Annotated in this window: 185 protein-coding genes, 10 tRNA genes, 13 rRNA genes and 1 riboswitch (2 of these 209 cut by a window edge); of the genes, 67 read left to right on the top strand and 141 right to left on the bottom strand. The window is 40.5% G+C overall.

All coding sequences use genetic code 11. The annotated features are described in order from the left end of the window. From HWV00_RS02110 to HWV00_RS02095, 4 genes are all read right to left on the bottom strand, one after another. Positions 1 to 1051, bottom strand: partial view of a bifunctional UDP-sugar hydrolase/5'-nucleotidase gene (locus tag HWV00_RS02110; protein WP_211684492.1) — the 5' portion only. The gene continues 944 nt to the left of window position 1, outside the view; only the first 1051 of its 1995 coding nucleotides appear in the window; it begins with the start codon at positions 1049 to 1051; its stop codon lies off the left edge, out of view. Between the two features lie 372 nt (positions 1052 to 1423). Beyond that, positions 1424 to 1753, bottom strand: a complete 330-nt coding sequence (locus HWV00_RS02105) for a VF530 family DNA-binding protein (RefSeq protein ID WP_211684491.1) — start codon at positions 1751 to 1753, stop codon at positions 1424 to 1426. Positions 1754 to 1976: 223 nt separating this feature from the next. Beyond that, positions 1977 to 3614, bottom strand: coding sequence for a chaperonin GroEL (gene groL / locus HWV00_RS02100; protein ID WP_211684490.1), 1638 nt, complete (start codon positions 3612 to 3614; stop codon positions 1977 to 1979). A gap of 66 nt (positions 3615 to 3680) precedes the next feature. Beyond that, positions 3681 to 3971, bottom strand: coding sequence for a co-chaperone GroES (locus HWV00_RS02095; RefSeq protein WP_211684489.1), 291 nt, complete (start codon positions 3969 to 3971; stop codon positions 3681 to 3683). Positions 3972 to 4311: 340 nt separating this feature from the next. On the opposite strand from HWV00_RS02095, the gene HWV00_RS02090 reads away from it, so the two are divergent. Next, positions 4312 to 5709: an MATE family efflux transporter gene (locus HWV00_RS02090; RefSeq protein WP_255554871.1), complete on the top strand. Its 1398-nt coding sequence runs from the start codon at positions 4312 to 4314 to the stop codon at positions 5707 to 5709. A gap of 250 nt (positions 5710 to 5959) precedes the next feature. Then, the gene (aspA, locus tag HWV00_RS02085) at positions 5960 to 7411 is read left to right on the top strand and encodes an aspartate ammonia-lyase (protein ID WP_211684488.1); all 1452 of its coding nucleotides are present in this window, start codon (positions 5960 to 5962) and stop codon (positions 7409 to 7411) included. A gap of 96 nt (positions 7412 to 7507) precedes the next feature. Here aspA and HWV00_RS02080 read toward each other — a convergent pair whose 3' ends face one another. Next, positions 7508 to 10600 (bottom strand): efflux RND transporter permease subunit, encoded by a 3093-nt coding sequence (locus HWV00_RS02080; protein WP_211684487.1) that lies wholly within the window; start codon positions 10598 to 10600, stop codon positions 7508 to 7510. Further along, positions 10597 to 11793, bottom strand: coding sequence for an efflux RND transporter periplasmic adaptor subunit (locus HWV00_RS02075; RefSeq protein WP_211684486.1), 1197 nt, complete (start codon positions 11791 to 11793; stop codon positions 10597 to 10599). The genes HWV00_RS02080 and HWV00_RS02075 overlap by 4 nt, the downstream gene beginning before the upstream one ends. Positions 11794 to 11983: 190 nt before the next feature. Here HWV00_RS02075 and HWV00_RS02070 point away from each other — a divergent pair, with 190 nt between their 5' ends. After that, entirely contained in the window at positions 11984 to 12598 is a 615-nt protein-coding gene (locus HWV00_RS02070) for a TetR/AcrR family transcriptional regulator (protein ID WP_211684485.1), read from the top strand. A gap of 93 nt (positions 12599 to 12691) precedes the next feature. On the opposite strand, the gene cobA is transcribed toward HWV00_RS02070, so the two are convergent. Beyond that, positions 12692 to 13492 (bottom strand): uroporphyrinogen-III C-methyltransferase, encoded by an 801-nt coding sequence (cobA, locus tag HWV00_RS02065; protein WP_211684484.1) that lies wholly within the window; start codon positions 13490 to 13492, stop codon positions 12692 to 12694. 212 nt (positions 13493 to 13704) lie between these two features. After that, positions 13705 to 14229, bottom strand: a complete 525-nt coding sequence (locus tag HWV00_RS02060; protein ID WP_211684483.1) for an FxsA family protein — start codon at positions 14227 to 14229, stop codon at positions 13705 to 13707. A gap of 212 nt (positions 14230 to 14441) precedes the next feature. Here HWV00_RS02060 and HWV00_RS02055 point away from each other — a divergent pair, with 212 nt between their 5' ends. Next, entirely contained in the window at positions 14442 to 14891 is a 450-nt protein-coding gene (locus HWV00_RS02055) for a protein-disulfide reductase DsbD domain-containing protein (RefSeq protein ID WP_211684482.1), read from the top strand. A gap of 81 nt (positions 14892 to 14972) precedes the next feature. Here HWV00_RS02055 and HWV00_RS02050 read toward each other — a convergent pair whose 3' ends face one another. Beyond that, positions 14973 to 16115: a 3-phenylpropionate MFS transporter gene (locus HWV00_RS02050; RefSeq protein ID WP_211684481.1), complete on the bottom strand. Its 1143-nt coding sequence runs from the start codon at positions 16113 to 16115 to the stop codon at positions 14973 to 14975. A gap of 297 nt (positions 16116 to 16412) precedes the next feature. Between HWV00_RS02050 and acs the strand changes: the two genes are divergently transcribed. From acs to HWV00_RS21555, 5 genes are all read left to right on the top strand, one after another. Continuing rightward, positions 16413 to 18359 (top strand): acetate--CoA ligase, encoded by a 1947-nt coding sequence (gene acs / locus HWV00_RS02045; RefSeq protein ID WP_211684480.1) that lies wholly within the window; start codon positions 16413 to 16415, stop codon positions 18357 to 18359. Between the two features lie 371 nt (positions 18360 to 18730). Next, a complete protein-coding gene (gene aroQ, locus HWV00_RS02040; RefSeq protein WP_211684479.1) occupies positions 18731 to 19189 on the top strand; it encodes a type II 3-dehydroquinate dehydratase in 459 nt (152 codons plus the stop codon). Between the two features lie 13 nt (positions 19190 to 19202). Further along, on the top strand, positions 19203 to 19658 hold the full coding sequence (gene accB / locus HWV00_RS02035; RefSeq protein ID WP_211684478.1) for an acetyl-CoA carboxylase biotin carboxyl carrier protein: 456 nt from the start codon (positions 19203 to 19205) through the stop codon (positions 19656 to 19658). A 14-nt stretch (positions 19659 to 19672) separates the two neighbouring features. After that, positions 19673 to 21031 (top strand): acetyl-CoA carboxylase biotin carboxylase subunit, encoded by a 1359-nt coding sequence (accC, locus tag HWV00_RS02030; RefSeq protein WP_211684477.1) that lies wholly within the window; start codon positions 19673 to 19675, stop codon positions 21029 to 21031. Between the two features lie 448 nt (positions 21032 to 21479). After that, positions 21480 to 23132, top strand: a complete 1653-nt coding sequence (locus tag HWV00_RS21555) for a glycosyl hydrolase family 18 protein (RefSeq protein ID WP_211684476.1) — start codon at positions 21480 to 21482, stop codon at positions 23130 to 23132. 136 nt (positions 23133 to 23268) lie between these two features. Here the strand turns inward: HWV00_RS21555 and HWV00_RS02020 are convergent, their stop codons facing one another. From HWV00_RS02020 to phnW, 4 genes are all read right to left on the bottom strand, one after another. Continuing rightward, entirely contained in the window at positions 23269 to 24723 is a 1455-nt protein-coding gene (locus HWV00_RS02020; RefSeq protein WP_211684475.1) for an FAD-dependent oxidoreductase, read from the bottom strand. Then, the gene (gene phnX, locus HWV00_RS02015) at positions 24723 to 25565 is read right to left on the bottom strand and encodes a phosphonoacetaldehyde hydrolase (protein ID WP_211684474.1); all 843 of its coding nucleotides are present in this window, start codon (positions 25563 to 25565) and stop codon (positions 24723 to 24725) included. Before phnX ends, HWV00_RS02020 begins: the two co-directional genes overlap by 1 nt. A 102-nt stretch (positions 25566 to 25667) precedes the next feature. Next, a complete protein-coding gene (locus HWV00_RS02010) occupies positions 25668 to 27083 on the bottom strand; it encodes an aspartate aminotransferase family protein (RefSeq protein ID WP_211684473.1) in 1416 nt (471 codons plus the stop codon). Next, on the bottom strand, positions 27080 to 28186 hold the full coding sequence (phnW, locus tag HWV00_RS02005; RefSeq protein ID WP_211684472.1) for a 2-aminoethylphosphonate--pyruvate transaminase: 1107 nt from the start codon (positions 28184 to 28186) through the stop codon (positions 27080 to 27082). The genes HWV00_RS02010 and phnW overlap by 4 nt, the downstream gene beginning before the upstream one ends. Before the next feature lie 292 nt (positions 28187 to 28478). On the opposite strand from phnW, the gene HWV00_RS02000 reads away from it, so the two are divergent. From HWV00_RS02000 to HWV00_RS01980, 5 genes are all read left to right on the top strand, one after another. Beyond that, on the top strand, positions 28479 to 29486 hold the full coding sequence (locus HWV00_RS02000; RefSeq protein ID WP_211684471.1) for a putative 2-aminoethylphosphonate ABC transporter substrate-binding protein: 1008 nt from the start codon (positions 28479 to 28481) through the stop codon (positions 29484 to 29486). A gap of 250 nt (positions 29487 to 29736) precedes the next feature. Further along, a complete protein-coding gene (locus HWV00_RS01995) occupies positions 29737 to 30855 on the top strand; it encodes a putative 2-aminoethylphosphonate ABC transporter ATP-binding protein (protein ID WP_211684470.1) in 1119 nt (372 codons plus the stop codon). 1 nt (position 30856) lies between these two features. Further along, positions 30857 to 32578: a putative 2-aminoethylphosphonate ABC transporter permease subunit gene (locus HWV00_RS01990; RefSeq protein WP_211684469.1), complete on the top strand. Its 1722-nt coding sequence runs from the start codon at positions 30857 to 30859 to the stop codon at positions 32576 to 32578. A gap of 134 nt (positions 32579 to 32712) precedes the next feature. Beyond that, complete coding sequence (gene phnR / locus HWV00_RS01985; RefSeq protein WP_211684468.1) at positions 32713 to 33417, top strand: phosphonate utilization transcriptional regulator PhnR; 705 nt, start codon at positions 32713 to 32715, stop codon at positions 33415 to 33417. Positions 33418 to 33612: 195 nt separating this feature from the next. Continuing rightward, positions 33613 to 34446: a mechanosensitive ion channel family protein gene (locus tag HWV00_RS01980; protein WP_211684467.1), complete on the top strand. Its 834-nt coding sequence runs from the start codon at positions 33613 to 33615 to the stop codon at positions 34444 to 34446. 89 nt (positions 34447 to 34535) lie between these two features. Here HWV00_RS01980 and HWV00_RS01975 read toward each other — a convergent pair whose 3' ends face one another. From HWV00_RS01975 to HWV00_RS01955, 5 genes are all read right to left on the bottom strand, one after another. After that, complete coding sequence (locus HWV00_RS01975) at positions 34536 to 35045, bottom strand: aminoacyl-tRNA deacylase (RefSeq protein ID WP_211684466.1); 510 nt, start codon at positions 35043 to 35045, stop codon at positions 34536 to 34538. A gap of 92 nt (positions 35046 to 35137) precedes the next feature. Then, the gene (locus HWV00_RS01970) at positions 35138 to 36304 is read right to left on the bottom strand and encodes an ABC transporter permease (RefSeq protein WP_255554869.1); all 1167 of its coding nucleotides are present in this window, start codon (positions 36302 to 36304) and stop codon (positions 35138 to 35140) included. Continuing rightward, entirely contained in the window at positions 36297 to 37505 is a 1209-nt protein-coding gene (locus HWV00_RS01965) for an ABC transporter permease (protein WP_255554868.1), read from the bottom strand. Before HWV00_RS01965 ends, HWV00_RS01970 begins: the two co-directional genes overlap by 8 nt. A gap of 9 nt (positions 37506 to 37514) precedes the next feature. Continuing rightward, positions 37515 to 38513, bottom strand: a complete 999-nt coding sequence (locus HWV00_RS01960; RefSeq protein ID WP_211684464.1) for an HlyD family secretion protein — start codon at positions 38511 to 38513, stop codon at positions 37515 to 37517. Beyond that, positions 38514 to 39893, bottom strand: a complete 1380-nt coding sequence (locus tag HWV00_RS01955) for a TolC family protein (RefSeq protein WP_211684463.1) — start codon at positions 39891 to 39893, stop codon at positions 38514 to 38516. 374 nt (positions 39894 to 40267) lie between these two features. On the opposite strand from HWV00_RS01955, the gene prmA reads away from it, so the two are divergent. The 3 genes from prmA to fis all read left to right on the top strand — a co-directional run bounded on the left by prmA (position 40268) and on the right by fis (position 42755). Next, positions 40268 to 41149 carry a 50S ribosomal protein L11 methyltransferase gene (prmA, locus tag HWV00_RS01950; RefSeq protein ID WP_211684462.1) on the top strand — a complete coding sequence of 294 codons (882 nt, stop codon included), beginning with the start codon at positions 40268 to 40270 and terminating at the stop codon, positions 41147 to 41149. Positions 41150 to 41474: 325 nt separating this feature from the next. Beyond that, complete coding sequence (gene dusB, locus HWV00_RS01945) at positions 41475 to 42440, top strand: tRNA dihydrouridine synthase DusB (RefSeq protein WP_211684461.1); 966 nt, start codon at positions 41475 to 41477, stop codon at positions 42438 to 42440. 15 nt (positions 42441 to 42455) lie between these two features. Continuing rightward, positions 42456 to 42755 carry a DNA-binding transcriptional regulator Fis gene (gene fis / locus HWV00_RS01940; RefSeq protein WP_045108812.1) on the top strand — a complete coding sequence of 100 codons (300 nt, stop codon included), beginning with the start codon at positions 42456 to 42458 and terminating at the stop codon, positions 42753 to 42755. Between the two features lie 100 nt (positions 42756 to 42855). Here the strand turns inward: fis and HWV00_RS01935 are convergent, their stop codons facing one another. The 5 genes from HWV00_RS01935 to tsaD all read right to left on the bottom strand — a co-directional run bounded on the left by HWV00_RS01935 (position 42856) and on the right by tsaD (position 47878). Continuing rightward, a complete protein-coding gene (locus tag HWV00_RS01935) occupies positions 42856 to 43857 on the bottom strand; it encodes an LPP20 family lipoprotein (RefSeq protein ID WP_211684460.1) in 1002 nt (333 codons plus the stop codon). A 73-nt stretch (positions 43858 to 43930) separates the two neighbouring features. Continuing rightward, on the bottom strand, positions 43931 to 45481 hold the full coding sequence (locus HWV00_RS01930) for a hypothetical protein (RefSeq protein ID WP_211686273.1): 1551 nt from the start codon (positions 45479 to 45481) through the stop codon (positions 43931 to 43933). 9 nt (positions 45482 to 45490) lie between these two features. Further along, positions 45491 to 46093: a penicillin-binding protein activator LpoB gene (locus HWV00_RS01925; protein ID WP_211684459.1), complete on the bottom strand. Its 603-nt coding sequence runs from the start codon at positions 46091 to 46093 to the stop codon at positions 45491 to 45493. 57 nt (positions 46094 to 46150) lie between these two features. Next, complete coding sequence (locus HWV00_RS01920) at positions 46151 to 46642, bottom strand: LPP20 family lipoprotein (protein ID WP_211684458.1); 492 nt, start codon at positions 46640 to 46642, stop codon at positions 46151 to 46153. Positions 46643 to 46834: 192 nt separating this feature from the next. Then, on the bottom strand, positions 46835 to 47878 hold the full coding sequence (gene tsaD, locus HWV00_RS01915; RefSeq protein WP_211684457.1) for a tRNA (adenosine(37)-N6)-threonylcarbamoyltransferase complex transferase subunit TsaD: 1044 nt from the start codon (positions 47876 to 47878) through the stop codon (positions 46835 to 46837). A 194-nt stretch (positions 47879 to 48072) separates the two neighbouring features. Here tsaD and rpsU point away from each other — a divergent pair, with 194 nt between their 5' ends. The 4 genes from rpsU to HWV00_RS01895 all read left to right on the top strand — a co-directional run bounded on the left by rpsU (position 48073) and on the right by HWV00_RS01895 (position 52726). Further along, a complete protein-coding gene (gene rpsU, locus HWV00_RS01910; protein ID WP_006032380.1) occupies positions 48073 to 48288 on the top strand; it encodes a 30S ribosomal protein S21 in 216 nt (71 codons plus the stop codon). 252 nt (positions 48289 to 48540) lie between these two features. After that, on the top strand, positions 48541 to 50280 hold the full coding sequence (gene dnaG / locus HWV00_RS01905; protein ID WP_211684456.1) for a DNA primase: 1740 nt from the start codon (positions 48541 to 48543) through the stop codon (positions 50278 to 50280). 249 nt (positions 50281 to 50529) lie between these two features. Continuing rightward, complete coding sequence (gene rpoD, locus HWV00_RS01900; RefSeq protein WP_211684455.1) at positions 50530 to 52365, top strand: RNA polymerase sigma factor RpoD; 1836 nt, start codon at positions 50530 to 50532, stop codon at positions 52363 to 52365. A 284-nt stretch (positions 52366 to 52649) separates the two neighbouring features. Then, positions 52650 to 52726 (top strand) — tRNA-Ile (locus HWV00_RS01895). A gap of 1003 nt (positions 52727 to 53729) precedes the next feature. On the opposite strand, the gene HWV00_RS01890 is transcribed toward HWV00_RS01895, so the two are convergent. The 7 genes from HWV00_RS01890 to HWV00_RS01860 all read right to left on the bottom strand — a co-directional run bounded on the left by HWV00_RS01890 (position 53730) and on the right by HWV00_RS01860 (position 58771). Next, positions 53730 to 54431, bottom strand: a complete 702-nt coding sequence (locus tag HWV00_RS01890; protein ID WP_211684454.1) for a class I SAM-dependent methyltransferase — start codon at positions 54429 to 54431, stop codon at positions 53730 to 53732. Positions 54432 to 54474: 43 nt separating this feature from the next. Continuing rightward, positions 54475 to 55404, bottom strand: a complete 930-nt coding sequence (locus HWV00_RS01885; protein WP_211684453.1) for a sucrase ferredoxin — start codon at positions 55402 to 55404, stop codon at positions 54475 to 54477. Next, positions 55397 to 56596, bottom strand: coding sequence for a cupin domain-containing protein (locus tag HWV00_RS01880; RefSeq protein WP_211684452.1), 1200 nt, complete (start codon positions 56594 to 56596; stop codon positions 55397 to 55399). Before HWV00_RS01880 ends, HWV00_RS01885 begins: the two co-directional genes overlap by 8 nt. A 76-nt stretch (positions 56597 to 56672) precedes the next feature. Further along, positions 56673 to 56828 (bottom strand): hypothetical protein, encoded by a 156-nt coding sequence (locus HWV00_RS01875; RefSeq protein WP_211684451.1) that lies wholly within the window; start codon positions 56826 to 56828, stop codon positions 56673 to 56675. 197 nt (positions 56829 to 57025) lie between these two features. Further along, positions 57026 to 57193 (bottom strand): hypothetical protein, encoded by a 168-nt coding sequence (locus tag HWV00_RS01870; RefSeq protein WP_211684450.1) that lies wholly within the window; start codon positions 57191 to 57193, stop codon positions 57026 to 57028. Between the two features lie 403 nt (positions 57194 to 57596). Continuing rightward, positions 57597 to 58091: a hypothetical protein gene (locus HWV00_RS01865; RefSeq protein ID WP_211684449.1), complete on the bottom strand. Its 495-nt coding sequence runs from the start codon at positions 58089 to 58091 to the stop codon at positions 57597 to 57599. 425 nt (positions 58092 to 58516) lie between these two features. Next, entirely contained in the window at positions 58517 to 58771 is a 255-nt protein-coding gene (locus HWV00_RS01860) for a hypothetical protein (RefSeq protein ID WP_211684448.1), read from the bottom strand. 222 nt (positions 58772 to 58993) lie between these two features. Here HWV00_RS01860 and HWV00_RS01855 point away from each other — a divergent pair, with 222 nt between their 5' ends. Then, positions 58994 to 59875 carry a YafY family protein gene (locus HWV00_RS01855; RefSeq protein WP_211684447.1) on the top strand — a complete coding sequence of 294 codons (882 nt, stop codon included), beginning with the start codon at positions 58994 to 58996 and terminating at the stop codon, positions 59873 to 59875. 12 nt (positions 59876 to 59887) lie between these two features. Here HWV00_RS01855 and HWV00_RS01850 read toward each other — a convergent pair whose 3' ends face one another. Both HWV00_RS01850 and HWV00_RS01845 read right to left on the bottom strand, forming a co-directional pair. Continuing rightward, the gene (locus tag HWV00_RS01850; RefSeq protein WP_211684446.1) at positions 59888 to 61075 is read right to left on the bottom strand and encodes a site-specific integrase; all 1188 of its coding nucleotides are present in this window, start codon (positions 61073 to 61075) and stop codon (positions 59888 to 59890) included. Positions 61076 to 61084: 9 nt separating this feature from the next. Further along, positions 61085 to 61477, bottom strand: coding sequence for a hypothetical protein (locus tag HWV00_RS01845; RefSeq protein ID WP_211684445.1), 393 nt, complete (start codon positions 61475 to 61477; stop codon positions 61085 to 61087). A gap of 227 nt (positions 61478 to 61704) precedes the next feature. Between HWV00_RS01845 and HWV00_RS01840 the strand changes: the two genes are divergently transcribed. Next, a complete protein-coding gene (locus HWV00_RS01840) occupies positions 61705 to 62616 on the top strand; it encodes an HNH endonuclease (RefSeq protein WP_255554866.1) in 912 nt (303 codons plus the stop codon). A 1204-nt stretch (positions 62617 to 63820) separates the two neighbouring features. Here HWV00_RS01840 and HWV00_RS01835 read toward each other — a convergent pair. From HWV00_RS01835 to HWV00_RS01825, 3 genes are all read right to left on the bottom strand, one after another. Continuing rightward, positions 63821 to 64378, bottom strand: a complete 558-nt coding sequence (locus HWV00_RS01835) for a hypothetical protein (RefSeq protein ID WP_211684444.1) — start codon at positions 64376 to 64378, stop codon at positions 63821 to 63823. A 10-nt stretch (positions 64379 to 64388) separates the two neighbouring features. After that, entirely contained in the window at positions 64389 to 65495 is a 1107-nt protein-coding gene (locus HWV00_RS01830) for a hypothetical protein (RefSeq protein ID WP_211684443.1), read from the bottom strand. Positions 65496 to 65713: 218 nt separating this feature from the next. Beyond that, on the bottom strand, positions 65714 to 66046 hold the full coding sequence (locus tag HWV00_RS01825) for a hypothetical protein (protein WP_211684442.1): 333 nt from the start codon (positions 66044 to 66046) through the stop codon (positions 65714 to 65716). A gap of 296 nt (positions 66047 to 66342) precedes the next feature. On the opposite strand from HWV00_RS01825, the gene HWV00_RS01820 reads away from it, so the two are divergent. Further along, complete coding sequence (locus HWV00_RS01820; RefSeq protein ID WP_211684441.1) at positions 66343 to 66492, top strand: hypothetical protein; 150 nt, start codon at positions 66343 to 66345, stop codon at positions 66490 to 66492. A gap of 109 nt (positions 66493 to 66601) precedes the next feature. On the opposite strand, the gene HWV00_RS01815 is transcribed toward HWV00_RS01820, so the two are convergent. The 7 genes from HWV00_RS01815 to HWV00_RS01785 form a co-directional block, all read right to left on the bottom strand. Continuing rightward, a complete protein-coding gene (locus HWV00_RS01815) occupies positions 66602 to 66889 on the bottom strand; it encodes a hypothetical protein (RefSeq protein WP_211684440.1) in 288 nt (95 codons plus the stop codon). 563 nt (positions 66890 to 67452) lie between these two features. After that, entirely contained in the window at positions 67453 to 68001 is a 549-nt protein-coding gene (locus HWV00_RS01810; RefSeq protein WP_211684439.1) for a hypothetical protein, read from the bottom strand. Positions 68002 to 68274: 273 nt separating this feature from the next. Then, positions 68275 to 68808, bottom strand: coding sequence for a hypothetical protein (locus HWV00_RS01805; RefSeq protein ID WP_211684438.1), 534 nt, complete (start codon positions 68806 to 68808; stop codon positions 68275 to 68277). Positions 68809 to 68900: 92 nt separating this feature from the next. After that, positions 68901 to 70685, bottom strand: a complete 1785-nt coding sequence (locus tag HWV00_RS01800; RefSeq protein WP_211684437.1) for a hypothetical protein — start codon at positions 70683 to 70685, stop codon at positions 68901 to 68903. A 20-nt stretch (positions 70686 to 70705) separates the two neighbouring features. Continuing rightward, positions 70706 to 72037, bottom strand: coding sequence for a DNA polymerase (locus HWV00_RS01795; RefSeq protein WP_211684436.1), 1332 nt, complete (start codon positions 72035 to 72037; stop codon positions 70706 to 70708). A 247-nt stretch (positions 72038 to 72284) separates the two neighbouring features. Further along, entirely contained in the window at positions 72285 to 73442 is a 1158-nt protein-coding gene (locus tag HWV00_RS01790; protein WP_211684435.1) for a hypothetical protein, read from the bottom strand. Between the two features lie 514 nt (positions 73443 to 73956). After that, positions 73957 to 74871 carry a YeeE/YedE thiosulfate transporter family protein gene (locus HWV00_RS01785; protein WP_211684434.1) on the bottom strand — a complete coding sequence of 305 codons (915 nt, stop codon included), beginning with the start codon at positions 74869 to 74871 and terminating at the stop codon, positions 73957 to 73959. A 172-nt stretch (positions 74872 to 75043) separates the two neighbouring features. Here HWV00_RS01785 and HWV00_RS01780 point away from each other — a divergent pair, with 172 nt between their 5' ends. Beyond that, a complete protein-coding gene (locus HWV00_RS01780) occupies positions 75044 to 76000 on the top strand; it encodes a pseudouridine synthase (protein WP_211684433.1) in 957 nt (318 codons plus the stop codon). Here the strand turns inward: HWV00_RS01780 and HWV00_RS01775 are convergent. From HWV00_RS01775 to HWV00_RS01755, 5 genes are all read right to left on the bottom strand, one after another. Then, a complete protein-coding gene (locus tag HWV00_RS01775) occupies positions 75997 to 76398 on the bottom strand; it encodes a response regulator (protein ID WP_211684432.1) in 402 nt (133 codons plus the stop codon). The genes HWV00_RS01780 and HWV00_RS01775 overlap by 4 nt on opposite strands. A 218-nt stretch (positions 76399 to 76616) precedes the next feature. After that, positions 76617 to 78053 carry a sodium/pantothenate symporter gene (panF, locus tag HWV00_RS01770; protein ID WP_211684431.1) on the bottom strand — a complete coding sequence of 479 codons (1437 nt, stop codon included), beginning with the start codon at positions 78051 to 78053 and terminating at the stop codon, positions 76617 to 76619. Next, on the bottom strand, positions 78046 to 78240 hold the full coding sequence (locus HWV00_RS01765) for a DUF997 family protein (protein WP_211684430.1): 195 nt from the start codon (positions 78238 to 78240) through the stop codon (positions 78046 to 78048). Before HWV00_RS01765 ends, panF begins: the two co-directional genes overlap by 8 nt. A 154-nt stretch (positions 78241 to 78394) precedes the next feature. Continuing rightward, on the bottom strand, positions 78395 to 78979 hold the full coding sequence (locus HWV00_RS01760) for a cache domain-containing protein (RefSeq protein WP_211684429.1): 585 nt from the start codon (positions 78977 to 78979) through the stop codon (positions 78395 to 78397). A gap of 240 nt (positions 78980 to 79219) precedes the next feature. Beyond that, positions 79220 to 79624, bottom strand: coding sequence for an OsmC family protein (locus tag HWV00_RS01755; RefSeq protein WP_211684428.1), 405 nt, complete (start codon positions 79622 to 79624; stop codon positions 79220 to 79222). A 284-nt stretch (positions 79625 to 79908) separates the two neighbouring features. Here HWV00_RS01755 and crp point away from each other — a divergent pair, with 284 nt between their 5' ends. Continuing rightward, complete coding sequence (gene crp, locus HWV00_RS01750) at positions 79909 to 80550, top strand: cAMP-activated global transcriptional regulator CRP (protein WP_017223190.1); 642 nt, start codon at positions 79909 to 79911, stop codon at positions 80548 to 80550. A gap of 325 nt (positions 80551 to 80875) precedes the next feature. Here crp and HWV00_RS01745 read toward each other — a convergent pair whose 3' ends face one another. The 4 genes from HWV00_RS01745 to glnK all read right to left on the bottom strand — a co-directional run bounded on the left by HWV00_RS01745 (position 80876) and on the right by glnK (position 84591). Beyond that, positions 80876 to 82096 (bottom strand): aspartate aminotransferase family protein, encoded by a 1221-nt coding sequence (locus HWV00_RS01745; protein WP_211684427.1) that lies wholly within the window; start codon positions 82094 to 82096, stop codon positions 80876 to 80878. Positions 82097 to 82244: 148 nt separating this feature from the next. Beyond that, complete coding sequence (locus HWV00_RS01740; RefSeq protein WP_211684426.1) at positions 82245 to 82826, bottom strand: aminodeoxychorismate/anthranilate synthase component II; 582 nt, start codon at positions 82824 to 82826, stop codon at positions 82245 to 82247. Positions 82827 to 83007: 181 nt separating this feature from the next. Next, entirely contained in the window at positions 83008 to 84240 is a 1233-nt protein-coding gene (locus HWV00_RS01735; RefSeq protein WP_211684425.1) for an ammonium transporter, read from the bottom strand. 12 nt (positions 84241 to 84252) lie between these two features. Beyond that, entirely contained in the window at positions 84253 to 84591 is a 339-nt protein-coding gene (glnK, locus tag HWV00_RS01730) for a P-II family nitrogen regulator (protein ID WP_211684424.1), read from the bottom strand. Positions 84592 to 85101: 510 nt separating this feature from the next. On the opposite strand from glnK, the gene HWV00_RS01725 reads away from it, so the two are divergent. Further along, entirely contained in the window at positions 85102 to 86220 is a 1119-nt protein-coding gene (locus tag HWV00_RS01725; protein ID WP_211684423.1) for a PKD domain-containing protein, read from the top strand. A 233-nt stretch (positions 86221 to 86453) separates the two neighbouring features. On the opposite strand, the gene HWV00_RS01720 is transcribed toward HWV00_RS01725, so the two are convergent. The 10 genes from HWV00_RS01720 to HWV00_RS01675 all read right to left on the bottom strand — a co-directional run bounded on the left by HWV00_RS01720 (position 86454) and on the right by HWV00_RS01675 (position 97214). Further along, positions 86454 to 86530: transfer RNA gene (locus HWV00_RS01720), tRNA-Asp, on the bottom strand. Between the two features lie 56 nt (positions 86531 to 86586). Next, positions 86587 to 86702: ribosomal RNA gene (gene rrf, locus HWV00_RS01715) — 5S ribosomal RNA — on the bottom strand. 140 nt (positions 86703 to 86842) lie between these two features. Then, positions 86843 to 89734, bottom strand: a 23S ribosomal RNA gene (locus HWV00_RS01710). 219 nt (positions 89735 to 89953) lie between these two features. After that, positions 89954 to 90029: transfer RNA gene (locus tag HWV00_RS01705), tRNA-Glu, on the bottom strand. A 100-nt stretch (positions 90030 to 90129) separates the two neighbouring features. Then, positions 90130 to 91674: ribosomal RNA gene (locus HWV00_RS01700) — 16S ribosomal RNA — on the bottom strand. A 321-nt stretch (positions 91675 to 91995) separates the two neighbouring features. After that, a 5S ribosomal RNA gene (rrf, locus tag HWV00_RS01695) occupies positions 91996 to 92111 on the bottom strand. Positions 92112 to 92251: 140 nt separating this feature from the next. Further along, positions 92252 to 95143, bottom strand: a 23S ribosomal RNA gene (locus HWV00_RS01690). A 274-nt stretch (positions 95144 to 95417) separates the two neighbouring features. Beyond that, positions 95418 to 95493, bottom strand: a tRNA-Ala gene (locus tag HWV00_RS01685). 22 nt (positions 95494 to 95515) lie between these two features. Further along, positions 95516 to 95592: transfer RNA gene (locus HWV00_RS01680), tRNA-Ile, on the bottom strand. 77 nt (positions 95593 to 95669) lie between these two features. Beyond that, positions 95670 to 97214: ribosomal RNA gene (locus tag HWV00_RS01675) — 16S ribosomal RNA — on the bottom strand. Together the 16S, 23S and 5S rRNA genes with 4 tRNA genes alongside form the textbook arrangement of a ribosomal RNA operon. Positions 97215 to 97900: 686 nt before the next feature. On the opposite strand from HWV00_RS01675, the gene HWV00_RS01670 reads away from it, so the two are divergent. Then, positions 97901 to 98356, top strand: coding sequence for an RNA-binding protein (locus HWV00_RS01670; protein WP_211684422.1), 456 nt, complete (start codon positions 97901 to 97903; stop codon positions 98354 to 98356). A 14-nt stretch (positions 98357 to 98370) separates the two neighbouring features. On the opposite strand, the gene murI is transcribed toward HWV00_RS01670, so the two are convergent. Together murI and HWV00_RS01660 are read right to left on the bottom strand one after the other, a co-directional pair. Next, positions 98371 to 99159, bottom strand: coding sequence for a glutamate racemase (gene murI / locus HWV00_RS01665; RefSeq protein ID WP_211684421.1), 789 nt, complete (start codon positions 99157 to 99159; stop codon positions 98371 to 98373). Between the two features lie 126 nt (positions 99160 to 99285). Next, positions 99286 to 101091, bottom strand: a complete 1806-nt coding sequence (locus HWV00_RS01660; protein ID WP_211684420.1) for a TonB-dependent receptor domain-containing protein — start codon at positions 101089 to 101091, stop codon at positions 99286 to 99288. A 373-nt stretch (positions 101092 to 101464) separates the two neighbouring features. Here HWV00_RS01660 and trmA point away from each other — a divergent pair, with 373 nt between their 5' ends. After that, complete coding sequence (gene trmA, locus HWV00_RS01655; RefSeq protein ID WP_211684419.1) at positions 101465 to 102565, top strand: tRNA (uridine(54)-C5)-methyltransferase TrmA; 1101 nt, start codon at positions 101465 to 101467, stop codon at positions 102563 to 102565. 90 nt (positions 102566 to 102655) lie between these two features. On the opposite strand, the gene HWV00_RS01650 is transcribed toward trmA, so the two are convergent. Further along, the gene (locus HWV00_RS01650; protein WP_211684418.1) at positions 102656 to 103018 is read right to left on the bottom strand and encodes a DUF1422 family protein; all 363 of its coding nucleotides are present in this window, start codon (positions 103016 to 103018) and stop codon (positions 102656 to 102658) included. Positions 103019 to 103041: 23 nt separating this feature from the next. After that, the gene (gene fabR / locus HWV00_RS01645; RefSeq protein ID WP_211684417.1) at positions 103042 to 103662 is read right to left on the bottom strand and encodes an HTH-type transcriptional repressor FabR; all 621 of its coding nucleotides are present in this window, start codon (positions 103660 to 103662) and stop codon (positions 103042 to 103044) included. A 329-nt stretch (positions 103663 to 103991) separates the two neighbouring features. On the opposite strand from fabR, the gene HWV00_RS01640 reads away from it, so the two are divergent. Next, positions 103992 to 105365, top strand: coding sequence for a sodium-dependent transporter (locus HWV00_RS01640; protein WP_211684416.1), 1374 nt, complete (start codon positions 103992 to 103994; stop codon positions 105363 to 105365). Positions 105366 to 105442: 77 nt separating this feature from the next. Here HWV00_RS01640 and cysQ read toward each other — a convergent pair whose 3' ends face one another. The 14 genes from cysQ to gspC form a co-directional block, all read right to left on the bottom strand. Next, a complete protein-coding gene (cysQ, locus tag HWV00_RS01635; protein WP_211684415.1) occupies positions 105443 to 106249 on the bottom strand; it encodes a 3'(2'),5'-bisphosphate nucleotidase CysQ in 807 nt (268 codons plus the stop codon). 45 nt (positions 106250 to 106294) lie between these two features. Continuing rightward, complete coding sequence (gene nudE, locus HWV00_RS01630) at positions 106295 to 106840, bottom strand: ADP compounds hydrolase NudE (protein ID WP_211684414.1); 546 nt, start codon at positions 106838 to 106840, stop codon at positions 106295 to 106297. 46 nt (positions 106841 to 106886) lie between these two features. Further along, positions 106887 to 107642: a type II secretion system protein N gene (locus HWV00_RS01625; protein ID WP_211684413.1), complete on the bottom strand. Its 756-nt coding sequence runs from the start codon at positions 107640 to 107642 to the stop codon at positions 106887 to 106889. Then, on the bottom strand, positions 107639 to 108112 hold the full coding sequence (gene gspM, locus HWV00_RS01620; protein ID WP_211684412.1) for a type II secretion system protein GspM: 474 nt from the start codon (positions 108110 to 108112) through the stop codon (positions 107639 to 107641). The genes HWV00_RS01625 and gspM overlap by 4 nt, the downstream gene beginning before the upstream one ends. Further along, positions 108109 to 109323, bottom strand: coding sequence for a type II secretion system protein GspL (gene gspL, locus HWV00_RS01615; RefSeq protein WP_211684411.1), 1215 nt, complete (start codon positions 109321 to 109323; stop codon positions 108109 to 108111). The genes gspM and gspL overlap by 4 nt, the downstream gene beginning before the upstream one ends. Beyond that, positions 109320 to 110294 (bottom strand): type II secretion system minor pseudopilin GspK, encoded by a 975-nt coding sequence (gene gspK, locus HWV00_RS01610; protein ID WP_211684410.1) that lies wholly within the window; start codon positions 110292 to 110294, stop codon positions 109320 to 109322. Before gspK ends, gspL begins: the two co-directional genes overlap by 4 nt. Further along, positions 110291 to 110947 (bottom strand): type II secretion system minor pseudopilin GspJ, encoded by a 657-nt coding sequence (gene gspJ / locus HWV00_RS01605; RefSeq protein WP_211684409.1) that lies wholly within the window; start codon positions 110945 to 110947, stop codon positions 110291 to 110293. The genes gspK and gspJ overlap by 4 nt, the downstream gene beginning before the upstream one ends. 1 nt (position 110948) lies before the next feature. Beyond that, entirely contained in the window at positions 110949 to 111338 is a 390-nt protein-coding gene (gspI, locus tag HWV00_RS01600) for a type II secretion system minor pseudopilin GspI (protein ID WP_211684408.1), read from the bottom strand. Then, on the bottom strand, positions 111338 to 111943 hold the full coding sequence (gene gspH, locus HWV00_RS01595; RefSeq protein WP_211684407.1) for a type II secretion system minor pseudopilin GspH: 606 nt from the start codon (positions 111941 to 111943) through the stop codon (positions 111338 to 111340). Before gspH ends, gspI begins: the two co-directional genes overlap by 1 nt. A gap of 117 nt (positions 111944 to 112060) precedes the next feature. Continuing rightward, on the bottom strand, positions 112061 to 112495 hold the full coding sequence (gspG, locus tag HWV00_RS01590) for a type II secretion system major pseudopilin GspG (RefSeq protein ID WP_211684406.1): 435 nt from the start codon (positions 112493 to 112495) through the stop codon (positions 112061 to 112063). A 25-nt stretch (positions 112496 to 112520) separates the two neighbouring features. Further along, positions 112521 to 113741, bottom strand: coding sequence for a type II secretion system inner membrane protein GspF (gene gspF, locus HWV00_RS01585; RefSeq protein ID WP_211684405.1), 1221 nt, complete (start codon positions 113739 to 113741; stop codon positions 112521 to 112523). A 2-nt stretch (positions 113742 to 113743) separates the two neighbouring features. Further along, positions 113744 to 115243: a type II secretion system ATPase GspE gene (gspE, locus tag HWV00_RS01580; protein WP_211684404.1), complete on the bottom strand. Its 1500-nt coding sequence runs from the start codon at positions 115241 to 115243 to the stop codon at positions 113744 to 113746. Continuing rightward, positions 115244 to 117358, bottom strand: a complete 2115-nt coding sequence (gspD, locus tag HWV00_RS01575; RefSeq protein WP_211684403.1) for a type II secretion system secretin GspD — start codon at positions 117356 to 117358, stop codon at positions 115244 to 115246. 40 nt (positions 117359 to 117398) lie between these two features. After that, positions 117399 to 118271, bottom strand: a complete 873-nt coding sequence (gene gspC, locus HWV00_RS01570; protein WP_211684402.1) for a type II secretion system protein GspC — start codon at positions 118269 to 118271, stop codon at positions 117399 to 117401. Positions 118272 to 118678: 407 nt separating this feature from the next. Here gspC and hslR point away from each other — a divergent pair, with 407 nt between their 5' ends. The 5 genes from hslR (at position 118679) to HWV00_RS01545 (ending at position 124830) form a co-directional block, all read left to right on the top strand. After that, positions 118679 to 119092, top strand: coding sequence for a ribosome-associated heat shock protein Hsp15 (gene hslR, locus HWV00_RS01565; RefSeq protein ID WP_211684401.1), 414 nt, complete (start codon positions 118679 to 118681; stop codon positions 119090 to 119092). Positions 119093 to 119111: 19 nt separating this feature from the next. Beyond that, complete coding sequence (hslO, locus tag HWV00_RS01560) at positions 119112 to 119993, top strand: Hsp33 family molecular chaperone HslO (RefSeq protein ID WP_211684400.1); 882 nt, start codon at positions 119112 to 119114, stop codon at positions 119991 to 119993. Between the two features lie 177 nt (positions 119994 to 120170). Then, positions 120171 to 121802, top strand: coding sequence for a phosphoenolpyruvate carboxykinase (ATP) (pckA, locus tag HWV00_RS01555; RefSeq protein WP_211684399.1), 1632 nt, complete (start codon positions 120171 to 120173; stop codon positions 121800 to 121802). Between the two features lie 164 nt (positions 121803 to 121966). Next, positions 121967 to 122455, top strand: a complete 489-nt coding sequence (gene greB / locus HWV00_RS01550) for a transcription elongation factor GreB (protein ID WP_211684398.1) — start codon at positions 121967 to 121969, stop codon at positions 122453 to 122455. Positions 122456 to 122493: 38 nt separating this feature from the next. Continuing rightward, complete coding sequence (locus tag HWV00_RS01545; protein WP_211684397.1) at positions 122494 to 124830, top strand: Tex family protein; 2337 nt, start codon at positions 122494 to 122496, stop codon at positions 124828 to 124830. Between the two features lie 199 nt (positions 124831 to 125029). Here the strand turns inward: HWV00_RS01545 and tuf are convergent, their stop codons facing one another. The 8 genes from tuf to HWV00_RS01505 form a co-directional block, all read right to left on the bottom strand. After that, positions 125030 to 126214, bottom strand: coding sequence for an elongation factor Tu (tuf, locus tag HWV00_RS01540; protein ID WP_211684396.1), 1185 nt, complete (start codon positions 126212 to 126214; stop codon positions 125030 to 125032). A 64-nt stretch (positions 126215 to 126278) separates the two neighbouring features. Next, positions 126279 to 128372, bottom strand: coding sequence for an elongation factor G (fusA, locus tag HWV00_RS01535; RefSeq protein ID WP_211684395.1), 2094 nt, complete (start codon positions 128370 to 128372; stop codon positions 126279 to 126281). A gap of 68 nt (positions 128373 to 128440) precedes the next feature. Continuing rightward, entirely contained in the window at positions 128441 to 128914 is a 474-nt protein-coding gene (gene rpsG / locus HWV00_RS01530; RefSeq protein WP_019443186.1) for a 30S ribosomal protein S7, read from the bottom strand. 84 nt (positions 128915 to 128998) lie between these two features. Further along, positions 128999 to 129373, bottom strand: a complete 375-nt coding sequence (rpsL, locus tag HWV00_RS01525; RefSeq protein WP_019443185.1) for a 30S ribosomal protein S12 — start codon at positions 129371 to 129373, stop codon at positions 128999 to 129001. A gap of 230 nt (positions 129374 to 129603) precedes the next feature. Beyond that, positions 129604 to 129894 (bottom strand): sulfurtransferase complex subunit TusB, encoded by a 291-nt coding sequence (tusB, locus tag HWV00_RS01520; RefSeq protein WP_211684394.1) that lies wholly within the window; start codon positions 129892 to 129894, stop codon positions 129604 to 129606. Between the two features lie 14 nt (positions 129895 to 129908). After that, positions 129909 to 130265, bottom strand: coding sequence for a sulfurtransferase complex subunit TusC (gene tusC / locus HWV00_RS01515; protein WP_211684393.1), 357 nt, complete (start codon positions 130263 to 130265; stop codon positions 129909 to 129911). Between the two features lie 21 nt (positions 130266 to 130286). Then, positions 130287 to 130685 carry a sulfurtransferase complex subunit TusD gene (gene tusD / locus HWV00_RS01510; RefSeq protein WP_211684392.1) on the bottom strand — a complete coding sequence of 133 codons (399 nt, stop codon included), beginning with the start codon at positions 130683 to 130685 and terminating at the stop codon, positions 130287 to 130289. Between the two features lie 12 nt (positions 130686 to 130697). Beyond that, positions 130698 to 131081: a RidA family protein gene (locus HWV00_RS01505; protein WP_019443181.1), complete on the bottom strand. Its 384-nt coding sequence runs from the start codon at positions 131079 to 131081 to the stop codon at positions 130698 to 130700. 338 nt (positions 131082 to 131419) lie between these two features. On the opposite strand from HWV00_RS01505, the gene pyrB (HWV00_RS01500) reads away from it, so the two are divergent. After that, complete coding sequence (gene pyrB, locus HWV00_RS01500) at positions 131420 to 132352, top strand: aspartate carbamoyltransferase (RefSeq protein WP_211684391.1); 933 nt, start codon at positions 131420 to 131422, stop codon at positions 132350 to 132352. Between the two features lie 4 nt (positions 132353 to 132356). Continuing rightward, positions 132357 to 132818 carry an aspartate carbamoyltransferase regulatory subunit gene (gene pyrI, locus HWV00_RS01495; protein ID WP_211684390.1) on the top strand — a complete coding sequence of 154 codons (462 nt, stop codon included), beginning with the start codon at positions 132357 to 132359 and terminating at the stop codon, positions 132816 to 132818. Between the two features lie 58 nt (positions 132819 to 132876). On the opposite strand, the gene HWV00_RS01490 is transcribed toward pyrI (HWV00_RS01495), so the two are convergent. The 6 genes from HWV00_RS01490 to HWV00_RS01465 all read right to left on the bottom strand — a co-directional run bounded on the left by HWV00_RS01490 (position 132877) and on the right by HWV00_RS01465 (position 138952). Next, complete coding sequence (locus tag HWV00_RS01490; RefSeq protein ID WP_211684389.1) at positions 132877 to 133437, bottom strand: DUF1415 domain-containing protein; 561 nt, start codon at positions 133435 to 133437, stop codon at positions 132877 to 132879. Between the two features lie 210 nt (positions 133438 to 133647). After that, positions 133648 to 133763 (bottom strand): 5S ribosomal RNA (gene rrf / locus HWV00_RS01485). A gap of 96 nt (positions 133764 to 133859) precedes the next feature. Continuing rightward, a 5S ribosomal RNA gene (gene rrf / locus HWV00_RS01480) occupies positions 133860 to 133975 on the bottom strand. Positions 133976 to 134101: 126 nt separating this feature from the next. After that, positions 134102 to 136993, bottom strand: a 23S ribosomal RNA gene (locus HWV00_RS01475). 219 nt (positions 136994 to 137212) lie between these two features. Then, positions 137213 to 137288: transfer RNA gene (locus HWV00_RS01470), tRNA-Glu, on the bottom strand. Positions 137289 to 137407: 119 nt separating this feature from the next. After that, positions 137408 to 138952 (bottom strand): 16S ribosomal RNA (locus tag HWV00_RS01465). A gap of 987 nt (positions 138953 to 139939) precedes the next feature. Here HWV00_RS01465 and HWV00_RS01460 point away from each other — a divergent pair. The 7 genes from HWV00_RS01460 to HWV00_RS01430 all read left to right on the top strand — a co-directional run bounded on the left by HWV00_RS01460 (position 139940) and on the right by HWV00_RS01430 (position 147826). After that, positions 139940 to 141388 (top strand): YfcC family protein, encoded by a 1449-nt coding sequence (locus tag HWV00_RS01460; RefSeq protein WP_211684388.1) that lies wholly within the window; start codon positions 139940 to 139942, stop codon positions 141386 to 141388. Between the two features lie 782 nt (positions 141389 to 142170). Continuing rightward, the gene (gene arcA, locus HWV00_RS01455) at positions 142171 to 143391 is read left to right on the top strand and encodes an arginine deiminase (RefSeq protein ID WP_211684387.1); all 1221 of its coding nucleotides are present in this window, start codon (positions 142171 to 142173) and stop codon (positions 143389 to 143391) included. A gap of 27 nt (positions 143392 to 143418) precedes the next feature. Next, complete coding sequence (gene arcC / locus HWV00_RS01450) at positions 143419 to 144330, top strand: carbamate kinase (protein WP_211684386.1); 912 nt, start codon at positions 143419 to 143421, stop codon at positions 144328 to 144330. Positions 144331 to 144411: 81 nt separating this feature from the next. Continuing rightward, positions 144412 to 145416: an ornithine carbamoyltransferase gene (argF, locus tag HWV00_RS01445; RefSeq protein ID WP_211684385.1), complete on the top strand. Its 1005-nt coding sequence runs from the start codon at positions 144412 to 144414 to the stop codon at positions 145414 to 145416. A gap of 265 nt (positions 145417 to 145681) precedes the next feature. After that, on the top strand, positions 145682 to 146611 hold the full coding sequence (gene pyrB, locus HWV00_RS01440; RefSeq protein ID WP_211684384.1) for an aspartate carbamoyltransferase: 930 nt from the start codon (positions 145682 to 145684) through the stop codon (positions 146609 to 146611). A 14-nt stretch (positions 146612 to 146625) separates the two neighbouring features. Next, positions 146626 to 147090 carry an aspartate carbamoyltransferase regulatory subunit gene (gene pyrI, locus HWV00_RS01435; RefSeq protein ID WP_211684383.1) on the top strand — a complete coding sequence of 155 codons (465 nt, stop codon included), beginning with the start codon at positions 146626 to 146628 and terminating at the stop codon, positions 147088 to 147090. Positions 147091 to 147346: 256 nt separating this feature from the next. After that, positions 147347 to 147826: an ArgR family transcriptional regulator gene (locus HWV00_RS01430; protein WP_211684382.1), complete on the top strand. Its 480-nt coding sequence runs from the start codon at positions 147347 to 147349 to the stop codon at positions 147824 to 147826. A gap of 233 nt (positions 147827 to 148059) precedes the next feature. Here the strand turns inward: HWV00_RS01430 and rrf (HWV00_RS01425) are convergent. The 7 genes from rrf (HWV00_RS01425) to prlC all read right to left on the bottom strand — a co-directional run bounded on the left by rrf (HWV00_RS01425) (position 148060) and on the right by prlC (position 160553). Beyond that, positions 148060 to 148175: ribosomal RNA gene (gene rrf / locus HWV00_RS01425) — 5S ribosomal RNA — on the bottom strand. A 142-nt stretch (positions 148176 to 148317) separates the two neighbouring features. Next, positions 148318 to 151209, bottom strand: a 23S ribosomal RNA gene (locus HWV00_RS01420). 266 nt (positions 151210 to 151475) lie between these two features. Then, positions 151476 to 153020: ribosomal RNA gene (locus HWV00_RS01415) — 16S ribosomal RNA — on the bottom strand. A 562-nt stretch (positions 153021 to 153582) separates the two neighbouring features. Continuing rightward, the gene (locus tag HWV00_RS01410) at positions 153583 to 154293 is read right to left on the bottom strand and encodes a transcriptional regulator (protein WP_211684381.1); all 711 of its coding nucleotides are present in this window, start codon (positions 154291 to 154293) and stop codon (positions 153583 to 153585) included. 144 nt (positions 154294 to 154437) lie between these two features. After that, positions 154438 to 155202, bottom strand: a complete 765-nt coding sequence (locus HWV00_RS01405) for a class I SAM-dependent methyltransferase (protein ID WP_211684380.1) — start codon at positions 155200 to 155202, stop codon at positions 154438 to 154440. Between the two features lie 112 nt (positions 155203 to 155314). Continuing rightward, a complete protein-coding gene (locus tag HWV00_RS01400; protein ID WP_211684379.1) occupies positions 155315 to 158299 on the bottom strand; it encodes a bifunctional diguanylate cyclase/phosphodiesterase in 2985 nt (994 codons plus the stop codon). Between the two features lie 214 nt (positions 158300 to 158513). Next, positions 158514 to 160553, bottom strand: a complete 2040-nt coding sequence (prlC, locus tag HWV00_RS01395; protein WP_211684378.1) for an oligopeptidase A — start codon at positions 160551 to 160553, stop codon at positions 158514 to 158516. A 259-nt stretch (positions 160554 to 160812) separates the two neighbouring features. Here prlC and gorA point away from each other — a divergent pair, with 259 nt between their 5' ends. The 9 genes from gorA (at position 160813) to HWV00_RS01350 (ending at position 171194) form a co-directional block, all read left to right on the top strand. Beyond that, complete coding sequence (gene gorA / locus HWV00_RS01390; protein WP_211684377.1) at positions 160813 to 162168, top strand: glutathione-disulfide reductase; 1356 nt, start codon at positions 160813 to 160815, stop codon at positions 162166 to 162168. 239 nt (positions 162169 to 162407) lie between these two features. After that, on the top strand, positions 162408 to 164432 hold the full coding sequence (locus tag HWV00_RS01385; RefSeq protein ID WP_211684376.1) for a methyl-accepting chemotaxis protein: 2025 nt from the start codon (positions 162408 to 162410) through the stop codon (positions 164430 to 164432). Between the two features lie 182 nt (positions 164433 to 164614). Then, the gene (locus HWV00_RS01380) at positions 164615 to 165520 is read left to right on the top strand and encodes a DMT family transporter (RefSeq protein ID WP_211684375.1); all 906 of its coding nucleotides are present in this window, start codon (positions 164615 to 164617) and stop codon (positions 165518 to 165520) included. Between the two features lie 231 nt (positions 165521 to 165751). Then, on the top strand, positions 165752 to 167542 hold the full coding sequence (locus HWV00_RS01375) for an aminopeptidase P family protein (protein ID WP_211684374.1): 1791 nt from the start codon (positions 165752 to 165754) through the stop codon (positions 167540 to 167542). A gap of 58 nt (positions 167543 to 167600) precedes the next feature. Next, positions 167601 to 168482, top strand: a complete 882-nt coding sequence (locus tag HWV00_RS01370) for a Dyp-type peroxidase (RefSeq protein WP_211684373.1) — start codon at positions 167601 to 167603, stop codon at positions 168480 to 168482. 25 nt (positions 168483 to 168507) lie between these two features. After that, on the top strand, positions 168508 to 169047 hold the full coding sequence (locus HWV00_RS01365) for a dihydrofolate reductase family protein (RefSeq protein WP_211684372.1): 540 nt from the start codon (positions 168508 to 168510) through the stop codon (positions 169045 to 169047). 497 nt (positions 169048 to 169544) lie between these two features. After that, positions 169545 to 170000, top strand: a complete 456-nt coding sequence (locus tag HWV00_RS01360) for a hypothetical protein (RefSeq protein ID WP_211684371.1) — start codon at positions 169545 to 169547, stop codon at positions 169998 to 170000. Positions 170001 to 170014: 14 nt separating this feature from the next. Next, positions 170015 to 170524 carry a copper chaperone PCu(A)C gene (locus tag HWV00_RS01355; RefSeq protein ID WP_211684370.1) on the top strand — a complete coding sequence of 170 codons (510 nt, stop codon included), beginning with the start codon at positions 170015 to 170017 and terminating at the stop codon, positions 170522 to 170524. 19 nt (positions 170525 to 170543) lie between these two features. Further along, on the top strand, positions 170544 to 171194 hold the full coding sequence (locus HWV00_RS01350) for an SCO family protein (RefSeq protein WP_211684369.1): 651 nt from the start codon (positions 170544 to 170546) through the stop codon (positions 171192 to 171194). 13 nt (positions 171195 to 171207) lie between these two features. Here the strand turns inward: HWV00_RS01350 and HWV00_RS01345 are convergent, their stop codons facing one another. Continuing rightward, positions 171208 to 171666, bottom strand: coding sequence for an Lrp/AsnC family transcriptional regulator (locus HWV00_RS01345; protein WP_211684368.1), 459 nt, complete (start codon positions 171664 to 171666; stop codon positions 171208 to 171210). 118 nt (positions 171667 to 171784) lie between these two features. Here HWV00_RS01345 and HWV00_RS01340 point away from each other — a divergent pair, with 118 nt between their 5' ends. After that, complete coding sequence (locus tag HWV00_RS01340) at positions 171785 to 172711, top strand: DMT family transporter (RefSeq protein ID WP_211684367.1); 927 nt, start codon at positions 171785 to 171787, stop codon at positions 172709 to 172711. A 75-nt stretch (positions 172712 to 172786) separates the two neighbouring features. Beyond that, positions 172787 to 173497: an outer membrane beta-barrel protein gene (locus HWV00_RS01335; protein WP_211684366.1), complete on the top strand. Its 711-nt coding sequence runs from the start codon at positions 172787 to 172789 to the stop codon at positions 173495 to 173497. Between the two features lie 63 nt (positions 173498 to 173560). Here the strand turns inward: HWV00_RS01335 and thiH are convergent, their stop codons facing one another. The 20 genes from thiH to murB form a co-directional block, all read right to left on the bottom strand. Continuing rightward, positions 173561 to 174682: a 2-iminoacetate synthase ThiH gene (gene thiH / locus HWV00_RS01330; RefSeq protein ID WP_211684365.1), complete on the bottom strand. Its 1122-nt coding sequence runs from the start codon at positions 174680 to 174682 to the stop codon at positions 173561 to 173563. A 23-nt stretch (positions 174683 to 174705) separates the two neighbouring features. Further along, a complete protein-coding gene (locus HWV00_RS01325; RefSeq protein WP_211684364.1) occupies positions 174706 to 175515 on the bottom strand; it encodes a thiazole synthase in 810 nt (269 codons plus the stop codon). Continuing rightward, positions 175516 to 175713, bottom strand: a complete 198-nt coding sequence (thiS, locus tag HWV00_RS01320) for a sulfur carrier protein ThiS (protein ID WP_211684363.1) — start codon at positions 175711 to 175713, stop codon at positions 175516 to 175518. 57 nt (positions 175714 to 175770) lie between these two features. After that, a complete protein-coding gene (locus HWV00_RS01315) occupies positions 175771 to 176541 on the bottom strand; it encodes a HesA/MoeB/ThiF family protein (RefSeq protein WP_211684362.1) in 771 nt (256 codons plus the stop codon). Between the two features lie 15 nt (positions 176542 to 176556). Then, a complete protein-coding gene (gene thiE / locus HWV00_RS01310) occupies positions 176557 to 178008 on the bottom strand; it encodes a thiamine phosphate synthase (RefSeq protein WP_211684361.1) in 1452 nt (483 codons plus the stop codon). 7 nt (positions 178009 to 178015) lie between these two features. Next, positions 178016 to 180055: a phosphomethylpyrimidine synthase ThiC gene (thiC, locus tag HWV00_RS01305; RefSeq protein ID WP_211684360.1), complete on the bottom strand. Its 2040-nt coding sequence runs from the start codon at positions 180053 to 180055 to the stop codon at positions 178016 to 178018. A gap of 138 nt (positions 180056 to 180193) precedes the next feature. Continuing rightward, positions 180194 to 180295, bottom strand: a riboswitch (TPP riboswitch). A 148-nt stretch (positions 180296 to 180443) separates the two neighbouring features. After that, complete coding sequence (rpoC, locus tag HWV00_RS01300; RefSeq protein ID WP_211684359.1) at positions 180444 to 184727, bottom strand: DNA-directed RNA polymerase subunit beta'; 4284 nt, start codon at positions 184725 to 184727, stop codon at positions 180444 to 180446. A gap of 99 nt (positions 184728 to 184826) precedes the next feature. Next, positions 184827 to 188864, bottom strand: coding sequence for a DNA-directed RNA polymerase subunit beta (gene rpoB / locus HWV00_RS01295; protein ID WP_211684358.1), 4038 nt, complete (start codon positions 188862 to 188864; stop codon positions 184827 to 184829). Positions 188865 to 189097: 233 nt separating this feature from the next. Next, a complete protein-coding gene (gene rplL, locus HWV00_RS01290; protein ID WP_211684357.1) occupies positions 189098 to 189463 on the bottom strand; it encodes a 50S ribosomal protein L7/L12 in 366 nt (121 codons plus the stop codon). 47 nt (positions 189464 to 189510) lie between these two features. Further along, positions 189511 to 190014 (bottom strand): 50S ribosomal protein L10, encoded by a 504-nt coding sequence (rplJ, locus tag HWV00_RS01285; protein ID WP_211684356.1) that lies wholly within the window; start codon positions 190012 to 190014, stop codon positions 189511 to 189513. Between the two features lie 371 nt (positions 190015 to 190385). Further along, a complete protein-coding gene (gene rplA / locus HWV00_RS01280; protein WP_045108699.1) occupies positions 190386 to 191084 on the bottom strand; it encodes a 50S ribosomal protein L1 in 699 nt (232 codons plus the stop codon). 8 nt (positions 191085 to 191092) lie between these two features. Beyond that, on the bottom strand, positions 191093 to 191521 hold the full coding sequence (gene rplK, locus HWV00_RS01275) for a 50S ribosomal protein L11 (RefSeq protein ID WP_211684355.1): 429 nt from the start codon (positions 191519 to 191521) through the stop codon (positions 191093 to 191095). 185 nt (positions 191522 to 191706) lie between these two features. Continuing rightward, positions 191707 to 192249, bottom strand: coding sequence for a transcription termination/antitermination protein NusG (gene nusG / locus HWV00_RS01270; RefSeq protein WP_211684354.1), 543 nt, complete (start codon positions 192247 to 192249; stop codon positions 191707 to 191709). A gap of 4 nt (positions 192250 to 192253) precedes the next feature. Next, positions 192254 to 192631, bottom strand: a complete 378-nt coding sequence (secE, locus tag HWV00_RS01265; RefSeq protein ID WP_211673340.1) for a preprotein translocase subunit SecE — start codon at positions 192629 to 192631, stop codon at positions 192254 to 192256. A 325-nt stretch (positions 192632 to 192956) separates the two neighbouring features. Continuing rightward, positions 192957 to 193032 (bottom strand) — tRNA-Thr (locus HWV00_RS01260). Positions 193033 to 193037: 5 nt separating this feature from the next. After that, a tRNA-Gly gene (locus HWV00_RS01255) sits at positions 193038 to 193112 on the bottom strand. A gap of 19 nt (positions 193113 to 193131) precedes the next feature. Continuing rightward, a tRNA-Tyr gene (locus tag HWV00_RS01250) sits at positions 193132 to 193216 on the bottom strand. A gap of 28 nt (positions 193217 to 193244) precedes the next feature. After that, positions 193245 to 193320 (bottom strand) — tRNA-Thr (locus tag HWV00_RS01245). A gap of 150 nt (positions 193321 to 193470) precedes the next feature. Continuing rightward, positions 193471 to 194430: a bifunctional biotin--[acetyl-CoA-carboxylase] ligase/biotin operon repressor BirA gene (gene birA, locus HWV00_RS01240; RefSeq protein ID WP_255555017.1), complete on the bottom strand. Its 960-nt coding sequence runs from the start codon at positions 194428 to 194430 to the stop codon at positions 193471 to 193473. Position 194431: 1 nt separating this feature from the next. After that, positions 194432 to 195463, bottom strand: a complete 1032-nt coding sequence (gene murB / locus HWV00_RS01235) for a UDP-N-acetylmuramate dehydrogenase (RefSeq protein WP_255554865.1) — start codon at positions 195461 to 195463, stop codon at positions 194432 to 194434. An 83-nt stretch (positions 195464 to 195546) separates the two neighbouring features. Between murB and HWV00_RS01230 the strand changes: the two genes are divergently transcribed. Together HWV00_RS01230 and HWV00_RS01225 are read left to right on the top strand one after the other, a co-directional pair. Beyond that, the gene (locus HWV00_RS01230; protein WP_211684352.1) at positions 195547 to 195975 is read left to right on the top strand and encodes a GNAT family N-acetyltransferase; all 429 of its coding nucleotides are present in this window, start codon (positions 195547 to 195549) and stop codon (positions 195973 to 195975) included. Positions 195976 to 196041: 66 nt separating this feature from the next. Continuing rightward, a complete protein-coding gene (locus tag HWV00_RS01225; protein WP_211684351.1) occupies positions 196042 to 197103 on the top strand; it encodes a 3-deoxy-7-phosphoheptulonate synthase in 1062 nt (353 codons plus the stop codon). 139 nt (positions 197104 to 197242) lie between these two features. Here the strand turns inward: HWV00_RS01225 and glpX are convergent, their stop codons facing one another. The 3 genes from glpX to HWV00_RS01210 all read right to left on the bottom strand — a co-directional run bounded on the left by glpX (position 197243) and on the right by HWV00_RS01210 (position 200979). Next, a complete protein-coding gene (gene glpX / locus HWV00_RS01220) occupies positions 197243 to 198259 on the bottom strand; it encodes a class II fructose-bisphosphatase (protein ID WP_211684350.1) in 1017 nt (338 codons plus the stop codon). 126 nt (positions 198260 to 198385) lie between these two features. Next, positions 198386 to 200299, bottom strand: coding sequence for a hybrid-cluster NAD(P)-dependent oxidoreductase (locus HWV00_RS01215; protein ID WP_211684349.1), 1914 nt, complete (start codon positions 200297 to 200299; stop codon positions 198386 to 198388). Positions 200300 to 200334: 35 nt separating this feature from the next. Next, entirely contained in the window at positions 200335 to 200979 is a 645-nt protein-coding gene (locus tag HWV00_RS01210; protein ID WP_211684348.1) for a lysoplasmalogenase, read from the bottom strand. A 193-nt stretch (positions 200980 to 201172) separates the two neighbouring features. Here HWV00_RS01210 and HWV00_RS01205 point away from each other — a divergent pair, with 193 nt between their 5' ends. Beyond that, a complete protein-coding gene (locus HWV00_RS01205; RefSeq protein WP_211684347.1) occupies positions 201173 to 201319 on the top strand; it encodes a hypothetical protein in 147 nt (48 codons plus the stop codon). Between the two features lie 28 nt (positions 201320 to 201347). Here HWV00_RS01205 and HWV00_RS01200 read toward each other — a convergent pair whose 3' ends face one another. Further along, on the bottom strand, positions 201348 to 202964 hold the full coding sequence (locus HWV00_RS01200; RefSeq protein WP_211684346.1) for a hybrid sensor histidine kinase/response regulator: 1617 nt from the start codon (positions 202962 to 202964) through the stop codon (positions 201348 to 201350). A gap of 271 nt (positions 202965 to 203235) precedes the next feature. On the opposite strand from HWV00_RS01200, the gene HWV00_RS01195 reads away from it, so the two are divergent. Both HWV00_RS01195 and HWV00_RS01190 read left to right on the top strand, forming a co-directional pair. Continuing rightward, positions 203236 to 204618 (top strand): DEAD/DEAH box helicase, encoded by a 1383-nt coding sequence (locus tag HWV00_RS01195; protein WP_211684345.1) that lies wholly within the window; start codon positions 203236 to 203238, stop codon positions 204616 to 204618. 110 nt (positions 204619 to 204728) lie between these two features. After that, positions 204729 to 205640 carry a DUF808 domain-containing protein gene (locus HWV00_RS01190; protein WP_211684344.1) on the top strand — a complete coding sequence of 304 codons (912 nt, stop codon included), beginning with the start codon at positions 204729 to 204731 and terminating at the stop codon, positions 205638 to 205640. Between the two features lie 99 nt (positions 205641 to 205739). Here HWV00_RS01190 and HWV00_RS01185 read toward each other — a convergent pair whose 3' ends face one another. The 8 genes from HWV00_RS01185 to HWV00_RS01150 all read right to left on the bottom strand — a co-directional run bounded on the left by HWV00_RS01185 (position 205740) and on the right by HWV00_RS01150 (position 214862). After that, positions 205740 to 206309: a YaeQ family protein gene (locus HWV00_RS01185; RefSeq protein ID WP_255554864.1), complete on the bottom strand. Its 570-nt coding sequence runs from the start codon at positions 206307 to 206309 to the stop codon at positions 205740 to 205742. Positions 206310 to 206434: 125 nt separating this feature from the next. Further along, the gene (gene torA / locus HWV00_RS01180; protein ID WP_211684343.1) at positions 206435 to 208948 is read right to left on the bottom strand and encodes a trimethylamine-N-oxide reductase TorA; all 2514 of its coding nucleotides are present in this window, start codon (positions 208946 to 208948) and stop codon (positions 206435 to 206437) included. A gap of 13 nt (positions 208949 to 208961) precedes the next feature. Beyond that, positions 208962 to 210155, bottom strand: a complete 1194-nt coding sequence (gene torC, locus HWV00_RS01175) for a pentaheme c-type cytochrome TorC (protein WP_211684342.1) — start codon at positions 210153 to 210155, stop codon at positions 208962 to 208964. 39 nt (positions 210156 to 210194) lie between these two features. Next, complete coding sequence (locus tag HWV00_RS01170) at positions 210195 to 210368, bottom strand: periplasmic nitrate reductase, NapE protein (RefSeq protein WP_211684341.1); 174 nt, start codon at positions 210366 to 210368, stop codon at positions 210195 to 210197. Positions 210369 to 210533: 165 nt separating this feature from the next. Then, positions 210534 to 211112 carry a protein-methionine-sulfoxide reductase heme-binding subunit MsrQ gene (gene msrQ, locus HWV00_RS01165; RefSeq protein WP_211684340.1) on the bottom strand — a complete coding sequence of 193 codons (579 nt, stop codon included), beginning with the start codon at positions 211110 to 211112 and terminating at the stop codon, positions 210534 to 210536. 1 nt (position 211113) lies between these two features. Continuing rightward, on the bottom strand, positions 211114 to 212133 hold the full coding sequence (msrP, locus tag HWV00_RS01160) for a protein-methionine-sulfoxide reductase catalytic subunit MsrP (RefSeq protein ID WP_211684339.1): 1020 nt from the start codon (positions 212131 to 212133) through the stop codon (positions 211114 to 211116). A gap of 149 nt (positions 212134 to 212282) precedes the next feature. After that, on the bottom strand, positions 212283 to 214232 hold the full coding sequence (locus HWV00_RS01155) for a DNA topoisomerase III (RefSeq protein ID WP_211684338.1): 1950 nt from the start codon (positions 214230 to 214232) through the stop codon (positions 212283 to 212285). Positions 214233 to 214391: 159 nt separating this feature from the next. Continuing rightward, positions 214392 to 214862, bottom strand: coding sequence for a hypothetical protein (locus tag HWV00_RS01150; protein WP_211684337.1), 471 nt, complete (start codon positions 214860 to 214862; stop codon positions 214392 to 214394). A gap of 96 nt (positions 214863 to 214958) precedes the next feature. Here HWV00_RS01150 and HWV00_RS01145 point away from each other — a divergent pair, with 96 nt between their 5' ends. Next, complete coding sequence (locus tag HWV00_RS01145) at positions 214959 to 215789, top strand: NAD(P)H-binding protein (RefSeq protein ID WP_211684336.1); 831 nt, start codon at positions 214959 to 214961, stop codon at positions 215787 to 215789. Here HWV00_RS01145 and HWV00_RS01140 read toward each other — a convergent pair. Together HWV00_RS01140 and HWV00_RS01135 are read right to left on the bottom strand one after the other, a co-directional pair. Further along, positions 215770 to 216135, bottom strand: coding sequence for a nitrous oxide-stimulated promoter family protein (locus HWV00_RS01140; RefSeq protein WP_211684335.1), 366 nt, complete (start codon positions 216133 to 216135; stop codon positions 215770 to 215772). The genes HWV00_RS01145 and HWV00_RS01140 overlap by 20 nt on opposite strands. A 214-nt stretch (positions 216136 to 216349) precedes the next feature. Beyond that, on the bottom strand, positions 216350 to 218389 hold the full coding sequence (locus HWV00_RS01135) for a protein-disulfide reductase DsbD (protein WP_211684334.1): 2040 nt from the start codon (positions 218387 to 218389) through the stop codon (positions 216350 to 216352). A 212-nt stretch (positions 218390 to 218601) separates the two neighbouring features. Here HWV00_RS01135 and HWV00_RS01130 point away from each other — a divergent pair, with 212 nt between their 5' ends. Beyond that, positions 218602 to 218991 (top strand): SirB2 family protein, encoded by a 390-nt coding sequence (locus HWV00_RS01130; RefSeq protein WP_211684333.1) that lies wholly within the window; start codon positions 218602 to 218604, stop codon positions 218989 to 218991. Between the two features lie 10 nt (positions 218992 to 219001). Continuing rightward, positions 219002 to 219511: a tellurite resistance protein gene (locus HWV00_RS01125; RefSeq protein ID WP_211684332.1), complete on the top strand. Its 510-nt coding sequence runs from the start codon at positions 219002 to 219004 to the stop codon at positions 219509 to 219511. 59 nt (positions 219512 to 219570) lie between these two features. Here HWV00_RS01125 and rplY read toward each other — a convergent pair whose 3' ends face one another. Further along, a complete protein-coding gene (gene rplY, locus HWV00_RS01120; protein WP_211684331.1) occupies positions 219571 to 219858 on the bottom strand; it encodes a 50S ribosomal protein L25 in 288 nt (95 codons plus the stop codon). 578 nt (positions 219859 to 220436) lie between these two features. On the opposite strand from rplY, the gene HWV00_RS01115 reads away from it, so the two are divergent. The 3 genes from HWV00_RS01115 (at position 220437) to HWV00_RS01105 (ending at position 223572) form a co-directional block, all read left to right on the top strand. Next, positions 220437 to 222119, top strand: a complete 1683-nt coding sequence (locus HWV00_RS01115) for a DUF342 domain-containing protein (protein WP_211684330.1) — start codon at positions 220437 to 220439, stop codon at positions 222117 to 222119. Between the two features lie 107 nt (positions 222120 to 222226). Next, entirely contained in the window at positions 222227 to 222730 is a 504-nt protein-coding gene (locus tag HWV00_RS01110) for a helix-turn-helix domain-containing protein (protein WP_211681831.1), read from the top strand. Next, positions 222670 to 223572 carry an IS3 family transposase gene (locus HWV00_RS01105; RefSeq protein ID WP_211686265.1) on the top strand — a complete coding sequence of 301 codons (903 nt, stop codon included), beginning with the start codon at positions 222670 to 222672 and terminating at the stop codon, positions 223570 to 223572. The genes HWV00_RS01110 and HWV00_RS01105 overlap by 61 nt, the downstream gene beginning before the upstream one ends. A gap of 68 nt (positions 223573 to 223640) precedes the next feature. On the opposite strand, the gene HWV00_RS01100 is transcribed toward HWV00_RS01105, so the two are convergent. Beyond that, positions 223641 to 224876 (bottom strand): cystathionine gamma-synthase family protein, encoded by a 1236-nt coding sequence (locus tag HWV00_RS01100; protein ID WP_211684329.1) that lies wholly within the window; start codon positions 224874 to 224876, stop codon positions 223641 to 223643. A gap of 97 nt (positions 224877 to 224973) precedes the next feature. After that, positions 224974 to 225435, bottom strand: a complete 462-nt coding sequence (gene asnC / locus HWV00_RS01095; protein ID WP_211684328.1) for a transcriptional regulator AsnC — start codon at positions 225433 to 225435, stop codon at positions 224974 to 224976. A gap of 268 nt (positions 225436 to 225703) precedes the next feature. On the opposite strand from asnC, the gene miaA reads away from it, so the two are divergent. Further along, positions 225704 to 226624, top strand: a complete 921-nt coding sequence (gene miaA, locus HWV00_RS01090; RefSeq protein ID WP_211684327.1) for a tRNA (adenosine(37)-N6)-dimethylallyltransferase MiaA — start codon at positions 225704 to 225706, stop codon at positions 226622 to 226624. A gap of 90 nt (positions 226625 to 226714) precedes the next feature. On the opposite strand, the gene HWV00_RS01085 is transcribed toward miaA, so the two are convergent. The 3 genes from HWV00_RS01085 to recB all read right to left on the bottom strand — a co-directional run. Beyond that, a complete protein-coding gene (locus HWV00_RS01085) occupies positions 226715 to 227893 on the bottom strand; it encodes a dicarboxylate/amino acid:cation symporter (RefSeq protein ID WP_255555016.1) in 1179 nt (392 codons plus the stop codon). 244 nt (positions 227894 to 228137) lie between these two features. Further along, on the bottom strand, positions 228138 to 230165 hold the full coding sequence (recD, locus tag HWV00_RS01080; protein WP_211684325.1) for an exodeoxyribonuclease V subunit alpha: 2028 nt from the start codon (positions 230163 to 230165) through the stop codon (positions 228138 to 228140). After that, positions 230165 to 230686: the 3' end of an exodeoxyribonuclease V subunit beta gene (gene recB / locus HWV00_RS01075; protein ID WP_211684324.1), read on the bottom strand. It continues 3048 nt past the right edge of the window; 522 of the gene's 3570 nt are visible here — the last part of the coding sequence; its start codon lies off the right edge, out of view — the gene reads right to left on this strand; the stop codon is at positions 230165 to 230167. The genes recD and recB overlap by 1 nt, the downstream gene beginning before the upstream one ends.

Here is a 230686-nt window from a genome sequence, read left to right as displayed (position 1 = left end):
CATTCGCTTGACGTGAAGGTTGAGAATAGAATTCATCATTACTCAGTAATACGTTATTACCATTACAGTTAACGATATCACCTTGTTGATTGAAGCTTACTTGTAAACGGCCGATTGCTTGCGCATATTCACCCGCTTGTACAACACATGTTTGACCCATATTGTCTGGGTTTTTTACCATCTGTGCGTAAGTACCGTTGTTGTGTAAACCTAGGTTCGTGAAATCACCTAATAACGTATGTGAGTGACCACCCACTATCAAATCAATACCATTTACTTTGCTTGCTACATCAACGTCTACCGCATTACCAATGTGCGTTAATGCAATAATATTGTTCACGCCTTTTTCTTTCAACATATCAACAGTCGCTTGTGCCGATGTCACCATGTTTAAGAATTTAACATCACCTGTATTTGGTGCGATGTTTGCCATGTTATCTAGTGCTAAACCAAATACAGCAACAAGGTCTTTATCTGTTGGTAGATTATCTAAATCAGTGATCGCTGTCTTTTTATTGCCATCAAACGCATACACCATGAAAGGACGTAAGTTAGTTTGATCTTTTAAGTCAGCATCAGCGCTAGTATCAACATTTGCAGCTAATACAGGGAAGTTAACATCACTGATGAATTGATTCAGTTTAGTATTGTTAAGGTCGAATTCGTGGTTACCTAATGCCATTGCATCGATACCAAACATACTTAAAATATCAGCGTTCATCGCGCCTTCGTTTAACTTAAAGTATGCACTGCCCTGCCACGCATCACCGCCGTGTAAAAATAAAAAGCTGTCATCATTTTCTTGTGCTTGTTGCTTGTAATCATCAGACATAGTTTTTAAACGTGGATGACCACCAAACTCGTTGTAAACAGTGTCACCGTTCGCGTTAAAGCTTGATTTAACAGGATCAAAGTTAGAATGCGTATCATTGATATGTGCAACAGTAAGATTAAATACATCATCAGATTGTGACGTTTGCGCACAACCAGCCAATAATAACGCCAGTGATACAGCCGTTAAGCGTGCAGTTAATGGTTTTGAGAATGTCATGATATTCCTTTACAGTCAGGGGCTAAAAATTAAGTGCTTTAAATAATAACAGCTTACATTAGCGAGATTAAACTAAGCGAAGTTAAACTAAATTAAGCTAGCGGCACGATTTCAACAGCACTATACCAATAATAATGTTTCACGCAATATATAGAGCACTAGATACATCTAAGTTAAATGAGATTACTGAATAATTGTCACAAAAAAAGCCTTAACTACGATATAAGATATCGAGATTAAGGCTTTTTTATTATTCTGAGGCTTAGTGTTTAACCACGAAGAGCAGAGATATAATCATGAATACGGTCTTATTTTGAATAGATAAAAGCATACCAGATTTTCAAATACTGATGTCTTCAGTGTGACATAAGTCTATTTATTTTTCAGTGTTGGCCAAACAAAGGGAGCGGGCTTGGTGGAAGTCGTTTCTGCTACTGCTGTATTCTGAGCGAGTATAGCCCTGATTAATTTCCCCGTTTCTTTATGCTTACTACAAAATGTTTTTAGGTATAAAATTTCAACTCTACTGCGTGCCCAAGGGGTTGTACGCAGAAATTTCAAGCTTGATTTAAGACGCGCTTTATTGGTAAAACAACGAATATTAAGCAACTCACCCATCTTCTCCCAACCAATTTTCTTCTCTAGCTCGGTTAGAATCTGTTCAAGTTTAACGCCGTGTAGCGGATCATTACTATTATTCATAGTCTACCTAAAATCAAAAAATAGCATTGTAACAAGTTTCCTAAATATTGACAGACTTATGCGTTTAACTCAGGTAAAAGTGCACCAATAACTTTATGTAAAAGCTAATTTGCACCTATAAAAAAAGCCTTAATCACGATAAAAAATATCAGATTAAGGCTTTTTATTTCTGGGGCTTAGCGTTTAATTGCTAACAACAGAGATGTAATCGCAAATTTGCGATTTACATCATGCCGCCCATTCCACCCATACCGCCCATATCAGGCATCGCTGGTGCAGATGCATCAACAGGTGCATCAGTGATCATCGCTTCAGTTGTAATCATAAGACCCGCAACAGATGCAGCAAATTGTAGTGCTGAACGTGTTACTTTAGTTGGATCTAGGATACCCATAGCAATCATGTCGCCATATTCACCCGTACCAGCGTTGTAACCGTAGCTACCTTCGCCTTCACGAACGTTGTTTGCAACAACAGATGCTTCATCACCGGCATTTTGTACGATTTGACGTAATGGTGCTTCCATTGCTTTTAGTGCAACTTTAATACCTACGTTTTGATCTTGGTTGTCACCAGTAATATCTTTAATTGCTGCAGCAGCACGAACAAGTGCAACACCACCACCAGCAACAACGCCTTCTTCTACAGCTGCACGCGTTGCGTGTAGTGCATCATCAACACGGGCTTTTTTCTCTTTCATTTCGATTTCAGTTGCTGCGCCAACTTTAATTACCGCAACACCACCAGAAAGTTTAGCTACACGTTCTTGTAGTTTTTCTTTATCGTAATCTGAAGATGAATCTTCGATTTGCTTACGGATTTGAGCAACACGACCTTGAATAGTCACTTCATCACCAATACCGTCAATGATAGTCGTTTCATCTTTAGTAATGATGATACGTTTAGCTTGACCAAGTTCTGCAACTGTTGCTTTTTCTAGCTCCATACCGATCTCTTCAGAGATAACAGTACCCGCAGTTAACATAGCGATGTCTTGTAGCATAGCTTTACGACGGTCGCCGAAACCTGGTGCTTTAACAGCAGCAACTTTAACGATACCGCGCATGTTGTTCACAACTAATGTAGCCAGTGCTTCGCCTTCAAGATCTTCAGCAATGATTAATAGTGGTTTAGATGCTTTTGCTACGCCTTCAAGTACAGGTAGTAGTTCACGGATGTTAGATACTTTCTTATCTACTAATAAGATAAATGGTGATTCTAATTCAACGCTACCCGTTTCTTGGTTTGTTACGAAGTAAGGAGAAAGGTAACCGCGATCGAACTGCATACCTTCAACAACGTCTAGTTCGTCTTCAAGTGCTTGGCCGTCTTCAACCGTGATAACACCTTCTTTACCAACACGTTCCATTGCTTCAGCAATGATTTTACCAACGCTTGCATCAGAGTTTGCAGAGATAGTACCTACTTGCTCAACCGCTTTCGTATCTGAACAAGGTACAGATAATTCTTTTAGTTCTGATACAGCTGCTTTAACCGCTTGGTCAATACCGCGTTTCAGATCCATTGGGTTCATGCCTGCAGCTACCGCTTTAAGACCTTCGTTCACGATTGCTTGTGCAAGTACAGTTGCAGTTGTTGTTCCGTCACCGGCTGCTTCATTTGCTTGAGAAGAAACTTCTTTCAGCATTTGTGCGCCCATGTTTTCGAATTTGTCTTCTAGTTCGATTTCTTTAGCAACCGTTACACCATCTTTAGTGATAAGTGGTGCGCCGAAGCTTTTATCGATAACAACGTTACGGCCTTTAGGACCTAATGTTACTTTTACTGCGTTCGCTAGAATGTTTACGCCGTTAAGCATTTTATCACGTGCGTCTAAGCCGAATCTTACGTCTTTAGCCATCTTAAATAGTCCTTTTAAAATCTGTTAATTTGTTGGTTTCTTTCTATCAAAAATAAATACTAAGATTTATTCAACGATAGCTAAAATATCGGCTTCACTCATGATTAAAACTTCTTTGCCTTCAAGCTTTTCAGTTTTAACGCCATAACCTTCACTAAAAATAACAGTATCGCCAACGTTAACCGCTAGAGGGCGTACTTCACCGCTATCTAATAAACGGCCGTTACCAACAGCAATCACTTCACCGCGAGTAGATAATGAAGCAGATGCACCAGTAAGTACGATACCGCCTGCTGATTTAGTTTCTTGCTCTTGGCGACGAACGATCACACGATCGTGTAGTGGACGAATTGTCATTTGAAGATCTCCTAAAGAATACATGTTGCGAATATCAATGGCGGGATTATTTACCGACACCATGACTATGGGATAATATATCGGGGCAACTGCTTTCCAACTCAAGGGAAAAGCGAAAAATAGTTACTAAATTCACAGCTTACTGACCGTTTTTAGATTGTTTCTACAGATTTTTAAATTGTTTTTGTAAATAGAAATGTAAATCTCAGGTAAAAAACCAAAACAAAGCTTTTCGTAGACGAAGAAAAGCGTAATATAGCCCGAACTAAATTTAGTCTATAAACCTGTTACATGACTGATTTAGAGTATCACGTTAGCGCATATTTTTAGGTAATCACTATTGAAAGATAAACACGGTCTTCTCTCAGCACCCGTCCCTCAGGTGATGACAAAAATGGCAGTGCCAATGGCTTATGGTTTACTCGCCGTACTTGGCTTTAGCTTAGTGGATACTTACTTCGTCAGTTTGCTGGGCACGGAAGCGCTCGCGGCCATTAGTTTTACCTTTCCTGTGACCTTCTTTGTCTCTGCATTAGCCATGGGGTTAGGCACGGGACTGTCTGCCTGTTTAGCGCGGTTACTCGGACAAGGTCAACACCAAGATGCAGCAAGGCTCACGTCAGATGGACTGTTGTTAGCACTTACTTCGGTATTAATCGTTGCCATCATTGGTATCAGCACAATACAGCCATTATTCCGCCTACTCGGTGCGACAGATACCTTAATGGTGTATATCCAAGATTATATGTTTTATTGGTATATCGCGATCCCCTTTTTAGTCATTCCCATGGTCGGTAACGCGGCTATCCGAGCGACAGGTGATACCAAAACACCAAGTAAAGTCATGATCATCGCAGGCTTTATGAATGGCCTACTCGACCCATTACTTATCTTTGGTATAGGTCCGTTTCCTGAATTAGGTGTAAAAGGTGCTGCAATTGCGTCAGGCTTGTCATGGTTAATTACATTCTCGGTGGCGATTTATCTATTACGCAGCCGTGAAAAATTACTGCAATTCAATAAACCCAATATCACTAATATGCTAAAGAACTGGCGCAAGATAGCAGCGATAGGTATGCCTGCGTCTTTAACCAATATGCTTAGCCCAGTAAACAACGCCTTTGTAATGTGGCAGCTTGCCGCCTTTAGCACCACCGCGGTCGCAGCCTATGGCGCTGGTACGCGTCTAGAAGCTATTTTATTAATTGGAATGATTGCAGTTAGCTCAATGTTAGCCCCTTTCATTGCCCAAAATTCATCCGCGAATAACCCACAACGTTGCTTAACAGCCATCAAATTGGCGATCCGTTATTCGCTAATATCGCAACTGAGTATTTACCTCATTATTGCCTTAACGGCACCCTATATTGCTACTTTGTTTAGTGATGATGCAGCAGTGATCAGTCATCTATCTTTATACCTTTATATTATTCCCGCGTCGTTTGCCATGCAGGGCACGATGATGGCCATCGCGTCGAGCCTAAATGGATTAAACCGACCAATAGCAGCGTTAAGTCTTAGCATGATCCGCTCACTGTCGATTATTTGTCTGTCGAGTATTGGTGCTTATTATTATGGCGAAAAAGGGATATTTTTTGGTATTGCCAGCGCCAATGTATTAGTTGGTTTATTGGCTTTATACTACGCCCAGCAATTACGCATCGAACTACAACTTGAAATAGACAACCAATTAAGAAATGAGTCACAACTTAAACTAAACAGTGAAACCCCTGCCTAACAGCACACATATTCACCAATTCAGTCGTGTTAATGGATCCGCCCCTAAATCCCAAATTTACAATACGAATACTCACTAATAATCCAGTAACCTTAGTGTTTCTTAGGCCAAAATAAAATATATTTTGCATTATTAAAACTTTGTTGAAAAAGGTGATCTAAGCCCATTTTCTTCACAAACATACAACGTATTATCCGCTCATAAATTTTGAAATTCTCCCTACGTTTAGATCAAATAGCAGAGTGTACTAATGACTGTATTAGCAACCGATTTTACTCAAGAAACCCGTTTAGAAACTGATTTACTAGGTGTGAAAAAAATACCAGCGCAAGCGTATTATGGTATTCACACATTAAGAGCAATGGAAAATTTCCATATTAGTAATGAGAAAATCGGTGACTGTCCTGAATTTGTACGCGGTATGGTTAAAACGAAGAAAGCGGCGGCATTAGCCAATGGTATTTTGGGCACTATCCCAGCAGACATTAGTGATGCAATCGTTAATGCATGTGACATTCTACTTGCTAACGATCACTTCTATAATCAATTCCCAATTGATGCGTTCCAAGGTGGAGCGGGTACATCGGTAAATATGAATACCAATGAAGTATTAGCAAATATCGCACTAGAGCAAATGGGCCACACTAAAGGCGCTTATAGCCACATCAACCCAAATGATCACGTCAATAAAAGTCAAAGTACCAACGATGCTTACCCTACAGGTTTTCGCGTTGCTTTATTTGAACGCAGTAACGCTGTATTAGTTGCGCTAACCTCATTAAGCGAAACCTTCTTAACGAAAGCAGAAGAGTTTAATGATGTATTAAAAATGGGCCGTACCCAATTACAAGACGCGGTACCGATGACATTAGGTCAAGAATTCCGAGCATTTGGTATTACTCTACGAGAAGAAATCAAAAGCATTAAACGCTGCCAAGAATTACTGCTTGAAATTAACTTAGGTGCGACAGCTATTGGTACAGGTTTAAACACACCGACAGGCTATTCTGAATTAGCGATTGCTAAACTTGCTGAAATTACCGGTCACCCGTTTGTACCTGCAGAAGATTTAGTTGAAGCAACATCAGACTGTGGTGCTTACGTAATGCTATCAAGTGCATTAAAACGTTTCGCAGTGAAACTATCGAAGATTTGTAATGATCTACGTTTACTTTCTTCTGGTCCACGCACAGGTTTAAATGAAATTAACCTACCAGAAATGCAAGCTGGTTCATCAATTATGCCTGCAAAAGTAAACCCAGTTATTCCAGAAGTGGTTAACCAAGTGGCCTTTAAAGTATGCGGTAACGACTTAACTATCACCATGGCTGCTGAAGCAGGCCAATTACAGTTAAACGTAATGGAACCAGTGATTGGTCAAAGCTTGTTTGAATCACTCGCCTTATTAGAAAATGCGTGTTTCGCACTGCAAGATAAGTGTATCAAAGGTATCACAGCTAACCGTAAGGTATGCCAAGACTTCGTATTAAACTCAATTGGTATCATCACTTACTTAAACCCATTCATTGGTCATCATGAAGGCGATACTATCGGCCGAATTTGTGCTGAAACAGGTAAGAGTGTGCGTGAAGTAGTACTAGAGCGTGGTTTATTATCTGAAACTGAATTAGATGAAATATTCTCTATCGAAAACTTAATGAATCCAAAATATACTGCGCAGCGCTTCGCTAAAGCAGTTTAATTAATGCCCTCCAATAAGATAAATAATACTGATTAAATAAAAATCCCCATGGTTGCGCTAACAACCACGGGGATTTTTTATATCAGTCGTCGATGATTAAGCGGCGACCTCTGTTACCTCAAATGCTCTTCGTCGACTCATTAATACAAACATCGCAGGCACAAAGTAAAACGATAATAATGTCGTTAATACCGTACCACCCGCAATTGCAATGGCAAATGGAGGCCAGAAACCACCACCCGCTAAGATTAACGGCAGGAAGCCACCCACTGTCGTGATCGTCGTTGACGAAATATGGCGAGTACAACTGGTAATGGCATTAATAATTGCCTCTGAATCCCCTGCGACGGCTTTAGGATCTGATTTTAATTCCGCCAAAATAACAATCGCGGCATTAATCGCTAATCCCATCAAACCTAGCAAACCAATAATCACAGTAAAGCCAAACGGATAATTAAACACGTATACACTGAGTAAACCTAAACCAACAGATTGAATAGCTGACAACACAATCACGCCACCCAAACGGAATGAATTAAATGACAGTACGACGATAATAATGAGCAACATCATGATCACACCAACGCTGGCTAACAGATTACCAACAGCATCATTTCGTTTAGCGGATTCACCACCAAATTCCATGCTATAACCCGGTGGTAATACAAAATTTTCACTGGCTAAACGTGCTGAAAATTCACTAAGTACAGTCGACGGTAGCGTCCCCGCGACTAAGTAACCTTCGACGGTATTAACCCGAACACCATTTCGATGTGGAATAGCACCTCGGCTCGGCGCTAATGCCAGCTCCGTGAGTGCAACAAGTGGGATACTACTATGTGATTGTGGAGAGCTAAGACTAATGTTAGCGAGATCAGACAAGCTACTGCGCTGATCATTAGCAATACGTACACGAACTGGAATAGACTCCGTCGCTTCGATAATAGAACCATTTACCGTACCATGTAATGTTGACTGTAATTGTGTCGCCACATCAGTCAATGTCAAACCAGCTAACTGACTGACATCTTCATTAATTTTTAACCATACTTTTGGTAATCCAGGTTGGATTGTTGCACGCGTATGGATCACATTTTTGGTACCAATTAAGATCTGTCTTGCTTCATCGGCAAGAGCTTTCAAGGTATCTAAATTAGGGCCAAACAAACGCAATTCAATAGGCGCTCTAAACGGAGGGCCTTGCTCTAGCTTACGCACTAATATTTGCGCTTCAGGGATCGCATCATCGAGCAATATTTGTAATGCAGGAATCAGTTCATTAACACGTTGGAAACTATCACCAGTAATCATCGCTTGGGCATAATACTGCGCACCATCTTTATTCGGCATCAAGTTATAATAAAAAGATGGGGCATTGTTACCAATAAACCAGCGAACTTTACTGATACCTTGTTGCTCAGCCAATAACGCACTAATAGTTTTGGTCATTGCTTCAGTAGCGATAATACTGGTTTGTACTGGCATAAATAATTCAATGTGGAACATGTCGCGATCCGACGCTGGAAAAAACTGTTCATCCAAATGTTTAGCCAACATAAAACCACTCAAAGGTAAGATAAATACCAAAGCAATGCTAAGTTTAGGTTTCTCGAGTACCAAGACCAACGACTTGCGAAAAGCCTGCGCTAAACCATTTAACTCAATACCATCATTATACCAAGTAGAAGTCCGTGTCTCGCCGTTTTGCCCACGACTAGCAATAAAACGACCAGATAAACCAGCAACGATAGTATGCGAAACGATATACGATCCGATTAAGGCAAAAATCACACTCAGTGCAATACCACCGACAAACTCACCGCTAGGCCCGGGCATCATCACAATTGGCATAAAAGCCAATATTGTCGTGAGTGTAGAACCAAGTAAAGGTAACCATAAGTGCTTAATAGCACCTTGTACCGCAGCACTAGCAGCCACTCCCTGTTGACGACGCTTTTGAATCGTATCAGCCATCACAATCGCGTTATCGACCATAATACCGAGCGCTACAACTAAACCAGTTACCGACATTTGATGAATCGGCAGGCCATAGTAGTTCATAACTGTTAGCGTAAATAACACTGTTAAAGGCAAAGATAACGTGACAATTAAAGCTGCGCGCCACCCTAATGACACCAGTAATACAGCAGCAATTATTGAGAAGCCAATAAGGATGTTATCGACGAGATCTTGCAGTCTATCTTCTGTATATGTGGATTGATCAAAAAGCACTTCGGTCGTAAATGACGTTGGCAAGCTCAGCGTAAATCCAGCGACTACTTCATCAACTTTTGCACTCCATTTATCAATCCGTAAATTAGGTAACATACGAGTCGATACGACGACAGCATATTGACCATCAACTAACGCAACCTCTTGAGGTGGCCATTGTAATTTTTTACTGACATTGGCAATATCACCCAGTCGAACCACTGCGCCTTTACTGTCATTAAGCAGAGGGATCTTACGGATCCTATCAACTGAATCAAACGATCCAGCAACTTCAATCTGCATTTGATTGTAATCATTTACAATATTACCGGCAGACACTTTGGCGTCAGCAGCTAAAATTATATTCGAAATGGTTTGTGTTGATAACGACAAATTTGCCGCCAAATGTTTATCTATCTCGACCAATATTTGCTCTTCGCCACGACCAAACAAACTGACAATATCAGTACCCGAAATTACCTTTAACTGATTCTGCAATTCTTTACCGTAACGACCTAATGTAGTCAAATCTACAGCGCTATCACCTTGCCATTTCACGGCAATTAATTGCGTATAAGCATAACCCCTATCGTCCTCTAAACGTGGTGAAGTTGCTGCTGGCGGCAACTCACCAGTTACATCATTAAGCAGATCTCGAACGCGAGACCATACTGGCACAGGATCATAATTAGTATCGTGTAATTCTAGCTGTACGATTGAGATCCCAGCTCGTGATGTCGACGTAATATGTTTAATATCAGCGAGTTTACGTAACTTTTGTTCAATCTTTTCAGTTACTAGAGCTTCAACACGCTCAGCACTCGCGCCAGGTAGCATGGTCAACACACTTGCATTACGGTTTGTGATCCTAGGATCCTCCGTACGTGGTAGTGTTGATAATGAACCTAATCCAGCGACGATTAATAAAGTGATCAACAGAGCCATTAGACGATTATTTTCCGTAAACGCCTTAATCATATTTCATTCTCCGAAATTGCAGAATGTGACGCTTTATTAGCAAACGCTTGCTGATGATTAACTCTCACTTTTTGCCCCGGCACAAAACGATGAATACCGGTGTTAACATAGGCCTGATTATTCTTCAGGTCACCTTGTACATAAGCCGTTGTTTCTGTGGCATGTAATATCGTGACAATAGTGCTTTTTAACTGAAAAACTTCATCTGATGAATGATCATCAAGATCTTGCTGTAGTCTGTCGTGCTCTAAGGTATAAATGTTCCACATACCGCGCACGCCATCAGTAATGGCACTTAATGGGATCCAATAACCCGGTTCTTGGTATGTTTGAGATAACGTAAGGTAGGCTAACTGGCCATTATAAACTGGACTGTTATTCATCAATGTGAAGCGCAAACTTATCGTTCGAGTCACCTTATCCACTTCGTTACCCATACTAAGTAAACGGGCAGGATAATTAACACCAGCAATCTCGACCTGATGCTCTTTACCTTGAAGTTGTGGAATAAAGCTTGCTGGCACACCGACCGTGATTTCGGACGCGCCTGTTTGTAATAATCTAAATGCCGCAGAACCAGCAGCAACCACTTCGCCTTCTGCAATTTGACGGCTGCTAACAATACCATCAAATGGCGCTAACAGTTTCGACTTATCAATATGATACTGACTTGCATCCAATGCAGATAACGTACTGCGGATCTTCGCGGCAATAACTCGCTTTTGCGACGACAACTCATCAATATTTTGCTCAGAAGTAAACCCGCGTGAAATTAACGAAGTTAATCGCTTTAGATTTGCTTTAATCAAATCGAACTCAGCTTCCGCTTGCTGCAGTTGTGCTTCTAACTTAGTACGCTCTATTAATAATAACTTCGTATCGAGTTCTGCCAGTAATTGCCCTTTCGTTACCTGCTGACCTTCAATCACATGCAGCGTTTTAATGATGCCTGAAAATTCAAAACCGACATTTGCATCTTGCTTCGCAATCACCTTACCAACAAATTTATTTTCGATTTGATAAGCATCCTGTGGAACAAGCTGTTCACTGCTTGCTTTTAAATACTGTGACGCCACCTGCGCTTCATTAGCAACAACATCACTACAAGCTTGCAGTGCAAGCGGAATTAGCAATATACTTAACCACTTTGCTGTATTTTCATTCAACATAGAGCGGTAACTCTTTCTAAACATAATCATTATCCTTTATTTACACTCTACTCAACGCAGTGCTTTATTTCAGCACTTGACAAACTAGACTCCTCAGTCTAGTTTTAACAGTAACAAAAATAGACTAGACGGTACAGTCCATTTTTTATATTAATTAACGCTTATGTAATATTTAATGCGATAATATGTCGTCAATTATTAGCGGTGTAGAGAGATGAGCAAACCAAGAACAAAAAGTGAATTAAAGCGAAATCAGATACTTGATGCGGCAACATTACGATTTACCCAGCATGGCTACGCCGCCACAAGTATGGAACATATTGCAAAGTTAGCTGGTGTATCAAAGCAGACTGTCTATAGCCATTTCGGCAATAAAGATGAGCTGTTTATTACTTCGATCACTTATAAATGCGAATTGTCCGGAATAGCAGAACTGCTACCTGAGAATTTAGGGCCTGTTGAATCAACGTTGACGTTATTCGCACAACGGTTTTTTACCATGATCACATCACCAGACTCTATGGCTGTACACCGGATATGTGCATCTGAATGTCTTGCTCATCCACATTTATCACGTTTATTTTTTGAGGCCGGCCCAGTATTTGTCACTGATAAACTAGCCGCTTGTTTAGCTGAATATCATCGTCGTGGCGAGTTAGATATTGAAGACTGCCGCCAAGCAGCAATACAGCTATTAGCAATAATCAAAGGTGAGCAGTGGATAAGGCTTGAATTCAATATTGGTGAATCGTTATCAGAAGAAGAGATTAAGCACTACTTGCAAAGCTCTGTGCGCTTATTTATACGTGGTTATCAAACATTAAGTTAATACATAACCTCTAATAATGGCGAGACTATGTGAATAAAAGAGTTATAACCCCAGTGTTCACATAGCCTGCTTATTACTATCAAATAGAGTTAGTTATACATCGCTAAGCGTTGCACTAAACCAATCGAGTTTACTTGCTAATTGAGTTACACCACCAATAATAATCAGCGATGGACTTTCTGCTTGAGCAGCAAGATCTCCCAGATCTTTTAGTGATCCTTGTAACGTCCGTTGTCGCTGGCTCGTACCACGCTCAACAATCGCAATAGGCATATCTGCACTCATGCCGTGCTCAATTAAATTAAGCGCAATACCGCTGCTTTGTGTGAGTCCCATATAAAACACCAACGTATGTGTCGCTTGACCTAATAAAGGCCAATTCAGTTGGTTAGCATCATCTTTTAAATGCCCAGTAATAAATTGTACACCTTGCGTATAATCGCGATGTGTCAACGGGATCCCAGCGTATGCTGCACAGCCAGACGCAGCTGTAATACCCGGTACAACTTCAAAAGCTATGTTAAAAGGTAATAATGCTTCAAGCTCTTCACCACCACGACCAAAAATAAAAGGATCACCGCCTTTAAGACGGATCACTTGCTTGCCTTGTAAAGCAAGATCCACCAGCAATTGGTTAATACCGCTTTGTGGGACACAGTGGTGGCCCGCTTTTTTACCCACAAAAAAACATTCCGCTTGCGGGTTAATTAACGCAATAATTTCATCCGATACTAAACGGTCATGTACAACGACTTCCGCTTGTTGCAATAAACGTAATGCTTTGACTGTTAATAAATCCGGATCACCTGGTCCAGAACCGACCAAAATAACCTTCCCTGTATTGCGAGCAACGTGTTGTTCGTGCTCAGTTACTGGTAACCCTTGTGCTATCATTTTATATCCTTAGCTACTACGCCAGCCTTATCGTGGCTAGCAACTATGCACAGTCACTTCATCATCACTGCGTATTTCCAATAGCTAATAAATACCATACCTATAGTGTGCTTACCAATAGCGGAGTAGTATAAGTTATACCAAGCGAATCAAGATCAAAAAAGGCGCGATCTTACGACCGCGCCTTTTGTCATTAACTTGTCTATCGATTATTAATTAAGCTTTTTGTCATCGCTATCAACTTCAACAAAATCACCTTCAATCACACCGTCATTTTTGGCTGTATTCGTTGAGCCAGGTTGTTGTTGGAATGGTGATGAAGATTGTGACGAATACTGGAAACCTTGCGCACCAGCAGTAAACGTTGATTGCGGAATAATACGATCTTTATATTGGTCAAGCAGTGCTTTAGCCAAACGGCCACGAATTTGTGGTGTTAACACTAACAAACCTAAAGCATCAGTAACAAAACCAGGGGTTACAAGTAATACACCACATACAAGTAGCATAATGCCTTCTACAATTTCTTGCCCAGGTGCTTCACCAGCGGCCAAGCGCGCTTGTAATTTTTGCACCGTTTGCAGACCTTGATTACGTACCAAGTACGAACCCGTAAACGCAGTTAAAATAATAATACCAATCGTCAGTTCTGCACCTAATAACGAACCTATCGACATCAGCACATACACTTCAATTAATGTCATCGTAGTAAACAGGAAAAATAAACGACCTAACACATTAACCTCTCAAAAATATAGTTATGGTAAATAACTTAGCCCAACTTATAGTGGTTGCTAAGTTATCTAAAAATCAGCATAAAATGATCATAATATAAAGTAACATAAGGGGCATTAGCCCATTTTTCAAGTTCTAGCCCAGCAGATAGTCCATAATTCTAGGTAGCTGACACAATAACTAAGACAACTAAAACTTAATAAAGTTGGAAAAAATGAAAGTAAAACTAGTCCTATTATTAGCAAGTAACCTTGTTATACAAAGCGCAATACCTGTGTATGCTAACAATAATTTTAGCTTATTTACGAATAAACAACAGGCTGCACCTGCGTTTCTGCTAGGTGAAGAGGCATTTGTTTTTTCTCAACTGCAACAGGGTGACAATCTGAACGTCTTTTGGCAAATTACCGATGGCTATTATTTATATAAAAATAAGCTGCGTGTCACTATTGATGGTGAAGAACAGACGATTAAAGGCTTACCGGCAGGTAAAGATTATCACGATGAATATTTTGGCGATGTCGAAATTTTTGAGTACGAATTGATGCTATCAGTGCCCGTTGCTGATTTAGCGCCAGGTAGTAAAGTGACAGTTCATTATCAAGGTTGTGCCGTTGCTGGGTTATGTTACCCGCCAATGACCAAAACATTTATCACTCAATAATGCGATACGCATAACGGTTCTGGCAGTTCCGGTTCTGTAGCAGTCACAGCAGCTACAGAACCGGCACTTATTTAGCGTGCGTTAAATGTGTTTACTGCGTACTAAAACTAATACCGGCAACACTGCAATCGCCATAAAAATAAAAATATTCTCTTTTAGTTCAGGATAGAATAATCCCGACACAAAAGTCAGCAACGCAATTGCTAAGCTAAATGGAATGGCTGCATAGATAGCTTGCACCGTCATGGTGTCTTCATCTGCCACAGTCTCAGATATATAACGCATTGCCGCTAAATGTGCGATACCAAACGTCACACCATGCAGTAATTGCGATAACATGATCACAGAAACATCCACCGCATAACTCAGCGTTAACCAACGAACAACACTCCCCAAGGTTGCGATAACAAACATCATCGCCAAACTCGTATTAGCAAACAATCGACGGCCAACAGCTAAGAAAAATATTTCACCAACAACACCGACACTCCAAAAATAACCAATGTAAGTTTCGCTAATGCCAATATCCTGCCAATATACGGCACCAAAACCATAATAAGCAGCATGTGCACCTTGCAGTAATGCCGTAATCAACAAAAATGGCCAAAAACTAGGGCGACTTAGAATCGTCATAAAACTGCTACTTTTTTTACTCGTCGTCAATGCATCTTCTGGCATGTTACGCGCAGGCGTCACCGTCAATAACAACAGTCCAGCTAAGCCAATAATAATCGATAACAGAATCACTTTATGATCAAAAGATTCAACCAACAATCCAGTCAATGCACTTGCAAGCATGAATCCTATCGAGCCCCATAACCGCGTCTTACCGTAATCCATATTATTATAACGGACGAGTTTCGCAGCCATTGCTTCACCTAATGCCATTAACGGTGAGAAAACAAAGTTAGTGATGATCACGAGTAAAAAAACAACGTAGACATTATCACTCAGGTAAAAACCCGCAAAGGTAACTATGCTAATAAGTGTTAGCCGCCGCATCGCCTGCAATAAAGAGGCTGTTGTAGTCAGGTTTCGAGTGAGTAATAGCGCACCAGCAGAACGAGCGATCAACGCAAAAGCCAGCATAGTACCGATCATTTCTGTCGATGTACCCTCGCCTTTTAACCACAATGCCCAAAACGGTAGCAGAACACCGTAGACGCCGAAGAACCCAAGGTAATATAACACCATCCATAAGGACGACGGCAGTGAATACAACATGTTAACCCTCTAATTGTCAGTTATTTCAACTATATACAAGGATGCCATTTTGCGCTTTTGCAGCTGAAAAAGCATTAATAATAAAAAATAAAAAGCTGCGTGGAGTAGCACTTTTTAAATCATAAACTAGCTTGGTAAGCCAAACTATCACAAAAACCAAGTGCTAATACTAAAGTCGTATTGCTAGATATTAGCCGCCATGTCATTTTTATTCACAGCAGATGTAAACATAAATAACAATAAAACATGATTACATCCAGATGTGGGCAAGGAATTAAATACTATTAAGGAAGAACAATGAGCGACACTAAACTATATCCGGTACCAGCTGAATTTGCGCAAAACAGTTTATTAAATGACAGTGCTTATCAAGCAATGTACAAGCATTCAATTACCGATCCGGAAGCATTTTGGCGTGAACAAGGACAAATCGTTGATTGGATCAAACCTTATAGCCAAGTTAAAAGTACCAGTTTTCAACCCGGTTGTGTCGACATTAAATGGTTCCAAGACGGCAAACTCAATGTTTCAGCCAACTGCCTTGATCGTCACTTAAAAGATAATGCCAACAAAACAGCGATTATTTGGGAAGGCGATAACCCAGCAGATTCTGCAAAGCTCACATATCAAGAAGTCTATGAAAAAGTCTGTCAATTTGCCAATGCACTCAAAGCCCAAGGTATTAGAAAAGGCGACGTAGTGTGTTTATATATGCCAATGGTGCCAGAAGCCGCAATTGCGATGTTAGCGTGTACACGTATTGGTGCTGTACATACGATTGTATTTGCTGGTTTTTCTGCCGAAGCGCTCGCTGACCGTATTGATAATTGCGGCGCTAAGTTAGTAATCACTGCGGATGAAGGAGTCCGTGCAGGGCGTATCACTCGCTTAAAAGATTGTGTTGATAACGCATTAGCAAAACCACAAGTAACGACGGTTGAAAATGTCATTGTTTTCGCCCGTACTAATGCCGATATCGCTTGGCATGAAAATCGCGACCTTTGGTGGCACGATGTAGTTAAAGACCAACCAAGTGAATGTGCACCAGAAGCAATGAACGCAGAAGATCCCCTCTTTATTCTTTATACGTCAGGTTCAACAGGCAAACCGAAAGGTGTATTACATACCACTGGTGGTTACCTTGTTTATGCCACAATGACCTTTAAGTACGTATTTGATCATCAAGACAACGACGTGTTCTGGTGTACCGCAGATGTCGGTTGGATCACAGGCCATAGTTATTTAGTATATGGACCAATGGCGAATGCCGCGACCACGATATTATTTGAAGGTGTGCCAAACTACCCTGATACCGCTCGTATGAGTCAGGTGGTAGATAAACATCAAGTAACAACGCTTTATACAGCACCCACAGCAATCCGTGCACTGATGGCAAAAGGTGATGATGCAATCACAGGTACAAAACGTACATCGTTACGCTTAATGGGATCTGTAGGTGAACCAATTAACCCTGAAGCATGGCAATGGTATTACGATACGATCGGTAATTCATCAACACCAATTGTGGATACATGGTGGCAAACAGAAACAGGCGGTATTTTAATTACCCCACTGCCCGGTGCAACGACATTGAAACCCGGTTCAGCGACACGCCCATTTTTTGGTATATCTCCTGCACTAGTTGATAATGAAGGTAAATTACTCGAAGGGGAAAATGCCGGTAACTTAGTTATTCTCGATTCGTGGCCGGGACAAATGCGCGGTATTTATGGTGATGAAAGCCGTTTTGAAGAAGCGTACTTCTCTACCTTCCCGAATATGTACTGCACGGGCGATGGTGCAAAACGCGATGCCGATGGCTATTACTGGATCACAGGTCGTGTCGATGACGTCTTGAATGTTTCAGGCCACCGAATGGGTACCGCGGAAATTGAAAGCGCATTAGTTGCACACAGTAAAATTGCCGAAGCGGCTGTAGTCGGTGTGCCCCATGATATTAAAGGCCAAGGCATTTATGCATACGTCACATTGAATGCCGGTGAACAAGCCGATGATGCTTTATTAGCTGAAGTGAAACAATGGGTGCGCAGTGAAATTGGTGCGATAGCAACACCGGATACTTTACATTGGACACAGGCATTGCCAAAAACACGCTCAGGTAAAATCATGCGTCGTATCTTGCGTAAAGTAGCTACCAACGAAACGGATTCTTTAGGGGATACTTCAACGCTAGCAGACCCAAGTGTTGTTGATACCTTAATTGCGGAGAAGCAAGAAGCGTAAACGAGTATGCGATAGTGAGGTTTACTCTCTCACTTTCGCTTCATTATCCTTTTATCGGTGTAACTCTCGCCTTAGTTACACCGACTTTTTATTTCTGACCGTCACTCAACTTCCCGATATCCCACACATCCATCAATGCATAACACCCTCAAATAAGCAGTGTGCGCTAGGTTTTACTTAGAGTGTAAACTTTAATAAAATATCAGATAAGACCAGTTAAATGCTGTTATATTCTTCGAAAATCATATAGTGTGTAGTGAATTAGCAACAATCATACTTTATATTACTTTATGATTGAAGTTTTCAGAAAAGCTAGCAAAGCCAACAACTTCAGCGAAGTTAGCCTCAATTTACCAGACAATGGAAGCAATATGTCGAACAATCTAAAAATATTGTTACTCAACGGACCGAATCTAAACCTTTTAGGTAAAAGAGAACCTGAGACTTATGGCTATCAAACACTTAGTGACATTGTAGAACATTTAACCAATGTTGCAAATCAGCACGATGTTGAACTCTGCCATGAACAATCAAATGCAGAACACGAGCTGATTAACCATATTCATGCCGCAATGGGTAATACTGATTTTATCATTATCAACCCAGCCGCATACACGCATACCAGCGTTGCAATTCGAGATGCATTGTTAGGGGTTTCAATCCCTTTTATCGAAGTACATCTCTCTAATGTGCACGCAAGAGAACAATTTCGTCATCATTCTTATTTATCAGATATCGCTAAAGGCGTCATTTGTGGACTAGGTGCTGATGGTTATGAATTTGCGCTGCTTTCAGCTGTCAAACAGCTCAAGCAAACCACCAATAAATAATAAAGAGATCATTATGGATATCCGTAAAATTAAGAAACTGATTGAACTTGTTGAAGAATCTGGCATTGCAGAATTAGAAATTTCTGAAGGTGAAGAATCGGTACGAATCAATCGCTTTAGCAGCACTGCCGCGCCAGCACAAGTACAATACGCAACTGCGCCTGTTGCTCCAGCAGCGCCTATCGCAGCAGCACCTGCAGCGCCAGTTGAAGCAGCGGCTCCGGCTGAATCAGCGGGCCATAAGGTTCTTTCTCCAATGGTTGGTACTTTCTATAATGCAGCCTCTCCAGGTGCAGCTCCTTTCGTAACGATTGGCCAAACAGTAAGTGTTGGCGATACGCTATGTATCTTAGAAGCAATGAAAATGATGAACCAAATCGAATCAGATAAAGCTGGCGTAGTTAAAGCTATTCTAGCAACAGATGGTCAAGCTATTGAGTTTGATGAACCACTTTTCATCATTGAATAAACACGGAGTTTCCAATGTTGGATAAAGTAGTTATCGCCAATCGCGGCGAAATCGCATTACGTATTCTTCGTGCTTGTAAAGAATTAGGCATTAAGACAGTTGCAGTACACTCAACAGCTGATCGCGAACTAAAGCACGTATTACTTGCTGACGAAACCGTTTGTATTGGTAAAGCACCGTCTGTAGACAGTTACTTAAATGTTCCTGCTATTTTAAGCGCAGCTGAAATCACGGGCGCAGTTGCTGTTCACCCGGGTTACGGTTTCTTAGCTGAAAACGCTGACTTTGCTGAACAAGTTGAACACTCAGGCTTTATTTTCATCGGTCCTAAAGCTGAAACTATCCGTCTAATGGGCGATAAAGTTTCTGCGATTGCAGCAATGAAAAAAGCCGGTGTACCTTGTGTTCCGGGTTCTGATGGTCCACTTGATACTGACGCACAACGTAATAAGAAAATTGCGAAGCGCATCGGTTACCCGATCATTATTAAAGCTGCCGGTGGCGGTGGTGGTCGTGGTATGCGTGTGGTTCATGAAGAAGCAGACCTACTTGACGCGATTGCGCTAACACGTAACGAAGCTGGTTCATTCTTTGGTAATGACATGGTTTACATGGAGAAATTCCTAGAAAACCCACGTCACATCGAAGTTCAAGTATTGGCTGATGGTCAAGGCAACGCAATCCACCTTGGCGAGCGTGACTGTTCACTACAACGTCGTCATCAAAAAGTAGTTGAAGAAGCACCAGCACCGGGTATTACCGCTGATCTACGTCGTCACATTGGTGAACGTTGTAGTCGTGCGTGTGTTGATATCAACTATCGCGGCGCAGGTACATTCGAATTCCTTTATGAAAATGGCGAATTCTATTTCATCGAAATGAATACCCGTATTCAAGTTGAACACACCATCACAGAAATGGTAACTGGCATTGATTTAATCAAAGCACAACTACGTGTTGCTGCTGGTATGCCATTAACTGTATCTCAAGATGAAGTGCGTTTAACAGGTCATTCAATTGAATGTCGTATTAACGCTGAAGATCCAGAGTCATTTATTCCAAGTCCGGGTCTAATCAAACGTTTCCATGCCGCTGGCGGTTATGGCGTACGTTGGGAATCGCATGTTTATGCGGGTTATAAAGTACCACCGCACTACGATTCAATGATCGGTAAGTTAATCACTTACGGTGAAAATCGTGATGTAGCAATCTCAAGAATGCGTAATGCATTAAGCGAGATGGTGATTGATGGTATCAAGACTAATATCCCACTACATCTTGAAATTTTAAAAGATGAAAACTTCCAAAATGGTGGCACTAACATCCACTATTTAGAGAAGAAATTAGATTTGAAAGCACAAAGCAAAAAATAGTTTTCATTTGATTTAATACTAAAAAAGCCCAAGCGATTCATTCGTCTTGGGCTTTTTTATTACCTTACATTTTTTATTATCCTGATCCTTTTATTCCTCAATGATAATTCTCTGGTATTACCTCTGACAGCATAATTCTGACTCGCGGCATTATCCATACAGAATTAACCCCCGATGACTTAGCTCCGTCAAATTTACAAATAAAAACCATCAATAAATCATTTTAAACAGTCACTTATAAGCACTGTTTATTTCAAACTCTGTCACTTAGACCATTTATCTTGATCCTGCAGATAATTTTATCTATAGGCATTTTTTTTTACTTTGAAAAAAAACGTACTCTGTACAAGTACCTCCTAATAACTATAAATTTTATTATAGTTTAATCGCAATGTTAACAATGGGATAGGACATATCATTTTGTCACACCTTAATTGAGGGAATAATTATGAAGCTTAAATCGATACTTTCAGCGGCTATTTTTACAGGTTTATTTTCTACCGCGGGTATAGCAGGAACAATCACATCGCAGGACAATAACGTCGTTGTCGGTTACTGGCATAACTGGTGTGATGGCCGAGGTTATCAAGGAGGTAATGCCCCCTGTGTTGAGCTTGAAGCCGTAAACCCACAGTACAATGTGGTCAATATTTCATTCATGAAAGTTTACGATACTGCAGAAGGTCGTATTCCAACATTTAAATTAGACCCAACAATAGGCCTGAGTGAAGCTGAGTTTATTGAACAGATCAATACACTCAATAGTCAGGGTCGTAGCGTGCTGCTTGCGCTAGGTGGTGCTGATGCACATATCGAATTACTCAGTGGTGATGAAGATGCACTAGCAACAGAAATTATTCGCCTCACCGATCTGTATGGTTTTGATGGCCTTGATATCGATCTAGAACAAGCTGCGATCACCGCAAAACAAAACCAAACGGTTATTCCCGCCGCATTAAGAATGGTGAAAGATCATTACCGCAAAACGGGCGAAAACTTTATGATCACCATGGCACCTGAGTTCCCCTATTTAACCGCTAATGGCGCTTATACTCCCTACCTCACCGAACTTGATGGTTATTATGATTTTATTAACCCGCAATTCTACAACCAAGGTGGCGATGGTATTTGGATTGATGGCGTCGGCTGGATAGCACAAAATAATGATGAATTAAAAGAAGAGTTTATTTACTACATTGCCGATTCTTTGATTAATGGCACACGTAATTTTCATAAGATCCCACATGACAAACTGGTGTTCGGGTTGCCTTCGAGTAATGATGCCGCAGCCACCGGATATGTCAAAGACCCGCAAGATTTATATCGTGCTTTCGACCGCTTAAAAGCCCAAGGTCAACCACTACGAGGCGTCATGACTTGGTCAGTAAACTGGGATATGGGGACAGATTCAGCAAACAATAGTTACAATCAGCAATTCATTGCAGATTACGGTAACTTCATTCATAACCAATTACCGCCAGTGACTGACATGACACCAACGTTGGCGGGTATTGTCGATACGCGTATCGAAGTGAATAACGCCTTTGATCCTTTAGTTGGCGTGACAGCGAAAAATTATCAAGGCAACGACATTACAGATTCGATTACGATCACGGGTAATGTAAATACAAACCAAGTGGGTGAATATCTATTAACCTATAGCGTCAGTAGTGATGATGAAACCGCGAATCAAGTGCGTAAAGTAACTGTATATGAAGTCTTACCGAGTTTTGCAGGGATCAGCGATACCACCATTGTTATTGGTAGTCCGTTTGACCCGATGCAAGGTGTCAGCGCCAGCCATCCAACACAAGGTGACCTTACTGCGAATATTTCTATAACAGGAGAAGTCGATACCAGTATTGTTGGTGAGTATGAGTTAATTTATACCTTAACCTACGGCCAAGATAATCAACAAACCATAACAGATAAGCGTGTCGTGACAGTCGTCAGCGATGCAGTAAGTGATAATGATTGGAAAGCAGATAGTACGTATGTCGGCGGTGATATAGTCACTCATAATGGTACAACATGGACAGCACAATGGTGGACAAAAGGTGAAGAACCGGGCACCACTGGCGAGTGGGGTGTTTGGCGTTAGTAAAAATAGTTAAACACTTTAAAAACAGATGACTTAAAGGTAGTTAACTTAAAAACTGTTACCTTCAAAACAAAGCCAGTATTAAAAAATGTTAATACTGGCTTTCTCACGACTAGCTAGCGAGATGATAAACGAATTATTTATCCGCTTTACCCGCCGCATTAGCAAACTTAGCTAATTGCTTATCTAACCAAAAAGGCGTCGTTTCATTATCTTCACAGCGTTCCTTGCGACGAATAGCATTACGTACCATCATAGTGCCTAACCAGCGCACAGGTTCAGGTGGAAATCCGCCTTTAGGTCCAGTCGTTAAACCGTTATGACTCCATTTATCATTATGACCTAGCAGCATCGATGATAAGATCTTACCGCCAATCCAAGTCTGGCCTACGCCACTGCCTGAATAGCCAAAACCATAATAAATATTGCCTGTATCTTCAATCTTACCGAAAAATGGCAGTCCCGTCGCCGAACGATCTGAAGGGCCAGTCCAGGTCACTTCAAACTCTTCATCCACCAGCGTTGGAAATAACTTATCAAACGACTCCCGTAGTATCTTGCCATAGCGCGTCGATTGATTGAATAGAGGTCTGACTGCGTTACCGTAAGAGAAATGATTACCCCCCTTACCTAACATCAAACGACCATCAGGTGTAGTTCGGTAATAATGCACAAACGTACGTGAATCCAGCACCGTTTTACCGTCTGTTAATCCCATGCTTTTTAGCTTTTCTGGTATCGGTTTGGTGATCGCCATATCTGACGATACAACTACAATTTTATTTTTAAACTGCGGGAATTGCTCTAACATCCACGCATTGAGCGCCATGACAGATTTAGTCGCATAAATACTCCCCTGCGGTGTTTTTATTACAACATTATGTTTCGCTTTGGTATTACTGTTAGCAGGACTCGTTGATAGATCATGAATATCTAACATTGGGGTATTTTCATAAATACGAACACCGAGGTGCTCAGCTACACGCTTTAAACCACGGGCTAATTTACCCGGTTGCACACTTGCAGCGACAGGTGAGAAATGCCCAGCTTGATGTAATTCAGACCCTGCATGCAATTGTACTTTTTTTGCTTCCCACGCCTGCCAACTGTTTAATTCATGTTTATCTAACGCGGCTAATGTCGCTTCTAAACCACCTGCTTGTGCAGTATTCGTTGCAGTAAATAAAGTGCCATCACGACGTAATTCCGCATCGATTTTATACTTTAAACAGAAGGCTTCTATTTCATCCACCGCTTGCTCTGATGCTTTCACTAATTCAACGGCCTGATCTTCACCATATAGACGTTGCATCGACAAGTACTTCGTCGACCATGTCAGCATACAACCGCCATTACGTCCTGATGCCCCACTACCACAGAGACTTTTCTCTATGATCACGACATCAAGGTTTGGTTGTTGCTGCTTTAGCTGGATCGCGGTCCATAACCCCGTGTAACCACCACCGACAATACACACATCGGCGGTGGTATCAGCAGTAAGCGTTTGTGGTTGTACGTTATTACGGTAGTCCGCTTCTAAATCCATTGCTTGCTGGAACCAAAAAGGTTGAAACTCAGGCTGTTTAGTCATTATGGACGTTCGCCAGCAGCTAAACGTGCATCAATGTCCGCAACTACTTGTGGTAGGTCTGCGATGGTATCAATCAAGTAATGGGCATTAAACGGTGTGAAACGATCACGAGCTTTTTCACGCGCTTGGTGTAATGTTGCCTCGTCTGCCGCAAGGTATTCTTCGAGTGTAAGACCTGCTTCATTCCCCGATAATAATAAACCAACAGTCCACATACCGGCATTATGACCCTCTTCAATACCCGGTACTGAATCATCAACCTTGATACAAGCACCAACATCTGTCACAGCCATATCAATCACGTTTTTCAATACCATGTAAGGTGCAGGGCGACCACCAGCAGGTAAGTCATCAGTTGCCACTACACAATCAGGCACATACCCTTTTTCTGCAGCAACAGGGATTAACTTGTCCATCACTACGCGTGGGTAGCCTGAGCATGAACCAATTTTAACACCTTGCTGCTTTAGCCCATTCACAACGTCTAATGCATGTGGAATTGGGTCAGCGTGCTCGCCTACTTTCGCAATCTGTAGCGGCATAAATGTCTCGTAAATCGCATCAATATCAGCCTTGCTAATAACGGTGCCAAACTGTGCCTGCCAACGCGCTGCTACAGCTGGTAATTCAGATACGGCTTTAATGTGGTCCCATTTACCTAGGCCCATAGGTACACGCGCTTCTGCTAAGCTGATATCAAAATCATACTGCGCTTTAAATGCGGCAATAAAAATAGTGGTCGGTGCAAATGAACCGAAATCAACGATAGTACCCGCCCAATCAAAAATAACAGACTGAACATGATTAAGTTTTACTGACTGATCTTGTACGATGTTTGACATAATAGTGTTTTCCAAAGTAATTCGTTATTAAAATGAGTTAAGAATGTGTTATTAACAATTTGTTTGATTACGATTTTTTAATTCAATTTTTACTTATTTTTTTCAACTAATAGCCGCATAACCAAAGTCACGGCTTACTTTATCAATTGCACCCGCAAAGATAGTAAGCGCTCGCTTTAATTCATCTCGATTAATAATAAGCGGCGGGCTCAGCTGGATAACATTACCTTGCGATACTTTAAAACTTAGCCCTGCATTCAAGCAGTGATACAACACAGCTTCTGCTTCATCAAAGGCGCGTTCTTTCGAATCACGACTCGTGACTAGCTCAACACCCCACAGCAGGCCCATGCCACGCACATCGCCAATCAAAGAATATTTTGCTTTCAAAGCTGCTAACTCTTGAGCCACAAAGGCTCCATCATCTTGTACTTTGCTTAACAGGTTTTGTTGCTCAATCACTTCCATGGTCGCCAAGGCTGCAGCACAACCAATCGGACTTTTCTCGTGGGTATAATGGCCCAGTGATACTTGCGCTGCGGTATTGTATTTATCTTTGGTCACCATCGCGGCAATCGGTACGACGCCACCGCCTAAACCTTTACCAATACATAAAATATCCGGTTCGATATCAAACGCATGGTGGCTGAACCAGTGCCCAGTACGGCCCATACCATTAGGAATATCATCGATGATGAGTAAGATATTGTGCTTGTCACAGATCTCTCTGATGCGCTGCCAATAAGCTTTACTCGGTACTTGCACATCAGTATTACGGATCGCTTCAGCAATAAAGACCCCAATGCCACCTTCTTTTTCGACTACGTATTCCAGATAATCAGCGTAATGCACATCGCTGCCGTCCGGAGAAGGAAAACAGCCGCGATACGATACAGCTGGCGGAATACGTTCGACACCAGCCATCAATGGGCCCATGCCAGCACGGAAACAGGCTTCACCACCTACAGAAATGGCATCCAGTGATGCACCGTGGAATGAATCCCACAGCGACACCACTTTAAAGTTACCGGTTACGTGACGCGCTAGTTTCAGTGCCATGCCGATGACAGAGGTGCCACCAGGGGCAAACAGTACGCGATTGAGCTCACCACCACATATTTCAGTGAGTTTGGTAGCACAATCAATCGCAGTTTGATTGGTAAAGCGACGAGGTGAAAACGGTAACGTCGCTAATTGTTGGCTAATTTTAGTTAATACATGAGGGTGACCATAACCTAACTGATGCACGTTATTACCATGGAAATCCATGTAACGCTGACCTGCCGCATCTTCTAAATAAATGCCTTCAGCAGCCACTAACGCATCCAAACACGGCGTCGACATAGCTTGGTGTAAGAACACCTTACTGTCTTGCTCAAGCATGGCTTTAGTCGCGTTATCATCAATACTGGCATGCCATTGTTGACGCGCAGGCGTTGTATTAACATCACCCTCGCTACGATGTTGACGATCTGCCAGTACTGTCTCAGCAGCTAAGTTAGTAGTCACTTCACTCATGCACTTAATTCCCAATATTTCGCTGTTTCCATTGCCACTAATAGACGTTGAATGTCACTTGGGTGCACATCACCGATGTTACCAATACGGAAACAGTCAGCATTTGATACCTTACCTGGGTAGATAACAAAACCTTGTTCTTTAAGGCGGTTATAAAATTCTTTGAATTGGTAATCACTGTGCGTCGGTGAGTAAAACGAAGTAATGATTGGCGAGTGTAATGACGCATCTAACAAGGTATCAAAACCCAGTTTCGCCATTCCCGCGACGAGTGTTGTTTGATTTTCTTGGTAACGTTGATGACGAGCGGCAATGCCACCTTCTTCTTCAAGCTCTAATAACGCTTGGTAAAATGCGCGCACGGTATGGGTTGGTGATGTAAAGCGCCATTTACCGCCATTTTTTTCCATGCAATGCCATTGGTCATACAGATCCAGTGACAATGAACGTGCTAATCCTTTAGATTTTTCCAGTTCGGTCTGACGGGCAATGACGAAACCAAAACCCGGTACACCTTGAATACATTTGTTCGCAGAGCTAATCAGGAAATCAATGCCCAAATCAGCCACATCTAATGGGATGCCACCAAAGCTCGACATCGCATCCAAGATAACGATTTTACCGTGCTGTTTAGCCAACTTAATCACATCATCAATTGGATTAAGCATGCCTGTTGTTGTTTCGCAGTGCACAATTGCTACATGGGTAATACTGTTATCAGCGATTAATTTCGCTTCCACTTCAGACACACTTGGTTGTGCTGTTTCACCCGGTGCAATCACATCACAGGCAATATTCAAGTAATCAGCAATTTGAGCAATACGAGCACCATAAGCACCGTTATCAACCACCAGCAATTTACCATCAGCAGGAATAACACTGCCAATTGTAGCTTCTACCGATGCTGTACCGCTGCCTTGCATCAATACACTGGTATAACCCGCTTGTGAGGTTGCTAGTTGAACTAACTTAGCGCGGATAACTTCAACAATGTCTTTGTTATATTCATCATCCCAAGTACACCAATCTTTTAGCATGGCTTCTCGTACACTTGCCGTCGTAGAAAGTGGACCCGGTGTTAGTAATAAATATTCGTTTTTCATCTCTGCTTCCATTTGGACTATACCAGTTTGATGAGAACTCTATCAGTGGATTACTAGGTTGGTAAATAGGCTCACAGTAGAATTCATAAAAGCTTCACATTCGCAGAGGTTAAGAAAAAACGGCGAGAAAATTATCTAGATAAAAACAACGGGAATAAAAAACAATAAAATACCTTAATTAATTTAACTGACATCAATCAGTCATATTTTTGTCACAAAAGCACTCTATTATCGTTCTCAACAAATCTGGTACAGACCAGAATCAACCGTTAATAATTTTGGAGTTATACGAATGAAACAACGTTGGATGATAGGTTCTATCGCAGCCCTAGGCGCCTTATTTACTGCACCAGTATTTGCCGCAGAAGAAGTGGTTGTGTACACCGCCTTTGAAACGGATGTATTAGCAAAATATAAAGTTGCGTTTGAAAAATCAAATCCAGATATCGATATCAAATGGGTACGAGATTCAACGGGTATCATGACAGCGAAGTTGCTTGCAGAAAAAAATAACCCTCGCGCTGAAGTTGTTTGGGGTCTAGCAGGTTCATCAATGGCACTGCTTAAAAATGCGGGTATCTTAAAACCTTATTCTCCAAAAGGTGTCGAAAATCTGCGTACTAGCATGATTGACCCTGAAGAAAACAAAGCATGGTATGGCAATGACGCATGGTTTAATGCCATCTGCTTTAACGAATACGTAGCAAAACAATATAACCTACCAAAACCAACATCGTGGGACGACCTACTAAAACCAGTTTACAAAGGTCATATCGCGATGCCAAATCCAGCATCATCAGGCACAGGTTACATGCAAGTGTCAGCATGGTTACAAACCATGGGTGAAGATAAAGGCTGGAGCTACATGGCTAAGCTAAATAACAACATTGCACATTATACTCACTCTGGCTCTAAACCTTGCGTACAAGCAGGCATGGGCGAAGTCGCGATTGGTGTTTCTATGGCACTGCGTGGCGCAAAATTAAAAACCCAAGGCGCACCACTTGATGTGATCTTGCCAGACGGCGGTATCGGTTGGGAATCAGAAGCAGTTGGCCTCGTTAAACCATCGGCAGCAGCAAAACGTGTTGTTGATTGGTCTATCTCAAAACAAGCCAACGAATTATACAATGAATCTTACGCGCTAGTTGGTCATAAAGATGTCAGTAAAGCCGTGACAAACTACCCAAATGTACAAGACGCAATGGTCGAAATGGACTTTGGGAAAATGGCGAATGATCGTAAAGTAGTACTACGTACATGGTCAGAAAAATTTGATTCAAAATCTGAAGCTAAATAATGATTAGATAACGATAATTACTCAGTAATCATCACGTTATTCTCGTCTTAAATTTTATTAAACCAAGCGTTATTAATAGCGCTTGGTTTTCTTCGTTATCAGGATATATTATCTTCTTTAATAAAGGCTTAGCTAAAAAATAAGAATATAAATAAATGTAAATCCTCGTTAAAAAGAACTCATTGTCATCAAACTGTCACTAATGCTGCCTACCATGCTGGTATAGTCCAATTAACACATGAGCAGTTAGATGAACACGTATCTCAATATCAATAATCTTGTTAAAAAATTCGGTAATTTCACCGCATTAAACGACATATCTTTGCAGATCAATCAAGGCGAGTTCATCTGCTTTTTAGGCCCTTCAGGCTGTGGTAAAACGACCTTACTTCGTGCCATTGCGGGTCTTGATTTAGCTACATCAGGTTGCATCTTACAAGATGGTAAAGACACCACCTTCTTACCGCCAGAAAAACGTGATTTTGGTATTGTATTTCAATCTTATGCACTCTTTCCTAACTTAACGGTTGCCGAAAATATCAGCGTTGGTTTACACAACCAAGGTAAATCCGTGGCCGAGGCCGTCGATATTGTAAATCATTGGTTAGGCATTATTGGTTTAGAAAGTTCGGCTCCTAAATACCCGAATCAACTGTCCGGTGGTCAACAACAACGTGTTGCGCTAGCACGCGCATTAGCGTTATCACCAGGACTATTATTATTAGACGAACCGCTTTCTGCATTAGATGCACAGGTACGTACTCATCTTCGTGATGAAATCCGCTCGCTACAACGTAAGTTGGGTATTACAACGATTATGGTTACCCATGATCAAGAAGAAGCCTTAGCAATGGCTGATCGTATTGTCGTCATGAATCACGGTGTCATTGAACAAGTGGGCACACCACAAGAGATTTACGACAAACCAGCCTCACGATTTGTCGCAGAATTTGTCGGTAATATGAATTTCATTGCCAGCTCAGTGATCAGTGATGAACAAATCCGTATCGCGGAAACGCTATTACCAAAACCAAAACATAAATTAAGCCGTGGTGAGATGTTTGATTTAGCCGTTCGCCCTGAAGATATTCAATTTAGCGATGATGACCAAGGCGATGCTCAAGACATTCCCGTGCAAATTAAAGCAATGGAATTCCAAGGAACTTACGTACGAACAGAATGCCAACTGATCGGAAATATGAGTGCACCGATGATCAAAGTCGACGTACCGATTCGAGATGTCAGAAAATTAGGTTTAACCAATGGTGAATTCCGCCGTATTCGTTATAGCGATGAGTTCACCCATGCCTTCCCACGCAAACAAAATAAAGCATCAATGACAGCAAACGCACAAGCGGTAGGGGCATAACATGGAGTCGACAATCGATAAAAACCTAAAAGCGCCGAGTTACCTGCAAAAATGGTTGCTCACCTTTAGCCGTGATAACGCTATTCTAGCCAGCATTTTGATTATCTTAACGGTGTTGATGGGCTTTTTTATTATTGCACCTATGTTCACGATGTTCGCCAAAAGTGTTCAGGACATTGATGGCAATTTTATCGGTTTAACAAACTTCACCGAATATTTTGCATCAAGTGCGATGATCGCATCGATTGCGAATACCGTCACCGTTGGATTAATAACAACAGCAATTGTCGGCGTACTCGCTTTTAGTTATGCGTATGCACTCACCCGAACCTGCATGCCATTTAAAACCTTCTTTCAAATTATTGGTTCAGCGCCTATTCTTGCACCTTCACTACTGCCAGCGATAAGCTTAATTTATTTATTCGGTAATCAAGGTATTGCCAAAGAACTACTTGCAGGTGCGTCGATCTACGGTGTTATCGGCATCACGATTGGTATGGCATTTTGGACTTTCCCTCATGCGTTAATGATTTTAACAACCGCACTGCGCACCTCGGACGCACGTCTATATGAAGCAGCAACAGTATTAAAAAATCATCCCGTTAAAACATTTTTCATGGTCACGCTGCCAGCTGCAAAATATGGTGTGATTAGTACATTAATCTTAGTCTTTACCTTGGTGGTCTGTGACTTTGGTGTACCAAAAGTAATTGGAGGCAGTTATAACGTACTGGCAACCGATATCTTCAAACAAGTTGTTGGTCAACAAAACTTCGCGATGGGCGCAGTAACGAGTGTGCTATTGCTACTACCTGCTGTACTCGCGTTTATTATTGATCGCCACGTACAACGTAAACAACAAAACCTTTTTGATTCACGCTCTGTTGCTTACACACCCAAACCACACAAAGTACGTGATGGGATTTGTTTTGTATTCTGCAGTATGATCGCCTTTGCTATCCTTGCTGTGATTGGCATGGCTATATATGCATCATTCGTGACATTTTGGCCTTGGAATTTAAGTTTAAGCTTTAACAACTATAACTTTAGCGAAGTGAGTACGTATGGCTGGTCGCCTTACTTCAACTCTCTGACGCTAGCAAGTTGGGTTGCTGTTATCGGTACTGTCGTCATCTTTATTGGTGCGTATGTTATCGAAAAAGGCCGCGGTTTTGGACCTATACGCCAACTACTGCAAATGATAACGATTATCCCAATGGCGGTACCGGGTATTGTATTAGGCTTGGGTTACATTTTCTTTTTCAACGATATAAACAACCCACTTAATGGCTTGTATGCAACCATGATGCTGTTAGTTGTTAATACCGTCGTGCATTACTACACTGTGGGTCACATGACCGCATTAACAGCGTTAAAACAGTTGCCAGCAGAGATAGAAGCAATTTCAGCTTCAATTAAAATGCCACAGTACAAAGCATTTTTTGTCATAACACTGCCGATTTGTGCGCCAGCCATCATGGATATTGCGGCCTATTTGTTCATCAATGCCTTAACGACAACATCAGCCGTTGTATTCCTATATGCGACCGATACAATTCCAGCATCTGTTTCGGTGTTAAATATGGATGATGCCGGACAAACAGGCTCGGCTGCGGCAATGGCAGTAATGATCTTAGTGACAGCTGCGACAGCAAAAATAGTCCATTTAATTGCGGCATCATTTATCAATAAAAGAACACAAGCTTGGCGTCAGCAACATTAAGAATAAAAAGTCGAGTTGATAACAGAATAACATTAATATAAAACTGTTTACTGCTGCCGCAGTGAAAGGAATACCGCGGCAGCCAATCATTCGATAAATAGATAAAAATAAATAAGCTAACATCAGAGGCTTTTGTGCAATACCTAAAAATTAAAGATGAAATTTTACAGCAAATTGAATTCGGCTTATTAACTTCAGGGCAGAAGTTACCGTCAGAACGTAAACTTGCAGAGAGTTTCAATACTACCCGCGTCACACTACGCGAAGCATTGTCTTTGTTGGAATCAGAAGGCCGCGTATACCGTGAAGACCGTCGAGGTTGGTTTATTTCTCCCGAACCACTACGTTATGACCCCACCAATACCACTAACTTTCATCGTTTAGCGCTGGGTCAGCAGCGAACGCCAAAAACAGAATTAATCAGTGCGACTATGGTACCTGCCGATAATCATATCGCGCAGCTATTACAAATAGCACCACAGACGGAAGTACTCAAAATTCATCGCGTGCGTTATTTAGATGATCGTCCGGTGGTATTAGTCACTAATTATGTATTGCCTGAACGCCTACCCAACTTACTCGACCACGATTTATCCGCATCATTAACGGATATTTATCAGCAACATTACGATACGCTTTACCAACGTACGCATTATCGTATTCGTTCATCATCACTGGTTGCCGACACAGCAACGCCCCTACGCGCAACATCAGGCTGTGCCGCGATGTATATAGAACGCGTTAACTATGATCAACATGGACAGCTACTCGATTGCGATCTGGAGTATTGGCGTCATGATGCAGTGATCATTGAAGCAGAAGCCACTCGCCAGCAATAAACATACATAACAAACCATTGGATTCTTTAGTCGTATGTATAATCATCAAAATTAGCGCTTTGAAGAGTTAAATTGACTGTACTTTGCCACTAATTAGAAATAATGTAACATATCAATAAAGCACGACTAATATAGTTTTGAATACCCTATGCAAGTGTATGCATAGTTAACACTCTAAATGATAGGAACTTATCCATGGAATATCTTGAACAACTACTCACGGAAGCACCAGAGCTTGCTGCGATTTACGGTACAAAAATACTACTTGCGTTGGTTATTTTTGTCGTTGGTAAATACCTTGCTAATGTAATGAAGAAAGTAACTTCAACCTTATTACTGAAACGTAATATTGATATGACGGTTGCTTCGTTTATTAGTAACATGGCATGGGCGGTTGTCTTTGCCTTCACTGTTATTGCGACATTAAGTCAGTTTGGCGTTCAAACCGCATCGCTCGTTGCTGTTATTGGTGCCGCTGGTTTAGCCGTAGGTCTTGCATTACAAGGTTCGTTGTCAAACTTTGCTGCGGGTGTATTGATGGTCATCTTCCGCCCATGTCGTATCGGTGATTATATCGAAGCTGCAGGCGTTTCCGGTACTGTTGACGAGATCACGATTTTCTCTACACGTTTAGTGACTCCAGACAATAAAGTCGTGATTGCACCGAATGCGGCAATCATGGACGGTACAATTACGAACTATTCAGCGCTGGGTAAACGTCGTTTAGATCTTGTTGTTGGCGTATCTTATGACGCAGACATCAAGCAAACTAAAGCGATCCTGATTGATGTGATCAAGAAGAATGAATTCACGCTACAAGATCCAGAATATACTGTTGGTATCCTAGAATTAGCCGATTCATCTGTTAACTTCGCGGTTCGTCCTTGGGTTAAAACAAGCGATTACTGGGGTGCTTATTTCAGTATGCAAGAAGAGCTTAAACTTGCTCTTGATGCTGCTGGTATCGCGATCCCTTATCCACAATTAGATTTGCATGTACAAGGTAATCCAACACCTCCAGCAAGCTAATGTGAGTAAACAGGTTTAACGACAAATCGTTTTTATAAAAATAATGGGAGCCGAATATGGCTCCCATTTTTGTTTCACCCTCACCACGTTTACAGATCGCGACGTTCAAACAGCGGCCCTTCTTTAAAGCTATAACCGCTAATATGGCTGTGCGGTAAACTGCCCATCGCTTTACCGAACTGACGTTTATCTAAATTGATTAGATTCATATGATCGCCCGATTCAATAAATAGCTGTTCTTGTTCAAACAACATATCATCCACCAGCATATCCATACCGTAAATCTGCCCGAGTGAAGGAATTGCCCCGGGTTCACAGTCTTGAAACAGCGTTGCTAGCTCGTGCTCCGCCAATAGATAATATTGTTTACCGGTTTGCCGATTAATTTCACCAATTAATACATGTTTATTTGCTGGTACGACTGCCATTAAATGGTCGCCGCCAAGATCACGTAAAATCACCGCCTTTGCGACTTGCGAACTGGGGACGTGTGCCGATAATGCTGAATTAAATGAACTTGCCGTGTGACGATGTTTAACTAAACTAAAATCGATGTTGTGACTAGCCAGAAACTGGCCTACTTTGGTTGCCATGCTCATTTTAGCCTCCATAAATACACTTTTCTACAAGCAAAGTATGGAAGCTAAACGAGCACAACGCGAGTTAATAACGCTATTATTTACAAATGGTATTATTCCGCTATTAATCGATATTTTCGCTGTTTATAAGCAATCAATAAAATAGCCAGCAGACTATAACCAAATGCTTGTATTAAGAGCTGAGTTTGAAAATGACTAACCATCTCAAAGTCTGCGCCCATTTGGTTTAATTGTAATAAACCTTGGATAGCCGCTGTACTTGGGAATAACTGAGATAACGTGACTAACCACGTTGGGATTTCACTCACAGGCCAAATAAAACCACTGCTAAACAACACTGGCATTGAGCTAAATAAGATAACCTGCGTTGCTGTTTCAGCTTGGCTATATAATTGCCCTAGTGCAACACCAAGACACGCAACAGCCACTAAGAATGGAATGAGTAATTTCAAAATATCCAACGCAGCAGCGAGTCTGTTAACGCCATAAACATCCAATGCAAAGCCAAAGTAATACAAGCTAAACACCAAATATAAACACAGAAATACCAGACAACGTGCCAATAACAATAATACCGGTGATGCGGTTAACCAATAGCCCTGTTCTTTCGCTCGTGATCGTTCATTTTGCCCACCAGATAAAATACCACTGACAATCAATAATGTTTGCTGCAAGATAAGAATAAACACCGCTGGTACCACATAATCTAGGTATCCATTTACTTGGTTAAACACTGGCTGCAAGTTTAAAGATGCTGGTTGCCATTGCTGTTTCGCTAATAGGATGTTTTCCTTATCTACAGTAAGCCTTGCGACTTTTATCTGCGCAGATAGCGTACCACCCGCTTTGAGAATACCAGTTGCAATGGTCGAGTAAGTCATGAAATAACTGGCATCACCACCGAGTGATAAGGTGACTGGTTTTTTCATAAACAGGTCGCGACGGAAATGCTCAGGAATAATTAAGAAACCTTTTATTTCTCCTTTTTCAATGAGCGCTTCCGCATCCCTTACCGAATCAACCTGACCAGCAATATGAGTATCAGGTGACGCATTAACCATACGAATCAATTCACGACTCATCGAACTGCGATCATAATCAATAACAACGATCTCAGCATCTCTTGATACCTGCTGAGAGTACGGTAACGGATACAAGATCGAGTACATAATAATGCCACCAAACATGGTCAATAAAATGCTACGGTCAGCAAAAATACTTTTTACTTCAAAAACAACTAACGCTAAGAATTTATTCATCTTCATGCCCCGTTGATAACGTATTGCGGTCATTCAAAAGCGTTTTTTCACGATGACGCTGAATACGGCATATAGCGATAATTAACGTTAATATGAATAGCGCTAATGACATTAACTGAGGTAACAAAGCCATAAAGTCCTGACCATAGTTGACCTGACCGATCTGCAACTGCATATAATGGGTGATCGGTAATAACATACGCCACATTTGTGCTAGCTGCGGCATGCTTTCAGCGGGGAATGTCACCCCAATAAATGCAAACGCAGGCGCAGAATAAGCAGCACCCATGCTAATTGCTTGCGTCAGATTCATCGACAAGGTAAAAATAAATAACGCAATGGCTTGCCCTGCTAATACTGCGACGACCAAAATAAGCAATAAATACCCCCAGTTACCCTGCATCGGTAGATTTAAGTAACCATAAAAGAAACTCAAAAATAACAAACCATGAATAACCGAAAATAAGGTATAAGGCAGTAACTTGCCAATGACAGCACTCACCACCGAATCATCTGCACGCTGGAACCAGCTATTTAGGGTATTATTTTTATACTCCAGTCCAAACGCTAACAGTACAGAGACTAAAATAAAAATTTGCCATAACGCAGGTACAGCTGCCGTCACTAAGAAAGGTATATAGTTAGTCGACACGTTATATAGCGGGTTAACTTGCGTTGAAATTGGCGCTACAGCACCTTTAATCACAGCAAGATTTCCCCCACTAGCCAACGTCTTCACCGCATCAATTTGAGCCGTAAAAGTGCCGAAGGTTTTTGCCATGTTCGACGAAACCAGTTTCCCTATTAATACATACTGTGCGTTATAGAAGGTCGTGACTTCTGGCGTCATTGCTAAGTAAGTCTGTTTTTCAAAATCACGCGGAATATAAACGACAGCATAAACGTCACCTTGCTGCATTAATGCTTTACCTTCAGCAACACTCGTCAACTGGGCCGTAACCGCTAACGACGGGTTCGCATCAATGTAACGCACTAAGCTACGTGATAAATGGCTGTGATCTTGATCGACAACAGCGACAGCAAGATCACGTGGAATGCCTTGTGAGAAAATAGCATATACCAACAACATGCACGCAATCGGCAACCATGTAACTAGCGATAATTGCCATTTCGATGCCAGTATTAATTTATTTTCTCGCAGCCAAACCGCTTTTATTTGAGTAATGAATGAACTCATCATCAACACAACTTACTGCGCAGTTGCTGACGGCGCCAGCTCAACTAATACACTCATACCAACACGTAGGTCTGCAATTGGGTTAACCGGTCTTGCTTCAATTTCAAACGTGCGTAAATCAAAACCTTTCGCATTGTCTGTTGAGCGCCAAGTCGCATAGTCACCCATCACCGCAATGTGTGATACTTTATATTGATATGTTGTATCCCCTAATGCTGGAATACGTGCAGTTAATAACGTGCCTTTTTTCAAACGTGGTAACAGGTCTTCACGAATATTAAATACCGCCCAGCTATCATTAATATCAACAACGCTCACAACAGGGAAACCAGTCGGAGCAAGTTCACCTTCTTTCAATAATATTTGTACGACTTCACCATTCCGTAGTGCATATTGCTTGGTGTCTTTTGTGTAAGATTCGACTTCAGCAACGACACCTTCAGCCATACGCTCTTGCTCAATCGCAGCTTGTTTAGTTTCTTTACGCGCGCCTTCCTTTGCCATTTGATACACTTGATAAGCAGCATTTTGCGTATATTTAGCGGCTTGCCACTGCGTATATACTTCATCACGTTTCTGCTCTGGCACTACACCGTCTTTATACAGATTATCAACACGCTGATAGGTTTTTTCCATTAGCTGCGCTGCGGCTTGCGCTTTTTTCCACTGGTCGTTAGAAGCGATAATTTGTTGCTCACGCGCCCCTGTTTCAGCTTGTTCACGCATTGCACTTGCTGCTGAACGCCCTGCTTTTGCTTGCGCTAATTTTGCATCTAACTCTGGACTTGCTAGTGAGAAAATTAATTGTCCCTTGCTAACCAGCTCACCTTTTTTCACGTCTACTGACGCAATACGGCCCGGGATCTTAGACGACACATTATATTGCTCAGCTTCAATTTGACCTTGTAACAAAATGTTCTTAGGTTCGTAAGCACGATTAAACTCAACGACCAACCAACCGATGACCGCTAACACTACGACTGCAATGATGCCTTTTTTAATATTACTCATTTATTTAACCTCGATACCATTGATTTGTAGATAATCCATAAAGCGATCGATATCGCCACTAACAGATAATAATTGTGCAAGTGATTTAACATAGTTATAGCTTGCAGATAAACGTTGAACACGAATACTGGTGGCATACAATTGTGCATCTGCCACTTCCAGTGTTGTTGATAACCCTTGTCTAAATGCTTTTTGGCGTAGTACGACCGTTTCTTCAGATAACGCTTCGCTCGATGCTAAAGAATTATACTCTTCCAATGCTTGGCTCATTTCCGCATACGTTTTTTCCACTAGAATGGATAAATCTTGCTGCATTTGCATTTGTAATAAATTGACCTGACGCACTGAGCTCTTTGCAGCAACGACTTCTTGCGATGTACCCGAACGCTCTATGATTGGAATACGGATACCGACACCTACCATCCATTCAGGTAACAGTTCACCTGTCGCTGAGTCATCAGAATATAAATTATAATTACCGTACAGCATCACTTCAGGTAAATGTTTAGCCGATGCCATTTTTACCATGCCTTTCGCTTGTTCGCGCTTGGCATTTAAGATCGCAATGCCAGGATGGTCAGTTAACGTTTTATTTAAATAAGGAGTCACAGACGTCACGCTGTTATTCACAAATAAAGGCGTGGTCGGTAATACTGATTCTTGTTGTTTCAGCATTTTGGTTAGCGCAAGCTTGGCAATTTCATAATCGCGTAATGCTTTTTGCGCTTCAATTTGTGCTTTATCTAATGACACTTGCGCCATTAATCGCTCAACCTTCGCGATCTGTCCTTGCTGCTCTAATTTTATTGCGTGGTTAAGGTGATCATTTAACGCATCTGCAGCATCAAGACGCACTTCATAGACTTGCTCTGATAACACCACACCAAAATAATACTGCACCAGTTGGGTAAAGGTATTACGAGTCGCTAAGTTATAATTACTTTGTGCTTCATCGACTTGTGCTTCGCGAATATCTTGCGCAGCCATCACGCGGCCGCCAGTATAAACAGGTAGTACCGCATTCAATGACGAATGAGCAAAATCCTGATTCGTTAATGGAATAGCATTAGGAATTAAACCAGCTAAACCAGCTAAACCGGCTAACGGAGTACCATTTAATTTTGCTCCAATCCCAGAAGTATCGACTTCTACTGGTTTATCAAAATAGGTATATGACCCCGTAATATCAACACTCGGTAAAAAGAGTGACTTAGCAGCATCTTGCAATGCTTCTGAATGTTTCACTTCTTCTTTTTTTGCCAATAATGCATCATTCTTCTGCGCGACTTGATACCAAGCTTCAGAAAAATCAATGGCTGCAGCTTGCACATTAAAACTCAGTGCGATTGCAGATATAACGCCATAAAAGACTGTTTTCATACTTAATTCCTAAAATAAACCACAATACTTTATCTCATTGATACTAAATAACTTAACAATAAAATGTAACGAACGCATCTGTGGAACGCATAAACACATTTAAACATTCAAAATAGAGCTATTACTCTAAATTTAATGTGTAAGAAATGGTATTAAATAAGCAAAAGCGAATAATAGCGCATTAATGCACGTAGGACTACGTAGATTTAGACTAATTTTAATATCGGCATAACCAAAACTTAACATTGCTGACGAGTAGCGACAGTCATTAGCATAAATAAAAACGGTAATTTGCATTTAATTACCATTAACCGATGGTGTCTTATAGCTTAGATGCGTACAATTACGCCCACGAAATAACAGAGAGAAAATCGATGTCTTGGATCCAACTAAAAATTAATGCTAACGAAGAAACAGCTGAGAAGATAGGCAACATGCTATCTGGGGCAGGAGCAAGTGCTGTCACATTTATGGACTCACAAGATACTCCTATCTTTGAACCACTACCGGGTGAAACTCTACTTTGGGGTGATACCGATGTAACAGGTTTGTTTGAAGCCGATAAAGACATGCAGCCGATCTTAGCTTTCTTAGCAAAAACCAAGGTTCTAGGTCCAGATTTTCGCTACAAGTTAGAAATACTCGAAGACAAAGACTGGGAACGTGAATGGATGGAAAATTTCCACCCTATGCAATTTGGCGAACGTTTATGGATCTGCCCTAGCTGGCGTCCAGTACCGGATGAAAATGCGGTAAACGTAATGCTTGATCCAGGCTTAGCATTTGGTACTGGTACTCACCAAACAACAGCATTATGTCTACAATGGCTAGACGGCCAAGATCTAACAGATAAGACTGTTGTCGATTTTGGTTGTGGTTCAGGCATTCTAGCCATCGCAGCACTTAAATTAGGCGCTAAGCGTGTGATTGGTGTTGATATCGACCCGCAAGCTATCCTAGCAAGTCGTGATAATGCAGAGCGTAATGGCGTTGCAGACCAAATCGAATTGTACTTACCAGCTGATCAACCAGAAGGCATTAAAGCTGATGTGGTTGTAGCAAATATCCTAGCTGCACCACTACGTGAGCTATCTGGACTTATCGTCAGTTTCTTAAAACCAGGTGGTAAAATCGCCTTGTCAGGTATTTTGGATCATCAAGCAGCAGAATTGAACGAAATTTATCGTCAACACTGCATCATGGACGAACCAACATTACGTGATGAATGGGCTCGTTTAAACGGCGAAATCAAATAAATTAACAATACTGTTTAGTCTACATAACTTAATTGCAAAACTAGGGGTGTGTAGATTAAATAAACGCTAATCACGCAAAAAACGTGCGATCAGCGATTAATCAGGCTAAAATACACGCTATCTTAATTTTTCATTTAACATCGGTGAAAATTGAATAATAAGCAGTTTAGCTGGATTATCTGTTGTTATAATTTGATTTAGAGGTGTTTTTTTTACTATTTAATGATTTTAACTAAAAAAATATTCAATAGTCTAATTATTAACCTTTTAACTCGGGTGAAAAATGCGTAACATACGCCGCCTTAGAGCAAATGAGCCGTAACAAATGAAAATAGGTCCTTATCTTCTGGATAACCAATTATTCTTGGCTCCAATGGCTGGTGTTACTGATCGTCCTTTCCGTCAACTTTGTCGTGAACTGGGTGTTGGTATGGCTGTGTCAGAGATGCTATCGAGTAACCCTCGAGTTTGGTCTTCAGAAAAATCGCAACAGCGCATGGATCATGCTGGCGAAACCGGAATACGTTCAGTGCAAATTGCAGGAGCGGATCCCGCGTTGATGGCAGCAGCCGCGCAGCACAATGTAAAAAATGGTGCGCAGATCATTGATATCAACATGGGTTGCCCAGCGAAAAAAGTGAACAAGAAATTTGCGGGTTCTGCATTAATGCAACACCCGGAACAAGTGAAACTGATCTTAGACGCGGTAGTAAACGCGGTCGACATTCCAGTAACACTAAAGATACGTACCGGTTGGGATCCAGAAAATCGCAACGGTATACAGATAGCAGAAATCGCTGAGCAAGCTGGAATTCAAGCCCTCGCGGTTCATGGTCGTACTCGAGCCTGCCTGTACAAGGGCAATGCAGAATACGACACTATAAAAGCGATTAAAGCTAGCATTAGCATTCCTGTGATCGCAAATGGTGATATCGATAGCCCAGAAAAAGCAAAACAGGTACTTGAGTATACAGGTGCAGACGGTCTGATGATCGGACGTCCCGCTCAAGGCAATCCTTGGATTTTTCGGGAAATAAATCACTATCTTAAAACAGGTGAAAAATTACCCGTACCAACTGCTGACGAAGTTCGCCGAGTCATTTTGCAACATGTCGAGAACCTACACCAATTTTACGGTGAGTTTAAGGGCGTTCGATTTGCACGCAAACACGTTGGTTGGTACATACAACACCAGTCTAATGGTGTTGAGTTTCGTAAAAGCTTTAATGCATTGGAGAGTTCAGCCGAACAACACCTTGCATTAATGAAATATTTTGATGATTTAAGCTAACGAGAAGAGCAATATATGTTTGAACAAAATCTGGCTCCTAGTGCCCTAACAACTACTGCAACCGTGCAACAAGCTGAACAAATTGTACAGAAACCATTACGTGATTCTGTACAACAAGCGCTACGAAATTACCTTGCACAATTAAATGGCCAAGACGTAGAAAATCTTTATGACTTGGTATTAGCAGAAGTTGAAGCGCCAATGCTAGATATCATTATGCAGTATACTCGCGGTAACCAAACCCGTGCAGCTGTGATGATGGGCATCAACCGTGGTACTCTTCGGAAGAAACTAAAACGTTACGGCATGAACTAAGCTTTATTGCCTGAACGTAATGTAATAAAAAGCCAGCCCTGATTTATCAGGGCTGGCTTTTTTTATACTTATAATTTCTGATACTTTAAATGATACGCAATTACTTCACTTCAGGTGTCAATATTTGATATACATAAGCTGGTAACTTCATTGTTAACTTGGCCGCTAAGCGCTGCTCTAACAATTGTTCACTCTGTGCTGATATCTTAAATGGCCAGCGTTTATTGCTAATACTATTGTTACCATCCATTACGTGTAAAACAATGTTACCACGTAGCCAATACCAAGCCTGACGCTGTTCTACAGCACCTTTATCTAACGTTAATACCAATTTATATTGGCTATTATCTTTTAGCTGTACACCGACCTCAGAGGCCGCTCCTTGCAAAGACAATAATGCTTGTTCATCCGTTGCCGACGTTGTAAATGATAATGCCGCTAAACGGATTTTAATCATCTGCGTTAAGGTTTCAACAGAATATTCAACATTAATATCATTACCCGTTACCACACGTAGATTATTATTATCATTTAAGCGTGTAATTTGACGCTGACGCGCACTTTCTAATGAACTAAGGGCAATCAGTGGATTTGGCGCTTGCTGCTCAGCATACTTCACAGCAGCACTTGTTTGATCGTCTGCCGCACGAATTGACTGCATGAATAATGCAGCTGCCGGTGCTCTTTTCATAACAGCGAGACTCGACTGCTGCCCAGTTACAGGATCTTGCCAACGTTCAGCAATACTAACCCCTTGTAAAACCTGTTGTGCCTGCGTATTTACAAAACGTGATAGCGTCTGTTTGTTATCGACTTGTCGAATAGTGCTGCCACTCGCATTGCTTTGGCTGATACTTGCTTCACTAAAATCAATGCTTTCATCCGCAATTGAGACTTCAAATATTTTAGCTAAATTAGCCAAGGCTCGATTGTCCGCAACACTCGCCGTTTGTGCTTGACCAGAGGCTGTTAGATAGACATTAGCAGGATAGTTAACATCTGCACCATCTAACCAATTCGGACGTTCTGGAGTACTACTGCATGCGCTAAGCAATATGGCTGCAGCAGAAATTAAACTTGTCGAAAATAATTTATTCATCATGTTGTGATGTCCTGTAACAAGCGGTAGTTAACCAGCCCGTTAGACTGCATATACAGTCTAACGGTATCAATAACTAAGGAGATAAAGTGTAATACGCTTTTTTAGCGGCACTGGAATAAAATAGTAAAATTGTTTTACCCGGTTTCAATAACAAAGGATCTGTCGTGACAACTCTTGGCACCTTGTTAATGTCTGTCATCACCAAGGTATCCGCATTAATATCAGCATTAACAACATCGGTAGTATGACTATCTTCACCTGTTAGAGTATCCGTTAACGAGGCATCAGCGCGTTCAGTTCCAGATGGGGGCAAACTAAATGCATTATCTGTCTCTATTGCACTTTCACTCTGCTCTCCATTTACACTGGCATTAAGTAACTCTGGCGCAACTAACACAGGCACCACTGGCGCGATGTCTGTGACTGATAAGCCTTGATTAAGAGACGGTTGCTGTAAATAATAAGTACCAGCATCAAGGGTTACACGTTGTACTTGAATACTCGCGGGTAACATATTCCAACTACGCACATCAGCCATTTCACTGATCATGCTAGAGATGTTGAGCAGTAATGTTGCTAAGCCATCCTCATCTTTTTTCTGAACTTCATGCAACGCCGTTTGCTTAATGATAACCCTTGCTAAAGCTGCAGCATAAATAGCCGCTGACTTAGCATCGAGATCGGCACGTACTAACTGATTTACATCATCAAAAATTTCAGTTTCTGCCGTTTTACCCAATACAGTGAAACGCCAAGGACTCGGTTTTACGTACTCTTTTTTATAATAAGGTAATGCCAGCGAGATGTTATAACCTAAACTTGGTTCATAAATACTGAGGTAACGCTGTTGCTTTGCAGACACAACCCCACCCCAGTAAACGAGTACCAATTGGCTTTTATTTTTATCCAACGCTTTTAGATCATGACCAAATTCACTGACATACTTTGCATGTTCAGATTTAAGCCCGACCTGCTGAGTAGACAATAACAGACTGTCTTGCAGCACTCGTGGTATTGGCATCTTAGTCGTTTGCATTACTTGATACGCTTGGCGATAACTGATCATAGCGTTATCAATTTCTTCGCCCAGTTCGTACACCAAGCCACCCAGATAATAGCTACTTGATACTAATCCAGATAACCCCTCTTCAGGTAACCCTTTCGCCAACTCTTGCATCTGCAAAACTTCAACGCGAGCACCATCTAGATCATCTTCCATCAAATAAGATAAGATCAATAACTGCTGTAATAACATTCGCTCACTGGCCGTACTGGTATAACTACGCAGTGTTTCATTTACTGTTACTGCGCCGATGTTTTCGCTAATACTTAACGCTTGCAACTGATTAATTTCAGTTTTCGCGGCTTGTAATTCACGAATGCCACCAGCAAAATCACCGTTAACAGCACGTAATAAACCTAATGTCAGTTTATATTGGGCCAAGTCACGCTCAGGATATTCCCGCTGCGCCACTTCGTTCAATACTTGGCTCGCATTGCCATTATCAAGGGTTTGTGCCAAATCATTTAGCTGATGCTGCTGCAACGAGCAGCCCTGCAACAAGCTAAATGCAATGGCCAGGAGATAACGACGCGAACGAAAAAATGTTAATACAGCTTTCATCATGACCTATTAATAACGTAGTTTACCGTTAGACACTAACTTCTTCAGTTTCTTCTGACCTACCCATACTTTACGGTTATCCGCTAGGCTAATCAGACTTAAATCAACTTGGTAATAACGTACTTGATCGCTATCTGCAGTATCAATAATCGTGTTGATTTGACCTTTTAAGATAAAGTCAGCACCTTGTTCTTGACCAGCTGCGTTACGCGTTGATTCTGTTGAATTTAAATCTTGGTCAATACGTTCTTCACGGATCTCGTTACGCTCATCACTTGATGCAACAAACTCAACACGGCCGCTATTGATTAGTTCACGTTCCATTTCATTCACGAACGTTTTAGTATTAATGTGTTCATGGCTTAAGTTACGCACTGTACCCACAATCACAGCCGGAGATTTACCCGTTTTAGCTGTGAAATTGTTATACCAAGGACGCGCTAGTACATCACTAATCATTTCCTGTGCAACCATTTGTGAATCGGTGTCATTCCAAGCACCACTTAAATCGATCGTTTGACCTGCATCAACACGCTCTACAGATGTGCTACAGCCTGCTAATAATGTCGATGCTAAGATCGAGCCTACAACTAATTTCAACAACTTATTCATTGGTAATTTCCTTTCTAACTTAACGAAGTACGATTAATAAATTTTCTCAACACAGTATTACTGTTTCGGCGTCAATGCCGTTGCACGTTTGATTGCCGCTTCAAGATCAGACAGGTCTAATTCAGCAAAAGCATAAATATCGCCATTATCTGGGTTCTTCCAACGACCAATAATTTTTACGCCATTCAGTGCAAGTTTCGTTTTCGCTTTAATTTCGCGTTCAACATTCGCACTGACTTCACCGTTTGCAGCAGCAGTATAATCGGCCTGCATCGCATCAACAGACGTTGCTAGGATACGCGCAACTTCAGCACGAGCACGATTATCTGCAACAGATTTTTGTAAAGATTCGTCAGCGATGCCATTTGACATGCCGACACCGTGTAATAAACGGCCAGAATCATTATCTACCGTTTGAGAACCGATATTAACCCAATCAGGTGCGCCACTAATATTCAAGTCACTATCGATATTTGTTTGACTAGAACACGCTGATAATAAAGCCATTATTCCGGCTGCCACGGTAATTTTTAATGCTTTTATTTTCATGATTAACTTGTTCCTAAAAAGTGATTGGATAATATATCGTATTATAATTTAAAATAGTATTTAACCAAATACCCTCGCACTACCAACTCGCAGTTATAAAAAAACCAGACTACCTACCGATAGTCTGGTTTATTTTGTTCAGATTTACTTATATAAGTAAATATGACAACAAAAAAATCAAATAGTTATGACTTATATCGCATCCATTTGATCTAATGGCCAGCGTGGACGAGCCGTGATCTCTAAGCTGTCATCACCACCGTGACGTAGACGTTGTAAACCGGCATACGCGATCATCGCACCGTTATCGGTACAGAACTCAATACGTGGATAGAATACTTCCCCGTTTTGCTTCTCCATCATCTCTGCTAATTTAATGCGTAAGTATTTATTTGCACTTACACCACCAGCAACAACCAGACGTCGAATGCCTGTTTCTTTGATGGCACGTCTTAATTTAATCGAAATGGTATCTACAACCGCTTCTTGGAATGCAAATGCGATATCTGCACGGGTTTGCTCATCTACGCCGTCAGCACCTGCTTCTTCTGCTAATTTCTTTTCTTTCGCAATGGTATTCGCTGCAAATGTTTTTAATCCAGAAAAGCTGAAGTCTAAGCCAGGACGATCGGTCATTGGACGTGGGAATTTATAACGTCCGGCAACACCATTATCTGCCAATGCCGATAATCGCGGTCCACCAGGGTAATCTAAACCCATTAATTTCGCTGTTTTATCAAATGCTTCACCTGCAGCATCATCTACAGACTCGCCTAGCAATTGATATTGACCAATACCATCAACACGTACTATCTGCGTGTGACCACCCGATACAAGCATTGCTAGGAAAGGAAAATCTGGGGTTTTCTCTTCAAGCATTGGCGCTAACATATGACCTTCCATATGGTTAATACCTAATGCAGGAATATCCCATGCGTAAGCAATACTACGGCCGACTGTAGCACCGACCATTAATGCACCGACTAAACCCGGTCCAGTTGTATAGGCAATACCGTCAATATCATCTTTAGTACAGCCAGCTTCAGCCAATGCGGCTTTAATCAGTGGAATAATTTTACGCACATGATCACGTGACGCTAATTCCGGTACCACACCACCATAATCGGCATGCAGTTTTACTTGGCTATAAAGTTGATGAGCCATTAGCCCTTGTTCATCACAATAAATTGCAATGCCGGTCTCATCACATGATGTTTCTATTCCTATTACGCGCATTTTATTCATTCACCTTATATATGACTGCACAATAGTACCTGCGCTATAGTTATTTCTCCAGCGCCAAATTATTGCGCTTTACATTTAATCGTGTTCTAGAGTACAATTCGGCACCATTTTTATAGAATTACTATAAAAATATTTTTAGGTTCCAGATAACTTGGAACCATTAAACCTATAGGTTGGAAGAAAACATGCCAGTAATTAAAGTACGTGAAAACGAACCGTTTGACGTTGCACTACGTCGTTTCAAACGCTCTTGCGAAAAAGCAGGTATCTTATCTGAAGTACGTCGTCGTGAGCATTACGAAAAACCTACTACAGTTCGTAAACGTGCTAAAGCAGCAGCTTCTAAGCGTCTAGCTAAGAAATTGTCTCGTGAAAATGCACGTCGCGTACGTCTATACTAATCTCTATTAGTATAACTACTGTATGCATTTAGGCTTATCTTACTGAATACGTCTCTGACTTAATCAGCTAAAGATAACGCTTATAAACAAGCCGTGAACTCCTAGAGTCACGGCTTGTTTGCTTTTCAATACTCATAGAATTTATTACTCTAGTCTTATAACGATCACAGTACATAACTGATTTATGAAAAAGTCACGTATTTACTGTCATTGCAATTCGCAATAATCTTCACACTCATTAGTTAGGTACATATGGCCGGTAGAATACCTCGCGACTTTATCGATGGCTTGATAGGTCGAGCAGATATCGTTGATATCGTCGAAAAACGTGTAAAGCTCAAAAAAGCAGGTAAGAACTACCATGCTTGCTGCCCGTTCCATAATGAGAAAAGCCCTTCTTTTACTGTTAGCCAAGACAAACAGTTTTATCATTGCTTTGGCTGTGGTGCCCACGGTAACGCCATTGGTTTTTTAATGGAGTACGACAACCTTGAGTTTGTCGAAGCGATTGAAGATTTAGCGGGCTTTTACGGTGTTACGGTACCCAGAGAAGAAGGTGGCAATAATAACGGCCCGACAGCACCCGAACGTAAAGATTATTACGAGCTACTCGAAAGTGTCACACGTTTTTATCAATACCAATTAAAAGAACACCCAAATAAACGCATCGTTAACGATTACCTAAAACAGCGCGGATTATCTGCCGAGGTTATTAATAAATACGCCATTGGCTACGCTGCCCCCGGTTGGGATAACGTATTAAAACGCTTTGGTCGTGATAAACATACCGAAGAACAGTTACTGACGACTGGTGTATTAATCGAAAACGAAGGTCAATCGCGTCGTTACGATCGCTTTCGCGAACGCGTGATGTTTCCTATTCGCGATAAACGTGGCCGTGTGATTGGTTACGGTGGACGTGTTCTCGGTGATGAAAAACCAAAGTACCTTAACTCACCAGAAACCCCTATCTTCCATAAAGGTAAAGAGCTTTATGGTTTATACGAAGTGCGTCAAGCCTATAAAGAGATCCCAAAAATTGTGGTCGTTGAAGGCTATATGGACGTGGTTGCTTTAGCACAATTCGGCATTGATTATGCGGTAGCGTCACTGGGCACGTCGACATCTGGCGATCATATGCAAACCTTATTTCGTAATACTAACGAAGTTATCTGCTGTTATGACGGTGACAGAGCCGGTCGTGATGCAGCATGGCGCGCGCTTGAAAATGCCCTACCACAATTACGTGATGGTAAAGATCTGAAGTTTGTATTCTTACCGGATGGCGAAGACCCTGATTCATTAGTCCGAAATCAAGGTAAAGATGCACTTGAGCAACTGTTTAAAGATGCGCAGACATTACCGGACTTTTTATTTAGTCGATTAAGTCAAAATATCGAAACCCATACCGATGCTGGCCGCAGTCAATTGGCCAGCCAAGCGAAACCGCTGATTGAAAAAATGCCGGATGGTTTTTACCGCGGCATTGTTTTAAAAAAATTAGCGCGCTTTTTAGGGTGGGACGAAACTAAGCTCAATAAATTATTTACGACGGTTGCAGCGACAAAGCCCGTTAAAAAAGCAATTCAGATCACACCAATACGCCGAGCAATTGGGTTGTTATTACAAAACCCACAGATTGGTTTTAATTTACCGGTATTCGACGATCTTAAAAAATTAAAGTTACCGGGTATCAATATTTTATTAAAATTACTAGAACAAACAAACGCTAGCGACCAAATAAGCACAGCACAATTATTAGAGTATTGGCGTGAAATGCCAGAGCAGAAAGCACTGATAAAGCTTGCAGTTTGGGATCATGGCGCAGATGAAGCGGTCGAAGCTGAGTTTTTCGATACTTTATTCGTTCTTTCAACGCAAGTCATCGAACAACGCTTCAGTGAGCTACAATTAAAACTAGCGCAAGATGGCCTAACTAAATCTGAGCGTTTGGAATATAAAAGTATTTTAGATGAATTAAAATCATCATGATGGCTTGAAATGTGATCTATTAACCCCCATTTAATGAACTAACAAAAAGAGGCGAATTAACTCGCCTCATAACGCTGAGTTGAAAGCTTTCGTCTAATATAACGTGATAAGTGTTAACATTAGTCGCATTTTAACCACATAATTATACCAATAAGTAGAAAAAAGCACCGTTAAGCACTATACTGCTTTGTTTGCGCAGTGCTTTTGCGTCTGTATCTTTGAATCACGTCACCGGAGCGGAAGTATTCTATGGAATCCCCTCAATCACAGTTAAAACTTCTTGTTGCTAAAGGTAAAGAACAAGGTTACCTAACCTATGCAGAAGTAAATGATCACTTACCACAAGATATTGTGGACTCAGATCAGGTTGAAGATATTATTCAAATGATCAATGACATGGGTATTCAAGTGCTAGAAACAGCACCTGATGCAGATGATCTATTGATGGCAGAAAACACCTCAGCACCTGATGAAGATGCTGCCGAAGCCGCTGCTGCAGCGCTTGCTTCTGTTGAATCTGAAATTGGTCGAACTACCGATCCAGTACGTATGTACATGCGTGAGATGGGTACCGTTGAGCTATTGACTCGTGAAGGCGAGATCAAAATTGCAAAACGTATTGAAGAAGGTATCTACGCAGTACAAACTGCCGTAGCAGAATACCCTGAAGCAATTAACTCGTTACTTGCTGAGTACGACAAGTTCCTTGCTGAAGAAACACGTTTAAGTGACATTATCACGGGTTTCATCGATCCAAATGCTGATGATGTTGCGCCAACAGCGACTCATATTGGCTCAGAACTACCAAGCAAAGAGCTTGAATCTGATGACGACGCTGAAGATGATGACGAAGAAGAGGAAGAAGGCAACAAAGGGCCTGATCCTGAAGAAGCAGCAGAAAAATTTGCAGAATTACGTAAATGTCACGCGGCATTACTTAAAGGCATCAAAGACGACGGTTTAGAACACCCGAAAACACGCCTTCAAGTTGAAATACTAAGTGAAGTATTCCGTACTTTCCGTCTGATCCCAAAACAGTTTGATCGCATTGTTAATAACATGCGTGACATGATGGATCATGTACGTGTTCAAGAACGTCTTGTAATCAAGATGTGTGTTGAACATTGTAAAATGCCAAAAGCAGCGTTCGTTGAAGCATTTGCTGGTCACGAAACTGATATCACTTGGTTTGAAAAAGCACAACAATCTGCAGCACCTTATGCACAAGCATTACAACGTATCGACTTTGATGTTCGCCGTTGCATAAACAAGCTGAAGTTAGTAGAAAGCACAACTGGTCTGTCTATTTCACAGATCAAAAACATCAACCGTCGTATGAGTATTGGTGAAGCGAAAGCGCGCCGTGCGAAAAAAGAAATGGTTGAAGCGAACTTACGTCTAGTAATTTCGATTGCAAAAAAATACACCAACCGTGGTCTACAGTTCCTTGATTTAATTCAGGAAGGTAACATCGGTCTGATGAAAGCCGTAGATAAGTTTGAATACCGTCGTGGTTACAAATTCTCAACTTACGCTACATGGTGGATCCGTCAGGCAATTACCCGTTCTATTGCTGACCAAGCGCGTACAATTCGTATTCCAGTGCATATGATTGAAACAATCAATAAACTGAATCGTATTTCGCGTCAAATGCTGCAAGAGATGGGCCGTGAAGCAACGCCAGAAGAATTGGCTGAGCGCATGATGATGCCAGAAGATCGTATTCGTAAAGTATTGAAGATTGCTAAAGAACCGATCTCAATGGAAACTCCTATCGGTGATGATGAAGATTCTCACTTAGGCGATTTCATTGAAGATACAACGCTTTCTTTACCAGTTGACGCTGCTACAAAAGATAGCTTAAAAGGCGCTACAGACGACGTACTTGCAGGCTTAACAGCTCGTGAAGCTAAAGTCCTGCGTATGCGTTTTGGTATCGATATGAATACTGACCACACACTTGAAGAAGTGGGTAAACAGTTCGATGTAACGCGTGAGCGTATTCGTCAAATTGAAGCTAAGGCATTACGTAAATTACGTCATCCTAGCCGCAGCGAACAGCTACGTAGCTTCTTAGACGAGTAATTGAATAGTTAGATGCTCTTGTCTCGATTATGAACATGGCCGAGACAAATAGCGCTATTACAAAGGACACCTAATGGCAACATTCGGTGTTTTTTTATGCCTGCAATAAAATGAATAATAACGAGCTTATTTATTAACGCTGGGCATTCACGTAGCGTCTTAGATTAATAATTAAACAGTTAGCTGGTTACTTGTCTAAGTTATTGAATATGACCTAGACACGCAGAAACTATGCTTATATACTTTCTGCATCTTAAAGCGTCGTAAGAACGTTTGAAAGATCAGGGCCCTTAGCTCAGTTGGTTAGAGCATCCGACTCATAATCGGCAGGTCGAGTGTTCAAGTCACTCAGGGCCCACCAATTCTTGATAAGGCTTATGGAGAAATCTGTAAGCCTTTTCTTTTATCCGCCTTTCCATATCCTGTCTCAGTTTAATTCAACTAACCTCCGTTCCAGCTACTAATCCAAATTACATCAGAAAACTACCACAACACTATATTTCCCTAAGCAATCCAATATTACATATTAACAGCCATATTCATTAGCGTAACCTCATCACAATCAATCTGCATACCAACGAACACCAACCAATTACAGCACCAGTTTTCTCTCCGATAACACAACAAATATATAACCAACATTCCGTTCCTTAGGATCCAGTTATTAATATATATTTAATTTATTAACCTAATGGAATAACGCTAGTAAAACTCAGATATGAGTAAGCCAAAATACGGATAGAATCGAGTGTTGAATAAGTATGACCAATTGCCACGGATGGTAATTGGTCTGTTATATCTCAATGCTATTCACTCACTCTAACAACGACTCAACTCAGCCAGCTAGAACCAGCCATTAATTCACAGATTGGTATTCATGCTCATATCGTTAATTCTGCTGTTACGGGGGATTTAGGGGGCAATCTAGTCGTGATTAACAGGTGAAACTAAATGAATCGAGCGGCTAATCTCAGTCAGAAATATAATTCAAAAAATAAAATTCATCTAGCGTCATTGTCGTCGGAAATCACATCTAAAATGCCGTCGTCACCGTCGATGAAAATGTAAAAATCAGTTAAATTCAGCCTAGATTCAGTGGCTAAGACAGGCATGTTACAGGAACGTCGACACCGTCAACGAATTGGGTGAAATGATTAGTTCTAGAGATCAGTGAGTGTAAGGCATGGGGAGGTAATTTAGGTCCTGACTAATGTGACAGACCCAGCGATCTAAGATTTAGGTGTTGGGGTGTTGCTAATTCATGGAATTAAGTAGATGGGCCGCAACAGTTATTTCATTATTATCATTAATCCCATCAATTCTATTAAGTATTTCTTGGTCACTGTGAGTATTAAACTAGGAGCCTATATGTTTTTTAAACCTAGGATAAGTCCTCTTCCAGGAGTCCAACCATTACTTTGGGTTACTTTTAATCCTGCACTTTCAAAAGCATTAACTAATTCATCTTTTGAAAACAACATTAAATAGTGATCTTCTGTAAATGTATCAACGCCATCTGGCGTAGCAACCATATATGTAAAATGCATTCTTGATTGCTTACCATTATTTGATCTCACGCTAGCACGAGCAATTTTTAGTTGTTTTTCCTCACAAAATACCATGCTAACTTTTCCAGGTGTCCATGTGTCCAATGTAAACCATGGCACAACAATTACCATACCTTCAGGATTTAGATGGTTTGCAAAACATTTCAAAGTGTCATTGAGTTCAGATACATTTTTAACATAACTAATTGAACTAGCTAAGCATATAACTACATCATATAATTTCCCAAGCTTAAAATTACACATATTAGCCTGTTCATAGTTACCTGAAGGGTTCTTCAATTTCGCAATTGGTAAAAACTCCTTATTAATATCAATGCCATCCACTTGGTATTTCGATCTAAGCGTTTTGACATGTTCATGAGGCCCACAAGCTACATCAAGTATGGTATTGGCACTAGGCAGTTGCTCTTGAATTATTGCATCAATAAAATTTGCTTCTTTTTCAAAATCTACAAATTCATATATAAAATCATGATATTGAACGCTTTTTGTATGCATACTGCCCTCACTTTATATGCTTTATTCTATAACGTATTACAGATTAATTTGGATTGTTAGGTATGTTAACCAATTCTATTATCCTGGGGTAGGCATAACCACCGTCGTTACATGAAGCAAGAACCTTCCCATTTTCTTTATCAAGTCGTATAGAAATTAGACCGCTGATTGATTGAGTACCTATCTCTTTAAAACTCATTTCAATATCTACATATATATTACCTTCATTATCATGATTCTCGATATTTCGAATAACTTCAACGCCACCAGGATTGTCTAAATTATATTTTTTGCGTATGACCCCTTCAAGAAATTGGCCTGCGCTAGAGAAAAAGCTACATCCACGAAAATACTCTAATGGAATTTTATTTTGTATTAATTTGTTTAAAAATATTTCAGTATCTAATTCAACATGTCCAAAACCTAACCCATAAGGTAGCCAGATAATATTAGCTGCAAAGCGATCTCCGCCAACATGTGAACACTCCCAAACTTCAAAGTTTGCGCCTGTATTTTTTATCCATTTAGATAACCCTAAAAAAACGGGGTGCCCGAATTTTGCGCAGCATTTGTCATGTTTTCCATGCGTACAAACAACTAATATATTTTTACAGCCCCCTGGATTTTTATATGCGTTTTTTAAATCAATAGTTAAAATATCTTTATAATTATCAACAAAAAACTCGCTAACTTTTTCTTTACCTTTATGTACTCTTGTTAGATATATTTTTTTACCACTACCTGTTTCTTTATTTTTTATAAATAGCACCTTAACATCTTCTGGGCACCATTCAGTAAAGTCATTTATATGATTAACCACCTCTGTTTCAATCTTAGAATTCTCAAGGAGATTGTTAATTTCCTTTGACCATGAATTATCATATTCAATTAGTAAGTAACACTTAACAGTAGTCATGGTCCCTAAATAATTGTCTCTGCGTTCTACGCTTTCTTTTGCGCAAAATCTAGTCATAATTTTCCTCGATAAGTTTTATAAATCCTTCCTTTAATAAATGTCTACATAAAATCAGTTTGCTTTCATTCTCATAGTCAATAATATCATTTGGTGTGAAATATTGTTTTTCAATTATTATTGAGATGGCATCACCTAAACTCTTTGGTAGTGTTAATATCCTACCGAGGTAAGTCAATATTATATCATTTTCATTTTCTTTAAAATTTGAACAGACACCATCGTAGCACTGCATTTTTGTGTTTAAAATAATGCTATCGATTTCTGATGATTTGCTGAAAAGATGCTGGTTTATCGGTCTTCTTTCTTCGTTGAACCTCTCAATTACTGGTGCCATCCCCCAGCTTTTCTTGATTTTTGAAACTATATTCTCTAATGCAGAATCAAATTCCATATCTCGAGAGTATCTATAATCCTTGCCCACAGAATTTCTCCAGAAGTTTGAATTTTCATTTTCACATTCCCGCAATATACTTTTGAATACAAGATTTAAAGCATCGATTTGTCGATACACATGTATTCCAATTGTTAAATGAAGAGAAGTTTCTTCAGTTGATTGTGCCATATGAGGATAACCTCTAGGTATGTACAGTAAATCGCCTTGATTCAGAATCCCATCATAAAAAAGTGCACCTTCAGGCTCTTTTTCTAAAATTGAATAGTCATTTTTGAAAGGCTTTTTATCTATTGGGCTTTCCCACACTCGCCATTTTTTATTACCTTCAACCTGTAGGATCAACACATCATGAGTATCATAATGAATATCAAAGCCTTGTGATTTTTTAGGAGTTAAATAAGCGTTAGCTTGAACACGATGACCGAGTTCACTTTCCAATTGATGTAGATATCCGGATAAAGTATGCGTACTTGATTGAAGAGTATGTAATATTACAGTTGCACCATTATTCCACAATCGATAAACGGCTGGTATATCTATACAGTTGTTATCCTGTTTATTTTTAAATGTACGTGAGAGTGTATAGGTACTAGGTGAGATTGCCTCTCCATTTTTTGCAAGTTTAAACTGTGGGTATCGTAGATCGTTTTCTGTAATTCTACTTTCGAATTGCTTTATTGAGTAATATTTAGTAAATTTTTGTTTATGGCCTTTTATTATAAGTGGTTTTTTATCCCAAAATTTCAGATAAAATTCACTTAAAGCCATATCATGCAATAGATATGATAGATCCATTTTAGACCTCAAAAAAAAGAGCTAGTAAAACCCGCTCTTTTACTAGCATTATCTTGATACTATAAATGCTTATGCATTATTCAGTCAGATCTGATCCATCATCTCTATCTTGTATGTTGGTATGATCCGATCCGTCATCCTTATCCGTTATTCTAGTATTAGACCCATAATCAGATCCGTTACTAATTGAAATTGATGGTGTCAAATCACTTTCATTTATTAATTTATCCATTACTTCCCCCTTTCTGGTTAAAAACCACTCACCGATTAATTACTATATATCATGGCAAATAAATCAAATAAAGCAAATAAAGCAAATAAAGGGGACGGAGGGATTATGTTTTAATCAACCCCTTAGTTTATCTTTGGCCGCCCTCTTTTTGAATCCCCAAGTTTTTTACCAATCCAGAAAACACATGGGACAGGCACTCAATAGACCAATACGTGAAGTGGTTCTTTAACTACACCAGCAATGGGATTAACAATACCCTTACTTGCGTAGTAGAGTGATTTTCCAATTTGATTGTTATTTAAAGCCTCATTAGCCTTATCCATATCATTACAGCCTTGTTGAAAATTTTGGTCGTGTTTACCCATGGTTTTTTCTCTCCTGATTTTCGAGCTAAATTGCGTCGGCGTCGACGGTAAATATCAAACTCAAAAAAAATAACGTACTGGATCAGCCTAAGCCAATTCAGTACGTATATTTCAAATATGATAATTAAGCAGTATCAGACCTACTATTTGTCAGCTCTTCTTTAGCTGCAAACAAGAACCCTGTGATGAGTCCATATCCTAAGTAAATTAGTGGTAGTGGCATATTAACCTTCCTTATTCATTTCTTTGTAGATGGCATAGCCGATGATGAAGCCAATCCCAAATAATGGATTAGCGAAAAGTGCAGGCATGGTATTTCTCCGTGATGATGGTTACATAATAATATTTACGAGGTGAGTTGTTGAATCTGTACTTGTTAGCAGTGAACGTATGAAGAGACTAATTAACCATCCACTAACTGAAGTAACCTTGCTTTCTTCTCTTCGTAATCAGCTGCTAATACATGAAGAAATACACTCTTACCAGATTGGGTAATTAAGCCAATATCACTAGAGCGAAGTACCCCTGCTAGAAATCCAGAGTTGTTCGCACTTAATGATTTTAATACTGATTTTAATACTGTACTCTTAAATGGTTTCTGCCCTTGTTCATCTAAGATCGTAGTGATGGATTGCAGTGGTATCCATTCTTTCGAGTGTAATCCGCCACCTTCATTACCGCTAAGTCGTAGATAGAGATCACCTTCTTCATCATGTTTGGCTAAATCAAAGAACACATGGTTGTCTGTCTTAGGGCTGAGTTTCTTACCTTGACCAGATAGAACTATATTACTGAAATGGTCGTGTTTAGCTTCATTAGGCTTTTCACTGGTGGATTCAACGATGTTTTTATTACCGTCGCCGTCGTCATTTACTTGTTCATTTATTTTTTTACTCATGGCACTTTCCTAAATTTTGGATGTAAAAAAGGGCAATACCATTGCTGATATTACCCGTTGTTTTAGTGTGATATTAAAATATTTTGACTAGCAGCCGCCCTTGCAGACACCGCCAGATGCTTTATGTGAATTGCATATCCATTTACCGCATTTGTTACATGATGTACCACCTGTAACTTCTGTTTTCTTACCGCACTTATGGCAAGTCCATAGTTTTAAGTTACTACTCAACTTCTTAAAAAATGACATGTTAGCTCGTTCCTGATTAGTGAGAATGGCCGCATACTTGGCAGCTACCATCGTCATAAGCACGTTGACCGCAAGCGGGACATGTTGTTACTACTGTTAAGATTTTTTTAATTGTCATTGGTTTATCCATGTTAATTACCTTTAAATTTAAGGTGTATTGAGGGTTAGGGTTGGTATTACTGAGATTTTTTAGTACATTTGTCGACGTCGACGACGGAACCATTTAACGTGCCGCAAACATCTGCTTTCCATTGAACAATCACGCCATTCGAGGCTGTATGTTGGATGCCTGATTTACCATTCCAGTTAGCTTCTAAAACTGATTTCATCTTAGAAAGATCGCCCGGATTACCGCCCATAGTGCCGCCAGCGAGTGTTGCTGTTGATGCTAATAAGCAAGATAGGCTGAGTAGCATGATTGATTTGTTCATTGGTTTTTTTCCTTTGTTTTAATATTTAAATTAATTAATGGGTAATTATGGAATGGCTGACTGACAGGTTGAGTCAGTCTTGGACTAATTTATTGATATTTGCCCTGTGCCTTGTGATTACTGCTTCGTGAAACTAATAACAATATCGCTAACTTATCGCTGCCAAGTTAGAAATAATAACGACTGACTCAACCTGTCAGCAGTGCGGTTTAATCTAGTGAAATGAAAAGTAAGAATGAGAAATTAGCTAAGCGTTTAGGTACTATCCTTGCCCGATTAAATGCGGGAGAGCGGTTATACCTGAAAAACTTGGAAGCTGAATTTAACGTCCATGAAAGGACAATATGGCGTGACTTTGAACGGCTCTCCTACCTGCCGTTACGATGTGAGGATGGTTGTTATTTTCTTGATATGAGTAGTGTTAGACAGCAATCATCGAATAACATGAATAAGCTGATACAGAACATTGGGCTAGAATCATTCATCCCAATTAAGCTCAACATGAACAATTGGCAGACTAACAATGTACCTACTTTTCTATTCAAGAATGTACGGATTGAAGATGTATCGAGTTTCACTGATTTGTTTGACTTACTGACTAATGCAATCAGTGCTCAATATCAGATTTCATTTACGTATAAAGATAAAAAACTAGCGCAAGTCGAGCCCTACCGTTTAGTGAATGACCGTGGTATTTGGTATCTCGCAGCTGTGTATCAGGGCAACTTACACTCCTTCAGAATCGCTTATATTTCACAGTTACAACTCAGTGACGATAAATATAAACCTCAAGCTAAAGTACAAGAGGAAATCATCAGGCAAGGAATGCAGTGGTTAGCTATCGACAAGTCAGATGTATTAATCCAAGTTGATGCTGACGTTGCACCGCGCTTTTTTGAGGGTAAGTTACTACCAAATATTCAGATACTCAAAGAAATGGATGATGGTTCACTACTCATCAGCAGCCAAGTAACAAGATTGTACGATGTAATGCCAATCCTGAAGGCTTGGATGCCCTATGTTGAAGTACTCTCGCCAATCAGCCTTAAGCAAGAACTTATACGTGATTTGTACGCTTCCCTTGAACGTACCAAGATGATGTAATTTAGGTCTTTCTTATTTAGTTGCCTTCTTAACTAGATCTGACACATTAGCGCTAACTTCTCTTAATCTTGAAGAAGCTAGGTGTGCATATCTGGTGCTGGTTTGTGGTGATTGATGCCCTAACAAATGCTGAACATCGTAGAGTGTTGCCTTGCCTGAGTTAATCAAGATTGAAGCAAAGCTATGGCGTAAATCGTGGATACGTAATCCATCTAAACCTCCTGCCACTTTCTTAATTCGAGCAAATGATTTCTTGGGATGGCTAATGGGTTTACCTTCTGCATCTCCGGGAAATATATAATCATTACCCTTGATTCGTTGGTTTTTCTGCTCCTCAATAACAGTCATCGCTAATGAATTTAGTAGTACTGTTCGAGACAAACCCGATTTAGTATGCGGCAGGAAAAGGCTCCCTTCGCCGACGTCGTCGACGGTTAAGTTACACCATTTCGAATTACAGATTTCTCCCATACGCATTCCGGTTAGTAGAGCGAACTTCAACGCATTACCTTGGGTTCGACTAGGCTCATCATTACACGCCGTAATGAACTGAGTGACTTCATCCTTACTGAGGAATCGTTGCTTTAAATTGTTTTCTTTAAGCTTCTTAATGTAAGTGCCCGGATGCTTTTCAACAAATCCCCACTCCATTGCTAGCCGGAACATACGAAGTACCAAGCTTCTGAGCCGATTGATTGTTGCTGGTTTACGGTTAACTAGCAGTTCATCTAATCGTTTCTGAATATCATGCTGACTAACTTTAGCTAATGCTTTGCCTTTCCAATACGGGTAGAAGTGCATCTTGAGGTTACTTTCATCACTGTAAGCGGTGAGCTTGTTAACTCTGGCGTAAGGCAGGTAATGTTGTTCAGCAAATTCATAGAAGGTAAATACAACTTGTTTCTCATCCCTGAGCTGCTTAGGGTCATTACCGAGAGCTAATTGTTTCTTGTGTTCATTAGCAATCTGCCTAGCAGTAGGAATGTCGAGTGATGGATATTCACCTAGTTGTAATGATTTCTTAGTGCCGCTAATGGTGTAACGAAATAGGTAACGCTTACGTCCTTGGCGATTAACAATCAGTTTCAAGCCACTACATCCCTCATCTGTGTATTCAGTTTCACGACTTCGGCTATCGGGTGGCGTTGGTGGTAGGTTGTCCATCTGACGCTTGTTGAATTTGAATTTACGTGATTGCATGATCCCACCTTAGCCATGGCTCGGTTCATTGATACTTAGCTTTTTCAATAATTCAGGTTTAAGTGATTGAGGCATTAGTAGGTACAAGCCCTGACCGCTATCACTCAAGATGGTTAAAGTAAATAATGATCCGTAATCTAACTCATCTTCAAACTCAATATTTTCTAGGGCAAAGCTGAGTAAGTTTTTCTCACGTTTAGTGATGCGCTTACCGTCGACGCCGACACGAGAAATGTCAGAAAGTGACGTAATCATCCAGAGTTCGCATTCAAGTTCAGTCCATGTGTTTTGGGCTTCATCTTCATCGTGAAATGGCGCTAGTAAGTGTTGTTTGAGTTGGTTTAGTAAGGTGGGTGTAATTGGCAGGGTATTTAGATCTTTCCAGTTTGTGATTTTAAGCATGATTAACTCCAAGATTAATATTATCAAAGAGTTAATATATGTTTATCTTATGTGTTATTTCGTTAGGTTGTTATGCAGAAAAAATTAGAAAAAATTAGAAAAAATTAGCAAGAATTTGCTGGAATAGTAACGGTTGGAAATCACCATCTGGTCCTGATCATAAAAGTAAAGATCCTAACTCATTTGAATGTAAACATGGTTATGGACATGAAGAATGGTTAGCAGATATGACCAAAGAAATTTTGGGTTATAAGTATGCTTTTTTGCAGCCAATCAATACGCCATTAAAGAGCCACCAAGGGAAAGAATATGAAATATGGTTATTTACAATTAAGAATAGTGAGAAATTGTGCATAGGTAAGATGAACCACGTGTATTGTCTAACCGAAGAAGAAGCTATACATGCGGTGGAGCAGTATAGAAAAAAGGGCTGGCATCAAGAAATGTGTAACCAACTAGAGGAGCGGTCCATTATTGCCGTTAACTTTACTGAAGAGAATGCCCTTAACAACTTTAATATAAAGTTTAAACCCGAAGACATTGAATGGTTTAATGAGCCAGTACACATAACAGATCAATATAACTGTGCAAGATATAACTTGCTAAATATGCACTCTGACATCAAAGGAATCACTGCCGAAGATAGCGATGACCTTGCTATTGACTTATTAGATATCGGTAGCAGTGATCTCTCGGATTCTGAAAAAGAAACCTTAGTAACCGCTCGGGTTGGACAAGGTAAGTTTAGAAGAAACGTAATTGATATCTGGGGTGGTGAAAGTTGTGCAGTAACGCTAACGAACACAAAAGAGATGTTAGTAGCATCACACATAAAGGCATGGAAAGATTGTGAAACTACTGGTGAAAGGCTTGATGGAGCCAACGGAATATTACTTTGTGCTCATATAGATAGGTTATTCGATTGCCATTTGGTGACCTTTAAATTAAAACGATCTGCATATTGTCTGGAAATCTCAAAATCACTTCGTCAAAGAGATTTGAAGGGGTTGGGTATAGAAAAAGATGTAGAGCTGAATACAACTATGTTTAAACTTGGAGACGAAAAAAGGCTAAAGGAGTATATGGATTATCACAATCACATTTTTTCGCTTAAGGAAGAGCAGAGGAAATCCTGTTAACCTTTCCCAACAATAACCCAACACCTAAATCTTAGATCGCTGGGTCTGTCACATTAGTCAGGACCTAAATTACCTCCCCATGCCTTACACTCACTGATCTCTAGAACTAATCATTTCACCCAATTCGTTGACGGTGTCGACGTTCCTGTAACATGCCTGTCTTAGCCACTGAATCTAGGCTGAATTTAACTGATTTTTACATTTTCATCGACGGTGACGACGGCATTTTAGATGTGATTTCCGACGACAATGACGCTAGATGAATTTTATTTTTTGAATTATATTTCTGACTGAGATTAGCCGCTCGATTCATTTAGTTTCACCTGTTAATCACGACTAGATTGCCCCCTAAATCCCCCGTAACAGCAGAATTAACGATATGAGCATGAATACCAATCTGTGAATTAATGGCTGGTTCTAGCTGGCTGAGTTGAGTCGTTGTTAGAGTGAGTGAATAGCATTGAGATATAACAGACCAATTACCATCCGTGGCAATTGGTCATACTTATTCAACACTCGATTCTATCCGTATTTTGGCTTACTCATATCTGAGTTTTACTAGCGTTATTCCATTAGGTTAATAAATTAAATATATATTAATAACTGGATCCTAAGGAACGGAATGTTGGTTATATATTTGTTGTGTTATCGGAGAGAAAACTGGTGCTGTAATTGGTTGGTGTTCGTTGGTATGCAGATTGATTGTGATGAGGTTACGCTAATGAATATGGCTGTTAATATGTAATATTGGATTGCTTAGGGAAATATAGTGTTGTGGTAGTTTTCTGATGTAATTTGGATTAGTAGCTGGAACGGAGGTTAGTTGAATTAAACTGAGACAGGATATGGAAAGGCGGATAAAAGAAAAGGCTTACAGATTTCTCCATAAGCCTTATCAAGAATTGGTGGGCCCTGAGTGACTTGAACACTCGACCTGCCGATTATGAGTTTCTTCAACTTAGGTTATTTCTATCCATCTTCAAGCCATATTTCCCCGCTAATACCCTACGAAAAATCATAAGCTGATACCTGCGTTGACGTTGACGGCGTGATTCCGTGTTTTACAGGACTGTCGCCGCCGTCAGGGATTGGGGAGTGATGGTGGTTTAGGATTGAGTGGGAGTTAAATTAGCCACACATTTATTAGTTACTTCATGATTCATGATGAATGGCGGTAATATTCAGATACTGCAGCGTAGATAAATCAAAGGTCTTTATCTGCATCACTCTCACTCTTTTTGTGGTGCAGCTCATTTATAAACTGAACATTAGTAATCATAACAACCAAAACAGCTCTAATTTGATTTATTGATAAATAAACAATAAAGCTAACCGCTAAAATCTTAAATACATCCCGATGTACAATCACAAATGGCATGTCTTTAAGTAAAACACTGGCTAAATTATAAATCAAAAGAGAAACGATCACGAAAGCAGAAGTCAACGTAATCAAAACTAATTTTTCAATTCTACCGGTTTCACCTGAAGGGATAACAGATACACTTTTAGGCTTAGTATATGCAGCAATAGCTTGAGGGTAAGAATAAGCAATCCAAATCCCAGCTAAAGTGAACACTGCGGCAGATAAATTCTGTAATGTCGATACAATAGACGCTAAATCATTTAAATTAACGTAGCTAAAAGTGACGCTACCAATCGCAAAACTAATACCAATATAAAACACATGTTTTATTGCTATCGACTTTATAAAGCCCCAGATTAATGCCGCAACATTATAAAATCGCCATAATTTATCTTTCATATCATCCCACTTATGCTGACTTTCTCTTTTCAACAGCTATAGATGCAATATGTTGTTCCACTGAATACAATAATGACTCACGTTCATGCTGTAATGCTTCTAATATTTCTTCTGCTGAATAATACGTTTGTTTTGCTTTAAGTCCAGGAAGTAGTATTCTTTCTTTATTCATATACTTACTAAAAAATCGAGGAGATTTACTGTCTTTTTCTTTGAAACCAATATCATTCCAAGGACTATCTGGGTCATATTGTTCTTCATGCATTTTAAATATTGAAGTCAGTTCTTCTTCACTTAAATTCACTTCCTCAACAAGTTCAATTTCTTTCCTTAACCTATCATCACGTTTAATTCCACGGAACAGATCATACAATTTAAAGTGTGACCCCCTTTCATCTTTTAATTCTGATGAAATGGTATCCCTAAAAATAAGGTGCGTTATATTTTTTGATAATTTTTCAATATCTGCATTTTTTGACGAAATCATTTTTGATTTCACTGTAAATTTATATTTCAGTGCGTATGAACCATCTTCAGATGTATAGGTTACATTTTTTCTTTTTACTTCTTTGTCTTTAAATGGATTGAATACCATGCTTTCTGAGGTTTTCTTGCGAGGATGGTCAATACGTAAATCTATACATCGTTTAATGTAATCACAAACATCATCAGTGGCGGCTGAGGAGTGCGAGAAATTGATTGACGCGATTACATTATGTTCTGGAATAAACCAATAATACATAGGGTCACCCAAAATTGCAGCCCCTCCCTTAACGGTAGTCCCAATTTGAACCGAATCCGTTATGCTAGATCCAAATTTTGCATCTGGAGATATACCACTAATCTTACCACTACCATCATCAAATCGTTTCCAAAGGACAAAAACCGTGTCTTTGGTCTTCTCATCTGTTGCTAATGTTTTGCCATAGACTCTAGTTCTAGTAGAAGACTCTTCATCCCAAGGAAGAGTTTCGGTAAAATCTCGACCTCGTAGCCAATTATCGACCATCGATAGGGACTCTTCCATAGAGCCCTCAATATGGATATTTTTTTTATTTTGATATCGATAAAAACCGCAACTTGTCACTTCAAAAAAACTAATTAAACCTCGGTCCATGGTGTTCCCTAAAAAGTAAGCTATAACAAGCCATTATACTCACACACCCATTTAGTTTCATCAATAAAAAAATTAAAATACAAGGTATTTAGATACTAATTGGAACTTATGAAGTATTTTATATTTTTATTGAATCTACAAATTTATTCACAAAGTTGAGTCACGCCTTAACCTTAATTTATAAGATAATAAAAAATGGTGCTATTTATGACAGCGTTTTACTGAAACCACTCTACAGGTATTACCCCAAGCGCTATAAAAGACATAAACATCAGAGATATATAGCCAAACCAACCATACCTTATAAACAACCAAATACTCGGTTTTGAAGCTTTAGGGGCTCTTTTAACCATTTTTCTAAACTCAGTACCTAAACTAATTGCCCAGATAAAAAATACAACAGAAGAGATAGCTGCTGCGATACTTGGATCCTTAAATTGAAGAAGAGTAAAACAAACGCCAATGCCGACAGCCCCTACAGTATCAGACAGCCGAGAAAAGTATTCAATAGCGATCCTTTGCTCTTCTGAATCAAAAATAATTAAAGACATCCTTTTTTTCCTTTTTAAACTTTGGGTGCAGTCAAAAAAATAGATACTATTTTACCGGGCTAAAGCGAGAGTTATCGAAGAACAAATGAATCACGCTTAGTGCTATACATTTACGAGTAATCTTATGATGAACTACGGTAATATTTTAGTTTATAACTAAGTGTGCAACAGGTCTCAAAAATGAAATTACGTAAAGACAATCAATAATATATACAATACAGCTCACACCATTAAGACTTAAAGTTCATATACTTTAAAGGATTACTTAAATCACACTTTATAAGGAAATTATCATTATGGCAGTAAAACATGGGCCAACAGGCATAGTTCACAAAGGTAATAAGGGAGGTCAAACTGGTTGTGGCTTTGATACAAAAAAAGAAGCGTCTCATTGGAATGATTCACATAGCAAAATAACTTGTGATAAGAATGGTTGTAAAAACTAATTATAATATTATCAACAAAATATTGTCGGTGTCGACGGTTCTACCAACCGACGCCACCGTCAGCATTTACGTAAAAAAAAGCCCACTCAGCGTTAGAATGGGTTAAAAGTTAAAAAACAATCACATCAAATAAAACCAAGTCCTTGTAGATAAAGGCGGCCTTCGTCCCATCAGGGAAAATTATTTTCACTGTTTTAAATGCAACCCTCTTGCCATTAATCTCTACATGCTTCCCTGAATACCCGTTGCCAGAGCCACACCGTTTTTTGACTTTTTCAAATGCGTCACCAACTTTAACCCTACCGCCTGAGCACATAATCAACTCATCCGCCGTAGCATAGCTATTACTTAGCAAAATCATAAACAGCATTACGCTACGTATTAACTTATATACCATCAACTTTATTCCCTTAAAATTCAATAACTAAATTAGTATACTGAAATAAGAAAAGCAATAACACCTACTAATTCATTAATCAAACATACATAAATCATCTTAACGAACACAGCACCGCATTGACGGTAAAATTTCAACTGCCGCCGCTGTCATGTCCAAAGCAAAAAGCCGACTCTGAATTGGGCTTCGAACCACTTAATTGTATCAATCAATATTAGGCAGCTAATGGCTTAATTTACATGGTGTGGTAGCACAATTCATTCCACACTATGGATGCACAGCTATTTATTAAGGTTCAGATCCACCATCATCAAAGCATGACAGTAATGTTCCGATAGACGCTTTCTATGACACCTGTAGGCCGGAATAAGAACTCAGTTTTAAAGTCGGAAGGTAAACTCAAGACCAGAGCAATCATTAGTATCATTTCTACGAATTCGGCGACGGCGTTGACGGTCAGTCAGCCAACTACCGCCACCGTCACGTCCAAAGCAAAAAAAGCCCACTCGGTTAAGGATGGGCTTAGATTATTATCATTTCAATTTAGTGATTAATATCAATGACTAAGAAGATGAATTATTTTTTAAGTCATAGTCCAAGGCTTCTGACGCATCAAAGTAGTAATCCGTAATACCAGCTTCTTCAAAATAGAAAGGGATTCCTCGACAACAAATAGCACAAGTAGCTGCACCAAAAAGCTCAAGTAATGCTCCCTTTGATAACTTGGAATTAGACTTTAGATAGGCGTAAGCATCATATATTGACTGAGGAATACTTTTTGATGTAGACAAATCAAAAACACAACTAAAGTCTTCATCCTCAACATCTAAGCGCCTGACCAGTGTGGATATCTCAAATGTAGTGCCACTTAATTGCTTTGCATATACATCAATATGATCCATTACATCGTGGATACCAACATAAGCATCTCCATATTCAGATTCATACTCAAGAAAAAAATCTTTACCCGTATTGATGAATAAGCCCGTACCGCCATCAGAGAAATATGGTGTTTCACAGTCCACACCATCCTCCTTTCCGATAGAAGCGATGTCATTAATAATGTCAGCTGATATAACTGAATCTGCAATTTGGTTAGTCTGATTGATCATATTATTTACCTTATTTTTTATAAACAAAGTCAGCGCAATTAATGCGTTGGTTTGATATTTCGGATAGTAGCTTCTAGTGAGAAACTGAGAAAAAGAGCGCACTGAGCCCCTAACGTGGAGTCAGTGCGTTTAAGTTATTAATAATTGGTGGTATTACATATAGGTAGTTAAGTGATACATGCCATTAATGTTGCATAGACTTAGATGATTAAAGAGATATCATTCCTACTTATGATTTTCGACGTTAAAGTATAAGCAATCCGATAAAGCCCCTTAGCTAAGAGTATGTTCGATCAGCGCAATAATGCCTTTACTCGCAGAGCCCTCAACTTCTAAATCTGATTGGGAAACAAATCGCTCTAGAACAATGGCAAGCGCTGTTAACTTATTCTGTTTCGAGAGATTCAGTAGTGGATTCATATAATCATAAGCGTCCAGAATCGCATTAGGGATGCCAGTATATTTATATGACCCATGCCAAGATTCAAAAACATTTAGATCTTCAGGGTCTTTAACCGGAGTTCGTGTAACCACAAAGACTTTAAGTAATGACTCATCATCCCTATCTACATCGCAATCCAGTACACTAATAATGCCTCCGCTTTCTGTTAACTCATGATAGCCATCAGAGTAACTATCCCAGTTAATGACAGAATCTCCACAAGGCAGCATTGGCTCTGTTTCAGAGAGATCAGCGTTCCACGCTAATGATTCTTTAATTAACCTGAGATCGTTCTTCGTGTCATCTGATACTTTCTTTACTTCGATAAAAGGTGTCTTGCGTGCTGTATTTAGTAAACCATTCATAGTGTATTTTCCTTGGGTTTAGGCGCACTGACCCCCTAACGTGAAGCCAGTGCGTTTAAATTATTATTGATTAGGTTATTTAATAAAGTTGGTTAGCCAAGAAATGCTAATAGCTCAGCATGGCTTGCTGTTTCGGTTTTTTCACGTGATTGTAAAAGGGTATCATTTTCAAGAACCATGTCTTCTAGAGCTGATTCGGTCCAGTCAAGATCGTCATCGAGCACCAAATCCAGTTCAGACGTATCAGGTAAAGTAGGTTGCTTTAATTCTTGGTCATCAAGTAAAGGCTGTGTTTCTTTCTTTTCTGGTAACAAGATTGGTCTCAGTGTTGCTTTACGTCCTTTTGTGCCACGTTTTGCATCAACGAACCATTCCACGCCTTGTTTAGCTAATAGCTCTACTGAATTATTAAGCTTGATAGACATAGCGTTGGCATTAGCAGGCCAGCCGTTCGGTAGCCTCATCTCTAACGATTGAATATAACTACTAACAGCCTTGTGTACCTCAGTTGGTGTGCCAGTGAATTCACCGAACTCTTGAACGACTCCTGCGATACTTGTGATGAATGGGTTATGCTCAGCGGTCTGTTGATTCAAACCTTCTTCTGTTTCCTTCATAAAACACTTTTGAATAGATTGATCTTCAATTCCCATTGTTTTTTCGAACCCTGCGACCCACTGGATATAACTGGCTGCACGATGATCGATAATACTTTCAACATCCACCACGTTCTTCATGGTTTTAGCTGTTGTATCTAGTAACCAGCTTTGGACTTCTGGTAACATAGCATCTAGGAGTTGAAATATTTCATTCTCATTCCTATAGCTTTTTGTTGGCTTACTCGTATTAATAAAAGCAGCCCTTGTTGTAAGATCGTATTGTCTCGGTAACGTGATAGCAGTCAAAATCATCGGCTGGTGAACGACTGTATCGGTGATGTCAGTATTTGTATGTAATGTTCGCCCTGTAACAGTAACACCAGTGACTACATTACAAAAAGCATTCGATAATTCATCATTAATATTAGAAACATTATCAAAACAAAGAACATAATTATTAGCTGCTATAGCCACTAAATCTCGCACACTTTTAGGTAAACTTTTTACAGTGTCCTCACCTAAACCTAACAACTTAGTAATCAACTTAACCACTGTGGTCTTGCCTGTACCCGCAGAGCCGTAGACATACAACATGGGGTATGTCAGTCCTTGGCTACGAGGGTGCGCTAAGATGAACGTGATATAGGCAAGAACCAAATAGAACTGGTTTCGATTCAAGTTACTAAATAGATCGTGTAGCTTTTCAAGTTTTAGGTTATCGCCACCTGATGGTATATAAGTCAATTTACCTTTTGCTGGTTTATGAATAAAAGTCAATTCAGTTGGTGAGTTAGCTGATATCACAACTCCATCCCGAAGAAGTAAGGCACTTCCATTCTGATCGTTACTATCAAGAACAACACCCTCGTTAGGAATCGCTGCATTTAGGTAAGAATTGAATTCAGCAGCTTCTATATTCACACCGTCGAGGGTAATTTCATTTTTCAAATTTTCTAGTGTCGGTTTCATCAGTCTAGGTGATGGAGCTTTACCCAACGCCAACTTAATCAATCGACCGATAAAACCATTAAACTCTGGAGAGTCAATGGGAACCATCTTATTAATAGCATCGCCCTCGAACACAAAGTAGGGCTTGCCACGATACAAAGCAAACATGCAAAAATCTGCCTTATCGACACCTTCATATATTGCTGAGCTGAAGTCATCACCATATTTCAGTAATATATTTCTACAGATTGGGGTTAACTGAGTTGCTAACTTATTCAAATGAGCTTCGTTAGCTCCTGCTTGGTTAGTTGTGCGTACTTTCATCGCCATGATTTCTCTCCAATTCTAAGTTAATTAATATTCTTTTTGTGATATTCACAGTCGCTACGTAATCTGTATCCTTGCCCTAAGATTGATTCAGACACATCAGCCATTACTTGGGCTACAAGTGGCTTAGTCTCTTTGTCATTGGCTGAAACTTCGATTGCAAAGCAGTCATGAATAGAAAAAATAAGGGGGATGTTGAGTTGCTCTAGTTTCAAGCATATTTTTCTTAGCATGTAAGCACATACGGCTTGCACAAAAAAATTACGAATTGATGACGTTCTTGTGTCGGCTGCGACTGTACGGCGAAACCCGAACACGTCAGCGTAACCTTGCTTAAAAGCTTGTTTAACTTTGCTATCAAGATAGGCATTCACTTTGTGCATTATTTTACGAAGGGTGCGGTCCCATAGAACAGCGGTATCTTTAGTGACTCCAAATGTCTTAGAAATGCCACTAGGTGTAATACCGTAGAGGTGGCTAATACACAGAACTTTGAATGTCTTTCGACTAAGATCTGTGAACAAACTATCTCTAGCTTTTAATGCCTCGTATAAGTCCCCACGCTGGTAAGCTTCCCAAAGCTCACTATCACCACACATAGCAGCTAAGCAAGCAGGTTCCTGAGAACAGAAATCAAGTATGAAGATCTGATTTCCTTTCTTGGGATACAGAAGATAATGACGTAAATCACAAGGTAAATAGACAAAAGAACAACCTTTTGTCGCTTCTCTACCACTACTCGCAGCAAACGGATTACAATACTCATAATGTCGACCTTTATGGTTTACATTAAACTTGAGTAGGTTCTTACTCCATGCAAAGGTTAGCGCTTGATATAATTTACGGGCTAATGGAATGGGTATATTTTTAAGTTCATCTACATCAGTAACTAACTCCCCATTTTGACATTTAGGCCAGCGGATCCAATCCGACGGTGCTAAAAATTGGTGAAGATTGCTAACCGCAATGTCGCAGCCGTCAACAGAAATTACTTTTTGGTCAATTAGTTTTTCATGCACTTTTTCATAAAATTTTAGCTTTTCCTGACATTTTATTAACCTCCCGAGATGTATTGGAATGCCTCTCAAGTAACGTTTAACGCAGCTTTCTATATAACCAATGTCATCACTAGTACCTAAAACGTCTTCCTTGTTCGTATATGGATCTAGTTTCTCCGCTAACTCAATTGACGGTAATCCATTCCCGTCATATTCGTTGATCAACTCGCTTAAGCGCTTATCTTTAATGACCCCCATTGATGGGGCACACTTTTGTGCATGCTTAGCCTTAGCAAAGATACAGGCTGTTTGAAGTTTTGATTTAACCTCAATAGTATTGTTTTCTTTAATTAACATAATTATTCCTTTTTTTTGCATTACACCGGACGTTGATTGGCGTCGGAATCCGGTTTAATGCATTATTAAAATGAATTGGTTTTCTTTAGTCCAAATTTTTAAAGAGCATTGAGAGTTGCCTCTCGTTGGATTGCATTAAACAGTAAATCTATTTTGTGAGCTGTCATTTGCGCCGGGCTTTGTTAAAGTAAAAAAAAAGAGAAGCGCGATGGCTTCTCTTTGAAGGAGGTTAGAGGTAAGTCGAGGACTAAATTTGGTCTTTGCTATTTTTTAATATTTTACTGTAGACATAACCCTGTTCTGATTTGTTATTTTTCCAATACGAAAGGTGGTTCTTTAGATCTCGAAATCGTGCAATTTGAATCTCTTCTTTATGTGACTCATTATTGAAATCTTTCAATTTAGGCATGTCAGACATATAAAAAAAATCATCATCATGAGAGATCTGCCTTGCTACTTCAGATGCTTTCAGGTCATATTTTTTTAAATAAGAATAAAGCCATGCTTTAATGAATAACCATCGATATTGAGCTCTAAGATCTCCAGAATTAGCTGAGTTATTTTGATGAATTTCTTTGTAGATAAAATCCATTGGAGAGGAAGGCATATCAGGAGTTCCACCCAACTTTTTTACAATGTGATGAGCGAGTACAACATCAATATATCTAGGAAATATCTCTTTAAATCCAGCTTTGACAATGACCTTCATATTTTTAAATGGGCTTTTTTTCGTAGACGTTCTAGCTATTTCTTTTTTCCAGAATATAGTATGTTCTTTAATCTGACTCGGTAACATCCTCATGTACCCTTGAAGCAGCGCCTTAGCTAACAGTGCATACCGTCCATGAAGATCTAGTGTTTTTAACTCACCATACTCTAACTCTTCAGATTGAGACAACTCCCATAAAAGATCACTCACATTCTGGCAATGCTCAACAATCCGATCTTGTACATCAGCATTAATATATTTTCGTCCATCAACTATATAATTTCCAATTAACTCCGACCATATAAAACAGCTAGTTTTAACTAAACATTCAAGGTCATGGGTTAAAACTAGACTTTTATCTTTCATCAGATTTTCAAAGCTTTCTACTATTTTTTCAAGGCCCACCTTGTCCTCTCTATGTCCATACCGTTTTTCAAGAAATTTATGACACTGTAAAAAATAATTATATAGATGATCTTTATTAAAAAATGTAAATGCGAATGGGCAATAAGGATCATCAATACCTGGAAATGGGCCTTGCTCAAACGCACGGTAGTAGAAATTCTTATGCTTGTAACTTGGTCTCCCTTCTTTCTTATTTTTAAATTTTCTATACCAAGGGTGGAAATCAGCAATTAGCCGCTCAAAAGCCTCTAAATCTGGATCATCATCTGGAATTTTGTAAAAATTTACCATCAGTGCTATTTAACCTATAAATTATTCAATAACTTAATTGTACCTAATTCACATATATAATCTCGATTACCAATAGTTATATCAACCACAGTTAAGACCACACGAATAGTTACGCTCGACTTATAGACAGGAAATATTATACAAAGATCTTCCTGTCGAATCCTGTCAGTCTCCGGTACTTCCACCCAACCCCCCTCACATTTACCCCAATCCCTGACGGCGGCGACAGTCCTGTAAAACACGGAATCACGCCGTCAACGTCAACGCAGGTATCAGCTTATGATTTTTCGTAGGGTATTAGCGGGGAAATATGGCTTGAAGATGGATAGAAATAACCTAAGTTGAAGAAACTCATAATCGGCAGGTCCCCAGTTCAAGTCTGGGAGGGCCCACCAAATTTAGAACACTTGATGGAAACATCAGGTGTTTTTTTATGTCTGTAATAAAGTCACATAAACGATGCTTATCCACCAAATTAGTCAAGTCAGTCCTTCTTATCACTCTAAAGCTAATTTTACCTACCTTTCAAATCGACGATCTTAGAAACAATACCACCTAAATAAATCCCGAACAGCATAAAAACCACAGCAACCAAGCCTGCTGGTGAAAATGCGGGCAAGGCTAATAACAACTGCGTATCGTTACCGCCACTGGCCAATACAGCGCCTATGCCCATCAATACACCTGCTAATAAGTGCCTAGCAACCAGCCTGATTGTAAACCACTTAAAAACAAACGAACGAGTAACGATAGCTGCAATAAGCATCCCCAAGATTAAGCTAAATATCAATAAAAATCGCTCTACTGACGGCCAAGTTCGTTCATTTCCATACCACACAAACAAGCTAATATCTTTCAGTAATCCACTCGGTGTCCAGTGACGTTCATACAAAAATATAATACTTGCCACCATGCCAATGCTTAACATCGATAACCATAGCTTTTGATTTTCTTTGTTAAATCGAAATAAGGCAATTACTAATAATATCGACAGTAGAGCACCACCAATAAAATGCATATATTGAGGTAAAATATAAACATGACTTTCGACTTTAGAAATAAATGAAGCCAGTAAAACCCAACCTGCTAACCAGCCCAAAATAGTCGCTAACATGGCAATATCTCCACGTGCTAAACGACTGACCGTAGATACGCCACAACCATGGTTTATCGCGGCTCCAAAACCAAAAATAAGCCCCCCGACAGCTGAGAACCAAGTTGCCTCGTATGATATAAACATATTTCTTTCAACACTAAAATTAGCGATCAATAAAGGTAGCCATGCAAAGGAACCGCTAAGTAAGATCGCGACTAAAAACATGGGCTTTCTTTTCACTGCTTGATTCATACCTTTGACCATACATAAGCCAGTTGTTTGCGCTAAATAACCAAGACAAGCAATTAACACAAGCGTAATAAAAAATAACACGCATACTCCTTAGTAATACTCGATGTACTCGTAATCTTAAATATAGTAAAGCCAACGTTTTATGGAAAACCGCAACTCGAATTGATAGCGAGGGCTCTTGAGGAGTGAATTAAAAGATAATATCAGCTACACTCCTTCGCCTATCATATTTGTGTTTAACGAGTTTTAATTTATGTCTCAGGTTCGTGCCACCCACGCTTCCCATATCGTCCTACCAGAAAACGTGACGGACAAACCCACTGTATTCAGCTTTCTTATCAGTCACTTCCAACAGATCGATGCGACGGTATGGCAACAGCGTATTGTGGATGGAAAAGTGCATTGGCGAGATGGTAGTTTAATCACTCTTGATTGCGTGTTTGTGCCACGAGAACGAGTTTATTATTACCGAGAAGTTGCGGTAGAGAAAAAAGTACCTTTTACTGAAAAGATTATCTACGAAGACGACAATATTATTGTTGCCTACAAGCCTCATTTTTTAGCCGTAAGCCCTAGCGGTCAATTCGTTAATGAGTGCTTAGTTAATCGTCTAAGAATAAAAACAGGTATCGAAACACTAGTGACAGCCCATCGCCTTGATCGTGCGACAGCAGGGCTAATGTTGCTATCTAAGCACCCTGAGCAACGCCACTTGTACCATGACTTATTTAAGCATGGAAATATTACAAAACACTATCAGGCAATAGCACGATTAACACCGGAACTAAAACGATTACATGATGAAGATAAGTTACCGTTGCCGTACTGCTGGACAGTAAAAAATAAAATTGTTAAAGGTAACCCAACATTCACGATGCAGATTTCCGATGGCGAAGCGAATAGCCATTCAACAATCGAATTAAATGAAGTTAAAGGGGAGTTCGGGTTATTTAAATTATCACCAATTACAGGCAAGACGCATCAGTTACGTTTACACATGGATAGCTTAGGTATGCCACTGATAAACGATCGGTTATATCCAACATTATTAGAACGATGTGATGATAATTTTAAGCAACCATTACAACTACTCGCTCAACACCTACAGTTTACCGATCCAGTCTCTGGTATTGAGCATAATATAACGGCAGAAGCACTTAGTATTGATGAGATAGTAGATAAACGAATTGATATGATAGAAGCAGTTTAAACAACTGCTGTTAGCTTTTGCGCCATTTTAACTTTATCTAAACAACGAGCAATTTTCATTTTAGATACAGGCTTAACTAAATAGTCCGTAGGCTGTAGTTTAATAACTTGTTTTACCGTATTAATATTATTATCTCCGGTAACAATAAATACGGGAATATTTTTTTGCTGTTTACGGACATATTCTAATACGCGTAAACCATCAAGATCATCGCGTAGATTAAGATCTAAAAAAATATAATCAAACTCATTTTTTGATAATAAATTTAATGCCAAAGGCACATTTTCAGCATAGGTGACGCTGTCACAATCAGAGTAACTTTCAAACGAAATCTTACGCACTAATTGTGTAATTATTTGTACGATCACCTTACTATCTTCAACAATCAGACACCTCATTACAACTCCTTTTGATTGTGACGAATTAGATTAGTATAGGCTTAGGTAAAATAAAAGGTGCGCAGCTTTTAATACTTTACCTCTAAAGTATGAGGTAGTTCACATTTAGATTTAACGCATTATAATTCCCATCATTAACGATATAATTTAGTGCGTTATAAATAATACATATTAATAAAAGCGCAGACTTTAGAAGATAAAGGACTGCGCTTTTACGGTTATGCTTTTTGATTTGTGTAACGTTGTTGGAAACGATGAACGATTAGCATTCCAAACATCGAAATAAATAAAGCTGGAACGATAGGATGAATACCAAACATCGCGGGCTTAAACCATAGCAACAATAAATAACTAACAAGACCAGTTACCATTGCAGAAAGAGCCGCATGACCGGAAACCTGGGGCCAATATAACCCAGCAAGCACAGGCCATAAGAATACCGCCTGTAATGCACCAAAAGCAGCAAGATTAAGCCAAACAATCATTTTCGGTGGTTCAATTGCACAATAAGTTGCAATTAGGGTTATCAATAGCATTGCAACACGTGTTAGCCATACCTGCTTATCTGCCGTCATTGCCGGATAACAACGTACTGCACCATCACGCACAAGGCTTACAGCCGACTGTAATAGCATCGAATCAACAGATGACATTACCGCTGCAATTGGTGCAGCCAGTAATACGCCCGCCCAAAATGGATTAAATAGTCCTGTAATTAACGTAGGCATGATCTCATCAGGTACAGTTAAATCAGGATATAAAGCACGACCTAATACACCCGTTAGATGTGGGATAAGGGTCATTAAGAAACTAATAATTGTTCCCCAAATCATTCCTCGCTTTAACGCATTAGTGTCTTTTACCGCAAGCAAGCGTACTACTGTATGTGGTAAACCTAAGGTACCAAAACAAATAAGCATCCAAAAAGACAACATCATCGGCCAACCAAGCTGACCGTTATTACCTTGTGGGCTTAACAATGTTGGAGACTGTGCGCTGACATCAGCCATAAGCGCCGTTAGACCGCCTTGCGACAATAAAGTGAAAAAGATAACCAGTACACCGACGATCATCAAAATACCTTGGAACGCATCGGTGATCACCACGGCTCTAAATCCACCAGTAAGTGTATAAGCCAGCACTGTGATAACAAATAATCCCAATCCAAGCTCATAACTGATCCCACTAACACCAGAGAATAAACGAGCACCGCCAATAAATTGCACCGAGATCATCGCAATAAAGCCAACAACAAGGCTCACCAACGCTAATTTGGTCAACCAATTATTTTGATAACGCGCATCCAACCATTCGATGAGTGTCGCGTGTTCCGCTTTACGTTGTGCTAATAACTTAGGGCCTAATACACCCAGTGTTAACATCGCAACAGGCACTTGAATCAACGCAAGCCACACCCAACCTAAGCCAATTTTATAAGCAGCACCGGGACCGCCAATAAAGGAACTTGCACTGGTATAAGTAGCAACTAAGGTCAACGCCAATAACGGACCATTAAGAAAACGTCCACCAATAAAAAAGCGTTTAGCTTTGTCTTGATACAGGGCACCCGCTTGCTTCGATTGTCGACTACTCCACCAACGAGTGATCAGTAGGCTAATAATAAGATAGATAAAAATAGGAATAAGATTAGTCATGATAAGTAGATTTAATCATTAAAATAAGAAGGAAAATAAGTAATAAGGGTGCAAACAAACAAGAAAACCAGAACCAGACAGGCAGTCCCCACCAGTTACCTTGTGTTTGTAGTAATAACGGTCCGCTGCACCAGAGAACAAAATAGCTCAATGTGAGCAGCAGCGTTTTTTTTGAAATTGATTGCATAGCTTAGCCTAAAATAAATACCCGCGAAGAGTATAGATAATCATTATCGATAAATAATTCTAATCATATGAATTATTCGACAGATTTAGTATTTTACGCTGAATTATATCGAGATGAAGCCTTACATCCAAATATTGTTTTATTTTCGTGTTTATTAAACGACTAATTCATCAAACGAAATCAATGTATCGCTAATGACCGAATCAATATCATCAATATACACACCTGCGCCATAGGTCCAACCCCAACTAGAAAAATGTTTACTATAAGAGATTTTACGCACGGCTTTACCACCAATGAAAAGGGGAAAACAATAGCTGACAAAAGTGCCATTTTTTAGTTTTTTTGCTTGCTCATGTATTGTTTGATAAGTGAAATTACCATTGGAATCTTGTAGCATTTTAACATTAGCGTTTGAATCATCTACACCGCCTAAAGAGGCTAATAAAGTGTAATCATTATCAAAAACAAAAATATAATTACCATCTAAAAAAGAAAGACGTTGTAATGCTTGCTCTTGTGCATCTTCGAGTGACAGGACTCCTGACTGATAATACAGATCATAGCGCTGAAAAATCGCTTCTGTTTTATCAATAATACTCACCAAACGTGATTTTCTTTCTGCCAACATATCCCCACGCAGCATTGATAAATACCCTAATGCAGCCAGTGCAAGTACTATAAAACTAAATGCAATACATAAGCTAATATGGAAGATAACAGGATAACGACGGTACATTACAGCCTCAATAACATAACGAAATAATTTATTCGCATGCTAACACATAAAAACATAAACGACTGTAAACAATAAGAAAATTAAAGATTAATGTATGAGTTGGATAATATTGGAATATCTATAACGCTATTGTCTAGATTTTCAGCTAGTCATATTACAAAAATGTAATATGTTTAAAAAATAAATTAACGATAAGCATACAGGATCAGCTCACCGTTAATAATTAATCAGCAAAGTAAATTATTTTGCTACAACTTCATAGCTTGACGTTATTTCCGCCGCTTTCTCTAGCATCTTAGCTACAGAGCAATATTTTTCCATCGATAGTTCAACCGCACGCTTTACTTTTTTCTCATTCAGGTCTGTACCAGAAACAATAAAATGTGCATTAATTTTAGTGAAAACACGCGGTGCTTCAGCGGCACGTTCACTCGTCAAATTAACTTCACAACCTAAGATGTTTTGACGTCCCGTTTTTAAAATATCGACAACATCAATAGAGCTACATGCGCCCATTCCCATCAGCACAACTTCCATTGGACTTGCAGCAATACCATCACGATTACCATCCATAAGGATGCCATGACCAGTTTCTGATGTACCCATCAGTTGCATTTCTTCGATCCACTTCACATTTGCTTTCATAAAACACCTAGTTAATGTCTAATTCGAAGGCATTAGACAATATTTAATGCCACTAAGGTAATTAAATACCGTCTCATATCCCAAATATAGTTAAAAGTCACAAATAAACAGCAAGTCAATAATCAAAAAATGATATATTCACGTTAATATTGAGCAGAAATCAACTCAGTTCTTGCTTATTAGTGTTATTGTCTCTTATGCTATCAAGTCAGTAATAATAATAAAATTAAAATATCGCAACACGGACATAAATTGCGATTATAATAACTTACAGAGGAATACCCATGGTTGTTATCGGCAAGCCACAATCTGACCCGACTTTAGAATGGTTTTTATCTCACTGCCATATTCATAAGTACCCTTCAAAAAGTACGCTGATCCATGCTGGAGAAAAAGCGGAAACTTTATATTTTATCGTGAAAGGTTCTGTGGCAGTTCTTATTAAAGATGAAGAAGGTAAGGAGATGATCCTTTCTTATCTAAATCAAGGTGACTTCATGGGTGAACTAGGCCTATTTGAAGACACTGAAGAACCTGTTCGTAGCGCATGGATCCGAGCTAAATCACCATGTGAAGTAGCTGAAATTTCATATAAGAAATTCCGTCAGTTAATCCAAGTTAATCCTGAAATTCTAATGCGTCTATCAGGACAAATGGCTGAACGTCTACAAACTACAAGCCAGAAAGTTGGCGATCTAGCATTCCTAGACGTAACTGGTCGTATTGCACAAACATTATTAAGTTTAGCGAAACAACCTGATGCAATGACTCACCCAGACGGTATGCAAATTAAAATTACTCGTCAAGAAATCGGTCAAATCGTTGGTTGTTCACGTGAAACTGTTGGCCGTATTTTGAAGATGCTTGAAGAGCAAGAGCTTATTTCAGCTCACGGTAAAACGATTGTTGTATTTGGCACTCGCTAATCCAACTCGTTTACTAAGATAATAAAACGACGTCTGATATGTGATAAACAAATCAGACGTCGTTTTCGTTTATCGCTCTATATAAACACCGCCACACAGATATTATATTACCGACACATATATCAACATTAAATCACTATAAAGCCTAACAAGGTATGTTATAGGCGTACTCAGGCTATAATATTAGTCAACCCAAGCTTCAGCGCTCTCAATAGTCCGACTAATATACGATAACCCGTATTGAATAAACCACAACATCAAAACCAATGGCGCTATTTACAGAGTTAATTCGCCTTATAGCACGCGATTTAAAATCATACTGGAATTAAACTGATAGCCACTTTTTGATAGCAAGATTAAGTTTTTCCATACCAGCAGAAATATCTTCTTCAGGAATATTTAAAGCAGGTGTAAAACGTAATACATTCGCGCCAGCCACTAATATTAGCAACCCTTCTTCAGCCGCCTTATTCATAATCGTAATGGCCTGACCTTGATATTTTTCAGTTAGCTCAGCACCTAACAGTAAACCTTCACCACGGATATCCGAGAAAATAGCATATTGCTCATTAAGCTGCCCTAATGCATTTCTGAATATGATTGATTTAGCCTTAACCCCAGCTAAGAAAGCATGGTCATTAACAGTATCAACAACAACTTCAGCAATACTGCAAGCAAGTGGATTACCACCATACGTACTACCATGTGTACCAACACTAAAACTATTTGCAATATCCGTTGTCGTTAACATCGCGGCAATAGGGAAACCGGCACCGAGGCCTTTCGCTGACGTTAAAATATCTGGCTTGATATCGGTATGCTGATAAGCATAAAAACTCCCCGTACGCCCCACGCCAGTCTGTACTTCATCAAATATTAACAGCGCATTATATTTATCACACAGAGCACGAACAGCAATTAAGAACTGTTGGTTAGAAGAGTTAATCCCTCCCTCCCCCTGTAAAGGTTCCATCATTACTGCACATGTTTTATCGCTAATTAATGCTTCAAATGCGCTAAGGTCATTAAAATCGATGTGTTCAATAGCACCAGGCTTAGGACCAAAACCGTCAGAGTAGGTCGCTTGTCCGCCTACCGTCACAGTAAAGAATGTACGGCCATGGAAGCCCTTGTTAAACGCGATAATCTGATCTTTACCTTCACCAAATTTATTTAATGCATAACGACGCGCTAATTTTAGTGCAGCTTCATTTGCTTCGGCACCTGAGTTTGCAAAAAAAACCTTATCAGCAAAAGTTGAATTAACCAGTTTTGTCGCAAGCCTTAATGCAGGCTCATTTGTCAGTAAATTACTCACGTGCCATAATTTTTGACTTTGTTTTTGCAGAGTATCAACTAAAGGAGGGTAACAATGACCTAAACAGCTAACAGCAATACCTGCAGCAAAATCAATGTATTCTTTATCATCTTGATCCCAAACTCGTGAGCCTTGACCTCGAACAGGGATCATTGCTGCTGGTGCGTAGTTCGGAACCATTACATTATCAAAATCTTCCCGAGTAACACCTGTTACGTTATTGGCCATATCCCTTCCCTCTTAATAAATATCAATATCTAAATATATCAACCCATCACCCTGATGAATATATATTCAATAATTATAAATAATAAGTCACAGGTCAAGTCCTATATGTAATAACGTAGCAGAAACGTTAGTAATTTTTGAAATAGGGTTAATTTCCTAGGAGAAAATTATTTAATAAATCTTTCCCTTGCTCGGTTAAAATACTCTCAGGATGGAACTGTACACCTTCTAGCGCAAGAGACTTATGCTTGAATGCCATGATTTCCTCAAATTCACCATTACAATCTTCCGTCCAAGCTGTAATTTCAAACTCGTCATTTAATGTTGGAGCTTCAACAATTAAAGAATGATAGCGCGTCACTGTTAAAGGGTTATTTAATCCAGAAAAAACGCCTTTACCTACATGCTGTATTTGAGATGTTTTACCGTGCATCACTTTTTTAGCTTTTACCACATTTGCCCCAAATACTTGCGCAATCGACTGATGACCAAGGCAAACACCTAAAATTGGTATTTTCCCTGAAAATTGTTCGATAACAGATAGTGAAATACCGGCATCGTTTGGCGTGCAAGGTCCAGGTGAAATAACTAGGTAATCAGGTGAAAGTGCAGATATTTGCTCCAGTGAAATGTCGTCATTACGTTTAACGATAACCTCTTGGCCAAGTTCTGAGAAATATTGAAATAAATTAAACGTAAAACTATCGTAATTATCGATAATAAGTAACATGAAAGATTAAAATTCTAATGAGGAAACTGAGTAAATAATATCATAGCTAGAAATTGGTTTCTAATAGAGTAGCGTCGTAATATCGCTACACCAATTTCATATTATTTATATTTTGTAGAAACAAACAAAAAGCTCAGCAAATGCTGAGCTTTTATTATTTAATCACTAATGTGAAATATATTTATTTAACTGATACAAACTCAGGGTAAGCATCAATACCACAATCAGCCATATCCATACCAGTGATCTCTTCTTCTTCACTAACACGAATGCCCATTGTTGCTTTCAATACAGCCCACACTAAGATACTTGCCGCAAATACCCATGCAAAGATAATAGCTGCACCATATAACTGAGCACCAAATGTTGCATCGCCATTACTAAATGGAACAACCATTAGACCAAATAGACCACACACACCATGAACAGAGATAGCACCTACTGGATCATCGATTTTAGCTTTATCCAATGCAACGATACTGAACACAACTAATACACCGCCTAAACCACCTAATAATGTTGCAAATGCCGGTGCAGGGCTAAGCGGGTCAGCAGTAATCGTTACCAGACCAGCTAACGCGCCATTAAGCACCATTGTTAAGTCTGCTTTACCCCACATAATTTTAGTGATAAGTAATGCGGCAACAGCACCTGCAGCTGCTGCTGCGTTTGTATTTAGGAAAATTTGACCAACAGCCGTTGCATTTTCAGCATCTGATAATAACAGCTGTGAACCACCATTAAAGCCAAACCAACCCATCCATAAGATAAATGCACCTAATGTTGCTAATGGCATATTTGAACCTGGAATTGGATAAATCTCACCATTTTTACCATATTTACCCTTACGAGCACCCAGTAAAAGTACCGCAGCTAATGCAGCAGCTGCACCGGCCATGTGAACAATACCCGAACCCGCGAAATCAGAGAAACCAGCTTCAGATAAGAAACCACCACCCCAAGTCCAATAACCTTCAATCGGATAAATAACACCTGTTAAAACAACAGTGAAAGCAAGGAAAGCCCATAATTTCATACGTTCAGCAACCGCACCAGATACAATAGACATTGCAGTCGCAACAAATACTACCTGGAAGAAGAAATCTGATTCTAATGAATGATCAGCGCCTTCAGATTGTGTACCAATTAAAGAACCAAATGATGGGATGATACCGCCTTCTGCGTTATCCACATACATGATATTGTAACCAACTAATAAAAACATGATACATGCGATTGAATAAAGCACGACGTTTTTCGTTAGAATTTCAGTTGTATTTTTAGATCGAACCAGACCTGCTTCTAGCATAGCAAAACCAGCTGCCATCCACATGACAAGTACACCTGACATTAAAAAATAAAAAGTATCGAGTGCGAAACGCAACTCAGTAACTGTAGTTGTTAGCTCTTGCATAATTTATTTCCCTTAAATTGCTTCTGAGTCCATTTCGCCCGTACGAATACGCACAACTTGTTTTAAATCGTAAACAAAAATCTTACCATCACCAATTTTCCCGGTATAAGCAGCACTATTAATAGCTTCAATGAGGCGATCAACATTTTCGCTCTGCGTTGCAATTTCTAACTTAACTTTAGGTAAGAAATCAACTTGATATTCTGCACCGCGATATAATTCGGTATGTCCCTTCTGACGACCAAAGCCTTTTACTTCAGTAACTGTTAATCCTTCAACACCGATATCTGCGACTGCTTCACGAACATCATCGAGTTTAAATGGTTTAATGATTGCGCTTATTAGCTTCATAAATAGCTCCTTGCCTGAGTATATTGAATAACTATATGATTAAACTTAATTCAACCTCCGTGCCAACAATTTAAAACAAATAAATTCATATACTTACACGTAACACAGCGATTACATACATCAAAGAAGCACTTATTTGGTGCAAGAGTCACATGATTAATTCCAATTTAGTGCAGTTTGTTAAATTAATGTTATCAAATTTGAATTGAGAGCTTAATCTCAAATTTAATAACTTCTCATATCTTAAATTTATGTAAGACATCAACTAATTTCAATGCCTAATAACCACTACCTAATAGGTAATCACCAGTCTAAAGAATGAATCTTGAGAATCATCAATTAAAAATCACCTCAATCATCGATATAAAAACAATTCTGTTAGATTACGAAGGGTTGTGTACTAAAATAAAATTGGTACTTTTTATAATCAATAATAATGATAGTGTGCTTCCAAGCTGAGTAACTAAGATGGATCTGTTACTTTAAATCTCAATTCATGGAAGATATACAATGAAGAAACTACTACTCATAGCACTATTATCAAACCTCACAGCCTGTGGTTCTGAAGACGTATTTGATAATAAAGATGAACAAATAGATATTAATTATGCGGTTACATTCTCAGCTGAACCTTACGACATTGCCTCTCCGGTTTATAAATTTACAGCTATCTATACTGAAAATGATATCGTTCAGTCCGCAGATAATCTAATATTTGACTGGTCAATAAGTTTAGAGACCGAAGGGGAAATAACCTCACTTTACCCGGAACAATCGACTCAGTATCAATTTACAGATACAGCGACATATAAAGTAAAGTTAACACTAATAAACGATACCGGTGAACAACTTGCCAAATTTTCAAGAAATATAGAAATCACTGCAGATGATATTGCCACAGGTCCAGTTCTTCCAAAAGCTGTCATAGATATTACGAATAGAAGAACTTCAACATATGTCTTTAACAGTAATTTATCTAGCTATAGCCAAGGCCCTCTATCTATATTTTCTTGGATTATTGAAGGTGAGGAATTTTCAGGTTCTGAAATCAGTCATAACTTCACAAAAATGGGTCCGCAAGAAGTACACTTAAAAGTTACTGCGGAGGATCTAACTCAAGCAACAACAATGACAAGCGTTTTCGTTGTAAATGAAACGACAACACCTATTGCAGAGTTTAATTATACAAAAGACAAACTTGAGGTTAATTTCAATGCCGCAGAAAGCTCAAACCAGAGCAGTGACATAACATCTTATCAATGGGACTTCGGTAATGGTGATACAGCATCAAACATATATACATCAACAACTTATTCTGCGGAAGGACCTTACGACATAACTCTTACAGTGATAAGCACCGAAGGTGTTACAAGTACAAAGACAAAGACAATTAATGTTTATGAAGAAGCGTCCTACGTCACCTGCGATGTATTAACGACCTCAAGTTCAATTTTCAAAAGCACCGATGAAGGTCAATGCTTTAGCACTTCACCTATCACAACGAATATAGCTGCAAAAACGTGGTGTAGTGAAAAAGTTAAACAGTACAAAGATGGTCTACCTTTCTACCGTATAACACCGACATTAACTTGGCAAATCAGACAGCAAGGCAACAATGAGTGCTCATAACACCAAGTAACAAACTCAATTTTTAATACCTATCACACAGCCTGTTCATTCGAACTAGGCTGTTTGAATCAAAGTGAAGCTATAATTCGAACCCCTCTCCCTGTTACGAACTAATAAGCTTACTAATAATAATTAATAATACTGTTGAGCTACTGGTTCAACATATTTTTATAAACTCAAATTTCAGGCATAAAAAAAGCCTGAATCGTAAGATTCAGGCTTTTTTTATTTGTTGGCGGAGCGGACGGGACTCGAACCCGCGACCCCCGGCGTGACAGGCCGGTATTCTAACCAACTGAACTACCGCTCCGCACAATCTGTGCTGATATTATCAGTCTAAATTATAGTCTTTCGACATTGTTTGGCGCTTGGCGATGCCCTACTCTCACATGGGGAAGCCCCACACTACCATCGGCGTTATTACGTTTCACTACTGAGTTCGGAATGGGATCAGGTGGTACCGTAACACTATGGTCACCAAGCAAATTCTATTTGCTTTCAACTTGAAACACATGGTTTCAATCTTTAAAATTTGAAAAGCTATAAATAAAGAAGTCTTTAAAACATAAAGTGTTCAATCTATTCTTAAGTCGATATTTCAATTAATCATACTTTAATTTGTATGGTTAAGCCTCACGGGTAATTAGTACAAGTTAGCTCAATGCCTCACAGCACTTACACACCTTGCCTATCAACGTTGTAGTCTCCAACGGCCCTTCAGGGGACTTAAAGTCCCAGTGAGAACTCATCTCGAGGCCTGCTTCCCGCTTAGATGCTTTCAGCGGTTATCAGTTCCGAACTTAGCTACCGGGCAATGCTATTGGCATAACAACCCGAACACCAGTGGTTCGTCCACTCCGGTCCTCTCGTACTAGGAGCAGCTCCTCTCAATTCTCAAACGCCCACGGCAGATAGGGACCGAACTGTCTCACGACGTTCTAAACCCAGCTCGCGTACCACTTTAAATGGCGAACAGCCATACCCTTGGGACCAACTTCAGCCCCAGGATGTGATGAGCCGACATCGAGGTGCCAAACACCGCCGTCGATATGAACTCTTGGGCGGTATCAGCCTGTTATCCCCGGAGTACCTTTTATCCGTTGAGCGATGGCCCTTCCATTCAGAACCACCGGATCACTAAGACCTACTTTCGTACCTGCTCGACGTGTCTGTCTCGCAGTTAAGCTGGCTTATGCCTTTGCACTAACCACATGATGTCCAACCATGTTTAGCCAACCTTCGTGCTCCTCCGTTACTCTTTGGGAGGAGACCGCCCCAGTCAAACTACCCACCAGACACTGTCCGCAACCCCGATAAGGGGCCTACGTTAGAACATCAAACGTACAAGGGTGGTATTTCAAGATAGACTCCACATCATCTAGCGACAATGTTTCACAGTCTCCCACCTATCCTACACATGTAGGTTCAATGTTCAGTGCCAAGCTATAGTAAAGGTTCACGGGGTCTTTCCGTCTAGCCGCGGGTACACTGCATCTTAACAGCGATTTCAATTTCACTGAGTCTCGGGTGGAGACAGCGTGGCCATCATTACGCCATTCGTGCAGGTCGGAACTTACCCGACAAGGAATTTCGCTACCTTAGGACCGTTATAGTTACGGCCGCCGTTTACCGGGGCTTCGATCATGAGCTTCGACCTAAGTCTAACCCAATCAATTAACCTTCCGGCACCGGGCAGGCGTCACACCGTATACGTCATCTTTCGATTTTGCACAGTGCTGTGTTTTTAATAAACAGTTGCAGCCACCATTTCTCTGCGACCAACAATAGCTTACGGAGCAAGTCCTTCACCATCATTGGCGTACCTTCTCCCGAAGTTACGGTACCATTTTGCCTAGTTCCTTCACCCGAGTTCTCTCAAGCGCCTTAGTATTCTCTACCTAACCACCTGTGTCGGTTTGGGGTACGATTCTCTTATATCTGAAGCTTAGAGGTTTTTCCTGGAAGCCGGGTATCAACTACTTCATCTCCGTAGAGACTCGTCATCAGTTCTCAGCCTTAATGTATTCCCGGATTTGCCTAAGAATACAGCCTACAACCTTAAACATGGACAACCATCGCCATGCTAGCCTAACCTTCTCCGTCACCCCATCGCAATATAAGTGAGTACTGGAATATTAACCAGTTTCCCATCGACTACGCCTTTCGGCCTCGCCTTAGGGGTCGACTCACCCTGCCCCGATTAACGTTGGACAGGAACCCTTGGTCTTTCGGCGTGGAGGTTTTTCACCCCCATTATCGTTACTCATGTCAACATTCGCACTTCTGATACCTCCAGCAAGCTTCTCAACTCACCTTCAACGGCTTACAGAACGCTCCTCTACCATGCAAGAACAAGTCTTGCATCCGTAGCTTCGGTGGTATGTTTAGCCCCGTTAAATCTTCCGCGCAGACCGACTCGACCAGTGAGCTATTACGCTTTCTTTAAAAGATGGCTGCTTCTAAGCCAACTTCCTGGCTGTCTGAGCCTTTCCACATCGTTTCCCACTTAACATACACTTTGGGACCTTAGCTGACGGTCTGGGTTGTTTCCCTTTCCACGACGGACGTTAGCACCCGCCGTGTGTCTCCCGCGATTGAACTTATTGGTATTCGGAGTTTGCAAAGGGTTGGTAAGTCGGGATGACCCCCTAGCCTTAACAGTGCTCTACCCCCAATAGTTAGACGCGAGGCGCTACCTAAATAGCTTTCGAGGAGAACCAGCTATCTCCCGGTTTGATTGGCCTTTCACCCCCAGCCACAAGTCATCCGCTAATTTTTCAACATTAGTCGGTTCGGTCCTCCAGTTGATGTTACTCAACCTTCAACCTGCCCATGGCTAGATCACCGGGTTTCGGGTCTAATCCCAGCAACTATTCGCGCAGTTAACACTCGGTTTCCCTACGGCTCCGCTATTCGCTTAACCTTGCTACTGAAATTAAGTCGTTGACCCATTATACAAAAGGTACGCAGTCACAGAACAAGTCTGCTCCCACTGCTTGTACGTATACGGTTTCAGGTTCTATTTCACTCCCCTCACAGGGGTTCTTTTCGCCTTTCCCTCACGGTACTGGTTCACTATCGGTCAGTCAGTAGTATTTAGCCTTGGAAGATGGTCCTCCCATATTCAAACAGCATATCACGTGTGCCGTCCTACTCGATTTCACAGTAAGGTCGTTTTCATGTACGGGACTATCACCCTGTATCGTGAAACTTTCCAGAATCTTCCACTAACTTCCAAACTGCTTAAGGGCTAGACCCCGTTCGCTCGCCGCTACTAAGGGTATCTCTATTGATTTCTTTTCCTCGGGGTACTTAGATGTTTCAGTTCTCCCGGTTCGCTTCGTAACGCTATGTATTCACGTTACGATACTCTACAAAGTAGAGTGGGTTCCCCCATTCGGAAATCTGTGGATTAACGCTTTTTATCAACTCCCCACAGCTTAACGCAGATTAACACGTCCTTCATCGCCTCTGACTGCCTAGGCATCCACCGTATACGCTTAGTCACTTAACCATACAATCTAAAGTCGACCGTACAATTGAAATAACTAGGTATTATCTAGTTTTTTTCGCCTCAAGAATACTCAAGAACACTATATTGTTATTGCCGAAGCAATAACGTGTTTTAAGAACTTCTTTATTTATTCAGCTTTCCAAATTTTTAAAGAGCAATTTGCTAAAAAGCAAAGATAAGTAGTAATACTTAGCTTTGATTTTTAATCAGAAAGAAAAGTGGTATCCCGTACGAGATTTGAACTCGTGTTACCGCCGTGAAAGGGCGGTGTCCTAGGCCTCTAGACGAACGGGACACAATTTACTTTCGACGTTTGGATTTCATCCCAAACGTTGTCTTTAACGTTTCTATTCAAGCAATTTGTGTGGGCACTTACAAAAATTAACAACTTTACGTAAGGAGGTGATCCAGCCCCAGGTTCCCCTAGGGCTACCTTGTTACGACTTCACCCCAGTCATGAACCACACCGTGGTCATCGCCCTCCCGAAGGTTAAGCTAATGACTTCTGGTGCAGCCCACTCCCATGGTGTGACGGGCGGTGTGTACAAGGCCCGGGAACGTATTCACCGTGACATTCTGATTCACGATTACTAGCGATTCCGACTTCATGGGGTCGAGTTGCAGACCCCAATCCGGACTACGACGCACTTTATGGGATTCGCTTACCATCGCTGGTTTGCAGCCCTTTGTATGCGCCATTGTAGCACGTGTGTAGCCCTACTCGTAAGGGCCATGATGACTTGACGTCGTCCCCACCTTCCTCCGGTTTATCACCGGCAGTCTCCTTAGAGTTCCCACCATTACGTGCTGGCAAATAAGGATAAGGGTTGCGCTCGTTGCGGGACTTAACCCAACATTTCACAACACGAGCTGACGACAGCCATGCAGCACCTGTCTCATAGTTCCCGAAGGCACCAATTCATCTCTGAAAAGTTCTATGGATGTCAAGAGTAGGTAAGGTTCTTCGCGTTGCATCGAATTAAACCACATGCTCCACCGCTTGTGCGGGCCCCCGTCAATTCATTTGAGTTTTAACCTTGCGGCCGTACTCCCCAGGCGGTCTACTTAATGCGTTAGCTTAAGAGCCCAGTTCTCAAGGAACCAAACTCCGAGTAGACATCGTTTACGGCGTGGACTACCGGGGTATCTAATCCCGTTTGCTACCCACGCTTTCGCATCTGAGCGTCAGTTACTTGCCAGGTGGCCGCCTTCGCCACTGGTATTCCTTCAGATCTCTACGCATTTCACCGCTACACCTGAAATTCTACCACCCTCTCAAGAACTCTAGTTTGCCAGTTCGAAATGCAGTTCCCAGGTTGAGCCCGGGGCTTTCACATCTCGCTTAACAAACCGCCTGCATGCGCTTTACGCCCAGTAATTCCGATTAACGCTTGCACCCTCCGTATTACCGCGGCTGCTGGCACGGAGTTAGCCGGTGCTTCTTCTGCGAGTAACGTCACAGTAAGCAGTTATTAACTACTTACCTTTCCTCCTCGCTGAAAGTACTTTACAACCCGAAGGCCTTCTTCATACACGCGGTATGGCTGCATCAGAGTTTCCTCCATTGTGCAATATTCCCCACTGCTGCCTCCCGTAGGAGTCTGGACCGTGTCTCAGTTCCAGTGTGGCTGATCATCCTCTCAGACCAGCTAGGGATCGTCGCCTTGGTGAGCTCTTACCTCACCAACAAGCTAATCCCACTTGGGCTCATCTAGTCGCGAGAGCTTTCAAGAAGAGGCCCCCTTTCACCCGTAGGTCGTATGCGGTATTAGCAGTCGTTTCCAACTGTTGTCCCCCTCGACTAGGCAGATTCCCAAGCATTACTCACCCGTCCGCCGCTCGACGCCAGAATAGCAAGCTATTCTTCGTTTCCGCTCGACTTGCATGTGTTAAGCCTACCGCCAGCGTTCAATCTGAGCCATGATCAAACTCTTCAATTAAAAGTTTTTTGACTAATCAACATCGTTGATTAAGTCGGCTCAATGAATTCTGTACTTCAACAACAAACCGAGGTTTGTTGTTTATAAAACCAAATCTTTCGATTTAATTTAATGTTCATAATTACATTGATATAATTTTTGGTCATTATATCTCTGTAAGTACTCACACAGATTGCTTGAATAAATTGTTAAAGAGCATTGGCGTGTAAACACGGCAATTTTCAAATGACACTCAAACGAGTATTATCTGAAAATTGCTGTAACGTTAGTTACATCAATTTCATTTACCTAGGACAATGTCTTAAATAAAAGGTATTTGGCGCTTGGCGATGCCCTACTCTCACATGGGGAAGCCCCACACTACCATCGGCGTTATTACGTTTCACTACTGAGTTCGGAATGGGATCAGGTGGTACCGTAACACTATGGTCACCAAGCAAATTCTATTTGCTTTCAACTTGAAACACATGGTTTCAATCTTTAAAATTTGAAAAGCTATAAATAAAGAAGTCTTTAAAACATAAAGTGTTCAATCTATTCTTAAGTCGATATTTCAATTAATCATACTTTAATTTGTATGGTTAAGCCTCACGGGTAATTAGTACAAGTTAGCTCAATGCCTCACAGCACTTACACACCTTGCCTATCAACGTTGTAGTCTCCAACGGCCCTTCAGGGGACTTAAAGTCCCAGTGAGAACTCATCTCGAGGCCTGCTTCCCGCTTAGATGCTTTCAGCGGTTATCAGTTCCGAACTTAGCTACCGGGCAATGCTATTGGCATAACAACCCGAACACCAGTGGTTCGTCCACTCCGGTCCTCTCGTACTAGGAGCAGCTCCTCTCAATTCTCAAACGCCCACGGCAGATAGGGACCGAACTGTCTCACGACGTTCTAAACCCAGCTCGCGTACCACTTTAAATGGCGAACAGCCATACCCTTGGGACCAACTTCAGCCCCAGGATGTGATGAGCCGACATCGAGGTGCCAAACACCGCCGTCGATATGAACTCTTGGGCGGTATCAGCCTGTTATCCCCGGAGTACCTTTTATCCGTTGAGCGATGGCCCTTCCATTCAGAACCACCGGATCACTAAGACCTACTTTCGTACCTGCTCGACGTGTCTGTCTCGCAGTTAAGCTGGCTTATGCCTTTGCACTAACCACATGATGTCCAACCATGTTTAGCCAACCTTCGTGCTCCTCCGTTACTCTTTGGGAGGAGACCGCCCCAGTCAAACTACCCACCAGACACTGTCCGCAACCCCGATAAGGGGCCTACGTTAGAACATCAAACGTACAAGGGTGGTATTTCAAGATAGACTCCACATCATCTAGCGACAATGTTTCACAGTCTCCCACCTATCCTACACATGTAGGTTCAATGTTCAGTGCCAAGCTATAGTAAAGGTTCACGGGGTCTTTCCGTCTAGCCGCGGGTACACTGCATCTTAACAGCGATTTCAATTTCACTGAGTCTCGGGTGGAGACAGCGTGGCCATCATTACGCCATTCGTGCAGGTCGGAACTTACCCGACAAGGAATTTCGCTACCTTAGGACCGTTATAGTTACGGCCGCCGTTTACCGGGGCTTCGATCATGAGCTTCGACCTAAGTCTAACCCAATCAATTAACCTTCCGGCACCGGGCAGGCGTCACACCGTATACGTCATCTTTCGATTTTGCACAGTGCTGTGTTTTTAATAAACAGTTGCAGCCACCATTTCTCTGCGACCAACAATAGCTTACGGAGCAAGTCCTTCACCATCATTGGCGTACCTTCTCCCGAAGTTACGGTACCATTTTGCCTAGTTCCTTCACCCGAGTTCTCTCAAGCGCCTTAGTATTCTCTACCTAACCACCTGTGTCGGTTTGGGGTACGATTCTCTTATATCTGAAGCTTAGAGGTTTTTCCTGGAAGCCGGGTATCAACTACTTCATCTCCGTAGAGACTCGTCATCAGTTCTCAGCCTTAATGTATTCCCGGATTTGCCTAAGAATACAGCCTACAACCTTAAACATGGACAACCATCGCCATGCTAGCCTAACCTTCTCCGTCACCCCATCGCAATATAAGTGAGTACTGGAATATTAACCAGTTTCCCATCGACTACGCCTTTCGGCCTCGCCTTAGGGGTCGACTCACCCTGCCCCGATTAACGTTGGACAGGAACCCTTGGTCTTTCGGCGTGGAGGTTTTTCACCCCCATTATCGTTACTCATGTCAACATTCGCACTTCTGATACCTCCAGCAAGCTTCTCAACTCACCTTCAACGGCTTACAGAACGCTCCTCTACCATGCAAGAACAAGTCTTGCATCCGTAGCTTCGGTGGTATGTTTAGCCCCGTTAAATCTTCCGCGCAGACCGACTCGACCAGTGAGCTATTACGCTTTCTTTAAAAGATGGCTGCTTCTAAGCCAACTTCCTGGCTGTCTGAGCCTTTCCACATCGTTTCCCACTTAACATACACTTTGGGACCTTAGCTGACGGTCTGGGTTGTTTCCCTTTCCACGACGGACGTTAGCACCCGCCGTGTGTCTCCCGCGATTGAACTTATTGGTATTCGGAGTTTGCAAAGGGTTGGTAAGTCGGGATGACCCCCTAGCCTTAACAGTGCTCTACCCCCAATAGTTAGACGCGAGGCGCTACCTAAATAGCTTTCGAGGAGAACCAGCTATCTCCCGGTTTGATTGGCCTTTCACCCCCAGCCACAAGTCATCCGCTAATTTTTCAACATTAGTCGGTTCGGTCCTCCAGTTGATGTTACTCAACCTTCAACCTGCCCATGGCTAGATCACCGGGTTTCGGGTCTAATCCCAGCAACTATTCGCGCAGTTAACACTCGGTTTCCCTACGGCTCCGCTATTCGCTTAACCTTGCTACTGAAATTAAGTCGTTGACCCATTATACAAAAGGTACGCAGTCACAGAACAAGTCTGCTCCCACTGCTTGTACGTATACGGTTTCAGGTTCTATTTCACTCCCCTCACAGGGGTTCTTTTCGCCTTTCCCTCACGGTACTGGTTCACTATCGGTCAGTCAGTAGTATTTAGCCTTGGAAGATGGTCCTCCCATATTCAAACAGCATATCACGTGTGCCGTCCTACTCGATTTCACAGTAAGGTCGTTTTCATGTACGGGACTATCACCCTGTATCGTGAAACTTTCCAGAATCTTCCATTAACTTCCAAACTGCTTAAGGGCTAGACCCCGTTCGCTCGCCGCTACTAAGGGTATCTCTATTGATTTCTTTTCCTCGGGGTACTTAGATGTTTCAGTTCTCCCGGTTCGCTTCGTAACGCTATGTATTCACGTTACGATACTCTACAAAGTAGAGTGGGTTCCCCCATTCGGAAATCTGTGGATTAACGCTTTTTATCAACTCCCCACAGCTTAACGCAGATTAACACGTCCTTCATCGCCTCTGACTGCCTAGGCATCCACCGTATACGCTTAGTCACTTAACCATACAATCTAAAGTCGACCGTACAATTGAAATAACTAGGTATTATCTAGTTTTTTTCGCCTCAAGAATACTCAAGAACACTATATTGTTACGAACTTAATCGTAACGTGTTTTAAGAACTTCTTTATTTATTCAGCTTTCCAAATTTTTAAAGAGCATATGCTAAAAGCATAGTTTTCGTCTCTAACTCTGAATTTCAGAGTTAAAAAAACCAAAGTTAAGTCGCTTGCTATTCTAAGCAGATTTAACTTTGGTCTCTTCCTGAGAACATGATGTGGTGGAGCTATGCGGGATCGAACCGCAGACCTCCTGCGTGCAAGGCAGGCGCTCTCCCAGCTGAGCTATAGCCCCACATCATTGTGGCTAGTAAAATTGGTAGGACTGAGTAGATTTGAACTACCGACCTCACCCTTATCAGGGGCGCGCTCTAACCAACTGAGCTACAGTCCTACTGACATTTTACTATGTCTTTAATTTCTCTATTCAAGCAATTTGTGTGGGCACTTACAAAAATTAACAACTTTACGTAAGGAGGTGATCCAGCCCCAGGTTCCCCTAGGGCTACCTTGTTACGACTTCACCCCAGTCATGAACCACACCGTGGTCATCGCCCTCCCGAAGGTTAAGCTAATGACTTCTGGTGCAGCCCACTCCCATGGTGTGACGGGCGGTGTGTACAAGGCCCGGGAACGTATTCACCGTGACATTCTGATTCACGATTACTAGCGATTCCGACTTCATGGGGTCGAGTTGCAGACCCCAATCCGGACTACGACGCACTTTATGGGATTCGCTTACCATCGCTGGTTTGCAGCCCTTTGTATGCGCCATTGTAGCACGTGTGTAGCCCTACTCGTAAGGGCCATGATGACTTGACGTCGTCCCCACCTTCCTCCGGTTTATCACCGGCAGTCTCCTTAGAGTTCCCACCATTACGTGCTGGCAAATAAGGATAAGGGTTGCGCTCGTTGCGGGACTTAACCCAACATTTCACAACACGAGCTGACGACAGCCATGCAGCACCTGTCTCATAGTTCCCGAAGGCACCAATTCATCTCTGAAAAGTTCTATGGATGTCAAGAGTAGGTAAGGTTCTTCGCGTTGCATCGAATTAAACCACATGCTCCACCGCTTGTGCGGGCCCCCGTCAATTCATTTGAGTTTTAACCTTGCGGCCGTACTCCCCAGGCGGTCTACTTAATGCGTTAGCTTAAGAGCCCAGTTCTCAAGGAACCAAACTCCGAGTAGACATCGTTTACGGCGTGGACTACCGGGGTATCTAATCCCGTTTGCTACCCACGCTTTCGCATCTGAGCGTCAGTTACTTGCCAGGTGGCCGCCTTCGCCACTGGTATTCCTTCAGATCTCTACGCATTTCACCGCTACACCTGAAATTCTACCACCCTCTCAAGAACTCTAGTTTGCCAGTTCGAAATGCAGTTCCCAGGTTGAGCCCGGGGCTTTCACATCTCGCTTAACAAACCGCCTGCATGCGCTTTACGCCCAGTAATTCCGATTAACGCTTGCACCCTCCGTATTACCGCGGCTGCTGGCACGGAGTTAGCCGGTGCTTCTTCTGCGAGTAACGTCACAGTAAGCAGTTATTAACTACTTACCTTTCCTCCTCGCTGAAAGTACTTTACAACCCGAAGGCCTTCTTCATACACGCGGTATGGCTGCATCAGAGTTTCCTCCATTGTGCAATATTCCCCACTGCTGCCTCCCGTAGGAGTCTGGACCGTGTCTCAGTTCCAGTGTGGCTGATCATCCTCTCAGACCAGCTAGGGATCGTCGCCTTGGTGAGCTCTTACCTCACCAACAAGCTAATCCCACTTGGGCTCATCTAGTCGCGAGAGCTTTCAAGAAGAGGCCCCCTTTCACCCGTAGGTCGTATGCGGTATTAGCAGTCGTTTCCAACTGTTGTCCCCCTCGACTAGGCAGATTCCCAAGCATTACTCACCCGTCCGCCGCTCGACGCCAGAATAGCAAGCTATTCTTCGTTTCCGCTCGACTTGCATGTGTTAAGCCTACCGCCAGCGTTCAATCTGAGCCATGATCAAACTCTTCAATTAAAAGTTTTTTGACTGATGCCTAAAATCATTACTGATAATAAGTATCAAGTCGGCTCAATGAATTCTGTACTTCAACAACAAACCGAGGTTTGTTGTTTATAAAACCAAATCTTTCGATTTAATTTAATGTTCATAATTACATTGATATAATTTTTGGTCATTATATCTCTGTAAGTACTCACACAGATTGCTTGAATAAATTGTTAAAGAACATCTACCTCAACGCTTTGCGTCGTAGTCAGGCTGCGTATTCTACACAAGCCAATTTCGAAGTCAAGCACATATTTGCACTTTATTTCAGGAAGTTTAACAAGTAACTTTCGATACTGATAATCACCTTTACTTAGCGGCTATTGCCGTGTCAGTGAGGTCGCATTATAGAGAGATGGCCGATGATGACAAGACTTTTCTACATAAAAAACGAAAGATTATATTAATAACAACTTATCACCAACTTACACACAGATTAGTCATTTATATTTTAATGAATGCAATATTTTTGTTTGTATTTCATACATTTTTTGACAAAATAAGACACAGCTATGATTTTTTGTAGCTTTTTATTGATACATTGAGACGGATTGTCGCTCTTCTAGATATTAGTTACTATTAGGGACAAGAGTAACAATTTATAATTTATTCTTTAATATTAATCACTTATGTGTTTTCAGAGGTTCTTTAAAACGATGGGCTTTTCAACTTTATCCAATGCAACTCGAGCATCCGTTATTTCGGTGGCGATTGCAGCAATTGGTTTTGCGGCGCTTTCCTTTATAGGAAATACAATACCAGCGCCTATTGCATTTGCTATTGGTGCAATTATTACTGGTATTACAATTAAACTCACGACTCCTTCATCTTCAAACAGCGCAGCTGTAGAAACAACGACATTATATGTAGGGAACTTACCTTACCGAGCAAATGAAACATCAGTACGTACATTATTTGCAGAACATGGGCAGGTATTATCTGTTCGCTTAATGAAAGATAAGCATACAGGTAAACGTCGTGGTTTTGGTTTTGTCGAAATGCCAGAGGCTGATGCGGTAGAAGCAATTCAATCGCTTAATGATGCAGAATATCAACAACGGACATTAAAAGTACGTGAGGCAAATGAACGTACTGTTCACTCTGCTGAATAATTTTCTTTACTGAATTATATCTCTATATATAAAGGCTGACTTAACCCTATTTCATTAAATAGGTGAGTCAGCTTTTTTTGTACCTGAATTTTAGTACAAAAAGCTTTTCCAGAGTTCTGTTCAGCGATAGGAAGATACTCATCGCCTAAAATAGACTTAACACGTGACGCAATAGCCATACCTGAATCAATAAATTTAATATGCTTACCGACACTCTCTTCTAACTCGGCTATTAATAGTGGGAAATGAGTGCAACCTAAAACGACTATATCTGGACTCGTTTCTGTAATCGTCCACGTTGATACAACTTTTTTTATTTCTTCTAGATCGACAGGGTTTCCATACAGTTTATTTTCAGCTTGTAACACCAAATTTGTTGTTCCGATCATTTCGATCGCACAATCTTGTGCATGTTCATTAACAAGTACCTGAGTATAATCTCGAGAAACAGTTCCAGGAGTGGCTAGCAAGCCAATTTTCTTCTTCTTACTTTGTAATGCAGCAGGTTTAATCGCAGGAACAACTCCGACAAAAGGAATAGGAAATCGTTTACGTAAAGCAGGTAAGACTAACGTACTGGCAGAGTTACACGCGATAACCACAAGGTCAGGGCTAAACGTCTTATACATATACCCAACTAACTGACAAACACGTTCAATCAGAAAATCCGGATCAAGTTCGCCATAAGGAAAATACTTATTATCAAACAAATAAAGGTAGTCTGCTTTTGGTAATTGCTCTTTGATTGCTTTATATATAGATATACCACCTACACCAGAATCAAAAATCAATATTTTACTCATGTACAAACCACTGGATTATTATAAATGCCATATGATAATCAAGGGTGGGCTGAATTGGAATAGCTTGATATAAAGAAGCCAGCATATCGCTGGCTTCTCATCATGATGTTTATGTGTAATTACAAATTAAAATTCATAACTTGCATTAATATAATAACCACGTTCAGGTGTAGGGTAACCATCTACAGTTTCGTATTCTTTATCTAATAAATTTTCTATACGACCCGATAACTTAAATTGAGATGTTATTTGATACTGAGCAGATAAATTCCAAAGACTATACGATGATAAAACTACATCGTTTATATCAAATCGCTCACCTTGATATAAATATTGCAGAGACCAATCAATATCATTAAAGCTCACAATACCTTGCCATTTAGCCTTATGCTTCGCACGTCTAACTAAGTCATTGCCATTCGCATCTTTTGCATCTAGATATTCAAGTGATACGGTATTTGAAACAATACTAGTATCAAAATCTAATGACAGTTCAGCGCCTTGTAAAACATTCTTACCTAAAGCATTGCTATAACCATAAGTAGCATAATTATATTCAATTAAATTATCGACTTCGTTTCTATAACCCTGTAAAGACACATTAACCAAGTCAGTAAAAACCTCAACTCCAGTTTCATACCCGATAGACTCTTCAGGTTTAAGCTCTGGATTGCCACTGTTAGGACTTAATTCATACAAACTAGGAGCTTTAAACGCAGTACCAGCATTAGCAGTTAAACGAACTATTGGATTAACAAACCATCCAGCACCAATATTCCAAGTTGTATTCGTACCATAATGCTCGTTATCGTCAGTTCTCACTGCTGTATTAATCGAAAGAGTATCAACGTTAGTCATTAAGTTTAATGATACCGCTTTATTATCCCTAGTATCTTCCCCTAAAGTTTGAGAAGCCCAATCTAACCCGCCAGATAAAGCAAAATGATCATTAAATACGTAGTTAGAAATCCAGTTTAATGTTTCTTGCTCATACTGGCTGCTATATGAAAAGGTAGGTGAAGAACCGACCAGACTAAAGTGTACATCGTCTTGCTCAGATTGAGAATATTGGATACTTGATTCAAGACTATTCAGCTTATATTTTAAACCTACTGTCGTTGATTTATTTTCAACTTGACCTTCGTTTTTCTTACCTAAATGAGGATTATTATTGTAAGTCGAAGTATCTACATACTCATACGTATTTTGATAATATCTTAATTGAGCAAAGCCTGAAATGTTCTGATTAAATTTATGATTTAACAAGAAAGAATAACTATCACTTTCAAATCCATGCTCATCGCCGTCATTCAAACCAGGATAAGGCTTTACATTGTAGCCATCTGTAGCTTCAAAATTTGCAGTAACCTTAGCTGACGTATTTTCAGTTATATTAGTAAATAGATATAAATTAGAGGTTTTATAATTATTACTTCCTAAACCAGCACTTACAGATACTGAATCTTGAAGCCCACCCTTAGTGATAATATTAATAACACCAGATACAGCTTCAGAGCCATAAATCGCAGCACGCGCACCTCGGATAAATTCTATTCTTTCAACCTGGTTAATTGGTATCTGATTAAAATCAATAAAACCAGAAACAGAGGTAACCAATCTAACACCATCAATAAGTACCAACGCATGATCAGACTCACCACCACGAACAAAGACACTTGCAGTTTGACCACGACCACCGTTAACTGCAACGTCGACACCTGGTAACATACGGAAAACATCAGTAAGAGATTGTGCTTGCGTTAATTCAATATCATCACGAGTGATAATAGAAATAGGCGCTATCACATCAGAAACAGCTTGTTCAACACGGTTGGCAGTAACAACTGTTACTTCGTCATTATTTATAGAAGATGGATCTTGGGCAAGAGCAGCAAACGGCAATAATGCAGTTGCTAGGAGTTTTTTAGACATTGTAAATTTTTCCTATTTACGCGTAGAAAAATAAGCCGAATCATTCAGCAAAATTGAGTATTTATTATTTTATTAATTACTCAGGTTCCATATTGGAGACCGGCCTTAAGTGCTAAGCACTATCACCGTTGCGCGACAGGTCCAGATTCTAACTGGATTCCCCCAATAAATATTCGATACTAAACTAGTGACTAAACCCTAGAATTAATAACGGCCGAAATTATAGAATTATGTGAGATAAATGTATATTTATAATTCGTACATTTATTTTTTGGGCATTTGGTATAAATGGAATTGAAAATGTACTGGACAAACAATATTTGAGTCTTACAATCCCTACTCTTTTGTTCAGTATCAACCACGGTGAGTCCACATGATCGAAATGCATCCCGATAACTACCAATCACAACTTGATGACAAAGCAACTCGTCAGCGTGAAATCTTTAAAAAATTCTCACCACCAGAATTGGAAGTGTTCGACTCTCCAGCAGAGAACTACCGTCTACGAGCTGAATTCCGCGTTTGGCATGATGGCGACGATCTTGACTACATCATGTTTGATCAAGAAACAAAGCAAAAAATCAAAATCGATTATTTCCTGCCTGGTAGCAAGTTGATTAACGAAATCATGCCAGCGCTAATCGTAGAATTAAAACAATCAAAATTATTACGCTTTAAACTTTTCCAAGTAGACTTTTTATCAACACTAAGCGGCGAACTGCTAGTAAGCTTACTTTACCATCGCCAACTAAGTGATGAATGGATCGCTGAAGCAAAAGCATTAAAAGAAAAGCTTAGCGAACGCTTTAATATCAATATCATTGGTCGAGCTAGAAAGCAAAAAGTGGTACTTGATCGCGAATTTGTTGTCGAAGAACTTGATGTTGCTGGTAAGAAATTAAAATACAAGCAAGTTGAAAACAGTTTCACGCAACCTAACGGTGTCGTGAACCAAAAAATGCTGGAATGGGCATTAGACGTAACAAAAGAGTGTAGTGGTGATCTGCTGGAACTTTATTGTGGTAACGGTAATTTTTCTATCGCACTTGCACCAAACTTCGAGAAAGTATTAGCAACTGAGATTTCTAAATCATCAGTACAATCGGCACAATATAATATCGCAGAGAATGGGTTAGATAATTTAACTATTTTACGCCTGTCAGCTGAAGAGTTTACGATTGCGATTAATGGTGAACGTGAATTTAATCGTCTTAAAGATGCAAAAGTTGATTTGACTACATTCAATTGCAACACAATTTTTGTCGATCCGCCGCGTGCAGGTCTAGATGCTGAAACTGTTAAAATGGTACAAGAATACGATAATATCGTTTATATCTCTTGTAGCCCTGAAACATTAAGCGATAATTTAGAGTCTCTAAGTCAAACTCATAATATCGAACGTTTTGCCTTATTCGACCAATTCCCTTATACGCATCATGTTGAATCAGGTGTCTATTTAACAAAAAAGAGCTAACGAAAAAAGTTAAATAAGAACATTAACTAAAAACTAGATAGATAAAAGCCCGTTAACAATATGCTAACGGGCTTTTTTATAAGTTCGATATTACGCTTGTGTTTTACGATCAAATACACCAACGGTTTTTGCAACCCAAGCAGATAAACCCAATACCAACATCAAGGGTAAGAAGTTACTGCCTAGTTCTGGATATTCCATCCGTACAAATGTTGTATACGTCAGTACACCTATTATAAATAGACCTAACGATGATTTACTTATATGACTCTCGATTGCGCTTGTCATATAAACTTGATACCAATTATAGGCCACCAGCACTAATGCTATAAGCGGAAAGATACTGAATGGAACAACGCTTATCATCAATGTTGCTAATGTTGCGTTACCACATAAGCCAGCTAAAAAGGAAAAATATAATGGTTTATAACCCGCTTGATTCTTTGTCGTCATTTAGATACCTCAATGTTCAGGGTTTACAGCGTAGTACCTCTTGTCATTTTTAATACCGCTGCGCCTTTTGCAATCATTCTTAACTGCATTATAGTACGTTCGGACAATGCTCGACGCTCTTCGTTCGATAAATCTAAAGATTCAGCGCCAGCATTAAAAACAATTGTGACCATTGCCGCAGATTGGACAGTTGCTTCATCACGACTTAACTTGCTAGAAACTTCGATGTAATCTGTCAGCTCGGCGCCAAAGTGGCGTAATTCTCTCGTTACTGCGGCGCGAAAAGCGGCTGATGTACCAGAGCGTTCACGTAACAACACGCGAAAAATATTTGGATTCTGTTCGACAAACTCCATAAATGTTTCTACGGAAGTTTTTATGACACTACCACCCGTTTCAATACGCTGTCGAGCTTGACGCATTAATTGCCTTAATGTCAAACCGCCTTCATCAACCATGGTTAAACCTAACTCTTCCATATCACAGAAATGGCGATAAAAAGATGTTGGCGCGATCCCAGCCTCACGTGCAACTTCACGTAAGCTTAAGTTTGAATAGCTGCGTTCAGCTGTCACCAGTCGAAACGACGCATTGATCAGTGAACGGCGGGTTTTTTCTTTTTGCTGAGCTCTAATTCCGGTCATAATTTAAATGTCATTAATTAAGGGGTTGTTAACACGGATATTATAATACTACTTTCGACATTAGCAGTAACTAACTTATTTCCCTCTCACCCTCACTCTACAAAAATAAACAATAACTAAGTTCTACAAAGCATACCGTAAAGAAAAGATGACACTCAACTTAAACAGCGTTAAAGACAGTCTTAATTGCCAATGAATAGCGATTAAGTCCACTTTTTAATAAATAAACAGCAGTAACAATTGACTATTACTGCTTTAAATAGGATATTAGCCGTAAACAATTAGTTACAAATAAAATCAAAAGTAAATAAAAGTTTACACGGAGAGTTATGTCGACCATCAGCACAACAATAGAGTCAACTAAACGCGGTCAGTTTAGTTCAAAATTCGGTTTCATTATGGCTGCAGCAGGTTCTGCAGTCGGTGTAGGTAACATTTGGGGGTTTCCAACTCAAGCAGCGAGTAATGGCGGTGGTGCTTTCTTACTTGTTTATCTTGTCCTCATTTTTATGCTTGGCTATCCAATGTTAATTGCTGAACTGATGATCGGTCGACATGGACAAACAAATCCAGCAAACGCATTAAGTAAGCTGGCTAAAAGTAAAAGCGTTAAGTTAATTGGTATTATTATTGGTCTGTCAGCAATTGTAACGTCAGCACTGATTTTCTCTTTCTACGGTATTTTATCGGGTTGGTTTATCAGTAATACCTTTGCTCCCGTAGCTGAGATCATAGGTGCAACAACGACTGCGAGTTGGTTAGTTGATATGTCATTATCACGTAATATTATATTTACGGTGATATTTGCGATGTTCACTATCGTCGTGATCCAGCAAGGTGTAGAAGACGGCATTGAAAAGTGGTCGAAACGTTTAATGCCACTCTTATTTTTAATGCTTATCGCTGCAATGGTTTATATTGTCACTCAGCCAGGTGCAGAGCTTGGTATACAAGCATTACTGATTCCAGACTTTAGTCGAATCATGGACCGAGACGTGTTAATTGGTGCTTTAGGTCAAACATTCTTCTCGCTCTCATTGGGCAGCGGTTGCATGATGGTATACGGTTCTTACTTAAACAAAAAAGACAACATTGCTAAGCTAGCGGCACAAGTAACATTAATGGATACAGCAGTCGCATTTGTTGCGGGTATGGTTATCTTACCTGCGATGTACGTTGCTGCGCACAACGGTGTTGAAATTTTTGCTGCTGATGGAAGTCTGCTTAGCTCAGATACGCTTGTATTCACGGTATTACCAGCATTATTTGAAACAATGGGCGCTGCACAATACCCTGTATCGATTCTATTCTTTGCGTTACTGTTTGTAGCCGCATTAACATCTGCTATTGGTATGATGGAGTCACCAACAAGCTATCTTGCAGAGCGCGCATCAATGACGCGTAAGAAAGCAGCTTATATCGTTGGTACTATCGTTACAGCATTAAGTTTAGTGATTGTCTTTAACTTCTCATCGCTATTTGGTTTTGTAATAACACTCACAACGCAATACGCACAACCACTGATTAGTTTAGGTGTTGCCGTCTTCGCTGGTTGGGTTTGGAGTCGTAAAGGCTTAATGGCAGAAATCAGAGAGCAAGAGGGTGTAACAGAGCATTCTATCTTCTGGAAGATCTGGCCTGTATACGTTAAGTTTGTTTGCCCTGTATTAGTACTTATTCTGGTAGTAACATCATTCCAGTAATACGTTATAACAGCTAAGTAAATAACAAAAAGGTCAGCTTATTGCTGACCTTTTTGTTTGTCTTATATCGATTTAGCTTATCTTGTTAAGATGTCTGACCATGCTAAATTACGATCTCCAAATACGATAAAATCTGGGTTTTTTAATGTCTCACGTTGGTTATAAGACAACGGATTTAAATTCAGGTCCAGAATCGCACCGCCCGCTTCTGCAACAATGCATTGTGTGCCAGCGGTATCCCACTCACCAGTAATACCTAAGCGTACATAGCAATCAGCTTTACCTTCAGCAACCAAACACCCTTTTAAGCTTGCAGAGCCTAAAGATTGCAGTTCTAAGTCAATTTCATCTGCTACTAATTGTCGGATGTTATCAGGGTTCTGAACTCGACTCACAACAACATTCAAACTCGTTAATGGTTGCTGGCATGTGTGACTAAATATACGTTCCTCACCTTCTGGTGTTTCTTTATATGCGCCTTCGCCATCAACAGCCCAATATAAAACATCATCTTTAGGACCGTAAATCATACCTAGAACAGGTTTGTTTTTATGTACTAATGCAATGATCGTTGCAAAGTCACCACTACGAGAAATAAATTCTTGTGTTCCATCAAGAGGATCTAATAACCAATAAGTATCCCAAGATTGACGCTCCGCAGTGTCTATGTCGCAGTCTTCTTCAGAGAGGATTGGAATATCAGGAGTTAGCAACGTCAACTGTGCTAATAAATATTGATGAGCTGCGATGTCAGCACTAGTGACCGGAGTGTGATCAAGCTTTATTTCTTGTTCGAACTCTCCCGACTTATAAATATCATAAATAACTGCACCAGTGCCGCGTGCAATTTTTTTTAACTCTGGAATTAAGGTCATTACTTGCATATCGCACTTCCTACTTTATTCTCGCCATAGCTTAATGATTTAGTATTACTTATCTAATTGTTTAAGGGCAAGTAATAATGCACAAATAGCACGTGATTCTGTGATTTCGTCGTTATCAAGAAGCTCATGAGCCTTCGATAATGGCCACTTTATAATTTCAAGTGGTTCCGGTTCATCACCTTCACAAGATTCAGGATACAATCCTTGAGCAAGATAGATTTGCATGCGAGCTGAAAAATAACTCGGTGCTAAATTAACTTCTTTAAGTAACGTTAACGTTTTAGCCCCAAATCCAATCTCTTCCATTAGCTCTCGGTTAGCCGCAATCAATGATGTTTCGCCTTTATCAATTGCACCTTTAGGAAAACCTAACTCATAACGCTCGGTACCAACTGCATACTCACGGATCAAGATAAGGTTATTCTCGGCATCTATAGGCACCATCATGACAGCACCATGACCACCACCTTTCATTCTCTCGTAGGTACGTTCAACCCCATTTGAAAAACGAAGGGCGACAGACTCAATTTTAAACAATCGACTTTCAGCGACGATACGCGTATTTAATATTTTTGGTTTCTGATGTGTCATTTTAATTCTGCATCCTTGTCATTACACTGGCTAGATATAAAAACATCTATATACGCCCAGCGTAATTAATCTTATATTCACCGTTGGCATTTTCTTTACCAACATAACGTAAATTACTGCGTATTGATTCTGGTAATTCATTACTTGGAACAAGTACGGCTGAAAGTGTGTACTTCCCTTTACCTTCTAACTTCGCTATACCAGATAATTTAAGTTGATTAGAGCTTTGTTTAATATTGGCAACAACCGCACCTTTATCACAACTCAACTTTGCTACCGCAGAGTCAATCATGATATTACCTAATAAAGATTCAACTTCTGCATTAGACCAACTCAACTGTCCGTCAAGCTGCTCACACCAAGGTTGGCCTTGCTGCATTTCGACGAGCGTTAACTTAACTAAACCTTTCGTTGTCACTGGTAATGGTACATTGCTCGCTGCAATTAACCACTCTGAACTTGCCGTAGCAGTAAAATCTTGCGCATAAACACCTGCACTTGAATAGCCAATTTCACCATTACCGCGTAAGCTATTTTTGCCACGACCAAATTCAACATCAACTTGTACATTGCCTGTTAACAACGCGATAAACGATGTATTCCAGCGAATATCGTCAACATTAATATTATCAAACGATACACGTTTTGCTTCCCCTTCCCACACTGTACCTTCAACTTGGCTTATCGTTAAATTAGCGGGTAACGGTACATATGACAATGCTAACGTAGCTGGTAATGTGCCGATAAGGAAAGAAGCGTAAGCAAACACGATAAAGCATAGGCCTAGGATTTTATTTCTCATGCTCTTTTTCCTAATTGTAGTCGACGTACCTTAACCATACCTTTGGTATCCGATACACTCAGGTCAATATTCTGTATCTCGATACCATATTGTTTGTTTAACTTTTCTAACCAAGCCGTTAATTTGTTAAAATTTACATCATCAATCCATACTTGTAGATTGTCTGTTTTAGCTTGTATACGTGTGATTACAATTTTGTCACGTGCAGCACTGCGGCTGACCAACTGATTCAGATCACCAGTCTCAGAACGCGCAGCTTGCCCGCCCTGTAAATCCATTATCTTTTGTCCAATGACTTTAACATCTGCCAGTGTTTGCGTTTGCACGTTCACTTTTCGTTGAGTATTCACTATATCATTTTGTAACGGCTGCCAAAGTAACCAATAGCCACCAGCAAGTAACAAGGTGGCGATTAATATACTGATTAGCTGCTTTTCTTTTTGTTCTAATTGTTGCCAATGTGACTTCATTTTTTATCCTTAATATCAAGCGTACCTTGGACTCGGCCATCTCGTTGGCTTAACGTCCCTTGTGCAACATTAAACTGTGTTGATAACGATGCTTTAAATGTATCAAACACTTGAAAATCAACTGCACTTGCTTGTAATCGTAATGATGCTTGTTTCGAATCATATCGGACTGAAATAGGTTGAATACCTGGCAACTGTTTAAAAGTAGGCGTGAGTTTGCTCAACATAACTAAAAAGCCTGAACTATCACCGCCACCACGTAAGTCATTCAATCGACTTTGCATCTGTTTTTTGACTAAACGTGTATTAAGGCGCATTTTTTTCGGTTTAAATACCGTTTTATAAACTTGCTTAATATCATTTTCTAACGCGGCTTGCTGCTGCTCTAGTTTATTTAACATTACAAACTGATTAGCAAACAACACAATAAGTACTAAGCCTGCGGCAATTGCCGTACCACGCCATAATTTCAATGCGACGTTTTCTTCACGTACAATTTGGTATTGCCCTTGCAATAAGTTATAACGACTTGTAACAGCTCCTTCAGCACAAAGCTTCATTGGCAGCTCAATATCACCTTGTTGCCAGTGAGCTAACGTAAGAGGCTCGATAGCAGAATAGCTTATGACAGTTTGCACGGTACTATCGTCAGCGTCGGCATTATCAGATGCTGCGAATACAAAACCAAGCAGATCCGTTTCAATACACATACCTTGCGTACGAGTTTGTCTAATAAGCCACTGATTATCTAATTCAACCGCACTCCAACTTTCATCACTGTATGGTAGTGTCAACGTATCTGGGATAAATTGTTCACACACCAACTCCGCATCTTCTAGCCAAGTCAGCCATTGCTGCATTTTGTCATGTGCTATAACAGCAACAGAAACTGTATTTGCTACTTTATCTAAAACTGAAAAGTGTAATTTATCAATGTCACTGCTAAGCTCTTGCTCTAGCATGTAAGGAAGCGCATTGAGTAATTGTTTATTACTACGGCCAGGTAATTCAACATCTTTAAATGTCACATCACAACTTGGTACTAACGTAATAATCGGCCGGCCACCAGCACGTGACTTTAATTCACGCAGATCGGAGGCGTTAGCCAAAATACCCGATGCAATGATTTCACTTTCTACACTTGACCAAACCAACCAATGTATTGCTTGTCGACTTTCACTACCAAGCCTTACTACTAATTGCTCACTCATTGAGCTCCTCCGAATTGTCGACGAATAACATAAACGCTATCTTTACTTTCAGCTTTAAATACTGACTCTACTTTAATCGTTGCACTATCAAACTCAGCCTGTAGTAACGCAACAAAATAACTACTTTTCACATCAAATACACTTTTTTCTTCGGAACTCATTTTAATATTAACCAGCATAGGTAAAGCCCAAAAATCAGTTGTTTTCTCCCAACCACCACTTGGTCTTTCTTCTAAGATAGACTTAGCTAAATCTAACGATAACTTCCCTGAAAATAATCCAGCTAATATCTCAGCCTTATCAACTGCAATCGTATTAACGTTAACCTTTAATGTCGATGTCGGTAATGCACATAAGTAAGGGCGAACTTTACGATAAGTCACCTGATTAAACCCTTTTATTGCACGTAACTCTGTCGCACTCAGTAGTCGTTGATTACCAGCCTGATAAGGATAATTAAGTGATTCATAATACGCATCCTCAACACCATAGCTAGACACGACATTGGTATCAGCATCAATCCAATCACGTAGTGCATCACTGAGTTGTTCAGCTTCATACGCATCCAATTCCAATTGCTCTAACAAATTACGGAACTGACGTACGGCTAAAGGGGCTTGCGCGTCTTTATCTGGTCCGGTAACCGCATTAACATTAAAGCAGGCCTGTAGATCAAACACTTGGCCGCCAATTTGACCATTTTCAACCGGATAGATCATGCCCTCGGCTGCCCAATACTGATCTAGATTAATGGTGCTATCATCTTTCAATGCTTGCTTTAAACCTTTCTCTACTAATGCTTCAGCACCGTAGGCATACCATAACGCTTGCTGATGTGTCATTGCATTGCTGGTACGACGTAATTCAAGTTGTAAGCGTGAAGACATATTACTGGCAATAACCACCATCACTGCAAGAATGAGTAACACTGTCAGCAATGCAATACCGCGTTGTTTAGGAGCGTATATCATGAGCTAGACTCCTCTTCATTATCACTTCTATTACTGTCAACGGTTGCTTTAGGCAATAAGAATAAACGCTGAATTTCGCCAAAGCGTTTTAATGTCAGCGTCATTTTAACACCATCAGGTAGCGCCTTTTTATTCGCCCAAGTCTCATGCCACTTATTCTGGTCGTAAAACTCAAATGTCAGTGATTCAACATTATCTAAAATGCGTTGTCTCTTCGGCTCTTCACCCGTAGTAGGATCTAAATACACGTAACTTAAACGTTCTAAATATGAATCTTTAACGCGATACATCACTCGCTGCAATGATGAACGAGGTAACTGAGATAATGGATTACGCCAACCACTTCGCACAAATGCGATTCCATCTTCATCACTATCAAACATAAACTTTCCAGCTTGTAGTGGCATCGCCGTTAACTCATCATCACTGCGATTATTACGTGCATTCATTTGCTGGAAATCACGTTCTACAAAAACCATCGCGCGTTGTAACTGCTTTAGCGCATTACCGCGCTCTGCTGATATTTCATCACTGCGTAATACGCCTTGTAATACCTGATAAGCGCCCAGACTTAATATTGCGAAGATAGCGATTGCAATCATCATTTCGATTAACGTAAAGCCACTTTGATGTTTTTTATTTACTCGACTCATCTTAGCGCACCACGTAGGTAAGAATATGACTAACGGTTGATTCATACTTTTTGTCTGTCGCCACTTCGACAGTGATACCAACGAAGTCATTACTGTCTGTGCCTTCCGCTTTATAACGCCAAAACCAGGTTCTACCCCCCAATTCAGATTCACCTTTACGCCATGATTTTCCGGGGATTGTTTTTGCTAGTTTTAATTCTGTCAGTGTATTTGAGGCAACCCAATTGGCGAGTGTTTTTTCTTCCAAATAGGCTAAGCTACTGAGGTTTTCAGTGGCGACTTTCATCACTGCAAGACCAGCAGTTGCAAACACCGACATCGCCACCATCACTTCAAGTAATGTCATACCGACTTGTTTTCGCAAGCTTGATTTACCTACTCGAGATTTCATTAAAACCCATCCGTAGTCGTATTAATCATTAATTTACCATACTCATCAAATGAGACTTCGACACTACTATCACCAAGGTCTGCGTCCATATAGGTAAACGTCACAGTAAAGTCCGTTATTTCACCACTTGAATAGATAAAGACATCGGGTTCAATACGTGTTTCTTTGTTATCGCCCTCAAATAACCCACCATCATCTTCAAATAAACCGTCATCATCAGCAAACAACTTTCGGTCACCTAACAAACTGCCCTCGGCTTTTAATCCAGCCAATTCGAGCGAGATAAGCATATCTTCTCCAAGTTCTTTTTTTGTAAAGAATTTAGAGTTTTCAAAGACTGTCCATCTGTCATTATCATCTAAATACACAAATTGATATTGCTGCTCTTCAATCACTAAACCCATTTCAATACTACTGAGTAACGCTTCTTCTTCGGCAAGTTCTAACACACCGATAAAACGCGCGGCTTCTTTTTTCAGCTGTCGGTCCGGCCCTGCTGTATTCATAGTCATGACAACACCAGTGACTACCATGCCCATTAAGAATATAACTAACATTATTTCTAATAGTGTAAAGCCAGATTCTTGATGGGTACGATCTTGCATTATATGCCTTTGATTGTTCTTGATGCGCATAAGAATAAAATAGGGATTAACATCGAATGCGTTCAGATGGATATAAAAAGGCACAGAAAATGCTCTGTGCCTGAATGAAATACTTATTTACTTCTCGTGCATGTTCCAGTTACCGATGTCGTCATCAGAACCTTCTTCACCATCTAAACCGATAGAATAAATATCAACTTGACCATTTTCACCTGGGCTAACTAAAAGATATTCATTACCCCATGGGTCTTGAGGTAAACGCTTGATATAACCACCAGTACGATAATCTCTTGGCTCTGGATCTACATCCGGCATTTCAACTAATGCGTCTAGACCTTGCTCTGTCGTTGGATAGCGGCTGTTGTCCAACTTGTACATATCAAGTGCATTCTCTAATGCCACAATATCTGATACTACTTTTTGGCGATCTGCTTTTTCTTTGTTACCTAATAAATTAGGGATAACCATTGATGCAAGTACACCTAAAATCACGATTACAACCATGATCTCTAACAGGGTAAAACCTGACATATTCCGTTTTTTATTATTCATAACATCCTCTACTTAAAATAAATTTTTAACCTGCAACCATCTGGTTTAAAGACAAAATAGGTTGAAGAATCGCCATCACGATAAATAATACAACAAACGACATACTCACCACCAGCAAGGGTTGAAAAATGCCCAATGCCATGGTCACTTGTGATTCAAATTGTGAATCTTGGTTATCTGCCGCACGTTCTAACATTGGGCCTAATTCACCACTTTGCTCACCACTTGCAATCATATGCAGCATCATTGGCGGAAATAATTTTGTTTCCGTTAATGCTGCTCTTAAGCTCGTACCCTCTCGAACCCGAGCGGTCGCAACCTCAACCAATCGACGAGCGTGCATGTTCGTTAATACTTGCCCTGCAATCGACATACTTTCCAATAGCGGTACAGCACTGGCGTTCAAGATACTTAACGTTCGTGCAAAACGAGCGGTATTGACGCCACGACTTACCTTACCAATGACAGGTACTTTTAATAATCGTTCATCAAATACCAATCGATTAGCAGGTTTTAATAGCATCCGCTTCGTGACAATAATCATCAATACAATAGCCGCAACGAGATAAAGACCATAGTTACTGACAAAATCAGAAAGCCCGATCAGTATTTGCGTTATTTGTGGTAATTCTTGTCCCATGTGCTGAAATTGACCGACCACTTTAGGAACAACACTGGTTAATAATAATGACACAACACCAATAGCCACCAGCGTTAACATCACAGGATAAATCATGGCCTGCGTTAGCTGACTCGTCATTTTTTGACGCTGCTCAGTATAATCAGCCAATCGATTTAATACTTTATCTAGATGTCCCGACTTTTCACCCGAAGCCACCATGGCACAATATAAATTATCAAAAGCATGTGGAAATTCAGCAAAGCTTTCCGCTAAAGTATGCCCTTCAACAACACGGCTTCGAACCGCTAAGATCATATTCTGGATACGAGGCAGTTCACTTTGCTCTGCTACCGCTTTTAATGACTCTTCCAAAGGTAACGATGCTGCAATCAGGGTAGATAGCTGACGCGTTAATAACGCCATGTCCGCCGTACTAATACCGCGCTTAAACGTAAATAAACCCGATGCTTTTTTCTTTTCAGCATCCGCTGACATTTCCACTTCAAGCGGCGTTAAGCCTTTTTCACGTAATAAATTACGTGCTTGCTTTGGACCATCAGCTTCCAGTACCCCTTTTTTCTTTTTACCTTTTTGATCTATCGCTAAATATGCAAATGCAGGCATGCTTATCCCTCTCTTGTCACACGAAGTACTTCTTCTAAGGTTGTCGCACCTTCAAGTACTTTAGCGATACCATCTTGACGGATACTCGGAGTGAAAGGACGAATATGGCGTTCAACAACCTGTTCACCCGCACCACTATGAATCATGTCACGTACATCTTCATCAACGATTAATAACTCGTGAATACCTGTTCGGCCTCGATAGCCTGTGTGATTACATTTTTCACAGCCTTTAGGGTGATAAATAACGGTTGCATCAACAACTCGATTAGACGCTAACTGCTCAAGCTCTCGCTCCGTTGGTGGCGCACTCTCTCGACAGTCAGAACAAAGCGTTCGAACTAAACGCTGCGCTAATACACCTAGTACACTCGATGATAATAAGAACGGCTCTAATCCCATATCACGTAGACGAGTAACAGCACCGACGGCAGTATTAGTATGTAACGTTGATAATACTAAGTGACCAGTCAAACTGGCTTGAACCGCTATTTGTGCAGTTTCTAAGTCACGAACCTCACCGATCATCACAACATCGGGATCTTGACGTAAAATAGCACGTAAACCACGAGAGAAAGTCATATCAACTTTTGGGTTAACCTGCGTTTGGCCTATACCGTCAAGTTGATATTCAATTGGATCTTCAACCGTTAAGATATTACGGTCTTTACTGTTAATATCGGATAGTGCGGCATACAAGGTGGTACTCTTACCCGAGCCCGTAGGACCAGTCACTAAAATAATACCATGGGGCTTATGAATCAGTTCAGACATTTTATTACGATTGTCTAATGTCATGCCTAAATGTGCTAATTCCAACTTCGCATTATTTTTATCTAATAAACGCATTACAACACGCTCACCAAAACTCGATGGTAAAGTGGATACACGAACATCCACACCACGACCACCGATTCGCAACGAGATACGGCCATCTTGAGGAACTCGTTTTTCTGCAATATCCATTTTTGACATCACTTTAATACGAGATATCAATAATGATGCTAATTGGCGATTAGGCTTCAAAATTTCTCTTAATACACCATCAATACGGAAACGGATAACAAGCGCACGCTCAAAAGTTTCAACATGAATATCTGAAGCACCTTCTTTAATCGCTTCACTCAACATTGCATTAATTAGTTTAATAATCGGCGCGTCATCATCAGACTCCAACAGATCTTCTTCTGTTGGTAATTCTTCTGCTAACGTAAAAAAGTCGACTTCATTACCAATATCTTGCATTAACTGTCGTGCTTCTGACGAATCGCGCTGAAAGACTTGCGTCAATTTTAATTCAAACGCGTCATCATCTAACAAGGCTAATTTAAACGCTTGGCCTAAATTACGGCGCACTTCAAGTACCGTTGCAGGTGCAACATCCGCTTTATGATATAAGACCCAAGCATCATCAATTTCACTTAAGACGACACCAAACTTTTTAGCGAAAGAAAAGGGTAAGCGTTCGCTCTCCCCTATATCATCATACTCCTGAGTATCCATCTACTCAGCCTCACTGTTTGACGTATCTTCATCAGGTACTGATGGCTTTGTTGTCACATCAAATTCAATAGTTTGGTTATCTTGTTCTTCAAGATATTGACGAAGGGCTGGAGAAATAACACGTTCTTCATTAAATTTAGGCAACACAGGTACATCGGTATATGGCATTAATGCTACACCGTCTTCCTGCTGTAATAACTGATGTGCTCGCATTAAGCTATATTTACGATTACTCAGACCTCGAATAGAAGAGTTATCGCGAATAATCGTTGGTTTAATGAATACCATCAGATTACGCTTTTTCGTGCTTGATGATGTTGATTTAAATAAATTACCAATCCAAGGGATATCACCTAGCCAAGGCACCTTAGAAATACTCTCTGTGACTTGTTCATCAAGTAAACCACCAATCACAATCGTTTGACCACTATCAGCCAAAATAGTCGTATTCACTTGGCGTTTTGCAAAGGTCACATCCACAGATGTTGAACCTAACACTTGTGATACCTCTTGTTCGATCGTCAATTGAACTGCATCACCTTCGTTAATTTGAGGTGTCACTTTTAATTTAATACCCACTTCCTGACGTTCAACCGTCTGGAATGGATTATCATTACCCGAACTTGCTGATGAGCCAGTGATAACAGGTACTTCCTCACCAACAATGAATGATGCTTCTTGGTTATCGAGCGTCATAATGCTTGGCGTTGCAAGAATGTTCGATTGAGTGTCATTCGCTGCTGCTTGAATAATTGCGCCAAAGCTACCCGAACTATTCATCACGCCCATTGCCAGACCATTAATACCACTTAATGCTGATGCTAATGTAGACACATCACCCGAGGTCGTAGACTCCGTTGTCACTGGAGTTGCGACACCATTAACAATCGTTGTTGTTGTCGTCGTCGTTGTTTTATCTTGAGCATCGATCAGACCAGCGCCAATCGTTGTTAACGGCACCTGAGTACCATTGTTATATTGGGTACCACCCGCTTCAGTGATCCACTGAATACCAAAGTTAACACCGTCACCTTCAGACAGTTCAACGATAATAGCTTCAACCAATACTTGCGCTCGACGAATATCAAGTTGATTAATCACTTGCTCTAACGTACGCATTACATCAGGTTGTGCAGTAATAACTAAAGAGTTCGTATCTTCATGTGGTTCGATACTAAGATTTGATTTTGATGAACTCGATTTTGACTTTGACGATGAACTTGATTTACCACCTTCAATAGAACTACTCACACCCTTTAATACTTCAGACACTTCTTTCGCATTAGCGTATTTCAAATAAATAACACGGGTATTACCGGTACTTTCTAATTCACTATCAAGCTGCTGAATTAATGTGGCTACACGTTGACGCGCTTTTGGATCACCACTAATAACAACTGCATTTGTACGATCGTCAGCAACAATTTTAGGCTGTAAGATACTTGGTATTTTTGACTTCCCATCGCCTTTTGTTAGCGTGTCAATAATACGAACCATCTCACTTGCAGATGCATACTTAAGGTGGATGATATCAACCTCTTGATCACCCGCTTTATCGACACGACGAACAATTTCAACCAAACGATTTACAACCGCAGCGCGACCAGTCAGCATTAATACGTTCGATGGTTCATAATGCACAACATTACCACCGCCAGCATTATCATTTAATTGACGTAATAGCGGAGATAACTCACGTACCGATACATTACGTACAGGTACAACACGAGTGACCATTTCATCACCCTGTCCCGGGTTTTTATCGTCAACAACTGGGATGCTTGATGTTTTAGCTACCTTGCTCTTAATAACTTTAAGTACACCGTTGTCCATCTTAACAACAGCATAACCATACACATCGAGTACATTAAGGAAAAATTGATAGTACTGTTCTTCATTTAACAGATCATAACTACGAACATTGACCTTCCCGCGTACGCTGGGATCGACGATTACTGTTTTATTTAAGTTTTTTCCCACGACATTAATAAATTCATTAATATCAGTGCCTTTAAAACTTGCAGAATAGTCTGCTGCCGTTGCCATACTGCTAATACCGAGCAATATCCCTGACGCTAATCCAGTTAATTTTTTTCCAACATTATTAAGGTTCATCTTTATCCTTAGCTACCTAAAATTTGTACTGCTCAAATGGCTACTCTGGCATACTTAAATAAATACTATGTAATTGTCCATCACGCTCAACGGTTAGCGACATTTCAGTCAAATCTTTAAGCTGTTTGGCAACTTCCATTGCTTGGCGTGTATCTGTTAAATCATATCCATTTAACGACACAGCGAGATCATTAGGCTGTAGGCCTACTTCTTTAAATAATTCACGATTCTTACCCGGATTAACGCGATAACCCGCAAGTTTACCGTTCGAACGAACAGGTGAAATACGCACATAATCGGTAATACTGGCAGGGTTAGCTAATAAGCTCTTTCTCAGATTTGATAAGTCTTTAGGAGATTCCCTTGAATCTGAACTCCGAGTTTGTTGTTGACTTGTCTCACGCGTAAATTCTTCACCATCAAGCATCAAGGTTTCTAAATTTCCTTGGTATTCAATCAGTACGCGATCAGAAAAAACCTGATTCAATGTCGCATTTGTCGAACCAATTTCTTCATCAATCGCATATGTCTCTTGTTTACCTTTATGCTCAATAATTGCTAATGCTAAACTCGGTTCACTGCTAGCAACGAGACCAGCAAGGGTTAAACGTAGTCGAGTTTTTGGTGCATCTATATTTTGTACCACAACAGCAGCCTGCTTTTCAGTTTGCGGCTTGCCAAACACGTGCAGATTACGAAGTGTGTTTAATTCATAATTTTTAACTTGATTGCTATCACGACTAAAAATAGGTTGCCATGACGTTGCAGAGTCTGATTTTTTCGGCCACACTTGCCAAGTTAATAACGCTGATTGATAACAAAAAACAGTCAGTAATGAATAACAGCAAAAAGTCGCTATTTGTTTTTGCGGAAGTTTAATTACAAGCTGCTTAAGCGCATCTAAATTATCCATTTTTTTTATTACCTTAATACAGCATGACTTTCAAAATAAAGTACTTTACCAGCGTTAATTATAACCTGAATAAAAGTCTAAAATTTAACTGACCAATAGTAGCCCTCTGATTTTACCCCTACAAGTCTTAACTCCACAAAATGAACAAAATCAGTCCAATAATGACAAGAGCATAATACTTTTAGAGATTGTTGGCATATATAAGCACTAACCTTTAAAAGAATATATGAATTCTGATTATTCGCCACACTATTATTACAACACTTACAAATGAAACAATGATGAAGGAAATGTGAAATCTACCACACACTTTAGTTAATGAAATGTGTATACCAAAGTAATAAAAGACTCTCTTAGTCGTTTACTTATCTGTTATAATCAGCCTTATAAAAACGTTTATTTGGAATATGGTTACATTAAATATGTCAAAAAATACCAAACCAGATAGTGATGTACGTTTAGATAAATGGCTATGGGCCTCACGGTTTTATAAAACCCGTGCTATTGCCAGAGAAATGGTTCAAAGTGGTAAAATCCGCTACAATGACCAACGTGCAAAACCCAGTAAAACGGTTGAGTTGGGTGCAACAATAAAAATAAAACAAGGCTTTGATGAAAAGGAAGTGATCGTAAAGCAGCTTTCCGCGCAAAGGAGAGGGGCACCAGAAGCGGCTACTCTGTATGAAGAAACACCAAGTAGTGTTGAAAAGCGTGCACAAAATGATGTCGCGCGTAAACTGAATACATTGTATAACCCTAGCCCCGATAAACGTCCCGACAAAAAACAACGTCGAGAACTATTGCGGATAAAAAATCATTAACTTTAACATCGAGAATAATATGAGCCAGAAAGACTTATTACACCGTTACCTATTTGAAGATCATCAAGTACGTGGTGAAATCGTACAACTTGAACAAAGCTTTATTGATATTTTAGAAAACCTAAATTATCCAAGACCCGTTCAACGCCTACTCGGCGAGTTACAAGTTGCAACAAGTCTATTAACAGCAACGCTAAAGTTTAAAGGCTCTATCACTGTACAGTTACAAGGTGACGGACCGGTGACACTTGCTGTTATCAATGGTAACGAAGATCTTGAATTACGTGGCGTTGCTCGCTGGAATGGTTCAGTACCAGATACAAATAATGTAAAAGAACTTATTGGTAAAGGTGTAATGGTTATTACTATCTCACCAGACAAAGGCGAGCGTTACCAAGGTATCGTTGATCTTGGTGGCGAAACATTACAAGAATGTTTAGAACAATACTTCGAACAATCTGAGCAATTAACAACACGTTTATGGTTCCGTACAGGTAAAGTTGGCTATAGAAAACAAGCAGCCGGCATGATGTTACAAAAATTACCAGCATCAGATGACAAGAAAAGTTCGCATGAAGATTTTGAACATCTAGCAGCATTAACAGAAACGATTAAAGATGATGAATTATTTAATCTCGATGCTGAAGATGTATTAGTACGACTTTACCACCAAGAAAAAGTACGCTTATTCGATCCACAAACCGTATCATTTAAATGTGGTTGCTCACACGAACGTAGTGCAGCTGCATTACTTAATGTAGCAAAAGAAGAGCTACTTGATATTATTGCTGAAAAAGGACAAATCGAGATGCACTGCGATTATTGCGGTTCTCTTTATGCCTTCAACGCAGGTGATGTAGAAGATATTCATACACCACAAGTTGGCAACCCAGTACATTAAACGACATGTAAATAAGAGTGTATTAAATACACCGAAATACACCGAAATACACCGTTTAATAATACTAGATTTAATAATAAGGGTGCCGTAAGTGCACCCATTAAATTTAATAATTTGAAACCAAGCTTAATTTAATCTGAAACACTAAATTAAACTCTATACCCCCAGGAGATACCAATGACAGAAGTAAAAAATAAAAATACAGTTATTGGCGCCAATATCGATCTATCGGTATATGGCATCAAGGATGTTGAAGAAATCGTATATAACCCTTCTTACGATCTACTTTTTGAAGAAGAAACAAAAGCGGGCCTAGAAGGCTACGAAAAAGGTATCGTAACTGAATCTGGTGCAGTTGCTGTTGATACAGGTATCTTTACTGGTCGTTCGCCAAAAGATAAATACATTGTTCGTGATGACACAACACGCGATACTGTATGGTGGTCAGATCAAGGTAAAAATGATAACAAGGCAATCACTCAAGAAGTATGGGGTGACCTTAAAACACTCGTAACACAACAGCTATCAACTAAACGTTTATTCGTAGTAGATACTTACTGTGGCGCAAATGCGAATACACGTCTAAAAGTACGTTTCATTACAGAAGTTGCATGGCAAGCTCATTTCGTTAAGAACATGTTCATCCGCCCGAGCGAAGAAGAATTAGCAACTTATGAACCTGACTTCGTTGTAATGAATGGTGCTAAATGCACTAACCCTAATTGGGAAAAGCACGGCTTAAACTCTGAAAATTTTGTTGCCTTCAATTTAACAGAGAAAATTCAACTTATCGGTGGTACTTGGTACGGCGGCGAAATGAAAAAAGGTATGTTCTCTTACATGAACTACTTATTACCGCTGCAAGGTATCGCATCAATGCACTGCTCAGCAAATGTAAGTGCTGAAGGTGAAACAGCGATCTTCTTTGGTCTGTCTGGTACAGGTAAAACAACATTATCAACTGATCCAAAACGCCAGTTAATCGGTGATGATGAACACGGTTGGGATGACGATGGCGTATTCAACTTTGAAGGCGGCTGTTACGCAAAAACAATTAAATTAAGCGCTGAAGCTGAACCAGAAATTTTCGGTGCAATCCGTCGCGACGCTCTACTTGAAAACGTGACCGTTCTTGACGGCGGCACAGTTGATTATGACGATGGTTCAAAAACAGAAAATACACGTGTTTCATATCCAATCGAGCATATCGAAAATATTGTTAAGCCGATCTCAAAAGGTGGCCACGCAAATAAAGTTATTTTCTTAAGTGCGGATGCATTTGGTGTTTTACCGCCAGTATCTAAACTAACGCCAGAACAAACTAAATACCATTTCCTATCAGGATTCACCGCTAAATTAGCTGGTACTGAACGTGGTATTACAGAACCAACACCTACGTTCTCTGCATGTTTCGGTGCAGCATTCTTATCGCTTCACCCAACAAAATACGGTCAAGAGTTAGTGAAACGTATGGAAGCATCAGGTGCGCAAGCTTACTTGGTGAATACGGGTTGGAACGGCACTGGTAAACGAATCTCAATTAAAGATACGCGTGCAATTATCGATGCGATCCTTGATGGTTCAATTGAAAAAGCAGAAACTAAAAATATTCCTTATTTCAATCTAGAAGTGCCAACAGCACTACCTGGCTGTGATACGAATATCCTTGACCCACGTGATACGTATGAAGATACAAACGTATGGGAAGAGAAAGCGGTAGACCTTGCTAAACGTTTCGTGAATAACTTCGAAAAATTCACAGATAACGAAGAAGGCAAAGCACTACTTGCTGCAGGCCCTCAACTTTAAGGCTCACATTTAAATAAACAATTAACGTCAATTTAAATAACCAAATAAATGCCAGTATCGAATTATCGAGCTGGCATTTTTTATATCTCCGATAACGAAAATGAGCTATTGAGCTGTGCTATTGCTATAATTTCCCATCATCATAATTGAAGAAGGTCATCGCATTGGCTATATCAAACTTAATCACGCGAGCCGGTTGGGAAACATTAGATAAACGCCTTAAGTTTCTCTGGAAAGAAGAACGCCCGAGAGTCACAAAAGTTGTATCTTGGGCAGCCTCTCTTGGCGACCGTAGTGAAAATGCCGACTACAAAGAAAATAAACACTTATTGCGAACTATCGACCGCGAAATACGCTTTTTAGTTAAACGTCTTGAAGTACTTGAGATTATCGATTATCGCCCACAGCAAGATGGTACCGTTTATTTTGGTGCCTATGTCGAATTAGAAGATGATGATGGAACTGTGATTCAATGCCGAATTGTTGGTCGTGACGAATTAGACCCGCAACGTAATTTCGTCACCGTTGACTCCCCAATGGCAAAAGCACTTATCGGTAAACAAGTGGATGATGACGCGGAAGTACATACCCCCGCAGGTAAAAAAGTTTGGTACATCAACAAAATCCAATACGTACCATTTATAGAATCATAATCTGCATTCATGTAAGAACGACCATTTAAGGATATAAAGTGTCTAAATTAGCTACTCTTATCGCACAAGAGATCAATGCACATGTACGCCAAGTTAACGCGGCCATTACCCTGTTAGATGACGGGTCGACAGTCCCTTTTATCGCCAGATACCGTAAAGAAGTCACTGAAGGTTTAGATGACGGCCAGTTAAGAACCCTAGAGCAGCGCCTTACTTATTTACGTGAACTAGAAGTTCGTCGTGACACTATTTTAAAAAATATCACAGAACAAGGTAAACTAACCCCGCAGTTAACAGCTGCAATCAATGCTGCAGAGACAAAAACACGTTTGGAAGATCTGTACCTGCCTTTTAAAACAAAACGCCGTACTAAAGGCCAAATAGCGATTGAAGCAGGACTAGTCCCTCTTGCAGAATCGCTAATTCAAAATCCACAACAGCAACCGCTGCAACTTGCAAAACAATTTATTACATCAGAAAGTCATTTTTCTGAACCAGAGCAAGTATTAGAAGGCGCTAAATTTATTCTAATGGAAAAAGCGAGTGTCGATGCAGAGCTGATCGCTAAAGTACGTAAACAATTACTTTCTCATGCCACGCTTGAATCAAAAGAAAACAAAAAAATAGCAACAGAAGACAGTAAATTCAAAGACTACTTTACTCACAGTGAAGGTATTAGCAAGGTACCATCACACCGTATGTTAGCCATGCTACGCGGTAAAAATGAAGGTGAGCTACAAATCGGTTTAAATGCGGATCCTGAATTTACCGAGAAAAATGCAACCAGCTATTGTGAAGTGATTATCGCAAAGCACCTGGGTATTCATTATCAAAATAAACCCGCTGACGAATGGCTAAAATCAGTTGTTCACAGTAGTTGGAAACAAAAATTACTCAACCAATTAGAAACTGAACTCATCGGTAAAATGAAAGAGTCAGCGGAAGTTGAAGCCATCAAGGTATTTGCAGCCAACCTAACAGCATTACTCATGGCATCACCTGCAGGACCAAAAGTAACGCTTGGACTTGATCCCGGCTTACGTACAGGTTCCAAAATTGCCATCGTTGATGCAACGGGTAAGTTACTCGATCACACAACTATCTATCCTCATGTACCACAAAAGCAATGGCAACAATCGCTGTCGACATTAGCAACTTTATGTCAGCGCCATAAGGTTGAATTAGTCAGCATTGGTAACGGTACCGCATCCCGAGAAACAGACAAGTTAGTTGCAGAATTAATCAAAGTAAAGCCAGAACTTAAGTTACAGAAAATAATGGTCAGTGAAGCGGGCGCATCGGTATATTCAGCATCAGAATTGGCTGCGAATGAATTCCCACAACTTGATGTGTCAATTCGAGGTGCTGTATCCATTGCCCGTCGTTTACAAGATCCACTTGCAGAGTTAGTAAAAATTGACCCGAAAGCGATTGGTGTTGGTCAGTATCAACATGATGTAAACCAAACTTTATTATCAAAACAACTCGATATCGTCATTGAAGATTGCGTAAATAAAGTCGGTGTTGATGTTAACTTAGCATCTGCAGCCCTACTCTCTCGCGTTGCAGGGTTGAATAAAACTATCGCAGAAAATATTGTTAATTATCGTAATGATAATGGTCCATTTAGCAAACGTAGTGAACTGAAGAAAGTCGCACGCTTAGGCCCTAAAGCATTTGAACAATGCGCAGGGTTCTTACGTATATTAAATGGTAAAGACCCACTAGATAGCTCTTCGGTTCACCCCGAGTCATATCCCGTCGTCAAAGATATCACTCAAAAGACAGGTAAAAAAATTACCGATATTATTGGCAATAGCGAAATACTAAAATCTCTCGATCCACAAGATTACACAAGTGCTAAAGTCGGTATACCTACAGTCATTGATATTCTGCAAGAATTAGAAAAACCAGGCCGCGACCCAAGACCCGAATTCAAAACTGCTACATTTAAAGACGGTATTGAAAAGATCACAGATTTAGAACCTGGGATGCAACTTGAAGGAATCATTAGTAATGTGACTAACTTTGGTGCCTTCGTTGATATCGGTGTTCATCAAGACGGTTTAGTACATATTTCTGCGTTAACAAATCGCTTTGTCAAAGACCCACATGAGGTAGTTAAAGCTGGGCAAATAGTGAAGGTCAAAGTGACAGAAATTGATATTGCGAGAAAAAGAATCGCACTAACAATGCGACTAGATGATGAGGTAACACAAAGCCAATCCAACTCAGGAAATCAGCCTTCTTTAGGAAATCGACCTAAAACAAATAAAGTTGCCGAACCGAAAAAACAGCATAAAATTGAGAATAAAAGTAACTCGTTTGGTAATAGTGCATTTGCAGACGCCTTTGCTAATGCAAAGAAACGCTGATAGTTAAATAACTCTTAAGTAAATAGTGTGGCGAACCGAGTTCGTCACAATCCCTTTTCTTCTTTCCCTAACGTTCCCCGTCATTCTTATTTGAAACGTCAAATTCTCTTAATTCTTAATTCTTAATTCTTAATAAATTGTAGATGAAAAAAAAGGCCGCCTAAGCGACCTTTCTATATATTGTTTAAACTAATCGAAATTAAGCGATTACTTTAGAAACAACACCAGCACCAACTGTACGGCCACCTTCACGGATAGCGAAGCGTAGACCTTCTTCCATCGCGATTGGGTTGATTAGCTCAACAACAAACTTAAGGTTGTCACCAGGCATAACCATTTCAACACCTTCTGGAAGCTCTACAGCACCAGTGATGTCAGTTGTACGGAAGTAGAACTGTGGACGGTAACCTTTAAAGAAAGGAGTGTGACGACCACCCTCTTCTTTAGAAAGTACGTATACTTCAGATTCAAACTTAGTATGTGGAGTGATTGAACCAGGCTTAGCTAGTACTTGACCACGTTCAACGTCTTCACGTTTAGTACCACGTAGAAGTGCACCAATGTTCTCACCAGCACGACCTTCGTCAAGCAGTTTACGGAACATTTCAACACCAGTACATGTAGTAGTAACAGTTTCGCGGATACCAACGATTTCTACTGAATCACCAACGTTAACGATACCTTGCTCAACACGACCAGTTACAACAGTACCACGGCCAGAGATTGAGAACACGTCTTCGATAGGCATAATGAAAGGCATATCGATAGCACGTTCTGGATCAGGGATGTATGAATCTAGCGCTTCAGCTAGTTCAATGATCTTGTCTTCCCACTCTTTTTCGCCTTCAAGAGCTTTAAGAGCAGAACCTTGGATAACTGGTAGGTCATCACCTGGGAAGTCATATTCAGAAAGAAGTTCACGAACTTCCATTTCTACTAGTTCAAGTAGTTCTTCATCATCAACCATATCACATTTGTTCATGAATACGATGATGTAAGGAACGCCAACCTGACGAGAAAGTAGGATGTGCTCACGTGTTTGTGGCATAGGGCCATCAGTAGAAGCAACAACTAGGATTGCGCCGTCCATTTGAGCAGCACCAGTGATCATGTTTTTAACATAATCCGCGTGTCCTGGGCAATCTACGTGTGCGTAGTGACGGTTAGGCGTATCGTATTCAACGTGTGAAGTGTTGATCGTGATACCACGTTCTCTTTCTTCAGGAGCGTTATCGATTGCTGCGAAATCTTTAGCTTCACCACCGTATACTTTTGCAAGTACGTTTGTGATTGCTGCTGTTAGAGTTGTTTTACCATGGTCAACGTGACCAATTGTACCTACGTTTACGTGGGTATTACTACGTACAAATTTTTCTTTAGACACGACGTGTACCTTCTTATTATCAGTTAAGCCTTTATCTTATGATAAAGACTACCAAAGTTAAACTTTATTTCGCTTCAATAATTGCGTCAGCGATGTTTTTAGGTGCTTCATTGTATTCAAGGAATTCCATTGAATACGAAGCGCGGCCCTGTGTAGCTGAACGGAGTGCAGTTGCATAACCGAACATTGCAGACAAAGGAACCTTAGCATGAATAATTTTAAGACCTGAGTGGCCATCATCCATACCTTCGATCATGCCGCGACGACGGCTTACGTCACCAACAACATCACCCATCCACTCCTCTGGAGTGGTTATTTCAACTTTCATCATTGGTTCAAGCAAGGCTGGATTCGCATCCAATGCGCCCTGTCTGCAACCAAATGACGCCGCGACTTTGAATGCCATTTCATTGGAATCAACGTCGTGGAATGAACCACCGTGGAGTGTAACACGAACATCCATGATAGGATATCCTGCTAACACACCTTGATCCATCTGTTCTTTACAACCTTTTTCTACCGCTGGGATGAATTCACGAGGAACTTCACCGTCAACAATAGCATCCACAAATTCAAAACCAGCACCCGCTTCAAGCGGCTCCAGTTTCAGCAGAACATGGCCATATTGACCTTTTCCGCCTAACTCGCGAATGAATTTACCTTCTGCTTCAACTGAATCACGAATTGATTCACGATATGCAACTTGAGGCTTACCAACGTTGCATTCAACGTTAAACTCACGACGCATACGATCGACAATAATATCCAGGTGAAGTTCACCCATACCAGATATCAGTGTTTGCGCTGACTCTTCGTCAGTTTCAACACGGAACGATGGATCTTCAGCAGCTAATTTACTTAGCGCGATAGCCATCTTATCTTGATCGGCTACTGTTTTAGGTTCTACAGCAATCTGGATAACCGGTTCCGGAAATTCCATACGCTCAAGGATTACTCTATGATTATTATCACAAAGTGTATCACCAGTAGTGACATCCTTAAGACCAATTGCTGCAGCGATATCGCCTGCACGTATCTCTTTCAATTCTTGACGATCATTCGCATGCATTTGCACAATTCGACCTAAACGTTCACGCTTCTGCTTAACAGAATTATAAACGCTATCGCCAGTATTGACTACACCTGAGTATACTCGCATAAATGTGAGCGTACCAACAAATGGGTCAGTGGCAATCTTAAAGGCTAATGCAGCAAACGGAGCATCGTCACTTGATGGACAAGTAACTTCGTTCTCGTTCTCATCAATACCATTGATATCTTTCACTTCCGTTGGGCTAGGAAGAAATTCAACCACTGCGTCAAGTACCGCTTGTACACCTTTATTTTTAAAGGCAGAACCACAAGTCGCTAGTACGATCTCGTTGTTCAGCGTGCGTTGACGTAAACCAGCTTTAATTTCTTCTTCAGATAACTCACCTTCTTCAAGGTATTTATCCATAAGCTCATCGTTAGCTTCGGCGGCAGCATCAACCAATTCTTCATGTAGTTCTTCTGCACGCTCAAGTAGATCAGCAGGAATTTCGCCATAACTAAATGACATACCTTGATCTGCTTCATTCCAGCTAATTGATTTCATCTTAATTAAATCAATTACGCCTTCAAACTCTTCTTCCGCACCAATATTTAACTGGATTGGAACACAAGTTGCGCCCAAACGATTACGAATTTGGTCAATTACAGCTTCAAAATCCGCACCTGTGCGATCCATCTTATTAACGAATACAACACGTGGTACTTGATATTTATCAGCTTGACGCCAAACCGTTTCAGATTGTGGTTCAACACCTGATGCACCACAAAATACGACAACTGCGCCATCAAGAACTCGTAGAGAACGCTCTACTTCAATAGTGAAGTCAACGTGTCCCGGAGTATCAATGATATTGATACGATGCTGTTTAAATTTAGCATCCATACCTTTCCACATTGTTGTTGTCGCTGCAGAAGTAATGGTAATACCACGCTCCTGCTCCTGTTCCATCCAATCCATAGTGGCTGCGCCATCATGAACTTCACCAATCTTATGTGAAAGACCAGTATAGAATAAAACACGTTCTGTAGTTGTAGTTTTACCCGCATCAACGTGAGCACAAATACCAATATTACGGTAGAGCTCGATCGGAGTTGTACGTGCCACAATAAATCCCTTACTAGGAAACCTAGACAGAAAGTAGTTGACGCAGATTTAAAATCTGCGTCAAAAAATTACCAGCGATAGTGAGCAAATGCTTTATTCGCGTCAGCCATACGGTGAACGTCTTCACGTTTCTTAACCGCAGAACCTTTGTTTTCAGCAGCGTCGAATAGCTCTCCAGCTAGACGAGCAGCCATTGATTTTTCACCACGTTTACGTGCTGCTTCAACTAACCAACGCATAGCTAGTGCATTACGACGAGAAGGACGAACTTCTACTGGCACTTGGTAAGTTGAACCACCAACACGGCGAGATTTAACCTCAACCGATGGACGAACGTTGTCTAGAGCGATTTCGAAAAGCTCTAGGTGTGTTTTGTCTTCGCTTTTAGTAGCGATAGTTTCTAGCGCACCATATACAATCGCTTCAGAAGTAGATTTTTTACCGTCTACCATTACGATGTTGATGAATTTTGCTAGGATTTCTGATCCGAATTTTGGATCTGCTAAAATTTCTCTTTTAGCTACGACGCGACGTCTTGGCATCTTATATTCCTCGTTGTGCTTCAGGTATTACCCAAAACTAATAAATAGTTAACAGTTTGCTTGGCCTTACTTAACGAAGAACCATTAATTTTTAGGGCGTTTAGCACCGTATTTAGAACGACCTTTACGACGGTCGCTAACACCAGCTGTATCTAACGCACCACGAACTGTATGGTAACGAACACCCGGTAAATCTTTAACACGACCACCGCGGATTAAGATCACGCTATGCTCTTGAAGGTTATGGCCTTCACCACCGATGTATGAAGTAACTTCATAACCGTTAGTTAGACGAACACGAGCTACTTTACGTAGAGCCGAGTTAGGTTTTTTAGGAGTAGTAGTGTATACGCGAGTACAAACACCACGACGTTGTGGACAAGCTTCTAGAGCAGGAACGTTAGTTTTTGTAACGTTTCTTACGCGAGGCTTGCGTACTAATTGGTTAGTAGTTGCCATTTAAAATAGCTCCGTTGAGTTTTTTACGTGTGAAAAATCATCCCTAATATAGGGACGCAGAATTTTAGTCATTGCGCCTTTAGCTGTCAAGCATAACAACGGTATTATTGAAAATAAATTAGTTTATTTGCCAATAAATCGTAAATAAAGCGCTTTTACAACACTACAAGATAAAAACTTACCCGAAGTTTATAGCGCAACAATTAAAAATTCGTATAAATCAGGCTTATTTAGTTCCAAGTCTGAATTTGTGAATTCGACACAGTAAGGTTAACAAATTCAGGATAGCTAACCTGCTGACCTAAAATAGATTTTAACCCTCTTGCATCGAGATCTTCTGTTAAAGTATAAAATGTCACTTTTGGCATTAAATCTTGAAGTATTTTAGCATATTTATGGTGTGATGCTGTAATCACGACGGCATCTTGAATAAAGAGCACCACATCACCATCATCAAGATAGGCTAAACTATCAATAAACGTATTGCGTGAGAAAGGTGACGATTTAAAAATATGAAGCATAGTTATATCACCAATCAAAAATTCAAAATAATAGCATGCTGACGTATACGCTGATTAATTTCAGACTGTGGCAAGCGCTCTGCGTCAATAATCAACTCGACGTCGCTTATACCACGCTCTAGGAGCGAATCAGCACATACATAAACATTTTCGATATCATATAGCTCAAACATACCAAATGTTGGCGCAAAGTCGCGACACGCGATCCCCTGAGGCTTTTGTTTACTCACCAATTGATAAACACCATCACCAATAAAAAAGACGCTTAAATCTTCAGTAAGGGCGGATGTTGCCAGGATAGCATCTTGTGTTTCTCTCGCGAGGCTCGTCCCATGAGGAACTTGACGAGTAATAAATGCGGCTCTCAACATATATTAGACCAAATAGTATAGTTAAAACTGGATCACTCGGTCAGCAGTAACAATCGACGCTGCTAATTGACCTAGTCCCGTTAATTGAAATGGTAATTCAAGATTAAAGTGGCTCTTTCCAGCCTTACCAGCTTCACTTTGATCAATAACACCACGCCTTAGCGCAGCACCCGAGCATATATCTAAATCAAATCGATGTTCACGGGCTAATATTAACCAAGCATTATACAGATCAAATTCATCTGCAGCAGGAGATGTCAGGGTAGAGCCATTAAGCACCCCGTCATTATAAAAAAATACACGTTGAATTGTATGACCCAATTCAATTGCAGATTTAACATAATGATAGGCGCTTAAAGCGTCTTGGCTACCATATGCTGGACCAGTAACAAGTACAGCAATAGTGACAGGTTGAGACATAAATAGACCTAATTAAAGAGTATAAGCGATTGCTTCAACTTCAACTAACACGTCTTTCGGTAAACGAGCAACTTCAACACAAGAACGTGCTGGCGCATTTTCTGGGAAATAACGTGCGTATACTTCATTGAAAGTAACAAAGTCATTCATATCACTTAAAAAACATGTCGTTTTGATTACTGTATCAGCGCTAGCATTTGCCGCTTTAAGTACAGCCATCAAATTTTCCATTACAAGTTCGGCTTGCTCTTTAACGCCGCCCTCAACAATTTCCATCGTTTCAGGTACTAATGGGATCTGTCCTGAAGTAAAAACCATATTTCCAAGTTGATTAGCTTGTGAGTATGGACCAATTGCAGCAGGTGCATTCGTTGTAGAAATGATTTTTTTACTCATTGTAAGTTCCATAATTTTATCAATGCTCCCATAATTAGAGCGAGTATATTGTAATATCTGTCGCCATTATATTTAATAATACGAGCAATAAGCAAACATAGAGCAACGATTATTTTAAACTTTATATATTTTTTTACATGAAATTAATTTGAATAGTGCTTTCTGTGGATTTTGTTTTGAGCTAAAATTGCCAATTGTGTTTAGTGAATGAGGGAGTTAGGACATGTTTAACAAAATAGAACGTAACGCTCCCACTCTAATCATCCAAACTTGTAAGGCCTCATAACTTTTAATATGAGGCTTTTTTTTAAGCTAATTCCGATAATCAGGGCACAAACATGGTCAATCCGTTATTTAGAAAACATATCGTCTCTATTAATGATATCTCGCGCAGTGAATTAGAACTTATTGTTAAAACAGCCGCACAATTAAAGAAAAATCCTCAGCCCGAACTATTAAAAAACAAAGTAATTGCGAGTTGCTTTTTTGAAGCATCAACTCGTACAAGGCTTTCATTTGAGACTGCTATTCAGCGCTTAGGTGGCACCGTGATTGGGTTTGATAATGCAGGGAATACATCGCTCGCTAAAAAAGGTGAGACACTTGCAGATTCGATCAGTGTTATTTCAAGTTACGCAGATGCCTTTGTTATGCGTCATCCTCAAGAAGGTGCTGCAAGATTAGCATCTGAATTTTCTAATGTGCCTGTTATCAATGGCGGTGATGGTTCTAACCAACACCCTACTCAAACACTGTTGGATTTGTTTTCAATCTACGAAACACAGGGCCGTTTAGATAATTTAAATATCGCATTTGTAGGTGACCTAAAGTATGGCCGAACAGTACATTCTTTAGCGCAAGCGCTTGCTAAATTTACTGGTTGTAAATTCCATTTCATTTCTCCAAGCGCGTTAGCAATGCCTGAATATATCTGCGACGAACTTGATGAGCATAATGTAAGTTATGCTTGCTATGACTCTATTGAAGAAGTTGTACCTGAAATTGACGTGCTATATATGACCCGAGTACAAAAAGAGCGTTTTGATGAGACTGAATATCAGCACATGAAAGCTGGCTTCATTTTATCTGCAAGTACATTAAAAAATGCGAAAGATAATTTAAAAGTACTTCACCCATTACCGCGTGTTGATGAGATCACTGTTGATGTAGATAAGACGCCTTATGCTTATTATTTCCAACAAGCTGAAAATGGTGTCTATGCACGAGAAGCATTACTTGCACTTGTACTAAACGAAACAATCGAAGGATAAGATAATGAAAAATATTCATATGCAAGTTGAAGCTATCTGTAATGGTTACGTTATCGATCACATTCCATCTGGACAAGGTGTTAAGATATTACGATTGTTTAGTCTTACAAACACGAAACAGCGCGTTACCGTAGGTTTCAATTTACCAACACATAACGGTGAAACGAAAGATTTAATTAAAGTCGAAAATACAGAAATAACAAAATCACAAGCCAATCAATTAGCGTTGCTAGCACCTAATGCAACGATTAATATTATTGAAAATTTCAAAGTGACTGACAAGCATGCATTAGCATTGCCTAAAGAAGTAGAAAACGTTTTCCCATGTCCTAATTCAAATTGTATTACCCATGGTGAACCAGTTACGTCATCATTTTCGATTAAAACAATCAAAAATAATATCGGCCTGAAGTGTAAGTATTGTGAAAAAACATTCTCAAAAGAAATTGTAACGGCACAAACTTAATTTAAATAATGTCAGAGCGCCTCTCATTGAGGCGACTCTATCAAAATAATCTATTCGATTACTTCCCTTCAACATTAAAACACGCTTCTAGTTCAGCTTTAATTTCCTGAAAACCTTTTTTTCTTAATAATTCAATATTACGCTCAGGGATCTCTTCAGGGTTTGGAAATACTCTTAGTACTTTAGCCATCTCATCTTCTCGAATAATATGAATCATTGGATAAGGTGAACGATTAGTAAAATTAGCGGCATCCAACATCGTAGTATCGTCAAAACAATACTTAGGGTGCATATGTGCTAATTGATAAATGCCCTCATAATCCTGCATTTCGAGTAAGTCATTTGCATAATCAATAAGATCAAGGAAGTCATCAAATTTATGGCTTAACTTAGGAATCACAACTAACGTAGTTGCAATATCATCATTCGTATCTAGGCGAATGAACTCTGCATTTATTTGCTCTAATAATTCAGTTAAATCAGTACTATCAAACACCGCACAATGAATTGTTTTTCGCTCTAACTCTTTTTTCGCAAAAGGACAGATATTGTATTTAACAATAATATCTTTCACCCATTTTAATGTTTGTAATTTAATGATTTCGTGATTATCAGTCATATAAGGATCCTAAACATATGTATTTAATTAGTTAATCACCAAAATGTCATTAACTATGAGGGGTGAAAGTATATTTGAATAGATTTTAGCTTAACGCTTTATAAATTACAGGTATAAAAAAAGCCGATATCAATGATATCGGCTTTTTTCGTTCAAGACAGCGTCTTGAATCGTTCTTTACCCAAGGTAATACCTTGAATTAAAAGTGGCGTTTGGCGATGCCCTACTCTCACATGGGGAAGCCCCACACTACCATCGGCGTTATTACGTTTCACTACTGAGTTCGGAATGGGATCAGGTGGTACCGTAACACTATGGTCACCAAACAAATTTTTCGAGTCTTACGAATCATCTGCTCTTGTTTAAAACAACGTTTTAAACATTATTCTCTACCCAAGGCTTTGCCTTGAATTAAAAGTGGCGCTTGGCGATGCCCTACTCTCACATGGGGAAACCCCACACTACCATCGGCGTTATTACGTTTCACTACTGAGTTCGGAATGGGATCAGGTGGTACCGTAACACTATGGTCACCAAGCAAATCTAGTTTGCTTTCAAAATGTATCTTTAAAATCTGAAAAGCTATAAATAAAGAAGTCTTTAAAACATAAAGTGTTCAATCTATTCTTAAGTCGATATTTCAATTAATCATACTTTAATTTGTATGGTTAAGCCTCACGGGTAATTAGTACAAGTTAGCTCAATGCCTCACAGCACTTACACACCTTGCCTATCAACGTTGTAGTCTCCAACGGCCCTTCAGGGGACTTAAAGTCCCAGTGAGAACTCATCTCGAGGCCTGCTTCCCGCTTAGATGCTTTCAGCGGTTATCAGTTCCGAACTTAGCTACCGGGCAATGCTATTGGCATAACAACCCGAACACCAGTGGTTCGTCCACTCCGGTCCTCTCGTACTAGGAGCAGCTCCTCTCAATTCTCAAACGCCCACGGCAGATAGGGACCGAACTGTCTCACGACGTTCTAAACCCAGCTCGCGTACCACTTTAAATGGCGAACAGCCATACCCTTGGGACCAACTTCAGCCCCAGGATGTGATGAGCCGACATCGAGGTGCCAAACACCGCCGTCGATATGAACTCTTGGGCGGTATCAGCCTGTTATCCCCGGAGTACCTTTTATCCGTTGAGCGATGGCCCTTCCATTCAGAACCACCGGATCACTAAGACCTACTTTCGTACCTGCTCGACGTGTCTGTCTCGCAGTTAAGCTGGCTTATGCCTTTGCACTAACCACATGATGTCCAACCATGTTTAGCCAACCTTCGTGCTCCTCCGTTACTCTTTGGGAGGAGACCGCCCCAGTCAAACTACCCACCAGACACTGTCCGCAACCCCGATAAGGGGCCTACGTTAGAACATCAAACGTACAAGGGTGGTATTTCAAGATAGACTCCACATCATCTAGCGACAATGTTTCACAGTCTCCCACCTATCCTACACATGTAGGTTCAATGTTCAGTGCCAAGCTATAGTAAAGGTTCACGGGGTCTTTCCGTCTAGCCGCGGGTACACTGCATCTTAACAGCGATTTCAATTTCACTGAGTCTCGGGTGGAGACAGCGTGGCCATCATTACGCCATTCGTGCAGGTCGGAACTTACCCGACAAGGAATTTCGCTACCTTAGGACCGTTATAGTTACGGCCGCCGTTTACCGGGGCTTCGATCATGAGCTTCGACCTAAGTCTAACCCAATCAATTAACCTTCCGGCACCGGGCAGGCGTCACACCGTATACGTCATCTTTCGATTTTGCACAGTGCTGTGTTTTTAATAAACAGTTGCAGCCACCATTTCTCTGCGACCAACAATAGCTTACGGAGCAAGTCCTTCACCATCATTGGCGTACCTTCTCCCGAAGTTACGGTACCATTTTGCCTAGTTCCTTCACCCGAGTTCTCTCAAGCGCCTTAGTATTCTCTACCTAACCACCTGTGTCGGTTTGGGGTACGATTCTCTTATATCTGAAGCTTAGAGGTTTTTCCTGGAAGCCGGGTATCAACTACTTCATCTCCGTAGAGACTCGTCATCAGTTCTCAGCCTTAATGTATTCCCGGATTTGCCTAAGAATACAGCCTACAACCTTAAACATGGACAACCATCGCCATGCTAGCCTAACCTTCTCCGTCACCCCATCGCAATATAAGTGAGTACTGGAATATTAACCAGTTTCCCATCGACTACGCCTTTCGGCCTCGCCTTAGGGGTCGACTCACCCTGCCCCGATTAACGTTGGACAGGAACCCTTGGTCTTTCGGCGTGGAGGTTTTTCACCCCCATTATCGTTACTCATGTCAACATTCGCACTTCTGATACCTCCAGCAAGCTTCTCAACTCACCTTCAACGGCTTACAGAACGCTCCTCTACCATGCAAGAACAAGTCTTGCATCCGTAGCTTCGGTGGTATGTTTAGCCCCGTTAAATCTTCCGCGCAGACCGACTCGACCAGTGAGCTATTACGCTTTCTTTAAAAGATGGCTGCTTCTAAGCCAACTTCCTGGCTGTCTGAGCCTTTCCACATCGTTTCCCACTTAACATACACTTTGGGACCTTAGCTGACGGTCTGGGTTGTTTCCCTTTCCACGACGGACGTTAGCACCCGCCGTGTGTCTCCCGCGATTGAACTTATTGGTATTCGGAGTTTGCAAAGGGTTGGTAAGTCGGGATGACCCCCTAGCCTTAACAGTGCTCTACCCCCAATAGTTAGACGCGAGGCGCTACCTAAATAGCTTTCGAGGAGAACCAGCTATCTCCCGGTTTGATTGGCCTTTCACCCCCAGCCACAAGTCATCCGCTAATTTTTCAACATTAGTCGGTTCGGTCCTCCAGTTGATGTTACTCAACCTTCAACCTGCCCATGGCTAGATCACCGGGTTTCGGGTCTAATCCCAGCAACTATTCGCGCAGTTAACACTCGGTTTCCCTACGGCTCCGCTATTCGCTTAACCTTGCTACTGAAATTAAGTCGTTGACCCATTATACAAAAGGTACGCAGTCACAGAACAAGTCTGCTCCCACTGCTTGTACGTATACGGTTTCAGGTTCTATTTCACTCCCCTCACAGGGGTTCTTTTCGCCTTTCCCTCACGGTACTGGTTCACTATCGGTCAGTCAGTAGTATTTAGCCTTGGAAGATGGTCCTCCCATATTCAAACAGCATATCACGTGTGCCGTCCTACTCGATTTCACAGTAAGGTCGTTTTCATGTACGGGACTATCACCCTGTATCGTGAAACTTTCCAGAATCTTCCATTAACTTCCAAACTGCTTAAGGGCTAGACCCCGTTCGCTCGCCGCTACTAAGGGTATCTCTATTGATTTCTTTTCCTCGGGGTACTTAGATGTTTCAGTTCTCCCGGTTCGCTTCGCAACGCTATGTATTCACGTTACGATACTCTACAAAGTAGAGTGGGTTCCCCCATTCGGAAATCTGTGGATTAACGCTTTTTATCAACTCCCCACAGCTTAACGCAGATTAACACGTCCTTCATCGCCTCTGACTGCCTAGGCATCCACCGTATACGCTTAGTCACTTAACCATACAATCTAAAGTCGACCGTACAATTGAAATAACTAGGTATTATCTAGTTTTTTTCGCCTCAAGAATACTCAAGAACACTATATTGTTATTACCTAAGTAATAACGTGTTTTAAGAACTTCTTTATTTATTCAGCTTTCCAAATTTTTAAAGAGCAATTTGCTAAAAAGCAAAGATAAACATTGTTGCTTAGCTTTGATTTTTAATCAGAAAGAAAAGTGGTATCCCGTACGAGATTTGAACTCGTGTTACCGCCGTGAAAGGGCGGTGTCCTAGGCCTCTAGACGAACGGGACACAATTTACTTTCTACGACTGGATTTCATCCCAATCGTTATCTTATTTTCATAAGATTGTCTTTAACGTTTCTATTCAAGCAATTTGTGTGGGCACTTACAAAAATTAACAACTTTACGTAAGGAGGTGATCCAGCCCCAGGTTCCCCTAGGGCTACCTTGTTACGACTTCACCCCAGTCATGAACCACACCGTGGTCATCGCCCTCCCGAAGGTTAAGCTAATGACTTCTGGTGCAGCCCACTCCCATGGTGTGACGGGCGGTGTGTACAAGGCCCGGGAACGTATTCACCGTGACATTCTGATTCACGATTACTAGCGATTCCGACTTCATGGGGTCGAGTTGCAGACCCCAATCCGGACTACGACGCACTTTATGGGATTCGCTTACCATCGCTGGTTTGCAGCCCTTTGTATGCGCCATTGTAGCACGTGTGTAGCCCTACTCGTAAGGGCCATGATGACTTGACGTCGTCCCCACCTTCCTCCGGTTTATCACCGGCAGTCTCCTTAGAGTTCCCACCATTACGTGCTGGCAAATAAGGATAAGGGTTGCGCTCGTTGCGGGACTTAACCCAACATTTCACAACACGAGCTGACGACAGCCATGCAGCACCTGTCTCATAGTTCCCGAAGGCACCAATTCATCTCTGAAAAGTTCTATGGATGTCAAGAGTAGGTAAGGTTCTTCGCGTTGCATCGAATTAAACCACATGCTCCACCGCTTGTGCGGGCCCCCGTCAATTCATTTGAGTTTTAACCTTGCGGCCGTACTCCCCAGGCGGTCTACTTAATGCGTTAGCTTAAGAGCCCAGTTCTCAAGGAACCAAACTCCGAGTAGACATCGTTTACGGCGTGGACTACCGGGGTATCTAATCCCGTTTGCTACCCACGCTTTCGCATCTGAGCGTCAGTTACTTGCCAGGTGGCCGCCTTCGCCACTGGTATTCCTTCAGATCTCTACGCATTTCACCGCTACACCTGAAATTCTACCACCCTCTCAAGAACTCTAGTTTGCCAGTTCGAAATGCAGTTCCCAGGTTGAGCCCGGGGCTTTCACATCTCGCTTAACAAACCGCCTGCATGCGCTTTACGCCCAGTAATTCCGATTAACGCTTGCACCCTCCGTATTACCGCGGCTGCTGGCACGGAGTTAGCCGGTGCTTCTTCTGCGAGTAACGTCACAGTAAGCAGTTATTAACTACTTACCTTTCCTCCTCGCTGAAAGTACTTTACAACCCGAAGGCCTTCTTCATACACGCGGTATGGCTGCATCAGAGTTTCCTCCATTGTGCAATATTCCCCACTGCTGCCTCCCGTAGGAGTCTGGACCGTGTCTCAGTTCCAGTGTGGCTGATCATCCTCTCAGACCAGCTAGGGATCGTCGCCTTGGTGAGCTCTTACCTCACCAACAAGCTAATCCCACTTGGGCTCATCTAGTCGCGAGAGCTTTCAAGAAGAGGCCCCCTTTCACCCGTAGGTCGTATGCGGTATTAGCAGTCGTTTCCAACTGTTGTCCCCCTCGACTAGGCAGATTCCCAAGCATTACTCACCCGTCCGCCGCTCGACGCCAGAATAGCAAGCTATTCTTCGTTTCCGCTCGACTTGCATGTGTTAAGCCTACCGCCAGCGTTCAATCTGAGCCATGATCAAACTCTTCAATTAAAAGTTTTTTTGACTGACACCTAAAATCATTACTGATGATGAGTATCAAGTCGGCTCAATGAATTCTGTACTTCAACAACAAACCAAGGTTTGTTGTTTATAAAACCAAATCTTTCGATTTAATTTAATGTTCACAATTACATTGATATAATATTTGGTCATTATATCTCTGCAAGTGCTCACACAGATTGCTTGAATAAATTGTTAAAGAGCATACTGAGCGGCTGTTGCCGTGTCAGTGAGGCGCCATTATAGGGATCTTTGATTTCTTAGCAAGCCCTTTCTGAAATTAAATAAACGCCCTTTATTTTTGATTACTTAATGAACAATTAAAGCTCGATAACTTCGTCCATTAAGACAACCCAGCCTTCAACAGTTCCCCCATAACCACGTTATTTAAAATCGATAACACAATCAAAGTCTTTATCAATACATAGTTACTCCATTCAATCCGCTACAACACCATATTGTACGATTGATTTAAATCAAAATTTAACGGAATAATCACTACGAAGCTAAAGCATATTAAATTGCATAAAGCCCATATTAGTCGCCAGTAAAGTCACACCACAATGAATATTTACGCATCTAAATCAAATAATAAATTAATACTGTTTTAACTCACCTCTCTTCCCGCCTTATTACTATGAGCTTAATCGAACAACTGACTAAGTTTGCCTCGGTTATACGCATTTTTAATTAATTGAATAATTTTGCACTTATTTAAACAAAATATCCTAAACCTGTAAAAATCAGCATAATCATAAACTTAAGTATGATCAGTATTTATTAAATATGTGATCATTTAGTAATTAAATAAAGGTAATCATCATTACAATCCTCATCAAATCAGTCTTATTTTTAATTTAGGTTAAGGCAATGAAAATACACTACTTTATTTATGCTCACAGATTATCTCCCACACCATAATTGCTCACATTTTTATATGTAACACCATATTAATATGACACATAGCAAGGATAAAAAATGACAACTTCACAGGTAACTAATACGGATAAAAGTAATTTTTTTGCTAATTTAAAATTCCCTTCAGCCTACACCATCTTATTTGCACTTATTGCTGTTGTAGCCTTAATGACTTGGATCGTACCAGCAGGCCAATACGATCGAGTAATGAATGATGACATCGGTAAAGAAGTACCAATAACAGGTACATACCACGCTGTTGAAAATAACCCTCAAGGTTTTGTTGATGTAGTTCTCGCTCCTATCGATGGCTTTTATGATCACAATACCTATGCTGCAGCGGCAATTGATGTTTCCCTTTTCATTCTTATTATTGGTGGCTTTCTTGGGCTTGTAACAAAAACGGGCGCAATTGATGCGGGTATTGAGCGTGTAACGACTCGCTTAAATGGTCGGGAAGAATTGATGATCCCAATTCTAATGGCGCTTTTTGCTGCTGGCGGTACTATTTACGGTATGGCAGAAGAGTCATTACCATTTTATTCACTCATCGTCCCCGTCATGCTTGCAGCTCGCTTTGATTCAGTGGTAGGCGCAGCAACCGTACTATTAGGCGCTGGTATTGGTGTAATCGGTTCGACCATTAACCCATTTGCAACAGTGATTGCATCTAATACTGCTGGTATCCCGTTTACTGATGGCATGTTCTTACGTATCGCGACCTTAGCTATCGGTTGGTTAATCTGCGTAATCTACGTAATGCGTTACGCTAAGAAAATCAAAGCGGACCCGTCAAAATCGATTATGTTTGATAAACATCAAGAGCATATGGATCATTTCTTAGGAAATAAATCAGATGAGAAATTAGAATTTACAACAACGCGTAAACTCATCCTCTCTATCTTCGTCGCTTCTTTTGCAATCATGATTTATGGTGTTGCAGTAGCAGGTTGGTGGATGGCTGAAATTTCAGGTCTATTCTTAGTATCAGCCATTATCACAGGCCTCGTCGCTAGAATGAGTGAAGAAGAACTAACATCAAGTTTCATTGATGGAGCTCGCGATCTACTTGGCGTTGCACTTATTGTTGGTATTGCTCGTGGTATTGTCGTGATCATGGACCGAGGTATGATCACTGATACTATTCTCAACTCAGCTGAAATAGCGATCTCTGGTTTATCTGGTATTGTCTTTATCAATGTCATGTATTGGATTGAAGTATTACTTTCATTCTTAGTGCCATCGACATCTGGATTAGCTGTTTTAACTATGCCTATTATGTCTCCATTAGCTGATTTTGCTTCTGTTAGTCGAGATTTAGTTGTAACAGCATTCCAATCTGCTTCAGGTATTGTGAACTTAATAACCCCAACTTCAGCAGTGGTTATGGGTGGTCTTGCGATTGCCAAAGTACCTTATGTTCGTTGGTTAAAATGGGTAGCACCACTCATCGCAACACTCACTATTTTAGTGATGGCGATGCTCAGTATTGGCGTCATCCTATCTTAATTTAAAGTTAACATAATTAGTTTCATTGATAACTAAATACCTTTCCTATCTCAAGGAAGGGTATTTTTTTACCTATATTTCTTTGCTCTATAGCCTCCCTCAGTTCTTTGCAATTCATTTATAACGACTGTAGCTCTTACCATTAATAGCCTCATACCTCGTATTTAGCGTCACAACACCCACTATAAATTTAAGAACTAATATTGGCTCTATTAATCTTAAGTAATCCCACAAAAATGCATGTTAAAATACAGAATAAGACTCATTTCATACTTCAAATTACACGCCACAATCGACCTCAATATCGCGAAGCTAACAGAGAATATCGCCTTATTATAAAAACAATAAAAACAACAAGATATAAAGCAATAATAAGTCTAAATAAAAACATGATCTAACTAGCAAATTACCAACGAAAAAACACCTACCCATTTAGATATATAATCACTACAACTGCATAAATTTTAACGATTAAAATAATTATTTAAAATCACCTAAAAACAAAGATTAGCAAACACTTAAAAATCAAAAGCTTAATTTGAAAAATAAGCAGAACAAGCCATGGACAATCATAATCGCCACAATGACCAGGCATAATAAATAGATTCAAATCAATAAGTTACATACCATTAACAATATAAAAACGTGACCAAGATCGAAGCTTGGCAGAACCTATATCGTATACTGCACACATCAACTTAAAGCACTAAATAGCAACAATAAAATTTAAACTTTCACATAATTAATAGTATTTCATAAACGCTTTAGCGAAGGATAAGATTATGAGTAAATTATATGTAGGTTCTGAAGTCGGTCAATTACGTCGCGTTCTAGTTCACCGCCCAAGACGCTCACTAAGCCACTTAACACCATCTAACTGCCACGACTTATTATTTGATGACGTGCTAGCTGTGGAACGTGCAGGTAAAGAGCATGATGTGTTTACAAAAACATTACGTGATCAAGGCGTAGAAGTGTTACTGCTAACTGACCTTCTTGCTGATACGTTAGCCATTCCAGAAGCTAAAGAATGGTTGTTAACGAGTCAAGTATCTAATTACCGCTTAGGTGCGACATTTGCTAACGACGTACGCTGCTACCTAGGTGATTTACCAAACATCGACCTTGCTAAAATTTTAACTGGTGGCTTGTCCTATGCTGAAATGCCAATGAAATCATCTTCTATGATGCAAGGCATGCACGCTCCAACAGACTTCATCATTGAACCACTACCAAATCACTTATTTACTCGTGATACGTCTTGCTGGGTATATGGTGGCGTATCTATTAACCCAATGGCTAAAATGGCTCGCCAACGTGAAACCAACCACGTTCGTGCTATCTACCGCTGGCACCCAATATTCGCAGGTGCCGATTTCGTTAAGTACTACGGCCATGAAGAAAAAATGTATGACAACTCAACAATCGAAGGCGGCGACGTTCTCGTTATTGGTAAAGGTTCAGTCCTTATTGGTATGTCTGAGCGTACAACCCCACAAGGTGTTGAACAACTAGCATCAGGCCTATTCAAAAGCGGTCAAGCTAAACAAATTATTGCAATGCAACTTCCTAAACACCGTTCTTGTATGCACTTAGATACAGTAATGACACACCTACGTGAAGATACATTCTCAGTTTACCCTGAGGTTGTAAGCAAAGACGTACAGTGCTGGAACCTAACAGGTGATGAGTCAGGCGCCGTTAACGTAAAAGAAGAAGGTTACTTCGTGACAGCTATCGAGAAAGCACTCGGGGTCGGTCAACTAAACCTAATCACAACTGGCGGTGATAGCTTCACTGCAGAACGTGAACAATGGAATGATGCAAACAACGTACTAACGGTGAAACCTGGTGTCGTCATTGGTTACGAAGGTAACTCTCACACTAACGAAAAATACGATAAAGCAGGTATCACTGTTCTGCCTATTCCAGGCGATGAACTTGGCCGTGGCCGCGGTGGCGCTCGCTGCATGAGCTGCCCAATTGAACGTGACGGTATCTAATAATTTAATTCACTGAGATAAATCATTATGACTAAAAAAACTGTTGTTGTGGCACTAGGTGGGAACGCTCTATTACGTCGTGGCGAACCACTAGAAGCTCAGATTCAACGTCAAAACATCGCAACGGCAGCCCAAGCCATTGCTGAAATAGCTAAAGAATATAATGTTGTACTCGTGCATGGTAACGGCCCTCAAGTTGGTTTACTGGCACTACAAGGGTTGGAATACAAAGCTGTAAGCCCTTATCCACTTGATGTTTTAGGCTCTGAAACACAAGGTATGATTGGTTACATTTTAATGCAGGAACTTAAAAATATACTGCCTAAACAGAATGTATCTTGCTTACTAACGCAGATGAGTGTTGATCCCAATGATCCTGCATTTGCAGACCCAACAAAACCGATTGGTCCAGTTTATGCGGAAAAAGAAGCGCGTGAATTAGCAGAAAAACATAACTGGATTATCAAGCCTGACGGAGAATATTTCCGTCGTGTAGTACCGAGTCCACAACCGACAGGCATTATTGAAAATGATGCAATTACGGCTTTAATTCAACAACAACACTTGGTCATCTGTACTGGCGGTGGCGGCATTCCAGTAAGAAGTGAAAATGGCAAATTGGTCGGTGTAGAAGCCGTTATCGATAAAGATATGTCAGCTGCTTATCTCGCCAGACAACTCAAAGCAGACGCGTTATTAATTCTAACAGATGCGGACGCTGTATTTATTGATTGGGGTAAACCAACTCAAACAGCACTACGTTCAACGACCCCCTTTGAGCTAGCACAACATAGCTTCGATGCAGGCTCTATGGGACCAAAAATTGAGGCTTCTTGTGAGTTCATTAAACAAGGTGGCAAGTTTGTCGGAATCGGCGCTTTAGATGCAGGATTACGCATCTTGAAAGGCCAAGCTGGTACCAACATAACAGCAGATTAATTCGTTTCAATATATCAAGAATATTCGCGGCTACATAGCCTATGCAGTAGCCGCCAACCTAATTATAAAAAGGATAACATTATGTCTTTCAATCTACGTAACCGTAACTTCTTAAAATTACTTGATTTCACTCCACGCGAAATCCAGCACATGCTTGAATTATCTGCAGAATTAAAAAAAGCAAAATATAACGGTTATGAACAACCTCTTTTAACAGGTAAAAATATTGCGCTTATTTTTGAAAAAAGCTCTACCCGTACTCGCTGTGCATTTGAAGTCGCAGCTCATGATCAAGGCGCAAACGTATCATATTTAGGCCCATCAGGATCTCAGATTGGTCATAAAGAATCGATGAAAGACACAGCTCGAGTATTAGGCCGTATGTATGATGGCATCGAATACCGCGGATTTGGACAAGAAATCGTTGAAGAGCTTGGTGCTCACGCAGGTGTTCCAGTATGGAATGGCTTAACAACTGAATTCCATCCAACACAAATTCTTGCTGACTTCTTAACAATGCAAGAGCATGCACTGGGTAAACAGTTACACGAAATCTCTTTTGCTTACCTTGGTGATGCACAAAATAACATGGGTAACTCGCTACTAGTTGGCGCAGCTAAAATGGGTATGGATATTCGCCTTGTTGCTCCAGAAGCTTTCTGGCCAGATGCTGAACTTGTTGCACAATGTCGTGAAATTGCAATGGAAACAGGCGCAAAAATCACACTAACTGAAGATGTCCAAGAAGGTGTGCAAGGCTGTGATTTCCTTTATACCGATGTTTGGGTGTCTATGGGTGAATCAAAAGATGCATGGGATGAGCGCGTACGTATGATGACGCCATACCAAGTAAATATGGATATGATCAAAAAAACCGGCAATCCACACGTTAAATTCATGCACTGCTTACCAGCATTCCACAATGATGAAACAACAGTTGGTGCTGAAGTTGCTGAAAAATATGACATGAAAGGACTTGAAGTTACGGAAGAAGTTTTTGAATCAAAACACTCTATTGTTTTTGACGAAGCAGAAAACCGTATGCACACAATTAAGGCTGTAATGGTAGCAACACTAGGTCAATAAGTTTGACTAAATAATAAAATAAACATGCGTAGCTAATTATTAGGTACGCATGTTTAACATCCGCTGATTAGCACTGTATTTTACCCATTAAGGAAGGATTATGAGCAGACAACCCCAATATAGCGACCCATTAAATCAATTAGAGCTCATGCTATTAGTTAATTATTAAAAGTTTTCTTTAAACAAGAAAACTTTTTTTTGTCTGTTTTTTACCGAATAAGATTAAACCCTTGTTTTTATAATCGTATCTAAAGGAAGAAGAAGCATGAATAATACGTTATTTAAAAAGCATATCATTTCCATTCCAGAACTTGATCGAAACGACCTAGAACTGATTGTCTCTACAGCAGGTGAATTGAAAGAGACACCAAATCCAACGTTGCTAAAAGATAAAGTTATTGCAAGTTGTTTCTTTGAACCATCAACACGTACCCGCTTATCTTTTGAGACTGCAGTACAACGCTTGGGTGGCACCGTGATTGGTTTTGATAATGCAGGGAACACGTCATTAACCAAAAAAGGTGAAACACTCTCCGATTCTGTACAAGTTATTTCTTCTTATGTTGATGCATTTATTATGCGTCATCCAAAAGAAGGGGCAGCCCGTCTCGCTTCAGAGTTTTCTCATAACGCCCCCGTTATCAATGGTGGTGATGGTTCAAATCAGCATCCTACGCAAACATTATTAGACTTATTTAGTATTTATGAAACGCAAGGAAGTTTAGATAATCTAAACATCGCATTAGTCGGCGACTTAAAATATGGCCGTACCGTACACTCTCTTACTCAAGCATTAGCCAAATTTAATAACACCAATTTCTTCTTCATCTCACCAGATATTCTCGCAATGCCTGACTATATATTGCAAGAATTAGACAGCGCAGGTATTAATTACAGCTTACATAACGATATAGAAAGCGTGATCAATGATTTAGATATCTTATACATGACTCGAGTACAAAAAGAGCGATTTGATGAGTCTGAATATGCGCACATGAAAGCTACATTTATTTTAACAGCAAACATGCTTGCCAATGCGCGTGACAACCTTAAAGTACTTCATCCTTTACCTCGTATTGACGAAATCACAATAGATGTGGATAAAACTAAGTATGCTTACTACTTCCAACAAGCAGAGAATGGCGTTTATGCCCGCGAAGCATTACTTTCACTTGTACTGAATGAACAATTTTAACCGGAGAATGTCTGATGCTAAATAAATATAAATTACAAGTTGAAGCCATTGAGAATGGATGTGTCATTGACCATATTCCGGCTAATGTTGGTATCAAAATACTAAAGTTATTTAATTTTGATAACAATAATCAACGAATTACAATTGGTTTAAACTTACCGTCACCCGCTTTAGGACACAAAGATTTAATTAAAATTGAAAATGTTTTTCTCAGTGAGTTACAAGCAAATCAACTGGCGCTATATGCACCCGATGCCACTGTAAATAAAATTGAGGATTACGTCGTATCAGGAAAGCTGAAACTCTCATTGCCAAATATTATTACGGCTGTTTTTTCTTGCCCAAACAGTAACTGTATTACGCATAATGAACCTGTTGAAAGTAGTTTCAATGTTATTGCTAATAGTAACCCGCTACAGCTTAAGTGTAAGTATTGTGAAAAGGCATTTTCACGGAAAATCATGAGTGAGTGTAATTAAGATAACAGATCAGTAAAATATCTATTGTTAGATAATATGGTCAACAACATATAATAAGCCCCTTTTCAGTATAGCCAGCTAAGCTATCTGGATATGGGGCTAATTTAAAGTACTAATAACCCTATATTTAGCGTTAAAGAATTTTAATTATCGCTACACAACTCTTACTAATCTGATTAATATCACAAAACAATACTACCTATGAGGTACAATATTATTTCAGTTAATAGCTAAAACTCAAATAGTGAATGAAACTATGAATAACTTAACACACGATTCCTCTTGCGAAGACATGGTAGCAGAGTGTAAACGCCTTCTACGTATTGAACGTTTATCAACGCAAAGTGAAATTCGAAATAAGCTAATTGAGCGAGGCTATAACAACATCAATCAGTCTACGATATCACGTATGTTAACGCGCTTAGATATTGTTAAAGTCACAGATGCTTATGGTAAGAAAATATACCAATTACCGATTCAAGATCAGAATTCGTATACTGATACATCGACAAAAATTATATTCATCACGCATAACACTGACGTCGTCGTGATTAAAACTCAGCCCGGATGTGCACAATTAATTGCTCGTTTACTTGACCTTGATCTCAACCCTAATCCTGAAGTTTTAGGCATTATTGCTGGTAACGATATGGTTTTAGTCGCCCCAAAAAGTATTCATAATATTGAAGAATGCGAATGTATTATTAAACATAGCCTTAACTACATCGTAAATTGAGATTTATCAGATCAGTAATAAAGTAATAGAGTAATAGAGTAATAGAGTAATAGAGTAATAGAGTAATAGAGTAATAGAGCAATATGAAAACATTGAGGTAAATAAAAACCAGCCGCAAGCTGGTTTTTTATTGTCTTACTTATCGTCGTAATCAGTTCTATCACGTGATTCCACTGAATTTTAGACACAAAAAAGCCGATACCATTTCTGGTATCGGCTCTCTCTAATTTGGCGCTTGGCGATGCCCTACTCTCACATGGGGAAGCCCCACACTACCATCGGCGTTATTACGTTTCACTACTGAGTTCGGAATGGGATCAGGTGGTACCGTAACACTATGGTCACCAAGCAAATCTAGTTTGCTTTCAAGTTGTATCTCTAAAATCTGAAAAGCTATAAATAAAGAAGTCTTTAAAACCTATCTTTCGATAAATAGTAGTGTTCAATCTATTCTTAAGTCGATTATTTCAATTAATCATACTTTAATTTGTATGGTTAAGCCTCACGGGTAATTAGTACAAGTTAGCTCAATGCCTCACAGCACTTACACACCTTGCCTATCAACGTTGTAGTCTCCAACGGCCCTTCAGGGGACTTAAAGTCCCAGTGAGAACTCATCTCGAGGCCTGCTTCCCGCTTAGATGCTTTCAGCGGTTATCAGTTCCGAACTTAGCTACCGGGCAATGCTATTGGCATAACAACCCGAACACCAGTGGTTCGTCCACTCCGGTCCTCTCGTACTAGGAGCAGCTCCTCTCAATTCTCAAACGCCCACGGCAGATAGGGACCGAACTGTCTCACGACGTTCTAAACCCAGCTCGCGTACCACTTTAAATGGCGAACAGCCATACCCTTGGGACCAACTTCAGCCCCAGGATGTGATGAGCCGACATCGAGGTGCCAAACACCGCCGTCGATATGAACTCTTGGGCGGTATCAGCCTGTTATCCCCGGAGTACCTTTTATCCGTTGAGCGATGGCCCTTCCATTCAGAACCACCGGATCACTAAGACCTACTTTCGTACCTGCTCGACGTGTCTGTCTCGCAGTTAAGCTGGCTTATGCCTTTGCACTAACCACATGATGTCCAACCATGTTTAGCCAACCTTCGTGCTCCTCCGTTACTCTTTGGGAGGAGACCGCCCCAGTCAAACTACCCACCAGACACTGTCCGCAACCCCGATAAGGGGCCTACGTTAGAACATCAAACGTACAAGGGTGGTATTTCAAGATAGACTCCACATCATCTAGCGACAATGTTTCACAGTCTCCCACCTATCCTACACATGTAGGTTCAATGTTCAGTGCCAAGCTATAGTAAAGGTTCACGGGGTCTTTCCGTCTAGCCGCGGGTACACTGCATCTTAACAGCGATTTCAATTTCACTGAGTCTCGGGTGGAGACAGCGTGGCCATCATTACGCCATTCGTGCAGGTCGGAACTTACCCGACAAGGAATTTCGCTACCTTAGGACCGTTATAGTTACGGCCGCCGTTTACCGGGGCTTCGATCATGAGCTTCGACCTAAGTCTAACCCAATCAATTAACCTTCCGGCACCGGGCAGGCGTCACACCGTATACGTCATCTTTCGATTTTGCACAGTGCTGTGTTTTTAATAAACAGTTGCAGCCACCATTTCTCTGCGACCAACAATAGCTTACGGAGCAAGTCCTTCACCATCATTGGCGTACCTTCTCCCGAAGTTACGGTACCATTTTGCCTAGTTCCTTCACCCGAGTTCTCTCAAGCGCCTTAGTATTCTCTACCTAACCACCTGTGTCGGTTTGGGGTACGATTCTCTTATATCTGAAGCTTAGAGGTTTTTCCTGGAAGCCGGGTATCAACTACTTCATCTCCGTAGAGACTCGTCATCAGTTCTCAGCCTTAATGTATTCCCGGATTTGCCTAAGAATACAGCCTACAACCTTAAACATGGACAACCATCGCCATGCTAGCCTAACCTTCTCCGTCACCCCATCGCAATATAAGTGAGTACTGGAATATTAACCAGTTTCCCATCGACTACGCCTTTCGGCCTCGCCTTAGGGGTCGACTCACCCTGCCCCGATTAACGTTGGACAGGAACCCTTGGTCTTTCGGCGTGGAGGTTTTTCACCCCCATTATCGTTACTCATGTCAACATTCGCACTTCTGATACCTCCAGCAAGCTTCTCAACTCACCTTCAACGGCTTACAGAACGCTCCTCTACCATGCAAGAACAAGTCTTGCATCCGTAGCTTCGGTGGTATGTTTAGCCCCGTTAAATCTTCCGCGCAGACCGACTCGACCAGTGAGCTATTACGCTTTCTTTAAAAGATGGCTGCTTCTAAGCCAACTTCCTGGCTGTCTGAGCCTTTCCACATCGTTTCCCACTTAACATACACTTTGGGACCTTAGCTGACGGTCTGGGTTGTTTCCCTTTCCACGACGGACGTTAGCACCCGCCGTGTGTCTCCCGCGATTGAACTTATTGGTATTCGGAGTTTGCAAAGGGTTGGTAAGTCGGGATGACCCCCTAGCCTTAACAGTGCTCTACCCCCAATAGTTAGACGCGAGGCGCTACCTAAATAGCTTTCGAGGAGAACCAGCTATCTCCCGGTTTGATTGGCCTTTCACCCCCAGCCACAAGTCATCCGCTAATTTTTCAACATTAGTCGGTTCGGTCCTCCAGTTGATGTTACTCAACCTTCAACCTGCCCATGGCTAGATCACCGGGTTTCGGGTCTAATCCCAGCAACTATTCGCGCAGTTAACACTCGGTTTCCCTACGGCTCCGCTATTCGCTTAACCTTGCTACTGAAATTAAGTCGTTGACCCATTATACAAAAGGTACGCAGTCACAGAACAAGTCTGCTCCCACTGCTTGTACGTATACGGTTTCAGGTTCTATTTCACTCCCCTCACAGGGGTTCTTTTCGCCTTTCCCTCACGGTACTGGTTCACTATCGGTCAGTCAGTAGTATTTAGCCTTGGAAGATGGTCCTCCCATATTCAAACAGCATATCACGTGTGCCGTCCTACTCGATTTCACAGTAAGGTCGTTTTCATGTACGGGACTATCACCCTGTATCGTGAAACTTTCCAGAATCTTCCACTAACTTCCAAACTGCTTAAGGGCTAGACCCCGTTCGCTCGCCGCTACTAAGGGTATCTCTATTGATTTCTTTTCCTCGGGGTACTTAGATGTTTCAGTTCTCCCGGTTCGCTTCGTAACGCTATGTATTCACGTTACGATACTCTACAAAGTAGAGTGGGTTCCCCCATTCGGAAATCTGTGGATTAACGCTTTTTATCAACTCCCCACAGCTTAACGCAGATTAACACGTCCTTCATCGCCTCTGACTGCCTAGGCATCCACCGTATACGCTTAGTCACTTAACCATACAATCTAAAGTCGACCGTACAATTGAAATAACTAGGTATTATCTAGTTTTTTTCGCCTCAAGAATACTCAAGAACACTATATTGTTATTACCTAAGTAATAACGTGTTTTAAGAACTTCTTTATTTATTCAGCTTTCCAAATTTTTAAAGAGCAATTTGCTAAAAAGCAAAGATAAGCGTTGCTTATCTTTACTCTCTAACGTCTTTAACGTTTTCTATTCAAGCAATTTGTGTGGGCACTTACAAAAATTAACAACTTTACGTAAGGAGGTGATCCAGCCCCAGGTTCCCCTAGGGCTACCTTGTTACGACTTCACCCCAGTCATGAACCACACCGTGGTCATCGCCCTCCCGAAGGTTAAGCTAATGACTTCTGGTGCAGCCCACTCCCATGGTGTGACGGGCGGTGTGTACAAGGCCCGGGAACGTATTCACCGTGACATTCTGATTCACGATTACTAGCGATTCCGACTTCATGGGGTCGAGTTGCAGACCCCAATCCGGACTACGACGCACTTTATGGGATTCGCTTACCATCGCTGGTTTGCAGCCCTTTGTATGCGCCATTGTAGCACGTGTGTAGCCCTACTCGTAAGGGCCATGATGACTTGACGTCGTCCCCACCTTCCTCCGGTTTATCACCGGCAGTCTCCTTAGAGTTCCCACCATTACGTGCTGGCAAATAAGGATAAGGGTTGCGCTCGTTGCGGGACTTAACCCAACATTTCACAACACGAGCTGACGACAGCCATGCAGCACCTGTCTCATAGTTCCCGAAGGCACCAATTCATCTCTGAAAAGTTCTATGGATGTCAAGAGTAGGTAAGGTTCTTCGCGTTGCATCGAATTAAACCACATGCTCCACCGCTTGTGCGGGCCCCCGTCAATTCATTTGAGTTTTAACCTTGCGGCCGTACTCCCCAGGCGGTCTACTTAATGCGTTAGCTTAAGAGCCCAGTTCTCAAGGAACCAAACTCCGAGTAGACATCGTTTACGGCGTGGACTACCGGGGTATCTAATCCCGTTTGCTACCCACGCTTTCGCATCTGAGCGTCAGTTACTTGCCAGGTGGCCGCCTTCGCCACTGGTATTCCTTCAGATCTCTACGCATTTCACCGCTACACCTGAAATTCTACCACCCTCTCAAGAACTCTAGTTTGCCAGTTCGAAATGCAGTTCCCAGGTTGAGCCCGGGGCTTTCACATCTCGCTTAACAAACCGCCTGCATGCGCTTTACGCCCAGTAATTCCGATTAACGCTTGCACCCTCCGTATTACCGCGGCTGCTGGCACGGAGTTAGCCGGTGCTTCTTCTGCGAGTAACGTCACAGTAAGCAGTTATTAACTACTTACCTTTCCTCCTCGCTGAAAGTACTTTACAACCCGAAGGCCTTCTTCATACACGCGGTATGGCTGCATCAGAGTTTCCTCCATTGTGCAATATTCCCCACTGCTGCCTCCCGTAGGAGTCTGGACCGTGTCTCAGTTCCAGTGTGGCTGATCATCCTCTCAGACCAGCTAGGGATCGTCGCCTTGGTGAGCTCTTACCTCACCAACAAGCTAATCCCACTTGGGCTCATCTAGTCGCGAGAGCTTTCAAGAAGAGGCCCCCTTTCACCCGTAGGTCGTATGCGGTATTAGCAGTCGTTTCCAACTGTTGTCCCCCTCGACTAGGCAGATTCCCAAGCATTACTCACCCGTCCGCCGCTCGACGCCAGAATAGCAAGCTATTCTTCGTTTCCGCTCGACTTGCATGTGTTAAGCCTACCGCCAGCGTTCAATCTGAGCCATGATCAAACTCTTCAATTAAAGTTTTTTGACTGACTGCCTAAGCAGTCAAGTCGGCTCAATGAATTCTGTACTTCAACAACAAACCGAGGTTTGTTGTTTATAAAACCAAACCTTTCGATTTAATTTAATGTTCATAATTACATTGATATAATTTTTGGTCATTATATCTCTGTAAGTACTCACACAGATTGCTTGAATAAATTGTTAAAGAGCGTTGACCTTGACGTCTTGCGTCGTAGTCAGGCTGCGTATAATACGCAAACCAATTTTGAAGTCAAGCACATATTATGCTTTATTCCGGAAGCTTAAAAAGTAACCTAAGTCGTTTTTAAACACCTTAACTTAGCGGCTGTTGCCGTGTCAGTGAGCTCGCATTATAGAGATAAGGATAAACTTGGCAAGTTTTATATGAAGTAATTAATAGCACCGATGAAAACGTATGATAATCAAACATACTATGCGTATTTAATGTGAAGAAGTCCTGATAGAAAGAAATAGAGGTGATTATTTAGACAATAATCACCTCTATATACATACAAACTCAATTAAAAAGATGCACAGCTAAAATAAGGCTGCTTATTTATAGCTCAGCTTCATCAGATTTAATCTGACGTATATAAAGATATACGGTATGTTTTGAAATATTAAGCTTATCTGCAACCATATTGATCGCATCTTTAATGTCAAAGATACCCTGCTGGTGCAGAGAAATTACAATATGCTTATTTTTTGCATTATTCGCAATGTCTGTACGATTATTAATATCAGTAATCGTCTCTTCTACAGAACGGTCAACAAGCTCTTCAACTGTTGTTGCAAAATTCTCTGAAGACAGTTCAGTTTCCCTTGTTTCAGGTGTAGGTAATAACTCCTGAACAAAATCAATAAACGACGCACCAATATTTATATTGATACAGATTAAACCAATCGTTCTTTCAGAACGGTTTTTGATCGCGATCGTCATAGAACGCATCATCTGTCCGTCTTTTGTCTGTGTAAAGTACGCTTTAGAACATTGCTTATTCTGTGCCGATATATCTTGCAACATCTTTAATGCTAGATCGGTAATCGGTGAACCTTCAACTCGACCTGTATTAAAACCATTTTCAATTTTAATAACAGAACGGTCTACACTATCCAATGAGTGCAGGATCACTTCACATTGCTTACCAAATAAAGTTGCAATACCTTCAATAACACCATCATAAGATCTTAAAAGACGGTGGTCTTCTTCCGTAAACGTGTATGAACTTGTCAATTCATTCTCAATATTATCTAATTCAAGTAGCACAACTATCCCTCGTCTATAGTTAGGCCCATTTGGGTCGCAAAGTTAGCATGTCTAAACATTAAAAACCTTGAGCCTGATTCCATATATTATATTAAAATAAAATATCCACTCGATATTAATAACTATTTAGATAAATAGACTAAATTACTTCATCGCCTGTTTCACATAGACATCAAAACGATTTTTCTTGGTTTCAATTGCCATACTTGGCTTCGCATCAGCAATATATTCAGCATAATCGGGACGTTTAACAACAACACGCTTTGTCGCAACACGCATCGCAGGTTCAAATAAACCATCAGCATCTAAATCGGCGCCGACTAAAGATTGAAAAACACGCATTTCTTTTTTCACTAACGCAGATTTCTTCTTGTGTGGATACATAGGGTCAAGGTAAACGACGTCAGGAGTAATCCCTAAACCTTCTAATTTAGATAAACTCGATGCAAATACCAACTTTAGCCTTGTACTAATCCAATCACCAATCTCTGGATCTTCAGCTGCTCTTTTTAAACCATCTTCCAGTAGTGCGGCAACAATTGGCGAGCGTTCTAACATAGTGACATTACAACCTAATGAAGCTAATACAAAGGCGTCACGCCCTAAACCTGCCGTGCCATCGACCACAGATGGTGTTACACCAGACTTTAAGCCAACCGCTTTTGCAATAGCTTGGCCTTTACCACCGCCGAATTTGCGTCGATGACTCACTGCTCCACCCGCAAAATCAACATATACAGCGCCTAATTTTGGCTCATCAAGTTTAAATAACTCAAGGCCTTTATCCGAATAAACCAATTGAAATTGAGAATCTGCAACAGGCTCAAGAGAAAAACCCCATTGCTCGGCAAGGTCTGCGATATGATTAGAAAATAATGGATCTGTCGTGATTATTTGTATGCTGTTCATGTAAGCCTGATAAGGTTAGATTTAATTATTCGAGGTCAGTGGCTATATTAGCAAAAAATATGAATACAGCCTAAATTCAGTTGATCATTAAATAGAAGATTAAAAATACAATTTAAAAAACACGATCATTTTTAGAGATAAACTCTAACAGCTCATGAAGAGGGATTGGTCGGCATAACAAGAATCCTTGTGAGTAATCACATTCTTTCTCTTTCAAGTAATTCAATTGAGCTTCTGTTTCAACACCTTCAGTAACCACTTTCATACCTAAGTTATGAACAATGGTAATAATACCGTCGAGCAGTAAATTATCTTGTTGGTTATCTGGAATATTAATGATAAAGCTACGATCAATTTTAACAATATCGGCTGGTAAACTGCGCAGATAATTTAATGATGAGTAACCCGTACCAAAATCGTCAATCGCAATTTTTACGCCAGCATGCTTCAATGCATTAATACGTTGCATATACTGACCATCCATATCCATCAATAAGCTTTCTGTTATTTCCATTGTCACAGACTCATAAGGCAAGTTGTGTGAAGAAATAACTTTTAACCATTCGCTAGCCTGCATATCAACAGTCTTAAACTCTAGACTCGAACGGTTAACGCTCATTTCCATAAAAGGGTAACCAGCTTCATGTAATATTTTTAAATCGCAACACGCTTGATCTAATACATACTCGCCCAAGCTCTGAATCAACCCGCCTTCTTCAGCTAGCGGAATAAATTCAGCTGGAGAGATAAAACCTCGATCCTGATGATTCCAACGTACTAGCGCTTCGAGTTTATCTATTTTTCCAGAGCTATTATCAACAATAGGCTGATAATAAACATCAAGACCTCCGCGTTTTATCGCTTCGGCTAACTCAACAACAGTCTGATGTTTAAGAATCGCGGCATCGCTTAACTCTTGGGTAAAAGTAACGCATTGATTACGTCCCTTACGCTTAGCTTCAAATATAGCCTGTTCTGCACTTTGCATTAACGCTTCAACCGATACACCATCTTCTGGATACATGGTAATACCGACAGATGCCGTAACATAACGTTGTTGGGTTGAAAGTTTATAAGCTTGTGCAAATACGCCTTGTAATTGCTTTGCATAGACTTCAGCTTGACGTTTATTGACCATTTCGGGAATAATAAATGCAAACTCATCGCCATCAATACGAGCAAGAAAATCACTTTCTCTACAGCGATACTTCAATCGCTCAGTGGTCTCTTTTAATAAGCGGTCACCCGCCATAAAATCTTCTGAATTATTAACTGATTTGAAATCATCGATATCAATATAGAGGATGGCAAATTTTTGTCCGTTCTTCGCTGACTTATCGATAACGAGATGCATTTCAGAACTAAAGTACTGACGATTAGGTAAGCCTGTAAGTGTATCAAAGTTAGACTGAGTAATAATTTGCTGTTCTGTTTTTTTCTCTTCCGTCACATCAGTAAAAACAGCAAAGAAATACTTTAACTTACCGCGCTCTTTAATACTTGAAAGTGTCACTTGTTGGGCAAATATATCGCCGCCTCGGTTACGGCTCCAAATCACGCCTTTCCATTCATCATGGCGTAATAATGCTTCGCTAATATCTGTATAGAATTGCTCATCATGGACACCTGAACGAAGTAAATCATGTGTACGTCCAATCGCATCATCGGCGCTATAGCCTGTGATGCTTTCGAAAGCAGGATTAACATCAATAATTTTTTCGTTAGCATCACACAGCATGATGCCTTCAGCACTGTGTTTATAAACGCTTTCAATAATCGATAAACGTTGTCGATTATCTTGTTCTTCAGTGAGATCTTGAATTGTATTAATGAAGTACTGCACATCATTAATTGCATTTCTTACCGCTGTAACAGTTAACTTCGTCCATAAGGTGCTGCCATCACGATGACGATAACGTGTATTAAGGGTGAAGTTATTACGTTTATTGGCGTATATCTCTTGATAGTATTCTTCAAATTGCTCTGCATCTTCATCAAAATATAAGTTCAGGATACTGGTATTCAGTACACCTTGCTCACGCAATCGATAAAAATCATCCACTTTATAACCAAACATTTTACATGCCTGCTTATTCACCCACTTAATTTCACGATTAGCATTTAACTTCACTAAACCAACAGGTGTTGTGGCCAAAACAGTCTCAAGAATACGCTCTTGTGCTGACGCTCTTTTTTTTGTTAACTCTTCAGCAGTGACATCCTTGCTAATACAATCTAAACGGTATACTCGCCCAAATTTATCAACAATAGGATAAATATCACTTTGAATTCGTTTTGTATTACCTTGTAAAGTCGTAATATTAAAAATGCTACGTACTGATGTTGCTGAATTAGATTCCATCGCATTCTTAAAATCAGCCAATACAGATGATTTATCTACTTTATGTACCAATGCTAATAATGCTTCCAGTTTATTAAAATCTTTTACATTATCAGTTTCAATAATACTCGCGGCAGAGTCAGAGCACTCTAATCTATCTTTTTCTAGGAAATAGCTCCAACTACTTAAACGCCCTTTCGCTATATTATCTTCTAGCCATAAGGTATAAGCGCTTAACTCTGTTGGAATATCAGAAGTAGTTTCGACAGCAGGTTCTGTCGCTATTTTTTTTGTTTGGATCTCTTTTTCTAAAAAGCCAGAAACTAGTCGAATTAAATTTAATTCAAGTTTATGTTTAGAAAGTTGACGAGGGAAGAATGCAGATAATACACCTATTGGCTCCCCAGATGCATCATTTAAACGAATACCTAAATAGGATTCAGTTTGCCATTCTTGTAATAGTATTTGTTCTGGAAATCGAGATGCCAATCCTTGATCATATTCTGCATAGCCGCGTTGGTAAGCAGCAAAGCAAGGCATTGATTTGAAATCGATAGCAAGATTGGTATCTAACACACCCTGCTGCAAGCAAGATAAGATAGATAATTCTGAAGACTGGGGACAAACGGTCGCGACATAGATAGTATCAACACGCAATAATGTCGCTAAATTAGTAAGAAATGAATCGAGGTGATTTACTTCAGATAATGGCTTCGTATTAATGTTTATGTCACTAAGCGTGATTGTATCAACCATACATCCTTGTCCAGAAATTCGATTAGTTTAGCAGTAGTAAATTGATATCCTTTCAACTATTACCACAGTGCATCTAGAACTATGGTAATACTTTAGCACTAAAAATAAAGGGGTGAATATCACGTCAAGATAATACACAATTTACTACTATTTTAAAATCAAAACTAAACGATAACCGCTACAACGTATCAGTTATAGCAAGTTATCCATTACATTAGTTAATTCCTGAATGATTTAATAATGCATAAGTGCTTGGTTTACGTCCTCTAAACTTAACAAATAACGACATTGGTGTGTCACTGCCGCCACGTTCAAGTACACATTCCATAAAATCACGCCCTGTCTCGGCATTAAAAATACCTTCATCTTCAAAACGAGAAAATGCGTCCGCAGATAATACTTCAGCCCATTTATAGCTGTAATAACCCGCTGCATAGCCACCAGCAAAAATATGCGAGAAACCATTTTGGAAACGGTTAAACTCTGGTGCAGGTAACACAGATACTTTTTCTCTTACCGAGTTTAATACCGATTGAATGTTCGAGCCTTGTGCTGGGTTATATTCCATGTGCATACGGAAATCGAATAAACCAAATTCAATTTGACGTAACATCCCCATCGCCGAATTAAAGTTTTTGGCAGCAAGCAGTTTATCTAACATTGCTTGCGGTAATGGCTCATCCGTTTCATGATGACCTGAAATAAAGGCTAACGCCTCTTCTTGCCAACACCAATTTTCCATAAACTGACTTGGTAGCTCAACAGCATCCCAAGGCACACCATTAATTCCAGATACAGCCGCAGGGATTACTTTAGTTAACATATGGTGTAAACCATGACCGAATTCGTGGAATAAAGTTGTCACTTCGTTGTGCGTGAATAACGCAGGTTTATCACCCACTGGTTTATTAAAGTTACACGTTAAGTAAGCCACTGGTTTTTGTAATTCGCCATCTGCTTTAATACGATGCGTTAAACAATCATTCATCCAAGCACCACCACGCTTATGTTCACGTGCATACAGGTCAAGGTAGAAGCTCCCACGTAACTCGCCTTCTTCATCAAATATCTCGAAGAAACGCACATCATCATGCCAAGATTCAGCACCCAATTCTTCAATAATGTTAAGCCCAAATAAACGCTTAACAACTTCGAACATGCCTTTTACTACACGATCTTCAGGGAAGTATGGACGTAGTTCTTCATCAGAAATAGTGTACTTCGCTTGCTTCAACTTCTCAGCATAAAACGTCAGATCCCACGCTTCTAATTTTTGTGCCATAAAGTTATCTTTCGCGAATGCTTGAATTTCAGCTAATTCAACTTCCGCTTGAGAAACCGATTTATCAGCAAGGTCTGTCAAAAATTCAATGACTTGATCTGGCGTTTCAGCCATTTTTGTCGCTAATGATTTTTCTGCGAAATGAGCAAAACCAAGTAATTCTGCAAGTTCGTGGCGCAGAGAGATAATTTCGTCCATAACTGCCGAGTTATCCCACTTACCAGCATTAGGACCTACATCTGATGCACGTGTACAGAATGCTTCATACACTTCACGACGTAATTCTCTATTCTCAGAATACATCATCACAGGTAAGTAGCTTGGGAAGTCTAAAGTAAACAGGTAACCCGTTAATGACTTACTTTCTGCAGTGGCCTTCGCTGCCGCTTTTGCTGACTCAGGTAAACCAATTAATAATGCTTCATCGGTGATTTCTTTTTGCCAACCTAATGTTGCGTCCATTACATTATTGCTGAATGTTGATGTCAGCTTTGACATGCGTTTCGATATTTCACCATAACGCAGCTTATCGTCATTAACTAAATCAATACCTGATAACCTAAAGTCGCGCAGTGCATTTGTGATCACTTTTTGCTGCGCAGTTGATAGCGTTGCAAACTCACTACTGTCATGTAAGCGCTGATACGCTAAAAACAGTTGTTGATTCTGCCCCACTTTAGTTTGGTATTCTGATAGCAAAGGTAAGCAAGCATCATGTGCTTCGCGCAATTCATCACTGCTCACTACCGCATTCAAGTGACCTATAGGCGACCAAATACGTCCTAACCGATCATCACTTTCTTCTAAAGGCGCAACTAAATTAGCCCAAGTTACAGTCTCTGTATTTGCCAATACACGCTCAATAGCAGCTTCACAGTCTTGGATGCCCTGAGTTACTGCCGGAACAATGTGCTCAGGTTTAATGCTAGAAAACGGAGGTAAGCCAGTCATAGTCAAAAGTGGGTTAGTCATAGAGTCATCCTATTTATAATGATATTAATTAGTTAATGCGGCTATAAAATGATAATTTCAAGTATAGCGAGTAAATATCAAGAAACGTCCACGCAGTAAAATTTAGGATTGATAGGTAAAAGTTATGACAGTGAGTGGCTTTATCTACTAATAATATCAGTCAATTCAGTTTAAACTGTAAAATTAACTTTATTAAAAAACAAGGCGATGAACTTAGTCATATAATAAGTTTATCTTCTCATTTAAGGACTATAAAAATATGTCACAGCATTTTGATTACATTGCAATTGGTGGTGGTAGCGGCGGTATTGCATCAGCAAACAGAGCGTCAATGTACGGTAAAAAAGTTGCTATTATTGAAGCCAATGCACTAGGTGGCACTTGTGTTAATGTTGGTTGCGTTCCTAAGAAAGTGATGTGGCATGGCGCTCAAATCGCAGAAGCAATGCACCTATATGCAAAAGACTATGGCTTTGATGTAGAAAATAAAGGCCTTGATTGGGGTAAATTAGTTGCAGCACGCGAAGCTTACATTGGTCGTATTCATACGTCTTATGACAATGTATTAGGCAATAACAAGGTTACTGTTATCAAAGGCTTTGCTACATTTGTAGATAAAAACACAGTAAGCGTTAATGGCGAAACTTACACTGCAGATCATATTCTGATCGCAACAGGTGGCGCGCCAACGATTCCAAATGTACCGGGTGCAGAGCACGGCATTGATTCGAATGGTTTCTTTGAATTAACAGAACAACCAAAACGTGTTGCTGTTATCGGTGCGGGTTACATTGCCGTTGAACTTGCAGGTGTATTACACGGTTTAGGCAGCGAAACACATCTATTTGTTCGTAAAGAATCACCACTACGTAGTTTTGATCCTATGGTGATTGATACGCTTGTTGATGTAATGAATACCGAAGGCCCTACACTACATACTAACTCAGTACCAAAAGAAGTAGTGAAAGAAGCTGATGGTTCTATCACTCTTCACCTTGAAAATGGCGAATTACAAAATGTTGATACGCTAATCTGGGCGATTGGTCGTCATCCTTCGACAGACAAGATTAATCTTGCAGCAACGGGCGTTGAAACCAATGACCGTGGTTACATCAAGGTAGATGAATACCAGAACACAAATATAGATGGTATCTACTGTGTAGGTGACATCATGGAAGGTGGTGTTGAATTAACACCAGTAGCAGTTAAAGCAGGCCGTCAATTATCTGAACGTCTATTTAACGGTAAAACAACGGCGAAAATGGATTACAACCTGATCCCAACCGTTGTATTTAGCCATCCACCAATTGGTACTATCGGTTTAACAGAACCAGAAGCAATTGCACAATATGGTGAAGAAAACGTAAAAGTGTATCAATCTGGTTTTACCGCTATGTATACTGCAATCACATCAAACCGCCAACCTTGTAAAATGAAACTGGTTTGTGCTGGTGAAGAAGAAACAGTTGTTGGTCTACACGGTATTGGTTTTGCTGTTGACGAAATGATCCAAGGCTTTGGTGTTGCAATGAAGATGGGGGCAACAAAAGCTGATTTTGATAGCGTTGTCGCAATCCATCCTACAGGCTCTGAAGAATTCGTAACAATGCGTTAATTTTATTTCGCATCTGATGTGCATATACTTGATATGCACATCTATTTTCTACCCACTATGTCAGTAATATTCCCCAGTCTCGCCATAGAGATCACGAAACAACGTCTTACTTGTTAAATGCGCACACAAAATACTTAACATTTATTCAACAACTGGATATATTAATCATGCGTTGGCATGAGCCGTCTAATCATACTCCTAAGCCAAAACTCCCCTACCATATTGATAAGGATATTTTTATGGGCAAATTACTGCAACCCGTCACTTACCTGATTAGTCGATTATCATTTCAAAAAAAATTTGGCCTTGTGATCTTATTGCTCGCGTCTCCAATTGTGTTTTTTTCCTCTACTATTATTTCGCAAACACAAAAAGATATTACCTTTGCAGAATCTGAACTACAGGGTTATAAACTTTTAACAACCTTGCCTGAAGTCGCAAACAAACTGATTGATTACCGTCACTTACTAAGCTTAGAAGTAGCAGAGCTAGAGCCAGGTGATGACAACATACAGCAAGCACAAGAACTGGCAGAAAACACATTTAATCAATACTACCGAGCGTATACAGCCGCAACAGGTTCACAACTGTCTGCATTTGATAAAATTACCGCTGACTGGCAAAAACTAAAAGCCGATAGTGACTTTTTATTACCTGAAGAAATTTTTTATGCTATTGATTTAATGCTAGAAAATCTTCGTATCGGCACACGTGAGATCAATAGCGAAAGTAAATTACTCTTTGATTCTCACTTAAGCAGCTATTACCTCATTAATTTAACTCAAAGTCAGTTACCACGATTAACTGATTTTTCTTATCAGGTCACAGACAAAGCAGCCGAGACAGCAGCATTTGCTGAATTTACCGCCACCAGCTTTAATGATTTAAGTCGCCGCATCGATCAACTCAGAATTATCTCATCTGCAACAAATGACGATGTCCAAGCCCTACTCGCGGTAAATCCTGCATACGGAAATACCCTTGTAGCACCTCTAGAACAAATCAAAGCAACGATGGCAACCTTGGAAGATTTACTTGACCGCCAATTAATTAATACTGTATCTGCCGAAATTAAAATTGATCCAAATACCCTGTATCTTCTAGGCGAAGAGCTGCGAATTAAAACCAATACTTTATATCAAACCGCCTTCGATACACTCGGCAATGAAATAACCATCAGACTCAGTGATAAAAATAATGAGCTTAATATCTTTTACACCATGCTTATTATTTTATTCATCGTTTGTGTGATCATCCTATTGAGTATTTATATCTCACTCACCGAGACAATTCGCAGCATTAGTCAAGTGGCGCTGAATGTATCAAATGGTGACCTCTCTCAAAATGTCGATATTGTCAGTAATGACGAACTAGCCATTATTGCTCAGCATTTTAATAGCACCATTGATGGTATGCGCACATTAGTCAAACAACTCAATAGTAGTGCTGTGGATGTGCATAGTTCAGTGCGTGATATTACTGACAAGACCAACTCAGCAGAAACAACGATTACCGCGCAGCAAACAGAAACCCATCAAATTGCCGCATCAATAAAGCTGATGGCTGCAACATCCGCAGATATGGCCATCAATGCCAATGATGCAACAAGTGCAACCCATGATGCTGAACGCGCGGTATTGGAAGGTAAACAAGTCGTAGACCAAACCATCATCGCAATCAACGCAATTGCATCTGAGGTTGAGACGTCGAGTGACACGATTCAAAAACTAGAAAGTCACTGCGCTGATATTGGTGGTGTCGTTGAAGTGATTAAAAGTATTGCAGAACAAACCAATCTATTAGCATTAAATGCAGCGATTGAGGCAGCCAGAGCCGGTGAACAAGGCCGTGGTTTTGCCGTGGTCGCAGATGAAGTTAGAACATTAGCGAGTCGAACCCAGCAATCAACCAATGAAATTCAAGTTATGATTGAGCGTGTACAATCTGGAGCCAAAGAATCAGTTAAAGTTATGGCAACAGGGAGAGAGCAAGCAAACATGGGCGTCATGCAGGCCAAAGAAGCCTCAAACACATTTGAAGCCATTACTCTGTCAGTCGATAAGATCGTCTCACTCAATAACCAAATCGCCAGCGCAATTGAAGAACAAAGCCTCGCCGCAGAGGAAGTGGAACGTAATGTCAGTAATGTTTCTGCGGGTGCGGACTCTGCACGTTCAGTTGCAACAGGCGCAACACAATCAGCACATAACTTATTAACGGTTGCAGATAAGCTCTCTGAAGTTGCCGAGGAATATGCGTTTTAAATTCACAACTTAACAAACCAATCTAAAATCTATCTTAATTCTATGTGGCTTAGAGACATTCCCCCCTTTAAGTCACCATTTCATTGTTTGAATATCAGTAATCCAGCATGAAATACTAGATTTGAATAAACTTGCCGATTACACTGCCTGCACGCCTTAATCCACCCTCGAAATTGGTACTAATGAAAAATCAAAAAAAAGCCATGCTGTTCGGCTTGATAACAGTATTACTCTGGTCCACTGTTGCATCTGCATTTAAAATAACACTTAGCCATTTTGCACCGATTCAAATGGTGTTGATTGCTTCATTAACCAGTATCGTTTTATTGTTGGGGATTACTTACCAACAAAAAAAATTACATCTACTCAAACAGTATTTTGTAAAACAGCCGCTATTTTATCTTACCCTTGGCGTCATTAACCCATTTCTGTATTACTTAGTGCTCTTTAAGGCTTATGATTTATTACCCGCCTCACAAGCACAGGCCTTAAATTACACCTGGGCAATTACCCTCACATTACTGTCTGTGCCTTTTTTAGGACAACAGATCCGTAAAAAAGATTGGGTAGCAATACTGTTCAGTTATACAGGAGCCTTAATAATCGCAACTAAAGGTGACTTATTGGGGCTTAATTTTGAAAGCCCACTCGGCGTTGCCTTTGCATTATTGAGCACATTAATTTGGGCAAGTTATTGGATCATCAATGCCAAAAATAACAATGATCCCATTGTTAGCTTGCTACTCGGATTTTTATTAAGCTTACCTTTTACTTTTATCGCGACCGCGTTACTAGCCGATTTTAACTTTAATTCTGTCGAAGGCATTTTAGGGGCGGTTTATATTGGTTTGTTTGAAATGGGTATTTCATTTGTTCTTTGGTTAATGGCAATTAAACTAGCGACGAACACCGCGCAGGTCAGTAACCTTATTTTTATCTCACCCTTTATTTCATTATTTTTATTAAGCGCGATTGTCGGTGAGGAAGTTCATCCGTCAACGTTTATTGGCTTAATAACAATTATTATCGGGCTTGTTATCCAACAAATTAACTGGCGTAGAAAGCGTCAGGTGGTGGCAACAAAATAATAGCCACCAGCAAAGACGATATAAAACATATCTCAGCACGAAAAGTTAAGCAGTGAATAATTGATTTTATCACTGCTTAATTTACTAAAAACATCACAATCCTCACTACCTCCTCTTGCATATCTAAAGCCGAACAGGTTAATGTTTCAATATTATCTCTTTCTATAACCAAAACATGTACCCGCTCAACGCAACTTATCGCGTCGGTAACATGATAAATCGGACAGCAAAATGCCTCAAACAATAGAACAGAAATTAGCGGCAATACGCTCACATATGAATGCAGCAAACTTAGACGCATTCATCGTACCCCGTGCAGATGAATACCTTGGTGAATATGTGCCTGCACATAACGAACGTTTATTATGGTGCAGCGATTTTACCGGTTCAGCAGGTACGGTTGTCATTTTAAAAGATCGTGCAGCTATCTTTACTGACGGTCGCTATACCATTCAGGTAAAGCAACAAGTTAATGGCGATTGCTTTGAGTTTTATCATCTTCATGAAACACCTCATGTTGCTTGGTTAAGCGAGCAATTACCTGCTAATGCGAACGTGGGTTATGACGCTAAAGTACATAATCTAAATTGGCATAACGCGAGTGAAAAAACCTTAACAGAAAAAAATATCAACTTAGTTGCCGTTGATGCAAATCCAGTTGATTTAAGCTGGTCAGACAGACCTACACCAACAGAAAACGTCGGTCTACTGCTCGACGAAAAATACACGGGTCAATCAAGCTTAGAAAAACGCCAACAGATCGGTGCCGATATTGCGAAACAAGGTGCTGATGCCGTTATTATTAGTGCACTAGACTCGATCGCTTGGTTATTGAATATTCGTGGTAAAGATATTCATTGTTTCTGCGTTATTCTTGGTAGTGCGGTACTACGTAAAGATGGTTCAATGACCTTTTTCACGAACCCAGCGAAGATCCCAGCAGGCTTCCACGACCACGTAGGCGAAGGTGTTGAGATTGTCGATGAAAAACAAGCAACAGCCACTTACCAAGCACTCGGTGAACAACAGCTAAATGTATTAGCCGATCCTGAAGCATCAAATGCGTTTAGTCAGTTAACAGCGCTACGAGCAGGCGCAACATTAATTACAGGTGATGATCCAGTTGCACTACCAAAAGCGTGTAAAAACGCAGTCGAGTTATCAGGCATGCAAGCATCACATATTCGTGATGGCGCGTCTGAAGTGCGTTTTCTGAATTGGTTAGAAAAAGAAGTAGCAGCGGGTAACTTACATGATGAAGCATACCTTTCTGACAAACTGACAAGTTTCCGAGCGTCGAACGAGCACTTCGTTGAATTAAGTTTTGATACGATTTCAGCAGCCGGTGGGAATGCCGCTATGTGTCATTACAATCATAATAATGGCGTACCAGCACAGCTGCCAATGGACAGTATTTACCTGTTCGATTCAGGTGCTCAGTACCTTGATGGAACAACTGATATTACGCGTACTGTAGCCATTGGTACACCAAGCGCAGAACATAAGAAAATGTTTACCCTAGTATTAAAGGGCCATATCGCACTTGCTCAAATGAAATTTCCAGCTGGCACCTGTGGTGGTCAATTAGATTCACTCGCACGCCAGTTCTTATGGCAGCAAGGCTATGATTACGACCACGGAACTGGTCATGGTGTTGGTTGCTTTCTTAACGTACACGAAGGTCCACACCGTATTGGTAAAAACTCAAACGGGGTTCCTTTACTACCAGGTATGGTTGTATCGAATGAGCCGGGCTACTACAAACAAGATGAATACGGTATCCGCTGTGAGAACCTAATCTATGTTGTCGCTAAAGACAGCGGTCACGATGGTAAGACATTCTATGAATTTGAAACCCTTACCTTGGTTCCTTTTGATTTGCATCTAATAGATCAACAACTACTATCACAGAACGAAGTAAACTGGATCAATGCCTATCATGCACAAGTAAATAAAGCATTATCGCCATTGTTAACAGGTTCTGACTTACAGTGGCTATCTCAGGCTACACACGCTATTTAATTACATATTAACTAACCAATCTAAGCGATTAGATTGGTTATGCATTAAAGGAGTTGGCATGACCCAACCACAAATCGCCATTTTTAATGAACAAAGCCAAAGCTACCATCACTTAGAATATACCTTTAAAGAAGATGTTTACTTAGCAAATATTCAACGCGCATTACAAGCTGCGTTATGCAAACAAACAGATGATATTCACATTGTTGTGGCTTTTGGTCGTAATGCGACGAATACCCTATTACCTGATTTAGAGCTAAGCGCATTTGATGACTTTACCGAAATCGCTAGCCCACACGGTAAAAAAGCAATCGCGACTCAAGGTGATGTCATGTTCTGGATCCACAGTGACAATGCCAGCCATACTTTAGAGCAAGCATTTCATATTCAAAAAGCACTGACTAAAATCGCTGATACGCAGCTAGATATCTCAGGATTCCAATATCACAAAAATCGTGACTTAATTGGTTTTGTGGATGGTACAGCCAATCCGAAAGAAGATGCACGCCAGTTAGCATCATTGATTCCAGAAGGGCAATCAGGTGCAGGCGGTAGCTTTGTACTATCACAAAAATGGGTTCATGATCTAAATAGTTTCAATGCGATGCCAGTACCAGAGCAAGAGGCCGTTGTAGGGCGAACAAAAGAAGACGATATTGAGTTATCAGGCGATGCGATGCCAGCGAATTCACACGTTAGCCGTACCGATGTATCGGGGATGAAAATTTATCGCCGTAGCTCTCCTTATGGTAACGCATCCGAACACGGACTATACTTTTTAGCATTCGCATGTGAACAATTACGCTTTACGACTCAACTTCAACGTATGTATGGAGTGCCAGATGGCGTAACTGATAGACTCATTGATTATTCAGATGCGGTAACAGGATCATACTGGTTTGCCCCTTCTCAAACAGAATTAGATACATTGATGAATTAACCGCATTCAATCGGGAGCGATGATTATGTCTAACGTTATTTTGTATATAGCTACTAGCCTTGATGGCTACATAGCCAAAATGGACCATGACTTATCATGGCTCTCGCAAGTTGAAGTCAAAGGCGAAGACTACGGCTATCAAGATTTTTTGGACAGCGTCAGCGCTGTTGTCATGGGTAATACGTCATTTCAGGTAATTAAAGATTTTGGCAATTGGCCATATAAAAATAAACAATGCTTTGTTGCCTCTCACTCTCCCGATATAACACCAGATAATAACGTCACATTTATTACCGACCCAGCAACGACGATTAGAGAGTTAAAAGCCAATTCAGAAGGTAATATTTGGCTACTTGGTGGCGCGAATTTGGCTGATTCTTTATTACGTCTTGATCTTATTGATGAGCTAATACTATCAACAATCCCCATCTTGCTGGGTAATGGTATTCGCTTATTTAATGCTCCTCAGCCAGAGCTTGGCGTAACCGTAGTTTCTTCTCATTGCTATCCATCGGGACTTATCCAAACTCATTATAAAATAATAAAAAATAACCATAATTCATGATTAATACCGATAAGTAGACATTATTAGTGAATAGTACTTTTTTATTGTAGTTATTAATCACCCCACATTTTTTATTATTCATAACCAGTACAGTGATAAAACATAATCTATCAACATCTTATTTAATCCGCTGTAGATGCTACATAGGTTGAGTCTTGATTTAATATGAGGAGTTAGTGGCATGGCAAATGATATGAAATTAAAAGCAATTGTGGTGGTTACAATCATGGTGTTAGCAGCTTGGGCAAGCATTGCTATCAACTAATGGCTTATCAATATGAGCGATGCCGAATCAAATTAATACTGCGGCATCATCTTACTCTTATCGACTTCACTCCCCTTCCTTTTAAGTAATCTCGAAATAAGAGTTAACCTAGGTTTTCCTATATTTACAGTTTAACTACATTAGAAATTAAAGTAATATTCTGTTATTCATCGTTTTATTATAAAACAAATATTCTTTTCATGATTCAATGCTAAGTATAAGAGCCCTGCCCATGTCTAAATGGTTAACAATCGGTGTGAGTATTATTTCTGTCGCCGCAGTCGGTTATTTCAATTTTTTCTATCAACCTCAGCAAGCTCTCGATCTCATTCAGCTGCCACTACAAGAAACATGTCGTATTAACCAACAAGCGTGTCAGGTTCAGCTTAATTCAGAACAAACAATCTCACTATCGCTAACGCCATTTAATGCAAAGCCGATGACACCATTATCCGTTAATCTAAACGGCTCTGAAATTAACAGTGCCAGTATTATCATTAACGGGGTCAATATGAGTATGCAGGGATTTCCAGTTACATTGGCAGCCGTAAACGATGAGCAATATTATGCAGAAACAGCGCTCGCAATCTGCATATTAGGTGAGATGCAATGGCAGGCAGACTTAACCATCACGGTTGCAGGTCAATCTTATTTAGTACCATTTCAATTTAACACGACGACCAATTAATTCAGGATGAACAAATGCAAAAATCAATAATAACAACGCTAATCGCGACTGCTATTTTTTCAACAGCACCAACTTTCGCTGCCGAAACAACGAATATCATGATCATGGATTCTTGGGTTCGTGCTGCGCCACCATCAGCAAAAGTACAAGCTGCTTTTTTCACTGTAATGAACCACAGCAATAAGCCAATTGTGATTACGGATGTAAAAGCACAAGGGTTTGGTCGTAGTGAACTGCATTTATCCGGTAAGAAAGATGGCATGATGACAATGCAAAAGCAGCAACAAGTAACAATACCTGCAAATACTGTTTTCCAATTTAAGCCGGGTAGCTACCATGTCATGCTATTAGAACCAAACAAGATTGCAGCACCTGGAGAACTGGTCAATGTTTCGTTCACTCTGCTAAACGGCGAAACGATCAGCACCAAAATGCCGGTGAAACGCGATAACAACAAAGCAAAAATGGATCACGGAAAGATGGACCATAGCAAAATGGACCACTCGAACATGAAACATAACTAGTTTCAACAAGGATTTAAGTATGAAAAAATCTAAGGTTATTATCGCGGCGGGCATTATTGGCCTTAGTGCAATTGGCGCAATGGTTGCCAATCATATACAGCAACCGAGTTTACCGACATTTTCGACCGCTTACGTGCAACCTAAACAAACAGCATTGCCCGAGTTTACACTTGGAGACAATCAAGAATACACCAAAGCATTATTTCAAGATAAATGGTCATTGGTATTTTTTGGGTATGCAAGCTGCCCCGATGTTTGCCCTACTGAACTTTATAATCTCAACAACGTTGCGAAGATAATGACAGATGCTGGTAAGACGATGCCTCAAGTTGTATTCATCTCTGTCGACCCACAGCGTGATAATAATGAGATGCTAACAAGTTATGCGCATTTTTATAATGACAACTTTCTAGGGATGACAGGAGCCAGTAGCGAAATAGATAAATTAGTTGCCAGCTTTGGTGTTATTTATCAAAAAACATTTTTAGCCACTAATGGGAAATATGTTTCGGTCCCTTACACAAGTCCAATACCTGAAGACCAACGAGAGAGTTATTTAATTAACCACTCTTCTCGGTTGTATTTAGTTAATCCTCAAGGACAATATGTTGCGGCTTTTGCACCGCCACACAGTGCGAATAAAATTGCGGAAGACTTACTCAAACTATAAGTCCGCCCAAGTATTAAGCTATTGGTAATTGCGTAGTATTTTTTAACCTTTCCATCGCAAATGAAGAGGTGACATCCGTCAGTCCATCTACGCAATTAACTAATCGTTTATAAAACACATCAAAGGCAGCCATGTCTTTCACTAACACCTTCATCATGTAATCGTATTCACCGGCCATACGATAAAATTCAATCACCTCTGCAAAGTCATCAACACTCACCACAAATTTTTTAAACCAACTATCACTGTGGTTCTGCGTTTTAATATTCACAAATGCGGTCAGTGCTAATCCCAGTTTTTGCTCATTTAATAATGCGACGCGACGTAAAATATACCCATTATCTTCTAGGCGTTTTAATCTTTTCCAACATGGCGAAACCGTTAAGCTCACTTTGTCTGCTAACTCAGCAACAGACAACGATGCATCGCGCTGAAGCAAGTCCAGAATCAATTTATCCTTCGAATCAAGCATAGTGAAGTAAATCCTTTCTTTAAAATCCAATAATAGCAATATATATGAAATCATATTCCTGCTTAAAAACAATATAATTATTGTATTAAATATCCCAGCACTTATATAGAGATACCTTATGAATACAAAACTTGTCGCCACATTATTATTTGCCTCTGTATGTTTGATCTGGGGCACTACCTGGATGGCTATGGAAATGGCTGTACATTCAATTCCACCAATCACAGCTACAGGTCTACGTTTTGCACTAGCAGCGCCACTATTAATTCTAGCCGCTCGCAAATTAAATATTCCGCTGATGTTTCCTAAAGGCAAGAAACTTGAATTTGGGCTAATCAGCGTATTTTATTTTGCTGCTCCATTTACCTTAATGATTTTTGGTGAGCAGTATATTTCATCTGGCTTAGCTTCTATTATCTTCGCCACAATGCCAGTTGTTGTATTAGCGTTCGCGGTATTAGTACATCGTCAAAAAGTACATGCGCACCAATTATTGGGTCTTGCAGTTGCGCTATTTAGCTTAATCACCATTATTAGCAATGAGATGGGTGTGAGCGCAAATGGCAGTCTTATCGGTGTTGGAGCCTTGGTATTAGCGGTATTAATGCACGCGACTATTTATACCAGTGTACAAACTCGCTGTCAGGGTATTCACGTATTAACGTATAACGCATTACCTTGCCTTGTTGCTTCAGTACTCTTACTCGCAGTTGGTGCATTCGTAGAACAACCTGACTTTGCTACATTCACATTAACATCTTGGTTATCGGTTATTTACCTTGGTGCTATCGCTGGTATTGGTGGCATTATGGCTTACTTCCAGCTGAATAAAGTCGCAAGCCCGTTCCAAGCATCAATCTGTTTCTTAGTATTTCCAGTAATCGCTCTTGGTTTAGACAGTGCAATCAACGGCAGAACGATTAGCCACGAATCATTAGTGATGATGCTAATGCTAACAGCGGGTGTTTTATTGTGTAAATTACCGATTCAATTTATCACTAAGTACGTAACTAAAACAGCGGCTAAAGTAGAGAAAACATCATAAAGGTTCATACAAAATAAATTTATACCACCATTTACTAAACCAGTTTATACCTGTGTAAATAGAGAGAAAACTAAAATGAAAAAAGTACTATTATCAATGATGACAGGCTCTGTCATGATGGTTGTTCCATTCGCTAATGCGGATAGTAATTTTACTTATGTTTCCACAGGCTTACAGTTTGGTAAAGCTGATAATGCACTATTTAGAGATAATCAAACGGAAAGCGCACTCGGCGCCTTCTTTGATGCATCATGGAACTTTTATGATAATGTCTTTGCCAGTTATAGTATTAGTTACAGTTCTTTTGATGGTAAAGAATGGTCACACTCTTGGTATAACGGGGGCAACTACGGTTCAGAATCAGGTCAAGATTATTTCTCTACAACAAGACAATATTATTCGTTAAGTTATTTTATTCCGATGAATAAATTTACCCCCTACATATCGTTAGGCTATGTTGATTACAAACTATCAGGTTCAACGTATGAATCATCTGGACAAGCCTCACCTGGAACCATCGATGATTATAGCGATACAGTAGGTGGTGCAGCGGGTGAAATAGGGACCTATTTTCAAGTAACCGCACATTATAAAATGAAATTTTCATATAATTATGCGGCACTAGAAGATGATGGCGCTAAAGTTAATATTAATGAGTTTTATTTTGGTAATGACTATGCGTTTTCTGATAATTGGTCTGCTGTCGCAAATATCAGCTACCGAGATATAGCCACTATCAATACCAATGAAATATCGACACAATTTGGTGTGAAATATAACTTTTAAAATGACCAAGTCCGCATAGTAAAATAGAGGCTGCTTCACTTTATGTGATCGCAGCCTGCCGTATTATTTTAATGCCGTTAATGACCTATCCCAGTCTTTCCAAACGACTTCCAAGCCCATATTCTTAACTAAATCAGCCATCTCAGCAGGTGAACGGTCATCATCAATTTCAAACTGTTCTAACGCCTTGTCAGTATCATCAGAGTAACCACCCGGTTGGGTTTTCGAACCTGCACTAATACTCGTTATGCCCAACGGGATGACATTGTCACGAAAATGCTCAGATTCACGGGTCGATAATGATAATTCGACATCAGGATTAAACAATCGATATGCACAAATCAATTGCACTAACTGGCGATCATTCATAATCGACTTAGGCTGAAACGCACCCTCACACGGTCTTAAGCGCGGAAAAGAAATGGAATACTTTGTTTGCCAATAACGCTTCTGTAAATAATCCAAATGCGCTGCGACATGAAAACAATCAGTGCGCCATTCGTCTAAACCAATTAACGCACCAAGTCCCATTTTATGAATACCCGCTTTGCCTAATCTATCTGGTGTTTCAATCCGATATTTAAAATCAGATTTTTTACCCTTAATATGATGTTCTGCATACGTGCGCGGATTATAAGTTTCTTGATACACTAATACCGAATCAAGACCGAGTTCTTTTAACTCTTCATATTCAATTTGTTCTAATGGCTGCACTTCTAACGACAAGTGAGAAAACTGCGATTTCAATTCATTAAATACTTGGCGAAAATATGGCATGCCCACTTTACGCTCTGACTCACCAGCCACTAATAACAAATGATCAAAACCCATCTGTTTAATGGCTTTCGCTTCACTGTTTAATTGCGTCATATCCAACGTCGTTCGACGGATCTTGTTGTGCATCGAAAAACCGCAATACGTGCAAATGTTAGAACACATGTTCGACAAATATAACGGCACATAAAATTGGATAGTATTACCAAAACGCTGTCGAGTTAACTCAACACTACGCTGTGCCATTTGTTCTAAAAACGGTTCTGCCGCAGGTGAGATCAAGGCTTGAAAATCATCAAGATCGAGCCTTGATTTCGTTAATGCGCGCTCAACATCCACCGCTGTTTTAGCATAAATAGATAAACGGATATCATCCCAATCTAATTTTTGTAATTGCTCATAAAAGCTCATTTCAATACCTTAGGTTGGCGTGATTATAAATCTAAAAATGCAGTCAATGGACTTGAGGCAACAGCCGTTCTTGCCTGAGAACCTAATCCCGCTAAATAAGCCTGACGACCCGCTTGCACGGCTAACGCAAATGCTTTACTCATTGCAACAGGATCTTTAGCTACTGCTATCGCAGTATTAACCAATACGGCATCCGCCCCCATTTCCATGGCTAATGCAGCATGTGATGGCGCACCAATTCCAGCATCAACAATGACCGGCACTGTAGACTGCTCGATAATAATTTCCAAAAACTCTGCAGTACGAATACCTTTATTTGAACCAATAGGCGCTCCTAATGGCATAACAGCGGCAGTACCAACCGCTTCCAAACGCTTACATAATACCGGGTCTGCATGTATGTAAGGTAATACATGGAAACCATCACGAGCCAGTTGCTCTGTGGCTTTTAATGTTTCAATTGGATCTGGTAGTAAGTATTTAGGATCTGGGTGTATTTCCAGTTTGACCCAGTTAGTTTGCAACGCTTCTCGCGCGAGCTGTGCTGCATATACCGCTTCTTTAGCATCACGGGCACCCGATGTATTGGGTAATAAGTTCATGCCAGCTGCAATCAAGGGCTTCAAAATATCATCATCTTGATTAGCTAAATCAATACGTTTTAATGCCATTGTTACAAGTTGTGATTGAGATGCGATCAAGGCCTCAGCCATTATTTTTTGATCACTAAATTTACCCGTGCCAGTAAATAAGCGTGATGAAAATGTTTTATCAGCAATAATAAGTTCATCGCTTGGTAATGATAATGTTGAATTTACGTTGAGTATTGACATTTAACCCCCTGCAATAGCTTGAAATAAGGTAACTTGATCATTTTCTGACAATTGAAAATCATCCCAATTCTTGCGACTAATAATGGCTTGATTAACCGCGATCGCGATACCTTTATCTGGTTGTTCTAATACAGTCAGTAATGACGATACGGTCGTCACTGCTAAGGTTTTAATTTCATCATTAATGATTAATTTCATCTTATATTCCTATCCTCATCGCACAGTTGATTCGGCGATAAGATTATTTAATTCTTATTAATTAGCCGAACACACCGAACACTCAGGATCTTTTATTACCGAGAAATGTTGCCATTGCAGCGTTTTTCCATCAAAGCGCATTAATCGATTAAACGAAGAGACGGGCATCCCAGTTAAGCACTTGATTGCTTCCAACGCTTGTAATGATCCAATGACGCCAACAAGCGGACCAAGTACGCCTGAAGTACCGCAATTGTTCACATCCGTCGTGTCATTAAAAGGATATAAACAGTGGTAACACGCTGAATCGGATTCTTGGGCATTAAACGAGATCAACTGCCCTTCCATCCGAATACCAGCACCGACAATTAGCGGTATTTTATGCATAACGCAGAGCTTATTTATTGTTTGTCTTGTCTGCATGTTATCCGTGCAATCAATGACTAAATCAACTTGTTCAAACACCTCAAGCATTTCGTTATTCGCACTTTCAGGTGTTAACCGCTGCGCGAATGCCGTTACTTCAATATGTGGATTAAGCTGTGCTAACGATGCTTTCGCTGCGCTTACCTTTTCTTGCTTCAGCTGCCGTTGACTGAAAATAATTTGACGTTGTAGATTACTCAACTCAACATGATCATCATCTGCCAGATACAAATGACCAACACCCGCCGACGCTAAATATAGAGCCACGGGTGCACCAAGACCACCAACACCCACTATCAATACCTTGGCATTACGTAATGCTAACTGCCCCTGTTCACCCACATCTTCAAGCAGTAAGTGCGAGCTGTAACGCATGTATTCTTGATCACTTAATTTTTCCATAATCGTCCGCTCATATTAGCTTCCAATACTGACTAAATTCGGTTGCTGTTCGACAATGCTTAACAACTCTGCAATGGCTTTTTTATAGTCATCCGCTCGTGTTATTGCCGTCACAACCGCCACACTACCAACACCAGTCGCTGCAACTTTAGGTGCTCGTTCAATGCTAATACCACCGATAGCCACTAACGGATAGTCTTGCATTAGGTCAGCATAGCGCTGCAAACGAACTAACCCTTGCGGCTTTGATGGCATGTCTTTTGTTACTGTTGGATAGATATGGCCAAGGGCGATATAACTCGGTTTTATTTGATGAGCACGTAAAATTTCATAATAACCATGGGTACTCAGACCTAGTTTTAAGCCCGCTTGTTTAATGGCTACAAAATCTGCAATCAGCATATCTTCTTGCCCAAGGTGAACACCATAAGCACCGTGCTCAATGGCCAGTTGCCAGTAGTCATTGATGAACAGACGGGCTTGATACTGACGGCCTAAAGCGACTGCCGCTTTAACATCTTCAACGACTTCCGCTGGTGTTTTATCCTTGATACGTAATTGCAGGGTTTTTACTCCCTGTTGCAATACTTTTTCTAGCCATTGCACCGTATCAACAACCGGATACAAACCGAGTTGATTAGTATCACAAGGGGCAAAGTCATACGCTAATTGCATTTGTTGTGCGAGGCCAAGTTGATCACCTAGAGGAGTATTCGGTAATACCACCTGCGGGAAATAACAACGATTGCTCGGCCATATTTCAGAAGGTTGATTTAAATAAGCTCTCGCGACAACTAATGCATCATCAATAGGATAATCCTGCGCAACCACAGTAGCCAGTACGGTAGAGAATATCCCTGAATGACTTGCCTTTATAGCTACCGCGCTCGATGACGAAAGTAATACCTCGCGCTGTGCATCAACATAAATATCTAAAACAATGTCCTGCAGCCCATTTTTATTAATATCAAAAACGACAGCTTTAACACAAACACCCTTCACTCCTAAAACAAATAATGAATTCATTACTTGTTTTGTAGTACTAAACAGCTCAGCCGCAGATGATGCCAATGAATATTGTTCTACAATCAATACATCGATAAGTGGCAATAGACGTGCTTTTATCACCTTAACCAACTCAGTATCTGTCGTTATGTCCGTTAAAGAAATTGATAACGGCTCATAAATAATACTCACCGCTGGATGCTGCTGTTTATATTCTTTTAAGAAACTAGCGAGCACCGTAATATGTGAGGCTATCGCTATCTCTCCGATTTTAATTGCCGATGCGACTGGAGCAGCGTGTAATATGGCTAACTCCGCAGCAAATTCTCCATCAGATAATTGAGCTGTAGAGACATGATAGCCACGTCCATCTAGTGCATTAATCGTATTAATATCAACTTGAGTCGTAGCATTATCACGGGCAATAGTGCCCGTGATAGTCCAAATAATGGCTTGAGTCATTAAATAATTATTCCACTTTATCGGTGTTAGGTTCAGGCACACGACCATTAACGGCATCATGTGTGGGTGGCAGGTATAATTCCGCTCCGTGTTTTTTAAATTCTTCTGACATTTGCTGCATGCCCGTTGCTGCATCAACGACAACAACCTCATCAAGTAATTGAATACTGATTTTTTCTTGTTCAGCTGTGTAATCACGAACATCTTGCGAGATCTTCATTGAACAGAATTTCGGTCCGCACATAGAACAAAAATGCGCTACTTTACCGGACTCTTGTGGGATATTTTCATCGTGATAAGCCCGTGCAGTCTCAGGGTCCAGAGCAAGGTTAAATTGATCATTCCAACGGAATTCAAAACGCGCTTTCGACATCGCATTATCACGGATTTGCGAACCCGGGAAACCTTTCGCTAAATCAGCCGCATGTGCAGATATCTTATAGGTGATCATGCCTTGCTTAACGTCTTCTTTATTCGGTAAGCCTAAGTGTTCTTTTGGTGTTACGTAACACAGCATTGCACAACCGTACCAACCGATTTGTGCAGCACCAATACCCGAAGTAAAGTGATCATAGCCCGGTGAAATATCAGTAGTCAGTGGACCTAACGTATAGAAAGGCGCTTCATGACAAATATCGAGCTGCTTTTCAACATTCTCTTTAATCATGTGCATTGGGATATGACCAGGGCCTTCGATAATAACTTGTACATCTTGTTCCCAAGCAACTTTTGTTAACTCGCCTAAAGTTTGTAATTCTGCAAATTGTGCTTCATCGTTTGCATCTGCAGCAGAGCCAGGACGCATGCCATCACCTAAAGACAGTGATACGTCGTAAGCTTTACAAATCACACAAATTTCTTCGAAATGGTCATAAGCAAAATTTTCTTTATGATGTGTTAAGCACCATTTTGCCATGATCGAACCGCCTCGAGACACGATCCCTGTAAGACGTTTTGCCGTCATTGGTACATAACGGAGTAAGACACCCGCATGGATCGTGAAGTAATCAACACCCTGCTCGGCTTGTTCGATCAACGTATCACGGAATACTTCCCAAGTAAGATCCTCAGCGATCCCATTTACCTTCTCTAAGGCTTGATAGATCGGAACTGTGCCGATCGGAACTGGTGAATTACGCAGGATCCACTCACGTGTTTCATGAATATTACGGCCTGTGGATAAGTCCATCACCGTGTCTGCACCCCAGCGCGTAGCCCATACGAGCTTCTCTACCTCTTCTTCGATCGATGATGTCACCGATGAATTACCAATATTGGCATTCACTTTCACTAAAAAATTACGACCGATGATCATCGGCTCAGATTCAGGGTGATTAATATTGGCAGGGATGATCGCGCGACCACGAGCCACTTCATCACGAACAAATTCAGGGGTAATAAGATCCGGAATACTGGCTCCAAAATCGTTACCAGCATGTTGTTTTAATAACAGCTCATTTCGGATCAATTCACGCCCTTGATTTTCACGGATCGCGATGTATTCCATTTCTGGCGTTATGATCCCTTTACGTGCGTAATGCATCTGAGTGACGTTCTGGCCATCGATAGCTTTAAGCGGCTTTGGTAGGTGTTCAAAGCGAATATGGTCGATACCGTCGTCCGCAAGGCGCTGTTGAGCAAAATGCGACGTTACAATCTCTAACGCTTCAATATCGTTACGCTCTTCGATCCATTGTTGTCTTAACTTAGGTAATCCTTGATGAACGTTGATTTCAATTGCCGGATCGGTATAAGGACCCGATGTATCATAAACAGGAATCGATTCATTCTGTTCATAAACAGGTTCGTCTTTACTGCCTGCAACTAGCGTCTCATCAAGATTGATTTTTCGCATCGCGACTTGAATATCTTCACGGCTGCCTGTGAGGTGAATTTTCTCTGAATTAGGAAACGGTTCACAACTGAGGTTGTTAATGAATTCTTGGGCATTTTCACGGTTTTCACGACGTGTCGGCTTTTTCGTATTGTTGGTATTGTTGGTATTGTTGGTTTTATTGGTATTGGTATTGGTATTCGCAGTAGACATAGCACTCATTCCTTTCTAATAAGATGATTGCTTGTCGTTGAGTATGGAGAGTGGTGATTCAGATATATTGATCGTTTACGTCAGGTAAGTAAGCCTATTTATCCTTATGGCTAACTAACGATGACACCAATAATATTCGTATTAATCACTCTTGTTTCCTTACGCAGGTATTAGCCTGATCAGGTTCCACGGATCCCATATTAAAATGGTCTCAGCCCTAAAGCACTCCGACAAGATGTGGCAAATTATAGACTGGTATGGCGTTAAAAAACAAGCAAAAAAAAGGCGCCCTATAAAAGGGCGCCTTTACTATCTAATAACTATAAACAAGTGAATCAGTGGGTCTGTCATCACTTGCATACAACTTTAATTGCCTTCAGCAAATCAATTAAAGGTTATTTAATAGGTTAGCTAAGTTCTGTTCAGCTTCATCAGTTGTGATTTCTGGCATAACTTCTTCTACCTTACCAGCACGCATTTTAGCGCGATCTTGGTGGTAAGAGAAACCAGTACCTGCAGGAATCAGACGACCAACGATAACGTTTTCTTTCAGACCGCGAAGGTCATCAATCTTACCATGAACAGCTGCGTCTGTTAGAACACGAGTTGTTTCTTGGAAAGATGCAGCTGAGATGAATGACTCAGTTGCAAGAGACGCTTTAGTAATACCCATAAGGATATGCTGGAACACGGCTGGTTGCTTGCCTTCAGCTTCTAGCTGACGGTTAGCGATTTTCAGACGTGATACTTCAGCTTGTTCACCTTGTAGGAAGTTACTGTCACCAGCAGAGATAACGTTAGCTTTACGTAGCATTTGACGAACGATAGTTTCAATGTGCTTATCGTTAATCTTAACACCTTGCAGACGGTATACTTCTTGAACTTCGTTTGCGATATAGTTCGCAACATGGCTAATGCCACGTAGACGTAGAATATCGTGAGCTGATTCAGGGCCATCGGCGATAACTTCACCAATTGCAACTTTCTCACCTTCAAACACGTTCAAGTGACGCCATTTAGGGATCATCTCTTCGTAAGCTTCAGCACCATCAGTAGGTGTGATAACTAGACGACGTTTACCTTTAGTTTCTTTACCGAAACTAATAGTACCCGAGATTTCCGCTAAGATAGCAGCATCTTTAGGCTGACGCGCTTCAAACAGATCCGCTACGCGTGGTAGACCACCCGTAATATCACGTGTTTTCGAGCTTTCTTGAGGAATACGCGCTAACGCTTCACCAATAGTAACCAACGCACCATCTTCTAAGTTAACAATTGCGTTTGCAGGTAAGAAGTATTGTGCAACAACTTCTGTACCAGGAATGAATAAATCATTACCTGCTGCATCAACAAGTTTAACCATTGGACGCATATCTTTACCAGCTGCAACACGTGCTGCTGCATCGATAATTACAGTGCTAGATAGACCTGTTAGATCATCAGTTTGCTTAGTAACCGTAATACCTTCAATTAAGTCAACAAACTTAATTTGACCAGCCACCTCTGTGATGATTGGGTGAGTATGCGGGTCCCAGTTAGCAAGGATGCTACCAGACTCGATAGCTGCGCCATCTTTAAAGTCAACAACAGAACCGTAAGGAAGCTTATGGCTTTCTTTAGTACGGCCGTTTTCATCAATAATCGTAATTTCTGATGAACGTGAAGTAATTACCAGTTTGCCTTCTGCGTTCTCAACGAATTTCTCGTTGTGGAACTTAATAGTACCCGTGTTTTTCACTTGGATATTATTTTCTGCAGATGCTCTCGATGCCGCACCACCAATGTGGAATGTACGCATCGTTAACTGTGTACCAGGTTCACCAATTGATTGTGCTGCAACAACACCAACTGCTTCACCTTGGCCAACCATTTCGCCACGTGCTAAGTCACGACCGTAACAGCTTGCACAAACACCGAAGTCATTGTCACAAGTAATTACAGAACGAACTTTCATTTGATCAACTGAGTGCTCTTCTAAGAAATCACAAAGTTTTTCATCTAGTAGCGTGTTACGTGGAAGAATTACTTCGCCCGATACAGGGTTTAGTACATCTTCAGCAACAACACGACCTAGAACACGATCACGTAATGGTTCAACAACATCGCCACCTTCAATATGAGGAGTGATGATTAGACCATTTTCAGTACCACAATCAATCTCGTTAATTACAAGATCTTGTGCAACGTCAACAAGACGACGAGTTAGGTAACCCGAGTTTGCTGTTTTAAGTGCTGTATCGGCTAGACCTTTACGCGCACCATGCGTTGAGATGAAGTACTGAAGTACGTTTAGACCTTCACGGAAGTTAGCCGTAATTGGCGTTTCGATAATCGAACCATCTGGTTTCGCCATCAGACCACGCATACCAGCTAGCTGACGAATCTGTGCCGCACTACCACGTGCACCAGAATCGGCCATCATAAAGATGCTGTTGAAAGATTTCTGTGTTTCAGAATCACCTAACGAGTTAGGTTTAGTTTCTGTAGACAAGTTATCCATCATCGCTTTTGAGATTAGCTCATTCGCACGAGCCCAAATATCAATAACTTTATTGTAACGCTCACCCGCAGTAACAAGACCTGATTGGAATTGCTCTTGGATTTGAGTTACTTCTGTTTCAGCATCTTCAAGTAGCGTTTTCTTCGCTGCAGGAATAACCATGTCATCGATACCAACAGATGCACCAGAAAGCGCAGCGTAGTGGAAACCGGTGTACATTAGTTGATCAGCAAAAACAACTGTATCTTTTAGACCTAATAGACGGTAACAGTCATTTAGTAGCTTAGAAATCTGCTTTTTACCTAACGCTTCGTTAGATACTTTCAGGATCCAGTTAGCTGGATTCGCTTCAAGCTTAGCTTCTTCTTCAGCAGATAATGTTTTAGCCGGATCGATTAGTTCATATGGTAGACCCTTAGGTGCTACTAAAGAAAGAATCGCACGACCAACTGTTGTGTTTTTCAGTTCAGTGCGAACTGTAACTTCACCAGTCTCTTCATTACGAAGATTTTCTGTAATACGTACTTTAACACGAGCATGTAGTTCAACATGGCCACTGCGATATAGCTTTTCAGCTTCTTCAGGGCTGCCTAGTACCATGCCTTCACCCTTAGCAGCAATGCCAGAACGAGTCATGTAGTAAAGACCTAATACAACGTCTTGAGAAGGTACGATAACCGGTTCACCATTCGCTGGTGAAAGGATGTTATTCGTAGACATCATCAGTGTACGCGCTTCCAATTGAGCTTCAATTGTTAACGGTACGTGTACAGCCATCTGATCGCCATCGAAATCGGCGTTGTATGCAGAACATACTAGAGGGTGTAACTGAATCGCTTTACCTTCAATTAGAACAGGTTCGAATGCTTGAATACCAAGTCTGTGAAGAGTTGGTGCACGGTTAAGCATTACTGGATGTTCACGAATCACGCCGTCTAGGATATCCCAAACTTCAGCGCCTTCACGTTCAACCATTTTCTTAGCTGCTTTAATCGTTGTAGCAAAACCAAGTGATTCTAATTTACCGTAGATGAATGGCTTGAATAGCTCAAGTGCCATTTTCTTAGGTAGACCACATTGGTGTAAGCGTAACGTTGGTCCAACTGTAATTACAGAACGACCAGAGTAATCCACACGTTTACCTAGTAGATTCTGACGGAAACGACCTTGTTTACCCTTGATCATATCAGCAAGAGATTTAAGAGGACGTTTGTTAGAACCAGTAATCGCACGACCACGACGACCATTATCTAATAGCGCATCAACAGATTCTTGTAACATACGCTTTTCGTTACGTACGATAATATCTGGAGCAGCTAAGTCTAATAGACGTTTTAGACGGTTGTTACGGTTGATCACACGACGGTAAAGGTCGTTCAGATCAGAAGTCGCAAAACGGCCACCATCTAGTGGTACTAATGGACGAAGATCTGGCGGTAATACCGGTAGAACGTTCATGATCATCCACTCTGGCTTGTTACCAGATACAGCGAATGCTTCCATTAATTTAAGACGTTTAGTGATCTTCTTACGTTTAGTTTCAGAGTTTGTAGTCTCTAATTCTTCACGCATTTCTTCGATGTCTTGGTTTAGGTTAAGATCTTGTAACAAAGAAAGTACAGCTTCTGCACCCATCTTCGCGTCAAATTCATCACCCCATTCTTCTAGGTTGTCAAGATACTGCTCTTCAGTCAGCATCATGCCACGCTCTAGCGAAGTCATACCAGGTTCGATAACAACATATGATTCGAAGTAAAGAATACGTTCGATATCACGTAGCGTCATGTCTAATAATAGACCGATGCGAGACGGTAATGATTTCAAGAACCAAATGTGTGCAACAGGAGACGCTAATTCGATGTGGCCCATACGGTCACGACGAACTTTAGTTTGCGTTACTTCTACGCCACATTTTTCACAGATAACACCACGGTGCTTCAGACGCTTATATTTTCCGCAAAGACATTCGTAATCTTTTACTGGGCCGAAAATACGCGCACAGAATAAACCGTCACGTTCTGGTTTGAAGGTACGGTAGTTGATGGTTTCTGGCTTTTTAACTTCACCAAAAGACCAAGAACGGATCTGTTCCGGAGAAGCTAGACCAATCTTGATACCATCGAACTCTTCGGTCTTACCTTGCTGTTTTAGAAACTTTAATAAGTCTTTCACGTTTTTCTCCACTGGGAGTGAAAACTACGCAGCCTCAACTCACATAATGAGTCGAGGCGCAATGCTAATTCAAAAGTTAGAATAATCTCTTAATAGAGCTTATTTCTTACCTTTGTTTTCATCTAGTTCGATGTTGATACCCAATGAGCGGATCTCTTTCAACAATACGTTGAATGATTCAGGCATACCTGGGTCCATACGATGATCGCCGTCTACGATGTTTTTATACATCTTAGTACGACCGTTCACGTCATCAGACTTAACAGTTAGCATCTCTTGTAGAGTATATGCTGCACCGTATGCTTCCAGAGCCCATACTTCCATCTCACCGAAACGCTGACCACCGAACTGTGCTTTACCACCCAGCGGCTGCTGAGTAACAAGGCTGTAAGAACCGGTAGAACGTGCATGCATCTTGTCATCAACCAAGTGATTCAGTTTCAGCATGTACATGTAACCAACAGTTACAGGGCGTTCGAATGTATCACCAGTACGACCATCGAATAACTCTAATTGACCTGATGCAGGAAGATCAGCCAATACAAGCATTTCTTTGATTTCAGCTTCAGCTGCACCATCAAACGCAGGTGTTGCCATTGGCAGACCTTTACGTAAGTTTTGTGCAAGAACACGAACTTGATCATCAGAGTATGTTGATAAATCAACTTTCTGATGCGAGTTGCCGATGTCGTAAGCTTTTTGAATAAACTCACGGATCTTAGCAAGATCTTGTTGTTCTTTGATCATGTCATCGATTTTATTACCGATACCACGAGCAGCAAGACCCAAGTGAACTTCAAGTACCTGACCGATGTTCATACGCGATGGTACACCCAGCGGGTTAAGTACGATATCAACTGGCTCACCAAACTTATCGTGCGGCATGTCTTCAATAGGAACGATTGTTGAAATCACACCTTTGTTACCATGACGACCGGCCATTTTATCACCCGGTTGGATACGACGTTTAACAGCTAGGTATACTTTAACAATCTTAAGTACACCCGGTGCTAGGTCATCACCTTGAGTAATTTTACGGCGTTTGATATCAAACTTAGAATCAAATTCAGCACGTAGCTCATCATGTTGCTTAGCTAGGCCTTCTAGTTGAGTCTGTTGTTCTTCATCAGAAAGAACGATCTCTAACCATTGCGTGCGAGAAACAGCATTAAGTTGCTCTTCCGTTTTGCCAGCAGCTAGTAATAGAGATTTAACGCGACCGAATAAGCTTTCTTCGAAGATAGATAATTCTTCAGTTAAATCTTTTTTCGCTTCACGCAGTTGCATCTGCTCGATGTCTTGTGCACGTTTATCTTTATCTACGCCATCACGGGTAAATACTTGCACGTCAATTACAGTACCGTAAACAGAGTTAGGTACACGTAAAGAACTGTCTTTTACATCAGATGCTTTTTCACCGAAGATAGCTCGTAGAAGCTTTTCTTCAGGCGTTAATTGTGTTTCACCTTTAGGGGTTACTTTACCTACCAGGATATCACCCGGCTTAACTTCAGCACCAACGTAAACGATACCAGACTCATCTAGCTTAGATAATGCGCTTTCACCCACGTTAGGGATGTCTGCAGTAATCTCTTCGCTACCAAGTTTAGTATCACGAGCAATCGATGATAATTCTTGAATGTGGATAGTCGTTAGACGATCTTCTTTTACAACGCGTTCTGATACAAGGATTGAATCCTCGAAGTTGTAACCATTCCAAGGCATGAATGCAATACGCATGTTTTGGCCAAGTGCTAATTCACCTAGATCCGTTGAAGGACCATCAGCAAGCACGTCGCCTTTAACCACTGCTTCACCAGTTAATACTGTTGGGCGTTGGTTAATACATGTGTTTTGATTCGAACGTGTGTACTTAGTTAGCGTGTAGATATCAATACCCGCTTCACCTGGTACTAGTTCATCTTCGTTAACTTTAACGATGATACGACTTGCATCAGCATAGTCGATTGAACCGCCACGTTTCGCAACAACAGTTACACCAGAATCGATTGCTACCGCGCGTTCAATACCAGTACCTACTAATGGCTTATCAGCATTTAGTGTTGGTACTGCTTGACGTTGCATGTTCGCACCCATCAATGCACGGTTAGCATCATCGTGTTCTAGGAACGGAATTAACGATGCAGCCACAGAAATAATCTGTTGTGGTGATACGTCCATATACTGAATGTTATCAGCAGACATAAAGGTAGTTTCACCTTTATGACGACATGGGATAAATTCGTCTTGAAGTACACCATTTGTATCTACTGTCGCGTTAGCCTGTGCTACTGCATACAGACCTTCTTCGATAGCAGAAAGGTATTGAACGTCATTAGTTACTTGACCGTTGATTACTTTACGGAATGGTGTTTCTAAGAAACCATAATCGTTAGTACGGGCAAATACAGCTAGTGAGTTAATTAGACCAATGTTTGGTCCCTCTGGTGTCTCAATCGGACATAAACGACCGTAGTGAGTTGGATGTACGTCACGTACTTCAAAGCCAGCACGTTCACGTGTTAGACCACCAGGACCTAATGCAGAAATACGACGTTTGTGCGTCACTTCTGACAATGGGTTATTTTGATCCATAAACTGAGACAGTTGTGATGAACCAAAGAATTCTTTAATCGCAGCTGAGATAGGTTTAGCATTGATTAAATCTTGTGGCATTACTGCATCAAGATCACCAAGACTTAGACGCTCACGAACAGCACGTTCTACACGAACTAAACCAACACGGAATTGGTTTTCTGCCATTTCGCCAACTGAACGAATACGACGGTTACCAAGGTGATCGATATCATCAACCTCGCCTTTACCGTTACGGATATCAATCAAAGTTTTCATTACTTCAACGATATCTGATTTGTTCAGGATGCCTGCACCAGTATCTTCTTCACGGCCAATACGGCGGTTGAACTTCATACGACCTACAGTAGATAGGTCATAACGTTCTTCTGCAAAGAATAGGTTTTGGAATAAAGCTTCTGCCGCTTCACGCGTTGGTGGTTCACCAGGACGCATCATACGGTAGATTTCAACTAATGCTTCAAGCTTGTTAGTGCTAGAGTCAACACGTAATGTGTCAGACATGTAGCTACCTTCATCAAGATCGTTCGTATAAAGAACGTCAATTACCTTGATGCCAGCTTGAGACAATTCAGCAACAGCTTCTAGTGTTAGTTCAGCATTCGCTGCAACAATCACTTCGCCTGTTTCTTCATTGATGTAGTCTTTAGAGGCTACTTTACCAGCGATATACTCTAATGGTACTTCGATTTCTTTTACGCCGTCTTTCTCAAATTTCTTGATATGACGAGCAGTAATACGACGGCCATTTTCAACATATGTTTCGCCATTAGCGATGATGTCAAATACAGCAGTTTCGCCACGTAGACGATCTGGCATTAGTTCCATCAACAGCTTGCCATCTTTAACTTCGAAACGAGTTGTATCAAAGAAGATTGCTAAGATTTCTTCTGTCGTGAACTCAAGTGCACGAAGAATAATTGATGATGGTAATTTTCGACGACGGTCAATACGAACGAATAAGCTATCTTTCGGATCGAATTCAAAGTCTAACCATGAACCACGGTAAGGAATAACGCGTGCGTTATATAATACTTTACCTGATGAATGAGTTTTACCTTTGTCATGATCGAAGAAAACACCAGGACTACGGTGTAACTGAGATACGATAACACGTTCAGTACCATTGATAACGAAAGTACCAGTGTCAGTCATTAATGGGATTTCACCCATGTAGACTTCCTGTTCTTTGATATCTTTAATAGTACCTGCAGGTGCATCACGATCGTATAATACAAGGCGTAATTTAACACGTAGCGGTGCAGAATAAGTAACACCACGGATTTGACATTCTTTAACGTCAAATACAGGTTCACCTAGACGGTACGATACATATTGAAGTTCTGAAGTTCCAGAGTAACTTTTAATAGGGAATACGCTACGGAATGCTGCTTCCAGGCCGTATTCGCCTGTGTGATCCATTTCTAAAAACTTTTTAAAAGAGCTAGTTTGAATAGCCAACATTTGCGGCTTAGCCACAACTGGTGCACTTTTACCAAAGTCTTTACGGATACGTTTTTTTTCGGTATTAGAGTAAACCATTTGGTTCCTCAGCTCGCTGATAAGTGACCCACTCTGCCCTGAAAAAGGACAGCTCTAACAACATCATTATATGTTTTTTATCCTGTCTCGACCAAATGAATTGGGCTAAACAGTGCGCAGAATTTTGGTTGAAATGATGTGAAATTTCCAAACATCCTATAGCGCAAAAAGGCCGGCGATTAAAAAATCACCAGCCAATGCCTTATGAGGGCAATAATCTATTTAAGAATAGACTATTTGATCTCAACAGTACAACCAGCTTCTTCTAGAGTAGCTTTAAGTGCTTCTGCTTCAGCTTTTTCTACGCCTTCTTTAAGAGCTACTGGTGCAGATTCAACAACACCTTTAGCTTCTTTAAGACCTAGACCTGTAGCGCCACGAACAGCTTTAATAGCTTTAACTTTGTTTTCGCCGAAAGAAGCAAGAATTACGTCGAATTCTGTTTGCTCTTCAACAGCAGCGCCTTCAGCACCACCAGAAACAACTGCAGCTGCAGCTGATACGCCGAATTTTTCTTCCATTGCTTCGATTAATTCAACAACTTCCATAACAGAAAGTTCAGCAATTGCGTCGATGATTTGGTCTTTAGTGATAGACATGTGTCATTCCTAATATATTAAAATTTATTTTAGACAAAGCGGCTAAATTAAGCAGCTTCTTGCTCTTTTTGATCGCGTAAAGCAGCCAATGTACGTACAAGTTTGCCAGCAGATGCTTCTTTCATAGTCATCATTAACTGAGCAATAGCTTCGTCGTATGTTGGTAGTTTAGCTAGTTTATCAATGTTTTCTGCACCGATAAGTTCGCCTTCAAATGCTAACGCTTTAACTTCGAACGATTCTTCTTGTTTAGCGAAATCTTTTAAAAGACGCGCTGCAGCACCTGGGTGCTCGTTAGAGAATGCGATCAGAGTTGGACCGGTAAATGCTTCGCTAAGACACTGAAAATCAGTACCTTCAACAGCGCGCTTCATAAGAGTGTTACGTACTACACGGATGTAGACGCCATTCTCACGAGCAAGCTTACGAAGACCAGTCATTGCACCTACAGTAACGCCACGTGAATCAGCAACTACTGCAGAAAGCGCAGCCTTGGCAGCTTCGTTGACTTCAGCAACAATTGCTTTTTTGTCGTCGAGACCTAATGCCATGGTCTATACTCCTGGATAAAACCGATAAAATCGGTATTTAAAATTTCCGACAAATACGAAGCTTATCGCTAAGTGCCTGTCGAACCATTACGGCTTGGATTCCAGAAAAAAATAAATTCTTCAGAGGTCCTGCACCATCTACGTAGGAAAGATCAAGTATTAACTAAAATAGCCGATCATTATTAAGTCATTCTTACAGAATAAGAGCAACTCCTACGGTCTTGGACGGAAGTAAATAACTTAAGTATTAAACTCAACTTACTCACTTCAACCCACATTTTTTGTAAATCCGTTAATACTAATAAATTAGAATTAACCAACCTACTAATTTTAAGGAAGCAAATTATACTAAATAAATTGCTTCCTGTAAATTATTTAGTCTCTACAGTTGCAACATCAACAGTTAGACCAGCACCCATCGTAGTAGATAGGCTGATCTTCTTGATGAATTGACCTTTAGCAGAAGCAGGTTTTGACTTGCTTAGTGCTTTAAGTAGAGCTTCAAGGTTTTCCTTGATTTGCGCTGCTTCAAAATCCACTTTACCGATAGTAGTGTGGATGATACCAGCTTTGTCGTTACGGTAACGAACTTGACCAGACTTAGCATTTTTAACTGCAGTCGCAACGTCAGGAGTTACTGTACCAACTTTAGGGTTTGGCATTAAACCACGTGGACCTAGGATTTGACCTAGTTGACCAACTACACGCATAGCGTCTGGAGATGCGATAACAACATCAAAGTTAAGCTCACCGGCTTTAACTTGTGCAGCTAGATCGTCCATACCTACGATGTCAGCGCCAGCAGCTTTAGCAGCTTCAGCGTTAGCACCTTGTGTAAATACTGCAACACGTACTTCACGACCAGTACCGTGTGGTAGCACAGTAGCGCCACGAACGTTTTGGTCAGATTTACGTGAATCAATACCTAGGTTTACAGAAACGTCGATGCTTTCTTTGAATTTAGCAGATGCTAATTCTTTAAGAAGTTCAACAGCTTCGTTGATTTCGTAAGCTTTTGTAGATTCCACTTTTTCGCGGATCGTACGCATACGTTTAGAAAGTTTAGCCATGTTCAGAATTATCCTTCTACGTTCAAGCCCATTGAGCGAGCTGTGCCAGCAATAGTACGAACCATTGCATCTAGATCAGCGCCCGTAAGGTCTGGTTGTTTAGTGTTAGAGATCTCTTCCAACTGAGCGCGAGTAACAGTACCCACTTTTTCAGTGTTCGGACGACCAGAACCAGACTTGATACCAGCTGCTTTCTTAAGTAAGAAAGATGCAGGAGAAGTCTTTGTTTCGAACGTGAATGAACGATCAGAATAAACTGTGATAACAACAGGAGTAGGAGAACCCTTCTCTACAGAATCTGTTTTTGCGTTAAACGCTTTACAGAATTCCATGATGTTAACACCGTGTTGACCTAGTGCAGGACCAACCGGTGGACTAGGATTCGCCATACCAGCTGAAACTTGCAGCTTAATATATGCAGTAACTTTTTTAGCCATTTTAATTTACCTTAAATATGGGTGCGAACGCTGTATCCAACATAGATACGAGCTTCCCGAAAAACAAGGGCAGCGAATTATAGATATAATCGCTGCCCTTGCCAAGCATTTTGTTGAAATTTCATTCAATAAAATGCAAATATTATTGTTTTGAACTTTATCTTCAACCTAAACGGTTAATGATATTAGCCTTTTTCTACTTGACCGAAATCTAATTCAACCGGAGTAGAACGACCGAAGATCAAAACAGAAACTTTTAAGCGACTCTTTTCGTAGTCAACTTCTTCAACAACACCATTGAAATCTGCAAATGGGCCGTCAGATACACGAACCACTTCACCCACTTCAAATAATGTCTTAGGACGCGGCTTATCAGCTGCATCTTGAAGACGATTAAGAATGCGGTCAGCTTCTTTTTGAGTGATTGGAGCCGGACGCTCTTTAGTACCACCAATGAAACCAAGTACACGTGGTAAGCTACTTACCAAATGCCATGATTCGTCGTTCATTTTCATTTGAACTAAAACGTAGCCAGGGAAGAACTTGCGTTCACTCTTGCGACGTTGACCGGCACGCATTTCAACTACTTCTTCCGTAGGAACAAGTATTTCACCGAAGTGCTCTTCCATTTCGTGGATCTTAATATGTTCAAGTAATGTTTTTTGAACTCGACCTTCAAAACCCGAAAAGGCTTGAACTACGTACCATCTCATTTTCTGTTCAGACATGAACTTATACCTTTACATCTGTGATAAATGCAACTACACGAACTAGAATACCATCTAGACCCCATAGCACTAACGCCATAATAGCGGTAACAACTAATACGATAAGTGTAGTTTGGATTGCCTCTTGGCGTGTAGGCCAAACTACTTTACGTACTTCTGTTCTTGATTCAGATGCAAATTCAAGCGCATCGCGCCCTTTACTTGTCTGTAATGCAATGCCACCAGCAATAACAGCGGCAATAATTACAGCAACTGCGCGGATTAACACTGATTCTTCACTAAAAATATTGTTACCAATAACTGTGCCAATTAGAATTATTGCAACTAGTACCCATTTTACTGTTTCTAGTGCTTTTCCTTGGTTTTCAGTATTTGAAGTCATACTACTAACCTGTACCTTAAGACAAAAAAATCCGCTGTTACACGGTGATGACAGTGGCAGGAGGGAGATAATCGAACTCACAAACATCAGTTTGGAGACCGCCTTTCTACCAATTGGAACTACCCCTACAAACGGAGCACCTAATTATAGGGGCTTTCGTTTTTCATGCAAGTTATTCGTAAATAATTATGAATAATATTTGAATTACAAATAGCTTAAATTAGTTTTGATAAAATTTATTTTTGATTTAATGCAAGATTATTTTTAAGGTGAAGTTATTTGGTATGAAGAATAAAACAGAAGAAGAAATAATTGACCTGAAAAATGGTGCTGATACCCAGAATCGAACTGGGGACCTCATCCTTACCAAGGATGCGCTCTACCGACTGAGCCATATCAGCGAATTTGGAGCGGGCGGCGGGAATCGAACCCGCATTATCAGCTTGGAAGGCTGGAGTAATAGCCATTATACGACGCCCGCATGCGTCATGAATACAAAGTGGTGGAGGGAGAAGGATTCGAACCTTCGAAGGCTGAGCCGTCAGATTTACAGTCTGATCCCTTTGGCCACTCGGGAACCCCTCCACATATTGTACTTCAGTAACGAGTTAAATGGTGCCGACTGCCGGAGTCGAACTGGCGACCTACTGATTACAAGTCAGTTGCTCTACCTACTGAGCTAAGTCGGCGGCGTCACTTAACGAGGAGAGATTCTAGAGTAACCCCCTACCTCTTGCAACCATAATTGTAAAAAAGCAGTTTTTTTTTATTTACATGGCGAATTATTAGCCACTTCGACTAAGCTTCGACTTACATTCATGAATAAAAGTGATTTTAGATTAGATCTCGGCGCGTCGTAATGACATTTCACCACCGACTTGCGGACTAACGATGCCATTAATTTCTAACAGTAGCGCACCTGTTTGATCAATCCCCTTAGCAATGCCCTGTTTTTGCTTATTTCCTAAGGTTAATACCACGGGAGAATCTTTAAATGCATCGCAGCTATTCCATTCATCAACAAAATGTCCAAAGCCAAACTGTTCAAAATCAGTAAGCACTTTAATTAAATGAGTTAAATAACACGTTGCTAACTCATTACGATCAAGAGTGTGCTGTAACTGTTGACTAATATCAGTCCAAGCTTGATCTATTTCTAATCCCGCTTGTAATGGCATATTTACATTAAGTCCTAACCCGATAACTAAATGGCACTCACCACCCGCCGTCGCGATGATCTCAACGAGTACACCTGCAATTTTCTTTCCCTCAACATAAACATCATTTGGCCATTTCAATTGAGTATTCGCAATACCTAGATCAGTTAATGTACGTGCAACTGCGATACCAATGACGAGACTCAATCCAGATGCAGCGTGGATCCCAGCATCTAAATTCCAGTAGGTGCTGGTATAAAGATGAGAACCGTAAGGCGATACCCACTTTTTCCCACGACGACCACGCCCTGCTGTTTGGTATTCAGCGAAACAGCTATGACCTTTCTGCAATAACGCCGCTTTATCTAGTAAATGTTGGTTGGTAGATCCTAATACTTGATGACTTTCGACCCTAACACTGCTGCCAGCGGCTATCTTTTCGGCATCAAGCAATTGCAAAGGAGAAGATAATTTATATCCTTTTCCTGTCACCTTAAAAACATCCAGTCCAATGCTCTCTAATACCTTGATCTGCTTGCTCACTGCCATCCTACTCACACCTAGGACATCACCTAGTGCTTCTCCGGAATGAAACTCACCATCCGCCAGTAAACGAATTAATTGCTGTCTTGACGCCGTCATATTAACCACAAGATACCTCCGCAAGATTTGTCTCACCGTCACGCCCCATGAAACGTACTTCATGATGTAACTCCACACCAAAACGTGCCAGCACTGTTGTTTGAATATGCTTGGCTAACACAATAATGTCAGTCGCAGTTGCAGAACCTGTATTAACAATCACTAATGCTTGCTCGGTATGCACTTGCGCACCTCCCTGCTGGTAACCTTTTAGCTCACACTGATCAATCAACCAACCCGCCGCTAATTTTATATCATCGCCCGCAGGGTAATGAGGCATATGAGGATGTAGAGCAGCTATTGCACTAAATTGTATCTTATTGATAATCGGATTTTTAAAGAAACTACCAGCATTTCCAAGCTTATTTGGGTCGGGTAATTTTTGTTGGCGAGTCAAACAAACCTGTTTGAAAATAGCGACAGCCGATGCATCAGCGCCTAAACTCGCGAGTGGCCCATAGTTAATTTTAGCTACCCAAGGTTTCGCTAATTTAATACCAACAGCAATAATCACTGCGCGATCTTTAAGTTCGCGTTTGAAGATACTGTCACGATAACCGAACTGACATTCCTCAGGTGTATAACGACGTACTGCTAATGTTTCAATATTAAGCACATCAACATAATCACAAACATCACCTAATTCAACACCATAGGCACCGATATTCTGTACAGGAGCTGCACCGACAACGCCAGGGATCAACGCTAAATTCTCTAAACCGTCATAACCTTGTGCCAGCGTCCACTGTACAAACTCATGCCAATTTTCACCTGCCGATACATGTAAGCTAACGACATCACTCGCCGATTCATTGACTGTGATACCCGTTAAGCAAATACGGATCACGAGTCCATCAAAGTCATCACAAAATAATAAATTACTCCCACCACCAAGAATGAGTCGTTGGGGTGTAGGGAGCGCTAATGCTGATTTAAGCTCAGTTAGCGTCGTCACAGTGACAAATTGTGCAGCATAAGCATCAACACCAAAGCTGGTGTAAGGTTTTAAATTATGATTTTTTAGTATTTGCATGAAATAATTAACACTCGTAAAGCATGATCCCATGCAGATAGTACCGTATCTGTATGCAAAACCGAATAATAAAAGGTAACGAGATGCAGTTTCAATGGCTAAAGAAAATAGAGAACCCACTAGTTAAGCCTTTTTATAAACAATACTTACCCTACTCTCGGCCAAATAAGGCTGAGCACATAGCGGTATTGAAGGATAACAGTGGCATTATCGCATGTGCACGATTACGCCCTATTGGTGAATACGCTCTATTAACCGGTATGCTAGTCTCTCCAGATCACCGAGGTCAGCGACTCGGTCATCATATTTTACAGCAGATGCAGCCTCAATTTAAGAATAATAAGACCTTTACCTTTGCTTTACCCCACCTTGAAAGTTTTTATCGTCAGCATGGGTTCCATCAAACAGAGTTGGCTCCGAATGATATTCAACAACGTTTTTTAGCTTATCAAAAGCAAGGCAAATCACTGCTGTTATTAGGCTTTAATGATTCTAATCAAGCTGACATCTGATTATCTTTATAATAAAGTAAAATTACGTTAAGCTGATCACAGCCCATATTTAGACTAATAGACATCATGACAATTAAAACAGACGAACTTAGAACTACCTATATCGACCAGGTGATCACTCCAAGTCAACTGGTTAAAGAGTTTCCATTATCTGATAACGCCGCACAACAACTCATAAAGAGTCGCCGTGAAATAGAGGCTATTATAGAAGGCAAAGATAAACGCCTTTTAGTTATCATTGGCCCTTGCTCAATTCATGATACTAGCGCCGCTTTAGATTACGCACGCCGTCTAAAACCATTGCAAGCGCAATATAAAGACAGCTTAGTGATTGCAATGCGAGTGTACTTTGAAAAACCGCGTACTATTGTGGGCTGGAAAGGGTTAATTAGTGATCCTGATTTAAATGGTCAATATCAAGCGAATAAAGGCTTACGTTTAGCACGTAAATTATTAGTTGATATCACTGAAATCGGTTTACCTATCGCCACTGAATTCTTAGATATGGTTAACGGCCAATATATTGCTGACTTGATTAGTTGGGGCGCAATCGGTGCACGAACAACAGAAAGTCAAGTTCACCGTGAAATGGCATCAGCCTTGTCTTGCCCTGTCGGTTTCAAAAATGGTACCGATGGTAATACCAAAATTGCCATTGATGCCGTACGTGCCGCGCAAGTACCACATATCTTCTATTCGCCAGATAAAGATGGCTTAATGACGGTATACCAAACTCATGGTAATCCATTTGGCCATGTGATTTTACGTGGTGGTAAAACACCTAACTACGAAAAATCACATATCGATGTAGCAACTAAAGCATTAACTGATGCGGGCTTAGCACCATCAGTTGTTGTTGATTTTAGTCATGGCAATAGTCAGAAAGTACATACTAATCAGTTGAATGTAGCTGAAGATGTGATGGCTCAAATGCGCACAGGTAGTATGCAGATTTCAGGCATTATGGCAGAAAGCTTTATTGAAGAAGGTAATCAAGCCGTTGTTGCTGGTGAGCCACTTGTTTATGGTAAGAGTATTACTGATGCTTGTATCCACTGGCAGGATACTGAAAAGCTATTAGCAGACCTTGCTCACGCAGCAAGTGACCGTATCGAAATAACAAAATAACGTTATTGAATGACGAATACCAAAAAGCCGCGTTACTTCATTATTTGAATTAGCGCGGCTTTTTATTATCTTCAATTTATCTAACTACCTAACTACCTAACTACCTAACTACCTACTTAGCAAGTGTATGTCGAATAACTTAACAGATGATGCTTTGCAGATCAGCGTCGAAACGATTAAGCATATGCGTAGACTGAATACGACGAATAGTACCCGACTTACCACGAATAACTAAGGTTTCAGTGGTCACTTGGTTGCCTTTACGCTGTATACCTTCGACCAAATCGCCTTTGGTAATGCCCGTTGCAGCAAAAATCACATTATCGTTTTTAGCTAATTTATCTAAAGGTAAAATGTCACCCACAACTAAACCAAGCGCTTCACATCGTGCGATTTCAATCTCACCAGCCTCGCGGTTCTCAGGCGTATCACCTTTAACATCATGGCGCGCTAATAATCGCGCTTGCATATTACCGTCCATCGCGCGTATTGCCGCGGCAGATATCACGCCTTCAGGCGCGCCACCAACACAATACATCATATCAACTTCACTCTCTGGCATGCAGCACAAAATCGACGCAGCAACATCACCATCAGGTAATGCAAATACACGCACTCCCATCGCATGCAGTGCTTTGATTTTATCGTCATGACGCGGCTTTGCTAAGGTTACTACCGTTAGTTCATTGATTTCTTTATTTAACGCTTTTGCGACGTTACGAACATTGTCTTCAAGAGAAAGTTGTAAATCAATGGCATCTTTTGCATCCGGACCTACAACTAATTTCTCCATATACATATCAGGCGCTTTAAGAAACGCACCTTTCTCGCCCACAGCTAATACAGCAACAGCATTTGACTGACCCATCGCAGTCATTCGTGTACCTTCGATCGGGTCAACAGCAATATCAACCGCATCTGCACCCGGTATTTTAGTACCGACTTTCTCACCGATATACAGCATAGGAGCTTCATCGATCTCACCTTCACCAATAACGATTTCACCATCGATATCGATTTTATTTAGCATCACACGCATCGCTTCAACAGCAGCACCATCAGCAATATTCTTATCACCACGCCCAAGCCATTTATAACCAGCAAGGGCAGCAGCTTCAACAACGCGCGAAAATTCAATGGCAAGTGTACGTTTCATTTCTTAACTCCGATATAAGCAGGTACATACTTAATCTACCTACTGAATAATAATTTGGGACAGCCCCATTGTTAATACTCACGATTATCTCACCGAACCCGTAAGCTCGGTGATGACTTAACGCAATTAGTTCGCACTTATGACAACATCTGTTTGCGGAATGCAGCTACAAGCTAATACTTTTTTCGCTTTCCTACCATCATCAGTTAACGCATGATCAGCAAGTACACGTACCTCACCCGACTCTAAGGTCACGCGGCATACGCCACAATAACCAGCACGGCAGTTATAAGGGATGTTTACACCGTTTCTTTCAGCTTGCTCTAGCAATGTGGTTTTGTTATCTCCAACAAAGCTCGTATCCCAACTATCTAATAAGACATTAACTGGCTTACCTGGGGTATCAGAATGTTTATGATCACCAAAGCTTTCTTGGAATTGCTGGTCAGCAGGTACATGCAATGCAGTGAGGGCAGTTTCCATTGTCGTCATAAAGGCTTCCGGACCACAGATGTAAGATGATCGGTCACTGATGTCCCGAACCACATCCGCAAGCATCAGCTGATCTATTCGCCCTCTTAATCCAGTCCAATCGCTTTGAGTACTTTCTCCTGTAAGGGTAAGTACCAAGCGCATATTGGTATGTTGACGCGTCAATAATTGTAATTCATCAAGGGCGATCAAATCTGCGGCTGTTTTAGCGCTATAAAAGAAGACAATATCTTTATCACATTCTGTATCAGCATAATAACGCGCCATGGATAACATCGGTGTGATGCCACTACCAGCCGACAACAATAATAGCTTCTGTGTAGTTGCGGTAAAAGCATGGAAAGGACCGCGTGGTGATGAGGCGCCTAAACGAGCACCGACCGCTAAATTATCATTCAACCAATTCGATGCTTTTCCTCCCTCTACACGCTTTACCGTAATCGCTAATAAGTCAGGACGGCTTGGCGAAGATGATAAGGTATAATTACGCATGACCAAGTCTTGCCCAATTTTTAAATTAAGCGTAATAAACTGGCCCGGTTTGTAATTTAATAAAGCCGCAGGCTCAACGCGGAAACGAAACGTTTTAGTATCTGGCGTTTCGTTAATAACCCCAACACAACATAATTGGCGTGTCTCACTTTTACCCCATAAGGTTTTTTCCTGTGCCTTAGGCATGACAGCCTTACGTGCTTTTGGTATGACGGCAGCTGGCTTCGGACGGTTATCAGCATAATGTTTAGGGTCATGGTATTCGAGTACTTCAACCATATCGCCTACTTGTATTTTAGCGTCATTATGACTTATTAAATTTTGGCCAAAATCAATCTTGCCATCATCGCTTTTACGGAATTGACTCAATGTTTTAAGTGGTTCGCCATCTTCAGCAAAAGATGTACTACCAGGAGGCAATGTCGTAAAAATACAACGTTCACAAGCTTTTACTAACTCAAATTCAGCATCCCCTATTTTGATTCGTTTCCAATTATCCTCAGCAAACGGTTCACAGCCAGTGACCACTAAATTAGTGCGAAATTGGCTCATATCGATTGGTCGCGAAGTACGACGATTTAACTCATCTAATGATGCTTGCGAGATTAATAAAATAGGGTAGCCATCAGCAAAACTTAATTGTTTATCTAAGTTCGCAACTTGGCGTGAAGACTTCTCACCAAAATAAAGTAACTGGCAATCAATCTGCAAATACAGACTTAACCACTGATTAAGCTCTTTACTACAATGCTGACCTTGAATAACCGCCCCCCAAACCGTTACATCGCTATAGTCCTGTTGTAGCTCTTTAAATTTAAACGCGATGGGTGGCATTTTAGGGGCTGAAAGCATAATACCTTGCGTTACAACCTCAACCTTAATTAAGGCAATCTTAGGTTGTGTTCGCCCTGTAATAAATTGTCCTTTCATGTCACTGATGACAAACCTACGATCATTTTCTAGTCCCATCTCACTCACATCACAATGCGTAAGATTAACGGCTTTTGCTGATTTTAATGGATAAATAGAAAGTGCAGAGAGATTTATTTTAGTCATCAAAAAGCTCCTTTATTGTGACTAATTTAGCGTACTCAGCTCACTGATAACGCTATAAAGTATTGGGCAAGATAGTAACTTACAATAATAACCGCGTAAGCACTATGAAACTGTTGCTTAAATCTGTCAAACGCCAATGTCGCATCAGAAAATAGAAAAATAATGGCGCCTATAAAAGCATACAAACTCGCGCTATCACTCAAACTAAAGTAACGCTCACCACTAATCCACGCCATTACAACGATAATACTCATATAAACAAAAACGGGGATTTTCATTTCAGCTAAAGATGGCCATAGCATCTTAAGATAAATAATAGCGATGACACTTAATGGCAAGATCAATGACCACGTATAAGTCAGGTCGATACGCATCGAAAAAGCAATAATATAAACGACATGAGCGAGTAAGAAACTCAACAGCCCTGGAATAAACCTATCTTTGGGTAACATTAAAAAAATATCGCCCAACGTAGAAAGTAATAAACCGAGTAAAATAAGCCAAACATAATCGTCAATCGTTGGTGCAAGGCTCCAGCACAAAACTACGATAGAAAGTGTAGTCACTGGCTTAAATAAATAAAATAACCACTTTCTATCTTGGTAAGCACCATATAAATGCAAAAATCCACTCACCGAAATAATGATTGTGCCCATCATAATTGCTGCTGTAAATTCCATTTTCACTGCTCCATAACATCGAATAAAAACTCAAGTTTGAACCATTTAAATATCTGGGATCAAGTATTAAAGAGGCATAAGTGTGCGTCGGTTAACATTTACAGACATAACAACCTGTAAGCTTCACGAAACAGTAGACAGAAATCGGCTAATTATACTAATTTATAATTATAAACACTTAGGAGGTATTATCATGGAACAGCAACAAGTATTACAAAACCATCTCATCGCAATTGAAATGTACATATGCCATTTAGGTAAAACATTTGAAGAAGCTTGTGACGAACTAAACCTTGATATTACGGTTCAGTTAGCACTAAAAAATATAATGGAAGCTTAAGTAACCAGTAAAGAATAAAGTGTCATTTTTATTCTTCCAGCGCCACTTTACATGCTTTATTAATCGGTAAAACTACATCTGCTATAGGTATTTCAAAACCGAGTACGCGTACGGTTTCGTCAATTAAACCTTGTTTAGAGATGGGTTTATTAATATAGCCTTCTATATTGGTATGCTGGCAAGTAACCAAATCAAACTTAAATGCATCCTCTATTAATCCTATAATAGCAGTATGGCTGTTATCGCTACTGCCTGCCCGAATCATCTTCGTCGTCGCTATACCATCCGTTCCTGGAATCTGCATATAAATAATGTCGAACCTATATTTTTGTATCAAATCGAGGCCTTCTAAACCCGTATTCGCAGTAAACACCTGCATTTGTAGCTGCGTTAATGTTTGCTGAAAAACAATTTGATTCATTTTATTATCTTCAATCAACAGAACTTTTAGTCCTGCTAACTTGGCTAATGCTAAATCATTACTACCGACAATATGTTGAGTTCGTAATTGATGAGCACGTTGTAGCCTTAAGTTTATTTTAAATTGAGCGCCTTCACCCAACGTACTCTCTACTTGTAAATGACCTTGCATTAAATTAATCAGGCGAGAGCAAATAGCTAAACTCAATCCACCACTGGATAAATCATTTGATTTGTGATTGTAAGATAATTGGTCGCTATCAAATAAATGTGCCAGCTTCGTTACAGGAATACCAATACCTGTATCACTGATAGTAAAAATAAGGTCGGCAACATTATTGCTCGCGTCATCAACGTTCGCACAACTCACTTTAAGTTCAACAAATCCCCTATCGGTAAACTTCAGAGCATTCGCAACTAAGTTAACTAATACTTGCTGTAATCTGGCAGGGTCTCCCATATAGAAGCGATGGAGATCTTTATCATAATTAAGGTTAAAACGTACACGTAGATTATGATTCACAAACGGGCGTAGTGAAGTGTAAACCTGATCAAGTATTTCTAATAAATCAAAACGTACTTTTACTAACTCAAGATTCCCCGATTCTATTCTCGAATAATCAGCCACGTCATTAAGCACCATCTGCATATGATTAGCGGAATGCTTCATTAATTTCAAATATTCCGCCGATTTAATATTTTGTGGCATTTCGCAAAGCAGCTCTGCGGTGCCTAGAATACTATTCATCGGAGTGCGAATGTCATTCGTTAAACTTTCAACAAATTGCTGCTTAGATTGTGCTAATAGTATTTTATTTGCTCTTGGCTCGGTGAGTGTTTCTATATGTTGATTAAGTAAATCAATGAGGCCATCCAATTCAACATACGGTGAACTAAATGATTCATTATGGTGAGTCTTATCCTTCACCGCAGCACGACACTTTTGTTCTAATGTGGCGAATGGCTGAGTGACTATTTTTTGTAATATTATTTTTGTAAGAATCAGAGCGACTAATAGCAGGGGTAATGTGACTAACAGCAGGTTCATTTTAAGGGTTGTAAAGGTATCAATGAATGAAGAGCCAACTTGCCGACTTGTTACCTCAACCGCAATAAATATTCCAACAACAACCAATGCCAACATGACAAGTAATAACGTATTTATCCTGTTATTTAATGAATGCTGAAAAATGACTTTATTTGAATCAACCTTGATTGCTCGCATGCTAATACGTCCTTCTATATGCCTATTTAATAAATTTAGCCAATTTTGTCAAAATTGCTTAAATATCTACTCTTTTTTCATTCATACCAAAACAACAATGCGCTTTTAAAAAGGATAATAGTTTTTTTCTGCGAGCATGCTCCCTTTATGCTGTACAATAGTAATCAGTGACTAGAAAATAGGGTTGGAATTTGAGCCATGCTCATATATAGTTCCTGCCCCATAAATAATTTCTAGCAATTATTTTAATTCTATTTAAGAGGTAGCTTCTTTGCGCTTTCAAGATTTCGGTATCGATCCACGTTTAATCAGTTCAATCCAACATTTAGGATTTGAACAAGCAACAGAGGTGCAGGAAGCAGCTATTCCACTTATTTTAGGTGGCTGTGACATCATGGCTACATCGCAGACAGGTAGTGGTAAAACTATTGCTTACGGTCTGCCAATATTACAACGTATGTTAAAGCAACGTCGTTTCGAGCACCGTGCTGTACGCGCAGTGATCTTAGCGCCAACACGTGAGCTTGCGATCCAAGTACACGCAAACATGAAACACTTGGGCATGAGCCTCGATTATCAAATCCAATTGATTATTGGTCGTGAATCATTTCAGCACCAAGAAAAACTACTGCGTAAAAACCCAGAAGTATTAATTGCGACACCGGGTCGTCTGCTTGATCATATCCGTGAAAAATCAATCTCACTTGAGCACTTAGAATTCTTAGTGCTGGATGAAGCTGACCGTATGTTAGACATGGGTTTCCGTGATGACGTATCTGCTATTTCAAACAGCGCGCCAAACGTAAAACGTCAAACAATGCTGTTCTCTGCAACACTAGAGCACGTTGATGTAGCAAATATTTGTAATCAAGTATTACGCGCACCAGAACGTATTGAGATTAACCGCTCGAACGATCAACATGAAAAAATTGAACAGCGTCTGCATTTCTCTGACAACCTAACGCATAAAGAAGAACAATTAGTTCATCTTGCAAAAACGGAAGATTACCGCCAACTGTTAATCTTTACAGCAACGAAGTCAGATACAGAACGCCTAGCAAAATTATTAGTTGATAACGATATCAATGCCACTTCTATTAACGGTGACATGTTACAAAATCAACGTAAACGTACCTTGGAAGATTTCCGTCGTGGACGTGTTGAAGTATTAGTAGCGACAGACGTTGCTGCACGTGGTCTTGATATTCGTACTCTAAGCCATGTTATCAACTTCGATTTACCAATTAATCCAGAAGACTTCATTCACCGTACTGGCCGTACTGGTCGTGCTGGCGCAAGCGGTACTGCAATCTCACTAGTAAGCCCGAAAGATTGGACGTCATTTGGTAAGATCGAAAGCTACTTAAAAGTAAAACTAACTTGCACAATGTTAGAAGGTTTTGAAGCTAAATTTAAAGGCTTGAAACCAAAACCTGCTAAGAAACGTTTACCAGCAAGCAATAAAGGTCGTCCAACTAAGCTTGCACGTAAAGGTGATAAAAATGCACCTAAACACAAGCAGAACACGGCACCTAAGCAAGATAAGAAACAGTCTATGCGCGATTCAATGGCAAGTGCCGTGGATGGCGGTTTCGCTCCGATGAAAAGAAAGCCTAGAGCTGAAATCATCGACGATGGTCGCGAAGAAGATTAATCCTAAAAACCTGCTCCCGAGCAGGTTTTTTTATTTATACTGGTTGACTCTTTTTGTTTATATTGTGTTATAAAAAATGATAAAACAATTTAGCTCAAAGGAGAGCAGCTATGGCAGGATTAAGTTTAATCGCCCTACTCGATGATATTGCATCGGTACTGGATGATGTAGCATTAATGACGAAAGTCGCCGCTAAGAAGACAGCAGGTGTATTAGGCGATGATCTCGCCCTTAACGCTCAGCAAGTATCTGGCGTGAGTGCTGACCGCGAACTACCTGTGGTTTGGAAAGTAGCCAAAGGTTCTTTTAAGAATAAAGCAATCTTAGTACCCGCAGCCCTACTTATTAGCGCAGTTGCACCTTGGTTGATTACCCCATTATTACTTATCGGTGGTTTATTTTTATGTTTTGAAGGTGCCGAGAAACTGCATCACGCTAAATCTGCATCCGAGAATGAAGGTAGTAGTGATGATGACGCATTAGCTCACTTATCCGTTGAAGATTTTGAAAATCAAAAAGTCAAAGGCGCAATTAGAACCGATTTCATCCTATCAGCAGAAATTATTGTGATCGCCTTAGGCACAGTACAAATTGAATCATTAACAACGCAGTTAACGGTGGTCAGTTTAATTGCTTTACTCATGACTGTAGGTGTTTATGGACTCGTTGCAGGGATCGTGAAAATGGATGATGTCGGTTTATATCTCGTCAATAATAGCCAAACGAAAACAATCAAACATTACCTCGGCAGCGGGTTACTTACTTTTGCGCCAAAGCTGATGCGTTCATTAGCAGTAATAGGTACCGTTGCGATGTTTCTTGTTGGCGGCAGTATAGTGCTACATAGTATGCCAGGGTCTCACGATGTCGTTCACGCATTACTGACTATGTTACCTGATATGTTAGCGCAGAATGCCATTGTGGCAGGAGTGACACCAATATTGATTGATGGCTTAGTTGGATTGCTGGCGGGTTTTATTGTCTTGATGCTTGTGACAGGTATACAAAAACTAAGAAGCTAATAACTGCATAAAAATATGAGTAACGATAATAAAGACACTTTCATACATCAGTGTCACATTCGTTACTCATCAATCATTATTCGTATTAAGCGCTAAAATTTAACACCAAACTTCAGGTTTAATCGCAATACTAGTCTCGCCTGATAACACTTGAATATCGCCATCTTGGATCATCAATTGTAGTTCCATATTACGGCTATATAGCTTTTCCATTTGCTCTGCAGTTTCATCACTAATAAATTGAATCGACAAATTATCAGCACTGTATTTAATCTTCTTAAACCATAATGCCGCACTGCGATCACCATAGGTATAAATCGTTGCTTTCTGTGCTTGGTTACTGGCTTTCTTTAGACGCTTGTCCGATGGCTGACCTAAATCAATCCATTGCTCAATCACACCGATATCCGACTTAAACCAAATATCAGGTTCTTCATCTTCACCTAGGCCTTTAGTGAAGCTTAAACGCGCGTCTGCATCCACGTTTAGCATCCACGCTAGCAAACGTAACATCAGACGGTTATCGTTCTCTGAAGGATGTTGAGCAAGGGTAAGCGGGATATCATTCAAGTAAACATGATTGTCGAGATCAACTATAGATACTTTTGCTTTTAAAATCGTTGCCGTTAAAGCCATGGGAGTCACTAATAAAGGGATAATGGTAGGCATAATACACCAGTCTTTCACGCAAGAAAGCTCAGGCTAAAAAAAAAGCCTAATAATCGCATATTGCTTTCACAACATGCGGCTATTAGGCTTAATCAACAAGTGTTAATTAATGTATTACCACATAATTAAACGACTTCGATTGGACCACCAAATGAGTTAACAGCGGGTGCTTTGCCTTTGAATTTCTCAAATTCAACCTGACACGTATTCGCTGATGTTGCTTGCGCAAGTTCAGAAGAACCGATATCGATTGTTAGGTTATTTGGATCGCCATAAGTACAAAGTGAACCGATGCTTTCGTCTTCAGGACCATACCAAGCACCCTCTTCAATACGAATAACATTCACAGGGTAGTTATCATCAACTACAGCACCCGCTAACAACTGACCACGGTCATTGAATACACGTACGATGTCGCCATCTTTAATACCACGTTTTTTCGCGTCTGCAGAGTTCATGTAAACTGGCTCACGACCTTGAACGGTGTAAGTAGCACGGAACTTTTCTGATTCACACATTTGTGAATGCAGGCGTTTATTCGGGTGACAAGACTGCATCCAGACTGGGAATTCAGCTGATTTTGGACCACCGTGTGAACGTTCTGTTTTCTCGAACCACATTGGGTGACCTTTACAGTGCTCATAACCAAAACGCGCAATCTTACGGCTGTAGATTTCAATGAAACCAGAAGGTGTACCTAAAGCGTTAACTTCAGGATCTTCACGGAAATCAGCATGGCGAGTCCAGTTTTCACCGTCACCAAAGTGGAAGTAACCTTCTTTCCAGAATTCATGGAAATCAGGCATATCCCATTTACCAGCATTCGCCGTTTTAGATTCGTTATAAAGCTGCTCTAACCACTGCACTTCACTCTTACCTTGAGTATAGTCTTTGCTCTTTCCCCAACGTTTCGTTAGTTCAGTAAAGATCTCAAAGTCAGTTTTAGATTGGAATAGTGGGTCAACTAGCTTCTTCATACCCAATAAACCTTTCGCGCGGTATGAACCATAAATATCTAAATCGTTACGCTCGTACTGCGTACAAGCAGGTAGCACGATATCAGAGAAACGACACGTTGCTGTCCAGTTGTAATCAATTGCGATAACAGTTTCCAGTTTTTGGAATGCTGCTTTCATGTTGTTACGATCTTGATGACGATGCCAAGGGTTACAACCCGTGAATACCATCATTTTGATATCAGGGAAGGTGATTTTTGAGCCATTAGCATCAATCACTTTACCTGGGTTTTGTAGTGCATCAACAAAACGCGCTACAGGGATCGTTGAGCTTGCGCCTTTAAAGTCTTTGCTTGTATGACGAATTGGCTTGCCTGAATCAGGGTTACGTGGGAATGCACCCGCGCCAACTGCACCTGAAGTAGGTACACCAATTGAGCTATAGTGATGACCATAACTAATACCGCCACCAGGTAGACCAATTTGACCTATCATTGCAGCTAATACCGCGCCCATCCAATATGGTTGTTCACCATGTTGCTGACGTTGAATTGACCAACCAAATAAGAATTGCGTACGGCCATTGGTAATTAAGCGTGCAAAATCACGAATTTCATCAGCAGGTACACCACAGATTTCACTCGCCCATTCAGGTGTTTTCTCTACTTTATCTTCAGTTTCACCTTGCACGTATTTCAGGAATTCTTCAAAACCAAGTGCATAAGTATTTAAGAACTCTTTATCATGCAGATCTTCTTTTACCATAGTATGTGCTACAGCAAGCATGAACGGTACATCAGTATGTGGATTGATGTAGCGATGTTCATTACCTAAGAAGTTTTGCGTTTTGTTCTTAACCGGATCAACACTGATTACACGAATTTTCTTCTGCGCAACTTTATCTTTTAGCGCTTCCAGATATTCAAAACTATCATGTGTTTCACAGTTCCAACCTACTTGTAGGTTTTTCACTGGATCCGTTGCCCATAAGATAATCGTTTTACTGTTATCTAGGATTAACGGCCATGATGTACCTGGTGCATATACTTCTGTCGAACCAAGTACGTAAGGCAGAATTGTTTGACCAGCACCCGTTGAGTAATCACCTACATCTTTTACTGACGCACCATGCATTGCGATCGCACGTGCCATGTGGCTACCACAGCTGTGTAGTTGACCTGTTGCACGCCAGCCATTTGCGCCAGTATGTAGACCTGATGGACCATACGTATTCTGAACACGTTCTAGCTCTTCATAGAACATGTCTAGTGCTTGATCCCAAGTCACACGAATGAAGCGGTTATCACCACGTTGTGCTGTATTACTCTTCTCACGGTTTAGATACCAATCTAAACGTACCATAGGGTAACGAACACGAGATGGGCTATAGATAATACCTTCAATGCCTTGCAGCATATCAGTTGGATATTTATCTAATTCAAAGGCTTTAACTTCTGTAACTTTACCGCCATGGATTTTTGCACGGAACGCACCCCAGTGCGAACCTGTTAGTTTCCATTCAGCACGCTCAGCCATCGTCGCCGCGCTTGCTGTTTTTGGTGCTAGTAAGCTAGGACCAATCACAGCAACAGCAGATGTCGCCATCACACCTTTTAGGAAGGAGCGACGACTTACTGATACATTTTCATTTTTAGACTTTTTGTCTTTATTAAACATAGTCATACTTCTCTTTGAATTAGTGAGCATCTTTGCTGTAATCAGATGAATGGTTTTGTAGATACTTCAAGATTACATCATGTGTATCACCATCTAAGTTCACAAAACCTTGCATGCCGGCAAACATACCAACCCAAGTATTTGCGTCGAAGTGAGCTTCTGCTGGTTGTGTATGACAAACACTACATGTTGTTTGGTAAGCGTCTTTCGCATAATCCCAAATGTTTTGTAGGTTCTCTTCATAGCCTTTCTTATCTACCCATAGTGTGAACGTTACTTGTTCCCAAGGTAAACCAGTTAGATCATCTTCTTTCTTATCACCACGTACGAATAGAGATTCATCTTGTGATGCTTCTTTTGACAGTGTCGCTTGAACAATGTTTTTAGCAAAATCGAAGTAAAGTACGCGACCATAACCTTTCGCTTTATGCCAAGTAACAAGTTCAACTTGCAGACGTTTACCTGATTCACCAATCACTTTAAACTTAGTCGCAGGCGTTAATACACCTAGGTACTCAGTTTCTTTATCATCTTTATAAAGTGGTGTTTGTACTAGTGAGTAGTACTCTTTACCAACTTCAAATGAGTGACCTTCAAGGTTTTTAGCCATTTTACCTAGTTCACTAATGGCAGTTGTGTCCATTTCAGGTAAGTTATGCGCAATACCTTTATGGCAATCTAGACAAGATTGATCACGTTCTGCTGCTTTACGCATTTGTACTTGCGCTTTTTCAGACATCTTAGTGAAATCCATGCTCTTATAGTCATGGCAGTTACGGCATTCTAAAGAACCATTGGCTTTAAATCGTGCCCACTCGTTTTGCGCTAAATGCAAACGTTTAGATTCGAATTTCTCTTTAGTATTTACTGTACCTAATAACCAACCGAACACGTCTTTACTTGCACGCGCTTTAGCAGCCATTTTATCAGACCATTTATGTGGTACGTGACAATCTGGGCAAGTAGCACGAACACCACTACGGTTCGACCAATGAATAGTACTTTGAATTTCTTGATAGTTGTTTTCTTTCATACTATGGCAAGAGATACAAAATGCTTCCGTATTTGTTGCTTCCAGTGCGGTATTAAAACCACCCCAAAAAATAATACCAGCAAGGAAAGCACCACAAGTAACGATACCTAAAGAGATATGCTTACTTGGCTTATTGAATACACCCCAAAAGCGAGCGATCATAGAAAATAATTTTTTCATTATTGTAATACCTAGATAATGAGTAGTTGATTAGGGTGATTAATGTGTAGGTAGACCAAAAAGTATGTTGCTCATCCACATAATAAAGCCATAGCCAAATACACTAACAGTTGCGAGAATTGGGAATAAGAACACTGTTAAGAAGATAAATAACTTCCACTCGCCCTTTTTCTCGACTTTCTCGACCTCTACATTACTTGTTTGTTGTTTCATCTAAAATTCCTGCAGAAATGATGATATAAATTTAGAGTTTAGAATAGTGTAAAGTAAGGTCAAGGAAGGTTTATTGCAACAGATCAAAGAAATGTAACTTTATAAAATATTTATAAAGTTAGAGGTATATCTTAGTGCTAAATATCGACTAAATACAACAGTTCACTATTTACGTCTGCTTGATAGCAGAACAATGATCAAAATGGCATATATAATAGGCTCAACCCAGCCAGATTTAACTGAAAGGTAATAATGGATAGGGATTAAAACTGCAGCTAGGTAAATGAAATTGTGCACTTTTTGCCAATTTCGCTTCATTTTTCGACGAACCCACATTGGCGAGGTTAACGCTAATATAAGCAAGATTATAAATGCGATCATGCCAAGCCAAATATATGGTCGCTTTACTAATTCTTGGAGTAATAACGCAATATCCCAACCCAAATCGAGCCAAGCAAATGCCATTAAATGTAATGCGGCATAGAAAAAACAATATAAACCGATCAAGCGGCGTGTTGAAATTAACAAGCCTTCTTTATAGCGTTTTGCGAGAGGAGAGATAACGAGCGTTAACAATAATAAATTTAATGCCCCTTTACCTAGAAAATGGATAACGGCTTGCACTGGATCACCACCCAATGCATCAGCATCAATCGCCAACCCTAAATATACAAGCGGCATAATGGCAAGTACATGAATATAAGCCTTGAGATAAGGCATTCGTTTATAGGTTAGCACTGGCATATTAGACGTACCTCTTCAGATCCATACCTTGGTATAAACTTGCAACTTCTTCAGCGTAACCGTTGAAGGGCAATGTTTTTATACGTTTAGATGTAAAAATACTACCATTACCAATACGACGTTCCGACGCTTGGCTCCAACGAGGGTGGTCAACCGCAGGGTTAACATTGGCATAAAAACCATACTCACGAGAAGCAAGACGGTTCCACGTTGTTGGCGGCTCTTTTTCTAACAGGTGAATTTTAACAATTGATTTAATGCCTTTAAAACCATACTTCCATGGCACGACTAAGCGTATTGGCGCACCATTTTGCGGCGCTAACGTTTTACCAAATGTACCAACAGATAACATAGTTAATGGGTGCATAGCCTCATCCATACGTAACCCTTCGACATAAGGCCAGTCAAGGCTGCCACCAAGATAAGAAGAGGCTTGCCCTGGCATTTGCTTCGGATCGTATAGTGTTTCAAACGCGACGTATTTTGCTTTTGATGTCGGGTTGGCTTTTTTAATAATTTCAGATAACGAGAATCCAGTCCACGGGATCACCATCGACCACGCTTCTACACAACGCATCCGATAAATACGCTCTTCTAAATCTGCGATCTTAAATAAATCGTCATAACCCAACGTCATTTCTTTTTCTACAGCGCCCGTGATCGTCAGTGTCCACGGTTCAACTTTAAAATTTTGGGCATTTTTTTTCGGGTCAGTTTTTGCAGTACCGAACTCATAAAAATTATTGTGTGATAGCACCTTTTTTTCAGGCGTCCAAATCTCACCATTGGCATAATCTTTCGTACTGCTTAAATTCAACGGCGATTGGGAAAAAGCCTTACTACTGGCTTTTTTCTTATCGTCAAAAATATCAAAAATGCCAGCCTGTGCAGGACTTGCCGCAGCTAAGCCTACACCAGCAAGGCCGAGTTGTTTGAGGAACTGCCGACGTTGCTGATAAACCGGTTCCGCAACGACATCATTTTCACTTGCTTGAGATTTACTTTTCGACTTAATAATCATTCCGTTACCTGCTTGGTTAACTACCCATGTAGTAATCATGGTCTATTTAAGCAAATTGTTCATCACAGAATTATCACAATACCGGCACAATTATCTCTAAATGCAACAAAGCCTTATATAAATACCATATAAGCTGTCTTTCTTTCGCGCTATGATTTCTTATAAGTCCGTTTTTTAGCTGGCTTTTTCTTAAATCGCCCACCAGCAGGTTTACCACTTGAAAGGCCGCGTAAACCATCCGGCAGTGTCGCTTTGGCTTGATCAATCATGCCAGAGAGTTGCTGTAAGAGACCACCCATAAAATGCTGATAGCTTGCTTCCTTTTTGCTGATCCCATCAAGTACTGATTCCCATTGCGCCGTCATATCAGGTAAGGTCGCAGATTCTGGCAAGGCATTAATTAATCCTTTTCCTGCATCTGTCGCTAAAATCATTTTGCCATTCCGTACTAAAAAGTTACGTCTAAATAACAGCTCTATAATCCCAGCGCGCGTTGCCTCCGTACCTAACCCATCCGTGTCTTTTAAAATTTTACGAATATCACTGTCTTTTACATAACGAGAGATCCCCGTCATTGCAGCGAGTAAGGTTGCATCACTAAAATGCTTTGGTGGCTGAGTTTGCTTTTCAATGCATTCCGCTTGCTGACACAATACCTGCTCCCTTTTTTTAATGGTGGGCAATTGCGCCGCTAACTCTTTTTCTGCTTCCGTTTGTTTATTATTGCTCGCTGCAGATTTTGGGAATAATATTTTCCACCCTTGCTTTAACGTCATTTTCGCTTTGGCAATAAACAATCCACCAGCAATAGTAATTTCAGCCACTGTATCAGCATATTCATAGGCAGGATAAAACTGACATAGATATTGTCTCGCGACCAGCTCATAAATGTTTTTCTCACTGCTATTAAGTCGATCGACACTGCTACTTTTTTCGGTCGGAATAATGGCATGATGGGCTTCAACCTTACCATCGTTCCACGCTTTACTGCGTAAACTCTGATCGGCATTTAACGCGGCTTGGTTTAATGATGAACTGGTTTTTGCGATTGCACTAATCACACCACCACGATGACCATAGTGCTCTTTTGGTAAATAGCGGCTATCTGAACGTGGATAGGTAATGAGTTTATGGCGTTCATATAATGCTTGGCAGGTATCTAAAACTTGCTGTGCACTCATGCCAAAGCGTTTCGCTGCATCAATTTGTAATGATGATAAGTTATACGGTAAAGGGGCTGCTTGTTGCTTGTTTTTCTTTTCTAGCTTAGTGACTTCGCCCATTTGATCTTGAACACGGCTCACTACATTTTCAGCTAATTTTTTTACTAATACGCGGCCATCTTCATCCATATACGGACGACACGCTTCGCTGGGTTTCCACTTTGCAGTAAACGTTTCTTGCTGCTGGGTTTGCAAATGCACCAATACTTCATAAAAAGGTTTACTGACAAAGTTGGCAATCTCGATATCTCGTCGCACCACTAAACCCAAAATGGGGGTTTGTACGCGACCCACAGACAAGACACCTTGATAACCTACTTTTTGCCCTTGTAACGTATAAGCGCGGGTCATGTTCATGCCATATAACCAATCAGCACGTGAGCGTGCTAAAGCGGATACAGATAAAGGAATATAATCACTATTAGGCTGTAGACTATTAAGGGCATTTTTAACGGCTGCAGGATTAAGATCGCTAATAAGTAGTCGTTGCGCGGTATTTTTCTTTTTCGCCGGTGTTTTAAGAAACTCGATGACTTCATCGACCAGCAATTGCCCTTCTCTATCCGGATCACCTGCATGCACAAGACTGGTGGCTTTTTTTACAAGTCCTCTTAATACAGTCAATTGCTTACTGGTATTCGGTTTTTTCTTTAATTGCCATGTTTCAGGTACGATAGGAAGATGTTCTAAACGCCATTTTTTATACGCGTCATCATACGCATCCGGCTCAGCTTGTTCGAGTAAATGGCCAATACACCATGACACTACATCACCATTACCCACTTCAATGTAACCTTGTTGCTTCTTGTGAGGTTTAGGTAAGACATCGGCAATAGCACGACCTAGGCTGGGTTTTTCGGCAATATAAAGTTTCATGATGCTAACAATTATGGACTGTATGAATAAACAGTTAATGTAGCTAATATTGCAGGGTAAGTCTATAACTTCTAAAACGGGTGAATAAGATTAACGCATAACGTGGTGCTGATACGTTAATCTATTATCACGAGGCTGTGGATGCCTCGTTTATTTGAACTATACGATTGCGCGGCTTAAATATTCAACCAAGGCTTCTGATAAGTTAAGCCATTCGTCTTCCGGTACATATGCACTTGGATCGTTTTCGTCATATTCACCGAACTCTTCCCAATACACTTCACGTACAGCACATGCAAAATCATTATGCAGTTCAGCCATGTCTGCCATGCTACCAAACCAAACAATATGGCGTAAATCGATGGTTAATTCATTTATGTGTTCGATCCACTCTTCATCTGAATGAGTTTGCGCTTGTAACACTTTAAAGCGTTGCTTCGCTGCATACACTAGCTCTCCATCCATTTCGCCAGTATCAGCCAAAATAGCAAGATACTCGTCATAAATAAAATCGATAGCTTCTTCACGGCCATTACACCAGTGTAACTTAGTACCTCTGCTACCTAATACTGATGCATTGTAAGAATCATCAATATGCACGATAGCCCAGCTATCTATAAATCTACTCATGGTTTTCTCTTTAGTTTAGTAACGACAGATTATCAATCGCTATTATAACCAAAAATCGTTACGCTTGTATCTAACTTGATAATACAGGCAACTGATATGAGCACAGATCAACATCCAGAAATTGCAATTATAGGAGCCGGATGGTTAGGAAAGCCATTAGCGCGACAATTACTATCGCAAGGTTATCCGCTAACGGTCAGTTGCAGCCACCAAGAAAAAGCAGATCAATTAGCCGCTCAAGGTTTATCGGCAGTCAGTGCGACATTAAATAATGCACCTGAGGGTGATTGGGAACGTTTACTCAGTAATAAAGACATTGCGATCTGCTTGCTTCCCGCCAGTTACGGTAATCATGCCGATACGCCCTTGACTGAACAGATAAAACAATTACTGCTTATGTTGAAACTGTATAAGGTCGGTAAATTTATTTTTATTAGTTCTACCAGTATCTATCAAAAATCCGATAGTAAACTCACTGAAACATCACCGTTAAATTCCAACAGTGTACTATATGATGCCGAACACATCATTCAGCAACAAGCAGATGTTGAATACACGATTATTCGCTTTTCAGGATTAATTAGCGCCGATAGAAATCCGACACGCAGTTTATCGAAAAAGAGCCAGAGCGGTCATATCTTTGACGCAGGTGAATCGCGTGTAAATTTAATCCACCAACAAGATGCGATTGATATTATTCAGCAGATAATTGAGCAACAATGTTGGGGGGAAATATTCAATGCCTGCTGTGATCAACATCCGAGCAGACAAGTATTTTACCAACAGAATGCAAAGCAACTTGGCATCACACTACCAACATTTATCGTTGATAACAGTAAACCAAATTGCATCATTGCGAATGATAAATTGAAGCAGCGATTAAACTACCAATTTAAACATAACTCATCTACAGATTTAGTAGTTTAGGTTTTGGCATTTGGCTTGGCTTGATACTATCAGCAAGATAGAAAGACATCAGAATAGGATGACGTAACCAGATACGTTTGTGCCCCCAACGATAAATTGTCTTAATTTGTTTTGATACGATAGGCGTATAGCACACCGCAGTGCAAGTCGCACAGGTTGGTTTTTCTGAACCACTTTCACAAAAAGCGAGCTTGCGGGCGGTCATTTCTTGTAACCGTTCGCAGTCGCGACACACTTTGCCTTGGTAAACATGATGCTGTTTACAATACATGGTGATCATTGCATTTTGCAGGCGCATTTCGCGGTTTAAACGTGGGTGCGCTAAAATTTCAGTGACTGTTTTCATCGTATATCTATTTTATTTATTCAGCCATCTAACGGTTTAATAAGTCCGCTAATCACTTGGTTAAATAATAAAATTAATCTTGTATAAATTCAGAAGAGCGCAATTAAAGCAGTAAAATAATCGAACTGCAAGACAAAAAACGCGACGTTTAGTTTCCATTCGTTTTTGCCTTGCTACATTTATTCATTAATCACAGCACTAAATAATACCGTTATTATTGACCCGCTTGCGTTAAACTAAGCGCTACCGCGTCCTTGGTCAACAACTCAGGTAATAACTTTCCATTCGGTAATGCAGGGCCAAACACCTGATTAAATGGAATAGCATAACGGCCATAACGTTTTAAATATGCTTCAATACTTGCATCAGGCTTGGTCCAATCCCCCTTCATTGCGACGACGTTATCTGCATTTAATCCCAAGATAATATCACTACGTTGTAATACAGCACGTTCATTCACGACACAGGTAATACACCAATCGGCAGTAATATCGATAAACACGGTTTTACCTTCCGCAACATAGCCCGCTATCTTTCCTGGTTCAAACGCTTGCCAATGGATTTCTGATATAGACTCAGCATCAGCCCCCCGTAACAGTCGTGCTGACTCTGGTGACCAAATGATCGTATTCGCTAATAGCAGGTATATCGCGAATACCGACACTAATGATCGAGGGCCAGGTTTAACGATTAAGAATATCACCATGATACAAATAACAATGCTAAAAATGCTCCATAGCATCATACTTAGATGCGCCTGTAGCAACCAAATTAGCCACACCAAGGTCGCGCAAAGTAAGCTTGCTAAGAACTGGCGGAAACGCACCATCCACATACCAGGTTTCGGCATGATGCTCACGCTATTAGGCCAAATCGCAATCAGTAAATAGGGTAACGATAAGCCAAGTGCAAGACCACTGAATATCACTAAAATTTGCCAACTCGAACCTGCCAATGCAAATGCGACAGCAGTACCTAAAAATGGCGCAGAGCAAGGCGTCGCCAATAGCACAGCAAATATGCCTTGGTAAAAATGTCCTTTACTGGAACCAGATAATTTATCCATCAAACTTTGTGGTAATTGCACATCAAATTTATCAAGTAAATTAAGCGCAAATAACACCAGTACCGGGATCATAATTAATAAAAATGCAGCTGATTGGAACTGTACGCCCCAACCAAAACCAATACCAAAATACTTCAGTGCAATAAACAGTAATGCTAATAACCAAAATGCGACAAAAATACCGGCGGCACTAAGTAAAAAATTAATACGACGCTGAGCACTGGATTCACTCGCTGATTCCACAACACTCAATAGTTTGATAGATAAAACAGGCAACACACACGGCATCAAATTAAGAATAAAACCACCGACAATCGCCAGCAACAACATGTATATCCAGTTTGGTAATGTCTGCTCAACCACAGTTGGAGTGATAACGTCTGTAAAAGTAATACCACCTTGCTGATAAGTAAGCGTTACTTTTAGTTGCTGCTGAGGGTCTAACCGTGCAGGAGTGCCCGCCATATCTTCAACGTGCATAATTAATCGGGTAACGCCATCTTCCTGGCTAATTTGTGGTTTGCTAAATAAGGTAAAATCAACACCTTCAACAAAACCATCAATCACAGGTGTCGTTAACCCTTTCACTTCGATTAATAATTGTGATGATGCACTATCCCACCCTAGTTTTTGTAGGGATGCAGATGTTGCACTGATATCTACGGGGACATCGGCTACATACGGCTGAATCTGCGTACTTGAGGCTTTATCTATATCACTTGCTGTCGCAGGAAGGTTTAATGCCAGATTAACCTGTGCACGTATACATACTTCACTGCACACTAACATCGTCGTCTTCGCATGCAATGATAGTGCTTTTGTAGGGTCGGTGACTGTTACTTGCAATGGATAAATAATCTCATGCTTGTAACCGTACGTTTCAATGTCATATACCATCATCCGCTGAGGCACTGGCCATAACCATTTTACACTGCCTAGATTACTCGACCCCTGCCAATCAATACTCGGAGGTGCACCCGCCAACCCCGGAGAGCTCCAATAGGTCTTCCAATCATCATCTAAGGTTATCTTTAATCCCATTGATAATATGGTTGCACCATTAACACCATTCGCTGTTGATAATAATTGTGCCGTCGCCACCTTTGCTGCAGGGTCAAACGCGCTTGCACTTTGTTCTGCATGGGCGAAAGAAGAAAGTAATAAGCAAACCAAAATATAAAATCGCATTCAATAAATTCCCAATTTTCACTATGTTCATATACTAAGTCAGTCACCTCAATATATGAAATTAAAAATGTACCCTATGTTTAGAGTCATTCATTACCTAACCCCGTCATAATTAGATATACTTCTTAACAAAATAGCATTAACACATAGGTTAAGACGGGTCTGAAAAGGCAGTTTTAATTAACAACAACACTTTACCGCAGGCAATTAAAATGGATTACGCACTTGTTAAACACATGCACATGGGCATGGCTTACCTTAGTATCACTTTCTTTATTTTTCGTTCAATCTTATCGGTCACAGAATCTGGATTATTGCAGAATAAGTTAATCAAAATATTACCGCACATCATTGATACCTTCCTTTTATTGTTTGCCGGTCATTTAATGATGACAATCCAGCAATATCCGTTTGCTGATGCGTGGTTAACAGCTAAATTAGTGGCGCTAATTGCTTATGTTATCGTGGGTACGATCGCCATTAAACGTGGTAAAACAACCGTGATACGCTTATGGGCAAGTATCATTGCAGTGGCAATTTTTGCTTATATTCTTGGTGTCGCTAAAACGCATGATGTGATGTCATGGTTAGCAATCGCTTAAAGGAGTAAGCATGTCTGCATCGGCATTATTACAACAGTACAGTTCGTTATTCCAGCCATCAGGTAAAGCCGTATTGGATTTAGCCTGTGGATCAGGTCGCAATGGTTTATATCTACATCAACAAAAAATACCGACTATTTTTGCTGATCAAAATCAAACAGCATTAACGAGTATAGCTAGCGTAGAAGGTGTCAGTGCCGAACAATGCTGGCAAGTTGATTTTGAAAATGGTGAGCAACAGTTACAAGCTAACCATTATCAAGGCGTGATGGTATTTCGATATTTACATCGCCCATTAATTGACGATATCAAGCAAGCAGTATGTTCTGGTGGTATTGTTATTTATGAAACGTTCACCATCGAAAATAGACAGTTTGGTCGACCTAACCGTGATGCATTTTTATTACAGTTGGGAGAGTTAAAAGAAATGTTTAGTGATTGGGAATGTTTACATTATTTTGAAGGGATAGAGCGAAATCCAGATCGTGCGATTGCACAGATAGTTTGTAAAAAACCATAAAAAAGCGCCATGTTGAATCATCAACATGGCGCCCTTATCACAATTATAACAATCCGATATTAAGCGCGGATGAAATCAATGTGTTGTAATTTTGGCTTGAACGCGTGGCGTTGCATAGCTTTAACAGTAACAGCCATCTCAGTACCATCAACAACAAGCGTGATAACTGAAGAGAAGAACTCTTCGTTACGTTGTGCGTTGTTAACAACATCGTGATCTAATTCAATAGAGATAGCTTCTTCGCCTTTACCGTAGATTACAGCAGGGAATTTGTTAGCGTGACGTAGGCGGCGGCTCGCACCTTTCCCTAGGTCTGAACGTACTTGTGCTTCAAAAGTGAAAGACATAATCTTTTCCTAATATAAGTAGTAATAATTGGATCTGAACTGAAGTTCAGATAATAAGCGCAATGTAACTGCTGCCTGCGACCGGGCAACAACAGTAATATTAACGGGTCGGGATAATACCATGCAAACTACAGGACAACAAGTGAATGGGGATAACTAACAGGCGTAAAGGGAAATTGAATTTGAAGCAAGATCACATCCATAAGAGAAACTATTATCAAACTGTATTTTAAGGTCTATTTTATTAAGTAAATGAATCACCAAAATTACCGAAAAAATCAAAACATAGTGAATTCACAAAGTAAAATAAAGAATAATGTACTTCAATAAGCTTCAACTATACGGCTAATACCGCATATTATAATAAACTGGAAAGTCATCTTTAGAGCCGTTAGAATCAGCATGATTCATCAACAAACATCCGATGAGCGACACAATAAATAGGTAAATAATTAAAGTCAGTTAAAGATCACTAAAGCGGACATTTCAACAAGTTAATACTACTTTAGATAAAGTTTATGCTGCTATACTGAAAATACTAACTACCCTAATACCAACAATAATTTTTAGGATCATCTATGCAGGACTCAGAATTAATTAGGCTAAGCGATGATAACAACCAAGCCGAAGTCCGCCTGATCCCAAATAAACACGCACCGTTAACAGTGCCCAACTTACTTAGCTTACTGAAGGTTGAACCTTTCAATCAATTATCTCCAATTCTTGCGAATATTGAAGATGCTATCAGCCAAATAAATAAGCTCAGTGGCAAACGTGCGGGCGATGAAGAGTTTCTCTTTATTTTAGCTGAACGAAGTAATACCAAAATTGAAATCATACTCAGTAAAGATAATATGAAAGCAGAAGTGAATTTGACTGCTGGCTGGGGTGATAATCAAGTACCGATTAGTGCTATTTTAGCTGAACTCAATAATAGTAATATTCATATTGGTATTGATAATACAAAAATTCGAGAACAACTTTCACAACTGTCAGCGCTTTCTGCAGGTCAAGAAATTAAAATCATTGTTGCCGAGGGCTTACTACCCGTTCATGGTAAAGACGCTGAATTAGAACGTAAAGTATCATTAGCTAGAGAACGTTTATTACAACCGCAATTAAAAGCCGACGGTAATGTAGATATGCGTAATCTTGGTGAAATTAACATGGTACAGACAGATGATGTATTAATCGAAAAAATACCCGCTGACAATGGCACAAAAGGCTTTGATTTACTGGGTAAAGAACTTTTACCAAAATCAGGCAAAGACACAAAATTACAAGCGGGTCCAGGTACCCGTATAAACCCAAGTAATCCACTACAATTACTCGCTACGATGACTGGACAAGTCGTTGAAGTAAGAGGTGTATTGCAAGTTGATGACATGCTGACAATTAAAAGTGTTGATGTCAGCACTGGTCACATTAAATTTAAAGGCAGTATCTTAATCACGGGTGATGTCGACGCTGAAATGATTGTGAAGAGCACTGGTGATATCACCGTCATGGGATTTGTTGACTCAGCGACATTAGAAGCCGAAGGGGATGTTATCGTCAACAAAGGTATTCTAGGCCGTAAATTAACAAGTAGCGATAGTAATCAGCAGCTTGCAACCACTGTCAAAGCACAAGGGCAAATACGAGCTCAGTTTGTACAATATTCAGAATTAACCGCAATAGGTGATATCACCATTACAAAACAGCTATTGCACAGCATTACGAATACCAAAGGCAAGCTTACCGTTAATGATGGCTTTAACCGTCGTGGTGATATTGTCGGTGGTAGTGTAAATGCAAATAATGGTATTAACGTCGTAACGATTGGCGCTACATCAGGCACTAAAACTGAAATTTTTTGTGCCATGCAAGAAGATGATATTCGAGACCAACTTGAAGACCGTAGCCAAGACTTAAAAACATTAGTGGAAGAAGACAACACCCTCTGGATTAAAATTAATAACCTACCGCCAAAAGAAAAATGGAAACATGATCACGGTATCGTCACTGAAATTAAAGAGATGTTGTATAAGAAAAATAGATTTAATCAGCAGCGAGTTAATGAAGAAGTTGAATTACAACAACTACAGCTTGAATTAGAACAGTATTTTCAGGTGCATAACATTGATGTTGGCAAATGTATTTTTGATAATGTTGCACTGCATATCGGTTCAGCTTCAACAGTGACTCAGCGTGAACATGGCCCGTGCAGAGTACAACATAAAGACAAAAAAATTGATTTTAATTATGCTGAACATGCCTAACGCCATTTGAGTCACCCGCTCATATTTTCTATTTACCAATAAAAAAGCCTAAGTGATCTGAAGTGACCCCCAATAGTTGGACAACCAATTATTGGGGGTCTTTTTTTATGTCCAAATATAGTCGTGAGTTAAAACTCATTATCGCGAAAGAGTGTCTAGGTGGTAAATCATCTTATACATTAGCAAATGAACTATCGATATCATCTCGACAGATTCGATATTGGACTCAAGTCTTTGCTATTCATAGCACAAATTCATTCCTACCAAATTCACATGCAAATAGTGCCAAAACAAAGCTGCAATCATTAAAATTAATGTGGACAAATGGTTGGTCGCTCACTCACACTAGTGCCGTATTAAACCTGTCTTCTCCCGGTTCGCTTTCTGTATGGCTAAAAACATATAACGAATCTGGCTTCAGAGGGCTTCAACACACCTCGATAAATAGGCCTAAAATGACACAATCTAATACAACTCAAAAACCAGATAGTGAAATGACAACAGCAGAGTTAAAGGAAGAGTTAGCCTATCTACGAGCCGAGAATGCTGTATTAAAAAAGTTGGAAGAGCTAGACCAAGCAAAGCGCCGAAAAACAAAGAAAAAGCGATAACGGTTTTAGCTCTTAAAAATAAACATGCACTAAAGCACCTTCTTCAAGCCTCAGAGTTGGCTAAAAGTGTGTTTTATTATCAAATTAAAGTAAATGAAAAACCGGATACCTATGAACGTGAACTGGCGCTTATAAGAGATATTTATCACGAACATAAAGGGCGCTACGGCTACCGTAGGATCCAGCTAACACTGAAAAGACAAGGTATTACGCTAAACCATAAAACGGTGCAAAGGTTGATGGCTCAACTGGATCTAAAGTCGACCGTTCGACCTAAAAAATACAGCTCTTATAAAGGCGGAGCTGGAACTACGGCACCGAATGTACTTGAGCGAAATTTTAATGCTACAAAGCCAGATGAAAAGTGGGCAACTGATGTAACTGAATTTAAGGTGAGAGATCAAAGAGTTTATTTATCACCAGTTATAGCTCTATTTACCAAAGAAATAGTCGCTTATAAGATAGCTAAAGATGCTCGCTTACCATTAGTTACAGATATGCTAAAAGATGCCATTAATAGCTTAGATAAGCATTCGAAGCCAATAGTGCATAGCGATCAAGGGTGGCACTATCGCCACAGGGGATATCAAAAACAACTAGCTGCTCATGGGCTAACGCAGAGCATGTCCAGAAAAGGGAACTGTTTAGACAATGCAGTAGCTGAAAACTTCTTTGGCTTATTAAAAACAGAAATGTATCATAGGCAAAAATTCAACGATGCCGATGAATTAATAAAAAAGCTCGACGAGTACATCGAGTATTACAATACGAAACGGATCAAGGTCAAATTAAAAGGCCTGACTCCGATAGAATATCGAAACCAGGCCTTACAAGCCGCTTAACTAAAATGTCCAACTTAACGGGGTCACTTCACATCACTTAGGCTTTTTATATTCGCAGTACGAAACAATTAAAGGCTTGCTAATGCCAGTGTAAAGTCAGCAAGTAAATCATCAGTATCTTCAATACCAATAGAAAAACGGATCATGTTTTCACTAATACCTGATTCTTGTCGTGCAGCCAAACCAATTTCATAGAAAATAGTTGGCGCAACAGGTAGTGCTAAACTACGGTTGTCACCTAAGTGTGTAGCACCAATCACCAACTTCAATTCATTTAAGAATTGGCAGCAATCTAAGCCTTCTTCCAAATCTAAACTGAACATCGCACCAGATGCAGTAAACAATGATTTAGAACGCGCATATTGAGGGTGTGATTCAAGACCTGGATAATAAACACGCGCTACTTTCGGGTGATTCTCTAACATTAATGCAAGAGCCAATGCCGAACTTGACGATTGTTTTAGACGTAGTGCCATTGTTTCTGAACCGAGAGCTAATTGACCAGCCGCTTCAGAAGTAAGGCAAGCGCCCATATCACGTAGACCTTTCTTCTTCATTTGTAGATAACCCCACATAGCAGGATCACCTTTACGATACGCTTCGAAAATATTCGGATACTGTGACCAATCAAACAAGCCCGTATCAGTAACTGAACCACCAATCACATTACCATGACCACCAAAATATTTTGATAGAGAGGTAACGATAAGGTGACACTTCACTGTTTTAGGCTGGAATAGGTATGCTGATGTTAGCGTGTTATCAACAACATAAAGTAAACCTTTAGCATCACACAGCTCACCAATTTCAGCTAAATCACATACTTGAGTTGCTGGATTTGCGATAGTTTCCACAAACACCATTTTAGTGTTTGTTTGGCAAGCTTTCGCAACGTTAGCAACATCAGTCGCATCGACCAAAGTAACTTCGATACCAAAATCTCTTAGGGTGCCGAATACACTTGAGGTATTACCAAATAAGAAGCGACTAGCAACAATATGATCGCCACTTTTTAATAACGTCAAAAATACCGCGGCAATCGCCGCCATACCCGAGCTGAAACAAAGCGATGCTTTACCCTGCTCCATTTCGCAGATCATGTTTTGTAACATATCAATCGTTGGCGTAGCTTGACGAGCATAGGCTTGGCCTGCTTGGCGGCCTTGGAAGATATCGATAAGATCTTGAATGTCATCATAACCATAAGTTGCTGAGTTATATACTGGCGCGTGAATAGCACCAAACTCTAGCTTTTGATTGTGATCATGATGAACTAAATGAGTAGTGAATCCCTGCTCTTTCATTGTTATTCCTTCATACAACAAATTGATGTTAACCTCATTATTGATCAGGATGAGGTTAACTTATAGCATTTATATCATTTATAATTAGGGGCGAACGTTACGGATGAACATCACGGCTAATAGGGTTTTGTAACGAGATCAATGTTTCAGTCGACTGAACTTCTTCAATCTGCTGAATTTTATCAATTAGAACTTTTTGTAATTCATCAATAGAACGTGTCATTAACTTAACAAAAATATTGTAATTACCGGTCGTGTAATACGCTTCCACGACTTCATCTAACGCTTTTAATTGCGCTAACGCAGAAGGATAATCTTTCGCGCTCTTTAGATTAATACCAATAAAACAACAAACATCATAACCAAGTTTCTTCGGACACACTTCTACTTTAGTGCCCAGAATGACACCTGTTGATTTCATTTTTTCGACACGTACATGAATAGTACCCGCACTTACGTTAAACTTTTTAGCCAGTTCAGCATAAGGTACACGCGCATTAACCATGAGTGCATTAAGAATTTTTTTGTCTAATTCATCGAGATTAGTATTAAGCGGCATTACAACTTTCCGATCATAAGTAACAATACAAGAAGTCGATTATAACGCTAAAACCATAATCATCTAGCGTATAATTTGAATAATCTTGATAAAATACCTCTTTTTTGACTGCATAACTGCGATTTCACCATTATTTCATTAATTAACGACTCAGTTTTCTCAAAATAGAATTAGTTTTATAACAAAGTTAAAAAGACAGTTGGTGACATAGCAAGCTTGAGTTACCATTTCGACTAGCACAAGCGCTATTATTTATTCAGGTAATCTAATGTCTCAACAACAATATAATCTTATCGTCGTACTCGGTGCGACAGCATCAGGGAAAACACGTTTAGGTGTCGATCTTGCGAAACAATTAAACGGCGAAATAATCTCTGGTGACTCTAGACAGGTATATACCGGTTTAGATATTGGTTCAGGCAAAGATTTAGCTGAGTATGGTGATGTGCCTTACCATTTAATTGATATTATCGAACCCGGTAAAGAATATAATGCCTTTCGATTTCAGCGTGATTTTTTCTGCGCATTTAAAGACATTAACCAACGCGGTAAATTACCTTTACTCGTTGGCGGAACAGGCTTGTACATTGATGCTGTCGTTGCTGGTTATGAGTTTGTTCAAGTAGACAAAAACACAGCACAACGTGAACAATTTGCAGAAATGGCGTTGGAAGACGTACAACAAATTTTGCTTTCCCTCGATAGTGAATCTTATCAAGCAACGGATATTACCGCACGTCCACGTTTATATCGTGCTATCGAAATTGCACAGCACGCAACATCAGCAAGCACGCCACTAAAAACACCATTACCAGATGTTAAGCCGCTTTATTTCGGAATCAAATGGGATAGAAGCGTATTACGCCAGCGTATCACCTTACGCTTAAAAGAACGTTTAGAAAACGGGATGATTGAAGAAGTCGAAGGTTTACTAGCACAGGGTATAACCCATGAAAAGTTAGAGTACCTTGGACTTGAGTACCGTTTTGTAAGCCAGTATATCGAAGGTAAGATAAGCTATGATGAAATGTTTGATATATTAAATATTGCCATCCATAAATATGCTAAACGCCAAGATACTTGGTTTAGAAGAATGGAACGCCAAGGCGCAAAAATTCATTGGTTAGAAGGCACTGGCGATATCAATCAACAAGCGCAATTAGTACTAAGTCAATTCCAAAAAAGTTAACTTTTAGTCTCGAATAATAAATCTAGGATATAACTTCCGAAAATAAAAAAGCCACACCGAATGGGCGTGGCTTATTAACTTACCTATTTGTTATTTAGCTACTTGATGTTCAGGATTATATTTATCCATTACCACAGCACAAACAGCATCACCGGTAATGTTCAATGCAGTACGCACCATATCAAAAATACGATCTAACGCGAATAATAGTGGTAAACCTTCGATTGGAATGCCAGCCGCTAATAATACCGCAACAACAAGGAAAGACGGTCCAGGAACACCCGCTTGGCCAATTGCACCTAATGTCGATGTAAAGATGATCGCAGCATAAGCAGCCATACCTAATTCAACATTAAACATTTGTGCAAAGAACACGGCTACTAGACCATAATAAATAGCATTACCACTCATGTTGATCGTCGCACCTAACGGTAATACAAACGCAGCAGTTGAGTTAGCAAGTTTTAATTCTTTTTCACATACTTCCAGTGTCACAGGCAATGTTGCCATTGATGACGCTGTCGATAATGCTAATGCTTGAGGTTTCTTCATCGCAGACATAAATTTCAGTACTGGCGTATCAGAGAAAAACTTCACTACAAGTGGATAGAAAATGAAACCGTAGATAATAATCGCTGCAATATAAACAACAAACAATTTCATTACCACAGCTAGTGCGCTAAAACCAAACGTACCAACAGATTCAGCCATCAGACCAAAGACACCAATTGGGGCAATAATCATTACACAATTGATCATCCAAACAAATGCATCAATGATGGTATTTAAACCGTCCATGATTGGCTTAGCACGTTTGCGTTCAACCTTCGTTAATGCAATGCCAAAGAAGATACTGAATACTAGAATTTGTAAAATATTACCGCTCGTTAACGCACTGAATACATTCGTTGGGATCATGCCAATAATGGTATCAAATACACCCGGTAATGCGCCTTGCTCAGCAGTTACGACAGCTAAACCTGTCGCATGTTTAGAGAAATCAACACCAACCCCAGGTTCAAATACATTACCCATCACAAGCGCAAGTGCGACAGCAATCGCAGATGTCAGCATAAAGAAGACAAATGTACCAACACCAATCTTACCTGCTGAAGGACTGTCACCAAGATTAGCGGCACCAGCAATAATCGATACAGCAACAAGTGGAATCACTAACATTTTTATTAAATTAATAAACAGCGCGCCCAATGGTGCAAATATGGCAGCGCCTTCGCCCATGAAAGCACCGACTGCAGCACCAATGATCATAGCGACTACAACTTGAAAACCAATATTTTTAACTAGACTTTTTTTATCCTTAAGCAAAACACTCTCCCAACAAGGCTTTAAACAATACATTATACGTTAACGGAAAATCGCGGCGAAGATAACACAGCAAGTAAGGCATAAATGTGATCAAACGCCAACTTTTTAAGTATATCCTTGCAAAATCGATAACAAAGCATTGCCTTTTTAGGATAAATGATAATTAAGGGTCTAAATCTACGATTCATCAATTCTGGCTTAATAATGCCATTAGTCCACTCACCCGTTCCGTACGTAATTTAATCGCCTTTTTCATTACTGTTACGTTAGTAAATATATCTAATTTCTCTTTTGCACGAGTAATACCGGTATATACCAACTCTCTTGTTAGCACTGGGTTAAAGCGGTTTGGTAAAATCATTACCGTGTGTCTAAACTCAGATCCTTGCGACTTATGAATCGTCATCGCGAAAACAGTTTGATGAGGTGGTAATCGACTAGGTAGAAAAGACTGCACATTACCGTCAGCCATTTCAAAGTAAACTCGCATGCGGTGATCTTCATCTTGCATACAAATACCTATATCACCATTATATAAACCGAGGCCATGATCATTATTCGTGATCATAATAGGTCTACCTGCATACCATTCGGATTGGTCTTTACGAATCTTACGTGCCGCGAGCAATGCTTTTTCGATTCGCTGATTTAAACCTTCAACACCAAAGTCACCTTCTCTGATCGCAGTTAGAATTTGAAAATCATTAAAACAACGTAATATTGATTTTGCTTCATCATCACTCGGTGATACAACCACTTTAGCTAGATAATCTTGATAGCCTTGCTTCGCCATTGTGATAAGTGCGTCATAGGTTTCTGTCGATAACGGATGTAGGTTAATATCATCATGCTGATTTTCCCATACACTATCAAACTCTTTTAAGTCGCCTCTATTTACCGCTCCAGCCAAACAGCCAATACCTGATTCAGCATCAAAACGATAACTTTTACGCAGTAAACATAAGCTGTCATATATCGCTGTCGCATCTGCCGCCTGATATTGGCTTAACTCATAATCCGTGATTTTAGATAACCAGTTTGCTTGCCCAGCAGAATAGCCAAAATCGGCATAAGCACAAATATCAGCTAATACAGAGCCAGCCTCTACCGACGCAAGCTGATCTTTATCACCTAATAATATCAATCTAGCATGAGGTGGTAACGCTGCTAACAATTTCGCCATCAGTGGTAAATCCACCATAGAGGCTTCATCAACAACCAGAACATCAAGATGTAATGGGTTATCTTTATTATGACGGAATGCTTGTCGATTCGGTATCACGCCTAATAACCTGTGTATTGTACCCGCTTGCTCAGGGATTAATTCAGCGACCTCAACTTGTAAGTCTAATTTACCTTTCGCACCCGAAATTGATTCCGTTAAACGTGCAGCAGCCTTACCCGTCGGTGCAACAAGCTTAATCGTTAACGTTTGTTGTGCTAATAAACCTTGCTCAATTAACAAGGCTAATAACTTCGTTACCGTGGTCGTTTTTCCTGTGCCCGGTCCACCCGATATCACTGAAAAATGACGCGTAGCCGCAACCGCAACAGATAGCTTTTGCCAATTAAGACAATAAGCATCTGGGATCAAACTATCTAAAGCATGTAGTTCTTGGGCATTCTTAGCCGTGAGTAGTACTTGCTCTACATCACTCCAACTAATACGTCCTTTCTTTACAACGTCTAAGTACTTCGCTACAAATGATTGCGCACTAAAATGTGTTTCACGCTCTTTCGCTAAAATAGGAAATAAGAAACCATAATCACGTTTAAATAAACGATTAAGACTCGCACTTAAGTCTGGCTGCTGACTTTGCTTTGCTAAGCTTTTCAACTGCTGCGCTACTTGTAACTCGTAAGCCCAGTAGCGCTGCAAATATAATTTACCGGCATCAGCAACAAACTGCAGTGGTGCAGATTCCCCTACAACCGCTGAGTTTGCTAATAAATTTGGCCAAGCTTCACTATGGCTAGAAACTTCTGCTAATAACATGCGCGAACGATTTAAATTAAGGTCAAATAATGCATTATAATCGGTGTGTTTCAAGTCAATGCAAACATGACCTTTACCCAACTGATAACTGGTTAAACAGGCCAGTAAGATGATTGCAGGATCCGATTCATAATTACCAATAAAACGTGCGAATTGATAATCTAACTGACGAATTTGATTCTCGTTCGCCAATTCTTTTAAGCTCTGAAGTATGCTCATTATGCAAGTTCTCCTAAAAATAAGTCATCTAACTGCATAACAAAATCGAGTGATGGTTTAGTGAAAAATACACCATATTCATTACCCGTCTCAACTCTCATTCCACGTAAGAACAAGTAATAGACACCACCAAAATGCTGTTCGTAATCATAATCTGGAATACGTGAACGTAGAAAACGATGCAATGCCAAGGTATATAACTGATACTGCAGCTCATATCGATGTTCAATCATGACATGATCAATTGCATCTACAGTGTAATCAACTTGGCTCTCACCTAAGTGATTAGATTTATAATCAAGCACGTAATAACGGCCTTCATAAACAAACACCAAATCGATAAAACCTTTTAACATACCACTGACTTGTTGAAAGTCTAGTTCACCCGCTTGTTGAGATAATCCATCATGCTGCTTTATCAATACATTTAAATCAGCACAGTTAAGCGATGAAATAGGCATAAAGAATTCCATCTCGACTTTCTTTTTCGAGGGGGTTAATTGACGTAAACTAAAGCCATC

The sequence above is a fragment of the Moritella sp. 24 genome (assembly GCF_018219155.1).
Lineage (GTDB): Bacteria > Pseudomonadota > Gammaproteobacteria > Enterobacterales > Moritellaceae > Moritella.
Note: the sequence above shows the minus strand (reverse complement) of the source record. Positions and strands in the feature narration are given on the sequence as shown.

Excerpts from the sequence above, each read along its gene's own strand:
- HWV00_RS02105 (WP_211684491.1), bottom strand. The coding sequence starts at position 1,753 with ATGAATAATAGTAATGATCCGCTACACGGCGTTAAACTTGAACAGATT.
- groL (WP_211684490.1), bottom strand. The coding sequence starts at position 3,614 with ATGGCTAAAGACGTAAGATTCGGCTTAGACGCACGTGATAAAATGCTT.
- HWV00_RS02095 (WP_211684489.1), bottom strand. The coding sequence starts at position 3,971 with ATGACAATTCGTCCACTACACGATCGTGTGATCGTTCGTCGCCAAGAG.
- aspA (WP_211684488.1), top strand. The coding sequence starts at position 5,960 with ATGACTGTATTAGCAACCGATTTTACTCAAGAAACCCGTTTAGAAACT.
- HWV00_RS02080 (WP_211684487.1), bottom strand. The coding sequence starts at position 10,600 with ATGATTAAGGCGTTTACGGAAAATAATCGTCTAATGGCTCTGTTGATC.
- HWV00_RS02075 (WP_211684486.1), bottom strand. The coding sequence starts at position 11,793 with ATGTTTAGAAAGAGTTACCGCTCTATGTTGAATGAAAATACAGCAAAG.
- HWV00_RS02070 (WP_211684485.1), top strand. The coding sequence starts at position 11,984 with ATGAGCAAACCAAGAACAAAAAGTGAATTAAAGCGAAATCAGATACTT.
- cobA (WP_211684484.1), bottom strand. The coding sequence starts at position 13,492 with ATGATAGCACAAGGGTTACCAGTAACTGAGCACGAACAACACGTTGCT.
- HWV00_RS02055 (WP_211684482.1), top strand. The coding sequence starts at position 14,442 with ATGAAAGTAAAACTAGTCCTATTATTAGCAAGTAACCTTGTTATACAA.
- HWV00_RS02050 (WP_211684481.1), bottom strand. The coding sequence starts at position 16,115 with ATGTTGTATTCACTGCCGTCGTCCTTATGGATGGTGTTATATTACCTT.
- acs (WP_211684480.1), top strand. The coding sequence starts at position 16,413 with ATGAGCGACACTAAACTATATCCGGTACCAGCTGAATTTGCGCAAAAC.
- aroQ (WP_211684479.1), top strand. The coding sequence starts at position 18,731 with ATGTCGAACAATCTAAAAATATTGTTACTCAACGGACCGAATCTAAAC.
- accB (WP_211684478.1), top strand. The coding sequence starts at position 19,203 with ATGGATATCCGTAAAATTAAGAAACTGATTGAACTTGTTGAAGAATCT.
- accC (WP_211684477.1), top strand. The coding sequence starts at position 19,673 with ATGTTGGATAAAGTAGTTATCGCCAATCGCGGCGAAATCGCATTACGT.
- HWV00_RS21555 (WP_211684476.1), top strand. The coding sequence starts at position 21,480 with ATGAAGCTTAAATCGATACTTTCAGCGGCTATTTTTACAGGTTTATTT.
- HWV00_RS02020 (WP_211684475.1), bottom strand. The coding sequence starts at position 24,723 with ATGACTAAACAGCCTGAGTTTCAACCTTTTTGGTTCCAGCAAGCAATG.
- phnX (WP_211684474.1), bottom strand. The coding sequence starts at position 25,565 with ATGTCAAACATCGTACAAGATCAGTCAGTAAAACTTAATCATGTTCAG.
- HWV00_RS02010 (WP_211684473.1), bottom strand. The coding sequence starts at position 27,083 with ATGAGTGAAGTGACTACTAACTTAGCTGCTGAGACAGTACTGGCAGAT.
- phnW (WP_211684472.1), bottom strand. The coding sequence starts at position 28,186 with ATGAAAAACGAATATTTATTACTAACACCGGGTCCACTTTCTACGACG.
- HWV00_RS02000 (WP_211684471.1), top strand. The coding sequence starts at position 28,479 with ATGAAACAACGTTGGATGATAGGTTCTATCGCAGCCCTAGGCGCCTTA.
- HWV00_RS01995 (WP_211684470.1), top strand. The coding sequence starts at position 29,737 with ATGAACACGTATCTCAATATCAATAATCTTGTTAAAAAATTCGGTAAT.
- HWV00_RS01990 (WP_211684469.1), top strand. The coding sequence starts at position 30,857 with ATGGAGTCGACAATCGATAAAAACCTAAAAGCGCCGAGTTACCTGCAA.
- HWV00_RS01980 (WP_211684467.1), top strand. The coding sequence starts at position 33,613 with ATGGAATATCTTGAACAACTACTCACGGAAGCACCAGAGCTTGCTGCG.
- HWV00_RS01975 (WP_211684466.1), bottom strand. The coding sequence starts at position 35,045 with ATGAGCATGGCAACCAAAGTAGGCCAGTTTCTGGCTAGTCACAACATC.
- HWV00_RS01970 (WP_255554869.1), bottom strand. The coding sequence starts at position 36,304 with ATGAATAAATTCTTAGCGTTAGTTGTTTTTGAAGTAAAAAGTATTTTT.
- HWV00_RS01965 (WP_255554868.1), bottom strand. The coding sequence starts at position 37,505 with ATGATGAGTTCATTCATTACTCAAATAAAAGCGGTTTGGCTGCGAGAA.
- HWV00_RS01960 (WP_211684464.1), bottom strand. The coding sequence starts at position 38,513 with ATGAGTAATATTAAAAAAGGCATCATTGCAGTCGTAGTGTTAGCGGTC.
- HWV00_RS01955 (WP_211684463.1), bottom strand. The coding sequence starts at position 39,893 with ATGAAAACAGTCTTTTATGGCGTTATATCTGCAATCGCACTGAGTTTT.
- prmA (WP_211684462.1), top strand. The coding sequence starts at position 40,268 with ATGTCTTGGATCCAACTAAAAATTAATGCTAACGAAGAAACAGCTGAG.
- dusB (WP_211684461.1), top strand. The coding sequence starts at position 41,475 with ATGAAAATAGGTCCTTATCTTCTGGATAACCAATTATTCTTGGCTCCA.
- fis (WP_045108812.1), top strand. The coding sequence starts at position 42,456 with ATGTTTGAACAAAATCTGGCTCCTAGTGCCCTAACAACTACTGCAACC.
- HWV00_RS01935 (WP_211684460.1), bottom strand. The coding sequence starts at position 43,857 with ATGATGAATAAATTATTTTCGACAAGTTTAATTTCTGCTGCAGCCATA.
- HWV00_RS01930 (WP_211686273.1), bottom strand. The coding sequence starts at position 45,481 with ATGAAAGCTGTATTAACATTTTTTCGTTCGCGTCGTTATCTCCTGGCC.
- HWV00_RS01925 (WP_211684459.1), bottom strand. The coding sequence starts at position 46,093 with ATGAATAAGTTGTTGAAATTAGTTGTAGGCTCGATCTTAGCATCGACA.
- HWV00_RS01920 (WP_211684458.1), bottom strand. The coding sequence starts at position 46,642 with ATGAAAATAAAAGCATTAAAAATTACCGTGGCAGCCGGAATAATGGCT.
- tsaD (WP_211684457.1), bottom strand. The coding sequence starts at position 47,878 with ATGCGCGTAATAGGAATAGAAACATCATGTGATGAGACCGGCATTGCA.
- rpsU (WP_006032380.1), top strand. The coding sequence starts at position 48,073 with ATGCCAGTAATTAAAGTACGTGAAAACGAACCGTTTGACGTTGCACTA.
- dnaG (WP_211684456.1), top strand. The coding sequence starts at position 48,541 with ATGGCCGGTAGAATACCTCGCGACTTTATCGATGGCTTGATAGGTCGA.
- rpoD (WP_211684455.1), top strand. The coding sequence starts at position 50,530 with ATGGAATCCCCTCAATCACAGTTAAAACTTCTTGTTGCTAAAGGTAAA.
- HWV00_RS01890 (WP_211684454.1), bottom strand. The coding sequence starts at position 54,431 with ATGCATACAAAAAGCGTTCAATATCATGATTTTATATATGAATTTGTA.
- HWV00_RS01885 (WP_211684453.1), bottom strand. The coding sequence starts at position 55,404 with ATGACTAGATTTTGCGCAAAAGAAAGCGTAGAACGCAGAGACAATTAT.
- HWV00_RS01880 (WP_211684452.1), bottom strand. The coding sequence starts at position 56,596 with ATGGATCTATCATATCTATTGCATGATATGGCTTTAAGTGAATTTTAT.
- HWV00_RS01875 (WP_211684451.1), bottom strand. The coding sequence starts at position 56,828 with ATGGATAAATTAATAAATGAAAGTGATTTGACACCATCAATTTCAATT.
- HWV00_RS01870 (WP_211684450.1), bottom strand. The coding sequence starts at position 57,193 with ATGGGTAAACACGACCAAAATTTTCAACAAGGCTGTAATGATATGGAT.
- HWV00_RS01865 (WP_211684449.1), bottom strand. The coding sequence starts at position 58,091 with ATGAGTAAAAAAATAAATGAACAAGTAAATGACGACGGCGACGGTAAT.
- HWV00_RS01860 (WP_211684448.1), bottom strand. The coding sequence starts at position 58,771 with ATGAACAAATCAATCATGCTACTCAGCCTATCTTGCTTATTAGCATCA.
- HWV00_RS01855 (WP_211684447.1), top strand. The coding sequence starts at position 58,994 with ATGAAAAGTAAGAATGAGAAATTAGCTAAGCGTTTAGGTACTATCCTT.
- HWV00_RS01850 (WP_211684446.1), bottom strand. The coding sequence starts at position 61,075 with ATGCAATCACGTAAATTCAAATTCAACAAGCGTCAGATGGACAACCTA.
- HWV00_RS01845 (WP_211684445.1), bottom strand. The coding sequence starts at position 61,477 with ATGCTTAAAATCACAAACTGGAAAGATCTAAATACCCTGCCAATTACA.
- HWV00_RS01840 (WP_255554866.1), top strand. The coding sequence starts at position 61,705 with ATGACCAAAGAAATTTTGGGTTATAAGTATGCTTTTTTGCAGCCAATC.
- HWV00_RS01835 (WP_211684444.1), bottom strand. The coding sequence starts at position 64,378 with ATGAAAGATAAATTATGGCGATTTTATAATGTTGCGGCATTAATCTGG.
- HWV00_RS01830 (WP_211684443.1), bottom strand. The coding sequence starts at position 65,495 with ATGGACCGAGGTTTAATTAGTTTTTTTGAAGTGACAAGTTGCGGTTTT.
- HWV00_RS01825 (WP_211684442.1), bottom strand. The coding sequence starts at position 66,046 with ATGTCTTTAATTATTTTTGATTCAGAAGAGCAAAGGATCGCTATTGAA.
- HWV00_RS01820 (WP_211684441.1), top strand. The coding sequence starts at position 66,343 with ATGGCAGTAAAACATGGGCCAACAGGCATAGTTCACAAAGGTAATAAG.
- HWV00_RS01815 (WP_211684440.1), bottom strand. The coding sequence starts at position 66,889 with ATGGTATATAAGTTAATACGTAGCGTAATGCTGTTTATGATTTTGCTA.
- HWV00_RS01810 (WP_211684439.1), bottom strand. The coding sequence starts at position 68,001 with ATGATCAATCAGACTAACCAAATTGCAGATTCAGTTATATCAGCTGAC.
- HWV00_RS01805 (WP_211684438.1), bottom strand. The coding sequence starts at position 68,808 with ATGAATGGTTTACTAAATACAGCACGCAAGACACCTTTTATCGAAGTA.
- HWV00_RS01800 (WP_211684437.1), bottom strand. The coding sequence starts at position 70,685 with ATGGCGATGAAAGTACGCACAACTAACCAAGCAGGAGCTAACGAAGCT.
- HWV00_RS01795 (WP_211684436.1), bottom strand. The coding sequence starts at position 72,037 with ATGTTAATTAAAGAAAACAATACTATTGAGGTTAAATCAAAACTTCAA.
- HWV00_RS01790 (WP_211684435.1), bottom strand. The coding sequence starts at position 73,442 with ATGGTAAATTTTTACAAAATTCCAGATGATGATCCAGATTTAGAGGCT.
- HWV00_RS01780 (WP_211684433.1), top strand. The coding sequence starts at position 75,044 with ATGTCTCAGGTTCGTGCCACCCACGCTTCCCATATCGTCCTACCAGAA.
- HWV00_RS01775 (WP_211684432.1), bottom strand. The coding sequence starts at position 76,398 with ATGAGGTGTCTGATTGTTGAAGATAGTAAGGTGATCGTACAAATAATT.
- panF (WP_211684431.1), bottom strand. The coding sequence starts at position 78,053 with ATGACTAATCTTATTCCTATTTTTATCTATCTTATTATTAGCCTACTG.
- HWV00_RS01765 (WP_211684430.1), bottom strand. The coding sequence starts at position 78,240 with ATGCAATCAATTTCAAAAAAAACGCTGCTGCTCACATTGAGCTATTTT.
- HWV00_RS01760 (WP_211684429.1), bottom strand. The coding sequence starts at position 78,979 with ATGTACCGTCGTTATCCTGTTATCTTCCATATTAGCTTATGTATTGCA.
- HWV00_RS01755 (WP_211684428.1), bottom strand. The coding sequence starts at position 79,624 with ATGAAAGCAAATGTGAAGTGGATCGAAGAAATGCAACTGATGGGTACA.
- crp (WP_017223190.1), top strand. The coding sequence starts at position 79,909 with ATGGTTGTTATCGGCAAGCCACAATCTGACCCGACTTTAGAATGGTTT.
- HWV00_RS01745 (WP_211684427.1), bottom strand. The coding sequence starts at position 82,096 with ATGGCCAATAACGTAACAGGTGTTACTCGGGAAGATTTTGATAATGTA.
- HWV00_RS01740 (WP_211684426.1), bottom strand. The coding sequence starts at position 82,826 with ATGTTACTTATTATCGATAATTACGATAGTTTTACGTTTAATTTATTT.
- HWV00_RS01735 (WP_211684425.1), bottom strand. The coding sequence starts at position 84,240 with ATGCAAGAGCTAACAACTACAGTTACTGAGTTGCGTTTCGCACTCGAT.
- glnK (WP_211684424.1), bottom strand. The coding sequence starts at position 84,591 with ATGAAGCTAATAAGCGCAATCATTAAACCATTTAAACTCGATGATGTT.
- HWV00_RS01725 (WP_211684423.1), top strand. The coding sequence starts at position 85,102 with ATGAAGAAACTACTACTCATAGCACTATTATCAAACCTCACAGCCTGT.
- HWV00_RS01670 (WP_211684422.1), top strand. The coding sequence starts at position 97,901 with ATGGGCTTTTCAACTTTATCCAATGCAACTCGAGCATCCGTTATTTCG.
- murI (WP_211684421.1), bottom strand. The coding sequence starts at position 99,159 with ATGAGTAAAATATTGATTTTTGATTCTGGTGTAGGTGGTATATCTATA.
- HWV00_RS01660 (WP_211684420.1), bottom strand. The coding sequence starts at position 101,091 with ATGTCTAAAAAACTCCTAGCAACTGCATTATTGCCGTTTGCTGCTCTT.
- trmA (WP_211684419.1), top strand. The coding sequence starts at position 101,465 with ATGATCGAAATGCATCCCGATAACTACCAATCACAACTTGATGACAAA.
- HWV00_RS01650 (WP_211684418.1), bottom strand. The coding sequence starts at position 103,018 with ATGACGACAAAGAATCAAGCGGGTTATAAACCATTATATTTTTCCTTT.
- fabR (WP_211684417.1), bottom strand. The coding sequence starts at position 103,662 with ATGACCGGAATTAGAGCTCAGCAAAAAGAAAAAACCCGCCGTTCACTG.
- HWV00_RS01640 (WP_211684416.1), top strand. The coding sequence starts at position 103,992 with ATGTCGACCATCAGCACAACAATAGAGTCAACTAAACGCGGTCAGTTT.
- cysQ (WP_211684415.1), bottom strand. The coding sequence starts at position 106,249 with ATGCAAGTAATGACCTTAATTCCAGAGTTAAAAAAAATTGCACGCGGC.
- nudE (WP_211684414.1), bottom strand. The coding sequence starts at position 106,840 with ATGACACATCAGAAACCAAAAATATTAAATACGCGTATCGTCGCTGAA.
- HWV00_RS01625 (WP_211684413.1), bottom strand. The coding sequence starts at position 107,642 with ATGAGAAATAAAATCCTAGGCCTATGCTTTATCGTGTTTGCTTACGCT.
- gspM (WP_211684412.1), bottom strand. The coding sequence starts at position 108,112 with ATGAAGTCACATTGGCAACAATTAGAACAAAAAGAAAAGCAGCTAATC.
- gspL (WP_211684411.1), bottom strand. The coding sequence starts at position 109,323 with ATGAGTGAGCAATTAGTAGTAAGGCTTGGTAGTGAAAGTCGACAAGCA.
- gspK (WP_211684410.1), bottom strand. The coding sequence starts at position 110,294 with ATGATATACGCTCCTAAACAACGCGGTATTGCATTGCTGACAGTGTTA.
- gspJ (WP_211684409.1), bottom strand. The coding sequence starts at position 110,947 with ATGAGTCGAGTAAATAAAAAACATCAAAGTGGCTTTACGTTAATCGAA.
- gspI (WP_211684408.1), bottom strand. The coding sequence starts at position 111,338 with ATGAAATCTCGAGTAGGTAAATCAAGCTTGCGAAAACAAGTCGGTATG.
- gspH (WP_211684407.1), bottom strand. The coding sequence starts at position 111,943 with ATGCAAGATCGTACCCATCAAGAATCTGGCTTTACACTATTAGAAATA.
- gspG (WP_211684406.1), bottom strand. The coding sequence starts at position 112,495 with ATGAATAATAAAAAACGGAATATGTCAGGTTTTACCCTGTTAGAGATC.
- gspF (WP_211684405.1), bottom strand. The coding sequence starts at position 113,741 with ATGCCTGCATTTGCATATTTAGCGATAGATCAAAAAGGTAAAAAGAAA.
- gspE (WP_211684404.1), bottom strand. The coding sequence starts at position 115,243 with ATGGATACTCAGGAGTATGATGATATAGGGGAGAGCGAACGCTTACCC.
- gspD (WP_211684403.1), bottom strand. The coding sequence starts at position 117,358 with ATGAACCTTAATAATGTTGGAAAAAAATTAACTGGATTAGCGTCAGGG.
- gspC (WP_211684402.1), bottom strand. The coding sequence starts at position 118,271 with ATGGATAATTTAGATGCGCTTAAGCAGCTTGTAATTAAACTTCCGCAA.
- hslR (WP_211684401.1), top strand. The coding sequence starts at position 118,679 with ATGGTTACATTAAATATGTCAAAAAATACCAAACCAGATAGTGATGTA.
- hslO (WP_211684400.1), top strand. The coding sequence starts at position 119,112 with ATGAGCCAGAAAGACTTATTACACCGTTACCTATTTGAAGATCATCAA.
- pckA (WP_211684399.1), top strand. The coding sequence starts at position 120,171 with ATGACAGAAGTAAAAAATAAAAATACAGTTATTGGCGCCAATATCGAT.
- rpsG (WP_019443186.1), bottom strand. The coding sequence starts at position 128,914 with ATGCCAAGACGTCGCGTCGTAGCTAAAAGAGAAATTTTAGCAGATCCA.
- rpsL (WP_019443185.1), bottom strand. The coding sequence starts at position 129,373 with ATGGCAACTACTAACCAATTAGTACGCAAGCCTCGCGTAAGAAACGTT.
- tusB (WP_211684394.1), bottom strand. The coding sequence starts at position 129,894 with ATGCTTCATATTTTTAAATCGTCACCTTTCTCACGCAATACGTTTATT.
- tusC (WP_211684393.1), bottom strand. The coding sequence starts at position 130,265 with ATGTTGAGAGCCGCATTTATTACTCGTCAAGTTCCTCATGGGACGAGC.
- tusD (WP_211684392.1), bottom strand. The coding sequence starts at position 130,685 with ATGTCTCAACCTGTCACTATTGCTGTACTTGTTACTGGTCCAGCATAT.
- HWV00_RS01505 (WP_019443181.1), bottom strand. The coding sequence starts at position 131,081 with ATGAGTAAAAAAATCATTTCTACAACGAATGCACCTGCTGCAATTGGT.
- pyrB (WP_211684391.1), top strand. The coding sequence starts at position 131,420 with ATGGTCAATCCGTTATTTAGAAAACATATCGTCTCTATTAATGATATC.
- pyrI (WP_211684390.1), top strand. The coding sequence starts at position 132,357 with ATGAAAAATATTCATATGCAAGTTGAAGCTATCTGTAATGGTTACGTT.
- HWV00_RS01490 (WP_211684389.1), bottom strand. The coding sequence starts at position 133,437 with ATGACTGATAATCACGAAATCATTAAATTACAAACATTAAAATGGGTG.
- HWV00_RS01460 (WP_211684388.1), top strand. The coding sequence starts at position 139,940 with ATGACAACTTCACAGGTAACTAATACGGATAAAAGTAATTTTTTTGCT.
- arcA (WP_211684387.1), top strand. The coding sequence starts at position 142,171 with ATGAGTAAATTATATGTAGGTTCTGAAGTCGGTCAATTACGTCGCGTT.
- arcC (WP_211684386.1), top strand. The coding sequence starts at position 143,419 with ATGACTAAAAAAACTGTTGTTGTGGCACTAGGTGGGAACGCTCTATTA.
- argF (WP_211684385.1), top strand. The coding sequence starts at position 144,412 with ATGTCTTTCAATCTACGTAACCGTAACTTCTTAAAATTACTTGATTTC.
- pyrB (WP_211684384.1), top strand. The coding sequence starts at position 145,682 with ATGAATAATACGTTATTTAAAAAGCATATCATTTCCATTCCAGAACTT.
- pyrI (WP_211684383.1), top strand. The coding sequence starts at position 146,626 with ATGCTAAATAAATATAAATTACAAGTTGAAGCCATTGAGAATGGATGT.
- HWV00_RS01430 (WP_211684382.1), top strand. The coding sequence starts at position 147,347 with ATGAATAACTTAACACACGATTCCTCTTGCGAAGACATGGTAGCAGAG.
- HWV00_RS01405 (WP_211684380.1), bottom strand. The coding sequence starts at position 155,202 with ATGAACAGCATACAAATAATCACGACAGATCCATTATTTTCTAATCAT.
- HWV00_RS01400 (WP_211684379.1), bottom strand. The coding sequence starts at position 158,299 with ATGGTTGATACAATCACGCTTAGTGACATAAACATTAATACGAAGCCA.
- prlC (WP_211684378.1), bottom strand. The coding sequence starts at position 160,553 with ATGACTAACCCACTTTTGACTATGACTGGCTTACCTCCGTTTTCTAGC.
- gorA (WP_211684377.1), top strand. The coding sequence starts at position 160,813 with ATGTCACAGCATTTTGATTACATTGCAATTGGTGGTGGTAGCGGCGGT.
- HWV00_RS01385 (WP_211684376.1), top strand. The coding sequence starts at position 162,408 with ATGGGCAAATTACTGCAACCCGTCACTTACCTGATTAGTCGATTATCA.
- HWV00_RS01380 (WP_211684375.1), top strand. The coding sequence starts at position 164,615 with ATGAAAAATCAAAAAAAAGCCATGCTGTTCGGCTTGATAACAGTATTA.
- HWV00_RS01375 (WP_211684374.1), top strand. The coding sequence starts at position 165,752 with ATGCCTCAAACAATAGAACAGAAATTAGCGGCAATACGCTCACATATG.
- HWV00_RS01370 (WP_211684373.1), top strand. The coding sequence starts at position 167,601 with ATGACCCAACCACAAATCGCCATTTTTAATGAACAAAGCCAAAGCTAC.
- HWV00_RS01365 (WP_211684372.1), top strand. The coding sequence starts at position 168,508 with ATGTCTAACGTTATTTTGTATATAGCTACTAGCCTTGATGGCTACATA.
- HWV00_RS01360 (WP_211684371.1), top strand. The coding sequence starts at position 169,545 with ATGTCTAAATGGTTAACAATCGGTGTGAGTATTATTTCTGTCGCCGCA.
- HWV00_RS01355 (WP_211684370.1), top strand. The coding sequence starts at position 170,015 with ATGCAAAAATCAATAATAACAACGCTAATCGCGACTGCTATTTTTTCA.
- HWV00_RS01350 (WP_211684369.1), top strand. The coding sequence starts at position 170,544 with ATGAAAAAATCTAAGGTTATTATCGCGGCGGGCATTATTGGCCTTAGT.
- HWV00_RS01345 (WP_211684368.1), bottom strand. The coding sequence starts at position 171,666 with ATGCTTGATTCGAAGGATAAATTGATTCTGGACTTGCTTCAGCGCGAT.
- HWV00_RS01340 (WP_211684367.1), top strand. The coding sequence starts at position 171,785 with ATGAATACAAAACTTGTCGCCACATTATTATTTGCCTCTGTATGTTTG.
- HWV00_RS01335 (WP_211684366.1), top strand. The coding sequence starts at position 172,787 with ATGAAAAAAGTACTATTATCAATGATGACAGGCTCTGTCATGATGGTT.
- thiH (WP_211684365.1), bottom strand. The coding sequence starts at position 174,682 with ATGAGCTTTTATGAGCAATTACAAAAATTAGATTGGGATGATATCCGT.
- HWV00_RS01325 (WP_211684364.1), bottom strand. The coding sequence starts at position 175,515 with ATGTCAATACTCAACGTAAATTCAACATTATCATTACCAAGCGATGAA.
- thiS (WP_211684363.1), bottom strand. The coding sequence starts at position 175,713 with ATGAAATTAATCATTAATGATGAAATTAAAACCTTAGCAGTGACGACC.
- HWV00_RS01315 (WP_211684362.1), bottom strand. The coding sequence starts at position 176,541 with ATGGAAAAATTAAGTGATCAAGAATACATGCGTTACAGCTCGCACTTA.
- thiE (WP_211684361.1), bottom strand. The coding sequence starts at position 178,008 with ATGACTCAAGCCATTATTTGGACTATCACGGGCACTATTGCCCGTGAT.
- thiC (WP_211684360.1), bottom strand. The coding sequence starts at position 180,055 with ATGTCTACTGCGAATACCAATACCAATACCAATAAAACCAACAATACC.
- rpoB (WP_211684358.1), bottom strand. The coding sequence starts at position 188,864 with ATGGTTTACTCTAATACCGAAAAAAAACGTATCCGTAAAGACTTTGGT.
- rplL (WP_211684357.1), bottom strand. The coding sequence starts at position 189,463 with ATGTCTATCACTAAAGACCAAATCATCGACGCAATTGCTGAACTTTCT.
- rplJ (WP_211684356.1), bottom strand. The coding sequence starts at position 190,014 with ATGGCATTAGGTCTCGACGACAAAAAAGCAATTGTTGCTGAAGTCAAC.
- rplA (WP_045108699.1), bottom strand. The coding sequence starts at position 191,084 with ATGGCTAAACTTTCTAAACGTATGCGTACGATCCGCGAAAAAGTGGAA.
- rplK (WP_211684355.1), bottom strand. The coding sequence starts at position 191,521 with ATGGCTAAAAAAGTTACTGCATATATTAAGCTGCAAGTTTCAGCTGGT.
- nusG (WP_211684354.1), bottom strand. The coding sequence starts at position 192,249 with ATGTCTGAACAGAAAATGAGATGGTACGTAGTTCAAGCCTTTTCGGGT.
- secE (WP_211673340.1), bottom strand. The coding sequence starts at position 192,631 with ATGACTTCAAATACTGAAAACCAAGGAAAAGCACTAGAAACAGTAAAA.
- birA (WP_255555017.1), bottom strand. The coding sequence starts at position 194,430 with ATGACGGCGTCAAGACAGCAATTAATTCGTTTACTGGCGGATGGTGAG.
- murB (WP_255554865.1), bottom strand. The coding sequence starts at position 195,463 with ATGCAAATACTAAAAAATCATAATTTAAAACCTTACACCAGCTTTGGT.
- HWV00_RS01230 (WP_211684352.1), top strand. The coding sequence starts at position 195,547 with ATGCAGTTTCAATGGCTAAAGAAAATAGAGAACCCACTAGTTAAGCCT.
- HWV00_RS01225 (WP_211684351.1), top strand. The coding sequence starts at position 196,042 with ATGACAATTAAAACAGACGAACTTAGAACTACCTATATCGACCAGGTG.
- glpX (WP_211684350.1), bottom strand. The coding sequence starts at position 198,259 with ATGAAACGTACACTTGCCATTGAATTTTCGCGCGTTGTTGAAGCTGCT.
- HWV00_RS01215 (WP_211684349.1), bottom strand. The coding sequence starts at position 200,299 with ATGACTAAAATAAATCTCTCTGCACTTTCTATTTATCCATTAAAATCA.
- HWV00_RS01210 (WP_211684348.1), bottom strand. The coding sequence starts at position 200,979 with ATGGAATTTACAGCAGCAATTATGATGGGCACAATCATTATTTCGGTG.
- HWV00_RS01205 (WP_211684347.1), top strand. The coding sequence starts at position 201,173 with ATGGAACAGCAACAAGTATTACAAAACCATCTCATCGCAATTGAAATG.
- HWV00_RS01200 (WP_211684346.1), bottom strand. The coding sequence starts at position 202,964 with ATGCGAGCAATCAAGGTTGATTCAAATAAAGTCATTTTTCAGCATTCA.
- HWV00_RS01190 (WP_211684344.1), top strand. The coding sequence starts at position 204,729 with ATGGCAGGATTAAGTTTAATCGCCCTACTCGATGATATTGCATCGGTA.
- HWV00_RS01185 (WP_255554864.1), bottom strand. The coding sequence starts at position 206,309 with ATGCCTACCATTATCCCTTTATTAGTGACTCCCATGGCTTTAACGGCA.
- torA (WP_211684343.1), bottom strand. The coding sequence starts at position 208,948 with ATGACTATGTTTAATAAAGACAAAAAGTCTAAAAATGAAAATGTATCA.
- torC (WP_211684342.1), bottom strand. The coding sequence starts at position 210,155 with ATGAAAAAATTATTTTCTATGATCGCTCGCTTTTGGGGTGTATTCAAT.
- HWV00_RS01170 (WP_211684341.1), bottom strand. The coding sequence starts at position 210,368 with ATGAAACAACAAACAAGTAATGTAGAGGTCGAGAAAGTCGAGAAAAAG.
- msrQ (WP_211684340.1), bottom strand. The coding sequence starts at position 211,112 with ATGCCAGTGCTAACCTATAAACGAATGCCTTATCTCAAGGCTTATATT.
- msrP (WP_211684339.1), bottom strand. The coding sequence starts at position 212,133 with ATGATTATTAAGTCGAAAAGTAAATCTCAAGCAAGTGAAAATGATGTC.
- HWV00_RS01155 (WP_211684338.1), bottom strand. The coding sequence starts at position 214,232 with ATGAAACTTTATATTGCCGAAAAACCCAGCCTAGGTCGTGCTATTGCC.
- HWV00_RS01150 (WP_211684337.1), bottom strand. The coding sequence starts at position 214,862 with ATGAGTAGATTTATAGATAGCTGGGCTATCGTGCATATTGATGATTCT.
- HWV00_RS01145 (WP_211684336.1), top strand. The coding sequence starts at position 214,959 with ATGAGCACAGATCAACATCCAGAAATTGCAATTATAGGAGCCGGATGG.
- HWV00_RS01140 (WP_211684335.1), bottom strand. The coding sequence starts at position 216,135 with ATGAAAACAGTCACTGAAATTTTAGCGCACCCACGTTTAAACCGCGAA.
- HWV00_RS01135 (WP_211684334.1), bottom strand. The coding sequence starts at position 218,389 with ATGCGATTTTATATTTTGGTTTGCTTATTACTTTCTTCTTTCGCCCAT.
- HWV00_RS01130 (WP_211684333.1), top strand. The coding sequence starts at position 218,602 with ATGGATTACGCACTTGTTAAACACATGCACATGGGCATGGCTTACCTT.
- HWV00_RS01125 (WP_211684332.1), top strand. The coding sequence starts at position 219,002 with ATGTCTGCATCGGCATTATTACAACAGTACAGTTCGTTATTCCAGCCA.
- rplY (WP_211684331.1), bottom strand. The coding sequence starts at position 219,858 with ATGTCTTTCACTTTTGAAGCACAAGTACGTTCAGACCTAGGGAAAGGT.
- HWV00_RS01115 (WP_211684330.1), top strand. The coding sequence starts at position 220,437 with ATGCAGGACTCAGAATTAATTAGGCTAAGCGATGATAACAACCAAGCC.
- HWV00_RS01110 (WP_211681831.1), top strand. The coding sequence starts at position 222,227 with ATGTCCAAATATAGTCGTGAGTTAAAACTCATTATCGCGAAAGAGTGT.
- HWV00_RS01100 (WP_211684329.1), bottom strand. The coding sequence starts at position 224,876 with ATGAAAGAGCAGGGATTCACTACTCATTTAGTTCATCATGATCACAAT.
- asnC (WP_211684328.1), bottom strand. The coding sequence starts at position 225,435 with ATGCCGCTTAATACTAATCTCGATGAATTAGACAAAAAAATTCTTAAT.
- miaA (WP_211684327.1), top strand. The coding sequence starts at position 225,704 with ATGTCTCAACAACAATATAATCTTATCGTCGTACTCGGTGCGACAGCA.
- HWV00_RS01085 (WP_255555016.1), bottom strand. The coding sequence starts at position 227,893 with ATGATCATTGGTGCTGCAGTCGGTGCTTTCATGGGCGAAGGCGCTGCC.
- recD (WP_211684325.1), bottom strand. The coding sequence starts at position 230,165 with ATGAGCATACTTCAGAGCTTAAAAGAATTGGCGAACGAGAATCAAATT.